Source organism: Rhodococcus sp. H-CA8f (genome assembly GCF_002501585.1).
In the GTDB taxonomy this organism is placed as follows: Bacteria; Actinomycetota; Actinomycetes; order Mycobacteriales; family Mycobacteriaceae; genus Rhodococcus_F; species Rhodococcus_F erythropolis.
In genome coordinates, this window is the sequence record NZ_CP023720.1 from 1367397 (window position 1) to 1596484 (window position 229088).

219 protein-coding genes, 1 pseudogene and 2 riboswitches (2 of these 222 cut by a window edge) are annotated in these 229088 nt (G+C 62.6%); of the genes and pseudogenes, 106 read left to right on the plus strand and 114 right to left on the minus strand.

Features of this window, described 5'->3' with window-relative positions; genetic code table 11:
- Positions 1-661, minus strand: partial view of a MerR family transcriptional regulator gene (locus CPI83_RS06600; RefSeq protein WP_019745027.1) — the 5' portion only. It extends 95 nt beyond the left edge of the window; the window shows 661 of its 756 coding nt (coding positions 1-661); its start codon is at positions 659-661; its stop codon lies off the left edge, out of view.
- Between the two features lie 321 nt (positions 662-982).
- On the opposite strand from CPI83_RS06600, the gene CPI83_RS06605 reads away from it, so the two are divergent.
- Positions 983-4438: an indolepyruvate ferredoxin oxidoreductase family protein gene (locus CPI83_RS06605; protein WP_042921773.1), complete on the plus strand. Its 3456-nt coding sequence runs from the start codon at positions 983-985 to the stop codon at positions 4436-4438.
- Between the two features lie 94 nt (positions 4439-4532).
- On the opposite strand, the gene CPI83_RS06610 is transcribed toward CPI83_RS06605, so the two are convergent.
- The 3 genes from CPI83_RS06610 to CPI83_RS06620 form a co-directional block, all read right to left on the minus strand.
- A complete protein-coding gene (locus tag CPI83_RS06610; RefSeq protein ID WP_097386979.1) occupies positions 4533-5192 on the minus strand; it encodes an LppP/LprE family lipoprotein in 660 nt (219 codons plus the stop codon).
- 97 nt (positions 5193-5289) lie between these two features.
- A complete protein-coding gene (locus tag CPI83_RS06615; protein WP_097386980.1) occupies positions 5290-6954 on the minus strand; it encodes an amidohydrolase in 1665 nt (554 codons plus the stop codon).
- 16 nt (positions 6955-6970) lie between these two features.
- On the minus strand, positions 6971-8221 hold the full coding sequence (locus CPI83_RS06620; RefSeq protein ID WP_020970556.1) for an MFS transporter: 1251 nt from the start codon (positions 8219-8221) through the stop codon (positions 6971-6973).
- Between the two features lie 216 nt (positions 8222-8437).
- Here CPI83_RS06620 and CPI83_RS06625 point away from each other — a divergent pair, with 216 nt between their 5' ends.
- Positions 8438-9067, plus strand: a complete 630-nt coding sequence (locus CPI83_RS06625; RefSeq protein WP_019745022.1) for a TMEM175 family protein — start codon at positions 8438-8440, stop codon at positions 9065-9067.
- Here CPI83_RS06625 and CPI83_RS06630 read toward each other — a convergent pair.
- Positions 9064-9648 carry an ABATE domain-containing protein gene (locus CPI83_RS06630; RefSeq protein WP_021332152.1) on the minus strand — a complete coding sequence of 195 codons (585 nt, stop codon included), beginning with the start codon at positions 9646-9648 and terminating at the stop codon, positions 9064-9066. The two genes, CPI83_RS06625 and CPI83_RS06630, sit on opposite strands and share 4 nt — an antisense overlap.
- Positions 9649-9750: 102 nt before the next feature.
- Here CPI83_RS06630 and CPI83_RS06635 point away from each other — a divergent pair, with 102 nt between their 5' ends.
- From CPI83_RS06635 to CPI83_RS06650, 4 genes are all read left to right on the plus strand, one after another.
- Positions 9751-10653 (plus strand): NAD(P)-dependent oxidoreductase, encoded by a 903-nt coding sequence (locus CPI83_RS06635; protein WP_020970554.1) that lies wholly within the window; start codon positions 9751-9753, stop codon positions 10651-10653.
- Entirely contained in the window at positions 10650-11849 is a 1200-nt protein-coding gene (locus CPI83_RS06640; protein ID WP_097386981.1) for an MFS transporter, read from the plus strand. The genes CPI83_RS06635 and CPI83_RS06640 overlap by 4 nt, the downstream gene beginning before the upstream one ends.
- Before the next feature lie 12 nt (positions 11850-11861).
- Positions 11862-12377 carry a hypothetical protein gene (locus tag CPI83_RS06645; protein WP_019745018.1) on the plus strand — a complete coding sequence of 172 codons (516 nt, stop codon included), beginning with the start codon at positions 11862-11864 and terminating at the stop codon, positions 12375-12377.
- A 114-nt stretch (positions 12378-12491) separates the two neighbouring features.
- Positions 12492-14915, plus strand: coding sequence for an ATP-dependent Clp protease ATP-binding subunit (locus tag CPI83_RS06650; RefSeq protein ID WP_029256076.1), 2424 nt, complete (start codon positions 12492-12494; stop codon positions 14913-14915).
- A gap of 52 nt (positions 14916-14967) precedes the next feature.
- Here CPI83_RS06650 and CPI83_RS06655 read toward each other — a convergent pair whose 3' ends face one another.
- From CPI83_RS06655 to CPI83_RS06675, 5 genes are all read right to left on the minus strand, one after another.
- Positions 14968-16860, minus strand: a complete 1893-nt coding sequence (locus CPI83_RS06655) for an FAD/NAD(P)-binding domain-containing protein (RefSeq protein ID WP_232816875.1) — start codon at positions 16858-16860, stop codon at positions 14968-14970.
- Between the two features lie 176 nt (positions 16861-17036).
- Positions 17037-18227 carry a fumarylacetoacetase gene (fahA, locus tag CPI83_RS06660; RefSeq protein WP_042952770.1) on the minus strand — a complete coding sequence of 397 codons (1191 nt, stop codon included), beginning with the start codon at positions 18225-18227 and terminating at the stop codon, positions 17037-17039.
- Positions 18224-19093, minus strand: coding sequence for a hypothetical protein (locus CPI83_RS06665; protein ID WP_097386983.1), 870 nt, complete (start codon positions 19091-19093; stop codon positions 18224-18226). The genes fahA and CPI83_RS06665 overlap by 4 nt, the downstream gene beginning before the upstream one ends.
- Positions 19090-20289: a homogentisate 1,2-dioxygenase gene (locus tag CPI83_RS06670; protein WP_019745013.1), complete on the minus strand. Its 1200-nt coding sequence runs from the start codon at positions 20287-20289 to the stop codon at positions 19090-19092. Before CPI83_RS06670 ends, CPI83_RS06665 begins: the two co-directional genes overlap by 4 nt.
- Positions 20290-20398: 109 nt before the next feature.
- A complete protein-coding gene (locus CPI83_RS06675; RefSeq protein WP_019745012.1) occupies positions 20399-20950 on the minus strand; it encodes a MarR family transcriptional regulator in 552 nt (183 codons plus the stop codon).
- 104 nt (positions 20951-21054) lie between these two features.
- Between CPI83_RS06675 and CPI83_RS06680 the strand changes: the two genes are divergently transcribed.
- Together CPI83_RS06680 and CPI83_RS06685 are read left to right on the plus strand one after the other, a co-directional pair.
- Entirely contained in the window at positions 21055-21669 is a 615-nt protein-coding gene (locus CPI83_RS06680) for a TetR/AcrR family transcriptional regulator (protein WP_024487276.1), read from the plus strand.
- Between the two features lie 174 nt (positions 21670-21843).
- Entirely contained in the window at positions 21844-23442 is a 1599-nt protein-coding gene (locus CPI83_RS06685) for an ABC transporter substrate-binding protein (RefSeq protein ID WP_097386984.1), read from the plus strand.
- 42 nt (positions 23443-23484) lie between these two features.
- On the opposite strand, the gene CPI83_RS06690 is transcribed toward CPI83_RS06685, so the two are convergent.
- The 9 genes from CPI83_RS06690 to CPI83_RS06730 form a co-directional block, all read right to left on the minus strand.
- Complete coding sequence (locus CPI83_RS06690; RefSeq protein WP_080909071.1) at positions 23485-24552, minus strand: quercetin 2,3-dioxygenase; 1068 nt, start codon at positions 24550-24552, stop codon at positions 23485-23487.
- A complete protein-coding gene (locus CPI83_RS06695; RefSeq protein WP_097386985.1) occupies positions 24549-25493 on the minus strand; it encodes an alpha/beta hydrolase in 945 nt (314 codons plus the stop codon). The genes CPI83_RS06690 and CPI83_RS06695 overlap by 4 nt, the downstream gene beginning before the upstream one ends.
- Before the next feature lie 219 nt (positions 25494-25712).
- On the minus strand, positions 25713-27977 hold the full coding sequence (metE, locus tag CPI83_RS06700; RefSeq protein ID WP_080909248.1) for a 5-methyltetrahydropteroyltriglutamate--homocysteine S-methyltransferase: 2265 nt from the start codon (positions 27975-27977) through the stop codon (positions 25713-25715).
- A gap of 158 nt (positions 27978-28135) precedes the next feature.
- A riboswitch (cobalamin riboswitch) is annotated at positions 28136-28337 on the minus strand.
- A gap of 105 nt (positions 28338-28442) precedes the next feature.
- Complete coding sequence (locus tag CPI83_RS06705; protein WP_019745008.1) at positions 28443-28880, minus strand: helix-turn-helix transcriptional regulator; 438 nt, start codon at positions 28878-28880, stop codon at positions 28443-28445.
- Positions 28881-29100: 220 nt separating this feature from the next.
- The gene (locus CPI83_RS06710; protein WP_019745007.1) at positions 29101-29730 is read right to left on the minus strand and encodes a response regulator transcription factor; all 630 of its coding nucleotides are present in this window, start codon (positions 29728-29730) and stop codon (positions 29101-29103) included.
- Positions 29727-30851 (minus strand): histidine kinase, encoded by a 1125-nt coding sequence (locus CPI83_RS06715; RefSeq protein WP_021332163.1) that lies wholly within the window; start codon positions 30849-30851, stop codon positions 29727-29729. The genes CPI83_RS06710 and CPI83_RS06715 overlap by 4 nt, the downstream gene beginning before the upstream one ends.
- Positions 30852-31646 (minus strand): ABC transporter permease, encoded by a 795-nt coding sequence (locus tag CPI83_RS06720; protein ID WP_019745005.1) that lies wholly within the window; start codon positions 31644-31646, stop codon positions 30852-30854.
- Complete coding sequence (locus tag CPI83_RS06725) at positions 31646-32584, minus strand: ABC transporter ATP-binding protein (protein ID WP_070385601.1); 939 nt, start codon at positions 32582-32584, stop codon at positions 31646-31648. Before CPI83_RS06725 ends, CPI83_RS06720 begins: the two co-directional genes overlap by 1 nt.
- Positions 32585-32629: 45 nt before the next feature.
- Positions 32630-33577 carry a DMT family transporter gene (locus CPI83_RS06730; RefSeq protein WP_097386986.1) on the minus strand — a complete coding sequence of 316 codons (948 nt, stop codon included), beginning with the start codon at positions 33575-33577 and terminating at the stop codon, positions 32630-32632.
- A 68-nt stretch (positions 33578-33645) separates the two neighbouring features.
- On the opposite strand from CPI83_RS06730, the gene CPI83_RS06735 reads away from it, so the two are divergent.
- Together CPI83_RS06735 and CPI83_RS06740 are read left to right on the plus strand one after the other, a co-directional pair.
- Complete coding sequence (locus tag CPI83_RS06735; protein ID WP_020908856.1) at positions 33646-34191, plus strand: CGNR zinc finger domain-containing protein; 546 nt, start codon at positions 33646-33648, stop codon at positions 34189-34191.
- Between the two features lie 113 nt (positions 34192-34304).
- Entirely contained in the window at positions 34305-35603 is a 1299-nt protein-coding gene (locus CPI83_RS06740) for an NtaA/DmoA family FMN-dependent monooxygenase (protein ID WP_097386987.1), read from the plus strand.
- Here CPI83_RS06740 and CPI83_RS06745 read toward each other — a convergent pair.
- Both CPI83_RS06745 and pruA read right to left on the minus strand, forming a co-directional pair.
- Entirely contained in the window at positions 35600-36565 is a 966-nt protein-coding gene (locus tag CPI83_RS06745) for a proline dehydrogenase family protein (RefSeq protein ID WP_097386988.1), read from the minus strand. The two genes, CPI83_RS06740 and CPI83_RS06745, sit on opposite strands and share 4 nt — an antisense overlap.
- A complete protein-coding gene (gene pruA, locus CPI83_RS06750; RefSeq protein ID WP_097386989.1) occupies positions 36565-38226 on the minus strand; it encodes an L-glutamate gamma-semialdehyde dehydrogenase in 1662 nt (553 codons plus the stop codon). The genes CPI83_RS06745 and pruA overlap by 1 nt, the downstream gene beginning before the upstream one ends.
- Before the next feature lie 195 nt (positions 38227-38421).
- Between pruA and CPI83_RS06755 the strand changes: the two genes are divergently transcribed.
- Genes CPI83_RS06755 through CPI83_RS06765 form a run of 3 tightly spaced genes read left to right on the plus strand, consistent with a single transcriptional unit; the run spans position 38422 to position 41506 of the window.
- Complete coding sequence (locus CPI83_RS06755; protein WP_070795802.1) at positions 38422-40092, plus strand: PucR family transcriptional regulator; 1671 nt, start codon at positions 38422-38424, stop codon at positions 40090-40092.
- A complete protein-coding gene (locus CPI83_RS06760; RefSeq protein ID WP_019744997.1) occupies positions 40089-40406 on the plus strand; it encodes a nuclear transport factor 2 family protein in 318 nt (105 codons plus the stop codon). Before CPI83_RS06755 ends, CPI83_RS06760 begins: the two co-directional genes overlap by 4 nt.
- Complete coding sequence (locus CPI83_RS06765; protein ID WP_070795803.1) at positions 40406-41506, plus strand: DNA alkylation repair protein; 1101 nt, start codon at positions 40406-40408, stop codon at positions 41504-41506. Before CPI83_RS06760 ends, CPI83_RS06765 begins: the two co-directional genes overlap by 1 nt.
- A gap of 47 nt (positions 41507-41553) precedes the next feature.
- Here the strand turns inward: CPI83_RS06765 and CPI83_RS06770 are convergent, their stop codons facing one another.
- On the minus strand, positions 41554-42603 hold the full coding sequence (locus CPI83_RS06770) for an ABC transporter substrate-binding protein (protein WP_232816876.1): 1050 nt from the start codon (positions 42601-42603) through the stop codon (positions 41554-41556).
- Between the two features lie 373 nt (positions 42604-42976).
- Between CPI83_RS06770 and CPI83_RS06775 the strand changes: the two genes are divergently transcribed.
- Entirely contained in the window at positions 42977-44065 is a 1089-nt protein-coding gene (locus CPI83_RS06775) for a 3-deoxy-7-phosphoheptulonate synthase (RefSeq protein ID WP_097386991.1), read from the plus strand.
- Positions 44066-44119: 54 nt separating this feature from the next.
- Here the strand turns inward: CPI83_RS06775 and CPI83_RS06780 are convergent, their stop codons facing one another.
- From CPI83_RS06780 to CPI83_RS06815, 8 genes are all read right to left on the minus strand, one after another.
- Entirely contained in the window at positions 44120-44923 is an 804-nt protein-coding gene (locus tag CPI83_RS06780) for a TIM barrel protein (protein WP_097386992.1), read from the minus strand.
- Entirely contained in the window at positions 44920-46647 is a 1728-nt protein-coding gene (locus CPI83_RS06785; protein ID WP_097386993.1) for an FAD-dependent oxidoreductase, read from the minus strand. Before CPI83_RS06785 ends, CPI83_RS06780 begins: the two co-directional genes overlap by 4 nt.
- Positions 46644-47738, minus strand: coding sequence for a Gfo/Idh/MocA family oxidoreductase (locus tag CPI83_RS06790; protein WP_084325179.1), 1095 nt, complete (start codon positions 47736-47738; stop codon positions 46644-46646). The genes CPI83_RS06785 and CPI83_RS06790 overlap by 4 nt, the downstream gene beginning before the upstream one ends.
- Positions 47738-48562, minus strand: coding sequence for an aldo/keto reductase (locus tag CPI83_RS06795; RefSeq protein WP_097386994.1), 825 nt, complete (start codon positions 48560-48562; stop codon positions 47738-47740). Before CPI83_RS06795 ends, CPI83_RS06790 begins: the two co-directional genes overlap by 1 nt.
- The gene (locus CPI83_RS06800) at positions 48559-50511 is read right to left on the minus strand and encodes an FAD-dependent oxidoreductase (RefSeq protein ID WP_198586364.1); all 1953 of its coding nucleotides are present in this window, start codon (positions 50509-50511) and stop codon (positions 48559-48561) included. Before CPI83_RS06800 ends, CPI83_RS06795 begins: the two co-directional genes overlap by 4 nt.
- Positions 50512-50555: 44 nt before the next feature.
- The gene (locus tag CPI83_RS06805) at positions 50556-51437 is read right to left on the minus strand and encodes a shikimate dehydrogenase (protein WP_097388135.1); all 882 of its coding nucleotides are present in this window, start codon (positions 51435-51437) and stop codon (positions 50556-50558) included.
- A 63-nt stretch (positions 51438-51500) separates the two neighbouring features.
- Positions 51501-52877 (minus strand): MFS transporter, encoded by a 1377-nt coding sequence (locus CPI83_RS06810; protein ID WP_029256055.1) that lies wholly within the window; start codon positions 52875-52877, stop codon positions 51501-51503.
- Between the two features lie 139 nt (positions 52878-53016).
- Positions 53017-53934: a LysR family transcriptional regulator gene (locus CPI83_RS06815; RefSeq protein WP_020970528.1), complete on the minus strand. Its 918-nt coding sequence runs from the start codon at positions 53932-53934 to the stop codon at positions 53017-53019.
- Between the two features lie 134 nt (positions 53935-54068).
- Between CPI83_RS06815 and CPI83_RS06820 the strand changes: the two genes are divergently transcribed.
- On the plus strand, positions 54069-54761 hold the full coding sequence (locus CPI83_RS06820; RefSeq protein ID WP_029256054.1) for an SDR family NAD(P)-dependent oxidoreductase: 693 nt from the start codon (positions 54069-54071) through the stop codon (positions 54759-54761).
- Positions 54762-54783: 22 nt separating this feature from the next.
- Here the strand turns inward: CPI83_RS06820 and CPI83_RS06825 are convergent, their stop codons facing one another.
- Positions 54784-55557, minus strand: a complete 774-nt coding sequence (locus CPI83_RS06825) for a hypothetical protein (RefSeq protein WP_019744985.1) — start codon at positions 55555-55557, stop codon at positions 54784-54786.
- Positions 55558-55662: 105 nt separating this feature from the next.
- Between CPI83_RS06825 and CPI83_RS06830 the strand changes: the two genes are divergently transcribed.
- Together CPI83_RS06830 and CPI83_RS06835 are read left to right on the plus strand one after the other, a co-directional pair.
- On the plus strand, positions 55663-56490 hold the full coding sequence (locus tag CPI83_RS06830; RefSeq protein WP_097386996.1) for a crotonase/enoyl-CoA hydratase family protein: 828 nt from the start codon (positions 55663-55665) through the stop codon (positions 56488-56490).
- A complete protein-coding gene (locus CPI83_RS06835; protein ID WP_097386997.1) occupies positions 56487-58025 on the plus strand; it encodes an AMP-binding protein in 1539 nt (512 codons plus the stop codon). Before CPI83_RS06830 ends, CPI83_RS06835 begins: the two co-directional genes overlap by 4 nt.
- On the opposite strand, the gene CPI83_RS06840 is transcribed toward CPI83_RS06835, so the two are convergent.
- Positions 58018-58650, minus strand: a complete 633-nt coding sequence (locus CPI83_RS06840; RefSeq protein ID WP_029256052.1) for an alpha-ketoglutarate-dependent dioxygenase AlkB — start codon at positions 58648-58650, stop codon at positions 58018-58020. The two genes, CPI83_RS06835 and CPI83_RS06840, sit on opposite strands and share 8 nt — an antisense overlap.
- 147 nt (positions 58651-58797) lie before the next feature.
- Here CPI83_RS06840 and CPI83_RS06845 point away from each other — a divergent pair, with 147 nt between their 5' ends.
- Positions 58798-59214 carry a hypothetical protein gene (locus CPI83_RS06845; RefSeq protein WP_003940106.1) on the plus strand — a complete coding sequence of 139 codons (417 nt, stop codon included), beginning with the start codon at positions 58798-58800 and terminating at the stop codon, positions 59212-59214.
- A gap of 94 nt (positions 59215-59308) precedes the next feature.
- On the opposite strand, the gene CPI83_RS06850 is transcribed toward CPI83_RS06845, so the two are convergent.
- Both CPI83_RS06850 and CPI83_RS06855 read right to left on the minus strand, forming a co-directional pair.
- Positions 59309-59536 carry a hypothetical protein gene (locus CPI83_RS06850; RefSeq protein ID WP_225989496.1) on the minus strand — a complete coding sequence of 76 codons (228 nt, stop codon included), beginning with the start codon at positions 59534-59536 and terminating at the stop codon, positions 59309-59311.
- Between the two features lie 191 nt (positions 59537-59727).
- On the minus strand, positions 59728-60312 hold the full coding sequence (locus CPI83_RS06855) for a hypothetical protein (protein WP_053062078.1): 585 nt from the start codon (positions 60310-60312) through the stop codon (positions 59728-59730).
- A gap of 129 nt (positions 60313-60441) precedes the next feature.
- On the opposite strand from CPI83_RS06855, the gene CPI83_RS06860 reads away from it, so the two are divergent.
- From CPI83_RS06860 to CPI83_RS06870, 3 genes are all read left to right on the plus strand, one after another.
- A complete protein-coding gene (locus CPI83_RS06860) occupies positions 60442-61020 on the plus strand; it encodes a TetR/AcrR family transcriptional regulator (RefSeq protein ID WP_081328939.1) in 579 nt (192 codons plus the stop codon).
- A 22-nt stretch (positions 61021-61042) separates the two neighbouring features.
- Positions 61043-62038 (plus strand): type I glyceraldehyde-3-phosphate dehydrogenase, encoded by a 996-nt coding sequence (gene gap / locus CPI83_RS06865; RefSeq protein ID WP_047889893.1) that lies wholly within the window; start codon positions 61043-61045, stop codon positions 62036-62038.
- A 299-nt stretch (positions 62039-62337) separates the two neighbouring features.
- Positions 62338-62706: a hypothetical protein gene (locus CPI83_RS06870; RefSeq protein ID WP_097386998.1), complete on the plus strand. Its 369-nt coding sequence runs from the start codon at positions 62338-62340 to the stop codon at positions 62704-62706.
- Between the two features lie 21 nt (positions 62707-62727).
- Here the strand turns inward: CPI83_RS06870 and CPI83_RS06875 are convergent, their stop codons facing one another.
- The 3 genes from CPI83_RS06875 to CPI83_RS06885 all read right to left on the minus strand — a co-directional run bounded on the left by CPI83_RS06875 (position 62728) and on the right by CPI83_RS06885 (position 65073).
- On the minus strand, positions 62728-63873 hold the full coding sequence (locus tag CPI83_RS06875) for a HoxN/HupN/NixA family nickel/cobalt transporter (RefSeq protein ID WP_097386999.1): 1146 nt from the start codon (positions 63871-63873) through the stop codon (positions 62728-62730).
- Between the two features lie 140 nt (positions 63874-64013).
- Positions 64014-64343 carry an AzlD domain-containing protein gene (locus CPI83_RS06880; protein ID WP_003940007.1) on the minus strand — a complete coding sequence of 110 codons (330 nt, stop codon included), beginning with the start codon at positions 64341-64343 and terminating at the stop codon, positions 64014-64016.
- Positions 64336-65073 (minus strand): AzlC family ABC transporter permease, encoded by a 738-nt coding sequence (locus CPI83_RS06885; RefSeq protein WP_020970518.1) that lies wholly within the window; start codon positions 65071-65073, stop codon positions 64336-64338. The genes CPI83_RS06880 and CPI83_RS06885 overlap by 8 nt, the downstream gene beginning before the upstream one ends.
- A 79-nt stretch (positions 65074-65152) precedes the next feature.
- Here CPI83_RS06885 and CPI83_RS06890 point away from each other — a divergent pair, with 79 nt between their 5' ends.
- Together CPI83_RS06890 and CPI83_RS06895 are read left to right on the plus strand one after the other, a co-directional pair.
- Entirely contained in the window at positions 65153-65593 is a 441-nt protein-coding gene (locus CPI83_RS06890) for an Lrp/AsnC family transcriptional regulator (RefSeq protein ID WP_020970517.1), read from the plus strand.
- Between the two features lie 57 nt (positions 65594-65650).
- Complete coding sequence (locus tag CPI83_RS06895) at positions 65651-66076, plus strand: VOC family protein (RefSeq protein WP_003940409.1); 426 nt, start codon at positions 65651-65653, stop codon at positions 66074-66076.
- Here the strand turns inward: CPI83_RS06895 and CPI83_RS06900 are convergent.
- The gene (locus CPI83_RS06900; protein WP_019744973.1) at positions 66073-67083 is read right to left on the minus strand and encodes an AraC family transcriptional regulator; all 1011 of its coding nucleotides are present in this window, start codon (positions 67081-67083) and stop codon (positions 66073-66075) included. The two genes, CPI83_RS06895 and CPI83_RS06900, sit on opposite strands and share 4 nt — an antisense overlap.
- Positions 67080-68270, minus strand: coding sequence for a pyridoxal phosphate-dependent aminotransferase (locus tag CPI83_RS06905; RefSeq protein ID WP_097387000.1), 1191 nt, complete (start codon positions 68268-68270; stop codon positions 67080-67082). The genes CPI83_RS06900 and CPI83_RS06905 overlap by 4 nt, the downstream gene beginning before the upstream one ends.
- Before the next feature lie 135 nt (positions 68271-68405).
- On the opposite strand from CPI83_RS06905, the gene CPI83_RS06910 reads away from it, so the two are divergent.
- From CPI83_RS06910 to CPI83_RS06930, 5 genes are all read left to right on the plus strand, one after another.
- Positions 68406-68984, plus strand: a complete 579-nt coding sequence (locus tag CPI83_RS06910; protein ID WP_020908828.1) for a carboxymuconolactone decarboxylase family protein — start codon at positions 68406-68408, stop codon at positions 68982-68984.
- Between the two features lie 125 nt (positions 68985-69109).
- Positions 69110-69505: a TOBE domain-containing protein gene (locus tag CPI83_RS06915; RefSeq protein ID WP_097387001.1), complete on the plus strand. Its 396-nt coding sequence runs from the start codon at positions 69110-69112 to the stop codon at positions 69503-69505.
- A 24-nt stretch (positions 69506-69529) separates the two neighbouring features.
- Positions 69530-70339, plus strand: coding sequence for a molybdate ABC transporter substrate-binding protein (modA, locus tag CPI83_RS06920; protein WP_058037805.1), 810 nt, complete (start codon positions 69530-69532; stop codon positions 70337-70339).
- Positions 70336-71145 (plus strand): ABC transporter permease, encoded by an 810-nt coding sequence (locus CPI83_RS06925; protein ID WP_020970514.1) that lies wholly within the window; start codon positions 70336-70338, stop codon positions 71143-71145. The genes modA and CPI83_RS06925 overlap by 4 nt, the downstream gene beginning before the upstream one ends.
- Positions 71142-72227, plus strand: coding sequence for an ATP-binding cassette domain-containing protein (locus CPI83_RS06930; protein ID WP_021345303.1), 1086 nt, complete (start codon positions 71142-71144; stop codon positions 72225-72227). Before CPI83_RS06925 ends, CPI83_RS06930 begins: the two co-directional genes overlap by 4 nt.
- On the opposite strand, the gene fadD11 is transcribed toward CPI83_RS06930, so the two are convergent.
- From fadD11 to CPI83_RS06965, 7 genes are read right to left on the minus strand one after another with little or no spacing between them, the layout of a single operon-like run.
- A complete protein-coding gene (gene fadD11, locus CPI83_RS06935; RefSeq protein WP_097387002.1) occupies positions 72203-74005 on the minus strand; it encodes a fatty acid--CoA ligase FadD11 in 1803 nt (600 codons plus the stop codon). The genes CPI83_RS06930 and fadD11 overlap by 25 nt on opposite strands.
- Positions 74002-74964, minus strand: a complete 963-nt coding sequence (locus CPI83_RS06940; protein WP_097387003.1) for an SDR family oxidoreductase — start codon at positions 74962-74964, stop codon at positions 74002-74004. The genes fadD11 and CPI83_RS06940 overlap by 4 nt, the downstream gene beginning before the upstream one ends.
- 4 nt (positions 74965-74968) lie before the next feature.
- On the minus strand, positions 74969-76402 hold the full coding sequence (locus tag CPI83_RS06945; protein ID WP_097387004.1) for an aldehyde dehydrogenase family protein: 1434 nt from the start codon (positions 76400-76402) through the stop codon (positions 74969-74971).
- A complete protein-coding gene (locus CPI83_RS06950; protein ID WP_021345298.1) occupies positions 76399-76899 on the minus strand; it encodes an SRPBCC family protein in 501 nt (166 codons plus the stop codon). Before CPI83_RS06950 ends, CPI83_RS06945 begins: the two co-directional genes overlap by 4 nt.
- Positions 76896-77987, minus strand: coding sequence for a PDR/VanB family oxidoreductase (locus CPI83_RS06955; protein WP_020908820.1), 1092 nt, complete (start codon positions 77985-77987; stop codon positions 76896-76898). Before CPI83_RS06955 ends, CPI83_RS06950 begins: the two co-directional genes overlap by 4 nt.
- Entirely contained in the window at positions 77984-78916 is a 933-nt protein-coding gene (locus tag CPI83_RS06960) for a metal-dependent hydrolase (protein ID WP_019744962.1), read from the minus strand. The genes CPI83_RS06955 and CPI83_RS06960 overlap by 4 nt, the downstream gene beginning before the upstream one ends.
- Positions 78916-80472 (minus strand): NAD(P)/FAD-dependent oxidoreductase, encoded by a 1557-nt coding sequence (locus tag CPI83_RS06965; protein ID WP_019744961.1) that lies wholly within the window; start codon positions 80470-80472, stop codon positions 78916-78918. The genes CPI83_RS06960 and CPI83_RS06965 overlap by 1 nt, the downstream gene beginning before the upstream one ends.
- A 183-nt stretch (positions 80473-80655) precedes the next feature.
- On the opposite strand from CPI83_RS06965, the gene CPI83_RS06970 reads away from it, so the two are divergent.
- Together CPI83_RS06970 and CPI83_RS06975 are read left to right on the plus strand one after the other, a co-directional pair.
- Positions 80656-81312 carry a TetR/AcrR family transcriptional regulator gene (locus tag CPI83_RS06970; RefSeq protein WP_019744960.1) on the plus strand — a complete coding sequence of 219 codons (657 nt, stop codon included), beginning with the start codon at positions 80656-80658 and terminating at the stop codon, positions 81310-81312.
- Positions 81309-81935: a TetR/AcrR family transcriptional regulator gene (locus CPI83_RS06975; protein WP_019744959.1), complete on the plus strand. Its 627-nt coding sequence runs from the start codon at positions 81309-81311 to the stop codon at positions 81933-81935. Before CPI83_RS06970 ends, CPI83_RS06975 begins: the two co-directional genes overlap by 4 nt.
- A 4-nt stretch (positions 81936-81939) precedes the next feature.
- Here the strand turns inward: CPI83_RS06975 and CPI83_RS06980 are convergent, their stop codons facing one another.
- Positions 81940-83118, minus strand: coding sequence for an acyl-CoA dehydrogenase family protein (locus CPI83_RS06980; RefSeq protein ID WP_097388136.1), 1179 nt, complete (start codon positions 83116-83118; stop codon positions 81940-81942).
- Between the two features lie 187 nt (positions 83119-83305).
- Between CPI83_RS06980 and CPI83_RS06985 the strand changes: the two genes are divergently transcribed.
- Positions 83306-85027 (plus strand): FUSC family protein, encoded by a 1722-nt coding sequence (locus CPI83_RS06985; RefSeq protein WP_031330878.1) that lies wholly within the window; start codon positions 83306-83308, stop codon positions 85025-85027.
- On the opposite strand, the gene CPI83_RS06990 is transcribed toward CPI83_RS06985, so the two are convergent.
- Positions 85003-85965 carry a sigma-70 family RNA polymerase sigma factor gene (locus CPI83_RS06990; protein ID WP_070795815.1) on the minus strand — a complete coding sequence of 321 codons (963 nt, stop codon included), beginning with the start codon at positions 85963-85965 and terminating at the stop codon, positions 85003-85005. The genes CPI83_RS06985 and CPI83_RS06990 overlap by 25 nt on opposite strands.
- A gap of 277 nt (positions 85966-86242) precedes the next feature.
- On the opposite strand from CPI83_RS06990, the gene CPI83_RS06995 reads away from it, so the two are divergent.
- The 6 genes from CPI83_RS06995 to CPI83_RS07020 are packed head-to-tail and all read left to right on the plus strand — an operon-like array spanning position 86243 to position 92612.
- Positions 86243-87322: an ABC transporter substrate-binding protein gene (locus CPI83_RS06995; RefSeq protein WP_019744955.1), complete on the plus strand. Its 1080-nt coding sequence runs from the start codon at positions 86243-86245 to the stop codon at positions 87320-87322.
- Complete coding sequence (locus CPI83_RS07000; protein ID WP_003940477.1) at positions 87319-88140, plus strand: ABC transporter ATP-binding protein; 822 nt, start codon at positions 87319-87321, stop codon at positions 88138-88140. Before CPI83_RS06995 ends, CPI83_RS07000 begins: the two co-directional genes overlap by 4 nt.
- Positions 88133-89005, plus strand: a complete 873-nt coding sequence (locus CPI83_RS07005) for an ABC transporter permease (protein WP_030535349.1) — start codon at positions 88133-88135, stop codon at positions 89003-89005. The genes CPI83_RS07000 and CPI83_RS07005 overlap by 8 nt, the downstream gene beginning before the upstream one ends.
- A gap of 31 nt (positions 89006-89036) precedes the next feature.
- A complete protein-coding gene (locus CPI83_RS07010; RefSeq protein WP_021332204.1) occupies positions 89037-90383 on the plus strand; it encodes an LLM class flavin-dependent oxidoreductase in 1347 nt (448 codons plus the stop codon).
- Positions 90380-91612, plus strand: a complete 1233-nt coding sequence (locus CPI83_RS07015) for an MFS transporter (RefSeq protein WP_021332205.1) — start codon at positions 90380-90382, stop codon at positions 91610-91612. Before CPI83_RS07010 ends, CPI83_RS07015 begins: the two co-directional genes overlap by 4 nt.
- Positions 91613-91625: 13 nt before the next feature.
- Positions 91626-92612 (plus strand): LLM class F420-dependent oxidoreductase, encoded by a 987-nt coding sequence (locus CPI83_RS07020; RefSeq protein WP_019744950.1) that lies wholly within the window; start codon positions 91626-91628, stop codon positions 92610-92612.
- A 9-nt stretch (positions 92613-92621) separates the two neighbouring features.
- Here CPI83_RS07020 and CPI83_RS07025 read toward each other — a convergent pair whose 3' ends face one another.
- From CPI83_RS07025 to CPI83_RS07045, 5 genes are all read right to left on the minus strand, one after another.
- Positions 92622-93284, minus strand: a complete 663-nt coding sequence (locus CPI83_RS07025; RefSeq protein WP_020970500.1) for a DUF3239 domain-containing protein — start codon at positions 93282-93284, stop codon at positions 92622-92624.
- A 74-nt stretch (positions 93285-93358) separates the two neighbouring features.
- Complete coding sequence (locus tag CPI83_RS07030) at positions 93359-95437, minus strand: peptidase (protein WP_097387005.1); 2079 nt, start codon at positions 95435-95437, stop codon at positions 93359-93361.
- A 102-nt stretch (positions 95438-95539) separates the two neighbouring features.
- Entirely contained in the window at positions 95540-97198 is a 1659-nt protein-coding gene (locus tag CPI83_RS07035) for a DNA repair helicase XPB (RefSeq protein WP_019744947.1), read from the minus strand.
- A 180-nt stretch (positions 97199-97378) separates the two neighbouring features.
- Entirely contained in the window at positions 97379-98458 is a 1080-nt protein-coding gene (locus tag CPI83_RS07040) for an alcohol dehydrogenase catalytic domain-containing protein (protein WP_097387006.1), read from the minus strand.
- Positions 98455-99648, minus strand: a complete 1194-nt coding sequence (locus CPI83_RS07045; protein ID WP_097388137.1) for an LLM class flavin-dependent oxidoreductase — start codon at positions 99646-99648, stop codon at positions 98455-98457. Before CPI83_RS07045 ends, CPI83_RS07040 begins: the two co-directional genes overlap by 4 nt.
- Positions 99649-99864: 216 nt before the next feature.
- Between CPI83_RS07045 and CPI83_RS07050 the strand changes: the two genes are divergently transcribed.
- Both CPI83_RS07050 and CPI83_RS07055 read left to right on the plus strand, forming a co-directional pair.
- Positions 99865-100176, plus strand: coding sequence for a hypothetical protein (locus CPI83_RS07050; protein WP_097387007.1), 312 nt, complete (start codon positions 99865-99867; stop codon positions 100174-100176).
- A gap of 54 nt (positions 100177-100230) precedes the next feature.
- The gene (locus CPI83_RS07055; protein WP_092763021.1) at positions 100231-100881 is read left to right on the plus strand and encodes a TetR/AcrR family transcriptional regulator; all 651 of its coding nucleotides are present in this window, start codon (positions 100231-100233) and stop codon (positions 100879-100881) included.
- Positions 100882-101306: 425 nt separating this feature from the next.
- Here CPI83_RS07055 and CPI83_RS31305 read toward each other — a convergent pair whose 3' ends face one another.
- Both CPI83_RS31305 and CPI83_RS07065 read right to left on the minus strand, forming a co-directional pair.
- Positions 101307-101432: a hypothetical protein gene (locus CPI83_RS31305; protein ID WP_256063234.1), complete on the minus strand. Its 126-nt coding sequence runs from the start codon at positions 101430-101432 to the stop codon at positions 101307-101309.
- An 87-nt stretch (positions 101433-101519) separates the two neighbouring features.
- Positions 101520-103844: a helicase-associated domain-containing protein gene (locus CPI83_RS07065; protein ID WP_020908802.1), complete on the minus strand. Its 2325-nt coding sequence runs from the start codon at positions 103842-103844 to the stop codon at positions 101520-101522.
- Positions 103845-103904: 60 nt separating this feature from the next.
- Between CPI83_RS07065 and CPI83_RS07070 the strand changes: the two genes are divergently transcribed.
- On the plus strand, positions 103905-104093 hold the full coding sequence (locus CPI83_RS07070) for a hypothetical protein (RefSeq protein WP_019744939.1): 189 nt from the start codon (positions 103905-103907) through the stop codon (positions 104091-104093).
- 83 nt (positions 104094-104176) lie between these two features.
- On the opposite strand, the gene CPI83_RS07075 is transcribed toward CPI83_RS07070, so the two are convergent.
- Positions 104177-104740: a transglycosylase family protein gene (locus CPI83_RS07075; protein WP_019744938.1), complete on the minus strand. Its 564-nt coding sequence runs from the start codon at positions 104738-104740 to the stop codon at positions 104177-104179.
- An 8-nt stretch (positions 104741-104748) separates the two neighbouring features.
- Positions 104749-104969: riboswitch (cyclic di-AMP (ydaO/yuaA leader) on the minus strand.
- Between the two features lie 383 nt (positions 104970-105352).
- Here CPI83_RS07075 and CPI83_RS07080 point away from each other — a divergent pair.
- Positions 105353-106750: a YncE family protein gene (locus CPI83_RS07080; RefSeq protein WP_080909105.1), complete on the plus strand. Its 1398-nt coding sequence runs from the start codon at positions 105353-105355 to the stop codon at positions 106748-106750.
- A gap of 121 nt (positions 106751-106871) precedes the next feature.
- On the opposite strand, the gene CPI83_RS07085 is transcribed toward CPI83_RS07080, so the two are convergent.
- Both CPI83_RS07085 and CPI83_RS07090 read right to left on the minus strand, forming a co-directional pair.
- Positions 106872-107261, minus strand: a complete 390-nt coding sequence (locus CPI83_RS07085) for a YccF domain-containing protein (RefSeq protein WP_003939919.1) — start codon at positions 107259-107261, stop codon at positions 106872-106874.
- 33 nt (positions 107262-107294) lie between these two features.
- Positions 107295-107522, minus strand: coding sequence for a hypothetical protein (locus tag CPI83_RS07090; protein ID WP_003940194.1), 228 nt, complete (start codon positions 107520-107522; stop codon positions 107295-107297).
- A 215-nt stretch (positions 107523-107737) separates the two neighbouring features.
- Between CPI83_RS07090 and CPI83_RS07095 the strand changes: the two genes are divergently transcribed.
- Positions 107738-108151 (plus strand): cold-shock protein, encoded by a 414-nt coding sequence (locus tag CPI83_RS07095; protein WP_007733502.1) that lies wholly within the window; start codon positions 107738-107740, stop codon positions 108149-108151.
- 88 nt (positions 108152-108239) lie between these two features.
- Here the strand turns inward: CPI83_RS07095 and CPI83_RS07100 are convergent, their stop codons facing one another.
- From CPI83_RS07100 to CPI83_RS07110, 3 genes are all read right to left on the minus strand, one after another.
- Positions 108240-108707 carry a DUF2771 domain-containing protein gene (locus CPI83_RS07100; protein WP_225989529.1) on the minus strand — a complete coding sequence of 156 codons (468 nt, stop codon included), beginning with the start codon at positions 108705-108707 and terminating at the stop codon, positions 108240-108242.
- Positions 108708-108733: 26 nt separating this feature from the next.
- Positions 108734-110428 carry an MFS transporter gene (locus CPI83_RS07105; RefSeq protein WP_097387008.1) on the minus strand — a complete coding sequence of 565 codons (1695 nt, stop codon included), beginning with the start codon at positions 110426-110428 and terminating at the stop codon, positions 108734-108736.
- Positions 110429-110494: 66 nt separating this feature from the next.
- Positions 110495-111325 carry a glutaminyl-peptide cyclotransferase gene (locus tag CPI83_RS07110; RefSeq protein ID WP_021332212.1) on the minus strand — a complete coding sequence of 277 codons (831 nt, stop codon included), beginning with the start codon at positions 111323-111325 and terminating at the stop codon, positions 110495-110497.
- A gap of 38 nt (positions 111326-111363) precedes the next feature.
- Between CPI83_RS07110 and CPI83_RS07115 the strand changes: the two genes are divergently transcribed.
- The 3 genes from CPI83_RS07115 to CPI83_RS07125 all read left to right on the plus strand — a co-directional run bounded on the left by CPI83_RS07115 (position 111364) and on the right by CPI83_RS07125 (position 115484).
- Positions 111364-112185: a DUF3027 domain-containing protein gene (locus CPI83_RS07115; protein WP_019744932.1), complete on the plus strand. Its 822-nt coding sequence runs from the start codon at positions 111364-111366 to the stop codon at positions 112183-112185.
- Positions 112186-112253: 68 nt separating this feature from the next.
- The gene (locus tag CPI83_RS07120) at positions 112254-114926 is read left to right on the plus strand and encodes an ATP-binding protein (RefSeq protein ID WP_097387009.1); all 2673 of its coding nucleotides are present in this window, start codon (positions 112254-112256) and stop codon (positions 114924-114926) included.
- Between the two features lie 6 nt (positions 114927-114932).
- Positions 114933-115484, plus strand: a complete 552-nt coding sequence (locus CPI83_RS07125; RefSeq protein ID WP_020908797.1) for a phosphatase PAP2 family protein — start codon at positions 114933-114935, stop codon at positions 115482-115484.
- Here CPI83_RS07125 and CPI83_RS07130 read toward each other — a convergent pair.
- Both CPI83_RS07130 and CPI83_RS07135 read right to left on the minus strand, forming a co-directional pair.
- Positions 115474-116514, minus strand: a complete 1041-nt coding sequence (locus CPI83_RS07130) for an iron-siderophore ABC transporter substrate-binding protein (protein ID WP_097387010.1) — start codon at positions 116512-116514, stop codon at positions 115474-115476. The two genes, CPI83_RS07125 and CPI83_RS07130, sit on opposite strands and share 11 nt — an antisense overlap.
- A gap of 90 nt (positions 116515-116604) precedes the next feature.
- Entirely contained in the window at positions 116605-116862 is a 258-nt protein-coding gene (locus CPI83_RS07135) for a DUF2530 domain-containing protein (protein ID WP_019744928.1), read from the minus strand.
- 102 nt (positions 116863-116964) lie between these two features.
- Between CPI83_RS07135 and CPI83_RS07140 the strand changes: the two genes are divergently transcribed.
- From CPI83_RS07140 to CPI83_RS07150, 3 genes are all read left to right on the plus strand, one after another.
- Entirely contained in the window at positions 116965-118419 is a 1455-nt protein-coding gene (locus tag CPI83_RS07140; RefSeq protein WP_020970489.1) for an NCS2 family permease, read from the plus strand.
- Positions 118420-118484: 65 nt separating this feature from the next.
- Positions 118485-118916: a MarR family transcriptional regulator gene (locus CPI83_RS07145; protein ID WP_019744926.1), complete on the plus strand. Its 432-nt coding sequence runs from the start codon at positions 118485-118487 to the stop codon at positions 118914-118916.
- A gap of 128 nt (positions 118917-119044) precedes the next feature.
- Positions 119045-120352 (plus strand): MFS transporter, encoded by a 1308-nt coding sequence (locus tag CPI83_RS07150; protein ID WP_007733487.1) that lies wholly within the window; start codon positions 119045-119047, stop codon positions 120350-120352.
- On the opposite strand, the gene CPI83_RS07155 is transcribed toward CPI83_RS07150, so the two are convergent.
- Positions 120336-120884, minus strand: coding sequence for a hypothetical protein (locus tag CPI83_RS07155; RefSeq protein WP_020908793.1), 549 nt, complete (start codon positions 120882-120884; stop codon positions 120336-120338). The two genes, CPI83_RS07150 and CPI83_RS07155, sit on opposite strands and share 17 nt — an antisense overlap.
- A gap of 70 nt (positions 120885-120954) precedes the next feature.
- On the opposite strand from CPI83_RS07155, the gene CPI83_RS07160 reads away from it, so the two are divergent.
- The 3 genes from CPI83_RS07160 to CPI83_RS07170 are packed head-to-tail and all read left to right on the plus strand — an operon-like array spanning position 120955 to position 122658.
- Positions 120955-121545 carry a TetR family transcriptional regulator C-terminal domain-containing protein gene (locus CPI83_RS07160; protein ID WP_020908792.1) on the plus strand — a complete coding sequence of 197 codons (591 nt, stop codon included), beginning with the start codon at positions 120955-120957 and terminating at the stop codon, positions 121543-121545.
- 49 nt (positions 121546-121594) lie between these two features.
- Positions 121595-122401 (plus strand): RNA methyltransferase, encoded by an 807-nt coding sequence (locus CPI83_RS07165; protein ID WP_003939731.1) that lies wholly within the window; start codon positions 121595-121597, stop codon positions 122399-122401.
- On the plus strand, positions 122398-122658 hold the full coding sequence (locus CPI83_RS07170) for a DUF2537 domain-containing protein (protein ID WP_092763031.1): 261 nt from the start codon (positions 122398-122400) through the stop codon (positions 122656-122658). Before CPI83_RS07165 ends, CPI83_RS07170 begins: the two co-directional genes overlap by 4 nt.
- A 20-nt stretch (positions 122659-122678) precedes the next feature.
- Here CPI83_RS07170 and CPI83_RS07175 read toward each other — a convergent pair whose 3' ends face one another.
- From CPI83_RS07175 to CPI83_RS07190, 4 genes are all read right to left on the minus strand, one after another.
- Positions 122679-123464 (minus strand): hypothetical protein, encoded by a 786-nt coding sequence (locus CPI83_RS07175; protein WP_020970486.1) that lies wholly within the window; start codon positions 123462-123464, stop codon positions 122679-122681.
- A gap of 52 nt (positions 123465-123516) precedes the next feature.
- Complete coding sequence (sepH, locus tag CPI83_RS07180) at positions 123517-124440, minus strand: septation protein SepH (protein ID WP_097387011.1); 924 nt, start codon at positions 124438-124440, stop codon at positions 123517-123519.
- A gap of 199 nt (positions 124441-124639) precedes the next feature.
- Complete coding sequence (serC, locus tag CPI83_RS07185) at positions 124640-125761, minus strand: phosphoserine transaminase (protein WP_007733484.1); 1122 nt, start codon at positions 125759-125761, stop codon at positions 124640-124642.
- A 63-nt stretch (positions 125762-125824) separates the two neighbouring features.
- Positions 125825-126952, minus strand: coding sequence for a citrate synthase 2 (locus CPI83_RS07190; protein WP_003940025.1), 1128 nt, complete (start codon positions 126950-126952; stop codon positions 125825-125827).
- A gap of 245 nt (positions 126953-127197) precedes the next feature.
- Between CPI83_RS07190 and pdxH the strand changes: the two genes are divergently transcribed.
- The 5 genes from pdxH (at position 127198) to CPI83_RS07215 (ending at position 132283) form a co-directional block, all read left to right on the plus strand.
- Positions 127198-127911 (plus strand): pyridoxamine 5'-phosphate oxidase, encoded by a 714-nt coding sequence (gene pdxH, locus CPI83_RS07195; RefSeq protein ID WP_007733483.1) that lies wholly within the window; start codon positions 127198-127200, stop codon positions 127909-127911.
- Positions 127908-129173: an MFS transporter gene (locus CPI83_RS07200; protein WP_070385574.1), complete on the plus strand. Its 1266-nt coding sequence runs from the start codon at positions 127908-127910 to the stop codon at positions 129171-129173. The genes pdxH and CPI83_RS07200 overlap by 4 nt, the downstream gene beginning before the upstream one ends.
- 41 nt (positions 129174-129214) lie before the next feature.
- A complete protein-coding gene (locus tag CPI83_RS07205; RefSeq protein ID WP_097387012.1) occupies positions 129215-130162 on the plus strand; it encodes an aldose 1-epimerase family protein in 948 nt (315 codons plus the stop codon).
- 358 nt (positions 130163-130520) lie between these two features.
- Positions 130521-131819, plus strand: coding sequence for a citrate synthase (locus tag CPI83_RS07210; RefSeq protein ID WP_003940509.1), 1299 nt, complete (start codon positions 130521-130523; stop codon positions 131817-131819).
- Positions 131820-131920: 101 nt separating this feature from the next.
- Positions 131921-132283, plus strand: coding sequence for an FKBP-type peptidyl-prolyl cis-trans isomerase (locus tag CPI83_RS07215; protein ID WP_019744913.1), 363 nt, complete (start codon positions 131921-131923; stop codon positions 132281-132283).
- A gap of 92 nt (positions 132284-132375) precedes the next feature.
- Here CPI83_RS07215 and CPI83_RS07220 read toward each other — a convergent pair whose 3' ends face one another.
- Positions 132376-133137 (minus strand): ABC transporter permease, encoded by a 762-nt coding sequence (locus tag CPI83_RS07220; protein WP_019744912.1) that lies wholly within the window; start codon positions 133135-133137, stop codon positions 132376-132378.
- Positions 133134-134087 carry an ATP-binding cassette domain-containing protein gene (locus CPI83_RS07225; RefSeq protein WP_019744911.1) on the minus strand — a complete coding sequence of 318 codons (954 nt, stop codon included), beginning with the start codon at positions 134085-134087 and terminating at the stop codon, positions 133134-133136. The genes CPI83_RS07220 and CPI83_RS07225 overlap by 4 nt, the downstream gene beginning before the upstream one ends.
- 93 nt (positions 134088-134180) lie before the next feature.
- On the opposite strand from CPI83_RS07225, the gene CPI83_RS07230 reads away from it, so the two are divergent.
- Positions 134181-134984 (plus strand): TetR/AcrR family transcriptional regulator, encoded by an 804-nt coding sequence (locus tag CPI83_RS07230; RefSeq protein ID WP_097387013.1) that lies wholly within the window; start codon positions 134181-134183, stop codon positions 134982-134984.
- On the opposite strand, the gene CPI83_RS07235 is transcribed toward CPI83_RS07230, so the two are convergent.
- The gene (locus tag CPI83_RS07235) at positions 134919-135902 is read right to left on the minus strand and encodes a sugar-binding domain-containing protein (RefSeq protein WP_007733475.1); all 984 of its coding nucleotides are present in this window, start codon (positions 135900-135902) and stop codon (positions 134919-134921) included. The genes CPI83_RS07230 and CPI83_RS07235 overlap by 66 nt on opposite strands.
- 239 nt (positions 135903-136141) lie before the next feature.
- Here CPI83_RS07235 and CPI83_RS07240 point away from each other — a divergent pair, with 239 nt between their 5' ends.
- The 3 genes from CPI83_RS07240 (at position 136142) to CPI83_RS07250 (ending at position 140310) form a co-directional block, all read left to right on the plus strand.
- Complete coding sequence (locus CPI83_RS07240) at positions 136142-136972, plus strand: MIP/aquaporin family protein (RefSeq protein WP_021345269.1); 831 nt, start codon at positions 136142-136144, stop codon at positions 136970-136972.
- Positions 136973-137037: 65 nt separating this feature from the next.
- Positions 137038-138546: a glycerol kinase GlpK gene (glpK, locus tag CPI83_RS07245; RefSeq protein WP_020908780.1), complete on the plus strand. Its 1509-nt coding sequence runs from the start codon at positions 137038-137040 to the stop codon at positions 138544-138546.
- Positions 138547-138594: 48 nt separating this feature from the next.
- On the plus strand, positions 138595-140310 hold the full coding sequence (locus CPI83_RS07250; RefSeq protein WP_097387014.1) for a glycerol-3-phosphate dehydrogenase/oxidase: 1716 nt from the start codon (positions 138595-138597) through the stop codon (positions 140308-140310).
- Positions 140311-140374: 64 nt separating this feature from the next.
- Here CPI83_RS07250 and CPI83_RS07255 read toward each other — a convergent pair whose 3' ends face one another.
- Genes CPI83_RS07255 through CPI83_RS07270 form a run of 4 tightly spaced genes read right to left on the minus strand, consistent with a single transcriptional unit; the run spans position 140375 to position 143551 of the window.
- Positions 140375-141652 (minus strand): HAMP domain-containing sensor histidine kinase, encoded by a 1278-nt coding sequence (locus CPI83_RS07255; protein WP_097387015.1) that lies wholly within the window; start codon positions 141650-141652, stop codon positions 140375-140377.
- Positions 141649-142326, minus strand: coding sequence for a response regulator transcription factor (locus CPI83_RS07260; protein ID WP_097387016.1), 678 nt, complete (start codon positions 142324-142326; stop codon positions 141649-141651). Before CPI83_RS07260 ends, CPI83_RS07255 begins: the two co-directional genes overlap by 4 nt.
- A 12-nt stretch (positions 142327-142338) precedes the next feature.
- Positions 142339-142902 (minus strand): hypothetical protein, encoded by a 564-nt coding sequence (locus CPI83_RS07265; protein WP_020970477.1) that lies wholly within the window; start codon positions 142900-142902, stop codon positions 142339-142341.
- On the minus strand, positions 142895-143551 hold the full coding sequence (locus tag CPI83_RS07270; protein ID WP_020970476.1) for a hypothetical protein: 657 nt from the start codon (positions 143549-143551) through the stop codon (positions 142895-142897). The genes CPI83_RS07265 and CPI83_RS07270 overlap by 8 nt, the downstream gene beginning before the upstream one ends.
- Before the next feature lie 256 nt (positions 143552-143807).
- Here CPI83_RS07270 and CPI83_RS07275 point away from each other — a divergent pair, with 256 nt between their 5' ends.
- The 7 genes from CPI83_RS07275 to CPI83_RS07305 all read left to right on the plus strand — a co-directional run bounded on the left by CPI83_RS07275 (position 143808) and on the right by CPI83_RS07305 (position 151387).
- Complete coding sequence (locus CPI83_RS07275) at positions 143808-144374, plus strand: hypothetical protein (RefSeq protein ID WP_020970475.1); 567 nt, start codon at positions 143808-143810, stop codon at positions 144372-144374.
- 63 nt (positions 144375-144437) lie between these two features.
- Positions 144438-144899, plus strand: a complete 462-nt coding sequence (locus tag CPI83_RS07280) for an RNA polymerase subunit sigma (RefSeq protein WP_097387017.1) — start codon at positions 144438-144440, stop codon at positions 144897-144899.
- A 236-nt stretch (positions 144900-145135) separates the two neighbouring features.
- Entirely contained in the window at positions 145136-146059 is a 924-nt protein-coding gene (locus CPI83_RS07285) for a thiamine pyrophosphate-dependent dehydrogenase E1 component subunit alpha (protein ID WP_044479496.1), read from the plus strand.
- A gap of 10 nt (positions 146060-146069) precedes the next feature.
- Positions 146070-147119 carry an alpha-ketoacid dehydrogenase subunit beta gene (locus CPI83_RS07290; RefSeq protein ID WP_198586338.1) on the plus strand — a complete coding sequence of 350 codons (1050 nt, stop codon included), beginning with the start codon at positions 146070-146072 and terminating at the stop codon, positions 147117-147119.
- 2 nt (positions 147120-147121) lie between these two features.
- A complete protein-coding gene (locus CPI83_RS07295; RefSeq protein ID WP_070385567.1) occupies positions 147122-148639 on the plus strand; it encodes a 2-oxo acid dehydrogenase subunit E2 in 1518 nt (505 codons plus the stop codon).
- Between the two features lie 6 nt (positions 148640-148645).
- Positions 148646-150043, plus strand: coding sequence for a dihydrolipoyl dehydrogenase (lpdA, locus tag CPI83_RS07300; protein WP_097387018.1), 1398 nt, complete (start codon positions 148646-148648; stop codon positions 150041-150043).
- 105 nt (positions 150044-150148) lie between these two features.
- Complete coding sequence (locus CPI83_RS07305) at positions 150149-151387, plus strand: helix-turn-helix domain-containing protein (RefSeq protein ID WP_097387019.1); 1239 nt, start codon at positions 150149-150151, stop codon at positions 151385-151387.
- Between the two features lie 10 nt (positions 151388-151397).
- Here the strand turns inward: CPI83_RS07305 and CPI83_RS07310 are convergent, their stop codons facing one another.
- On the minus strand, positions 151398-152609 hold the full coding sequence (locus CPI83_RS07310) for a low temperature requirement protein A (protein WP_097387020.1): 1212 nt from the start codon (positions 152607-152609) through the stop codon (positions 151398-151400).
- Positions 152610-152801: 192 nt separating this feature from the next.
- Between CPI83_RS07310 and CPI83_RS07315 the strand changes: the two genes are divergently transcribed.
- Together CPI83_RS07315 and CPI83_RS07320 are read left to right on the plus strand one after the other, a co-directional pair.
- A complete protein-coding gene (locus CPI83_RS07315) occupies positions 152802-153029 on the plus strand; it encodes a flavin reductase (RefSeq protein WP_223257974.1) in 228 nt (75 codons plus the stop codon).
- Positions 153030-153050: 21 nt separating this feature from the next.
- On the plus strand, positions 153051-153341 hold the full coding sequence (locus CPI83_RS07320; protein WP_031333759.1) for a hypothetical protein: 291 nt from the start codon (positions 153051-153053) through the stop codon (positions 153339-153341).
- 9 nt (positions 153342-153350) lie between these two features.
- On the opposite strand, the gene CPI83_RS07325 is transcribed toward CPI83_RS07320, so the two are convergent.
- Positions 153351-155768, minus strand: coding sequence for a lysylphosphatidylglycerol synthase transmembrane domain-containing protein (locus tag CPI83_RS07325; RefSeq protein WP_019744892.1), 2418 nt, complete (start codon positions 155766-155768; stop codon positions 153351-153353).
- Positions 155769-155979: 211 nt separating this feature from the next.
- On the opposite strand from CPI83_RS07325, the gene ppk2 reads away from it, so the two are divergent.
- On the plus strand, positions 155980-156945 hold the full coding sequence (ppk2, locus tag CPI83_RS07330) for a polyphosphate kinase 2 (RefSeq protein ID WP_020970466.1): 966 nt from the start codon (positions 155980-155982) through the stop codon (positions 156943-156945).
- A gap of 13 nt (positions 156946-156958) precedes the next feature.
- On the opposite strand, the gene mgrA is transcribed toward ppk2, so the two are convergent.
- Positions 156959-157990, minus strand: coding sequence for an L-glyceraldehyde 3-phosphate reductase (mgrA, locus tag CPI83_RS07335; protein WP_070796082.1), 1032 nt, complete (start codon positions 157988-157990; stop codon positions 156959-156961).
- A 318-nt stretch (positions 157991-158308) separates the two neighbouring features.
- Between mgrA and CPI83_RS07340 the strand changes: the two genes are divergently transcribed.
- Positions 158309-160585 carry a bifunctional SulP family inorganic anion transporter/carbonic anhydrase gene (locus CPI83_RS07340; protein WP_020908762.1) on the plus strand — a complete coding sequence of 759 codons (2277 nt, stop codon included), beginning with the start codon at positions 158309-158311 and terminating at the stop codon, positions 160583-160585.
- Between the two features lie 5 nt (positions 160586-160590).
- Here CPI83_RS07340 and CPI83_RS07345 read toward each other — a convergent pair whose 3' ends face one another.
- The 3 genes from CPI83_RS07345 to CPI83_RS07355 are packed head-to-tail and all read right to left on the minus strand — an operon-like array spanning position 160591 to position 163251.
- Positions 160591-161934, minus strand: a complete 1344-nt coding sequence (locus CPI83_RS07345) for a HAMP domain-containing sensor histidine kinase (protein WP_020908761.1) — start codon at positions 161932-161934, stop codon at positions 160591-160593.
- Positions 161931-162635 carry a response regulator gene (locus tag CPI83_RS07350; RefSeq protein WP_003939853.1) on the minus strand — a complete coding sequence of 235 codons (705 nt, stop codon included), beginning with the start codon at positions 162633-162635 and terminating at the stop codon, positions 161931-161933. The genes CPI83_RS07345 and CPI83_RS07350 overlap by 4 nt, the downstream gene beginning before the upstream one ends.
- Positions 162636-162675: 40 nt before the next feature.
- Positions 162676-163251, minus strand: a complete 576-nt coding sequence (locus CPI83_RS07355; RefSeq protein WP_020970464.1) for a TetR/AcrR family transcriptional regulator — start codon at positions 163249-163251, stop codon at positions 162676-162678.
- A gap of 89 nt (positions 163252-163340) precedes the next feature.
- On the opposite strand from CPI83_RS07355, the gene CPI83_RS07360 reads away from it, so the two are divergent.
- Positions 163341-164336 carry a hypothetical protein gene (locus tag CPI83_RS07360; protein ID WP_097387021.1) on the plus strand — a complete coding sequence of 332 codons (996 nt, stop codon included), beginning with the start codon at positions 163341-163343 and terminating at the stop codon, positions 164334-164336.
- On the opposite strand, the gene CPI83_RS07365 is transcribed toward CPI83_RS07360, so the two are convergent.
- Complete coding sequence (locus CPI83_RS07365; RefSeq protein WP_020908758.1) at positions 164333-164710, minus strand: DUF952 domain-containing protein; 378 nt, start codon at positions 164708-164710, stop codon at positions 164333-164335. The genes CPI83_RS07360 and CPI83_RS07365 overlap by 4 nt on opposite strands.
- 76 nt (positions 164711-164786) lie before the next feature.
- Here CPI83_RS07365 and CPI83_RS07370 point away from each other — a divergent pair, with 76 nt between their 5' ends.
- Positions 164787-165374 carry a TetR/AcrR family transcriptional regulator gene (locus CPI83_RS07370; RefSeq protein ID WP_097387022.1) on the plus strand — a complete coding sequence of 196 codons (588 nt, stop codon included), beginning with the start codon at positions 164787-164789 and terminating at the stop codon, positions 165372-165374.
- Between the two features lie 10 nt (positions 165375-165384).
- Positions 165385-166731 carry a deoxyribodipyrimidine photo-lyase gene (locus CPI83_RS07375; RefSeq protein ID WP_097387023.1) on the plus strand — a complete coding sequence of 449 codons (1347 nt, stop codon included), beginning with the start codon at positions 165385-165387 and terminating at the stop codon, positions 166729-166731.
- 4 nt (positions 166732-166735) lie between these two features.
- On the opposite strand, the gene CPI83_RS07380 is transcribed toward CPI83_RS07375, so the two are convergent.
- The 3 genes from CPI83_RS07380 to CPI83_RS07390 all read right to left on the minus strand — a co-directional run bounded on the left by CPI83_RS07380 (position 166736) and on the right by CPI83_RS07390 (position 169080).
- Positions 166736-167104: a VOC family protein gene (locus CPI83_RS07380; RefSeq protein ID WP_020970460.1), complete on the minus strand. Its 369-nt coding sequence runs from the start codon at positions 167102-167104 to the stop codon at positions 166736-166738.
- A 156-nt stretch (positions 167105-167260) separates the two neighbouring features.
- Complete coding sequence (locus tag CPI83_RS07385; protein ID WP_020970459.1) at positions 167261-167707, minus strand: hypothetical protein; 447 nt, start codon at positions 167705-167707, stop codon at positions 167261-167263.
- Between the two features lie 134 nt (positions 167708-167841).
- Positions 167842-169080 (minus strand): MFS transporter, encoded by a 1239-nt coding sequence (locus CPI83_RS07390; RefSeq protein ID WP_046379047.1) that lies wholly within the window; start codon positions 169078-169080, stop codon positions 167842-167844.
- A gap of 112 nt (positions 169081-169192) precedes the next feature.
- On the opposite strand from CPI83_RS07390, the gene CPI83_RS07395 reads away from it, so the two are divergent.
- Positions 169193-169783, plus strand: coding sequence for a TetR/AcrR family transcriptional regulator (locus CPI83_RS07395; RefSeq protein ID WP_097387024.1), 591 nt, complete (start codon positions 169193-169195; stop codon positions 169781-169783).
- Here the strand turns inward: CPI83_RS07395 and CPI83_RS31395 are convergent.
- Positions 169741-169968 (minus strand): GNAT family protein, encoded by a 228-nt coding sequence (locus CPI83_RS31395; RefSeq protein ID WP_343229956.1) that lies wholly within the window; start codon positions 169966-169968, stop codon positions 169741-169743. The two genes, CPI83_RS07395 and CPI83_RS31395, sit on opposite strands and share 43 nt — an antisense overlap.
- A gap of 12 nt (positions 169969-169980) precedes the next feature.
- Positions 169981-170574 (minus strand): TetR/AcrR family transcriptional regulator, encoded by a 594-nt coding sequence (locus tag CPI83_RS07405; protein ID WP_019744878.1) that lies wholly within the window; start codon positions 170572-170574, stop codon positions 169981-169983.
- 87 nt (positions 170575-170661) lie between these two features.
- On the opposite strand from CPI83_RS07405, the gene CPI83_RS07410 reads away from it, so the two are divergent.
- Positions 170662-171048 carry a DUF1304 domain-containing protein gene (locus CPI83_RS07410; RefSeq protein WP_029255997.1) on the plus strand — a complete coding sequence of 129 codons (387 nt, stop codon included), beginning with the start codon at positions 170662-170664 and terminating at the stop codon, positions 171046-171048.
- A gap of 7 nt (positions 171049-171055) precedes the next feature.
- On the opposite strand, the gene CPI83_RS07415 is transcribed toward CPI83_RS07410, so the two are convergent.
- From CPI83_RS07415 to CPI83_RS07425, 3 genes are all read right to left on the minus strand, one after another.
- The gene (locus tag CPI83_RS07415) at positions 171056-171565 is read right to left on the minus strand and encodes a hypothetical protein (RefSeq protein WP_223304422.1); all 510 of its coding nucleotides are present in this window, start codon (positions 171563-171565) and stop codon (positions 171056-171058) included.
- 301 nt (positions 171566-171866) lie between these two features.
- Complete coding sequence (locus CPI83_RS07420; RefSeq protein WP_029255996.1) at positions 171867-172712, minus strand: mycofactocin-coupled SDR family oxidoreductase; 846 nt, start codon at positions 172710-172712, stop codon at positions 171867-171869.
- Positions 172713-172805: 93 nt separating this feature from the next.
- A complete protein-coding gene (locus tag CPI83_RS07425; protein WP_097387025.1) occupies positions 172806-174722 on the minus strand; it encodes a propionyl-CoA synthetase in 1917 nt (638 codons plus the stop codon).
- A 177-nt stretch (positions 174723-174899) separates the two neighbouring features.
- On the opposite strand from CPI83_RS07425, the gene CPI83_RS07430 reads away from it, so the two are divergent.
- The gene (locus CPI83_RS07430) at positions 174900-176171 is read left to right on the plus strand and encodes an MFS transporter (RefSeq protein WP_021332237.1); all 1272 of its coding nucleotides are present in this window, start codon (positions 174900-174902) and stop codon (positions 176169-176171) included.
- Here CPI83_RS07430 and CPI83_RS07435 read toward each other — a convergent pair.
- The 6 genes from CPI83_RS07435 to CPI83_RS07460 form a co-directional block, all read right to left on the minus strand.
- On the minus strand, positions 176139-177200 hold the full coding sequence (locus CPI83_RS07435) for a hypothetical protein (protein ID WP_097387026.1): 1062 nt from the start codon (positions 177198-177200) through the stop codon (positions 176139-176141). The genes CPI83_RS07430 and CPI83_RS07435 overlap by 33 nt on opposite strands.
- Positions 177197-178684: a carboxyl transferase domain-containing protein gene (locus CPI83_RS07440; RefSeq protein WP_019744871.1), complete on the minus strand. Its 1488-nt coding sequence runs from the start codon at positions 178682-178684 to the stop codon at positions 177197-177199. Before CPI83_RS07440 ends, CPI83_RS07435 begins: the two co-directional genes overlap by 4 nt.
- 93 nt (positions 178685-178777) lie before the next feature.
- On the minus strand, positions 178778-179971 hold the full coding sequence (locus tag CPI83_RS07445) for an ABC transporter permease (protein WP_019744870.1): 1194 nt from the start codon (positions 179969-179971) through the stop codon (positions 178778-178780).
- Positions 179968-180864 (minus strand): ATP-binding cassette domain-containing protein, encoded by an 897-nt coding sequence (locus CPI83_RS07450; RefSeq protein ID WP_019744869.1) that lies wholly within the window; start codon positions 180862-180864, stop codon positions 179968-179970. Before CPI83_RS07450 ends, CPI83_RS07445 begins: the two co-directional genes overlap by 4 nt.
- Positions 180865-180907: 43 nt before the next feature.
- Positions 180908-181453, minus strand: coding sequence for a hypothetical protein (locus tag CPI83_RS07455; protein ID WP_020970450.1), 546 nt, complete (start codon positions 181451-181453; stop codon positions 180908-180910).
- Entirely contained in the window at positions 181446-181796 is a 351-nt protein-coding gene (locus CPI83_RS07460) for a helix-turn-helix transcriptional regulator (RefSeq protein WP_042952669.1), read from the minus strand. Before CPI83_RS07460 ends, CPI83_RS07455 begins: the two co-directional genes overlap by 8 nt.
- Before the next feature lie 106 nt (positions 181797-181902).
- Here CPI83_RS07460 and CPI83_RS07465 point away from each other — a divergent pair, with 106 nt between their 5' ends.
- The 3 genes from CPI83_RS07465 (at position 181903) to CPI83_RS07475 (ending at position 183386) form a co-directional block, all read left to right on the plus strand.
- The gene (locus tag CPI83_RS07465; protein ID WP_070795833.1) at positions 181903-182322 is read left to right on the plus strand and encodes a hypothetical protein; all 420 of its coding nucleotides are present in this window, start codon (positions 181903-181905) and stop codon (positions 182320-182322) included.
- A 74-nt stretch (positions 182323-182396) separates the two neighbouring features.
- Positions 182397-182810 carry a VOC family protein gene (locus CPI83_RS07470; RefSeq protein ID WP_029255991.1) on the plus strand — a complete coding sequence of 138 codons (414 nt, stop codon included), beginning with the start codon at positions 182397-182399 and terminating at the stop codon, positions 182808-182810.
- A complete protein-coding gene (locus CPI83_RS07475; RefSeq protein ID WP_070385555.1) occupies positions 182811-183386 on the plus strand; it encodes a TetR/AcrR family transcriptional regulator in 576 nt (191 codons plus the stop codon).
- A gap of 12 nt (positions 183387-183398) precedes the next feature.
- On the opposite strand, the gene CPI83_RS07480 is transcribed toward CPI83_RS07475, so the two are convergent.
- The 3 genes from CPI83_RS07480 to CPI83_RS07490 form a co-directional block, all read right to left on the minus strand.
- The gene (locus tag CPI83_RS07480; RefSeq protein ID WP_020908738.1) at positions 183399-184238 is read right to left on the minus strand and encodes an aldo/keto reductase; all 840 of its coding nucleotides are present in this window, start codon (positions 184236-184238) and stop codon (positions 183399-183401) included.
- 143 nt (positions 184239-184381) lie between these two features.
- Entirely contained in the window at positions 184382-186013 is a 1632-nt protein-coding gene (locus CPI83_RS07485) for an ABC-F family ATP-binding cassette domain-containing protein (protein WP_020970444.1), read from the minus strand.
- A gap of 89 nt (positions 186014-186102) precedes the next feature.
- On the minus strand, positions 186103-186699 hold the full coding sequence (locus CPI83_RS07490) for a class I SAM-dependent methyltransferase (RefSeq protein ID WP_020970443.1): 597 nt from the start codon (positions 186697-186699) through the stop codon (positions 186103-186105).
- A gap of 130 nt (positions 186700-186829) precedes the next feature.
- Here CPI83_RS07490 and CPI83_RS07495 point away from each other — a divergent pair, with 130 nt between their 5' ends.
- A complete protein-coding gene (locus CPI83_RS07495) occupies positions 186830-187678 on the plus strand; it encodes an aldo/keto reductase (protein WP_024487265.1) in 849 nt (282 codons plus the stop codon).
- A 64-nt stretch (positions 187679-187742) separates the two neighbouring features.
- Here CPI83_RS07495 and CPI83_RS07500 read toward each other — a convergent pair whose 3' ends face one another.
- Positions 187743-188894 carry an NADH:flavin oxidoreductase gene (locus CPI83_RS07500; RefSeq protein ID WP_020908734.1) on the minus strand — a complete coding sequence of 384 codons (1152 nt, stop codon included), beginning with the start codon at positions 188892-188894 and terminating at the stop codon, positions 187743-187745.
- A 203-nt stretch (positions 188895-189097) separates the two neighbouring features.
- On the opposite strand from CPI83_RS07500, the gene ctaD reads away from it, so the two are divergent.
- The 3 genes and pseudogenes from ctaD (at position 189098) to CPI83_RS07515 (ending at position 191844) form a co-directional block, all read left to right on the plus strand.
- Positions 189098-190852 (plus strand): cytochrome c oxidase subunit I, encoded by a 1755-nt coding sequence (ctaD, locus tag CPI83_RS07505; protein WP_020970441.1) that lies wholly within the window; start codon positions 189098-189100, stop codon positions 190850-190852.
- A 45-nt stretch (positions 190853-190897) separates the two neighbouring features.
- Positions 190898-191372: pseudogene (locus CPI83_RS07510) on the plus strand (MarR family transcriptional regulator).
- 52 nt (positions 191373-191424) lie between these two features.
- Positions 191425-191844 (plus strand): DUF5313 family protein, encoded by a 420-nt coding sequence (locus CPI83_RS07515; RefSeq protein WP_042451127.1) that lies wholly within the window; start codon positions 191425-191427, stop codon positions 191842-191844.
- A gap of 9 nt (positions 191845-191853) precedes the next feature.
- Here CPI83_RS07515 and CPI83_RS07520 read toward each other — a convergent pair whose 3' ends face one another.
- On the minus strand, positions 191854-192876 hold the full coding sequence (locus CPI83_RS07520) for an NAD(P)/FAD-dependent oxidoreductase (protein WP_153211793.1): 1023 nt from the start codon (positions 192874-192876) through the stop codon (positions 191854-191856).
- Between the two features lie 39 nt (positions 192877-192915).
- Here CPI83_RS07520 and CPI83_RS07525 point away from each other — a divergent pair, with 39 nt between their 5' ends.
- Together CPI83_RS07525 and CPI83_RS07530 are read left to right on the plus strand one after the other, a co-directional pair.
- The gene (locus tag CPI83_RS07525; protein ID WP_097387027.1) at positions 192916-193542 is read left to right on the plus strand and encodes an XRE family transcriptional regulator; all 627 of its coding nucleotides are present in this window, start codon (positions 192916-192918) and stop codon (positions 193540-193542) included.
- A 56-nt stretch (positions 193543-193598) separates the two neighbouring features.
- Positions 193599-194057: a GNAT family N-acetyltransferase gene (locus CPI83_RS07530; protein WP_019744853.1), complete on the plus strand. Its 459-nt coding sequence runs from the start codon at positions 193599-193601 to the stop codon at positions 194055-194057.
- Between the two features lie 7 nt (positions 194058-194064).
- Here the strand turns inward: CPI83_RS07530 and CPI83_RS07535 are convergent, their stop codons facing one another.
- From CPI83_RS07535 to CPI83_RS07560, 6 genes are read right to left on the minus strand one after another with little or no spacing between them, the layout of a single operon-like run.
- Positions 194065-194607 carry an AAA family ATPase gene (locus tag CPI83_RS07535; protein ID WP_029255988.1) on the minus strand — a complete coding sequence of 181 codons (543 nt, stop codon included), beginning with the start codon at positions 194605-194607 and terminating at the stop codon, positions 194065-194067.
- A gap of 53 nt (positions 194608-194660) precedes the next feature.
- Positions 194661-195455 (minus strand): MHYT domain-containing protein, encoded by a 795-nt coding sequence (locus CPI83_RS07540; protein WP_019744851.1) that lies wholly within the window; start codon positions 195453-195455, stop codon positions 194661-194663.
- A gap of 40 nt (positions 195456-195495) precedes the next feature.
- The gene (locus tag CPI83_RS07545) at positions 195496-196083 is read right to left on the minus strand and encodes an ATP/GTP-binding protein (RefSeq protein ID WP_003940118.1); all 588 of its coding nucleotides are present in this window, start codon (positions 196081-196083) and stop codon (positions 195496-195498) included.
- Positions 196064-196438: a DUF742 domain-containing protein gene (locus tag CPI83_RS07550; RefSeq protein ID WP_097387028.1), complete on the minus strand. Its 375-nt coding sequence runs from the start codon at positions 196436-196438 to the stop codon at positions 196064-196066. Before CPI83_RS07550 ends, CPI83_RS07545 begins: the two co-directional genes overlap by 20 nt.
- 5 nt (positions 196439-196443) lie before the next feature.
- Positions 196444-196860, minus strand: a complete 417-nt coding sequence (locus CPI83_RS07555; RefSeq protein ID WP_003940329.1) for a roadblock/LC7 domain-containing protein — start codon at positions 196858-196860, stop codon at positions 196444-196446.
- Positions 196857-199703, minus strand: coding sequence for an ATP-binding protein (locus CPI83_RS07560; protein WP_232816878.1), 2847 nt, complete (start codon positions 199701-199703; stop codon positions 196857-196859). Before CPI83_RS07560 ends, CPI83_RS07555 begins: the two co-directional genes overlap by 4 nt.
- 350 nt (positions 199704-200053) lie before the next feature.
- Between CPI83_RS07560 and CPI83_RS07565 the strand changes: the two genes are divergently transcribed.
- A complete protein-coding gene (locus tag CPI83_RS07565; protein WP_232816879.1) occupies positions 200054-200590 on the plus strand; it encodes a hypothetical protein in 537 nt (178 codons plus the stop codon).
- A gap of 4 nt (positions 200591-200594) precedes the next feature.
- Here the strand turns inward: CPI83_RS07565 and CPI83_RS07570 are convergent, their stop codons facing one another.
- Positions 200595-202037 (minus strand): phospholipase D-like domain-containing protein, encoded by a 1443-nt coding sequence (locus CPI83_RS07570; RefSeq protein WP_097387030.1) that lies wholly within the window; start codon positions 202035-202037, stop codon positions 200595-200597.
- Positions 202034-203137, minus strand: coding sequence for an NAD(P)-binding domain-containing protein (locus tag CPI83_RS07575; protein WP_097387031.1), 1104 nt, complete (start codon positions 203135-203137; stop codon positions 202034-202036). Before CPI83_RS07575 ends, CPI83_RS07570 begins: the two co-directional genes overlap by 4 nt.
- 112 nt (positions 203138-203249) lie before the next feature.
- Here CPI83_RS07575 and CPI83_RS07580 point away from each other — a divergent pair, with 112 nt between their 5' ends.
- The 3 genes from CPI83_RS07580 (at position 203250) to CPI83_RS07590 (ending at position 207740) form a co-directional block, all read left to right on the plus strand.
- The gene (locus CPI83_RS07580) at positions 203250-203981 is read left to right on the plus strand and encodes an enoyl-CoA hydratase (protein ID WP_019744845.1); all 732 of its coding nucleotides are present in this window, start codon (positions 203250-203252) and stop codon (positions 203979-203981) included.
- 62 nt (positions 203982-204043) lie between these two features.
- The gene (locus CPI83_RS07585) at positions 204044-205159 is read left to right on the plus strand and encodes an MBL fold metallo-hydrolase (RefSeq protein ID WP_019744844.1); all 1116 of its coding nucleotides are present in this window, start codon (positions 204044-204046) and stop codon (positions 205157-205159) included.
- A gap of 76 nt (positions 205160-205235) precedes the next feature.
- Positions 205236-207740, plus strand: a complete 2505-nt coding sequence (locus CPI83_RS07590; protein WP_019744843.1) for an HAD-IC family P-type ATPase — start codon at positions 205236-205238, stop codon at positions 207738-207740.
- A gap of 6 nt (positions 207741-207746) precedes the next feature.
- On the opposite strand, the gene CPI83_RS07595 is transcribed toward CPI83_RS07590, so the two are convergent.
- Positions 207747-208889: a GGDEF domain-containing protein gene (locus tag CPI83_RS07595; protein ID WP_020908721.1), complete on the minus strand. Its 1143-nt coding sequence runs from the start codon at positions 208887-208889 to the stop codon at positions 207747-207749.
- 180 nt (positions 208890-209069) lie between these two features.
- Between CPI83_RS07595 and CPI83_RS07600 the strand changes: the two genes are divergently transcribed.
- From CPI83_RS07600 to CPI83_RS07655, 12 genes are all read left to right on the plus strand, one after another.
- Positions 209070-209261 (plus strand): antitoxin, encoded by a 192-nt coding sequence (locus CPI83_RS07600; RefSeq protein WP_003940164.1) that lies wholly within the window; start codon positions 209070-209072, stop codon positions 209259-209261.
- Between the two features lie 106 nt (positions 209262-209367).
- Positions 209368-211011, plus strand: coding sequence for a Na+/H+ antiporter (locus CPI83_RS07605; RefSeq protein WP_019744841.1), 1644 nt, complete (start codon positions 209368-209370; stop codon positions 211009-211011).
- A 15-nt stretch (positions 211012-211026) separates the two neighbouring features.
- Positions 211027-212244, plus strand: coding sequence for a lipase family protein (locus CPI83_RS07610; RefSeq protein WP_019744840.1), 1218 nt, complete (start codon positions 211027-211029; stop codon positions 212242-212244).
- Positions 212245-212248: 4 nt separating this feature from the next.
- Complete coding sequence (locus CPI83_RS07615) at positions 212249-212635, plus strand: MmcQ/YjbR family DNA-binding protein (protein ID WP_019744839.1); 387 nt, start codon at positions 212249-212251, stop codon at positions 212633-212635.
- Positions 212632-213849 carry a histidine kinase gene (locus CPI83_RS07620; protein ID WP_019744838.1) on the plus strand — a complete coding sequence of 406 codons (1218 nt, stop codon included), beginning with the start codon at positions 212632-212634 and terminating at the stop codon, positions 213847-213849. The genes CPI83_RS07615 and CPI83_RS07620 overlap by 4 nt, the downstream gene beginning before the upstream one ends.
- A gap of 12 nt (positions 213850-213861) precedes the next feature.
- Positions 213862-214692, plus strand: coding sequence for a LytTR family DNA-binding domain-containing protein (locus CPI83_RS07625; protein ID WP_232816880.1), 831 nt, complete (start codon positions 213862-213864; stop codon positions 214690-214692).
- Positions 214689-215060: a membrane protein gene (locus CPI83_RS07630; protein ID WP_003939880.1), complete on the plus strand. Its 372-nt coding sequence runs from the start codon at positions 214689-214691 to the stop codon at positions 215058-215060. The genes CPI83_RS07625 and CPI83_RS07630 overlap by 4 nt, the downstream gene beginning before the upstream one ends.
- A 10-nt stretch (positions 215061-215070) precedes the next feature.
- Entirely contained in the window at positions 215071-216822 is a 1752-nt protein-coding gene (locus CPI83_RS07635) for a cation acetate symporter (RefSeq protein ID WP_019744836.1), read from the plus strand.
- 162 nt (positions 216823-216984) lie between these two features.
- Positions 216985-217347: a DUF485 domain-containing protein gene (locus tag CPI83_RS07640; protein ID WP_003939976.1), complete on the plus strand. Its 363-nt coding sequence runs from the start codon at positions 216985-216987 to the stop codon at positions 217345-217347.
- Positions 217344-218981 carry a cation acetate symporter gene (locus tag CPI83_RS07645; RefSeq protein ID WP_097387032.1) on the plus strand — a complete coding sequence of 546 codons (1638 nt, stop codon included), beginning with the start codon at positions 217344-217346 and terminating at the stop codon, positions 218979-218981. The genes CPI83_RS07640 and CPI83_RS07645 overlap by 4 nt, the downstream gene beginning before the upstream one ends.
- A gap of 73 nt (positions 218982-219054) precedes the next feature.
- A complete protein-coding gene (locus tag CPI83_RS07650) occupies positions 219055-219486 on the plus strand; it encodes an SRPBCC family protein (protein ID WP_003939735.1) in 432 nt (143 codons plus the stop codon).
- A 120-nt stretch (positions 219487-219606) separates the two neighbouring features.
- Positions 219607-221262 carry a substrate-binding domain-containing protein gene (locus CPI83_RS07655; RefSeq protein ID WP_097387033.1) on the plus strand — a complete coding sequence of 552 codons (1656 nt, stop codon included), beginning with the start codon at positions 219607-219609 and terminating at the stop codon, positions 221260-221262.
- Between the two features lies 1 nt (position 221263).
- Here CPI83_RS07655 and CPI83_RS07660 read toward each other — a convergent pair whose 3' ends face one another.
- Together CPI83_RS07660 and CPI83_RS07665 are read right to left on the minus strand one after the other, a co-directional pair.
- Complete coding sequence (locus CPI83_RS07660) at positions 221264-222169, minus strand: transporter substrate-binding domain-containing protein (RefSeq protein ID WP_020970424.1); 906 nt, start codon at positions 222167-222169, stop codon at positions 221264-221266.
- Between the two features lie 65 nt (positions 222170-222234).
- Positions 222235-222507 carry a WhiB family transcriptional regulator gene (locus CPI83_RS07665; RefSeq protein ID WP_019744832.1) on the minus strand — a complete coding sequence of 91 codons (273 nt, stop codon included), beginning with the start codon at positions 222505-222507 and terminating at the stop codon, positions 222235-222237.
- A gap of 115 nt (positions 222508-222622) precedes the next feature.
- On the opposite strand from CPI83_RS07665, the gene CPI83_RS07670 reads away from it, so the two are divergent.
- Positions 222623-224899 (plus strand): ATP-dependent DNA ligase, encoded by a 2277-nt coding sequence (locus tag CPI83_RS07670; protein WP_097387034.1) that lies wholly within the window; start codon positions 222623-222625, stop codon positions 224897-224899.
- A 21-nt stretch (positions 224900-224920) separates the two neighbouring features.
- On the opposite strand, the gene CPI83_RS07675 is transcribed toward CPI83_RS07670, so the two are convergent.
- On the minus strand, positions 224921-225616 hold the full coding sequence (locus CPI83_RS07675) for a TioE family transcriptional regulator (RefSeq protein WP_097387035.1): 696 nt from the start codon (positions 225614-225616) through the stop codon (positions 224921-224923).
- 107 nt (positions 225617-225723) lie between these two features.
- Between CPI83_RS07675 and CPI83_RS07680 the strand changes: the two genes are divergently transcribed.
- Positions 225724-226947, plus strand: coding sequence for an erythromycin esterase family protein (locus CPI83_RS07680; RefSeq protein ID WP_097387036.1), 1224 nt, complete (start codon positions 225724-225726; stop codon positions 226945-226947).
- A gap of 5 nt (positions 226948-226952) precedes the next feature.
- Here the strand turns inward: CPI83_RS07680 and CPI83_RS07685 are convergent, their stop codons facing one another.
- The gene (locus CPI83_RS07685; protein WP_019744827.1) at positions 226953-228077 is read right to left on the minus strand and encodes a serine hydrolase domain-containing protein; all 1125 of its coding nucleotides are present in this window, start codon (positions 228075-228077) and stop codon (positions 226953-226955) included.
- 250 nt (positions 228078-228327) lie between these two features.
- Between CPI83_RS07685 and CPI83_RS07690 the strand changes: the two genes are divergently transcribed.
- Together CPI83_RS07690 and CPI83_RS07695 are read left to right on the plus strand one after the other, a co-directional pair.
- Complete coding sequence (locus tag CPI83_RS07690; RefSeq protein ID WP_029255974.1) at positions 228328-228861, plus strand: NlpC/P60 family protein; 534 nt, start codon at positions 228328-228330, stop codon at positions 228859-228861.
- A gap of 65 nt (positions 228862-228926) precedes the next feature.
- A protein-coding gene (locus CPI83_RS07695) for a response regulator transcription factor (protein WP_020908708.1) crosses the window boundary here: on the plus strand, positions 228927-229088 show its 5' portion. It continues 525 nt past the right edge of the window; only the first 162 of its 687 coding nucleotides appear in the window; its start codon is at positions 228927-228929; its stop codon lies beyond the right edge, outside the window.

Consider the following 229088-nt stretch of genomic DNA (forward strand, 5'->3'; position numbering starts at 1 on the left):
GATCGTCGACGTACATCTGGCCGAGTCCGGTGAAGGCGTCGGCGCTGGGAGTCCTTCCCTGCCAACCGATTTTTATCCACTCGAACTGTCTCTGGGTAATCGTCTGGACGTCGTCGCTTTCCGCGGGTAGGCCCGCTGTCAGTGCTTTTCCGAATGCCGCTGCGATGTCGGCTTGAGCTTGCAGATGTGCTTTCCGGTCCTGCTCGGACATCGACCGCCACCAGTTGTCGCCGCTGGTATAGGCGTCCTTGCCCCAACGCTCGATGACCTCGTCCTTGTATCGGGTGTGGTCGAACCCGTCGAAAACATCTTCAGGCATGAGTGATTCACCTTTCTTCGTCTTGTTCAACGTCCTGTTGACCGATTCGATCTGTCTCGAGATCCGCGTGCGCTCTTGCTCGAGGAGTTCGAGGTGCGTACGCAGTGCGGCGGCCGTGTCGCGTTCACCGGTGAGGACTTCGGCGATGGCCGGCAATCCGAGTCCGAGTTCCCGAAGCAGCAGGATGCGTTGCAGTCGCACCAGGGCGTCTTCGTCGTAGAAGCGGTAGCCGTTGGCGCCGATGCGGCTTGGTTCCAGGAGTCCGAGATCGCCGTAATGGCGCAGCGTTCTGCTGGTGGTACCGGCGGATTTGGCGAGTTCTTGGATGGACCATTCGCTCACGTGGAGTTCCTACTCTCGGATCGGTTGTGCTCATTCAGCATGCAAGTTGACGTTGCGTCAATGTCAAGAAAGTTCTCGGTGTGCATTGTCGGGAACGTTTTATGTCCGTTTCGCCGTATCGCCACGAACGGGTCTCCAACTGATTGATTCGATGACCTAGGTCACGTGATTTGGCTCACAAATTGCCAATTTGAATAGTTGAGCAAGCCTCTGTTGACGCTTTCACATACCTCGACCACGATCATCTGAACAGATCGAGTTACGCGGTTGTTGAAAATGCACGGTAGTTGAAATGCACTGCAGACGGAACGGTGGTCCACGATGACTGAACTGGTGTCGGGCGTAGCCCAGGCCAAGCCCTATGACCTCGATGATCGGTACCGGTCGGGATCGGGACCGGTGTTGCTGACCGGTGTTCAGGCAATCGCACGCGGTTTCGTCGAGCAGCACGTTCGCGACATCCGGGCGGGTAAGCGTATTGCCACTTTTGTCTCCGGTTACCAGGGCAGCCCCCTCGGCGGCGTCGACAAGATGCTCCACGGCATGCCCAAGGTTCTCGCGGAACACGACATCACCTTCATCCCCGGCTTCAACGAGGAGCTCGCTGCCACCGCGGTATGGGGAAGCCAGACGGATCTCCCGGCCGGAACCGCGACCCACGACGGCGTGACCGGCGTCTGGTACGGCAAGGGCCCCGGCGTCGACCGCGCTACCGACACCATTCGCCACGCCAACATGTACGGCGTGAACCCCAAGGGCGGCGTCGTCCTGCTGGTGGGCGACGACCCGGCGTCGAAGTCCTCCACGGTTCCGGCCGTCAGCGAGCGCTCGCTTGCCGCGATGGGTGTGCCGGTTCTCTTTCCGCGCAATGCCGAAGAGATCATCACGATGGGTATGCACGCCGTTGCACTCTCGCGGGTGTCCGGTTGCGTCGTAGCGCTGAAGATCGTCGCCGACGTCGCCGACGGTGCCTGGACGATCGACGGCAGCATCGCGGACTTCGACATCGTGGTTCCGGAAGTGCAGTTCGAGGGCAAGCCCTTCGTCTACAAGCAGCGTCAGATGGCTGCGCCGCCGGACAGTGTCATCGCCGAGGCCGATCTGTACGGCCCGCGATGGGATCTTGTTCACGCGTACGGAACTGCCAACAACCTCGATGTGATCGAGGTCAACCCCTCCGGTGCGAAGATCGGTATCGCCGCCACCGGTACAACTTTCGACTCCGTCCGCCAAGCTCTGGCAGACCTCGGCGTCGATGATGCGGCGCTGCACCGCGCCGGGATCCGTCTCCTTCGCATCGGAATGTGCTACCCCGTCGTTGGCGAGAAGATCAAGGAGTTCGCCGAAGGTCTCGAGCAGATCGTCGTGGTCGAGGACAAGACCGCGTTCATCGAAGCTCAGATCCGGGAAGTCCTGTACGGCACCGACGATGCTCCTCGCATCATCGGCAAGCGTGACGGCCAGGGCCGTCTGCTCATGCCTGCCAGTGGTGAACTGACCGCAGGCCGGCTGCTCGCCCCGTTGCGGCGCGTACTGAAGCCCCACGTCGAGCTCAAGCGCACCCTCCCGGCACCGCTGTCGCTGAACGTGCTCTCCGCCAAGCGAACCGCGTACTTCTGCAGTGGGTGCCCCCACAACCGTTCCACCGCTATCCCCGAGGGTTCAATCGGCGGCGGCGGAATCGGTTGCCACACACTCGTCACCATGTCCGGCCGTGAGGACAGCGCTGTCACCGGCCTGACGCAGATGGGCGGCGAGGGCAGCCAGTGGATCGGGCAGGCACCGTTCACCGACGTGCCTCACCTGTTCCAGAACATCGGCGACGGCACCTTCTTCCACTCCGGTCAGTTGGCTGTCCAGGCATGCATCGCCGCAGGCGTGAACATCACCTACAAGTTGCTCTACAACGAAGTAGTGGCGATGACCGGTGCACAGGACGCAGAAGGTGCCCTCTCCGTTGCTCAACTCAGCCACAAGCTGACCACCGAGGGCGTCAAGCAGATCATCATCTGCGCCGACGAGCCTTCGCGCCACAACAAGCGCGCCCTGGCCAAGGGCACCAAGCTCTGGCACCGCGATCGCCTCGACGAGGCTCAGAAGGAGCTTCGCGAGATCAAGGGCGTCACCGTACTGATCTACGACCAGCACTGTGCGGCCGACGCTCGTCGCCAGCGCAAGCGTGGCACGCTGCCCACTCGCAACACTCGCGTCGTCATCAACGAGGCAGTGTGCGAGGGCTGCGGTGACTGCGGTGTGAAGTCGAACTGCCTCTCGGTCCAGCCTGTGGACACTGAGTACGGTCGCAAGACGAAGATCGACCAGACGTCCTGCAACACGGACTACACCTGCATGGACGGCGATTGCCCCTCATTCGTGACCGTCGAACTGGTGCCGGGCAAGAAGGCTCCCAAGGCCGCACGTCCCGTCCCGCCCGTCGTCGCAGATCCCGATTTCGGACCGCTCACCAGCACGCAGAACGTGTTCCTCGCGGGCATCGGCGGCACCGGTATCGTGACCGTCAACCAGGTGCTCGCAACTGCGGCACTGCGCGCCGGCCTCGAGGTGGAGAGCCTTGACCAGATCGGCCTGAGCCAGAAGGCCGGACCGGTTGTCTCGCACCTGCGTTTCAGCTCCAGCGCGCTCGAGCCGTCCAACCGCCTCACCCCGGGCAGCGCGGATTGCATCGTCGCCTTCGACCTGCTGACCGCGACGGACAACAAGAACCTCGACTACGGCAACGCCGAGAAGACGGTCTCCATCGCATCGACGTCGCAGACGCCGACCGGAGACATGGTCTACGACAAGGCTGTTCGCTACCCCGAGGAGACGTCACTCCTCGCCCGTCTCGACAAGGTGTCGCGCACCCTGCGCTCGTTCGACGCACTCGCCGCGGCACAGGAGTTGTTCGGTAACACCGCAGCCGCCAACTTCCTGCTGATCGGTGCTGCCTACCAGAGCGGTGGACTTCGTCTGCCGGCCGAGGCCATCGAAGAAGCGATCGGCATCAACGGCGTTGCCGTGGACGCGAACATCGCGGCATTCCGTTGGGGCCGTGCAGCAATTGCCGACACTGCAGCGTTCTCGGCCGTCACCACGCCGGCCAAGTCCGTCCGCGAACCCGTTGTCGCACCGGCTCACATGTTCGCCGGAACCACCTTCACCGGTGAAACCCTGCGACTGGTCGAACTGCGTGCGGCACAGCTCATCGAGTTCCAGTCCGTCAAGATCGCCCAGCGCTACATCGATCAGGTTCAGGCAGTCTGGACTGCTGAACGTGCCGCAACCGAGCGGACCGATTTCAGTGAAGCGGTCGCCCGCGGCCTGTTCAAGTTCACCGCGTACAAGGACGAGTACGAAGTTGCTCGCATGCTGGTCGATCCTGCCTTCATCGAAGACGTCAAGTCGCAGGTGCCGGCCGGGGAGAACCTGACCTACAAGCTCCACCCCCCGATCCTCCGAGTGATGGGCCGCAAGAAGAAGATCGGCCTCGGGCCCAAGTCGCATGTTGCACTGAAGGTTCTGGCCAAGGGCAAGAAGCTGCGCGGTACCAAGCTCGATCCCTTCGGCTACATGCACGTCCGCAAGGTCGAGCGTGAACTGCTCGCCGAGTACGAGGCCATGATCGCTGATCTCTCTCGTACGCTCGCAACCGACGGATACGATCGCGCCGTCGAGATCGCGGCACTGCCGGACGTGGTTCGCGGCTACGAGGACATCAAGCTCGGCAACATCGAGCTGTACAAGACTCGCCTGCGCGAACTCGGTGTAGGTGAGTAGGAGCGTCGGCGAGTAGATCGAAGAAGACTGTGCCCCAGCGACCGTTGTCGCTGGGGCACAGTTGTATTCAGAGCTGTATCGGACGGAAACGGGTTCAGGAGGGCGGGAACTGGCCGTCGGCGACCACAGCGCTGCCGTTCCACGTGAAATTCACGATATTCGGTCCGCCTTGAGGGCAGCAGAATGCGTCGTCGTCGAGCAACCATCGGTATTGGACGGACACCGAATTCTTGTTGCTGTCGATGACGTGTGTGTACGAGTACGGCTTGCTGGTAGCCGTGCCCAGGTAAGTCCCGTCGTGGAAGAACAGGACGTGTGACTGATACGTCGCATCGCCCACGCCGTCACCGTCGACCGAAACCCAGAGCAGGTCAGGACAATTACCGATCTGCTCCTCGCTCGCGGATCTCGGTATCCAGCTGCCGCCGTTGACGTCGGTTCCCAAGGTACCGATTGCGTCGGTGACGACCGGGGAGTCGACGTCGAGACAGGGACCTGAAGCCGGGACTGCAGGCGTCGTCGCCGGCACGGATTCGCTTGCTGGGGTGCCCGATTGCGGCGGGGGAGAACTCGTTACCGTCGTCCCGGATTCGTTTGCCGTCGAGGTCGCCGACGCCGTTGAGCTTGACGCTGCTGAACTAGCCGCCGCCTCGGGTGTTCCTTCGGTCGACCCGCAACCGGCGACCATCAGGGCAGTGGCCGTCACCAGTGCCGAGACAGCGACGGCGGCCGAAATCGGAGCTTTCCTGCGCATGCGTCCTCCAGAGAGTGTGGGTTCACGTGTTCAAGTCCCTCCCTCGTTCTGTCGCCGGGCCGCATGCGTGCGTTATCGAACAACTGATAACGATCAGCTATCGGGCTTCGGTGTTGACGGCTTCGGCGTTTGTGGCGCGAGCGGAGTCGTATCGCACGGATCCGGCAACCACGGTCATCGCGATTTCCGTGGTCAGGAGAGAATCGACCCCTTCGGTGAACGGATCTTGTTTCAGTACGACAAAATCGGCTGCTTTTCCCCGAACCAGTTGGCCGGTCACATCTTCCCACCGGCACGAGTAGGCAGCGTCGCGGGTTGCGTGAGCCAGCGCGTCCGCGAGGGGGAGTGCGTACCCCGGCAGGTTGGGTGCCAGTGACGGATCGATTGCGGATCGACGGGTGGTGGCGATGAACATGTTCGGCAGCGGCGGGTGGGGCGCCGTCGGAGCGTCCGAACCCAACGCCAGAACCGCTCCGGCCTCGGTGAATTCGGGCCAGGGGTACGCGCGATTCACCCGGTAGTCGCCGAGCATCGCCTGCCAGTTCTCTTGGATAGCAGGGTCAGCGTGAACCGGTTGCATCGAGGCGATGATTCCCAGGCGGGCAAGCCTTTCGACGTTGTCCCGGGTGATGGACTCCAAGTGTTCCATTCGGTGCCTGCGGGGAATGTCTCCGTTGGCGGCGATCGCGTACTCGAGTGCCGTCAATCCGATCTCCGACGCCTCGTCGCCGATCGCGTGCATCGCGATCTGCAGGCCCGCGGCGTCAGCGGCTGTCACGACGGGGATCAAGGACTCGAGATCCCAGATGGGCTCGGCGTTGGTGCCGTCAGAGTACGGCTCTTTCATTGCGGCAGTGCAGCTGTCGATCACACCGTCGATGATGATCTTGATTCCGGCGATACGGAGCCACGGACCTTGGACGCGCTCGTGGAGTTCGATCGCGTCGTGAACTTGTCGGACGTTGTCGGCCTCGTTGTCCTCGCGGGTCATCAGCCAGTGAGCCGCGACGCGCAGCGGCAGTGTTCCGTCTCCTGCGTCCAATGCTCTTTCCAGCGAGGCTAATTCGTCCGCGCCGAGAGCCATGTCGACCGCGCCGGTCACGCCGTCCTCGAGATAGTGGCGGAACGCGAGCGCGAGGGCGGCGTCCCGGTCCTCGTCGGATGCGAGCTCCGCCAGTTTCGGCCAGACGTAGAGCATCATGGCCGTCTCGTACAGCATTCCGGTGGCTTCTCCGGTGTCCGGATCCCGGCCGATACGACCGCCGATCGGATCGGGCGTGTCCGCGTCGATGCCGAGTTCTCGCAGTGCTGCAGTGTTCACCCAGACCGAATGTACGTCGTTGGCGTCGAGGTACACCGGGCGATCGGGCACGACGGCGTCGATCATCTCTCGCGTCGGGTGCCCTCCATCCAGCGCGGAGAACAACCAACTGCGACCCAGCAGACGTGGTGCGTCCGGGTTCGATTCCGCGAATTGCTTGATGCTGGACTGAATGTCGGCGAGATCGGTGGCATCACGCAGATCCAACTTCTGCAGCGCGAATCCCATCATGACCAAATGTGTATGGGCGTCGACGAAACCGGGTAGCACGACGGCGCCTTGGAGATCGATCACCTCGGCGTCGGGAGCCAGGATATCGGCATAGACGGTTTCGCCCACGAATCTGAGCTTGTGGTTCTCGACGACTATCGATTCGGCCCATCCGTCGTCGGCAGCCGTGAAGATCTTTCCGTTGCGGTAGTGAGTGATGCTGTCATTCATGACTTCTACGTGATCCTTACGCGATGACGGTAGTAGTGATGGCGGCGCTGTGGTGACGATACGCACCCTCGGTACGTGCGGAGAGTCGGGAAACCAAGGCGAACGGGACTAATAGAACGAAGCTGATCCCGGAGATGATGGCTCCGAAGGTCGGATACCCGAGGCTGGCCGTCACCGAAGTGCCGAACAGTGGCGCGAACGCGGAGCCGATGAGGTAGGTGCCCAGTAGTGGGGCCGACCATCGGCCGGCGGCGTCGAGCGCGGCCGAGATGGCAACCAAGACGATGAACGTGGCCGCGTAGACAGTGTTCCAGGCGATGACCAGTACCAGGTAGATCGTGGGATCGGTGGTGAGGCTGGCAGACAGCTTCAGGATTGCCCCGAGTATCAGTAGCACGGAGATCGATACTGTCCGACTGACCCGAGAACCCAACGCGGTCAAAGTAACAGCCGCGAGCACGCCACCCGCCGTTGATGCGCTCAGCGCGAGACTCATTTGTTGATCCGAGAGTCCGGCGTGCTCGGAACCCATGATGCCGAGTACTGCCCACAGTGAGTCTTCGCTGATCGCCCAGACTGCAAGCATCGCGAGAAATGCGGTTCCGGCAAAAGTGAGTCGTTTCGCGCTTACCCCGGCGGGGAGAGTGGTGGTCGTCTTGGCGGACTTCGCCGTCTCCGGCGACTCTTTCACCGGGGATGACGGCAACCAGGTGACCGTTGCTGCGGTAGCCAGTGCCAGGACTGCGACGATGCCGAATGCGTTGGTCATGTGTGTGCCGAGGATGGGTATGAGAGCGAGGACGGCTGTGACGACGACACGGTTCACGAGGCCGCTGATGCTTGACGCCCGGTCCGGGTTCGTGAGCGCGGCCAGTGCCGCTCCACCAACGGATGCAGATCCACCAGCGCCGATGCCGCCGACGATGATCGCGGTACACACGATCATCGTGGACGGTGCGATGGCCGCAACGCCGAATGCGGCTGCCATTGCCATCAGGCTGACGCGGCCGAGGAGATGACGATGCCGACCCGATGCGATACGAGTGGTGGCGAGGCAGGTGAACGCGCAGACCAGCAGCGATGCGGTCAGGACGGCACCGGCGGCGGATTCGGTGACACCGAGGTCCTCGACCATTGCCACGATCATCAGGGGGATGAGGTTCGCGGTGATGAATCCCATGACACCGATGCTGAAGACGGCAATACCGCGGTTGGCGGTGAGTGGAACCCGGTCGGACTGCGTAATCGCAGAAGCGTTGATTGGCACTAGGGCAACCCCATGTCCTGAAGGGGGTGGCGGAACCGACCCCTGATGGCGTGATGCGAGTCACTTAATGAATGTGATTCGTTAAGTATGGGGATGGGCCCTGCCTCGGTCAAGGGGTATAACGAATTTGATTCGTTAATTGTATGTTTCGGGATACCGCCTCCCGCAGAGTGGCGTCGCCGGTCTGTTTCTTGTTGTGAGGCTTATGCTTCCGCAATGGCTGAGATTGCGGAACGCACCCGCTACTTCGAGCGCTACGTCACTTTCGTCGACGCGATTGTCGCCATTGCGATCACGCTGCTCGTCCTGCCGCTGGTCGAACTCACCAGTGACCACCACGGCACCACGTCGGAACTCCTGCGCGATCACGCTGCGCAGTTCTATTCGTTCGCCCTGAGCTTTCTGGTGATCTTCCGTCTCTGGTGGTCGCAGCATCGGCTGCTTCGTTTCGTGGTCGACGGAGACAAGGTGGTTGTGCGCGGGCTGGGGTTGTGGGTGATGACCATCGTGTTCTTGCCGTTCCCGACTGCGCTCGTTGCAGCGCCGTCGCAGGATCTCGGAACCAGGGCTCTCTACATCGGGACAATGGCAGCCAGTGCTGCGTGCCTGGCGGTGGTCGCGTGGGGTCTGGTTCGCAACCCTTCGTTGAGCGAAGAGAATGCGAAGCCGCATTTCACCGCTGAAATCGTCACTTTCCTGATCATGGTGGTGGCGCTGCTCGTCAGTGTGCTCGTTCCGGTGACGTCGTACTTCCCGCTGTTTCTTCTCCTGCTGTCGACGCCGATCGAGAAGCTGTGGAACCGAGTGGCGGCGAAATGGAGTCGCGGTGAAGGTGAGATGAGCTAGTCGGCGCGAGCGGTCATCGCGGATTTCTTGGCTTTGTTTCCGCAGATGTTCATCGAGCACCAGCGTCGGTTGTTGCCGCGGCTGGTGTCGACGTAGAGGCCGGTGCACCCGTCGCCCTGGCAGGCTTTGACGCGGTCGTGGTCGGGTCCACCGAGCACCGCGATCGCGTCGGCAGCCACTATCGACAAAGCGTCGCGGATCGGATTGTCTCCGGCTGATTTCCAGAGGGCCCGGCCACTCTCGAGGACGAGGTGGGCATCACCGAGTTCGGATGCGGTGTTGACGATCCCGACATCGGCGCGTGAGGCGCGGCGGTCCTCGCATACGGCGGTTCCGATGCGATGAATGGCCTCACGTAAATCCTGCGCGCCGCGGAGGTCGTCTTCTGTCGCGGTTGCTGGGGTGTCCATCAGATCGTTGGCGCGTAACCATAATTCGAGTCGCTGCGGGCTCGTGAGTCGTTCGAACCTCGAGCCGTTCCGATTGGTGAGGGTGGCGGTGAAGCGGAAGGCGAGCGTGTCGTTGTCGAGTCGAAACACGTCCCGAGCGGATTGATCAGCTCCTGCTTCGTTCACTTTCATCCTCCTTTGTAGCGAACCATCTCAACCGGTTCGACAGCAACTGTACCTGTGTGAGAGTGTTGAACCGTCTTAGATGGTTCAGCATTTTCGAGAGGGGAATCCATGACTTCTGTTTCCGTGGTCGGTTTGGGTGCGATGGGTCGTCCCATCGCTCGAAATCTGATGGGTGCAGGCTTCGACGTGACGGTGTGGAATCGCAGCCCTGAAGTGGTAGCCGAATTGGTCGCGGAAGGGGCGACCGGCGCGAAAACCGTTGCCGAGGCATTCCAGTCCGGTGTTGTGCTGTCGATGTTGGCGGATGATTCGGCCGTGTCTGCGGCCATTCTGGATCCCGCCGTACTCGCATCCGTTCCGACTGGAACCGTGCACGTCAACATGGCCACCGTCAGCGTCGGCCTTGCCAAGCGCGCCGCCGCACTGCACGCCGAGTACGGCATCGGGTACATCGCGGCGCCGGTATTCGGACGCGTTTCTGTTGCTCAGGCTGGCCAGTTGAACATCATCGCCGGCGGCGACAGTTCCCTCCTCGAGCGAGTGCAACCCTTCCTCGACGTCATCGGGGCTCGCACGTGGCCACAAGGTGAGCGTCCGGAGCAGGCCAACATCGTCAAGATCATCGGCAACTACCTCATCCTTGCCGCGATTCAATCCTTGGGTGAGGCAATCACATTGGGGGAGAGGTCAGGTGTGGACGGAAGCCAACTCGTAGAACTGCTGACCTCGACGATCTTCCCGGGGCCGGTCTACTCCAGCTACGGAAACCTCGTCGCGACGCGTCAGTACGAGCCTGCAGGATTCACCACCACTCTGGGCCTCAAGGATTTGAGGCTTGCGCTCGACGCCGCCGACAGCGTCGATCTGGATTTGCCGTTCGGCGGCGTACTTCGAGGCGTGCTCGCTCAGGCTCTGGCGAACGGTCAGGGCGAGATGGACTGGGCGTCGATTGCAGAACTGGTCCGATCCGGCCAGTCGGGTGAAGGCAGTCCCGAAACACCGACGAGGTGAGCGCGAACTCGGACGGGACTGCGACTTCGGCACTGGCGGAGACCGATTCCGTCCGGACGCTACCGCTGGCCGGGTTGTCGGCACTCGCAATGGCAGGTTTCATAGCGATCACAACCGAAACCATGCCGGCCGGACTACTGGTGCAGATCGGGTCAGGGCTGTCCGTATCTGTCTCCGGCGCCGGGCAATTGGTCACTGCATACGCGTTGGGCTCGGTCGTCGGGGCGGTACCACTGATCGCATTGACCCGAGGACTGCGACGGCGTGCTGTCCTGGTGTCGGCGACTGTTGGATTCGGTGTCTTCAATCTGGTGACAGCGCTGTCGTCGAATCTTGTTCTCACCTTGGGTGTTCGGTTTCTGGCGGGCATGGCAGCAGGTGTGGTGTGGGGGTTGCTTGCGGGGTACGCACGCAGGATGGCGCCCCCTCATCTGCAGGGGCGGGCCGTTGCGGTTGCCTCCGTCGGACAGCCGATCGCGCTGGCAATCGGCGTTCCGATGGGTGCGTGGCTCGGGACCCTGGCCGATTGGCGCGTAGTCTTCGCCGTGATGTCGGTTGCTGCGCTACTTCTGGTCGTGTGGATACTCACGGTGATGCCGGACTTTCCCGGGCAACAAGCGGATCGGCAGCTGTCGGTGCGGAAAGTCCTGGTCCTGTCGGGCGTACGACCGATTCTGTTTGTCGCGTTCTTGTGGATCTTCGCGCACAACATCGTGTACACGTATCTGGCGGCGTTTCTGGATCGCATCGGTTTCGGCGATCGGTTGGGAATCGTTTTGTTCGTGTTCGGACTTTTCGCCTTCGTGGGCATCGGTGTGGTCGGGGTGTTTGTCGACCGGGCCCTTCGAAGTCTCACCGTGCTGAGCTTGGTGGTCTTTGCCGCAGCTTTGACGGCGTTGGGCGTCGGCGGTGACAGCTTCGCAGTGATCGCACTCAGCGTTGCGGTATGGGGCGTGGCATTCGGAGGCGCTCCCACTCTCCTTCAGACTGCGCTCGCCGACACGACGGGCGACGCTGTGGACACTGCGCAATCGGTTTTCGTGACGATCTTCAATGCGGCGATCGCAGCGGGCGGCGTCGTGGGCGGGCTGATCTTGGCGGACAGGGGTGCGGGAGCGTTGCCGTTGGTTTCGCTGGTGCTGATCGTCGTCGGTGTTCTTGTGGTCAGTATCCGACAATTCGGACATAGCTTGTGATTCACTTCACGCATGCGAAAGTCATTGCTGGTGGTTGCTCTCGTTGCTACGTGGTTTGTCGCCGGAGCGATGCCCGCGGGGGCTGCGGATGCGAACTGGTCCGGTGATTACTCGCTCAAGCGTTTCGCCGCGACCAAGACGGGCACAAGTCTGGCCGCCAGCCAGTGGGAGCCGGATTTCTCCGATACATACACGTTCGAGACGGATTGCTCGAGCGGAGTCTGTATCGCCACAGTGGTCGGCGGTCCGGCTCCCGCCAATCCGACGTTGCCGCAGCCTGCGCGATACACCTGGGACGGAACCAGTTGGGTGCACCCCTATGACTGGGAGTGGGATTGCTACCAGGGGGAAGGCGTGCCCAAGGTGTGGGCACCGGCGCACTCCGAGGCGTATTACACACCTCAGCCCGATGGCAGTCTGAAAGGTTCGTGGCGTACCGACATCGCGAGTGGTCCCTGCGAGGGATCGGTGATCATGCACGTCGAGGCGTACCCGGTCGGTCGATCTACCGGATCCTTCGGTAGTTGAGAACGATCTGTGGCCCGAAGGTGTTGAAACAAATCTGAGCCCGCGGGAATTGATCGAGCCCCATGCACGTTAATTGAGTCAGTAACGCTCAACTTTCTGCAAGGAGGCTTCGGAATGCCAGCATTCTTCGGGCCCGAGGGTCCCGGTCGCATCGATATTTCCCGGCTCATGAGCAGGGCCACCCAGCAACTCATGGCTGACGCTGCACGTGTAGCGGCTGCTCGCGGTGATTCGGATCTCGATGCACTGCACGTTCTCCGCGTCATGGCGGAGCAGGATCCGGTCCGCACGCTCATGCAGCGCGCCGGAGCCGACCCGAAATCCGTGGTCGACGCCGTCGACCTGCGGCTGCCACAAGGCCGTGAGCAGGGGGCCTACTCTGCTCCTGCGCTCAGCAGCGCCGTGAAAACCGCTCTACTCGAGGCTCATCAACTGGCCCGAGCCCTGGGATCGACGTACATCGATCCCGAACACCTCTTCATCGCATTGGCTGGTGACCCCGATCATGTTCCGGGTCGTCTGCTCGCTTCGGCCGGCATCACGCCGGAGAAGCTGCAGGCAGCGGTTCAGAATCCTGCAGCCGGTCCAGTCGAAGACGAGTCCACCACACCGACGCTCGACAAGTACGGCGTCGATCTCACCGATCGCGCACGCAACGGCGGCGTCGATCCGGTGATCGGCCGCGCCGACGAGATCGAGCAGACCATCGAGATCCTCTCCCGCCGCACCAAGAACAACCCCGTCCTGGTGGGTGAAGCAGGCGTCGGCAAGACTGCCATCGTCGAAGGTCTCGCCCAGCGCATCGTCGACGGGGATGTCCCGGAATCGTTGGTGGGCAAGAGGATAGTCCAGCTCGAACTCTCGAGCATGGTCTCGGGTACTCGCTACCGCGGAGACTTCGAGGAACGGCTGACCAAGGTGATCGACGAGATCACCGCACACAAGGACGAGCTGATCGTCTTCATCGACGAGATGCACACCATCGCCGGTGCCGGAGGCGGCGCCGAAGGTGCGATGGATGCCGGAAACATCCTCAAGCCCAAGCTCGCTCGCGGTGAACTGCACATCGTCGGCGCCACCACGCTCGACGAATACCGCAAGAACATCGAGAAGGATCCCGCGCTCGAGCGGCGCTTCCAGCCCGTACAGGTCGGAGAGCCGTCGATCGAGGACGCGATCGCCATCTTGAGCGGACTGCGCAGTCGGTACGAGGATCACCACAAGGTCCACTACACCGACGAGGCGATCACCGCTGCGGTGGAGCTGTCGGCACGTTACATCGGCGACAGGTTCTTGCCGGACAAGGCAATCGACTTGATCGACCAGGCCGGCGCCAGGCTTCGTTTGAAGACTGCCACGGTGGACACCGCTGCTCTGCAGCAACGTCTCGAGCAGCTCGAGAGCGACAAGGAGAAAGCCGTCGCCGACGAATTGTACGAGAAGGCGTCGACCCTGCGTGACGAGATCAACGGCGTCGCAAAGCGTCTCGAGAAGGCAGGGTCCTCGGTTCCTTCCGAGGAAACTCCGGATGTGACTGCTGAACAGATCGCCCAGGTTGTCGCCCGTGCCACGGGTATTCCGGCCAGCCAGATGACTCAAGCAGAGAAAGATCGCCTGCGCCGTCTGGAAGAGGAACTGCACGGTCGTGTCATCGGGCAAGATGACGCCGTTCGCGCAATCGCGCGTGCGGTGCGTCGTAGCCGGACCGGTATGAGCGATCCGGATCGTCCCGTCGGTAGCTTCCTGTTCCTCGGACCTACCGGTGTCGGCAAGACGGAGCTCGCAAAAGCTCTGGCTGCCACACTCTTCGGTGACGAGAACAAGATGCTGCGCTTCGACATGAGCGAGTTCGGTGAGAGGCACACGGTAAGCCGATTGGTCGGTGCTCCTCCCGGATATGTCGGCTACGGCGAGGCCGGACAGCTCACGGAACAGGTGCGTCGTAACCCGTACTCGGTGATCCTGCTCGACGAGATCGAAAAGGCACACCCGGACGTGTTCAACACCTTGCTCCAGGTGCTCGACGATGGGCGTCTGACCGACGGCCAGGGTCGAACGGTGGACTTCAAGAACACTGTCGTGATCATGACCAGCAATCTCGGCTCGGACATCATTTCGAGCAAGTCCGGTGGACTCGGCTTCACCACAGGCGATGCAGAGTCGGCGGAGAAGCCACTGCGCGACCGCGTGATGGCCAGGTTGCGCGAATCGATGCGGCCGGAGTTCCTCAACCGCATCGACGAGATCGTGATCTTCCGCAAGCTCGACACCGAGCAACTGCACCGGATCACTGATCTGTTGCTCGACGACAGCCGGAAGCGGTTGCAGTCCAAGGGCATCGACATCGAGTTCACCGCCGACGCAGTGGACTGGATTGCCGAGCACGGGCATCAACCCGAGTTCGGAGCTCGCCCGTTGCGACGTTCGATTCAGCGTGTGGTCGACGACAAGATCGCCGACATGCTGCTCGACGATCTCCTCGAAGAGGGCGGCAGTATCACCGTCGCGGTTGACGAGGGTGAGTTGGTGTTCAGCTAGGAGGGGCACAGCCCCCGTGAGCGGTTAGGGAGTCTCTGGACTCCCTAACCGCTCACAGGCGCGCAGCGCCCAAAATCTCCGCCGCCAGGGCGTCGTTGTGCCGGAAAAACCCCGCATTGGTACGGGGACGAGGGAAAGCCGCCGACCAGTTGTGGCCTGCAACCCACGGCCCGGCCGCGAAGCGGCGAGGATGAGCTGTGTTGTCCTGGTCGAGAATTCGTGAAGTACCGTCGACGGCGAGCTTCGCCGAACTGTCCACGGTCGCACGAAGTTCGACTGCCTCGCCCCGACCGTGAAGCGTCCGCAGGAGCGAGTCACCGCTCGCGCTGATGGACGCAACCGGCAAGCGTGCTTCGACGAGGGTGTTCGCGGCCACGATGTCGGTGTGCGACGCACTGCGAGCGACAAAGATCCCAGCCCCCGTTGCCGGGTCGATCTCGGTGGAGAACACCGAATCCGGCCCGAGGAACTGGACGATGCCGGCCTCGTTGAGCGCGATCAACTGTTCCAGTCGCTCGGGTGGCGGACCACTGGCGATGAAGCTGAAGAACGAATGAAGCCAACCCTCGACGTCCTTGGCGACGGATTCGGCCGGGATTCTGCCGCGCCGCAGCAATTCTCCGACAGTCATGTACGTCGACAGCAGCGCTGAGAAGACAGCCGCGTCGGCGCTGAAATACGGGTCCGACCTCCGCGCGACGTCTGCCGAGATGTATTCGTTGATCCGGGATTGGACCTCGGCAAGTCCGTCGTAGCGCTCACCGCCGAGTGGGCGGTTCAGTCGCTCGAGATCGATACGGTCTTCCGGCTTCGGAACTGCGTTCTCGACCAGTTCCTGCAATCGAGACGATCCCCAAGCCAGCGAGGCGAATTCGGCGTCGAACTCCTCCCAGGTGCCCACCGTCCGATCCGGGTGCGACGCGAACAGTTCGTGATAGTGGGCGCCTGCCAATTCTTTCGACGCCAGCGGCCAGATGTCGTTTCGGAAATCCAACGGCCCGTCGCCGGGCACAAGATCAGCGGTGAAGAACCGGGGTAGCGGTGGCCGCGCGTCGGCGATCGAGTACGAAATCTTGGAGTGGTACGGCACGCCTCGACGAGATCCGGCGTACAACAGAGGTTCCCGACCCGAGGGAGTGTAAGTGAGGGTGCCGTCCTCACCGCGTTCGAAGACGCCGCCGCGGCTCTCGGCGAGGAGAACCATCCAGTCGATGAAAGCCAGCCCGAGCCCGGCGATCAGAACCGGTTCGCGTTCGGGAATGACATCGGCGTCGAGGTCGGCGGTGTATCCCGGACCTACGTAGGTCAACCCGTGCTCGGACGCGAAGCTGGTCAGCGCGGTTTCACGCGGGGCAGCCAACGCATCGGGGTGCCCTTGCGCGAGAAGGACGGCCGTTGCTTCGATGACAACTCCGTCGTCCAGATGAACCGTCTGTATCTCGCCGACGTTCACGATGTCGACCACTGATCGTCGATGAACCCGAACGTCGACGTGCGCTGGTGCGGAGTCGACCGCGGTCTGGAACACCCAGTTCAGGTATCGGCTCTGCAGTGACCTCGATGCAAACGACGACGGGGTGATCATCGGGACTTCTGCCGCGATTTCGGGGAATTCGGCAAGTTCAGCCGAGTGCTCGGCGACCCATTCCGCGAGGGTCGGACCCGGCAGCACTGGGCCGGTCACGGCGGTGGTCTCGTCGGTGAACATCGTGACGTCCGCGGTTGTCGAATTCATCCACAGAAGCGGCGCCTGGCTGCCTCGCCAAATGCGGCCGGCGCCTGCCGGATACGGGTCCACGACGTGAATGTCGATCGGTACGGGATCGGCGTTCACCGATTCGTGAGCGAGGATTCGCTCGAGTACGCCGGTCCCGCGGGGGCCACCGCCCACGATCACGACGACAGCTGCTGTCCCCACTGAGGTACGGGGTCGATCGCCTGGCACGAGTCCTCCATCGGACCTGGCAGAAAGCACCCGCACCTCAGCAGAGGGGGTTGCTGCGACGTCACGGAGCCAGGACTCTCGATCGCTCTGGATGGTTAGTCCAGCTTATCTTCGGAGAATCGTGAGGCAAGGAATTCCGGACATCAGATCAGCGTGAATCAAACAGTTGTCAATCGTTATCTTTCGGTTTGCGTTGCCGGCAGGATCCGAGCGTGAACATCCCCGAAGCCGATTCGTGATCCCCCGACGCCGGGAGCGGTGGCCGAGATGGCGATGGTGTCGCCGTCTTCGAGAAAGGTTCGAGTCTCGGAGCCCACGGTCACGGGTTCCTTGCCACCCCAGGTCAGTTCGATGAAGGCGCCGCGCTGATCCTTGTCCGGTCCGGAAATGGTTCCGGATGCAAAGAGATCGCCGGTGCTCGCTGCTGCGCCGTTGATAGTGGTGTGCGCGAGCATCTGCGCCGGCGACCAGTACATCTGGGCGTAGGGCGGCCGGGAGACGACGTGACCGTTCCATTCGACGGCCAGGTCGATGTCCAACCCCCACTTCTCCTCGCCGCGCAGGTAAGAGAGAGGTTCGGGGTCCTGCACCGGCGTATCGATTCGGGCAGCTTCGAGCGCGAGTAACGGGACAACCCACGCAGAGATGGACGTCGCGAAGCTCTTCCCGAGATTCGGGCCGAGAGGGACGTATTCCCACGCCTGGATGTCCCGGGCGGACCAGTCGTTCACGACGACGGCGCCGAAGACGTGCTCGGCAAAGTCGTCCGGGGTGATGGAATCGCCCATCTTCGAGGGAGTTCCGACGATGAAGCCCATTTCGGCCTCGATGTCGAGGCGGCGGGACGGTCCGAAATCCGGGTTCTCCTGATCGGGTGACTTGCGCTGTCCGCAGGGGCGAACGATATCGGTGCCGGAGACGACGATGGTGCTCGAGCGCCCGTGGTATCCGACCGGAAGGTGCTTCCAGTTCGGCATCAAGGGAGCAGCGTCGGGTCGGAACAGGCGTCCGAGGTTGGTCGCATGATTTTCCGACGCGTAGAAATCCACGTAGTCGGCCACCGCGATCGGTAAGTGCATCGTGACTGAGTCGACGGGAAACACTGCGTCCGAGTCTATTTCGCCGGTCACTAGATCCGTGATCCGATTACGCACCGATACCCACTGATCTCGGCCCAGCGCCATGAACGCATTCAGACTCGGTTCGGCGAAGACGGAATCTCCCAGTGTCGCTGCGAGATCGACCACCGAGTCGGCGACCCGAACACCAACACGCGGTGATCCTCCGGCGGGGGAGAAGATGCCGTATGGCAGATTGTCGATCCCGAACAACGAGTCGGCGGGAATGTCGATGGTCGTGACGGTCATACGAGTGTTCCTTCGGTTTTGTCGGAGCGGACGATCAATCCGAGACCTTCGAGCTCGATGAGAGGGTCCGAAATGCTACAGGTCCCGAACGAGAGGAAGCGGCGACGCACCTCGCCGGCCTCGTCCGCGGTCAGTTCGGCCAGGGCTTGCGCGATCGATTCGCCATCGCGTTGCGCCAGAGCAGCAACAACTTCCGAGCGGTCGGCGCCCCGCCTCACAGCGTTGACGGCCACCATGATGTTGAGGAAGCCGTGCTGCTCGAAACCTGTCTCCGGATCGGTATTGCGCACGCCGTGATGCAGTCCCGCGGTCGCCTTGAACGGGATACCCGCTCGGACAACGGATATCACGGCATCGGCGAGCTCGTCCTCGTCCGGGTACGCTTCGGCGACAATTCCTCCGGTGCGAAACTTCGCGGAATACCCGGCGGTTTCGAGCGCCGTCAGAAAGTCCACGCGTCGATCACCGCGGGGTACCTCGACAAAAATGTCCAGGTCGGGATGAGCGGCATGGACGGGAGCGAGTTCCTCGAAGGCGGCTTCGGCGTCCAACCCGTCAGGAATTCCCACTTCGACGGCGGCGACGCTGACACCGGGGATAGCGAGCGCGTTCGACAGTGCCGCCGCCGTATCGGCTGGACCGGCCGGCACAGTCAGACTCAGCGTCACCGGGTTGTCAGCTGAAACGTACGCGGCCAGTTCGCTCAATCGCGGCGCGGGAAAGACGAAGGGCCCGACCAGTGCGTCATAGTCCGCCTGCTGGTAGGCCGCGTGGGCCGGAACTGCCTCGGCAAGAGGAGCATTGCCGGGTGGGAAGAGTGCTGCGTCGTCGCACAGGCCGCGCAGGAGTGGGGAGATGATCGTCATTGCTGAGGCCCCCGCCCTGCCCAACTCCAGGCGTACGCTTCGTCTTCACAGGCCAAGGCTCCCTCACCCAATTCGAGGGGCCGGAACGTATCGACCATCACGGCCAGCTCGTCGAAGAACTCGGCGCCGATGCTTCGCTCGTACGCGCCGGGTTGTGGGCCGTGGGCGTGGCCGCCGGGATGAATCGATATCGAACCCTGCCCGATGCCGGAACCCTTGCGTGCCTCGTAGTCACCGCCGCAGTAGAACATGATCTCGTCCGAGTCGACGTTCGAGTGGTAGTACGGCACGGGGATCGACAGGGGGTGGTAGTCGACCTTGCGGGGCACGAAGTTGCAGATCACGAAGTTGTTCCCCTCGAATGCCTGGTGCGCGGGCGGCGGCTGGTGAACACGGCCCGTGATCGGCTCGTAGTCGGAGATGTTGAAGGTGTACGGGTACAAGCATCCGTCCCAACCGACGACATCGAAAGGGTGCGTGGGATAAACCATTCGGGTGCCGACGATGCCCGCCGACGTGCGGTGCTTGACCAGTACCTCGATGTCGGTGCCTTCGGCGATCATGGGCGCGGTCGGTCCGTGCAGGTCTCGTTCACAGAACGGTGCGTTCTCGAGTAGCTGGCCGAAGCGGGAAAGATAGCGCTTGGGCGGGACGATGTGACTGTTCGCTTCGATGGCGTAGGCACGAAGTGGTTTGTCACCCTTGGGGATCCATCGATGCGTTGTGGACATCGGGATCAGGACGTAGTCACCTTCACAGGCCTCGAGTGTGCCGAAGACAGTCTCGACGGTCGCCTCGCCAGATTCGATGTAGACCATCTCGTCGCCGATTGCATTGCGGTACAGGGGAGATGGCGCCGCCGCAACGACGTAGGACAGTCGCACGTCGGCATTTCCGAGGATGAGACGACGGCCGGTTACCACGTCGGTCTCGTTCCAGGTGCTTTCGGGAAACAGCGTGTGGAGTTTCAGATGGCGCGGTTTGAGGGGATGGTTGGGGGTTGTGCTCTGATCGCGCAGTTCCCAGACCGTTGCGTCGACGATGGCCGACGGGATCTCGCGGTGGTAGAGCAACGAAGAATCCGAGGAGAAACCTTCCTCTCCCATCAGTTCTTCGTAGTAGAGGTTGCCGGACTCGTCACGGTGTTGGGTGTGACGCTTCGGTGGGATGTTGCCGAGTTGTCGATAGAACGCCATGACGGGGCTCCTTCTGTGCTGTTCTGCCTGGCTCACCTCCACCAGATAGTAAATACATTAACTAAAATGATGTGATGGGCGCAACCCTTCAAGGGGGTTCGGGTCTATGTCAGTTACGTCCGCGTACGTCGAACTGGCTGCGGTTGGTGATCAGTTTGTCCAGGAGCATGACAAGAATTCGCTGTTCGGCCTCGCTCAGGACGCTGACCCAGGCGTGTTCGCGTTCGTTCTGCTCGCGAAACGCTTCGACCATGGCTTCTCGGCCTTTGTCGGTCAGGTACAGCTGGACCGAACGGCCGTCGTTCTCGGTGGGCCGACGATCGATCAATCCGTCTGCCAGCAGCGACTTGGACAGATTGGAGACCGCTGCCCTACTCATTCCGGTGAGCTCGGCGGCTGCCTTCGGCTCGATCGGACCGGCCAGCCAGGTGACGAACAACAGTCGGAAGGAGGACCATGACCAGCCTCGAGGGCGGTGGATCGACGACTCGAGATCGTACGTGACGACGTTGGAGGCTCGGTTGAGCGTCAGGAGAACCTCGGTGGCGAGCTGATCGCGAAAGCCGTGTTCGGTGGCCAGCTTTTTGTTGGCCAGTTCGATGAACGACCAGAAATTGAGTTCGCCGACGGTTGACTGGTCATCGGTTGTCCGGTCATTCATGGACTAACCCTAGCGCGATCGGCAGGTGATTAATCCATGTACTAGATTTCGGGGTTCTGATGAAACTTCGCAACCTGGCACTGCGGTCGAGGTTCTGAACTATCGTGACGCGCGTGACTGTGCGCAGCGACGAGTTTCCCCTGGATACCGACCTCATGTCGGTGGGGCAACTCGAGCGGAGACGACGATTGACCACGGCGGTGGTCGAGATGCTTGCAGAGATGCCGTCGGATCGAATCCAGATGAAAGAAGTGTCGGAGCGTTCAGGTGTGGCGCTAGGCACTCTCTATCGCTACTTTCCGACCAAACAGCAACTTCTCGCTGCGGCGATGACGGCGTGGAGCGGGCTCGAATCCGCTCGTCGTCCTGAGGAGCCGCGAACAGGCGGCGAAGAGAGCAATGCGTACGAACGGGTTCTGGCACTTCATCGCCGCGAGATGAAGGCATTCGAGCGTAGGCCTCACTTCGCTCGACTCGAGATCGAACTCCATTCGTCCTCGGATCAGTTCGTGATCGAGTCGTTGGATCAGCGCGCGGCTGCACATCGGAGAATGCTGTTCGAATTGATGGACGGTATTCCGGCCGAGACGGCGCGGGTTGCGGCCGTGGCAATGGGCGGCACGATGTTGACGGCCCTTGCACTGTGGACCAGTGGCCGGATCGGATTCGCAGAGGCCCAGCGGAACGTCGAAGACGTCATCGGACTGGTGCTTCGCTGAACGGTGTCACTCTAGAATTCAGTTCTTGTTTCAGTCGCTGTGAATGCGAATCATCGCTTCAGCTTCGTGAAAACGAAGACGCAGGAAGCGTCCTTACCTAGAATTCACTTACAAAACTGCCGGGGTGTCCGATCCAAGGATCGACGTATCCGTGACCTGTGAAAGTGAGTCGCAATGAAGCGCTCGTACCGAGCTCGCTCTCGAATCTGGATGGTTGTCCTGGCGTCGGCGACACTGGTGGTGACGGGGTGCGCCGGTAGCAGCCAAGGTACGACCACGGATGCATCGGACGTGACGGTCGGAGTTGTCGGTGACCAGAACAACGGGGGAGAGCCGCGCTCGGGTGGCACCGTGTCGTTTGCCACCTACAACGGGATCAGCAGTCTCGATCCGGCTGACCGTCAGGACGGCGGCGCTACCGGTGGTAGCGAAATGGCGGCCATCTACGACCTTCTGATGCGCTTCGATACGGCGGCGGGCGAATACGTTCCCCACTTGGCGCAGTCTTTGTCGGCCAACGGCGACAACACGGTGTGGACACTGAAATTGCGCGACGGCGTCACCTTCAGCGACGGCACTCCGATGGACAGTGCGGCAGTCCTGTGGAGTATCGATCACTATCTGCAGAAGAAGGGAACTCACGCGCTGGTGTGGAAGACCACTGTGCGCGAGACGAATTCACCGGATCCGAGTACGGTCGTCTTCACATTGGCGCAGCCGTGGGACGAGTTCCCGATCATGTTCACCACCGGTCCCGGCATGATCGTCGCGCCCTCGGCGATGGCTACCGGCACGTTCACCCCGATCGGGGCAGGTCCGTTCACCGTCGAGAAGTTCGCCTCCCAGGACGAATTGGTGCTCGCTGCCCGTCCGACGTACTGGGACGGGGCACCGTACCTCGAGAAGTTGCGCTTTCCGGCAATCGTCAACGAGAAGAGCAAACTCGAGGGATTGCACACCGACGGAATTCAGGTCGCCTATCTGAAGTCTCCCGATTTCATACACGAGGCTTTCGAAGCCGGTGATCCAGGATTTGTGTACTCGGCCAGCATGGCCGGCGTTCTGGCAATCAATCAGCGCGACGATCGGGCAGCGAAGGACGAGCGCGTGCGTAAGGCGATTGTCGCTGCGGTGGACCCGACTACGTTCAACGAGCGAGTTCAGGGCGGCTTCGGCGAACCCGGCACCGACATGTTCGCGTCGTGGTCGCAGTGGCACGGATCGGTGGCCGGGAACGGCTTCGACCCCGAGGCGGCGAAGAAGTATCTCGCCGAGGCGAAGGCCGACGGTTACGACGGAAAACTGACGTACGTCGGTATGAACGATCCGGCGACGCAGCGCAGCGCGCTGACGTTTCAGTCGCTCTTGCAGGCAGTGGGTTTCACGGTCGACATCACCTACGCAACCAGCATCAACGATCTGATTTCCATGCTGTACGCGAAGCATGACTACGACGTGTCCTACTTCGCGTTCAACGTGCTGGAAGAGTCACCGTTCGTGCGTATGTACGGCAACCTGTTCAGCGAATCGCCGTCGAACATTCTCGGCTACAAGAACGCTCGGATGGACGAGTTGCTCGGCAAGCTGCAAACAGCGTCGGGCGAGGATGAGCGGCGAGCCGTCATCGACGATATTCAAACCGTGGTCAACGAGACGGCGCCGATGGCCGTGGTCAACTCCGGCAAGGTTTTCATCCCGTGGCGCGAGAACGTGCACGGAGTGATGCCGAGTGCGGACGGGATTCTGCTCTTCGGCAACACGTGGTTGAGTTGATCCCCGCATAGGGGCCCGTGCCCCTCGAGGCGCTCGTCGCTGTCACTGACCGGTGGTTGGGGGCGGCCCGACGACCTCCAGGTCCAGTTCGGCACGAGCGCGCCCGAATCCTTCACCCGGGAAGGTCATGTCGCCTCCTTCGACGTGGATGTGAGCCTCGGTCGGACGGTTCATGTATTCGAAGAACTTCTCGAACACACCGGTGGTCAGGAGTCCGAGCATCTGCGTGCTGTGGCTGGCGAACGAGAAGCTGTGCACGGTACCGGCAGGTGCGTGAAGGAAGTCACCCTTGGTCAGAAGGATTTCCTTACCGTTCGCGTGCAACAGAAGTCGGCCCTCGAGGCAGAAGAAGTTCTCAGTGTGCTGACGGTGGAAGTGCAACGGAATGTATGGACTCTTGCCGCCGCTGGTGTGCATCGCGAAGTACGTTGAATCCGTGTTTCGGGAGCGTGCGAGATAGGTGTTGAGTTGGTCCATGCTCGCCCATCGGTCACCTTCTCCAGCGTGCAGGACGTAGGCCGAATTGGACTGGGGCAAAATCGATCCCGGCGAGGACGGAAGATCCTTCTTCTCCAGGTCCAGTACCCGAACTCCGTACTGTGCTGCGAGTTCGGATTGACGCGCATCCGAAACCTTCTGGTCAGCGCTGATGTCGAAGACGTGCGACGGAGTGGCGGTGCCCGATGCTGCGCCCCAACTGTGTCCGTCACCGACGGTGAGCCAACTCAGGAATCGCGTGCGATGCGCGAGCATGCGGTACGCGTACGGCGTGCCGGGTGGGATCGACACTGCGTCTCCCGCTACGAGGACGTTGGTTTCGCCCGGAAGCCAGACTTGGAGTCGACCATCGGTGACGTACAGGAAGCGGAATTCGTCAGAGTGCTGGACGAACGGTGTCTCTACGCCGGCACCGCCGTAGACGTAGGCGGCACCGAACTGTCCACCCGTATCCTGCGGGCGGGCGATGACTGTGAGGAGTTGGCCGCCCAGTTGGTATCGCTCACCTTCGCCGGCAGAAAGGTGATAGGGCACGCAACGCCCTGGCAGAGAATCCGATTCGGGAACTGTGGACTGGACGTCGTCGAGGCTCGGAATGTCGAATGTGGTCATGTGACGGGTGCACCTGCTTTCAGCGTTCGAGAGAAAAAGGCTTCGATTGCCGCGAACGACGCGCACGGGTGAAGTTCGACGAACTGCTTCCAACGATTGGTGGAGGCTCGGATGGTTGCGGGCGCCGACGGATCGCGCTCGAGGTGCCCCTGATCGAGACTGAGGCCGGGTCCCAACTCCAACACATGGCCCGGATTGAAGAATCCGTGGCCGAAACCGTCGACGAGATACAGGATCACGTCGTTTCCGTAGGAGGCGAGCGACTCGTACAGAGTGACGCTCTGGTGGAAGGGAACCATCGTGTCCTCGCTCCCGTGCATGACGAGGAACGAGGGTGTGCTGCCCTTGGCTACGCGGGCCGGGCTCGCATCGTATGCGGCGGCAAGGTTGTCTCGAATCGGTCCACCCAACAGTGATGCCTCGGGCGATCGTTTTTCGGATTCGGAACTCGGAGACGAAAGATCTACCAGTGCAGGTAGATCCGATGGACCGTAACCGTCGACGACGGCGTGGACAGCGGAGCTGACGGACGAGGCCTCTTCGTGTTCGAGGCACAGCGTCGAGGAATGGATGCCGGCAAGCGCTGCGAGGTGCCCTCCTGCCGACGATCCCCAGAGTCCAATTCGATCAGGATCCACACAATGTTCGGCGGCGTTGCTGCGCAGCCAGCGCACTGCGCGCCGAACGTCGAGCAATTGGCCGGGGTGAATTGTGTCCGGCGCCAACCGGTAGTCGATGCTGACCATCACGTATCCCGCTGAAGCGAAATGCTTCGCGAGGTCTGGGCTGGCCGTGCGGTCTTGTAGCCGCCATCCGCCGCCGTGGATCCACACGATTGCAGGCAATGGCTGCGGTGGGTCCTTCGGTCGGACTATGTCGAGATGTAAGCCAGGGGCGTACTCGACGGTGGAATGGCGGACATCGGTCGAAACCGTGTCCACGTGGGTGAACTCCTTCGACGTGAACCCGGGCCTGGGTCGTCGCTTTCGCGGTTGTAAGGCCTCTCCTTAGGTCACTGTCTAGTAAGGCAAGGTAACAGGAAAGCGAGAGATCCGGAAGCGAACATCCGATTCTTCGAGAAGGATCGGTCACAGGGCACGACACCCCGTGCGCCTTTTGGGTAGTGCCCACTACCAAAAAGGCGCACCGGGGCTTTGCCCCTAAAGCTCCGCTCGTACCACCTTCGCGGCTTCGACGAGGTTACGCAGTGACGCTTCGACCTCGACGGAACCGCGAGTCTTCAATCCGCAGTCGGGGTTGACCCACAATCGTTCGACCGGAACAGCTTTGAGTGCTTCGCGTAGCGACTCCGCGATCTCGTCGACGCTCGGCACCCGCGGCGAGTGGATGTCGTAGACACCGGGGCCGACGCCGAGGTCGAACCCGACCGAACTGAGATCGTCGAGGACCTCCATGTGTGAGCGTGCTGCCTCGATGGACGTGACGTCCGCGTCGAGGCCGGCGATGGCGCCGATCACCGCTCCGAACTCGGAGTAGCACAGGTGCGTGTGGATCGCGGTGGAATCCGCGACGCCCGAGGTGGCCAACCGGAAGGCGCCGACCGACCAGTCCAGGTAGGCGCGCTGATCCTCGGCACGCAGTGGGAGTAGTTCTCGCAGAGCCGGTTCGTCGACCTGGATGATTCCGATTCCGGCGGCCTGCAGGTCGACGGTCTCGTCTCGAATGGCCAGTGCGACTTGATTTGCCGAGTCGGCGAGGGGTTGGTCGTCGCGGACGAACGACCAGGCCAGAATGGTGACTGGTCCGGTGAGCATGCCCTTGACCGGCTTGTCGGTCAGGGACTGTGCGTACGTGATCCAGTCGACGGTCATCTGCTTCGGGCGCGAGACGTCGCCGTACAGAATCGGCGGACGCACGCAGCGGGTGCCGTACGACTGGACCCAACCGTTGGCGGTGGCGAAGAATCCGTCCAACTGCTCCGCGAAGTACTGGACCATGTCGTTGCGTTCCGGCTCACCGTGAACAAGCACGTCCAGGTCCAGCTTTTCCTGGAGCGCAACAACTTCGGCGATCTCGGCGCGCATACGGTTGACGTACTCGGCTTCGTCGATCTCACCTTTGCGCAGTGCTGCGCGAGCGATGCGGATCTTCGAGGTTTGCGGGTATGAACCGATGGTCGTCGTGGGCAGCGGCGGCAGAGAAAGCAGCTCGTCCTGGGCAGCGCGACGTTCGGCGGCGGGCGCGCGACCGGTCGCCGAGTTCAGCACCGCGTCCAGACGGCCTCGAACACTCGCATCATTAAGTCTGCGATCGTCCTTGCGGGTCGACGCGGCCGCTCGTGCCAGAGCGAACTCGTCCTCCACCGACTCTCGGCCCTGTGTGAGAGCGGTTGCGAGAGTTACTACTTCCTTGACCTTCTCGGTGCCGAACGCGAGCCACGAGCGCAGGGCCTTGTCGACATCGGACTCAGCGTCGAGTGTGTACGGAACGTGCAGCAGGGAGCACGACGTGGAGACGGCAAGCGTGTCCACGCTGCCGAGCAAGGCACCCAAAGTGCTCAGTGCCGAGTCCAGATCGGACCGCCAGATGTTTCGTCCGTCGACCACTCCGGCGACGATTAGTTTGCGGGCGAGTTCAGGTACGGAGCCGATCGAATCCTGACCGGCCACCAGGTCGACGGCAAATCCTTCGACGCCGGTGGACGCAAGCGCGGGCAACGCGTCACGCAGCGAACCGAAGTACGACGCCAACAGGATCGACGGCCGCTCGGACAGCGCTGAAAGCTGTTCGTACGCAGCGCGTGCCGCTTCGATTTCCTCATCGGTGCGATCGCCCACGAGGGCGGGTTCGTCGAGCTGAACCCAGCTCGCACCGGCCTTCGCGAGCCGACCGAGTAGATCCGCGTAGAGGGGGAGTAGTTCGTCGAGCCGCGAGAGCAGCGGCTCGTCGGTGCCGACAGCCTTCGAGAGCAGCAGGAAGGTGACCGGTCCGATGACGACCGGGCGGGCTGCAATGCCGTCGGAAAGTGCTTCTGCCAGTTCGGACAAGACCTTGGACGGGTCGAGTGCGAACGTGGTGGACGGTGAAATCTCCGGCACCAGGTAGTGGTAGTTGGTGTCGAACCACTTCGTCATTTCGAGTGGCGCGATGGTGTCCGTCCCACGGGCAGCGGCAAAGTAGCGGTCCAACGGATCGGCGACCGACGCGACGCGGTCGGGCAGCGCGCCGAGAAGAACTGCGGTGTCGAGCATCTGGTCGTAGAAGGAGAAGGTATTGACCGGGATGGAGTCGAGGCCCAGGTCACGGAGGTCGGCCAAGCCCTGCCGACGGAGGTCACGGGCGACAGCCTGCAGGGCGTCGGCGTCGATGCGCCCTGCCCAGTAGCTTTCGGTTGCCCGCTTGAGTTCTCGATGAGGACCGATGCGCGGTGAGCCCAGCACGGTCGAAGTGAATGTTGTTGTCACGGAGTTTCTCCAGATTGCCAATGCATTGATGGCCACTGCCGGCAGACGGGTACACCTCACGAGACCTCGAGTTTCGGCGGACAGTACTGCCCGCACCGCACACGAGGTCCGATGGAGATCTACACGCCCATTCCACGAGGCGGTGGACCGTCGGGCACGGCGTGCCCGACACAGTCGGCAGGTCTTCGGACTCGCGGGCACTCGATCGAGTTGGATCGAACCTACTGGCCGTCGCTTCCCAGGCGGATGCCCAGTGCACATAAACGGCGGTCGTTCCTGCTTACCGCTGCGGGACAGTCCCGGATTTTCACCGGGTTCCCTCTCACTCCGACAGCTTGCGCTGACGGGGCTTCGACGCCGGGAACGGTCTTCGGGGCTCCTCATGACCGCGCCGGGCGAACCAGCTGCATCGACCAGCATAAGGCCAACCCTCCCTGAGCAGTCAAGGAGAGTCGGCGAAGGGCGCTACGCGCGTGACATGTAGGAATTCGAGTCCGGTGGTACGCGCGGAAGATTCTCGGAGGAACGTAGATTCTCCGCCATTTCGACAAGCAGATCCTGCGAAGACGGCGATAGATCGACGACGCGAGAGGTGAGGTTTCGCAGGCGCACGTTGTGCAGCTGTTCGAGGAGAGAGAGGTCCGCCTCGCCGCCCGAGATCGCGGGCGGAGTTTGATCGGACGGGGCGTAGAAGTAGTCCGGATGGACGTTGAAGAAGTGGGCGAGGGCGGCAACCACTTCGGGTGACGGGTTGGTTCGGACGCCGGTGCGCAGTTGGGACAGGTACGGCGTCGAGATGCGGCAGCCGAACTCGGTCATGCCGCGAACGACCATCGCGTTGGTGACGTGAAAGTCGGCAGTCTCGAACAGCGAGTTCAAGCGATCGTTGAACTGGTTCGACATGAGACGTCCCTTCCCCCGTTACGCACAGGCTCCGTCGATTCAATTAACTGCATCATAGCCAGTTATCGAACGATTAGCTGTTTTGGATTCTCGCGGAGGGGGTTGTTTGCAGGGAAAATCCCTAGGGTAGAAGGTCCCTACTTTGAGTGATCTGGACAAATCGCCGTCAAGAATCGAACGGCGAACTATTTGCCGGGGAAGCGGATTCCGGCCACGCGGATCAGAGCCAGCCGTTCGACTCGGCGATTCTGACGGCTTCCGCGCGCGTCGACGCACCTGTCTTGCCCATCGCGGATGACAGATGATTTCGAACTGTCCCTGCGGACAAGAAGAGCGCCCCTGCGATGGCTGCCACGGGTGCGCCGTCGTGAGCGGCGCGCAGTACTTGGGTCTCACGCTCCGTCAGGGGCGACTCGCCGCTGACGAGGCTGTCGGCCGCAAGGGTGGGATCGACGACGCGCAGTCCGGCGTGGACACGCCTGACTGCGTCGGCCAACTGCCTGGCGGGTGTGTCCTTGACGACGAACCCGCCGGCCCCGGCGTGCAGGGCTTTGCGAAGAAATCCGGGACGTCCGAACGTGGTGACGATCAGGACTCGGGTGTCGGGTGCTGCCTCGCGAAGGGCCGCCGTCGCGGCGATTCCGTCCATGCCGGGCATCTCGACGTCCAGAAGCGCGACATCTGGGCGGTGTTCGAGAACAGCGGCCACAACCTCGTCGCCGCGACCGACCTCGGCCACCACGGAGAGGTCGGATTCCAGATCGAGTAGTGCGGCCAACGCTCCTCGCACGAGCGCCTGGTCGTCCGCCAAGAGCAGCCGTATGGTTGCTCGATCGCCCTGGCTGTTCACTCTGTCTCCTGTTCGACTACCTGAAGTGCAAACCCCTGCGGCTGGGGATGAGTGATGATCACTCGTGCGCCCGACGCTCCGGCGCGCTCGCGTAATCCGATCAGACCGTTGCCGGAAGACGTCGACCCGGCCCCTTGCCCGTCGTCGACGACCGACGCACTATTTTCGTCGACCGTGATCCGGCAGTGGGTCGCACCGCTGTGTCGAACGACGTTGGTGACGCCCTCACGGATCGTCCATGCAAAGAGTTCGCGAAGACGCGTGGGAACCATGTCGGTACTGCTCGGCACCTCGTCCTCGATACCAGCCGCACGCAATGCCTCTCGTGCTCGGGCTATCTCGACGGGAAGAGAAATCCCACGAAATCCTTCGACGGCTGAACGCACGTCTGCCAACGCGTCACGCGAAAGTCTTTCGAGGTCGTCGAGTTCGTTGCGCGCACGTTCGATATCGACATCGAGTAGGCGATTGGCCAGTTCGGCTTTGATCGTGATGACGGTCAGCGAGTGCCCGAGGATGTCGTGCAGATCGCGCGCCATCCTCGTTCGCTCCTCCATGATTGCCCGCTGCTCCTGCTCTTCGCGTTCATGGAGCATGGCGAAGTTGCGGCTGATCAGGGACATGATGCCCCAGGTCGCGAATGCGGCCGCGCAGACTCCGAGCGAGAGTCCGGAGTAGTTCCCCCACCCGGACGAGAGGCTGACTATCTCCACGGAGGCCGCGAACACCAAGGCGAGAATGCCGCCCGCGACGGTCGGCAGCAGCGTCACCGCTGTCACCGCGAGATACGGTGCGGCTGCCAAACCAGTCGGCCCGACGCTGACGATCATCACGGCGGCCAACGCGGTCAAGGCGGCCAAAGCCAGTGCAGCTTCGCGAATCGTCGGCCGAGTCATTGTCATTCGACGCCGCTGCTGCGTTGTGGCGAACGTGTAGAGATAGAGCGCACCGAAGGCGACCGTCGCGAGAATCCCTGTCCAGCCGCGCAGTTCGTCGCGCAGATTCCATCCCTCGATCAGCGGCCCGCCGAGAAATACCATCCAGACCGCCGCGAAGAGAACGCCGAAACGATTCCGCCGCGGGAGCGCGACGGAATCTTCTCGGTCAGTCGTTTGCGACAACTACACACGCTCCGTATCTCGTTGGAACCGCCAGATCGCTCCGCCGGCGAAGATGGCGAACCACACCAGGATATTGACGATCCAGGTCCAGTGAATGCTATTGCCCGTCAACGGTGCGTGGGCGAGGGCGTTGATGCCGAACATCGGGGTGAACTGTGCGATGGTCGCCCAAACGGAACCGTCGGTGAGCGGTACGAAGAGTCCGCCGCCGAAGGCGAGCAGAGCCAGTCCCGGTCCGAGCAGCTGCATGACGTTCTCACTGGGGAGTAGATACCCCATGAACAGGCCGAAGGCCGCGAAGATCGACGATCCCAACCAGGCGATCAATGCCGTTGTGAACCAGAGTGATCCGTCCATCTGCGCCGAGGTGAACGCTCCGACGACGTAGACGACAAGGATCGAGACGAGACCGAGCAGCATCGCCATGATCAGTTTGACGGCGATGTAGGCGACCGGGGTCAGGGGAGTCAGCCGAAGTTGTCGGCTCCATCCGGACGCTCGTTCGATCGAGACCATCGCTCCGCCGCTGGTGGTGGCCAGCATCGCGCCGTAGAGAGCCATGCTGATCATGATGTACGCGGCGACATTGCCGTGCCCGATCCCGTGGTCGTCGTCGCCTTGACCGAGCCCGAAGACGAGGAAGAAGACAACCGGCATGACGAGCGTGAAGATCATCGTGCGCCGATTGCGAGTCAGGCGACGAAATTCCAATCGCAGTAGCGTCGTGTTGAATCCGCCGAGAGGTACGACGGTTCGCTCGGCTCCGTAGGTGTTCGCTTCGGTTGCAGTGGTCATCACTTCTGTCCTTCGGAGTTGTTCGACGTGAGTGCGATGAATGCGTCTTCGAGGCCACGCGAGACGATTTCGAGATCGCGAGCCTGGGTATTGGTCAACAGGAACCGTGCAACGGCATCGGTGTCACCCGAGTGCACGAGCAGTGACTCACCGCGCACCTCGACGGCGTCGGAGTTCGGTATGGCTCGCAGGAGTTCGTCGGTGATGCCTGGAACAGTCGCGCGCAGGGTGCGTCCGGACGCCATCGCCTTGACCTCGGCGGTGGTCCCGTCTGCGACCACGGTGCCTTGCCTGACGAGGATGATGCGGTCGGCGTAGACATCGGCCTCTTCGAGGTAGTGCGTCGCAAAAAGCACAGTGCGACCGTGATCTGCGTCGGCGCGGATGGCGGACCAAAAGTCCCGACGCCCTTCGACGTCCATGCCGGTGGTGGGCTCGTCGAGAATGAGCAATTGGGGGTTCGACAGCAACGCCATCGCAAATCGCAACCGCTGTTGTTGTCCGCCTGAGCATTTGCTGACCAGGCGATCGGAGATGTCGAGGATTCCGGCTCTCCCCAGCACTTCGTCGACCGGACGGGATTGGGCGTACAGGCTGGCGGTCAGCTGCACCGTCTCGGCAACCGTCAGCTCTTTCAGTAGTCCGCCGGTCTGCATGACTGCGGAGACGAGTCCGCGGGCGATCGCCGATCGCGGTGACATTCCGAAGACGCTCACGTCGCCCGACGTCGGCCGGGACAGGCCGAGGATCATGTCGATGGTTGTCGTCTTGCCTGCGCCGTTCGGGCCGAGGAACGCGACGATCTCGCCGGGGCGGATGCTCAGGTCGATACCCTTGACGGCGTCGACGGTTCCGAAACTCTTGCGAAGTCCGGTCAACCGGACGGCGTCGTGTGCCGATCCTTCACTGAGTGTGTGCAGTGCCTGTGCTGAGGTCATACATAGAATCTGCTCGCTTCGAGGTCGTGATCCCTCGTCCGTCCGTCATTCTTCTGCCATGACATTTGTCATCGGGTCGGCCGGTATCTGATTCGGTGCAACCTGGCCGAGGCGCGCGAGGACCAACCCCGCGATGATTGCTGCGCCACCCACAGCTTGGAGTGCAGTGACGGATTCCCCGACCAGGATCCACGCGGCGAGGACCGCGCACAGCACTTCGGTCAGCGCTACGAGAGATCCGATTGTCGGCCCCAGCAGCGTGATTGCGGCGATGCCGGTGAGATAGGCAATGACAGTGCTGACCAGGACCAGGACCACCACCGGCAGCCATACGTTCACCGAATGGTCTGCCACGACGGCGTTCGAGGCCGAGAACTGGAGGGGGAGGACGCCGACGAGTCCGAGCGCGCCGATGACCACTGCACTGACCGTGAGCCCCGATGCCGCGAGCACAACAGGATGGAGATCACCGTCCGCACGTTCGGAAATGACGAAATAGACTGCAAGGCATGCCGCGGCGGCCAGTCCCCAGGCGACTCCGACGGCACTGATCTCTGCCGATCCGAAGACGTCGATCACCACGGCGGCGCCGATCATGGCAACCGCCGCACCGAGAAGCGTCTGCACGCTCGGACGCGCGCCCTTGGTTATCCACACCCATCCGATGACGATGATCGGTGCAAGGTACTCGAGAAGCAATGCGACGCCGACCGAAAGATGTTGCACGGCATTGAAGAAGCACAGTTGAACGCCCGAGATCGCGAACACCCCATACAGCAGTACCGTTCGCGTGTGGGCGCTCACCTGTCGTAGGCGAGGCCATTGGGTGGCTACGGCGATCACCATCATCACCAGTGCGCCGCCGGCAACGCGCGCGAACACTGCGCCGCCGGGGGACCACCCCGATTCGATGAGAGACTTCGCGAACGGGCCCGAGACGCCGAACGTTGCCGCGGACAGCAGAGCGAAGATCAGGCCGTTGCGAGAGTTCACGTCGTCACCCGTCAGGAGTAAAAGCGATTACGATGCTGACATTAGGTTGATAGAGCTCAGGAGTCAAAGTGCATTTTGCTGGTGACACGGAATCGGCGCTCGTCTTCGCCGCGTCGTTGGTCAACACGGCCCGCGGCGGGGCTGAACTGCTTCCGGATCAAGAGGAGCTGACACGGTTTCTCGACGCGGATCATTGGACCGGCAGGCGGGACGGCACGCGGGAGGAATTGACGGCGGTTCGTGCGCTGCGTCCACGACTGCGAAAGTTCTGGGAAGCCGCGGGAGTGGACGACGCCGTCGAGGTGGTGAACACACTGCTACTCGAATCGGGCGCGAGGCCGCGGCTCACCAGGCACGACGACCTCGGCTGGCATCTGCACGTCACCGCTGACGATTCGCCACTGGTGGACCGGATGGCCGCAGAAGCGGCGATGGGTGTGCTCGATCTGATCCGAACCGACGAATTCTCGCGGTTGCGATGGTGCGAGGCCCCGGACTGCGAGGCGGTCTTCGTGGATTTGTCGCGCAATCGTTCGAAGCGATACTGCGACACCGGAAACTGTGGGAACAGGGCGCACGTCGCCGCCTATCGTGCCCGTAAATCCGGGGCGTGACCAAGCGGCGTTCGGAGGGATAGAACCAGGCTGAGTGAATACCTTGTCGGGAGCCAGGATCGGTCTAGCGTTGTGAATTCGGAACAGATTTCGCGAAGCCAGGAGGATGGTCGGTGGCCGATCGTAGGCGTCCACTCAAGACGGTGACCGGTGTCAGCGGGGCGGTGAGTATCTACGACGCCGCGATCGATCCGACGACGTCGACGGTCGCGTCCGCGATCGACGTCGCAAAGACGGCCGAGGCGAACAAGATCGACGGACTGTTTGCCGCCGACCTGCTGAGTTTCGGCGCGCAGGGCGCGATCGGTGCGCAGGAGCCGTTGATCTTCCTTGCCGCGCTGAGTGCGGTCACCACCCATGTGGGGCTGATCGCCACCGTCACGACCACATTTCATCACCCTTTCAACCTGGCGCGGTTGTTCGGCACCCTGGACCACGTCAGCAATGGTCGAGCCGCATGGAATGCCGTCACTTCCTCACTCGGAGAAGAGAACTACAGCGACCTGGACCTGCCGAGTCCGGAGGAGCGGTACGCCCGAGCGGCTGAATCGCTCGAGGTGGTCAACGCGCTCTTCGACAGTTGGAAGCCCGGCGCCCTGACCCGGGGAGAGGGCTCAGCGGTGCTCGATCCGTCGAGGGTGGTCCCCATCGAGCATCGAGGCAAGTACTTCACGGTGCAGGGGCCGCTGAACATCCCCTCCCTGCCGCAGCGTCGTCCGGTCCAATTCCAGGCCGGCCAATCTGCCGGAGGTATCGAACTGGGTGCTCGCTTCGCGGAGGTCGTATTCACTTCTCTCGCAACCTTCGAGGACGCGGTCACCTACACGAAGACGATCCGCGCCCGGGCGGCAGAGTTGGGGCGTGGGGACGAACTGCCACTGATTTTCAGCTCGTTCCACGCAACGTACGGCGCTACCGAAACCGAAGTCGAACGATTGGTCAGAGAAGCCGAGGAATCGATGGACTTCGACGCCGGTCGCACGAGGCTTGCCGACATGTTCGGCGGTGACGTGGATTTCTCGGAATTGCCGCTGGATCGGCCGATCCCGGAGTCGTTGTTGCCGGACCCGTCGTCGGTGAATCGACGACGGGGCCGGGTCGAGATCTTCGGCAAGCTCGCATCACAAGGAAAGACTCTGCGTGAGTTGATCATCGCGTCCAAGGACACCGGCCACTGGGCAGCGGCGGGCACCCCGGAACAGCTCGCGGACGCGATCGAGGAACGATACGACGCGGGCGTACTCGACGTCATCACGCTCGGTGACCTTGCCGATCCGCGTACACGCGATTTCGTCACGAACGGACTGCTGCCGGAACTACGCAAGCGCAGAATCGTGGGAACAGATTACGTCGGGGGTACCTTCCGTGAGAACCTCGAGTTGCCACCGCTGCCACCGGTTTCCAGCACCTAGTTGTTGGAGGCGAGTGAGCGCATGAAGAACATGAGGTTGGCCGGCCGTTCCGCCAGGCGACGCATGAAGTAGCCGTACCACTGGCTGCCGTAGGGAACGTAGACCCGCAGGTGATTGCCTTCGGCTACCAATCTGCGTTGTTCGCCGTCGCGGATGCCGTAGAGCATCTGAAACTCGAAATCCTCGGCTGTCCGTTCGGTCAATGTGGCGAGTTCGAGGGCGGCGTCGATCATGGTGGGATCGTGGGAGGCGACCATCGGGTACCCGTCACCTTCCATCAAGACCTTCAGGCAACGCAGGTACGACGCGTCGACTTCGCCGGGCTTTTGGAACGCAACGTCGGCCGGTTCCTTGTATGCACCCTTGCACAGTCGAATTCGTGAACCTGATCCGGAGAAGTGCTGGCAGTCGGCCTCGGTGCGGTGCAGATACGCCTGCAGGACCGTGCCGAGCGTCGGGAAGTCGCGGCGCAACTCTTCGACGATGGACAGTGTCGAGTCGGTGGTGGTGTGATCCTCCGCGTCGACGGTGACCCACGCGCCCACTTCGTCTGCCGCTGTGACGATTCGGTGAGCGTTCGCCAGGGCGATCTTCTCGCCGTCACCGGGAAGTGACTGCCCTAACGCGGAGAGCTTGAGCGAAACCTCGAGGGTGTGTTGCGTCCCAGCCGCTTCGGAAAGCGTTGCGTACGAGCGGAGAAGGGAGAGATAGGCGTCGACGGTAGCTGTTGCCTGAGCTGGATCGGTAGTGTCCTCGCCGAGGTAGTCGACCGTCACGAACCGGCCACTGGTGAGGATGTCGCGTACGGCAGAGACCGCTGCGGGTTCCGCGTCCCCGGCGACAAACCTGTCTACCAGCTTGCGAGTCACGGTCATCCCGGAGACTGTCTTCTCCAGCCGCGACGAGCGTGCCGCAGCGAGGAGTACCGGGCGCAGCGGGTTGCTCAGCGAGACGGCACTCATCAACGGTTCTCGCTCTCGGCTGGATCGACGTCCTGGTGGGGGTAGCGATGATCGGTGGGAGGAACGAAGGTTTCCTTGACGGTGCGTGTCGACGCCCAACGGAGCAGGTTCTGCGGTGAACCGGCCTTGTCGTTGGTACCGGAAGCTCGAGCGCCGCCGAAGGGCTGTTGTCCGACTACCGCGCCCGTCGGCTTGTCGTTGACGTAGAAGTTTCCGGCGGCGAACCGCAGACCGTGGTGAGCTTGATCGACGGCCGCACGGTCGGTGGCGATCACGGCACCGGTCAGGGCGTACGCGGATCCGCTGTCGATACGAGCGAGGATGTCGGCGTAGGCATTCGGTGCGGAGTCGTCGTAGACGTGCAGGGAGAGTATGGGGCCGAAGTACTCGGTGCTGAAGGCTTCGTCACTGGGGTCGTCACCGAGCAGGACCGTCGGCGAGATGAAGAATCCTTCGCGGTCGTCGTAGTCGCCGCCTGCTGCGATGGTGAGGCTGCCGGTCGACTTGGCTCGGACGATCGCGGCGGCGTTGCGGTCGAAGGAACGCTGGTCGATGACGGCGCCGCCGAAGTTCGTCAGGTCCGTGACGTCGCCGTACTTCAGTGACGACACTGTGTCGATGAACGTGTCGCCCATCTTGGCCCACACCGATTTCGGGACGAATGCCCGTGACGCGGCCGAGCATTTCTGTCCCTGATAGTCGAAGGCCCCGCGGATCAATGCCGTCGTGAGTACGTCGGGGTCTGCTGAACTGTGTGCGAGTACAAAATCTTTGCCGCCGGTTTCGCCGACGAGACGCGGATACGTCCGGTAGTTCGAGATGTTGGCTCCGACCTCACGCCACAAACGCTGGAACGTTGCGGTCGATCCGGTGAAGTGGATGCCTGCCAAGCGCGGGTCGGTCAGCGCGACCTCCGACACCGTGGGCCCGTCGCCGAGAACAAGATTGATCACCCCGGGTGGGAGGCCGGCGGCTTCGAGTAGTTGCATCGTCAGGTACGCCGCGACGGCCTGCGTCGGTGACGGCTTCCAGATCACGGTGTTGCCCATCAGGGCCGGTGCGGTGGGGAGATTTCCGGCGATGGCGGTGAAATTGAAGGGGGTGATCGCATAGACAAAACCTTCGAGTGGTCGATATTCGACGCGATTCCACACTCCCGGAGCGGAAACGGGTTGGTCGGCGAGTATCTGACGAGCGAACGCGACGTTGAAACGCCAGAAATCGATCAGTTCGCACGGGGCATCGATCTCGGCCTGATATGCGGTCTTCGACTGACCGAGCATTGTTGCGGCGGCGATGGTTTCGCGCCACGGGCCGGAGAGTAGATCGGCGGCGCGGAGGAAGACCGCAGCTCGGTCGTCGAACGAGAGGTCGCGCCAGGCCGGGGCGGCGAGTGTAGCGGCGTCGATGGCATCACGAACATCCGAGTGCGTTGCGCCCGCAAACGATCCGATGACCGAGCTGTGACGGTGTGGTTGAACTACGTTCTCCCGCTTGCCCTCCGCAGTTCGGTGGACGCCCCCGATGACCTGTCGGATGTCGGTGGGTGCCTCGGCCAGTTCGGTCAGTTTGGTGCGTAGGCGTGATCGTTCCGGGCTTCCCGGCCCGTAATTGTTGACCGGCTCGTTGGAGGGGTGGGGGACATTGGTGACGGCGTCCATGACGATCCTTCGGCAGACTGATGGGTGGGGCAGTTGTCGTGTCGTCATCAGTCAAGCCGAAAGGAGTCGGCGAGTAATCCGCTGATCGGCCAAACTTCTCGGACGCTGTTTGTTCGATCGGCTGAACCATCTCCGCAGGAAAATGAACTATTCTCGAAATTGAGGCGTTGGAACGGTCCGGAAAGTGGGTGGTACGTGGCTATCCGTGAGGTCAGGCTCGACGCGGTCCTTCGGGCGCTGGGCGGAGCCTTTGTCGAGCTCGTCTTCGCGCCGTCAGGTGATGACGTCTTCGTCGACTCCGTGGTGTTCGCGGAGGTCGGGGACCTCACACGCCCCGGAACCGCGGACGTCGAATCCTCTGAGCTCTGGCTCGCTGTCGGTATCGGCGCAGCCGAATTGGCAGCCTGGCTGAACCGCGTCGATCAGAAGGGATCAGCGCCTCGGGCCGTCATGTCGAAGGAGGCCTCGGACACGTCGGTGCGCGCGGCGGCACAGCGCGCCGGGATCGCCTTGATAGCAGTCCATCCGGACGCTCGTTGGGATCGATTGTTCACCACGATCCGGGGCGTGCTCGATCATTCGGTATCCCGTCAGGATTCTGAGGACGTTGTATTCGGCAGTGACACAGACTTGTTCGAGCTGGCGCAGAACGTCGCGTCACTCACCCGGGGGATGGTCAGCATCGAGGACGAGCGTTCCCACGTGATGGCTTATTCGGCATCAGGGGATGCTGCGGACGAGCTCCGCCGGCAATCGATCCTCGGCCGTGAAGGACCTCGGGAATACCTCCGGAAGCTACAGGAGTGGGGCGTCTTCGAAAGCTTGCGGCGAAGTGACGACGTGGTGGAGGTGCCTGCGCACGAAGACCTCGCGATCAGGCGACGGTTGGTGGTTCCCATTCGCAGAATTTCCGAGAACGTCAAGGGGGAGAGCGGTTTCAGTTCTGATCTGCTCGGCACGATCTGGGTGCAGGAAGGCCCGCTTCCCATCGCCGGCGATGCCGACAGAGTGCTCCGCGGTGCAGCGGCCATTGCAGCTCGGCTGATTTCGCGCATCCGAGACGCGCCGAGTAACGAGGCGATACAGGTTCAGCGCTTGCTCGGGGTTCGCGGCGGCGGCGTCGATGTTCCTTCTCTGGCGGCCTCGTTGTCCATCCCGATGTCCGGACCCGCGATGGTGATCGGCGTGGCGAGTGTCGGGGGCAGAGTGTTGTCGGCTTCGGGTGAGCTCGTGTCGTCGTTGCGCCTGCACGCCAGTGCCTTTCACCGTGAATCGCTGGTGAGTGCATTCGGCGCCCGGATCTATGTGCTGTTTCCGCGAACCCAATCCGTGAAATCCACAGTCTCGTGGACCCGTGAAGTTGTCGCGCGTTTGGACAAGGTGTCGCCCTCGGGTTTACGGGCCGCAGTCTCGTCGCCGGTTTCGACGCTTGCGGAGGTGGCTAGGGCTCGCGCCGAAGTGGATCGGGTCTTGGACGGAACGTCGGGGGATGTTCGTGTGACCACCCTCGCGGACTCGCGCACTCCGGTGCTGCTGGGCGAAATCATGGACGCGATTGCGGCCGACGAGCAACTGCACGATCCGAGAATCGACGCGCTCGACGTCTACGACAGGCGTAACGGGTCGAACATGCGTGAAAGCGTCTCCGTTTACCTCGCGCATTCGGGCGATGTCCGACGCGCGTCCGAGCAGCTTCGCATTCACCCGAACACACTCAGGTATCGGATCAAAAGGGTCGAGGAGATAACAGATACCGACCTGTCCGAGCCCTCGACGAGGCTGTTGATGGAGATTCAGTTGGAGGCGTCCGCTCGCGCAGTGAGTTCGCCGAACCTGTCGGACCCCAGCAGTACTCTTCGCGAATGATCGACTCAGCGAAGGTGCCAGGCGCAGCGCGCGCGTATTTCGACGGCGGAGACGTCCGTGACGTGTTCACCGAAGACGCCGTGGTGCGTGACGACGGCCGGACGTATGTCGGGATCGAAGAAATCGTGGCATGGAAGTCCGCCGTGTCGACGGCGTTCACCTTCACCCAGAAGATCGAGTCGGTCAACACCCCAGGCTCGGCCGTTGTCGTGTCGGTGAAGGTCGAGGGTGATTTTCCCGGAAGCCCCGTCCAGTTACATCACCATTTCACTCTCGACGGTGATCGGATTTCCGCTCTCACGGTGTGCCCCTGATGCCCACCGCTGACGAACTGCTCGGGAAATCCGTCGTCGCCGATCTGGCAGGCTGTCTCGAGCGAGCCTCCGGTCACACACGCCTCGCCCTCGTTCGGGGTAGTACATCCGAATTCGACGGTATGAGTCTCGGCGAACGTACCCGCGTTGTGCGGGACGCGATGACTGCCGAACTGCCTCAGGATCTTCCGGCCTTCGCCGAGATCATCCGCCGTGCGCTTTCAGAGGAGACCTTCACTGGTTGGATGATCTGGCCGGTGACCGAAGCTGTCGCCGTCACGGCGACACGAAGTGGCTCCGAGTCGGACTTCGACGAGGGAATGGCTCTCCTTGCCGAGCTGACGTCGCGTCTGACGGCCGAATTCGCAATTCGCACATTTCTCGAAACGAACCTTGACCGTTCGCTGGCGATCGCACTCACCTGGACCGGCCATGAAGACGAACACGTCCGGCGCTTGGCGACCGAAGGCACTCGTACTCGTTTGCCCTGGGGAAGACGAGTGAAAGAATTGACGGCGTGTCCCGAGTCGACAATCGCCATTCTCGACGAGCTGTATCGGGATGATTCGGAATATGTACGACGTTCGGTCGCAAACCATCTCAACGATCTCAGTCGTGCTGACGCAGCGCTCGCCGTGTCGACTGCGAAGCGTTGGTTACAGACACCGGATTCCAACACACTGAAAATCGTCAAACATGCATTGCGGACGTTGATCAAGGCCGGCGACCCAGATGCTCTGTCTCTTCTGGGGTTCTCGCCGCCCACCGACGTCGTGGTCGAAGGGTTCGTCATCGACCGTGAAATAGTCGATGCGGGTGGAGAACTCACCTTCGACTTCGCCGTCACGAACAACGGCAGCGAGTCCGTCACCGTCGTGATCGATTACATCGTCCACCACGTGAAGGCCAACGGGACGACGACGCCGAAGGTCTTCAAACTGACAACACGAACGCTCGAGCCTGGGGTGCCGGCCCGCATCGCGAAGAGGCATTCCTTCAAACCGATCAGTACCCGGAAGTACTACGCCGGCGAACATGCCGTCGAGGTGCAGATCAACGGTGTACGCCAGGTGCGAGGTGTATTCCGTTTGGACGCGTGAGTGACCCCACCGGTCACTCACGCGCCGATCCAATGCCCGCACAGACGTCAGCGCATGACCTGTACCTGCTCGGCGATGTCAGCGGCCAGGGCCATCGCAGTCAGAGCGAGGCCGTTGTTGAGGTCATATCGCAGATGCCCGACATGGCCGTCCTGGACAGCGCGGACTCGTTTCCACGTCGGCGACTCGGCTTCGACGGCGTCGGGGTTCTGTAGCAGTACGAAGTCGGCCTGGTCGAAGATCGCGAGCTCCTCGAGGCTGTAGAAAGTCGAATCCTTCCGATCGGGTGCGGCATGGGCGGCGTCAGTCAAGACGTTCAGGCCGAGGTCCTGTGCAACCGACACGGCGAACGTGTTGTTCTGCAGCCAGATCTGACCGCTGTCTGCACCGGCGATCGCAATCGACTTGCCTTCGAGGAGACCACCGATCTTGGCCCGCGCTTGAGCAAGTTCGGCGTTGTATCGGGCGATGACGCGTTCGGCGACTTCGCGGCGATCGAGCGCCGTGAGCTGCGCGGTCATGGCCTGTTTCCAGGACGAGCCCGTCGTGCCCTCGTCAACGACGAGCACCGGGGCGATGTCAGTGCCGAGCAGGCCCCTGTCCTGGTAGTAATCCCACCAGCCTTTCCCGACAACCAACAGATCGGGGTCGTAGCTCAGGATCGATTCGGCGTTCGGTTCGTTGTTCGTCCCACCGAGGCGAGCTGCGCCGGCGGGTACCTTCTGCATGAGTTGAGACTTCGGATCCCAATTGGTCGCGACGATCGGGTACTCGGCCAGTAGTGCAAAATCGAGGGCGCCTCGGGCTTCGAGCACCACGACACGCTTGGGGTCCCGCGGGAGGCGGTAGGTCTGGTCTGCGACGACGATTTCGACCCACTCGTCCGAGGCTTCGGTGCCGCTGGATTCGCTCGAACATGCAGACAGCGCGCCCAGTGCACCGAGCGCCGCCGCACTGGTCAGGAACCCGCGTCGTGTCAAGGAATCGATCAGACGGGTGAATTCGTCGTCCACATCTTTTGTCGACTGCAAGGGGGTTTCGGTCGCAGAAGGGGACACCGTCGGGTGGAAGGTTTTGGTCGATTCGATCACAGGCATGAGAAGGCGCAGCTCCATCTGATGTTCCGGGCATTGGCAGGTGCCTAACCAACGTATTCGAACTTCGCAGCCGGAGCCTTACTCGAAAGCGCCAACCGCTCAGCGGATTTGGCCATTCTTCACGGACTCGTGCCACGGGACTCGCCCCTCGGATTCGGCTTGTTGTGGACGGGCGCGCCCATCTGATCCGAACTCGAGGTATCGTGGCCGTCATGCAGCGCGTCTATTTCTGGTTTAGCAGGCCGGCCCCGGGTGGGCCTGCCGGCGTAACCACGCGCTGACAACCTCCACCCAAGAGCCGGACTACAGACCGGCTCGCTGGAGTTTCTCTTCATCTCTGGGGTCGGCCTGAGAACAGGAAACCGAAAACCCCATGACTGTCACCATCGACACCACCGCAGCTTCGGACAGCCTCGACGATCAGCGCACTGTGAGTATCAGTCCGCTCGTGTCACCGGCGACTGTTCGTGCTCAGCACGCTCCGGACGAGGTCGCGGCCGCAACCGTGCGCACCGGTCGGGCCGACACGATCAACATCCTCAACGGTGACGACGATCGTTTGATCGTCGTTGTCGGTCCGTGCTCCGTGCACGATCCGGAAGCGGCGATGGACTACGCCCGCCGGTTGGCCGCCAAGGCCGAAGAACTGCGGGACGATCTGCACATCGTCATGCGCGTCTACTTCGAAAAGCCGCGCACCACTCTCGGGTGGAAGGGCCTGCTCAACGACCCCCACCTCGACGGCACGTTCGACATCAACACCGGGCTCGGTATCGGCCGCAAGTTGCTTCTCGACGTGTCGAGTCTGGGCCTGCCTGTCGGCTGCGAGTTCCTTGATCCGATCATGCCGCAGTACATCGCCGACCTGGTCAGCTACGGTGCGATCGGCGCCCGGACCGCCGCCAGTCAGGTTCACCGTCAGCTGTGCAGCGCGCTGTCCATGCCCGTCGGCATCAAGAATTCCACCGAAGGTGATGTGCAGGTAGCCGTCGACGGTACCCGCGCCGCGGCGGCGAGCCATGTGTTCCCCGGAACGGATCTCGACGGCCAGGCTGCCTTGATTCGGACCGCGGGCAACCCGGACTGCCATGTCATTCTTCGTGGCGGCAGCGACGGACCGAACTACGATGCCGAGACCGTCGCGGATACCCTTGCTCGCCTGCGTAAGTCGAACCTGCCCGAGCGCGTGGTCATCGACGCGAGTCACGGTAACAGCAGCAAGGACCACGAGCGTCAGGTCATCGTGCTGGACGACATTGCCCGACGTCTGACCGAGGGTGAGCAGGGAATCGCCGGCATCATGTTGGAGAGTTTCATCGAGGCCGGCCGTCAGGACCTGACCTTGGGTAAGGCGGACGAGCTCACCTACGGTCAGTCGATCACCGACGCGTGCATCGACTGGTCCACCACCGCAGCGCAGTTGGACCGTCTGGCGCAGGCCGTTGCGGCTCGGAGGGGCTGACGCCCCCGTGCGCGTTTAGGGAGTGCCTGGACTCGCTAAACGCGCACAGGGCCGCTAGGCCAACACTGCTCGCGTGGCCTCGACCAGGCGCTTCAGCCAGGCGTCCGTGCCGACGGCGCGGCGCAGCGGCTCGTTGGGCAATTCGATGCTGACCGGCAGTCCGGCAGGCAATGTCGACCAGATGTCGGCCAGGGCGATGCCGCCGGTGCCGGGCACCAGACGCTCTTCGCGGGCGTGACGGATCAGTTCTGCGTCATCCGTAGGAGCGGGGGTCGAACCGTCGCACATCTGGGCGTAGTGAAGCCACTCGCGCGGGATGGACGCAAGATCCTCCAGCGTGGTCGCCGAGCGGTCGGTGTGGAGTGCGTCGACCAGGACACTACGAGCCGGACCGTCTGCCGCCGAGACGATCTCGATGGCCGCACGCGCATCGGGCACCGCAGTCCACGGCATGAATTCGAGCGAGGCGACGATGCCGTAGTTCGCGCACAGTTCAGCGAGGCGGGCATAGGAGTTCGTGAGCCGAGCGCGGTCGCGGTCGTCGCCGCCCACCAGAACGGCTTTGGCTCCGAGCTGTGCACCCGCTTCGAGAAGCGGAACGTAGTCGGTGGGGTCGAAGTCGGCTGCAAGGCGGATGATTTCGAGGTCGAATACCTCAACGGGTGAATCATCCAGTCGACGCACCAGTTCGTCCAACGACTGCTTGTCCTCGTGCAGCGGGTAGGCCGTCGTACCTGGTGCCGCAGGCATCAGGCGGATGCCGATGGTGTCGAAGCCGTGCTTTTCGGCCAAGTCGACGTGCTGCATCGGAGCAGTGTCCAGCACCGTGAGGGCTGCAAGCCCGAGTGAGAGTGTCATGCGTGCGCTCCAACTGTCTTGGCTCCGGCCAGTTCCCGACCTGCCAGGTAACCGAACGTCATAGCCGGGCCGAGGTTGATGCCGCCGGACGGGTAGTGCCCGCCCATCACGCTGGCCTGATCGACGCCGACGGCGAGCAATCCCTCGATGGGGCGGTCGTTGTCATCGAGAACCTGCGACGACGAGTCGGTAACAAGCCCGGCGAAGGTACCGAAACTGCCCGGCACCACCTTCAGCGCGTAGTACGGACCCTTCTGTAAGGGCGCGAGCGACGGGTTCGGCCAGGGGTTGGCGGTATCGCCGGATCCCCGGTTGAACGGTGTTGTGCCGCGACCGAACTCGGGGTCTTCACCGGCCACGGCCCCGACATTGAATGCCTCGATTGTCTTTTCCAACTGCGTCGGATCAACGCCGATCTTCTCTGCCAGTTCGCGAACGGTGCGACCACGTGTCAGGTATCCCGAGCGCAGGTACGGCTGGATCGGTATCGGCAGGGGCTTGGCCATGCCCAGCGGGAGATAGCGCACATACTGCTGATCGGCGATCAACCACGAGCACACTTCTTCGCCCTCAGGAACCTGCTCGACCATCGCGAGTGTGTAGTCGTGGTAGCCGAGTGCCTCGTTGACAAAACGCTTGCCGTTCGCGAGAACTCCGATGACACCGGGCTTTCCGCGGTCGAGGATGTGCGGGAACACCCCTTCCTTGCCGTTGCGGTAGCGAACGATGGAGACGGGGCAGTACGCGACGGGGGAGGCAAGAGTGCGGTCGAGGCGACCACCCACGGATTCGCCGAGGGTGATGCCGTCGCCGGTGGTTGTCTTCGGAGTGAGTGACCAGTGCTCGTTTCCGGTGGGGGTACGGGGGAACAGTTCACGTCGGCGGTCGATGTCCTGGGCGAAGCCGCCGGTGGCCAGTACGACGCCGCGCGTGGCAGTTACCGAGTACGCACCATCCGGACCTTCGAGGCGGACACCGACAACGCGACCGTCATCGTCAGTCTGCAGCGATGTTGCCGACGTTTTCACCCGAATCTCGACGCCGAGATCGAGCGCTGAGCGAAGCATCATGCCGACAAGCGCAGTGCCGTTGACGAGTTGCTGGCCACGACGCTTGGTGGCGAGATCGAACATGTGCTTTGTCACGCGAACACCACAGTGCACAAATGCTTTCGGCGATCGAGTCGAATGCAGGAATGCCTGCAGGTCGGGGCCGGCCATGATGCCCATGCCGAGGAATGACGTCTCGTACAACTGTCGACGTAGCAGCGCCGCGACGTCGGGGCCGAGCTTTCGCAAGCTCACCGGTTTCGGTCCGACGGAACGATGACCCGTGGCGGCTCCCGGTGTGTCGCCGTGAATGTCGGCGATCTTGGCTCCGGGAACAAACTTCAGCGCAGTCTTGCGTTCGAAGAACTCGACCATCTCCGGTGCGCCGTCGAGAAGAGCATCCACTTTGGCGGCGTCGAAGTTGTCTCCGAGTCGGTTCTCCAGATATGCCCGCGGCGCCGAACGATCTTCGACAACCCCGTCGGCGATGGCAAACATGTTGCGCGGGGTCCACATCCACCCGCCTGACCAGGCCGTTGCGCCGCCGCAGGTGTCGGCCTTCTCGACAACGAGTACCGACGCGCCGCCATGTGCTGCGGCAATTGCTGTGGAAAGCCCGCCTGCGCCGGAGCCCACGACAACCACGTCGTAGGTGAGGGGGGTACTGCTACTCATTTCTGCTCCTTGGCAGTTGCTGCGAGGGTCGGTGTCGATGTCAGCTCGACAACCTTCCCGGTTCGTGACGATTCGTAGATTGCGGCGATGATGGCAAGTGATGCGCGGGCGTCCCGGCCGGTGACGGCGGGTTCGCGCCCGGTCAGGACGGCGTCGGCGAAGTCCTGAACCTGCAAGGTGTGGAAGTCGGTGAGTGCCGCATTGACTGCTCCCACATCGAGATTGGCGTCTATGTCGGCGGAATACGGCGACTGGAACTCGACTTCGCCCGGCACGGTCCAGATTTCGTTGACACCCTCGTGCCCTTCAGGAAATTCGAGGACGCTGGCGATGGCGCCGGTGCGCCCGATCACTGTCACGCGGTTGCCCAGATTGTGATTGGCACCGGTAGTCGCGGTGACGGTGGCGGTGCCGCCCGAAGCAAAGGAAATTACAGCTGACGCACTGTCCTCGGTCTCGATGTGCTCACCGTGGGTGTGGGTGCGGATGAAGCCGCTGACCGAGACGGCCTCGCCCATGAACCAGGCCAGCATGTCGATCTGGTGCACCGCCTGCGTCATGAGCACGCCACCGCCGTCGGTGTCCCAGCGTCCGCGCCACGCGTCGGCCGAGTAGTAACTCGACGGGCGGTGCAGGATCACCGACGCCTCGCCTAGCGTGGGCAGTCCGATCCGGCCGTCGTCGATGGCGTCCCGGATACGACGCGCGGCCGGCCAGAAGCGGCGTTGGAAGAGGACGCCGAAGGTGATACCGGCGCGGTCGGCGGCCTCGATCATGCGGTCGGCGGCAGCAACATCGACCGCGATGGGCTTCTCGCACAACACATGTACACCCGCTTCGGCAGCGGCCACGACTACCTCTTCATGTACCGGGTGCGGCGTGCAAACGGTGCAGGCGTCGAGTCCGAGGGCGAGAAGTTGCTCCACTGAACTCACGGCTGCGGGAATGCCGTGCGCTGCCGCGAACTCCTGGGCGCGTCCGAGATCGGGATCGCAGCAGCCGATCACCTCGACGCCGGGGACTTGTTGTAGGGCTCGGGCATGGTTGCCGGCGATCTTGCCGCAGCCGACGATTCCGACTTTCAACGTCATCAGAAATGTTCCTCTGCTTCGACGTCCCGCGCCGCAGACTCGCCGCGGTCGAGACTGTTCAGTACTTCGATGTCTTCGCCGGAGAGGGTCACGTCGAGTGCTGCCAGGTTCTCGGCCTGACGCGTCGGGTTCGCTGATCGCGCGACCGGAACCACACCCTGCGCGACGTGCCAAGCGAGGACCACTTGAGCTGGGGTGCAACCGATTCGGCCGGCGATCTCCCCGACCACGGCGTTGTCGAGCACATCGCCGCGGCCGAGCGGGCTCCACGACTGCGTGAAGATTCCGAGTTCGTCGTTGGCGCGGCGCACCGGAATTCGCGCGAGCGACGGGTCCATCTGAATCTGGTTGACTGCCGGTGCCTCGCCGGTTTCGGCGACGACGCGGCGCAGGTGGTGCTCCAGGAAGTTCGACACACCCACGTACCGAACCAGTCCGGCGTCGCGGCAGGCCAGCATCGCCTCGAACGACGCAACGTAACGATCGATTCGCGGGAGCGGCCAGTGGATCAGGAACAGATCGAGTTGATCCAGTCCCAGTCGTTCCAGGCTCTGCTCGAGCGCTCCGCGGATGTCACCGGAAACCTGGTCGTTTCCACGAAGTTTGGTGGTGACAAACAGTTCTTCTCGCGGCAGAGCAGACTCCGCCAACGCTACGCCGACGGCGTCCTCGTTGCCGTAGATCGCGGCGGTGTCGATGAGGCGGTACCCGGCCTCGATTCCGGAGAGTACCGACTTCGTGGCGTCGGCACCGACCAGTGGCCAGGTTCCGAGTCCGATGGGTGGCAACGCAGTTGCCACCGGTGCGGCTGTGTGTGCGCTCATGCGTGAACCTCCTGACGGGCCGCAGCGGCGGCGGTGATGGCGACGGCAACGTCGGCTGCGGTCACGAGTGCGGCATGGATGGATCCGCCGTCACCGCTCGCGTCGCCGACGGCATGGACCCCGAGTCGTGGTGCCAGTGAACGTAGTTCGGTCAAAAGCTCCGAGCGCGGCTCGACGCCCTGTGAGATCAGCAGCTCGCCGGGGGCGTCGACTTCGCTCAGTACACCGCCTGTCGAGATCGTGACCCGATCGGCGTCGACTTTGGTGACGATCGAGCTCAGGTAGGTCGTGAGGTTCTCACTTGAGGCCAGGCGCGGCAGCAGTACGATCTTGCCGCGTCGGCCGACGTCGTGCGCGATGGTTTCCTGCGGCCCGATCATGACGACCTGGGTGCCCTTCTGGAGCAGATCGTCGGCAACAGCGGCAGCCTCGCGGTCGGCGCCGAAAATGGTGATTGCTTCGGGGGCCGGATCTCCGGAGGCGAGGAACTCGCGGACATCACGGACGGTACGGGTTGCTGCTCCGGGGAGGTCAGTCACGGGACCGTGCCCACCGGCAGCAAGGACGATCGCGTCGAAGTCACTGTTTGCGAGCAATGCTGCGTAAGCTCTGGTCGAAGTGTGGCACTGCACCCCGAGTTCGGCCAGTTCCGCGAGGTACCAGTCCACGATCCGCCCGTATTCGGGATATTCGTGCAGCTTCGATGCCAGAGCGAAGTCGCCACCGAGACTGGGGCGTTCGTCGTACAGGTCGACGCGGTGACCGGCAAGTGCCAGGTCGCGGGCAGTGGCCATTCCGGACGGACCGGCACCGATGACGGCGACCCGCACGGTGGCATCAGCCGGCTTTGTAGGCTGATCCAGTTCACGTCCGACCCACGGGTTGACGGAGCAGGGAATGGGACCGGCAGCCAGGCTGTCGATGCAGTAGTTGCAGGCGATGCACGGGCGGTACCGGCCACCGTCGACAGCGCGATTCGGGAAGTCCGGATCGGCGTGCAACGTACGGGCCATGCTGACGAAGTTCGCCTGCCCGGATTCGATGATCTGCGCGGCGATCTCCGGCGACGTGATGCGTCCGGCCACACCAACCGGGATGTCGAAGTCGCGCTGGTACTGCTCGGAGTACGGCGCGAGGAGTCCACGGGACCATTCACCGGGCTGGATGATCCACTGTCCCGCTTCGTAGTTGCCGGCCGAGACGTCGAGGAAATCGAGTCGGTCGGTATCGATGGCGTCGATGCGCACGCGGGTCGTCTCGGCGTCGAGTCCGCCGTCAATGCCTTCGAAGGCTGAGAATCGAAGTCCCAGAGTGATTCCCGGAGCATGCTCGTGGACGGAGGCGATGACCTTGTTGACGAACAAGGTGGGGTCGGCCCATTCGTCGTCGCGGTGATTGTAAGCAGGGGAGAGGAACTGGTGGATCAGATACCCGTGGCCACCGTGCAGGGAGATGACGTCGACGCCCGCCTGCTGGCAGCGCGCTGCGGCTTCACCGAAACAGTCGATGATGTGCTCGATGTCGTCGGCGTCGAGTTGTTCTGGCATCTCGCCGCCGACAACCAAACACGGAATCGGTGTCGGGGCAACGGGAACAAACCCGCTGACAGAACCTTGCGCCGTACGTCCACCGTGGTTGAGTTCGACTCCGACGAGGGCGCCGTGTGCGTGGATCGCGTCGGCCATCTTCTTGATGCCGGGAATCCGTTCGTCGACGTCGACGCCCATCTGCCGGATGCGTCCCTTGCCGTCGGCACGCACGTAGCTGGCTTCGGTGAAGATCAGTGCAGCACCACCTTCGGCGCGGCGGGCGAGGTACGCGATGTACTCGTCCGTCATGGTGCCGTCGACTTCGCAGTAGTTGCGTTCCATCGGGGCGGACACGAACCGGTTCCGGAGGCGGACGCTGCCCATGTCGAGAGGTTCGGCGAAAGGCGCAGTCACCTTCATCAGTGCTCCTGGTACTTCGCGAGAAAGTAGGTGTTCGGTTGTGCTCATGCGCATGCCGTCTCGGAGAGCAGCTCGCTCAGATGGCTGCGCATGCGATCCGTATCGGCTTCGACACCGGTCAGGAGTGTGAAGGTGTCAGAGGCTTGAGCCACCAGCATCTGCCCACCGTCGAGAACCGCGCATCCGAGAGCAGCTGCAGCGTCGAGCAATTCGGTGCGCATCGGTCGATAAACGATGTCAGCGAACCACAATCCGGAATGCAACGCCGCAGGGTCGAAGGGAGTTCCGGGGTGACCCACCATGCCGATCGGAGATGCGTTGACGACGCCGTCGCACGTCGTCAGGTTGACGGCGATCTCATCGATCGCCAAAGCCGTTGTGCGCGTGCCAGGGAAGGCCGAGGTGACGCGAGAACACACATCGACAGCGCGATCGGGATCAATATCTGCGATGCGAAGATCCGTGGTACCGGCGGCGGCGAGTGCGTATGCCACAGCGGAACCCGCCCCTCCTGCCCCGGCAAGCACCACTCGGTCCAAGGCGGCGTCGGGCAAACCGCGCTGCAGTGCTGTGAGGAATCCGCTGTGGTCTGTGTTGTGGCCGATCAAACGGCCGTTGTCGACCACCACCGTGTTGACGGCACCGAGCAACCGCGCGTTGCCGGACAGCTCGTCGAGCGCGTCCACGACAACCTGCTTGCACGGGTGGGTGATGTTCAGTCCGGTGAAATCGCCCGCGACGGCGCCACGCACCACCTCACCGGTTTTCTCGACCGAGATGTTCAGGTTCTCGAGATCGATCAGTTCGTAGCTGTAATCGTCGAGTCCGAGTGCTGCTGCTTCGTGTGCGTGCAACGCGGGCGAGAGTGAGGTGGCGATACCCGACCCGACAAGGCCGATACGGTGACGTGTGTATTCGGTAGTCATGACATTCTCCTGCATAAGTGGGGACGGCCCCTCGCGGCAATTCAGCGCGAGGGGCCGGTCCGGTCAAGCGTTGTTGCTGGTGAGCTCTGAGTCCTGCTTGATCGGCAGGCTCGGCTTCGGTTGGCCCAGTTCTGCTGTGGGCGTGCGGTACGTTTCCGGTCCGGTCATTGCCGCGATGGCGGAGATGACGGCGAAGCCCAGGCACATCCATGCAACCGGTGTCCAGTTGCTCTTGTCTCCGGCCGAGATCGCCTGGGCGATAGCCGGTGTGAAGCCGGCGACAAGGAGTCCGAGCATGAGGCTGACGGCCATTCCGGTGTATCGGACCTTCGCGGGGAACTGCTCCGGGAAGTATGCCGGGTACGTGCCGTTGGGCATCGCGTAGAAGATTCCGATCATGACGATTCCCGAAGCGAAGACCATGGGGACGCTTTGGGTTCCGATCGAATGGAAGAACACGAAGATCATCAAGCCGGCTCCGATGGCGCCGACGACGAAGATGGGCTTGCGTCCGTAGCGATCCGAGAGAATGCCGAACAGCGGCTGAGTCAGTACGGCAACAAAATTGGCGGTCGCGATGGCCCACAGCATCGTGGAGCGCTCGAAGCCGGATTCGACGGCGTACGCCAGGGCGAAGACGTTGACGATGGTGTTGATCATCGCGAAGGTCGAGCTCATGCTGATACGGATCACGGTGCGCCAGTGCGAGCGGAACATCTCGACGACGGGAATTCCGGCCGTCTCGTCCTGTTCCTTGAGTTCCTCGAATACCTCGGGCTCATCCAGGGCGCGACGTAGCCACAGCGCGACGACGGTCACGATGATGCTGAGCCAGAAGGGAACTCGCCAACCCCACGAGTAGAGGTCTTCGTCGGGCAGGCTCGCCACTGGGATGAATACCAGGCTGGAGACGACGATGCCGAACATGATCCCGCTCATGGTGAACGAGGTGAAGAACGAACGACGGTGATCCGGTGCGTGTTCGAGCGTCAGTGCCGAAGAGCCGGGTGATTCACCGCCGGCAGAGAGCCCTTGCAGAAGGCGAAGCAAGACGAGAATGATCGGCGCGGCGATGCCGATCTGGTCGTAGGTCGGCAGGCAACCGACGATGACCGTCGCAACACCCATGAGGAGCAGGCAGGCGAGAAGCGCGTTCTTGCGTCCGTACCGATCGCCGAGGTGTCCCCACAGCACTGCGCCGAGTGGGCGGGCGACGTAGGCCACGCCCAGGGTGCTGATCGAGAGCAGCGTTGCCGTCGAGCCGCCGCCAGGAAAGAAGATCTTGGGGAACACGAGCGCGGCTGCGGAGCCGTAGATGAAGAAGTCGTAGTACTCGAGGGTACTGCCGAGGAAGCCCGAAACGGCGGCGCGGCGCGCATTCGAATTCGGGTGCTCCGCAGTGGAGTGCGTGGAACCGGTGGAGGTGATCGGTGGTGCCATGTGAAGTCCTTTCGTCCCGATGGGCCGGCCGTGGCGGCACGTTTGGTGATGCACCACGCATCGGTGACGTCCCTCACCTTTCGGCGGCTGAGACGACAGTGCCACGAAGGACTATGGCGCGTCCAACACTAAATGAGTCTCAGATAATGACGTTTTTGGTCTCAATCTCCGGCGTCGGCAGAATCTCCTCGGACGTCTCCAGTGCGACGGCGAGTGCATCGGTCATATGCCGGGGTGACCAGGCAATTCCGTGATTCATGAACGTCGGCTCGCCGGTGAGTGGGACGAACACACTGCCAGGTGGGGTGATAGCAGCCATGCCGGACGTCATCAGCGCTACACCGACGCCGGCGGCAACGAGCATGAGGATCATGTACGGATCGGTGATTTCCTGAACCACGCGAGGCCTGAAGTCTGCGTTCATGCAGGCGCGCATCGCGGTTTCCTGGAGGGCGGAGCCGGCTGAGAGCGGGGTGGTCACGAATCCGTCGTCGGCCAATTCGCGGAGATCGATCGCGTCCCTCTCGGCAAGGGGATGGTCGATCGGAAGTACGGCGCCGAACGCCTCCCGTCGGATCAGCCGGGTAGACAGTGATGCGGATTCCACCGGTAGTCCGACGAAGGCGAGGTCGAGGGCGCCGCTCTCGAGTTGAATGACCGCGTCGCGCGTCATGATCCGGCCGAGGAGTGTCAGTTCGACTTCCGGATAGCGCTGACGCAACGCGCGGGTGAGCGGCGGAAGTGCTTGATAGTTGAGCACTCCGGTGAACCCGATCGTGACTCGTCCGTAGACGCCTCCCGACGACGCACGCGTAGCGTGTCGTGCCGTCTCCATGTTCTCGATGACGCGATAGGCGTGGGGGAGAAAGGCATGTCCGCCGGACGTGAGTGCGACGCTGCGAGTGCTTCGTTCGAACAACTTGACGCCGATGTCCTTTTCGAGCTTTCGGATCATCTGGCTGAGTGGCGACTGGGCCATCTGGAGCCGTGATGCGGCCCGCCCGAAGTGAAGTTCTTCCGCAACCGCGACAAACGCGTGCAACCAGCGGGTTTCCATCGCCAAGGCCTCCAGGTATTTGACGTTGACAACAAACGCCATATATTCAGAATTTCTACACAGTGTGATGGCAATTATGCCTGTTTGCAACATAAATTGAGTGCGTAGCGCACAGAAACTCAGGAGTGAATGCGATGCAGGGTTACCCAGAGGGTGTCACCGCGCTCGTTACCGGCGGTGCGAGCGGAATCGGCGCCGCCAGTGCAAAGCTGTTGACGGAGAGGGGAGTTCGGGTGGTAACGGCAGATCTTGCCGAGGGTGCGGACGAACAACTCGACGTGAGTGATCCGACAGCAGTCGATGCGCTTCGAACCAGACTCGGCAGAGTCGACATCTTGATCAACAGTGCGGGAATCGTAGGACCATCAGCGCCACTCGTCGACGTCGACCTCGCGGCTTGGCGGCGTACGTTCCGCATCAACGTCGAAGGGACATTCCTGATGTGCCGGGCGTTCGTGCCGGGGATGGTTGCGTCCGGGTGGGGGCGGGTCGTCAATCTCGCGAGTATTGCTGCCAAGGACGGAAACCCGAATCAGAGTGCATATTCCGCGTCCAAAGCGGCAGTCGTCGCGCTGACGAAGTCGCTCGGCAAAGAGGTCGCCACCGCCGGTGTGCTGGTCAACGCGATTGCTCCCGCGGCCGTGGAAAGTCCTATGAATGCCGGCACCGATCCGGCCATCCTCGCCCGCTCGCAGTCTTTGACGCCGATGGCGCGGATGGGGCGGGCCGACGAGATCGCCGAATTGATCTCCTGGCTGTCGTCGTCGGCGGTGAGTTACTCGACGGGTGCTGTGTACGACGCCAGCGGTGGCCGCGCAACGTACTGAATTACCTTCTGGAAGAAGTCGATCAGAACTGGAGCAGTGACTGCCACAGTTCGCGAGATGCGTCCTGGTACTCGAGCATGTGCGAGATCAGTTCACGTAGTGGCTGCGTCGGTTCGAGTTCTTCCGGAAGGAGCGGATTGCGCACGATGACCGCGATCACCGCGCTGCCCAAGGCAAGTGATTCACGGGCAGCCTCCTCGCGACTGATTGTCGCCAGGCGTGTTTGCGCCTGTGTGAGTGCTTCACGGGCCTCGGCGATGTCGACCAACAGTGCTTCCGAGTTCCAGAGTGTGCGGATTGTCGAATCATCCTCGGGGGCAAGGTGAGCGATTTCCATGACAGCCGATTCGGGGGCGGCGCCGAGTCGGCGGAGAGTGCGGCGGGCGCTGTCCGTGCCGCCGAGCAGATTGTTCGGGCGGACGGCGAGTGTGGGCTTCCACTCCTCGTAGCCCGCCAGGCGCAGCGCCTGATCGTGTCTTCGGGCGGCAGTGCGGTCGCTTCGTTTGAGCGCTGAGTGCTCGACGGCTATCCACGTGCCGTCCCAGGGGCGTATGCGATCGGTACGAGTTCGCCACCCCTCGACCTCGCTGTAGGTGGGGATGCCGTCCGGGTTGAGGACGTACGTTCCACGAGCGGTGCGACGCAGTTTGTTCTCGCGGCACAGGCGGCCCGTTGCCACGCGAACGCTCGATGCGCTGACACCGACGATCTCGCCGGCCCGGGTCAGCACTGCAGTGCTGAACTCGGTGTCCGGACTCGCCGTTGCGAGGTCCAGCACAACTCGGGTTGCGGACATTCCTCGATCAGTTTGTAACAACTTTTGAACAACTCCTGACAAATTCTGTTACAAGTGGCATGGTGGGTACCGGGAAACCTTATCCGCGAGCAGTGAGGAAATATCGTGACCGACTCCGATCGACCAGGTGGCGATGTCTATGTGGAGCGTGACGGTGGCGTCACCGTCATCGTGATGAATCGCCCTGATCGCAAGAATGCGGTGGACGGGCCGATGGCGGCGCAGTTGCGTGATGCCTTCCTGGAGTTCGAATCGGACGAGAGTCAGAAGGTGGCGATTCTGTGGGGCGCGGGCGGCACATTTTGTGCCGGTGCGGATTTGACCGCAGTCTCCGACCCCGCCCGCGTGCACGAGTTGCATCCGGAAGGCGGCGGCACCGGCCCGATGGGGCCGAGTCGGTTGGTGTTGTCCAAGCCATTGATCGCCGCCGTCAGCGGATACGCGGTTGCAGGAGGGCTCGAGCTTTCATTGCTCGCGGACCTGAGGATCTGCGAGGAGGATTCCGTGTTCGGAGTCTTCTGCCGGCGCTGGGGAGTTCCTCTCATCGATGGTGGGACCGTGCGACTGCCGCGAATCGTCGGGCAGGGGCGAGCGCTCGACATGATCTTGACCGGTCGCCCGGTCGACGCTCCGGAGGCGCTGGCCTTCGGACTGGCCAATCGTGTTGTTCCAGTGGGGCAGTCACTCCAGGCAGCCAAGGAGCTTGCGCACCAGTTGGCCGCTTTCCCTCAACTCTGCATGCTCGCGGATCGCGCGTCGGCCTACCGATCTTTTGATCTACCACTTGCCGAAGCACTGCGGGCCGAGGGCGTCGCGGGAAATCCCATTGTCATCGCTGAAGGTGTGCGCGGCGCTGCTGCGTTCGCCGCGGGCGCCGGCCGGCACGGCCGGTTCGAGAACAACCCGAATTCGAACGAGGAAACTGAACCATGATGCCCATAACCAGAGACCTGATCGCCCGTGGTGCGCGACAGCACGGATCGCGAACAGCCGTCGTTTTCGGCGATCGATCGATGACGTTCACGGAAGTGGACGAACTCAGCAGCCGATTGGCGCACACATTCATCGCCCTCGGTATCGGGCGTGGTGCACGGGTTGCATTGCTGGTCAACAACTCTCTTGCCAGCGTCCCCGTCGATTTTGCCTGTGTCAAAGCCGGCATCAACAGGGTTCCGCTCAACTCGCGTCTCTCGCTCGACGAGCACGCGAGAATGCTCGAGGACACCGACACCTCGCACGTCGTCTTCGGTAGTGACCTCGCCGACCGCGCCGCTGAACTGTCCGCCAGGTTCCCCGAACGTACGTTCATCGGGCTGGAAACAGGTTCGGCGCGGCAGCGTTCGCTGCTCGACCAAGCACAGAGCATGCCTTCGGACACACCGGACGTCGAGTTAGCTCCCGACGATGTGATCCTGATGCTGTTCACCTCCGGGACCACGGGAACATTGAAGGCCGCGCAGCACACTCAGCGCAGCTACGCCGGCATCTGCCGCAATGTTCTGCTCAATCTGCTTCCGGCGACTCAGGACGACACGATGCTGCACGCGGCATCACTGATTCATGCCAGCGGTGTCTTCGTGCTTCCGTTCTGGCTGCGTGGCGGCAAGACCGTCATCCTTCCCGGATTCGACCCGTCGACCTTCTTGGACTCGATAACCGAGCATCGGGCTACGGCAATCAATCTGGTGCCGACGATGATTCAGATGCTCCTCGAACGCCCTGATTTTGCGAGCGCAGACATCTCGAGTCTGAAATCCGTGATCTACGGTGCGTCGCCGATGCCGCTGGCCACCATCGAACGTGCAATGCAGGCGTGGGGGCAACACCGTTTTCTCCAGTACTACGGGCAGACCGAGGCGCCGCTGTGTATTGCAGTCCTACGGCCCGAAGATCACACGGAAGATCGCCTGCTGTCCTGTGGTCAGCCCGCCATCGACGTCGAGATCAGGCTGCTCGACGGCGAGGGAAACGAAGTGCCCCAGGGAGAACCGGGTGAAATCGTGATCCGCTCGCCATCGGCGATCGCCGGATACTTCAATGCACCGGAACTGAATGCGGACACCTTCACCGAAGACGGCTGGGTTCACACCCGTGACATCGGTCAGTTCGACGCCGAAGGATTCTTGTTCTTGAAGGACCGAGCTTCGGACATGATCATCAGCGGCGGATACAACGTCTACCCCCGTGAAGTCGAGGATGCACTCCTGACGCATCCGTCTGTCCGTGAGGTCGCCGTGGTGGGTACCGCCGACGCCAAGTGGGTGGAGGCGGTCACGGCTGTGGTGGTACTCGAGGACGGGACCGTCGAAAACGACGCACTGCAAGCATCATTGGTCGCGCACGTCGGCGAACGACTGGCGTCGTACAAGAAACCGCGTCGGGTTGTTTTCGCAGAATCCATACCGAAGACGGCCGTCGGCAAGCTCAATCGGAAGGCGCTGCGAGACGAACTCCGCGACGCTATCTAACTCCGCGAGTGCGGAATTGAACGCTGATTCTCGGCCCGAGGGCCCGCGCACTCTTCGGGACACAGTGTTCCCACGTGCGTTGGCAGGATCCGCCCATGACGAGTAGATCTCCGTGTCCGAGATTGAAGCGGATGGATTCGCCGCCCCCACGAGGGCGCAATAGGAGCGGGCGAGCCGCACCGAGAGACAGGATGGCCACCATCGTGTCCTCGGTGCGACTTCGTCCCGTGTCGTCCCCGTGCCAGGCAACGCTGTCGGAACCGTCGCGATAGAAACACAGACCCGACGTGGCGAATGGTTCACCGAGTTCGTCGAAGTAGTGACTGCTCAGCGCGTCTTTGGCTTCGGTGAGAAGCGCGTCCGGCAGTGGTTGATTCTCTGCGTAGAAACACACCAGACGAGGGACGTCGACAACGCGGTCGTACATCTGACGCCGTTCGGAACGCCACGGCACCGTAGCCTCCAGATTGTCGAACACGGCCTCCGATCCGGTCAGCCAGGCCGGGCGATGGTCGACCCATGCGCCGGCGGTGAGAATACGTCGCTGCACCGTGCCGTCGAGATCGGCCAAAGAAACGCCGAGGTCACCGTTGTCGAACAGAGACGGTTGCATCGTGGCGGTCATAGGCTCCACCGTACACCGAAATCGAACATATGTTCCCATGAATTTTGATTGCAGTGCTGGACGGCTGTTCATCCTTGCTGGGTGATGTCCGTCGGCGTGAACCTTTGAATACTGTTCTCACGCTATTTCGCCGAAGAAGGGGACGTCATGACTGCTCCGCACCAATCTCATGCGAACCATCCTGTCCGACAAGGCTTTGCCATCGGGACCACGGTGGCGGCAGCCTGCCTGCTCTTCGTCGCGGGAATCGTCGCGTTGCTCCAGGGCATCGCGGCTCTCGCAGACAACGACCTGCTGATCGTCGGAGTCAACTACACCTTCGAATTCGATGTCACGACATGGGGTTGGATCCACATCGTGCTCGGAATCATCGGCATCGCGGTGTCGCTGGGATTGTTCGTCGGCATGACGTGGGCCCGCGGCATGGCCTTCGTGATCGCGGCGCTCTCGATCGTGGCGAATTTCCTGTGGATGCCGTACTACCCGCTGTGGTCGATCGTGATCATCGCCCTCGACGTCGCCGTGATCTGGGCCGTCGCGACCTGGCGACCTGACGAGGTGTGATCCTCTGACCGAAGTGAGTGGTTCACCTGCGACAGGTGAACCACTCACTTCGCTGTGTCCGGGCCTCCACGGTTGGCCTCATCCCTACACGGCGTCAGCGCCGTTTCGGTGACTCGCGATCCTGGTTCTCGCGCGGACGCATGTCCTTCGTCGATCGGTGTGGGAAGCCGTGGATCATCGAGCAAGAGATCCAGCAGATCACCACCGTTGCGATTCCGAGTCCGATCGACACGAATGGTTCCTGCGTGGCCAGCCAGACGCTCAGTCCGATTGCCGTCCCGACGATCAGAATCAGGATGGTGTCGAGTCGTGTCGTTTGCATCGAAATCATCGCCTGGCACAGATTGTTTTCGGCGGCCCGCTGGTTTTGGCGGCCCGCCACCCGGCGAGTGACAGCCGGGGGCAGACCTTGCGCGGCTGACCCCTCGCTCTGGAAATCGCCGCCGCAAGTGATCAATACCCGCGAAATTCGTCTGCGAAACTATTGGCAGGCAGAACAGGACCTTTGGCCGGTCAGATCGATTCCGCGCGGTTGGCCGCCTCGATGAATCGGGACCAGAACGGTACGCGGACGCTAATGGGAGAGAGTGTCTTTCGGCCCTGTCCGAGGGGGAACTCATTGGCGAGATATTCGAGGAGGTTTGCCCCGTAGTAGACGATGTCGGTCTGCCACACGGAGATCACCGGCGATCCCGAGGGGGAGGGTGCGGCGGGCGTGAAGCGGTGTCCGAAGATCGGGACAAGGCGCGGCCACGCTCCGATCTGTTGACGCACGATTGTGGTGACGTCCTCGGGTGAGGCGGGCATTCTGCCCCACGATGCCGGCCAGAACGGTGGTTGTTGATGCAGTGCATCCCAAATGAAACCTTCGGTGACTGTATCTAGCCAAGTACCCAACTCGAGGTCGTCGGCGCTACGCCAGTTCGGCCAACGGTCGCCAAGTGGTAACGCAGTGGCAAGAAGGCTGCGGTGGTCTGGGTTGAAGTGAAATCCAAAGCGTTCGTGGACGGAATCGAACTCTGCGTCGGTCAGGCCCTCGCTGAGTTCGATCCCGGCCCCGTTGAGCAGTGCCGCTGCCTCGCGCCCGACGTGCTTCATTTCAGGAGTCTTGCAGATGCTACGTCCAGAACGGCAACGATGCTCTGGTCGATCACCGCACAATCGCCCGGCCGGCCTGTTGGTCGAACCTACGTTGAGGTTGTACATACTAGTTGTTACAGTCGATTGGTGAACTCAAAGGACCAGCTGACGGGTGCGATGGCAGAGCTGTTGTGGGAGCGCGGCTATGCAGCGACGAGCCCACGCGACGTGATGACACGTGCCGGGGTTGGCCAGGGCAGCATGTATCACCATTTCAGTGGAAAGCACGAACTCGCGGTAGAGGCGCTGTCTGCAGTTACCCGAGAAATGACGGGCGAGTCATCTCCGTTGGGTGGAGAAGGCTCGCCCCTCGAACAGATGAAGCGCTACCTCTCATTGCCGCGGCCGGGTACTCGGGGGTGCCGGGTGGGTCGGATGACCCAGGACCCGGAAGTGGTCACGGATGCAGAACTGATCGCAGTCGTTGCGAATGCCTTCGACACCATGCTGAACCATTGGGAGCGGGCGATCACTGCCGCGATTGCTGCAGGAGAACTTCCGACGAGCATCGTCCCGGCGGATCTCGCGCGAACGCTGGCAGCCGTCCTGCAGGGCGGCTATGTACTTGCCCGCGCGCAGGGTGAACAGGGCCCGATGGATGCGGCGGTTCGTGGAGCCATTTCCCTGCTCGACGCCGCCCAGTCCGCTCTCCGCACCGATCACTGACCAACTCGAGAAAGAGAAATCAATGTCCGTTCGTATCGGAATCAACGGCTTCGGCCGTATCGGTCGCAGCTACCTGCGGGCTGCGCTACGCAGCGATGCGGATGTCGAGATCGTCGCGATCAACGACATCGCCGACGCCGCAACCCTCGCTTCGCTCCTGGAGTGGGACTCGGTGTCCGGTCATCTGGACGGCGTCGAGGTCGACGGGGACGCGATTCTCGTTGCAGGAAAGCGCATTCGCGTCACCTCTGAGCGCGAGCCGTCCCTCATCCCCTGGAGAGCCGAACGCGTCGATGTCGTCATAGAGTCGACCGGCCGATTCACGGACTCGGTCAACGCTCGCCAACACCTGACAGCGGGAGCGCGAAAGGTGATCATTTCGGCTCCCGCCGACAGTGATGTCCCTGCAGTTGTACTCGGAGTAAACGACGACGTCCTCGACATGTCGGAGGACGTATTCTCGAACGGATCCTGCACGACCAACTGCCTCGCACCGATGGTTAAGGTGCTGCACGAGGCGTTCGGCATCGAGTCCGGACTGATGACGACGATCCACGCCTACACCAGCGACCAGCGCCTCCACGATGCTCCTCACAGCGATCTCCGGCGCGCCCGCGCCGCGGCATTGTCTACGATCCCGACTTCCTCCGGCGCCGCCGCCACCATCGGGCGGATCATCCCAGAGCTGGACGGAAAATTGACCGGACTCTCGCTGCGCGTCCCCGTGCCAGTCGGTTCTATCACCGACCTCACTGCCCATCTCTCACGACCGGCGACTGTCGTGGAGATCAACGAAGCGTTTCGCGTCGCATCGCAGACTCCCGAACTCTCGTCTTACCTTGCCTATTCGGAGGCGCCACTTGTCTCTGCCGACATAGTCGGCAATCCCCACTCGGCAATCTTCGATGCGCCCCTCACACAGGTCGTCGGCGAACAAGTGAAGGTTTTCGCCTGGTACGACAACGAATGGGGATTCTCGAACCGGCTCGTCGAGCTTTCGCAGCGGGTTGGCTCATAGCGACCAGACGCAGGGCGGAAGGCTTCGGTCGTGGAGGCTGTGCGACGGAAACTGATTTCCCATGGGGGACCCTCGTATGGACCGCACTGGTGCGTGGTGCCCGCAATGATTGGCCGCGATGTGCCCTCACCTGTGGCAGAGGGCGCTGGGTTGTCGAGCGAGTCCGCCATCGTTGCCGTAGATCGGTTGCCGGTGATCTCACCGTACTAGTCGGAAGGTGGTCTGGGCTCGAGGAAATCGGGAGGTGCGGCTGCCGCCGACCCGCATCAGATCGGGACGCAGTCGTTGTACTGTGAGTCATGCCGACCCTGCTTCGACGTGCATTCAAGATCGGCGCGGTAGCGCTGGCAACGATTGTGGTGGCGGCCTACCTGTATGCGGTCTTCACTTATCGCAGCGCTGATGTCTTTGCGCCGCCAGGACGCATCGAGTCTCTCGGCCGGACCTATCTGATCAGTAATTTCCCGCCGCGCACTCGTGAAGACCTCGAACAGCGATACGCGCAAGGCCACCGTGAGCAGTACACCTTGGAACAAGTGAGTTCCGTATTTCCGTGGCGCGCTGTCTACCAGTGGCAGAACGACCAGATCCGCGGCCAGGCGACGTCGAGCGCGTACCTGAAATGGGGCGAGACGTACATCAGCTATTCGCTTTCGGGTGGCCCATGATTCTGCGTGACCGAGTCGAACTCACATCGCTTCGTCTGCTGTCGCTCGTCGTGCTACTGCTGCACCGGACTGCGCTTGCCACCGTTCTTCGATGCGGCCGTACCGCCACACGAGGAGGGCGATCAGCCAGGTGACAACAAAGAGTCCGACGATGATGAAGCCTATCGCACCGAGATCCAAGTTCCCGATGGTGCCGAGAATCCCGTCGTGGATGTCGAGTTTGTCGGTGAAGATCGAGATGATTTCCTGGGTCCCGATCAGCAGTGCCACTGCCACCGAGAGTCCGGTGATCACCATGTTGTAGTAGATCTTTCGTACCGGCTGGGCAAATGCCCAACCGTAAGCGAAGTTCATGAACGATCCGTCGATCGAGTCGAACAGAGACATCCCGGCGCAGAAGAGTATCGGTAGAACGAGGATCGAATACCACGGGAGCCCTGTCGCTGCCGCGCCGCCGGCGATCACCAACAGTCCCACTTCGGTGACGGTGTCGAATCCCAGTCCGAACAGCAGACCGACCGGGTACATGTGCCAGGGCTTGCGAACCATCTTCATCACCGGGCCCAGGATCTTGTTGAGGGCGCCGCGGCTGTCGAGTTCTTTCTCGAGTTGTTCCTCGTCGAAGGTTCCGGCCTTGTACTTCGTGTACACCCGATGAATCCCGATGAGAGAGAAAAGATTCAGGAGGCCGATCAAGATCAGGAACGTTCCGGAAATGGTTGTGCCGAACAAGCCGGTCCACTTTTCCAGATCGGAGTTGTCGTCGGAAAGGCTGGTGGCAAGTTGCTGCACACCCAACGCCAGAAGTGCGACGAGAACAAAGACGATGGTGGAGTGTCCGAGTGAAAACCAGAAACCGACGGACATCGGTTTCTTGCCGTCCGCCAACAACTTCCGAGTGGTGTTGTCGATGGCGGCGATGTGATCGGCGTCGAAAGCATGGCGCATGCCGAGCGTGTACGCCGTGACACCGAGTCCGATGCCGAAGACACTGCCTTCGATCGTGTAGTGGCCGGGGACAACCAGACCGAGCAGAACTGCCCACCCGACGACGTTGAGTGCAACGACGGTGACGGTCATTCCGATGATGCTTCGACGCTGGCCTCGATCCAGACTGTGCCAAGCGCCGGCGATTCGGGTGCCCGTCGTGGTCATTGTCGTGGACATCGAACCTCACCGATCTTTCAGTCGCGGCCGGCGGCCACCCTACTGAAATCGTATAAGTGTTCAACTGTTCAGATAAGCGCCTGGAGGTTACAAATCACCCATCCGGGAGTAAAACTGCTTTGCTCCCGGATGGGAAACGCTCAGGCAAACACGGTATTGACCAGTGCGACGTAGATCGTTGTTCCGACAACGATGCTCAGGACGGCATTCTTTCGCCACAGGTGCGCGGCGATCGTGGCACACACTGCAATCAGTTCGGGGAGGCCGTGAGACGGGGCGGTGATCGACACCCCTTTGAGTGAATACATCACGAGGATCAGCATGACGCCGGCCGGCATGTAGATGCCGAGGTAGCCGACCAGGGCGGAGGAGCGCAGCGGCATGAGCGCGGCGAAGGGGATTGCGCGCAGCGCGAAGGTGACCACGGCCATGACTGCGACCGCCGCAAAGATGTACGAGGTGTCAGGCATCGATCTTCGCCTTTCGTGAGTCGTAGACAAAGCGGCCGATCAGGAAGAGCACGAAGGCGCCCATTGCAATTGGCAGCATGTGATCCGGGGCTGCGAGCCGGGCGACCAGAGCGCAGGTGACCGCAGCGACCGGCACCGCGAATCCGTTTTGTGCGCGAATTGCCTCGATCGAGAGGACGACGAACAGTGCGGTCAGAGCGAAGTCGAGACCGACTATCGAATCTGGAATCCACTGTCCTGCCGTCGCGCCCAGGATCGCGCCACCGATCCAGTAGCCGTGGAGGTACAGCTGGGAGTAGACGATGACGCGTCCGGTGAGTGCCTTGGGATCGGCAGTTACCGACATCGCATAGGCCTCGTCGGTCAGCGCGAACATGCTGTAGAAGCGGGCGAAGGGGTTGCGAATCTTTTCCAGCGGAAAACTCAAGGCGTAGAACACATGTCGAAAGTTGACCAGCAGTGCGGTCAGAGCGACGTACGGCAGTGGTGTCATGGCCGCGACCATTCCGACGGCGAGAAACTCCAGCGATCCGGCGTAGATCAGCGAGGTGAAAGCGACTGCCCACCAAGGGTTGAGGCCCTGTTGGACCACAAGAACGCCCAGGGCTATCCCGAGTGGGAGCAGGCCGAATCCGACCGGCAGCGACAGTTGGAAGGCGTGCCGCCACGCCGGGGTTCGCGGCGAGAGTTCGACGGCAGGCGCGGCCGTCGACGATGCTGGTTCGATCACGACGCAAATCTATAACAAAGATCGAGGTGATCGATTGCTCAGAATGCCCACATATTGAACAGTGCGCAATAATAGTGCGATGGATGCCATGGATGACGCAATTTTGTTTCACCTCCGTCAGGACTCGAGTCTGACGAACACGGAATTGGCGGATCTGGTGGGTCTGACACCGTCCCCTTGCCTGCGCCGCGTGAAAAAGCTCGAAGCCGACGGAATCATCACCGGGTACCGCGCGATCGTCAGTCAGGAAGCGCTTGGCCGAGGATTTCAAGTGATCGTCACCGCCGAGATCGGAGTCAACGACCAGGCGACCATCGAGGACTTCGAATCCCAGGTCGCCGCCTTCGACGAAGTGATCGAATGTCGGCGGTTGTTCGGAATTCCCGACTACTTCATTCGGGTCGCGGTGAAAGATCTCGCGACCTACGAGAACTTCATGGTCACCAAGCTCAGCGGGCTTCCGGCTGTCTCGCGGGTGACATCGCTGATCACCATGAAGACCATCAAGAGTGTCGACTGATGCCCGGGCTCGGCTGAACCTTCACTAGGTGTCGGTGGTCGGCGTTAACGTCGGAACATGGGATACGAATTTCAAGTCACAGTAGATTCGGCACACCCGCACGAACAGGCGAAGTGGTGGGCCGCAGCACTCGGGTGGGCAGCGGAGCCCAGCGACGAAGACTTCATCAGGGGCCTCGTCGCTGCTGGTCACGCCAAGGAATCTGACACCACGACCTTCGAGGGAGTTCTCGTCTGGCGCGAAGGTGCGGCGATCAGCGATCCGGAGCATCCCGAACGTCCCCGCGTTCTGTTCCAACTGGTTCCGGAATCGAAGACGGTGAAGAACCGGCTCCATTTCGACATACGAGTGGGCGACAAGCGCGAGGATGTCGCAGCGCACCTCGAGACGGTGGGGGCGACGATCCTGCACCGGGGAGCGCAGGGGCCGAGCGTGTGGATCACGATGACCGATCCCGAAGGAAACGAGTTCTGCGTCAGCTAGCGGTACGAACTCGGAGTGTCGCCGGTCCATCGTTTGAAGGCCCGACGGAACGCGCTGGGCTCGGAGAACCCCAATCGCGCCGAGAGTACTTCGACGGATTCTCCGCGCCGCAAACCAGCGATGGCTACGTCGCGGAGCACTTCCTCGCGCAGTTGATTCAGTGATGTTCCGTCACGCCGCAGCAGTCGACGCAGATGGGGAACGCTGATCGAGAGCATCTCGGCGATCTCCTCGGCCGTGGAGGTTCGCCCCTTCACCCCGAGTTCCAGGACCCGTCGCACCTGCGCCGACGCAGTGCTGTCGTAATCGCGTTCGGACATGAGCTGAATCGGAGATTCTCGGAGGTACTCCTCCAACGTCTCCTCGGTTTGGATGATCGGTGCGCGCATGGCCGAGTTGTCGAACTCCAGTGCCGCTCGCTGCGCGCCGAAGGTGACCGGCGCTCCGAAGATGTAGTCGTAGTCCTGCGCCAACCGCGCATCCGGTGCCGAGTACGGAAATTCGACTGCCCGAAGTCGGACGCGCTTTCCGATCAACCACGCGGAAAATCGGTGCAGCAAGATCAGGACAAAATCGGTTGTGACACGTTCTGCGACATCAGGTTCGGCGACGCCTTCGCGAGCTCGGACTGCGAAGCTCACCCGCGTGCTTTCCTCGCCCTTTTCGATCGCCAGTGGGGCCAGAGCCGGTAGCGCACGGATCACGTCGGACATTCGAGCGAACGCTGATCCGAGGTCAGGGCAATGGATCAACGTCAGGCAGATCAATCGGAAAGTGCCACGGGGGACCGGGGCGGATCCGAGGCCGAACAATTCGTCGTCGGTGATCTGCCAGGTGGTTTGAATGAAGGTGGTGACCTGAGTTGGGGTCAGCCGCGCGCGAGCGTCCGACAATGTCTCCAGGTCGATCCCAGCAGCTCGCAGTGCACCAGACAAATCGACGTCGTTGTCCGGCGAGAACGCGAGGTAGCGGTGGACGAATGCGGTCGGGATGGTCCGCGCTGTCATGGGTGCGCTGCTCCTTGGAGCAGGTGGAGACGGCGTGCAGCTTCGGAAAGAATGTGGTCCTGCTTGCAGAAGGCGAAGCGCACCAGGTGCTTCCAATCGTCGCGGTTGTCCGCGAACACGTCGACCGGTACGGCCGCGACGCCGATACGCTCGGGTAGGGCGCGACAGAAATCTCCCGCGTCGGTTTCACCCAACGGTCTGATGTCGGCAAGGAGAAAGTACGTGCCGCCGCCGGAATGCACCGTGAAACCGGCCTCGGTCAGAGCTTTTCCGAGTACGTCCCGTTTGCCCTGCAAGCTCTGTCGAAGTTCGACGACCCACGGCTGTTCGTTGGTCAGCGCGTAGGCAACGGCCGGTTGAAATGGTGCACCGGCAACAAATGACATGAACTGCTTGGCGGCACGGACTCCGTCGATGAGTTCTCGGGGGCCGATCGCCCAGCCGGTCTTCCAGCCGGTGACATTGAAAGTCTTTGCGGCACTGGACACAGTGACGGTGCGCTCACGCATGCCCGGGAGCGACGCCATCGGTGTGTGGGCGAGGCCGTCGAAGACCAAGTGCTCGTAGACCTCGTCACTCAACACGATCAGGTCGCGTTCGCACGCGAGTTCGGCGATCGCTCGAAGTTCGTGATCGGCGAATACGGTGCCGGTGGGGTTGTGAGGACTGTTGACGATCAGCATCTTCGTCTTGGCCGTGATCGCGCCGCGCAATGCATCGAGATCGACCGCGAATCCGTCTCCCGCGGCGACCAGCGGAACAGTCCGACGCACAGCGCCTGCCAATGCGACGGATGCAGCGTAGGAGTCGTAGTACGGCTCGATCAGCACTACTTCTTCGCCGGGTTCGACCAGTCCGAGAATCGCAGCACTGATCGCCTCGGTGGCGCCGACGGTGACTAGAACTTCGGAGTCGGGATCACTGTCGAGTCCGTAACGGACGCGCCGATCCTCCGCGATGGCCTGACGCAAGACGGGCATGCCCGGACCGGGCGGGTATTGATTGACGCCCTCGGCGATGGCTCGGCGCGCTACTTCGAGCATGGCCGCAGGACCGTCGGTATCCGGAAAGCCCTGACCGAGGTTGACCGCGTCGTGAAGTGTGGCCAACGCTGTCATCTCGGCGAAGATCGTGGATGCGAACGGCTGCAGACGCGAGACGGTGCGGTTGCGGGGCGTCGAAGGCATCTTTGCAGCTTAGTCGGCTGACACCGCATCCTCACATCCGCTCGGACGCGGTGCTTGTCACGTTTGAATCGCCGCCATCGTCCAACTCTGTAGAGAGCATCGAATCCGGTGCCCCAGAACATACGGAGGCTTGCCATGACTCGCATTCCCGCAGTGACACCGTCAGAAGCCAGTCCGTTGATCAAAGTGGCATACAAATTCGCTGCCAGGCAGTACGACGAAGTCCCCGAGCCCTTTGCCGTCCTGGCCAACCATCGGAAATTGTTCGTCGCGGCTGCCCGTCACGAGATGGCCGTGCAGAAGGCGTCGAAAGTGCTGCCGTCGAACATTCGTGAACTGGCCGTCTATCGCGTCGCCTGGACTGTCGGCTGCTCGTGGTGTGTCGACTTCGGGACGATGCTCTCGCGCCTGGACGGTTTGGACATCGACAAGCTGAAAGGGATCGCGAATTACCGGGATTCACCGAAGTACAGCGAGGACGAGCGGGCCGCGATCGCCTACGCCGATGCCATGACCGGTGACCCGCACGGGGAGAACGGGGTGACGGACGAGCAGGTCGCGGATCTCGAGCGCAGGTTCGGGCGAGCGGGCGTCGTGGAACTGACCTATCAGATCGGGCTCGAAAACATGCGCGCCCGGATGTATTCGGCGTTGGGGATCACCGAGCAAGGGTTCAGCACCGACTCCTGCCGCGTGCCCTGGGCCGAAGAATGATGCGCTGACTCGTCTACGGCAACTATCGACAATGCTCCGCAGATACGTGATCATGATTGACTAGTTCACGCATCTGCGGAGTATTTCGGCTTGTTAGGTCCGCACTTGCGACCTACGATCACCTGGTGCCCAACATTCGAATCCGCGAAGCTGCCGGTCTGCTCGGTGTCAGTGACGACACCGTTCGACGGTGGGTCGACGGTGGGCTTCTCACCGCGACGACGGACGACTCCGGCCGCAAGGTCATCGACGGTGCCGAGTTGGCGGGCTTCGCCCGGTCCAACGCCGGACCCGCACCGGCCGATCCGCTCGCGGGTGCGAGTTCGGCCCGCAACCGGTTCGCCGGCCTCGTCACCAAGGTCGTCACCGACAAGGTGATGGCCCAGGTCGAAATGCAGTGTGGGCCCTTCACTGTCGTCTCGTTGATGAGTACCGACGCGGTTCGGGAGCTCGGACTCGAGGTCGGGAGTATCGGAGTCGCAATCGTGAAGGCCACCACGGTCATCGTGGAAACGCCGTAGTTCTGAACATACTGGAGGAAATTCGTGAAGCGTGTAGTCGGACTTGTTGCAGCAGGTGCCTTTTCGCTTGCCCTGGTGACCGGTTGTAGTTCCTCCGACAATTCGTCGTCGGAGACGTCGTCGGCCGCTCCGACCACGACCACTTCCAGTGACAGTGCCACGGGAAGCATCACCGTCTTCGCGGCGGCGTCACTCAAGAACAGCTTCACCGAACTCGGCAAGGAGTTCGAGTCCGAGAACCCCGGTTCATCGGTCACATTCAGCTTTGCCGGGTCCTCGGATCTCGTCGCCCAGATCACCCAGGGCGCACCGGCTGACGTGTTCGCCTCGGCTGACGCCGCCAACATGACCAAGGCCACCGATGCCGGTGTCGTCGCGGGGTCGCCCTCGGATTTCGCGAGCAATACCTTGACGATCGTTGTACCGCCTGGCAATCCGAAGGGCATCGCGTCCTTCGCAGATCTGGCAAAGGAGGGGACACAACTGGTGATCTGCGCTCCGCAGGTCCCGTGCGGCGCGGCTACGAAGAAGGTCGAGACGGCCACAGGTGAGACCCTCTCGCCCGTCAGTGAGGAATCGTCGGTGACGGACGTTCTCAACAAGGTGACGTCCGGGCAGGCCGATGCCGGCATCGTTTACGTCACCGACGCGAAGTCCGCGGGTGACAAGGTGCAGACGGTCGCGTTCCCAGAAGCCACCACGGTGGTCAACCTGTACCAGATTGCGGTGCTGAAGGATTCGAAGAATTCGGGAACGGCAACCAAATTCGTCGATCTCGTGAAGGGGCCCAAGGGCCTGGCAGTTCTGAGTGACGCGGGATTCGCTGCCCCGTGACACACCTAAGACCGGCAGTCCGGGCTCCGCTCGGGTTGCCGGTATGGATTTACCTTCCGGCGCTGATCGGCGGAGCGTTTGTCATCGCGCCCTTGGCGGCGATGCTGGCCACCGTGCAGTGGTCGCAGTTCTGGGAACTCGTGACTTCCGAATCGTCGGTTGCCGCGTTGAAACTGAGTTTGAAGACAGCGGCAATGAGCACGCTGCTGTGCATCCTGTTCGGGGTACCGATGGCCGCGGTATTGGCGCGCAGTCATTTTCGGGGACTGTCCGTTCTTCGATCGTTGATTCTGCTCCCGCTGGTTCTGCCGCCCGTGGTGGGCGGTATCGCGTTGCTGTACACGTTCGGGCGCAAAGGGTTGATCGGTGAGCAGTTGGAAGTGCTCGGCATCCAGATAGCATTCTCGACAACCGCGGTGGTCCTGGCGCAGACGTTTGTTGCGCTACCGTTCCTCGTCGTCAGCCTCGAAGGTGCACTACGCACTGCGGGTACAAGATACGAGGCCGTTGCCTCGACGCTCGGAGCCCGCCCGACCACTGTGCTTCGCCGGGTGACTCTGCCGCTGGTGCTTCCCGGTCTGGTGTCAGGGGCAGTTCTGGCTTTCGCTCGAGCGCTGGGGGAATTCGGTGCGACGCTGACCTTCGCGGGAAGTCTGCAAGGGGTGACGCGTACCCTGCCGCTGGAAATCTATCTCCAGCGCGAGACCGATCCGGATGCAGCGGTGGCGCTTTCGCTGGTGTTGGTCGTAGTCGCGGTGGTCATCGTGGTTGCGGTGCGTGGACGCGGATCGGCGGGTTCGTTGTGAGTGGCCTCCACGTCGACATCGAGATTCCGGAGCGCGACGTCGTTGCGACGTTCGACGTAGCGGCGGGCGAGGTGACCGCCATCCTCGGGCCGAACGGCGCCGGCAAGTCGACGGTACTGGCGGCGGTAGCCGGACTGCATCATCCGCGGCGCGGATTGATCGAACTCAATTCCCGCGTTCTCACCGATACCCGTAGGGGAGTCGTGTTGGCACCCCATCGGCGCGGCACTGCCCTACTCGCGCAAGAGGCACTTCTCTTTCCCCATCTCAGTGCGGCTGCGAACGTGGCGTTCGCGCCGCGCAGTGCAGGGCGGTCGCGTCGCGATTCCGCCGAGTCCGCGCGCCATTGGCTGGACGCAGTCGACGCCGGCGATTTGGCTGACCGCAAGCCTTCACAGCTCTCCGGCGGCCAAGCGCAACGGGTTGCAGTGGCGAGGGCATTGGCTGCTGAACCCGAACTGCTTCTGCTCGACGAACCGATGTCCGCGCTCGATGTCGCCTCCGCCCCCGCGCTGCGGTCGTTACTGCGCCGAGTGCTCAGGACCGGCGATCGCACGGCCGTACTGGTCACGCACGACGCTCTGGACGCACTGGCGCTGGCCGACACGGTTGTCGTCATGGACGGTGGCCGGGTCGTCGAACGTGGTGACGTACGAACAGTTCTGACCCGCCCGCGTAGTGCATTCGCAGCACGCATCGCCGGAATCAACTTGCGCAGCGGCACGATGGCCGGAGACGGAGTGCTCAGAAGTCCGGTCGGGGTGGATATCGCGGGCCAGACGGAGACCGACCTACCGGCCGGCAGTGCCGCCGTGGCGGTCTTCGAGCCGCGAGCAGTGTCGGTCTTCCTGGATCCGCCGCACGGCAGCCCACGAAATGCGTTTGCGGTCACGATCGCGGAGATCGAAAATCGAGGCGATGTCGTCCGAGTGCGAGCGGAGGACGAAGCCGGCCAGCCGGGCTTGTCTGCCGACATCACGGCGAGCGCAGCGGCCGAACTCGATCTGGTTCCGGGATCGGCCGCTACGTTTGTGGTCAAGGCCACCGAGACGCTGATCTATGCGCAGGGTGCAGGCTCGTAGACGTCCTCAACGACCGAATCCGCATAGAGGGCTGCAATTTCGGACGCGTACTTCTCGGCTATCGGCTTGCGCCTGAGCTTCATCGTCGGTGTCAGCTCGTCGCCGCCTGGCTCCCAGAACATGGTGAGTACGTGAAACCGCTTGATCTGCTCGGCCCTCGACAGACGCGAGTTTCCCTCGGCGACAGCAGTTGCAACGACGTCGACGATCCGAGCGTCCTTGGCGAGTACCGCGGCCTCGGCCGCAAGTCCCAGTGAGCGTGCCGCTCCGACCGCGGCGTCGGCGCTGAGAGTGATCAACGCTGTGTTGAACTTTCGGCCGTCTCCGATCGTCACGACCTCACCGATCAACGACGACGACGTCTTCACTGCCGTCTCGATGGCAGCCGGTGACATGTTCTTTCCCGACGCGTTGATGATCAGCTCCTTCTTGCGATCGATCACCGTGAGGTAGCCGTCCGCGTCGGCGGTGACGACATCTCCGGTCGAGAGCCACCCGTCTGCACTGATCGCTTCGGCCGTTTTTGCCGGTTCGCCGCGGTACCCCTTCATGACCAACGGGCCTCGAACCAGTAGCTCGCCGTCCGCCTCGATGCGCATTTCCATGCCTGGGAGTAACTTTCCGACCGTTCCGAGCTTGGTCGGCTCGGCCGGCGCGGTGCTCGCGATGCATGTCAGCTCGGACATTCCCCAGATCTCCGAGATCGGAACTCCCAGGGCTGCAAAGAATGCCAACGTGTCCGGCGGAATCGGTGCGGCGCCAGAGATGGCCCACTTCAGTTCGGCAAAGCCGAGTTTCGCACGCAGAGCGGACAGGACCATCGTATCGGCTCGGGCGTAGTCCGCTTCCAGTTCGGCGGGGACTGTTTCACCGGCTCGTAAGTGTGCGAGACGAGTGCGACCGACGTCGAGTGCCCACTGCAACGCCGCTCGCCGCGCGTCGTCCGGTTCGTTGGCGACAGCCGATTCGACTGCAACTTTCAGCTTTTCCCACACACGGGGGACGCTGCCCCAGATCGTGGGGCGACAGTCCGGAAGCGCGGCCGCTACCTGGCGCGGATCCGGCACGACAGTGATCTGGGTGCCGAACACCATTTGCATGTACAGGCAGGTGAGCCGATCGGCGATGTGCGCCGACGGCATGTACGAGGTGATGCGGTCACCGAATTCGACGGGGAGTACAGCGCTTACGGCGTTGGTTTCGAACAACAGGCATGCATGAGTCGTCTCGACGCCCTTGGGGTTGCCGGTCGTGCCGGAGGTGTAGATCAACGTGGCGACGTCGTTCGGTTTCACCGCACGCCAGGTGCCCTCGAAATCGAAATCCGATGCGGCAGAATTCTTCATCTGCTGCAGGGTCACAGTGCCGGGCTGGTGGACATGCGATTGCGCGTCGACGACGACGATCGTCTCGAGTGTGGCGCCCGAGCGGCGGACCGTATCCATGTACCGGTCTTCGCAGACGAGAACCCGTGCACCGGAATTGGCGAGGATGTAACGGATGGCTTCGGGTGCCGACGTGTTGTAGATGGAGAAGGACGTCGCGCCGAGATGTTGGGCACCGACGTCGATCGGATAGAACTCGATGCGGTTACTCATCATCAGGGCAACCGTATCGCCGTGTCCCACGCCGATTCCGGCCAATCCCGCGGCAACCTCGCGGACCTGTTCGGCGTACTCGCGCCACGTCAGTGTTCGCGCATCGCCGATGTCTCGCAGGGCCACCGCGTCGGGCGCTACCGCCGACACTCGCTGGAAGGCTGCACACAACGTGGTCATGATGTTCTCCTGGATGCCTTTGTCAGGGCTGATGCATTCGTCGGGGCCGCAGCGGTGGTTCTGTCTTCGAGTTCGCGGATCAGGTCGTGTGCCTGTTTGTCCCTGGCCAGATAGCCGTCGGCCAGGACATTGATGAATCCGCGTCCCCACGCCCAGGGTTCCCAGGCAGCGGGGGCAAGGGTCCGCGCGGCGCGGCGCGCGATCGCGTCTGCGATCACCGTGGCGGCACGGTCCGGGGAGATTCGATGACGGAGGGGACCGGGTAGTCGAGCGTCGAGTTTGCGCCCGATCTCGTCGTCGTCGAGTGTGGCGCGTGCAAGTTGTGTATCCACCATCCCGAAGTACGCGATGCCGGCAGTGGCGCCGTAGCCGGCAACCTCGAGACGCAGCGCCCGGCCGAGCGCTTCGACCCCAGCCTTGCTGATCATGTACGAAGCGCCGCCCAAACCGGGGGCGAACGACGCTGCCGATGACACGACGACGATGTGCCCACTGTTGCGGATCACCTCGTCGATGGTCGGATGCACTGTGTTGAAGACGCCGGTGAGATTGACGTCGAGCACGCGATCGAAGGCGTCGGGATCGATCTGGCGCAATGTTGCCGGGGGAGGGGTGATTCCGGCGTTGGCCACCACGACGTCGATTCTGCCCAGCTGCTCGATGATCGTTTGCACGGCTGCGGTCATGCCGTCCCGATCTCGGACATCGGCCGTCACCGTCACGACTCGCTGTGACTCGAATGAGCGCTCGGCCGTTGCCAATGAACTTTCGTTGACGTCGACCAGCGCCACGGTGGCCCCACGCCGGTGGAGAGTGCGCGCCAGCGCGGAACCGATACCGTCGCCTCCGCCGGTGATCAGCACGACCTTTCCGGCGACGTCGTAGTCGATTCGGCGTCCGGACAGTGGAATGCCCAGATCGCGGACTGTTCCCGCAATTGCGGACATGCGTCCCGTCATTGCTTCAGTGCCTTCCGTGTAGAGCGCGGATGAGAACCTTGACCAGCCAGTCGATTCGGGCGGTCCGTCGAAACGTCGTCAGTGGTAGGGGCGAACGGAATCGTTGCCTGGTCATCGACCGGGCATAGGTGAACTCCTTCAGACCATCTGGGCCGTGAACGCGTCCGAAACCAGATGCTCCGACCCCACCCAGTGGCAGGTTGGGAACCGCGGCATACATCACGTAAGAGTTCACCGACGCTCCTCCGGATCGGAGCCGATCGGCAACAGCCGCTCCATCCTTGCCGAACACGCTTGCTCCCAATGCGTATGGCGACGCATTGACCAACTCCACCGCCTCGTCCATCGAGGCGACCTTGGTGATCGTCATCGTCGGGCCGAAAGTTTCCTCCGTGACGGCGAGGCTGTCTTCGGGGACGTCGACCATGATGGTCGGTTGCACGTACTGGCCGGAGATCGAGCCGAGCCCTCCGAGAACGACACGTCCACCCCGCGACATCGCGTCGTCGATGTGGCGCCGGATTACAGCCACTTGCGCGGGCATGGTGATCGGACCGATCTTGTCTTCGGCACCCGGACCGGCATGAACTCGGGCAGCCAAAGTGATTGTCTTGTCGATAAACTCGTCGTAGACCTGTTCGTGCACGTATACACGCTCGACGCCCAGACAGGTTTGACCGGAGTTGGACAATGCGCCCCACACCGCAGCATCCGCGGCGGCACCAACATTTCCGTCGGCATCAAGGATGAGCGCGTCCTTACCGCCACATTCCATCAACACCGGTGTGAGGGTCTCGGCGCACGCTGCCATGACTTTCTTGCCCGTCGCGGTCGATCCGGTGAACCCGATCTTGTCGACACCGGCCAGGCACAGTGCCGCGCCGACCGAACCGTCGCCTGTGACAACTTGCAGCACAGGATGTTCAGGGACGACCTCGGCAAACGCTCGGACCAACCATTGCCCGACTGCCGGCGCGAACTCACTCGGCTTGTAGACCACGGCGTTGCCTGCAGCCAGCGAGAACGAGAGCGAACCGAGTGGGGTGAAGACCGGATAGTTCCACGGACCGATCACACCGATCACCCCGAGAGGTCGATACTCCACCGAGGCGGCCTGATTGACCGTCAACAAACTGGAGCGGACGCTGCGCCTGCCCAATACATTTCGGGCATTCTTCGACGCCCACGCGAGATGTTCGAGTGCCATGGCGATTTCGAGCATCGCGTCAGGGTGCGGCTTGCCCATGTCCCGGTGCACGACGTCGGCGAGTTCGGATGCTCGACGAGCGATGATTCCACGCCACCGATCCAGTCGACGAGCGCGTTGCTCGAATGTCAGTTCTGCCCACCACTCGGAAGCAGTTCGGGCGTCGCGCACTGCCTGTGTCACCGTGTCGTCGGACGCCTGTGTAGTCGTGTCGATCTCGGTCGCCGTCATCGTGGAGTTCCTTGAAGTGTGTGGTGAACGGCGCCGTCGGCCCAGCTGCGAGTGACGCGTTCGAGGATCGGTCGGGACAGAGACAGAATCGGGGCGAACAACGGCTGCGCTTGGACAGCGAACGTCCAGGTGAGGCGGCTGCCAGTCGAAGTCGGTTCCAGCACCAGATCTTCGGCGAAGCGTTTGAACCCCGGCAGTGACGCCGACTCCACGTAGAACGTCATTCGGTGCCCCTCGTCCCAGCGGAAGAATCTCTCGTTCAGTGCAGCAAAAGCGCCGGCGCGCACGGTTCGGGTAGTCCCGATGCCGAATGGTCTGGCCGAGGTCCAGTCGGCTCCGGTGATCCCGCGCGCCCACGACGTGAGCGCTCCGTCCGCGGTCAACGTCTGCCACAAGCTTTCGCACGTCGCTTCGGATTCGATCCGGTGAGTGATCACCAGCGGCGCGGATCGGACGAAGTCTGCGTCGGCTGCCGCAAGAGAGAATTTTCCCCTCACAGGTCCACCACCAAAGATGCACCGGTGGAACGTGATCGACAGGTCAACATCGAATCGGCACGTTCGGATTCGGTGAGCAAGGTGTCTCGATGATCGACGCTCCCCGAGAGCACCCGAACCTTGCACGTACCGCAGAAGCCCTGTTGGCAGGAATACGCGACTCCGGGAAGTGCACGTCGTATCGCAGCCAAAGCACTTTCGGACTCGCCCACATCGACGGTGAGACCGGTGCGCGCCAGATGCACCGTGAACTCCTTGCCGTCGACTACCGGGAGTGGGGAGAACCTCTCGCTGTGCACCGATCCGGTCGGATTGCCGGCGAAGGTCGCCGCGCGCACCATGTTCATCAGCGGCGCCGGTCCGCACGTGTACACCGCGGCACCGGGATCCGCAGCAGCGACCAGTGTTTCGATATCCGTCGGGCCCAACTCGTCGTCCGGTCGGATGGTTACCCGGCCGCTGGAGTATTCCTCGATCTCGTCGAGAAATGGCATGGCCGTCCGAGTTCGTCCGAGATAATCCAAACGCCAGGGGATTCCGCGGCGGTGACAACGTTGCACCATGGGAAGGAGCGGAGTGATCCCGATTCCGCCCGCAACAAAGAGGTACGACGGAGCCGCGACAAACGGAAACGCGTTGCGTGGCCCTCGGACGTCCACAACCATGCCGGGTTTCAGCGACTCGTGTATCTCGCGCGAGCCGCCCCCACCCTCGTCGATCCTCCGGACGGCGATCCGATACGAGGACAAGTCGTCGGGGTCGCCGCACAGCGAATACTGTCGTTGCCTTCCCGAGGGGAGAAAGATGTCGAGGTGGGCGCCGGGAATCCACGACGGAAGGGTGATTCCTTCCCTCGGGGTCAAGGTGACACTCAGGACGTCGTCGCACTCTGACCGGACGGACTTCACGTCCAGAGTCATGTCGAACCCGCTGTAGCGGACCGGGCTGGGGCGCGAAAGTATGTGCGCTGCTGGACTTGCTGCAAAGATTCGGCGGTATGCGCCGGTGGCTTGCGCGGCAAACCTCAACGACCGGGTCGGTGTGAAGTCGGGTGCGTCGTGGGAACTGTCGGCAGTCGTCTTGTTCATCCTGCGCTCGCTTCGGAAGAACGATTGGCAGCAGGCGAGCGAGCGAGGTAACGCATGGCGACGTCCATGTCCCCGATCTGGGAAGGATGGAAGCTCGGCCGCAGATACGGAGGAATCTCGGTGATCAGGAATTTCATGTTGGGTACCAGGCCACGACGGGTGGCGCTTATCAGTTGGAGAGGCCACAGTCGGCCCTTCGTCGTGGACGGGTCCTGTCGGAACAGGTAGTTCATCGAGGCGATGAACAGCACGAACAACGTGAAGCTGGCCAGCAGCGCCGTGCGAACGCGTCTGGCGTAGCTGCCGTCCACGTACATGTAGGCGTCGAAGGCTACGTTGCGGTGTTCGACTTCCTCGGCGCCGTGCCACTTCACCATGTCGAGCATCATCGGGTGCATGCCGGCATCTTCGAGGGCGGGATCGGTGAGCAGCCATTCCCCGACCACTGCCGTGTAGTGCTCCATGGCGGCAAACAAGCCGAGACGTTCACAGAGCCAGGCGTGCTTGGCTTTTCCGGTCAATCCTTTGTCGCCCAATATCTTGTCCACGAGCCAGTCCATCCGGCGTGACATCGGTTTCATGTCCATGCCGAGGTCCGCAAGATGCTCGCGTGCACCTTTGTGCGACGACGCGTGTGTTGCTTCCTGGCCGACGAATCCCACCACCTCTTCGTGCAGGCGAGTGTCTTCGATGAGCGGGAGTGCTTCGGCGAGCGTTGCGGACATGGCCCGCTCTCCTTCGGGTAACACGAGATGCATGAAGTTGATGACGTGGGTGACCATCGGTTCGTTCGGCACATAATGCAGTGGTACGCCGTCCCAGTCGAATTCGACGTCACGGGCGGCGATCGCATGTGCTTCGTCGGTGTAGCGGCGAGCGCCGGACGGTGCGACGACGGGTGTGCCTCGGAAGGCGTTGATGCCGAGCATTATCGGCTCCTCACGGTTTCTCGAGCAGTGGTGAGTGCTGCGGACGAGACGGGTTGTACCTGCGCGTAGTGAGCGAGGTCGGCTCGTTTGGTCCTGGCCCGGAATGATCGGTTGAATCCGGGATAGAAGGTGTAGTTGCGACCGCCGTCGACGAGGTAGTAACTACTGCACCCGCCGGCGTTCCACACGCTGGTGGCGAGTCGGCGGTCTGTCGCGCGTACGAACTCGCGTTGCACGTCTGCGCGGACGTCGATGCTGCCGATGCCGCGCTCGTCCATTTGAAGAATGCAGCTCACGATGTACTCGACCTGGGCTTCGATCGTGACGACCTGTGAGGTGTAGACCACGGAATTGGGGCCGAGGATCATGAAGAAGTTCGGAAAACCGCTGATAGTGGTGCCGAGGAAGGCCTCGGCACTGCCGTTCCACGTCTGTGCGAGGCTGCGGCCGTCCTGGCCTCGGATGATGTCGAACGACGGGTTGTCTCCCATCCGAAAGCCGGTTCCCATGACTATGGTGTCGACTTCCCGGAAGGCGCCGTCCGCGGTGAGAACTCCGCGCTCCTGCACCTCGACGATTCCGTCCGTCACCACCTCCACATTGGGTGACGCCAGCGCGGGATAGTAGGTGTTCGAGAACGTCGGACGCTTGCATCCGAATGCGTAGTGGGGGAGCAGCTTTGCGCGAAGCTCCGGGTCCCGCACCTGCCGGCGAAGGTGTGCTCGGCCGAGTGCGGCCAGCCCTTTGAGCAGTGACGGCTTGTACACGAATCCGGGTACCAGGGCTTCTTGAAGCAGGTCGAGTCCCTTGCGTGCCAGTCGTTGGGTGAGCGGCACCCGCTCGAAGAGAGCGCTTGGCCAGCCGGTCATCGGCTGATCCGGATGCGGCAGGATCCACGTCGGTGTCCGCTGGAACACGGTCAACGTGTCCGCGAGCGGTTGCAGTCTGGGGATGATCTGCACCGCAGAGGCGCCGGTGCCGACCACGGCTATCCGCTCACCGCGAAGGTCGTGGTCGTGGTTCCAGTCCGCGGTGTGGAACATCTGACCACGAAACGATTCGAGCCCGGGAAGGTCGGGTGTGGCGGGGGCACTGAACGGGCCGGTGGCCGCGACCAGGAACTGTGCCTCCCAGACGGTTTCCGCAGTGTGTACCCGCCAGATCTGGGCTTGCTCGTCCCACGAAGCTTCTGTCACGTCCTGGTTGCAGTGGAAATGACCGGCCAGTCCGAAGCGATGGACGCAATCCCGGAGATAGTCGTAGATCTCGGGCTGCAGGGGATACAGCCGCGTCCAGTTCGGATTGGGCGCAAACGAGAACGAGTACAGAATCGACGGGATGTCGCACTGTGCACCGGGGTAGGTATTGACCTGCCAGGTCCCCCCGGGCTCCGCGGCACGTTCCAGAACGACGAAGTCGTCGATCCCGGACTGCTTCAAGCGGACAGCCGTTCCGATGCCGCCGAAACCGGCTCCGATGACGACGACTCGTGTTCGGCGAGTTCGAGTTTCCTCGTCACCGGCCGATGGCCCCGAGGTTGGGTCGATGTCGACCATGTGTGACGCCTCCTGATTGGTGCGTGAACAACTGAACGAAGAGTAAGTCTGACATCAAGTGATGTCAACAGCGATTGATGTCAGAATTGAATTGATTGACATCGTGCGATGTCAGTTCGCTTGCCGAGGTCGCCGCGATAACCTGAGGTCGAGAGCACTGCCGGTCAGTGAGAACATGGGGACATGACGGATACCGAGGCTCGGCGCACCGGCCCGCGCAGGTGGCGTGGGCAGGAACCAGAAGATCGCCGCGCCGCGCGCCGGGCACAGCTGATCGAAGCCGGGTTGCAGATCATGGGCACCGAGGGTGCGGCCGCCGCGACCATGCGTGCGACCTGCCGCGAGGCTGCGCTGACCGAACGGTACTTCTACGAGAGCTTCGCCAATCGTGACGAACTGCTGGTCGCCGTGCTCGACGAGGTCGTTCTCGGGGCACGCGACACTATTCTGGACGCTCTCGAGGCGGCGCCTTCCGAACCGTCGGCCCTGATCCGTCACGTGGTGAAGGCCTTCACCACCTACGTATTCAAGGATCCGCGCCGTGGACGCATCATGTTCGTCGAATCCCAGGCGGAACCTGCGCTGTGGGATCGAGGGCGAGAATTGATGGCGGAGTTCACCAATCCGATCTCCGCGTCGCTCGAGCTGATGTACGGCGGCGAGGCAACCGACTCCGCGAACTCCGAACTCAATTCGGTGGGGCTGTTCGGTGCCCTCGCGTTCATCTATCAGGCGCACACCCCGTCCTCCAAGATCTCTCGAAGGCGATTGGTGGAACACATTTCGCTCATGGTCGAAGCGCAGGCGACGGTCAACAGCACGCCCGCGAGAAAAGAATGACGTCCGCGTCGGCCACAGGCGGAAAGCGTCTCGGTCCTGAAGACCGGCGTGAGCAGATCATTGTCAGCGCGGCAAAGGTTTTCGAGGAGAAGTCTTTTGCCGACGTCTCGATGACCGAGTTGGCCAAGGCGGCCGGGGTCGGTCGTCCGCTGCTCAATCATTACTTCGGCTCCAAGCGGGAGTTGTACCTCGACGTCGTGCGGCGATTCGTCTTCATTCCCGAAGTGGCGGTGGACCGCATTCCGCGATCGGCGAGCCAGGAGAAGCGGATCGGCGCCGTGATCGATCGGTGGCTCGACGTCGCCTGGCGTCATCGCGACATGTGGATCTCGACAGTCATGTCCGACGACCTCCGCCGTGACCCCGAGATGGACCGGATCCTGCAGGACGCTGACGACGTTGCTGCGCGACGCATGATGGATGCGCTCGAGATTCGACCGAGTGAAGGCAGCGAGGCTGCTGTTCATTCGATGATCGTGGCGTACGGAGGATTGGCCAAGGCCGCCAGTAAGCAGTGGTTGGTGACGGGAGCGCTCGACCGCGAACAGGTGCACCTTCTGCTGGTACACAGTTTGCTCGCCATCGTGCGTGACGTTCTGCCGGCGTGCGAGGCGGATTCCTGATTGCTCAGAGTGATCTCGCCACGAGGTCTTTCATGACTTCGTTCGATCCGGCGTAGATTCGCTGAATACGAGCGTCGGCGTACATCTGAGCGATGGGATATTCGAGTATGTAGCCGTACCCGCCGTGTAGTTGCACGCAGCGGTCGATCACGGCGCACTGCTGATCGGTGAGCCAGTACTTGGCCATCGCGGCGGTAGTCGCATCGAGTTGCCCGGCAAGGTATTTGACGATGCAGTCGTCGATGAACGTTCGTGAGATACGAGCGATGGACGCACACTCGGCAAGTTCGAAGCGGGTGTTCTGCAGGTCGAAGAGCGTTTGCCCGAACATGTTTCGGGATTTGGTGTACTCGACGGTGAGGGTGACGGCACGCTCCATTGCCGCAGTGGCTGCAACTCCGCAGATCAATCGTTCGGGCAGTAGCTGCTGCATCAGCTGGGCAAACCCTGTGCCTTCGCGGTCCCCGAGCAGGTTTGTTGCAGGCACCCGCAAGCGGTCGAAGAACAGCTCGGTGGTGTCCTGGCCCTTCTGTCCGACCTTCTCGAGTATTCGCCCGCGCTCGAAACCCGGTGTGTTGTCATCGACCTCGGCCACGATGAGCGACACTCCACGCGCTCCGAGGCCGGGATCGGTCTTGGCGGCAATGATCACCAGATCACAATTGCGACCGTTGGAGATGAATGTCTTTGCGCCGCTGATCAGGTAGTCGTCACCGTCGCGGACGGCGCGGGTGGTGATGTTCTGCAAGTCGGATCCGGTGCCGGGCTCGGTCATGGCGATTGCGCCCACCCACTCGCCACTCACCAGCTTCGGTAGCCAGCGCAGTTTGTGCTCGTGATCGGTGTAGGCATTGAGGTAGTGCGGCACGATTCCCGAGTGCACGCCGAGTTGGAGTGAATGATCACCCGCCATGACCTGCTCGTGGAACAGCACGGCGTCGTGCGCAAACGTTCCTCCTCCGCCGCCGTACTCGGTGGGGATCGACATGCCGGCGAGCCCGAGCGTCCCGAGTTCCCGATATGCGGATTTGTCGGGAAAACCCTGGGACGCGAAGCGTTTCTGATGCGGTGTGACGTGTTTGGCGAAGAAGTTCCTTGCCAGGTCGGCCACGGCCTCCAATTCGTCGTCCATCCACGGGGACCGGCGTTCGGTGGTTCGGGTAACGGTAGATCCTTGCGTCATCGTGATTCTCCCGATCGATGAAGTGCGACCCGCGAGCGGATCCGACTCCACCTATCATCCACACTGTTGACAGAGTGTCAATAACGGGGTGGTCTAATCGACCTCCGGACCCGCCTCGAATTCCACGTCGGCCGCCCGCAAGAATGGGAGGACACAGACACGAACAGGCCGGCGCGAAGGATGGGCAGTGGACCCCGAAGAAACATCAGCGGGTCACGAGTCCAACCTCCCGGCTCCGCGGCCGGCGCGCAGCGTCCTGTTCGGATTGCCACCGGTGGGAAACCGGTACCCCGGAGCGGTTCGCGTCGCCCTCGCCCTGGCGATTCCGGCGGCCATCGCCACACTGCTCGGATTCGGGTCTGCGTCGCTCCTGGTCGGCCTCGGCGCATTTGCATCGATCTACGGTGAGGGTCGTCCGTACCGGAGCAGGTGGAAGGCGGTCGGTATCGCCGCGACGTCGCTGACGATCCTGTCCTTCATCGGGGCATCAGTGGGTGAGCCCGTCCACCGAGCCATCGCCGAGGGAGCGCCGACGGTGCTGCTCGTCTTTGTCGTGCTGATCATGGCCGTCGTGGTGTCGACCTGCGCCTTCACCGTCGACGCGCTTCGATTGGGTCCACCGGGCGCGTTCTTTCTGTTGCTCACCACCGAGATCAGCTCCGTGATCGCCACTCCCGGCCAGCCGCCGGTCGAGGTTGCGATGTGGACGGCAATCGGTGGGATCAGCGCGGTGGTCGTCTCGATGACGGGAATCCTGTGGGCACCGAGAGCTGTCGAACGCAGCGCTGTACAGGCAGCCGTATCGGCCGTTGCGGAGTACACGGACGCTCAGGCGGCGTACGCCCCACCCGAACTCACGCGAGACAAACGCCACGCTGCAGCACTTCGGCTGCACGACGCGTGGCAGTGCCTTTACCGCGGCGCAATCGTCGGGAAAGACCATCCGTTGACCCGTGAACTCGAACGAGCGCAGATCTCGATGGCCAGAGCGATCTCCGACGACCACGATCCGGAGCTCATGGCGGACCCCGCGTTCGACGTCGACGAGGTCGGGGCTCACCCGCCTCTGCCCGATCCGACGATCCGATATCGGTTCCTCCGCGCCTGCAATCCGTCCAGCCGAGCGTCGGTCACGGCACTTCGGCTGTCCATTGCCTGCATGGCCGCGGGAACCCTCACCGTCCTGCTCGGCATCGATCGCCCGGACTGGGCGGTGATCGCCGCGGCGATGGTCCTTCATCAAGGACCGGATCGAATACTGGGCACCTATCGCGGAATTCACCGCATCGGCGGAACCGTCCTCGGGTTGATTCTGTTGGGTGCCATCTACGCCTGGAGTCCGACCGGTCTGTGGTTGGTGGCGGTACTTGCAGTCCTGATGGCCGGGATCGAGCTGTTCCTGGTGCGGAATTACGGGATAGCCGTCATCTTCATCACCGCCCTCGCGATTCTCCTCGGCGCGGCCGGTGGTGCGCACGGGACCGTCCAACATCTGATCCTCAGCCGCATGCTCGAGACTGCAATCGGCGTCGTCGTGGCGTTGGTGGTCCTGTGGACGGTGGGGCGCGGTGCGCATCGACGCACTCTGATCTGGGTCGACGAACGGGCGAGTAGCGTCCTGTTCAAGCTGCTGACCGAAATTCGCGCGAGGCACTATGCACCACAGGCGAATTGGTCGGAGCTTTCGGAGCTTCGACGGGACCTGGACTTCGAACTGCGAGGTAGCGCGATGGCCGGGATCGACGCCGCCCACAACGAACCAGAGTGGGCGTCGCAGCAGTGGAGGACGCACACCGAATTGCATCATCTGGGATCGGATGTACTGCACCGACTGTGGTTCGGAACGCAGGTGTCCAGATCACACCTCGAGGAATGGGAGTCTCGTTACTTGCGTTCGGGTTCGGTGTGATCGAGCATCGGCACAGCGCTGAACTTGGCTGGATTCGCAATATCGTAGGCTGCGCACACAACTCCGTCGCGGACAGTGAAGCCGGCAACGCGAGCGGCGAACTGCGGGTACTGGTCATCCCCTGGTGAGCCGGCGAATACACCGCCGAGCCGTCCGTTGACGAGAACCGGTGACATCGAGAACACCGCTGCCGGTCCGTACTTGCGGGCCAATCCCAGGTAGAACCGCGCCACACGATCGCTGCCGCGCACAATGTTGACAGCCGTGCGGGTCGTTCCGCCTGCGTCACCGATCAGGACGGCATCGGGATCGAGTGCATCGATCACGGCGTTCAGATCTCCACTCGCGATAGCCGTCACCAATCGCTCGACGGCGGCAGCATGCTCCTCGCTACTGACCGGGACCGGCGCCGACGCTGCGGCTTTACGGGCCCGCGAGGCCAACTGACGGGCAGTGGCTACTTCGATGTCGAGGATGCGCGCAACCTCGGCGAAGGGCACGTCGAAGCCGTCATGCAGGACGAAAGCAACGCGTTGAGCGGGAGTAAGGGTGTCCAGGACGACGAGGGCAGCAAAACGATTCTGTTCCTGCCTCACGACGTACTCCAGCGGATCGGGTGTCGCTGAGGGTGTGCCCGCGGTGGCGTCGACGGGCGTGACGATCGGCTCCGGAAGCCACTGTCCGACATAGCTTTCTCTTCTGACTGCGGCCGATTTGAGATGATCGAGGCAGATCCGACCGACAACAGTGGTGAGCCATCCGCGCAGCTCCCGGATCTCGAGGTCGCTTCCTTGTCTCGATTGTGCGACTTGCAAGCGTATCCATGCCTCCTGCACCGCATCCTGAGCGTCGCTGAAACTTCCGGTGAGACGGTAGGCCACCGACGTCAGGTGGCCACGGTGTTGCTCGAAGTCCTGCGCAGTCGTCGGCGAAAGCATGCCCTCATGATACGGACCTCACACATTAAATCCGGCATGAATGTAACCGTTGACCCAGGTAGTGGGTGCCGACGTATGGTTTCGGCACTGCTAACGGCTCGATTTTGTCTTCACATTCATTGGAGTCTCACGTGTTTCGGTCTTTCCCGCTCATGTCGCTCAACTGTTGTCGTTGAACTGACATTCCCCACACCTGCCTGTGCCGAGCGCCGCACACGGCGCTCCGGACAGGTGTAGCCGAGAACTGAACCAATCATCTTCTACAGGAAGCAACTTCATGATTCGCCCTCGTTTCGCGCGCTCGGTAGCCGCGGCCGTCGCCTTTGTCACTCTGTCCAGCCTTGCCGTTGCCTGCTCGGGCTCCTCCGACGAAGTCGTCAAGACCGCCGACGGCAAGACCGTCCTGCGGTACGAGGGCAGCACCGGACAGGTCATCTACCCCGAACTGGCCGCTGACCTCGGTTACTTCAACGACGTGGAGCTCAACTGGATCGGCGATACGACCAGCGGCCCTCAGAGCATTCAGAACGCAGCGACTGGTCAAACCGAGTTCGGCGGAGCGTTCAACGGTGCGGTGGTGAAGTTGGCTTCTGCGGGTTCGCCGATCACCTCGGTCATCGGGTACTACGGCTCCGACAAGGAGAGCTTCAACGGGTACTACGTACTCGACGACAGTCCGATCAAGTCGGCGAAGGACTTGATCGGCAAGAAGGTCGGGATGAACACCCTTGGTGCGCACCACGAGTTCGTCGTCCGTGAATGGCTTGCGCGGCAGGGACTTACGCCTGACGAGATCAAGCAGGTTGAATTGATCGTCGTTCCGCCGGTCAACACGGAACAGGCGCTGCGGCAGGGACAGATCGATGTCGCCACCCTCGGCTCGGTCTTCCGTGACTCAGCGCTCGAACGCGGTGGTCTTCGCGAGCTGTTCACCGACGAATCGCTGTTCGGCTCGTTCACCTACGGCACGTTGGTGTTCCGTGACGACTACATCGCGCAGAACAAGGAGGCGGTCGCCGATTTCGTACAGGGAACAGCGAGGGCCATCCGCTGGACGCAGACGCACCCACGAGAAGAAGTGATCGCGAAGCTGACGTCGATCATCAACAGCCGCGGACGCAACGAGGACACCAAGCTCATCAGTTACTGGAAGAGCCCAGGAGTCGCCGGTCCCGGCGGAACGATCACCGATACCGAGATCAGCACGTGGATCGACTGGCTCACCCGTAACGGCGAACTCGAAGAAGGAAAGTTGAAGCCGTCGGACATCTACACCAACGAATTCAACCCGTACGCCAACGGAACGTATTCACCCGACAGCGGCGCTGACGGACAGGCACTGGAGGCAGCAAAATGAGCACAGAACCGAAACTACGGCTCGAGCACGTCACCAAACAGTTCGACATTCGTGGGACCGACGAAGTTTTCACCGCGGTCGAGGACATCAACATCGACGTGGCGCCGGGGGAGTTCCTGGTCCTCGTCGGGCCGAGTGGTTGCGGCAAGTCGACTCTGCTGGACCTCCTCGGAGGGCTCAGTTCACCCACGTCCGGTCGAATCCTTCTGGACGGCAAGCAGATCACGGGCCCAGGCTTGGATCGGGGAATCGTCTTCCAGCAATACGCGCTACTTCCATGGCGAACTGCACGTCACAATATCGAGTTCGGACTCGAAGCGAAGGGCGTGAAGAAGAGCGAGCGACGCGAACTCGCCGAGCATTACCTCGAACTGGTCGGTCTGCAAGGTTTCGCGGATCGCTATCCGCACGAGTTGTCCGGTGGAATGAAGCAGCGAGTCGCGATCGCCCGCAGCTTGGCATTCGATCCCGAAGTGTTGCTGATGGACGAACCATTTGCTGCGCTGGACGCACAGACGCGAGAGTCGCTGCAGGACGAGCTTCTGCGCATCTGGAAGGCCACCGGCAAGACCATCCTGTTCATCACCCACGGAATCGACGAGGCCATCTACCTCGGGCAACGTGTCGCAGTACTGACTTCGCGCCCGGGGCGCGTCAAGACGATCGTCGACATCGACATCGACCGGTCCGGCGACGACGTGCGATCAGGTGAGGAGTTCCGTGTGTTCCGGCACCGGATCTGGACGCTGCTGCACGGTGAAGTCGAGCGCGCTCGGGCCGGCGAACTCGATCCTGCCAAGGAGGTTGCACATGTCTAGCGCATTGGCGACGCCGGAGGTGGTCGCCACCCCGAAACCGTTGGCCGACAAAACACCTGACATTGCGCAGCGGAGCCAGGCCGGCGGCAAGGCGGCGCGCTACATTGGTTCCACCGCCTGGCGGATTGCCAAGCCGTCGATTGCGATCGCGATCTTCCTCGGGATCTGGGAAGCGGCACCTCGGCTCGGGCTGGTGGACAAGGTCTTCCTGCCGCCCTTCACCGAAGTTGTGTCCGCATTCTTCACTCTCGCCGAGAACGGACAATTGCAAGAGCATGTTTCGGCCAGTCTGACGCGTGCGCTGACCGGATTCTTCGTGGCCATCGCGATCGCGATTCCGTTGGGAATCGCGATCGCCTGGTACCGCCCGGTCTCCGACTTCCTCAACCCGATTCTCGAATTGTTCCGCAACACAGCAGCCTTGGCTCTGCTTCCCGTCTTCGTGCTGATTCTCGGAATCGGTGAGGAATCGAAGATCGCCCTGGTGATCTACGCCTGCACCTTCCCGATTCTGCTCAACACGATCTCCGGTGTGCGAACAGTGGACCCCCTGCTGATCAAGTCCGCTGCCTCGCTGGGGTTCTCCTCGATTCGGCTGTTCCAGAAGGTGGTTCTGCCCGCCGCAGTTCCCACGATCTTCACGGGTATCCGCATGGCCGCCGCGTCGTCGATTCTCGTGCTGATCGCCGCCGAAATGGTCGGGGCCAAAGCCGGTCTCGGGTATCTGATCACCGCTTCCCAACTCAACTTCCAGATCCCGAACATGTATGCGGGCATCGTCGCGATCTCGTTGTTGGGTCTGACAATCAACGCGATTCTGGTCCTGATCGAACGTCGGCTCTCGCGCTGGCGCGTCACCACCTGACCACACTTTCACGGAAAGATTCTGCGAACTCATGTCCGAACGACAATTTCATCTGAACGCCTTCCTGATGGGCGTCGGCCATCATGAGGCGGCGTGGCGCCACCCACGCACAAATGCGGCCAACCTCCTGGACGTCAAGCACTTCCAGGAACTGGGGAGAATCGCCGAGCGTGGAAAGCTGGACTCGGTGTTCTTCGCCGACGGTCTAGCAGTCGGTCCGCGGGTCAAATACAACACTCAGGCGATCTTCGAACCCGTCACCTTGCTGTCGGCGATCGCTGCGGCCACCGAGAAGGTGGGGTTGATTGCAACCGCGTCGACCAGTTACAGCGATCCGTACACTCTTGCAAGGAAGTTCGCTTCCCTCGATCACATCAGTGGCGGACGAGGCGGGTGGAACATCGTGACGTCGGCCGGCGCCGACGAGGCCGCGAACTTCGGCCTCGATGCGGTACCGACGCACAGCGGTCGTTACGAGCGCGCCGAGGAGTTTCTCGACGTGACGCTCGGACTCTGGGACAGCTGGGAAGAGGGGGCAGTTGTCCTGGACGAAGAGACCGGAATCTTCGCCGATCCTGATCGTGTCCATCGCATCGACCACGACGGTCAACGATTCACGGTGGCTGGCCCGCTCAATTCGCCGAGGTCTCCACAGGGACGTCCGCTGCTTGTACAGGCCGGTTCCTCCGAGAGCGGTAAGGATTTCGCGGCGAGGTATGCCGAAGCCGTGTTCACCGCTCAACGAACACTCGAGCAGGGGCAGGATTTCTACAACGATCTCAAAGCGCGGCTGATCAAGTACGGGCGTAGTCCCGACGAGATCAAGGTACTGCCGGGCATCGTGCCCTTCATCGCGGATACGGAAGAAGAAGCGAAGGCTCTGGAGCAGTCGTTCACGGACCTGATCTCTCCGGAGTATTCGCTGCGCCAACTCTCGAACATGGTGGGTGTCGATCTCACCGAGCATTCTCTGGATGCCCCGCTGCCACCGTTGCCGGACATCGATCGCATCCAAGGGAACAAGAGTCGATACCAACTCGTCAAAGATCTTGCAGAGAGCGAAAACCTCACCGTCCGTGAATTGATCGGCAAACTCGGCGGTGGCCGTGGGCATCGGACATTTGCAGGGACACCGGAGCAGGTCGCGGACGAGTTGACCGCATGGTTCGACAAGGGCGCAGCGGACGGCTTCAACATCATGCCGCCCTATCTGCCCGGAGGGCTCGAGGTGTTCGTCGACCGGGTCGTGCCGATTCTGCAGGCGCGTGGGCTCTTCCGAACCGAGTACACCGAATCGACCCTGCGGGGCCACTACGGCCTCGATCGTCCGGCGAACCGGTTCTCGCGGGCCGCTGACGCGGCAGAAGTGAGCGCGTGACGGAAACACTGCCCAAGGAACAGCCGGCGATTGCCGGACTCAAGCCACTGGTCACAACGGTTTTCGTGCCGGCGGCTATCTTCGGGATCGGTCAGGGTGCGGCTGCCCCCATCATGGCCGTCACCGCGCGCGACCTGGGCGCATCGGTCGCCGTCGCCGGCCTGATCGTTGCGCTCGGTGGCTTGGGTGCCGTACTCGGTGACCTCCCTGCCGGCCGGATAGTGTCGCGTTTCGGTGAGCGTAGATCGATCATCGGCGGAAGTTCCTTGGGTGCAACAGGAGTGGTGATCTGTCTGCTTGCGCAGACTCCGTGGATGCTCGGTATCGGCGCACTGTTGACCGGACTGGCGAATGCGGTGTGGGGCCTTGCGCGGCAGAGCTACCTCGCCGAGACCGTGCCACTCGGTCTTCGGGCCCGAGCAATGTCGTCGTTCGCCGCGATGTGGCGGTTGGGTTTCTTCCTGGGACCGCTCATCGGTGCCGGCGTGATTCTCCTGGTGGGAGCGCGCGGAGGATTCCTCGTCCAGTTGGTGGGCGTCGTGCTCGCCGGGGCGCTGATGGCCCGCGTTCCCGACCCGCCACGAAAGGTGCAGGCGGGCAACAGCGATCACGGGCACGTCACCCTCCCGGAGATCCTTCGCCGTCATCGTGCCGCTCTGTCGACGCTCGGGACAGGCTCCCTTCTGATGGGCGCCGCCCGCGCTTCGCGTGAGGCCGTTCTTCCATTGTGGGCATTGCACCTCGGGTTGGATGCAGCCCAGGTGAGTGTGATCTTCGGTATCGGTGCGGCCGTGGACCTGCTGTGCTCGTATCCGGCCGGACACATCATGGACCGATACGGCCGTAGGTTGGTCGCGGTGCCTTCGCTGACGGTGATCGGTGTGTCGTACCTGATGTTGCCGTTTTCGACGGGTGCAGTGGGATTGACCGTGGTCGCTGTCGTGATGGGGATCGGCAACGGACTGGGCAACGGCGTGATCATGACTCTCGGCGCTGATATCGCCCCGCCCGAAGAGCGCGCCGAGTTCCTCGCTGCATGGCGATTGACGCACGACACGGGCATGTTCGGTGGGCCGCTCGCGATCGGTCTTCTCGCCGCGGTGTTCCCGCTCGGGTGGGCATTTGCCGCACTGGGCGCGACTTCGTTCGCCGGCGCGGCGATGATGTTCCGCTTCATTCCGGTCTATTCTCCGCGGGTGTCACCCCGGTCGCGCGTCGGGAAACTGTAGGTAGGCTCGCTACATGCGATTCGGACTGTTCGTACCTCAAGGCTGGCGTCTGGACCTGGTCGGCATCGACCCCGCGAAGCAGTGGGAGGTGATGCGAGACTTCACGCTGCGCGCGGAGGCAGGGCCGTGGGAGTCGGTGTGGGTCTACGACCACTTTCACACCGTTCCCCAACCGACGGAAGAAGCGACTCACGAGGCGTGGACGTTGATGGCCGCACTCGGTGCGTCGACCTCGCGTATCCGACTGGGCCAGATGTGTACCGCCATGAGTTACCGAAACCCGGCGTACCTCGCCAAGGTCGCCGCGACCACCGACCTGATCACGGGTGGACGCGTCGAGATGGGCATCGGCGGCGGTTGGTACGAGCAGGAGTGGCGCGCGTACGGCTACGGTTTCCCCTCTGCCGGTGAGCGTCTGGGCCGCCTCGACGAAGGAATCCAGATCATGCAGCAGGCGTGGTCGACCGGCAGCTCGACGCTCGACGGCAAGTACTACCAGGTCGACGGAGCGCTGTGCCGTCCACTTCCGTTGCAAGAGGGCGGAATTCCCATCTGGGTTGCCGGTGGCGGCGAGAAGGTCACACTCAAGATCGCGGCCAAGTACGCGCAGTACACAAACTTCGACGGCACCCCGGCCGGCTTCGCGCACAAGTCCGAGATCCTGAAGAAGCACTGCGACACCGTCGGTACCGATTTCGATGCCATCGTCCGTTCGGCCAACTACAACGTGGCCATCGGCGCGACGGAAGCCGAGGTGGCTCAGCGGTTGGAGACACTGAAGGACAGACTGACGCCGTTGGTCGGCGAAGCTGCCGCCGATGCGTCGCTCGATGCGTTCCGCGGAATGCCCGCCGTTGGTACACCCGAGCAGATCATCGAGAACCTGTCGGCGCTCAAGGCACAGGGACTCGAGTACGCAATCTTCTACTTCCCCGAGGCCGCGTACGACACGTCGGGAATCGAGATGTTCGAGAAGGAAGTGCTGCCCGCGCTTGCGTAACCGTTAGGGCTAGCGCAGGGAGTCAGGAAGATCGGCCGGGTTGATCAGAACCCGGCGATCGGGGTGGGTGCGAACTTCTTCGGAGTCGGGGATCCGGCTCTGCAGGAAGTTCCACTCGCTCGCACTGACAGCTGCGATCGCGCGTGCCAGCACTGCCGAGTCCTTGGTTCCCCACTCGATCGGCATGGGGCTGACCATCTGCCACGTGTCAGCCTTGCTGCGGGTGGAACGATCCGAACGCAGTGCCACCGACGGAATGCGGTCGCCGACTCGCCACTTCGGATTGAGTCGAACATTGCGGCTGACGAGCGCGTACTTCGGTGCTCCGGCCGCCGGCTTCGCGATGTCGATCAGTGCCGTCAGGGTCGCCGCTCGAGGGTGAACCTCGGTGACGATCGCGGGAACCAGTGGGTTGTCCGCATACAGAGATTCGACGCTTCCCACCTTGCGAGGTGCCCACAAGGCGACCCACAGTGAACTGGCCGCACCGATGGCGAGGACCGCGCCGATGATGATGGACCACACCTCACCCATGCTGATCAGCCAGGCTCCGACCGCGGCGAGGACGATCGCGAAGATCACCGCAGAAATCTGCAGGCGGCGTACGTCGGCCAGTGTGTCGTTGACCGACTTGGCGTGGGCCTTGTCGACGGTGAACTGGAAGTCAGCCACGAAAAAATCCTTCGGGTGGTGCCGGACGATCTAGGACCGGCCCCCGATCTCCCGGGAGCCGTCCACCAGCGTAGCTAGTTTCGCGCGCGCTCCCACATTTGCAGGTAAGCCTCGGCGCCACGGCTCATGTCCTCGATGATCGTGTCACCGTCGGCGCCCGCAGCAATACGCATGTCCGCGATCCAGTCGGGAATCATCCCGTACTGGGCAACACCGTCGGTGTTCACGTCGAAAACCCTGGTGCCGGCGCGCTGCTGGTCCATGACGGTGCCGTCGAAGGCGGTGTACGGATATTGGAGCGGATTTTCGGCGGCGTCACCGCGCGGTGCGGCTTGCGGCCCGAAGCCGTTGGTGTCTGCGCCGTAGCCGAAACCGAAGTAGTAGTTCTCGCTTCGCATTGCCCGTGCGTCGCGCCACTGGTCGATGAACCCACGCTCCTCGGGCTTGTCGTCCGATGCGTCCAGTTGCCCGGCGTACAGGGCGACAAATCCGCCGAGCGCGTAGATCCGCTTGTAGAGGCTCGGGTCGCTCCAGCTGTGACTGGAAACAACACCGGAATAGTTCGCTGCTTCGAGAATGTCGAGGGCTGCTTCGGCGGTCTTGACGCTCATGTGATCGATGTCCACGATCATCCCTCGGTCCATCAAACCTCGGATCGTGTATGCGCCGAGGTCGGTCAGGCCGTGCGAATTGCATTGCGGACCAGAGGGGTACACCGGAAGCGTCACTCCGGGTGGGAGTACCGCGAGAAGATTCTGTGCGCCGTCGACCTTGGTGGGCAGCACATTGTCCTCGGCAACGCCGGTGCATGGTTCCGACTGCCAGAACTCCCCGGTGCCCAGGTAGTTGCCGATATTGACGGCCACTCCGGTGACGCCGCCGTCGAAACGGGCACCGCCGAGGGCGTTGTCGAACTTGTGCGTGACGATCATCTGCCGAACACCGAGGTCGTACAACTCGTCCAGGCCGCGGTCGATGTCGTCCTCGGTGCACTGCGGAATACCGTTGCGCACAGAGCAACCGAAGGGTTCGGACACCTCCACCCCGAGGGTGACGGCCAGCTTTCCGTCGGCGGCCACCTGCCTGGCCTGTTCAGGGGAGCTCACGATGCGGAACCAACCCCGGCCGGGACCGCCGTACTGGGCGTCGATGTAGTCCTGGAGTTCGCGTGTCTGCTGCGCCTGGATCCGGACGGTCTCCATCTCGTCACAGGGATTTCGCTTGCTCGGATACAGCTCACACAGCACACGGTTGGCGACAAAGAGATTGGTGAAGATTCGCAGACCACCACGCCAGGCGCGCTCGACCCACTTGTAGTACGTCTGCTCGTGCGTCAGTGAATCGTGCGCCGGCCAGTCGGCGAAACTCGGCCAGCCGGTGGTGTCGTGAGTTTCGAAGGGATTGCCGTACGACAGAACGTTTTCGAGGAGCGCCGGTATCCCGTCGGGTCGATGGTCCGGGCAGTCGACGAGCGCTGCGGTGACGCCCTGAGGGTCGAAAGGTCGGCCGCAGTGCAGGTTTCCGCCCATGAACTCGGAAGCGTTCATGTGCACGTGTGTGTCGATGAATCCGGTGACTTCACCGTTCGGTCCGATTTCTCCTGGAACGCCGTTTGCGCCCACCTCCGCTTCGGGGAAGTCGGCGCAGCCGTCGCGCGGGATCAGCGTGAACGCAGATTCGGGAACGTCACCGGGATCGGACATCGTGAGCATCAAATCGCGCGAGATCAGTTGACGGCCGTTCGAGGTCGCGGTCAGAACGAACGATTCACCGGTGGACATCACGGTCCAGTCGGTGGAGGGAGTTGCTTCGGAAGTGGCGAGTACCGAGTCCGCGCCGTCGTGCGAGAGCATCGACCCGTCCGGGCCGTACAGCATGAAACGACCCAACTGGGCCGCATGTAGCCGGAACGGTTCGGCGTCTGCGGCTTTCGTTACGTCGGTGAGGTACGCCGACCCGTCACGACGGACGAAATCACCAGACTCGGTGCGCAGCGCGAAGCAACCGTTCGCAAGTGCGTACACCGAGTTCTGCGCGGTAGGAGCAGGACTCGGTGCCGCGGCGCTGACGCCTGTCGTGGCGACGACGACGGCGGCAGTCAGCAGCGAGATGGTTCCGGCGAGCCGACCCCGTAGACGTGGAACTGAGCGCATGGTGCTGGTGACCCCCGGCCGATGGACACGACTGTGACAGGGGACACTCTACAGGTAACTGGACGTATGTCCATTTGATTCTGCAACGTGTTGCAGAAATGCTCAGCCGATTGCAGGTCCGAGCAGGTCATCGGCGTCGGTGATCCGGTAGGCGTAGCCCTGTTCGGCGAGGAATCGCTGACGATGTGCCGCGTATTCCGCATCGAGAGTGTCGCGGGAAACCACCGAATAGAAGTGGGCCTGACCGCCGTCGTGCTTGGGTCGCAACAGTCGTCCGAGCCGCTGAGCTTCTTCCTGTCTCGATCCGAAGGTTCCCGAAACCTGCACGGCGACAGACGCCTCCGGAAGGTCGATCGAGAAGTTCGCGACCTTACTCACCACCAGCGTCTGGATCTCACCGTTACGGAACTGATCGAACAGGATCTCACGTTCCTTGTTCTTGGTGGATCCCTTGATCACCGGCGCGTTCAGGGCTTCGCCGAGTTCGTCGAGCTGATCGAGATACGCACCGATCACCAAGGTCGGGGAATCGGGGTGCTTCGCCAGAATGGACTTCACGACAGCAATTTTGGTGTGCGCCGTGGAGCACAGTTTGTAGCGCTCCTCCGGTTCGGCGACGGCATAGGACATGCGCTCGGCGTCCGTCATCGTCACTCGCACCTCGACGCAGTCTGCCGGCGCGATCCAGCCCTGCGCTTCGATGTCCTTCCACGGAGCGTCGTAGCGCTTGGGCCCGATGAGCGAGAAGACGTCGCCTTCGCGGCCGTCCTCACGAACCAGCGTTGCGGTCAGGCCGAGACGGCGGCGCGACTGCAGGTCTGCCGTCATCCGGAAGACGGGCGCGGGCAGCAAGTGGACCTCGTCGTAGATCACCAGTCCCCAGTCGCGGGAGTCGAAGAGTTCGAGATGCTTGTACTCGCCCTTCGTACGACGCGTGATCACCTGGTAGGTCGCGATCGTGACCGGCCGAATCTCCTTGCGCTCGCCGGAGTATTCGCCGATTTCTTCCTCGGTCAACGACGTGCGGGCGATGAGCTCACGCTTCCACTGACGACCGGCGACGGTATTGGTGACGAGGATGAGTGTGGTGGCTTTGGCCTTTGCCATGGCTGCTGCGCCCACCATCGTCTTGCCGGCGCCACACGGCAGCACGACGACGCCCGAGCCGCCGGCCCAGAACGAATCCGCTGCCATCTGCTGGTAGTCGCGCAGTTCCCAGTGGCCCTCTTCGAAAGCGAGATCGATCGGGTGCGCTTCGCCGTCCACATAGCCGGCGAGGTCCTCGGCCGGCCAGCCCACCTTGAGCAACATCTGCTTGAGGCGGCCGCGTTCGCTCGGGTGGACGATCACCGTGTCGTCGTCGACCTTCTCACCGAGCATCGGTGAGATCTTCTTGTGTCGCATCACCTCGGTGAGGACTGCCCGGTCGAGGCTGACCAGGATGAGGCCGTGCACCGGGCTCTTGACCAGCTGCAAGCGTCCGTACCTGGCCATCGTGTCGACGATGTCGACCAGCAGCGGTTGCGGAACAGCGAATCGTGAGAACGAAACCAGAGCGTCGACAACCTGCTCGGCGTCGTGACCGGCGGCGCGGGCATTCCACAAGGCCAGGGGAGTGATGCGATACGTGTGGACGTGCTCGGGGGCGCGTTCGAGTTCCGCGAAGGGGGCGATTGCCTGCCTGGCATCGCCGGCGCGCTCGTGGTCGACCTCCAACAGCAGCGTCTTGTCGGATTGGACGATCAACGGTCCGTCGGTCACGGAAGCCTCCTAGTGAAACAAACGCAGCAGCCACAGAGCGTTGCACCGCGTTGTCGGCTGACGCCAACCCTGCCATTGTCCTGGTATCGGAGCGCATACGCCAACAGGCGACGCTCGCACAGCCAGAAGTAGAGGTGCCCGAGTTCGGGCACCCCTACGTCAACAGAGCAGGACCAACCGCTATTCCGGACGACCTGCAGCGGGCAGGACGAGGATCTTCACGTGCTCGTCGGGTGCGCGAAGAGCCGCAAAAGCGTCCGAAACTCCGTCGAGCCCGACACGGCCGGTAATGATCGCTTCGGCGTCGATCTCGCCGGCGGCCAACCGAGCAAGGGTGATGTCGTACGCGTTCTCGTAGGGGCCATGACCGAAGTTGATCGAGATCCTTCGGAACTGCCCGATGACGGGAACGATGGTCTCGTCGCCGAACGGCGCAGCCAGGACCTGAATCCGCGAGTTGAACGGCAGGGTGCGCATCAGTTCGCCGATGACCCCCGCCCGGCCGCTGCATTCGTAGGCGATCAGGATGCCGTTCGCGGCCTGGCCCACGAGCGGGTTGCCTTCGGCGACCATCTGATTCCACAGTTCGATCGGATCCTGTGTGAAGGGGTCGACGACGATGTCCGCGCCCATCTTCTTGGCGAGCTCGCGGCGTTTGGGGGAGGGTTCGGACGCGATGACGATCTGTGCCCCTCTCGCTTTCGCCGCGACGATGGCACCCAGTCCGATCGTCCCGCAACCGACGACGAGCGCTGAATCGGCCGAGGTGAGGCCGGACTGCTGGAGATGCATCTCGCCGACGTGTAGAGGTTCGGCCAGTGTGGCGTGCTCGAGTGACAGATGGTCGGGAACCTTGCGAACCCAGAATGCGTCGACAACGATGTGATCGCCGAACGCGCCGTGGTATTCGTTCGAGTAACCGATGATCGTCGGGATTCCGGTAGCCGTGTCGGTGGCCAAGCCGATGCCGGCCACCCGATCACCGATCATGAAATCGTCTACTGCAGAACCGGTCTCGGCGACGATGCCCGCGTATTCGTGACCCAGCACCACGGGTGCGTCTGGATCGAAGGTGGCGAGCGGGTAGCCACCGTTCTGTGCGACCTCGACGAATCGGCACGGGTCCTTCGACATGCTCAGGTCGCTGCCGCAGATTCCGCAGGCGACGACGTCGATGCGGATCTGATGGGGTGCCAACGGCGGCGCGTCGGCCATCTCGGCGACGGCGAATTCTCCCTGTTGGAATCGGACAGCCCTCATGCCCGCAAGGCTCCCGTCTCGGCCGGTTGGCCGTAGTAGTCGGTATGGGCTTTGGTGATCGCTCCGACCAGCCCGCCGATCAGGTATTCGCGGTTGTCCTCGGCGAACTGCATGCTCGCCTGACGTCCGACATTCCGCTTCCGGAAGTGCGGGACCACCTCGGAGGCGAACAATTCGTAGCTGCGTTTGGTGTCCTCCCAGCTCGCCATGTCCACGTGAAGGATCAGGAACGTGCCGAACCCTCCTGTCTTCTCGATCAGACGCTCGATCTGAGCGATCGCATCTTCGGGCGTACCGATGATCGCCTGACCGAACTCGCCGAGCGTGTCGTTGCGCCACTGGTCGATGATTCCGGCAGGTGTATCTGCCCAGGCAGGGTTCTGGCCGGTCTGTCGATTCACGTAGGAGGCCATCGATCCGATCCGTCGGCTCACGGCGCGCTCGGCTTCGGCTCGGGTCTCGGCGATGAACATCGGATTGACCACACGCCACGTCGCCCGGTCGGCGTGGTGGCCGTGCTCGGCCGAGACCTTCTCGTACACATCCCAGTTGCGATCCAGTGCGTCGAATCCGCTGGGTGAACTCGCCGCGAGTGAGAGCAGGGAGAGCCCGTTCTTGCCGGCGAGCACCGAACCGTTGGGGGAAATCGTCGACGCTGTCACGGTCTCGATGCCGTCCGCACGGTATGTGGGCAGCTGTGCGCGTGCGTCACGCAACGTGAACCAGTCGGTTTCCATGTTGACGACCTCGCCGCGGAGCAACGCGAGAATGGCCTCGAGCGCTTCGCCCTGGCGACGACGCTGGTCCGACGGGTTGATGCCCATCATGTGTGCATCGAGGGGGATCTTGCCCGGGCCGGTGCCGAAGATGAGCCGTCCGCGGGTCTGCAGATCGAGCTGAGTGATGCGGTCGGCCGTGATCAGCGGGTGGTGATAGGGCAGGGACGTCACGCCTGTGCCGAACTGGATGCGCTCGGTTCGCTCTGTGGCGGCCGCGATGAACATGTCCGGGGCAGGCACGATCTCGGCGCCGGTCGAATGATGCTCACCCATCCACGCTTCTTCGAATCCGAGGTGGTCCAGGTGTGTCATGAGGTCGATATCGCGTCTGAGTTGCAGGGCGGGATCGGCGTCGAGCGGATGGTACGGGGCGAGGAAGGCTCCGAAGCGGATGGACGATGCGGACCACACGATGACATCTCCTGTCGACAGGGGAGTGATTTGGATCACTCGCTCTGATGGAGATGTCTAACATGGATCAACTGATCCAATAAGTTGAGCCTCCCGCACAGTGGGAGGTTTGTAATCACTTGTAGCTCAACGCTATCTGGCGCAGTCATGTCGTCTAAGGTTGTTTCAAGTCGATCAACTGAACCAGGCATTTTGAGAAGGAGCGTTGAAGAGGTCATGCGACTGGACGTCACAATCACCCCCACCTCCTCGACCGTCGAACTGAACGGGGTCGACGATTTCACCAGTCTCTCGGTCGTCGTAGGCGGCGACGATCAATCCGAGACTCTGAGTCGGGCATTGGAACCGTGGGGGGAACTCGAGGACGATCATGTCTGGCTCGACATTGCTCACCTGGAACAAGCCGTCGCGGCCCAGGTCGGAAACGCGCAGTGGAGGCAGAAGTTCTCCGCGATGGTGGACTACGCACGCGCCCACGGCTGGGTCGATCGCGACAACAGGGTGCGAGCACACCGTGAATCACTCTGACTCCGCGGTCAGCGCTTCGGAGAAGTTCGGCGAGCCCGTGCGAAGCTCGTTCGTATGACCGACTCCCGGCAGAACCGTCAAGGCGACGTGACACGTCTGCGTTTGCTCAAAACTGCTGAACGGCTTTTCGCGACAGAGGGATTGGATGCAGTTTCGCTGCGCGCGGTCAATGCGGCGGCCGGTCTCGGACCGTCGTCCGTCCACTACCATTTCGGCACCAAGGAGGATCTGGTCGCCGCGGTGCTGTTGGACATGGGAACGTCGGTGCGAGATCAGATCAGCGCGAACGTGGACGCCCTAGCCGCCGACAAGGAGCCGCCGACGGTCGAAGCGTTGGTGCGGGCCGTCACGGCGCCATACAAGACACTGCTTCTTCGCCATCGCACGCGGGGAATGCGATGGATCAGAATCGTCACGCAGATTTCGCAGCCGCAGATGTCACGACCGGGCCATCCAGCCCTCGAGGCGACCGAGCTGCACCTTCGTGATCATCTTCTCGACCAGGTCCGTCGTACCTTTCCTGCTACCGATCCCGAAAGGCTCGAGACTCGCTGGGCGGTTGCCTTGATGGGCTTCCTCCAGGCGTTGAGCCGGGCGGACGATTGGAGCGGAAGCAGCAAGCCGCTCGCGCCGGAGCGACTTGCCGACTTCTACGAGGACCAGGTCGTCTTTCTGGTGGGTGGAGTGCGACAGTTATTGGGATGAGCGCCTAATTGATGCGCCTCCTATTTCTGCGCGACCACTGACTTCCGCATTTCCATTACATGAGTAATAGCTTCGGAAATTCCGGATCTATAACCGATATTCTTTTCGGAATCACCCGGAGTGGAATCAAGCTCCGATTCGAGTCTCGTTTGAATACGGTCCAGGGTGTGGATTGTTCTTTTCACGATGGTTGATTCTCTTTCTGCGGTAAATCCGAAAGAAGTATTCCGGATTGCCGAGCGTGTTCGTCGAGGACACACAGTGATGCAAGGGTCATGCCCGCTGCGTAGCCGCGCGAGCGTGCATCAGTTCCTCGACTACGTGACTTGAACAGGTTGAATGTTTCGTGCAGGTGCACGAGGGTGTCGGTGGAGGCAGGCATTGGTCAGCTTCGCAGTCAGCTCGTCTTCCTCTGGACTGTGCTGTCAGCTCCGCTTCCGCTTACGAATGAACTCGGAAGACTCCGTATTTTTCGCCCGCTTTTCCGCGCGGCGTTCCTTGATCGACTGAGCGGGTTTCTTCATGTTCTTTCCCGGCGCCTTGTCAGCCATTGTCGCTCCTCATTTTTCGAAGTGGCAATCACAAACTGACCTCGACCATACTTCATTTACAGAAAAAAGCCAGTTGCTTCTTTTCTGCTACTTTTTTCCGGAGTCGACGGGGCTGACGGAAGTAATGCGGTGCAACGTGAAACGGCGTACGGCACCACTTGCCGGGTCGAAGGCGTCCAGCTGTCCGCCGCCCACGCTGACGGGGTCGACGATGCGATGAGTCGCTACCCCCTGAGCGTCGACATAGCCGATGTTGACGCTCGAATTGTCCCGGGCCGCTGTGGCCAGTAACGCGATGGTGGCGGCATTGTTCTCCCTCGAACCGTCCGTCCGGACACCACCACGGCCCGGGGCGGAAGCGCGGTCACCTGCTCGCATCGTCCGTACCAACGACGCCAATTGATCCGCCGACGGGCTTGCGGGCATTCGCGAGGCCGGTCGGCTGCGACGGTTCGGTACCCGCGCCCCGCGTGGGCGGAGATCGACCAACGTGCCCGAGGAGTCCTCACCTGCCGGCGCGAATCCGGCTGCGCGCAGCTCGGCCAGGACCTCGCGCAGTGGGGCCTGCGAAATCGCGACTGTGGGAGCCAAGGCGCGCAATGCCAGGGGCTCCGCCACCGCCGAAGCGAGGACCTCCGCCAGCAGTGATGCGTCCTCACATCGAATGAACGACGCCGCCACTCCGGCACGCAGTCGCCCGTGTCGACGGGCGACATCGTCGATCAGATACGAAAGTGATTGGGGAACAGGCGTCTTCGATTTCGAGGCGAACATCGCATGCAGTTCGGTGGCCGTCAGACCGGCGTCGAGCGCACGACGCACGCTGTCCTCGCTGATGCGGTACATGGACGCCGATCCTGCCGACTCGATGTCCGCGACCAGGCTCACCTGCTCGAGCAGGTCCGGTACGAGCGGGCCGGGCGCAACCAGAGTCAGATCTGCCTGGACCAGGATGTAGTCGATGGGCTCGGGTAGGGCGGACTGCATTTCGGCTTCGGCGTCCCCGCCGTGCAGCAAAGCTCGTCCAGGTGACGACAACGCGCCGCGGGCCACCAGCCCGAGCGCGGCGGCCTCGTCCAGAGTCCGCTCGATTGCGAACGTCCGTAGGCGCCCGCTCCATCGCGGGCGTCGCCACGCCAGTAGTCGACTTACCTCGACGGCCGATGCAGTCTGGCCACTGTCGAGTTCGGAGAGCAGCCCCAGAATGGCCTGGCGATCGCGCGGAGCCGCCGGGGCCCGGCCTTCCTCGGACAGCGCCGCGATGGGCTTGTCGGTGGAATCCCTCAGCCCGATCATCCACGGAACTCGCGGTACGTCGACCCAGGCGGACGCCAGCACCTCCCACCGACGCGCTGTGGACGCGTTGAGCCAGCCGTCGACGGCGAGTGTGGGCGTCCAGTATTCGTCCGCGTTGTCCGAGACCGGCGCCGGATCGGGCGTTCCACTGGCGATGAGTCCGGCTGCCGAGAGCAATTCGACGAGCAGGCTCACTCGCGCTTCGTCGAGATCGGCCGTCTTGGCCACGCGTCGTAATTCTCGAACACCGAGTCCACCGGCTCGCAGTGCTGGGGCCGGTGCTGCGCCCAGAACAGCGATCACGCTCTCGCATTGGCGTACCAACTCGAGTGCCTCGCCGGCCGCTGCGGCGTTCACGTCCGCGGGTTTGAGTTTGTCGCCCCCGATGACGGGTGCGGTCAGCGTCGTCGGATCGAAAACCGGCTCGCCGCGGATGACCTGACGAACCGTCGCCGGAAGCTCGACGGTCTGCTCGTCGAGCCACCGCAGCAGGCCGGCCGCCAGCAGTCGCTGAACCGGGCGCTCAGGCGGTGTTCCGGGGGCGGCGTCGCGGGTGCGACCGATCGGGCTGGAGTTGGCGAGAGTCTCGAGGAGATCCCGCTCACGGGTGTCCAGAGCGTCGAGGGCTGCCGAGATCTCGGTCTCGGTCATCGCCTCGGCAGGTTCGAGGGCTCGCCCCACACGCCACGGAATCATCCCGATGACTGCCGGGACGACGCTGATGGGATCGACACCCCAGACGAGGGCGGACTCACGCATCTTCGACAGTGACTTGTCGACGGCCTTCTTGGTGACCTTGCCCTTGCCGGTCAGGGCGCGTTCGGCGATTGCACTGTTGAGCTCCGCCCGCGTCATCGGAGTTTCCTCGGCGCCGGCCAGTGCCAACAATTCGAGAAGACCGAAATCCAGGGTGTCGAGTTCGTCCGCCGCTCGGCTGACCGACGCGCGTTGCTGCGCCCGACCACTGAGAACCACCATCGTGCTCGGCGGCGGTACGGCCAGATCGGGGCGCAGACGCAGCAACTCCGTCAACTCGGCGTCACTGCGCGCCGAGAGCCAATCGGTCAGACTTTCGGCTGCGGAACTGCCCGCCGGGGTGCCACGTGTTTCGGTCATCAGGTATCAGATTAGAGACCTGGTCTGTACGGCGTAACGGCGTCCTGTCAAAATGACTTCGTGGCCAACAATTCGAAGCAACACTATGTAGATCCAGGATGGCCGGAAACTGCAGACGGAGATCACGCAGTGACCGAATTGTCATCGACCCGCGCAGGTGGACTTTCACCCTTCGGCGAGGACACCACCTTTCCGGTTCCGGTGGAGTCACTTCCTTACGTACACCCGCACACCGTCATCAACCGATAACAACTCGACACGAAGAAGGCCCGCACCGATTCGGTGCGGGCCTTCTTGATGTTCGAGCGTCCGAGCGGACAGTCTTACCGGTGTTACTTGAGGAACGTCTTCGCGGTGTCGGCGACTGCGAGGATCTGCGGGTCGACCGGGATGCCGTTGGCCTTGGCGAACGCGATTGCCTGATCGATGGCGTCAGCGACCGGGTGTGCAACGGTCTGAGCGACCTGCTGTGCCGGAGCCGGAGCTGCCTGAGGAGCCGTGGTGGCCGGAGCGGAACGCTCGGTGGCGCCGCTGCTCAGTCCGAGGCTGGAGGAGCAGGACGGCCATGCGCCCCAACCCTGGTTTGCGAGAACACGCTCGGCAACAACGATCTGCTGCTCGCGAGTGGCCTGGTTTGCGGTGGCTGCGTACTGTCCGCCGCCGTGTGCGTTCCACGTGCTGGGGGAGAACTGCAGTCCGCCCTGGTAACCGTTGCCGGTGTTGATCGCCCAGTTTCCGCCGGCCTCACACTGGGCGAGACGATCCCAGTCGGAGTCGGGGGCAGCGCTTGCGGTTCCGGTGGCTGCAATTCCTGCTACGCCCATGATGGCGCCGGTGACGGCGACCTTGGCGACAGTGCGACCGGTGGTGGTGGGCTTGCGATGGCGTCCGCTCATGATGGTCGAAATCCTCTCCACACGCGCCTGCGAGGTCAGCTGTCGGGTTCGGGCTGAGAGGTCGCCCGGCCTCGCCTTTCCTGGCTGGAAAGGGTCTGGCTTCACCCCAAGATTCGGTCTTGCGATCGAACCGGTGTCCACTGGAGAACTTTTCTGTTCTCACAGAGGACTTTGGGTCCCCCGTCCTCGTCCCTGGAATGCTCTGTCGGAAGTCCGGTACCCGCGGGACAAGGCTTGGCGCGGCGGGCCGGAGGTGGCCGAGTTTCCCGGCCGAAAACGACGGTAACGGCTCGAGTCTCTCGTGTCACCATTTGATAACGCGGCGTGGCGAAGGACGTACAACGCGTCACACAAAGCGCAGGAGACTCTTCCCAGGTAGGTGGGGGTGCCTGAGTGAATGTCCGGTTGTGTCCGTTCCGTTATCCATCCGTAATGTGAGCAAGGTCACACGTTATGCGGAAATGGAATTCCGGCCGAGTGAGAGGTGCGCCGATCCAGGCCGAAGATGTGTCCTGCGTCTCAACATCGAGATTGAAACTTAGGTTAGGTTTGCCTGACTTGCCCCGAATGGGCAGGGTTCGCAGAGTCTTCCAAAGAAGTAGGGCACCCCTCATGAAACTGCAATACCGTCGGCGTGCGGTCACCGCGTCACTCGCCGTCGCCGCTGCTGCTGTCGGCCTGGCCGTCACTGCTCCCGCTGCACACGCCTCACCCGAGGATCCGACACACGGTGTTGTCGGAAGCTATTCCGCAACCCAGCCGGGCGACATCGTCGTCGACTCGGCAACCCACCGCGGATACATCACGCAGTACGGCGGACCGACCAGCTCGTTGTCCGTCGTCGACACGAACACCGGCAAGTCCGTCGGCACCATCGACGGTGTCGTCGGTTACCCGTCGGCACTTGCCGTGGACTCGGACCTCGGACGCGCATACGTGTCCTCCTCCTACGGCGGCGCGATCTCGATTGTCGACACGAAGACCGGCAAGGTCGAAAAGACGGTCACGCTGAGCGAGAAGAACCCCGACGGGTCGCGGCCGCAGATCAACGATGTCGTCGTCGACCCCACAACACACCGCGCGTACTTCTCGGACTACAAGTCCGGCAACATCCGAGTCGTCGACCCCAATGCCGCCGACGCCGTGTCGAGCATTCTGGTCGACAAGTCGGCAACGCCGACCAAGCTCGCCTTCGACAGTGTCCGCGGCTTCCTCTACATCGCGGACACCAACTTCTTCGACGAGAATTACGGCCGCACGCTGTGGCAGGCGGACGTACGCAAGGGCGGAGCACTCAAGTCGATCGTGCGTGCCGACAACCTCTACCCGGTCGACGTCGATGTCGACACGAACACCGGCAACATCTACATGACCGACACCCGGGCAACCAACCTGTGGGCGATCACCCCGGCCGGCGCGGTTCTGTCGAAGACCACGCTGTCTCCGACCGCGATTCCCAACGGCGTGGTCGTCGACGCTGCTGCAGGCATTGCATATGTCGCGGACGTCATGAACGGACACCTGTGGTCGGTCGATCTGACGACCCGCGCCACCACCGCTCTGACCGATACCAAGGTTCCGGCACTGGAGAAGGTCAAAAACCTCGCGCTCGACACCTCGACCGGCGCCATCGCGTCGACGACCAACGGGGGCAAGGTGACCGTCGTTGCTGCGTACCCGCTACCCGCGACCGTCGAACTGCCTGCCGCTCAGGTCGGTAAGGCGTATTCGCAGAAGCTCACTGCCGCTGATACCCGGGCAGCCTTTGCGCTCACCAACGGCACTCTGCCCGGCGGACTGTCCCTCGCACAGGACGGCACCATCTCGGGAACCCCCACGGCCGTCGGCAGCGTCACCGTCGAGATCACTGCGAAGAGCGTGCTTTCGCGCGCTTCGAGTGTGACCATCGTGGTCTCCGAGGGTCCGGTCGGCCCCGTTGATCCGGGCAACCCGGGAACGGGTACCGGTTCGCTCGGTAACCTCCCCGGACTCGGTAGCCTCGGCCGCTGATCCGACCTGATACGAGAGAACCCGACCACAGCACCTGCTGTGGTCGGGTTCTTCTGTCTCCGGGCCCGCTTACGCGTAATTGACGCGGTCCACGGCTATGCGTAATTGACGCGGTCCACGGCTATGCGTAATTGACGCGGTCCACGTCGACGATCTCCTTGCCGAGCGGCATCAGCGAGATCGGAATCATCTTCAGGTTCGCGACCGCGAGCGGAATTCCGATGATCGTGATCGCCATCGCGACGGCGGTGACGATGTGTCCGATCGCCAACCAGATACCGGCGATGATCACCCAGATGACATTGCCGATCATCGAACCGACACCAGCGGTCGGCTTGTCGACGACGGTCTTACCGAACGGCCACAGTGCGTAGATGCCGATGCGGAATGCCGCGATTCCGAAGGGAATCGTGATGATGAGGATGCAGCAGATGATGCCTGCGGCGAAGTAACCCAACGCCAGCCAGAAGCCGCCGAACACCAGCCAGATCACGTTCAGGAGGATTCTCATGGTCAGTGACCTTTCGGTTGAAGGCGGGGGTGATCAGCGCACGCGTCGACCGGATCTGAGCGTGTAGACGATGGCCAGAAGGAAGCCGATCGGGCACGCGAGTGCCACCAGGTACAACGCCAGGCCGGGCGGGGTGTCGCTGAAGATGTGGACTGCGAAGATGGCCACGATCGCCAGGAATCCGACGATGAACAGTGCCATCGCCGTACGGAACAGACCGTTTCCGGTGCCGGAAGTGCGCGGGTTCGGTTGAGGGTCCACACCTACGAGGATAGTGCCTGTAAACCTGGGTGCCGACCCGGGTTCGTCACAGGTAGACTGTTAACAGACTGCGCGCCCCGCTGAAGCAAGTGTGGGGCGCGTTCTTTTGCATTCTTCCACCGGAAGCGATGCGAGCAAGGCCATGAGGCTCTTCCGAGAGCCTCCCGAGCACATTGGGGCAGATGCCCCAGTCGAGTGATGAGCAGGTGAACGCGGTGCCGACCGGCAAGGTGAAGTGGTACGACGTCGAAAAGGGTTTCGGCTTTCTGTCGCAGGAAGAGGGCGAGGACGTCTACGTCCGTGCTTCCGCTCTCCCCGAGGGCGTCGAAGGCTTGAAGGCTGGCCAGCGCGTCGAGTTCGGCATGGCTGCGGGCCGCCGCGGTCCGCAGGCGCTGAGCCTGAAGGTGCTGGAGCCGGCGCCGTCGTTGCGGGGCGCTACGGCGACGCGTCGTGAGCCGGTCGAGCGTAAGCACACCCCTGACCAGCTGCACGGCATGGTCGAGGACATGATCACGTTGCTCGAGGCGAAGGTCCAGCCGGATCTGCGCAACGGCAAGTACCCGGACCGCAAGACCGCTCAGCGGATCTCCGAGGTCGTCCGAGCCGTCGCTCGCGAGCTCGATACCTGATCGCTCGATTCGAGCTGCCGTACACGGCTTCGAAACAAAATGCCCTGCACACCAATCGGTGTGCAGGGCATTTTCGTTCTTCCGGGGATCAGGCGGTCTTGATCGACCAGATCAGTAGTCCCTGTTCGCTTCCCTCACCGACGGCGAGGTGGATTTCGACGCCGACGAGTTGCTTGACGGGATCGCTCGAAGATTCGACCGTCACTGCCAGGGCCTCGCCGGGCTCGAAGACTCGGGGTTCGCCGGTCTGGTTGCCGTCGGCATCCTCGTAGACCGCCAGCAGGGCCCACTGCGCATCGGAGACGTCCGTCGACAACGACAGCTGCAGCGGGTAGCCCGCGGGAACGTCGAGGGCATAGATGTCGCCCACCTGGGCGCACTGGGACAGATCGATGGTGCAGAACCCGGCAGGGTTCGTCTCGATCGTCTTGCCGTGTGCGTATGCAGTGATGACCGGCAGCTTTTCGGGGTCGTCGTTGATGTTCTTGATGATCACGAAAAGAACGGAGACGTAAGCAACTAGTGCCACCACCATCAGGACACTGATCGCTGCCACGATCTTCTTTGTTCTCGAGCGCATCATCACTGCGGAGTACTTCCTTGTCCTCGGTTGGATTTACCGGTGTAAATCACTTCGGTCACTTCTTGTTCGGCCAGATCGGGTCGCTTCCCGCCGAGGCCGGGCAGGAGGCTGCTTCCTCGGTAGCTCAGGAAGGTCTGTAGAAGCCCGATCGTCAGGAACACCGATACAACAGTGAACCCGATCCAGTATTCGGTCGGAAGCAGAACCCCCAATGCGCCGCCGAGTACCCAGCTCAACTGCAGAACCGTCTCGGATCTGCCGAATCCGGACGCGATCGATTCCTCGGGCAGGTCGTGCTGGAGTGACGCGTCGAGTGAGACCTTTGCGAGTGCGCTGGCGGCGGAGGCTACGAGTGTGGCCAGCGCAGCGGTCATCAGGTTGTCCGTCAGCGCTGCGATCACCGCGATGATCCAGACCGACGCAGTGCACCGGAGCACGATCAGTGCGGGCCGGCCGAGCTTGAGGCGCGCACCCGTGGCATTTCCGGCGAAGTTTCCCAGACCGGCCGCTGCGCCGACCAGGCCGAGCATCATGGCTTGCTGGAGCGGCTCGTGATCGGTGCGTGATTTGGCGACGAACGCGATGTAGAGCGTCAGGAAGCCGGTGAGCACGCGAATGGTGCCGTTGCCCCAGAGTCCGATGATCACGGCGCGTCCGAGAGGCTGTCGGACCTTGGCCGGTTTCGCGTTCGGCTGTGGTGGGGCGCTGCCGGCGTGGTGCGCCTCGTCCGGGTGGTAGGTGATGGTCGCGGGAACCTCACCCTCGGTGACTTCGACCCACGACGGGATTCGCATGCTCAGATATGCGCCGAAGACGGTGACGGCGACGGCGAACCACAAGGCTCCGGTGGAACCGAAAGCGAGCGCGAGCGCACCCGCGACGGCGCCGGCGCCGATCGTTCCGCCGATCAACCCGAAGACCGTCAGACGCGAATTGACGCGCACCAGGTCTATTTCCGGTGGTAGGACGCGTGGTGTCACCGCACTCTTGAGTACCGAGAACGATTTACTGAGCACCATCATGCCGAGCGCGGCCGGATAGAGGATCCAACTGTCGAAGTTGAAGACCAGGATCACTGCGAGGAGCGTCCGGATTCCGAACGACGACGCGAGTGCGATGCGGCGGCCGCGCTGCAACCGGTCGAGCATCGGACCGATGAGCGGTGCGATGACCGCGAACGGTGCGATCGTGATCAGGAGATAGAGCGCGACCTTGGTCTTGTCCTCACCCGTCGCAGCCGAGAAGAACAGCGTGTTCGCAAGGGCGACGGAGATCGCGGCGTCGGTGGCGTTGTTCGTCATCACTGCGTAGGTGAGAGCGGTCAGACCGGACTTGTCCGCGCCGTCGGCCTTCGCTGCGCGCTGGAAGGTCGCGATGCCCTTGTTCGTCAGTTCGCGGCTGCGCATCGCTGCGACGCGGGTGACGGTGAGCTTGCGGGGCATCGGGGGAGCCTTGGGGGCGTCCGCACCCGGTGCCTTGGAACCGGACGCAGAATCCGAGTCTCCCCGTGATTCGGGGATCGGGTGCAGCGGCGGCAAAGGCGTGCGACGCGCAGCGGGGCGAGTCGAAGGCGGGTTGTCCGGGCGGGCCGCGGGTGGGTAATTGTCGTAACCGGGGTGCACCTGTTGCCCCTCCGGCTCGTCGTGGATTCGCCGAGTTTCGGGGTCGTAGGGTTCGCGCGGTCCGGTCACCACTCAATTCTGTCCTAGTGTCGGCGCGGCTACCACGCACACCCCTGCGAGTCCTGTGTCATGTCGGACTCAGTTAACAAAACGGACTTCGAACATCTGCGGCCAATACTTGCCGGTGAGCAGGAATCGATCGGTACCGGGAATCTGCGCGATGCCGTTGAGAACGTCGACGGTGCTGGTCGATCCATCCGTGACGAGTTCTTCGCGTAGAGCCGATGCGTCGTACACGTTCGTGACGGCGCCGTCCGACGGGTCGATTCGGACGACGGTGTCGGTGGTCCAGACATTGGCGTAGACGGAGCCGTCTTCGGCGCATTCCAATTCGTTCAGCTTGCCGACGGACTCCGAAGATCTGGTGACGTCGACTGTCGAGATCGGCGCAAAGGTTTCGGGATCGCGAAAGGTCAACGTGGCCGAACCGTCGCTGGAGACCAGCCGATCCCCGAGCGAACAGATTCCCCATCCCTCGGTGTCGAGTGGGAACCGCCCACGTTCGGTCAGGGTGTCCTTGTCACGGGCGATGGCGACGCCGTCTTTCCAGGTGAGTTGCCACAGTGTGTCTCCGGCGACCGTGATGCCCTCACCGAACAACGGCGGGTCGAGATCGGCACGCGCAACTTCCGGTCCCGAAGCGGGGGACTGCTCGTCGGAGATCTCGCTCGAGCGCACCCAGGACTGCCCGACGCGTCCGGTGCTTTCGTACAACCGGTTTCCGTCGATCTCGAGGCCCTGCGTGAACGCGTCGGGATCGTGCGCGGACACTCGAACGATCTCGACGGAGCCGGTTTCGGACGTGAGGCTGTCGGGAGCACCGGGGGAATCGGAGCACCCCGCCAGGGCTGACGCGATCACGGCGACCACTGCAAAAGTGCGCACGGAATTGGCGTGTGACCTACTCATCTGCCCAGCATGGCAGCCCAGTGCGTTGCGGACTTGCGGTGGTGCGGCAAACTGGAGGAGTGAGTGTTGCTACTTCTCCAGAGCGTGCAGTGCCGCGCCCAGTACTGGCCGATGCGGTCGAGCTTGCCCGAACGGCAGTCGTCGACCTGCATGAAGGCGGTGTGGGGGCATACCTCGGCGTGACGTCGGAGGACGAATTTGCCGCCACCCATCGATTTGCAGCAGACATTCCCGGATACCGCGGTTGGCAGTGGGCGGTTGTCGTCGCTGCCGGACCGGAGGACACCCGCGCAACTGTCAGTGAGTTGGCGCTGCTGCCGGGTCCCGACGCGTTGGTTGCGCCGGAATGGCTGCCATGGGATCAGCGGATTCGTCCCGGCGATCTCTCCGTCGGTGACCTACTCGCCCCGCCGGCCGAGGATCCTCGGCTCGTTCCCGGCTACGTCGCCACCGGTGACCCGGAAGTCGACGAGGTAGCTCTCGAAATCGGGCTAGGCCGCAAACAGGTCATGAGCCTCGAGGGCCGACTCGATGCCGCGCAGCGTTGGTTCGACGGTGACTTCGGCCCGGAGTCGGAGATGGCCAAGGCTGCCCCGTCGACGTGTGGGCTGTGTGGATTCTTCCTTCCACTGGCAGGTTCGCTGCACGCAGCGTTCGGCGTGTGCGGCAACGAACTCTCCGCAGACGGCCGGGTGGTCAGCGTGTCCTACGGCTGTGGCGCGCATTCGGACACCAGCTTGCCGCTCGGTGCGGGCTCGCCGCAGTTCGACGCATTCGACGACGGAGCAGTCGAGCTGATTGCGGTGCCCGCTCGCCCGTCGAGCGTTGTTGCAGTTGAGGATTCGGTATCCACCGAGTAGAAGATCCGTTCGGCACGGACGCACTCCGCGAGGCGACGCTGCGCGCGTGGTCGGAATCTCCGACGCGATTGCGTGAAGACGCGGCTGCGGAATCCGACCTCGCGAAGGCCGGGTACCGCGACCGTCTGCTCACCGAACTGGCGCAGAACGCTGCCGATGCAGCTGCACGCGAGGGCGTCGAGGGCTCTTTGTGGGTGGACGTGGACGGTCGGACGCTGACCGTCGCGAACACCGGCCGTCCGCTGGACGAATCCGGCGTTCACGCACTCACGGCGCTGCGTGCGTCGAACAAGGTCGACGCCGACGAAGGCGTGACGGGACGGTTCGGAGTCGGATTCTCGGCAGTTCTCTCGGTCGGTGACGAGGTGGAACTGCGCTCGTCGACGGGATCGATTCGATTCTCTGCCTCGCAAACTCTGCGCGAGATCGAGTCTCGCGAACTCCCCGTGCCGGAAACCGGTGTCCCCGTACTTCGTTTGGTGTGGCCGTCTGGCGAATTGCCGAGCGACGGTGCCGATTCGGAGGTGGTGCTGACGCTTCGGCCGGACGTCGATGCCGCGGCGCTGCTTTCGCAGATGACACGTGAGGCAGTCGATCTGCTGCTCGAACTCCCGGCTCTCGGATCAATTCGTTTGGGTGAGAAGACTTTTCGGCGATCGGAACGAGTGCTGGATTCCGGTCTCGTCGAGGTGGTCATCGGAGATCGCACATGGTGGCAGTACTCGGCGCCGAACGCACGGTGGTTGGTGCCGGTCCGCGACGGGGTCGTCGAGCCGGTCGCAGACGACGTGCTGCGGGCGCCGACCCGATCCGACGAGGAACTGTCGATCCCCGCGATCATCATTGCCGACATTGCAATGCAACCCGATCGGCGACGCCTCATGCCCGCTGCACCGATCGCTCCGCTTGCCGAGGGGTACGCGAAGTTCCTTGCTGCACTACCTCCTCGGCAGCGAACGGCACTCGTCCCGATCCCTGCCTTTGCCCGCAGCGAAACCGATTCGCTTCTGCGCGAAGCGCTTCTGAAGGAGCTGCAGGAAAACGAGTGGCTTCCGGTGGTCGGTGAACCCGACCGCGCGCCGCAGCGAGCATCCGTGGTGCCCGGGCTCAGTGATGACCTTGCCGAGTTGGTCACCGACATCATCGGCGGCCTGGTTGTCCCCGAGCTCTCCGGCCCCAAGCACGAGCGAGCACTCTCGGCAGTGTCGACGCACCGCATCGGGCTCGCGCGCATCGCCGAACTGCTCAGCGGCTTGGAACGTGAACCGAAGTGGTGGAATCGACTCTATTCGGCTCTCGAGCCCTTGGTGGTCGACACTCTTGCGGTGGAAGAGCTTGGAACACTGCCGGTTCCGCTCTCCGATGGACGAACGGTGACCGGACCGCGGACCGTCGTCGTCGGCGTCGAACTGGGCGAAGACGCACCGTCTGTGCAGTGGACGAGGTTGGTTCATCCTGTCGCGGCGCACCCGTTGCTGTCTCGATTGGGAGCACAGACCGCGAGTGCCACCGACCTGCTGTCCGATCCGGCACTGCGAGCCTTGATCGAAGATGCTGCGGATCAGGATGATTCGGTAGCGACGGAGTTGGCGCAAGTGGTGCTCGGATTGGCGGCCCACGTGGCGCCAGGGGCGCTGCCGTCGTGGATCGGTGAAGTGCTGCTTCCTGATTCGGAGGGCGAATTGCGGTCCGCCGACCAACTTCTGCTTCCGGGAGCTCCCCTTGCAAGCGTCCTGGTCGAGGATTCTCCCTTCGGCATCGTCGACGCTGATTTTGTTCAGCGGGTGGGGGAGCAGGCGCTACGGGTAGTCGGTGTCGGGTGGGGTTTCACGGTGGTCCGTGAGGAATTGCCGTCCGGCCCCGATCACGATCTCGACGCCGAAGACGCATGGTGGGACACCCTCGACGAGGACCCCGAATACATCGAAGCCGTGCGCGATCTCGATCTCGTGGACGAAGACCGCTGGCCGCAGGCGCTGTCGCTGCTGGTCGAGTCGCCGGCGACGCGGGCGCTGCTCACCGACCGTCGTGGATACACGGCGTGGTGGTTGCGTTCGAATGCCGAACTCGGCGGTGAGGTGCTTGGCTTGCTGCGCGCTCCGGGCGATCGCACCTTCGAGGGATTGCTCGATGCTGCCGAACACCCCGACGCCGGATTCTTCTCCGGATTGCTGGCATCGGATACCGTCGACGATCCGGAACTGGCTCAGCTGCTACTCGATCGGCTTGCCGACCCACTACGGATGCCGGCCTCCGCCGTCGTCGCGCGGACGCACCGACTGCTGGGTGAGGCAGCGCAGCGACGGGTTCTCGACCTGGAGGAACTGCACCTGCCGCCGTTCGTGCGAGGCCTTTCCGGCGATCTGGTCGATCCCGGCGACGCCCTTGTTCTCGACCGACCGTGGCTGGGAGCGGCACTGCCTGCACAACGAGTGGTGCTCGGCAGTTTCGAGACAGCTGACGCACTGGCAGATCTGCTCGACGTCGCTACGGCGTCCACATCCGTTCACGGACGAGTGAGCAGCACCGGCGTTGTGACGACGTGGGCGAACGAACCACAGGCAGTTCTCGGCTTCGCAGCCCTCGGCCGTGAGGTTCCCGGCGGCGAGGTAGTGATCCATCACGAACTGTCGGTGGAACTGACAGGAGCGGTGGAGGCGACAGTGACCGTGCCGTGGTGGGTGGACTCGGACGGCGTTCATCACGTGATGCGCACGTGGACTCTGCCGCAAGGGATGTGAGGGCAGATGTCTTTTGATCAGTGGGTACTCGACAGTGCAGTGAGCCAGCGGACGGCGTGGCTCGTGGACGTGGTCGACGTCATCACCGACAGCGGCGGAACCCTCGCGTCGTGGCTGATCGCGACGCTGCTCACGATCGTGCTTCTGGTTCGGGGGCTCCGAACGGAAGCTCTGCTGATCGCCGGATCGATGTTGACCGGTCTGCTCGTGATGAGCGGATTGAAGCGCATCTTCACGCGAACCCGTCCACCCCTGCCGGAGCGTTTGATCGAAATCGATTCGTATTCGTTCCCGTCGGGCCACGCGATGATGAGCGCGATACTCGCGACTTCGGTTGCCGCAGTGATTCTTCGGCTTGCTCTGCCGAGGCTCGCGAAGATGGCAATGCTCGCGAGCCTCGGCCTGTACACGATCGCTGTCGGATTCTCCCGCGTCTACCTGGCTGCCCATTGGATGACCGATGTGCTGGCAGGTTGGGCGTTCGGGATGGTGTGGGCCGGAGTGTGGATCTGGGGAACTGCGCAGATCAGGAAGCGCCGGGCGCTGGTTACTTCGTGAGTTCGGCGAGTAGTTGGCTTGTCGCCCACGGCAAGCTCAGTGCTGAACTCGCGGTCAGGGCCGCACCGACCTGCGGGGCCTGATCGTCGTTGACGTAGACGACGCGATTGTTCTTGACCACGTCGAGTTGCTGGAAGCCCGGATTGTTTCGGACCGCCTGGGCGGCATCGGGATTGCCGATGACCACGAGACGGTCCACGTCGAGGAGATCTAGTCGCTCGGTGGAGATGGGCGCGTAGAACTCACCGTTCATCAACGCCTCGACCGCGGGAGCAGGTTTGAATCCGAGACTGCCGAGGACCCGTCCGCGGGCGTCCTCGGAGGAGAAGGCGTAGAACTCCGGGGTCGTGTCGACGCTGATGATCACCGCGGTCTGGTCTGCAAATTCCGGGTGAGCGCTTCTGGCGTCGGCGAACTGCTTGTCGATATCGGCGACCAACTTCGCGCCGTCGGCCTCGCGACCCACTGCCTTCGCTGCGGTCTTCGTCGTGATCTGCCACGGAGTTGCGTAGTCGCCGTAGGCCGGATCCTTCGCGACGGTCGGGGCGATCGCGGAAAGTGTGCTGTACAGGTCTTTGTCGATGCTCGAGTAGAGCGCGAGGATCAAGTCGGGCTCGAGCGCAGCGATCTTTTCGACGCTGATCGTGGTTTCGGGATTGCTGCCGACGACGGTCGGTTCGGTTCCGCCCCAAGGGCCGGTGACCCACGGCCACGTGCGGTTGACGTCCGGCTCGCCCGGGTACTGATTGACCATTCCGACGGGCTTGATGCCCAAGGCCAGCAGAGCCTGCTCGTCGTTGTAACCGACAGTGACGATCCGTTGTGGTTCGGAATCGATCGTGGTGCTGCCGAAAGCGTGATCGATCGTGACGGGGAAGGCGCCGCCACCGGAACTCGACGAACTACTTGCTGCGTCGTCGTCCGAACTGCAGGAGACGAGTGCTGTGCCGACCAGGGCGACCAGAGCAACGGGTGTCAGTCTCGTCCAACGTCCTCGGCTTTTCCAACGATTTCGGTGGGAGATCTTCACGGTTACGTGGTTCCTTTCAGCATTGACAAGCTAAGACCGACACTAGAGTGCAGGGTAGGCTTACCATACCGACAGGGTGAATCGACCTGCTCAGTCGACCAGACCGGCGCCCTGTTGTGCGCCCTTGTCACCGCGCACAGCTGCGCGTCGTTGAATGGAGAACAGAGCGAGGCCGAGGAAGCCGACTCCGATACCCGCGTAACAGATCGGGAGTGCATCCGACCAACGATCGCCGCTCACCGCGACCACGATCGTGGCGACCACCCACAACGCGGTGCCGATGATCAGTGCCGGCGCGGGTGCGGACAATTTGCCGATCAGGCTGGTTGTGTTGCGAGTCTCCGTCACAAAATTAACGCTACCCGTACCCCGGTGGCCTACTCTCCCTAGTGCGACCGGCTTCATGTGCGCCGGCACACGGCGACCTACAGCGATGGGGAAAGAACAAACATGGCGGCACCCGGCAAGATCCTCGACACCTATTTCAAGATCAGCGAACGAGGGTCGACGATCTCGACCGAGGTTCGCGGCGGTGTCGTCACCTTCGTGGCGATGGCCTACATCGTGGTCCTCAACCCCCTGATCCTCGGCAGTTTCTCGGCTGACGACGCTGCAGCGAAGACCGACGTTCTCGGCAACATCCTTCCGGTCAACCAGGTGGCTGCGGTCACCGCTCTGGTTGCCGGCCTGATGAGCATCGTCTTCGGTCTCGTTGCCAACTATCCGTTTGCCATCGCCGCGGGTCTCGGCATCAACAGCCTGCTCGCCGTCACCATCGCACCTCAGGTCACCTGGCCCGAGGCGATGGGACTGGTGGTCATCGACGGTGTGATCATCGTTCTGTTGGCACTCACCGGTTTCCGAACTGCGGTGTTCAATGCGATTCCCTCGGCATTGAAGTCCGCGATCGCGGCCGGTATCGGCATGTTCATCGCCTTCATCGGGCTGGTCGACGCCGGATTCGTCCGCCGCATCCCCGACGCCGCCGGTACGACGGTTCCCGTCGGACTCGGAATCAACGGCTCGATCGCTTCGTGGCCGACCGTGGTGTTCATCTTCGGTGTCCTGCTCATGGGTGTTCTGGTCGTGCGCAAGGTTCGTGGTGGACTGCTGATCGGCATCGTCGTCACGACGATCCTCGCCGCGATCATCGAGGCAGTTGCCGACGTCGGACCCTCGCTCGGAACCAACCCCAAGGGCTGGAACCTCAGCATCCCCGCGATCCCGGAGATGCTCGGTGGTATGCCTGATCTGAGCCTGGTCGGCGACGTCAGCATCTTCGGCGCGTTCACCCGCATCGGTGTTCTGGCCGCCAGCCTGCTTGTCTTCACCCTCGTGCTCGCGAATTTCTTCGACGCCATGGGCACGATGACGGGTCTCGGTAAGGAAGCCGGCCTGACCGACAAGGACGGAAACCTCCCCAACGTCGGTCGCGCGCTTGTCGTCGAAGGCGCGGGCGCGATCGTGGGCGGTGGCGCTTCGGCGTCGTCGAACACCGTGTTCGTGGAATCCGCATCGGGTATCGCCGAAGGTGCCCGCACGGGCCTGGCAAATGTCGTGACCGGACTGCTCTTCCTCGTCGCGATGTTCCTGACGCCGCTCTACTCCGTCGTGCCGATCGAGGCAGCTGCGCCTGCCCTCGTCGTCGTCGGTGCGCTGATGATCGGACAGGTCCGAGACATCGATTTCACCAAGTTCTCGGTGGCACTCCCGGCGTTCCTGACCATGATCGTCATGCCGTTCACCTACTCGATCGCCAACGGCATCGGTGTCGGCTTCATTTCATGGGTGGTCCTGCACGCTGCCAGCGGTGGTATCAAGAAGATCCACCCGTTGCTCTGGATCGTGGCGGCACTTTTTGTGGCCTACTTCACTGTCGGACCCATTACCGACGCCCTTACGTGAAATCAGGGTTGACCGGTATTCGATTACGTGAGCTACCGGCCAGCTCTTGACGTATTGTCTGACGCGTGACCACCGAAACTCGTGCGCTGGCCAGCGATCTTTCCCTGGCTGTAGTGCGTCTCACCAGGCATCTGCGCGGCCGCAGAGTCGACGCTCAGGTATCGCTGACGCAACTGTCCGCTTTGGCGAGCCTGGATCAGTACGGCCCGATGACCCCTGGCGTACTCGCAGCACGTGAGAAAGTTCAGCCGCCGTCGATGACGCGCGTTGTTGCTTCTCTCGCCGAGCTCGGTCTGGTCGAGCGCTCGCCGCATCCCACGGACGGTCGTCAGATCATCGTGAATCTCTCCGACGCCGGGCAGGCGTTGCTCGCGGACGAGACCCATGCGCGTGAGGCGTGGATGAACGAGCAGCTGGCCGGGCTGGGTGGCGAAGAACTCGCGACGCTGCGCGGTGCCGTCGGGATCATCACGGAGATGGTCAACAAGACGGAGTAGTTCCGCGAGTTAGAAGTCGTGTAGCTCAGCTACTGAGACGTCGCGTAGCTCCGCTACATAGAGGTCGTTGCCCAAACGAATTACTCGAGGGGCAAGATGGTGGAGTGCCCCGAGACCCCGATTCCGGCATGTTTGCCGCGCTCCACAACCGCAACTACCGCCTTTGGGCTTCCGGACAGATTGTTTCTCTGGTCGGCACGTGGATGCAACGTATTGCCCAGGACTGGCTGGTACTGACGCTCTCGGACGGCAACGCGTTGGCGGTGGGCATCGTCATGGCCTTGCAGTTCGGTCCGACGCTGTTTCTGTCGGTGTGGGGTGGGGTGCTGGCCGATCGGTACGACAAGCGTCGGATCCTGATCTTCACGCAGTGGGCGAGTGCGGTATGCGCACTGGTGTTGGGTCTGTTGGACGTCGGTGGGCTCGTCGCGTTGTGGCACGTCTTCCTGATCGCCTTTGCCCTCGGCTGTGTCTCGGCGCTCGACGCACCGGTGCGTCAGTCGTTCACTATCGAGATGGTGGGCAAGGAACACCTGTCCAATGCCATCGCGCTCAACTCGATGACGTTCAACACGGCCCGCATCGTCGGTCCGGCCATCTCGGGTGTTTTGATCAACCTGATCGGAACTGGATGGGTGTTCCTGCTCAACGTCGCGACGTTCGGTGGGGTCCTCATCGCGCTGTACCTGATGAACAAGAAGGAGCTGATCCCGTCCGAACCGGCGCCGCGTACCAAGGGGCAGGTGCGCGACGGGTTCCGATATGTGTGGGGTCGCAAGGACCTTCGGGTGATCATGGTGTCCGTCTTCATGGTCTCGACGTTCGGCCTGAACTTCGCGATCAGCCTGGCGGTGATGGCGCGCAACACGTTCGGTCTCGAGGCCGACGGTTACGGACTGCTGTCCACGACGCTTGCTGTGGGAACCCTTGCAGGCGCTGCGTATGCCGCAAGGCGCAAGGAAGCGCCGCGGTTGCGGACGTTCCTCGGTGCCGCAGTGGCTTTCGGCGTGTTCGAGGTCGCGGTGGGATTGATGCCTACCTACGCGTTGGTGGCGCTGATGTTGATTCCCACGGGCGCACTGACGTTGACGTTCACGACGTCCGCGATGAACATCCTGCAGATGTCGGTCCCCTCCGAGATGCGTGGGCGGGTGATGGGCATCTACATGCTCAGTTTCCTCGGTGGCACACCGCTGGGAAGCCCGCTGCTTGGTTGGCTCGCCGACTCCGTGGATCCCCGTGCGCCCCTGATCGTGGGCGGAGTGATCTCGCTCGTCTCGGGCACAGTGGCCGGGGTGTACCTGCTACGTAGCGAAGGGCTGAAACTTCGTCTTGCGAGGCCGGAAGACGGTGGAAGGTTGCCGGTGTTCGTCCTGCGTCCGGTGATCGTGTGCGACGCGACCGAACAGGCAGTCGAGGCTAGCCGCGCGCCGTGACCTTCTCGCGCTTGGGAAACACCGTGTAGCTCAGGGCGATTGCTCCCCAGATTCCCAGCACCACTGTCAGCTTGCTGATCCATCCGTCGAGGGCACCCGTACGTGCAGGGTCGTCGACGAGGAATATGGCCGCGCCGAGAAGTCCGCACGCGATGGCCCAGGCGATCGCGGCTTTGCCGAACTCGCGCCATTCGCGCAGTGCTCGCGCACTCCCGTACTTGGGTGGCGCGACGGGAGCCGGGCCGCCGGCGAATCGGTAGGCGAACCTGGCGTCGGCCCAGGAGATGAGACTGTGCCCGAACGCAACGGAGAAGCCGATGTAGGCCGCAGCGAGCCCGTGGGTGAAGTTCGCCTCGCCGCCGTCCCGAAGATCGAGGGCTGTGGCGACGAGCAGGACGACGTCGACCAGGGGTGCGCAGATGAGCAGTGCGGCACCCAGCGTCTTGCGGCGCAGCAGATAGCGGGCGGCGAGACCGGCGGCGATGAACACCCAGAACATGATTTCGCACGCGATGATCAGATGGACGATCATGACATCAGCTCATTTCTAGTACGACTGTGTTAGTGGTCGAAAACTAGCACAGCTGTGTTAGTTTTGTGAAGTGGTGAAACGAAGCAGCCCCGATGAGCGACGGGAAGAGATCGCCGAGGCTGTCTGGCGTGTGATCCGTCGCGATGGTGTGGCGAGCGCGAGCGTCCGGGCCGTCGCGGACGAGGCGAAGATGTCGACGGGGTCGCTAAGGCACTTCTTCGCGACGCAGTCCGAACTCTTGCTGTTCGCGATGACGCTCGTGACCGTCCGAGTGGAGAAGAGAATCGCCGGCATCGACTTCGATCCCGACATCCGCCGCGCGATCCGCCAGTTCACCGATCAGTTCGTTCCCCTCGACGAAGATCGGCGTGAAGAAATGCAGGTCTGGGAGGCGTTTGCTGCTGCCGCCCAGACCGATTCGACGTTGACCGCAGTGCGTGACGAGACGGACCGGACGCTGTTCGAGCACTATCGAACATTTGTCGAGGCCGTACATGATGCAGGATTCCTGCAGCCGGACGCTTCGGTCGACATCGAGGCGATGAGGTTGCATGCGCTCGCCGACGGGCTCGCGTCGCACGGCGTCGACAATCCCGAGCGAACCAATCCGCAGGTGATCGGCCGGGTGCTCGACGCGCATTTCGCTACGCTGCTGCGCTAGGTCGGGAGTAGTGGTGGGGGGCTCGCGGTGCGTACGGCACGATAGACCCGTGGTTCACGTCATCGACATCTCAGATCCCGCCGACCCCCGGTTGGATGACTTTCGCGATCTCAACTCCTCGGATCGGCGCCCCGACCTGCCGGAGGGCAAGGGACTGGTCATCGCCGAAGGAGTATTCGTCACTCAGCGGCTGCTGACGTCGCGGTTCGAGCCGATCAGTCTTCTCGGCGTTGAACGACGGCTCCTGGAGCTCGCTGACGATCTCGACGGTGTGGACGTGCCGTTCTACCGTACGAGCGCCGAAGTGATGGCCGAGGTCGTCGGATTCCACCTGAACCGTGGCGTCCTCGCTGCAGCAGCGCGCCCGGCACCACTCGCGGTCTCGGACGTGCTGAAGGACGCAAAGACCGTCGTGGTCCTCGAAGGCGTCAACGATCACGAGAACCTCGGCTCGATGTTCCGCAACGCTGCAGGGCTCGGCGTGGACGCCGTTCTGTTCGGGAAGGGTTGTGCTGACCCGCTGTACCGGCGGTCGGTCCGTGTGTCGATGGGGCACGTGCTGCGAGTGCCCTTCGCGCATGTGGCAAAGTGGCCACACGACTTGGATGAGCTGCGTGGCAACGGTTTTCAGCTCATATCCTTGACTCCGAATCCGGAAGCGGTCACTTTGGCCGAAGCGATGACCGGGGAGAAGGTGGCGCTACTGCTGGGCGCCGAGGGGCCAGGTCTGACCGAGCATGCGATGCGGGCCACCGACATTCGTGCCAAGATACCGATGGCTCCCGGCACCGATTCGCTCAACGTCGCAACCGCAGCGGCTATGGCCTTCTACGAACGCGTCAGGACCGGCCGGTGACTCTGGACCGCACGCCCTGGTTCACCGGAATCGCGGTGTCGGTATTCGCCGCGATGCTCTCGACCAGCGCTGTCGCGGCGTTCTGCGTCGCGCTGGGCAACGTGAACGTGCTCCTGGCAGTTGTCGTCAATATCATTGCGGTAGGCGGACTTGCGCCGACCGTCTGGCGCTGGCGAGCCGTCTCCGTGTGGCGATGGGTGGTTTACGGCGCGGTAGTCGGCGTTCCGCTCGGGTGGATCGCAGCGATAGCCGCGTGACCGTGTGAGGCTGCTCGGCGCTACTTGAACCCGAAGTACCGGGCGAGGCGGCCGCGCGGCTTGGCCACGGGTGCGTCGTGGATCGGCGGCATGTTTTCGGGCATGGGTATCTCTGTCGGCGCCTGCTCGGGTACCGGTACGGGAGCCGGGGGCGCAGGTTTGGGTGCCTCGCCGGGGCGGTGAATCTTGAAGCCCCACAGGAGAATCTGCGTTGTATCGAGTTCGTGTTCTCGCGGCGCGCCGGTGTATCGGAATCCCAGCCACTCGAGGTTGGCGGACTCCGCGAACTGCTGCGGGTGGAACGGAAGTGACTGCGGATCGGGCAGGATCCCGGGCGGGTAACGCAGGGGATGGTTGCCGGCCCAGAATTCCAGTTCCCAGGTCTGCGGGATCCCCAGATTTTCGACGATGTCGATCGGGATGGCACTGAACGAGCGTCGTAGCTCGCCGTTCTCCCACAGTGCAAACGAACCCTGCGCGGTTTCGGGGACGGAGCTGATCAACAGCGTCGAGCCACCCTCGGCCGAAAGGTGCCAGGAATCAGGCAGTTTCGAGGGGACAAATGTGCTGAGTTCGGAGCTGCAGACGACGCTCACTCGGCCGTACGCGCCGACGAAGACGTAGCCGGGGCTCACCGTCGCGGCCATCGACAGCGGCTGAGGACCGAGAGACTCGAACTCCTTGTCCGGGTACAGCGACATGGCGATTTTCAGCGCCTCGGTCTGATCCGGCTGTGGGTACTTGCTCAATTCGGTGCGAGCGTCTGCGCCGCCCAGAAACCAGATCGTCGATACCCGTGCAGCCACCGGCAGCCCTCTCTCCTCAGCCTCGCTCGAAAGAAGAATACTTCCCTTCGGGTCAGCGACCGCTGCTGCGGACCCCGAGGAGTACGTCGTCCCACGAGGGAAGAGCAGGCCGTCCGCGCTTGTCCTTGGTCTGCGTCTGCTGCGGAGCGGTTTTCGGGGTCACGTCCGGTGCAGGCTCGGGAACCTCTTCGTCGACGACGGTTTCCGGCTCGACAGCAATCGGCTCGGGCGCCACGATTCGTTCAGCCACCACCGTCCGCTCGGAAACTGCTGTCCGCTCGGAAACTGCTGCGGGCTCCGGCTCGATCTCCGCCACCGGTTCGGCGTCGAATCGGGACAGTTCAAGCTGCTGCGGCTCGTTCGAGACCACCGGTACCAGGCCGCGGAGCGGGCGACCGAAGTCGGGATCGATCAAGTCGAATGCCGCGTCGTCGAGTGCGACGATCGTTCCGCCGTGCGCGTCGGGCTGGTAGCGCCAGTGTGCGGCGTTGGTGGTGCGGCCGGCCTGCCACTGCAACTGCGCGACCCACTGATTGTCCTCGTCGCGCCAGGCATCCCAGGTGGCCTCGTCGATGCTGTGGCCGCGGGCGCGGAATGCGTGGGTCACGATTTCGGAGAGGGTGGGAACTGTCGGACCGTTGTCGCGCACCGGGTGTCCGCCCTGCGCCATTTCCGCGGCGCGGGAACGCTCGAGCAGAACGGGGTACGCAAAGCGCTCGACCTTGCTGATGGGGATCTTCGCTTCTTCGGCGACCTGCTCTACGGAAGCACCGGAACGAATGCGCGCCTGAATTTCGCGGGGACGGAGTTGGCTTTCCATTTCGATCTCAATCTGGCCGAGTCGAGCCACGTCTCCGCGGGAAGCTGCACGAAGTTTGTCATCGGCGGGAAGCCGGAATTTCTGGCCGGTTTCAGCATCTGCGCACACCACATGCGATCCATCGGGTTCAAGTCCGATCACTCGAAGCTCTCGCACATTGACCTCCTTATCGCGCCGGCTCGCGACTTTGCGCCGCGCTCAACTGTAATTCATTCGTGACCATGGACTCGGCAGGACACGCAGGGCGAGATGACCTCGGATCCGACCACCGGTGTGATAGCTCACAAGGCCTGGCGCAAACGACGCTCGGCCCCCGACATCATGTCGGGGGCCGAGCGGTGAAGCAGTATGAAAATCAGCCGAGCTGAGAAACGACCCAGTCGATGCTCTTGGTGAGAGCGGTGACGTCATCGGGGTCGATGGCCGGGAACATGCCGACGCGCAGCTGGTTGCGGCCGAGCTTGCGGTACGGCTCGGTATCGACGATTCCGTTGGCGCGCAGGATCTTTGCCACCTCGGCAGCGTCGACGTCGTCGTTGAAGTCGATGGTGCCGACAACCTGCGAGCGGTGTGCCGGATCAGCGACGAACGGCGTTGCGAACTCGCTGGCCTCGGCCCAGTTGTACAGGCGCGAGGACGAATCCGCGGTGCGAGCGGTGGTCCAGTCGAGGCCGCCGTTGCTGTTCATCCACTCGATCTGGTTGGCGAAGAGCAACAGGGTGGCCAGGGCCGGGGTGTTGTACGTCTGATCCTTGGAGCTGTTGTCCACGGCGATGGGCAGCGAGAGGAAGTCAGGAGTCCAGCGTCCCGAATCCTTGATCTCCGCGACGCGCTCGAGGGCGGCCGGGCTCATGAGCGCGATCCACAGTCCACCGTCTGCAGCGAAGCACTTCTGCGGAGCGAAGTAGTAGACGTCCGAATCGGCGACGTTGACCGGAAGTCCACCGGCGCCCGAGGTGGCGTCGATGGCGATCAGAGCGTTCTCCGAACCCGCGGGGCGCGAGACGGGGATCGACACACCGGTGGAGGTCTCGTTGTGCGCCCAGCCGATGAGATCGACGGACGGGTCGGAGACCGGCACCGGTGCGCTGCCCGGATCGGCGGAAACGACGATCGGGTCACCGATGAACGGGTTGGCCTTGGCGACCGAAGCGAACTTGGAGCTGAATTCGCCGTTGGTCAGGTGCAGCGACTTCTCGCGGATGAGGCCGAATGCGGCCGCATCCCAGAACGCAGTGGTTCCGCCGTTGCCGAGGACGACCTCGTAGCCCTCGGGCAGTGAGAACAGATCGGCGAGGCCGGAACGAATGCTGGCCACAACGTTCTTGACCGGCTTCTGGCGATGGCTGGTGCCGAACACCGAAGCGCCCACCTCGACCAGGGACTGCAGCTGCTCGGGGCGAACCTTGGAAGGACCGCAGCCGAAGCGTCCGTCGGCGGGCTTGAGGTCGGCGGGGATGATCGGTGTGGAGGTCATCGCTTCTTTCTGTTCCTTCACTTGTGTTCTGTACTACCGTGATTGGCGAATTCGAGCGGGGTACTACGCGTGGCTGATCTGGTCCCAGCCCTCGACCGACTCCGGAGTACGGGGCGCCGGGCCGGTGTAGATGGCGGCCGGGCGTACCAGTTTACCGAGACGCTTCTGCTCGAGGATGTGTGCACACCAGCCGGCGGTGCGGCCACAGGTGAACATGGCAGGCATCATGTGCGCGGGAACCTCGGCGAAGTCGAGGATGACGGCGGCCCAGAACTCGACGTTGGTCTCGATCGCGCGATCGGGACGACGCTCACGCAGTTCTGCCAGTGCAGCCTGCTCGAGAGCTGCGGCAGCTTCGTAGCGGGGAGCGTTGAGGCGCTTGGCGGTAGCGCGGAGCACGCGAGCACGGGGATCTTCGGCGCGGTAGACGCGGTGTCCGAAGCCCATGAGCTTTTCCTTGCGGTCGAGGATTCCCTTGACCAGTGCGCGGGCGTCGCCGGTCTTCTCGGTCTCTTCGATCATCGGAAGAACGCGGGCCGGTGCGCCGCCGTGCAGCGGGCCGGACATCGCGCCGATGGCGCCGGAAAGCGAGGCAGCGACGTCGGCGCCGGTGGAGGCGATGACGCGGGCCGTGAAGGTGGAGGCGTTCATGCCGTGCTCGGCTGCCGAGACCCAGTACGCGTCGATTGCCTCGACGTGTGCCGGATCGGGCTCACCCTTCCAGCGAACCATGAAGCGCTCGGTGACCGTCTTGGCCTCGTCGATGCGGCTCTGGGGGACTGCAGGCTGGTAGATGCCGCGAGCGGACTGCGCGACGTACGACAGTGCCATGACGGATGCGCGGGCGAGCTGGTCGCGGGCGGTCTCGTCATCGATGTCGAGGAGCGGCTGGTATCCCCAGATTGGAGCCAGCATCGCCAGTCCGGCCTGGACGTCGACACGGACGTCGCCGGTGTGAATGGGGAGGGGGAACGGCTCGGCCGGCGGGAGGCCGGGGCCGAAGCGGCCGTCGACGAGAAGGGCCCATACGTTGCCGAAGGTGACCCTCTGGCCGACCAGGTCTTCGATGTCGACACCGCGGTAGCGCAGTGCGCCGCCGTCCTTGTCGGGTTCTGCGATATCGCTGGTGAAGGCGACGACGCCTTCGAGTCCGCTCACAAAATCGTCCGGTATTGCTGCGCTCGCTGCCATTCTCGTGGACTCTCCTCGTTCGAGTGCGCCAGGTCTACAGTCGCACTGCCTCAGCTTCAGTGACTGCGCCTCGGTGCTCGCAGGGATGAGCACGCACCGTGTTTTGTACTGCGCAATCGTCTCGTCCCGATTCGGTTGCTGTCGCTGGTGCGGCTCGCGGTCCGGGTCGGGTCTAGCCACGGCAAACTTTAGCGCGTGCCGCGTAGCCGTTGGCCAGTGAGTACCCGGGAGTAGCGTTCTCGGCTGTGTCGAATGAACGTCAGGACCCGCAGGCGGTGGACAACGAACTCGCGGCCATGCGTGTGGGCTATCCGCAAGCAGGCAGCGAATCGGAGTCCGTCGAGGACCGCATGAGTGCGGAATTGGATACCTCGGTCGTCGAGACCGGTTGGCTGCCCCTCATGCGTCAATGGCTCGTGGACGCCGTCGAAGCTGACGCGCCGGAGCCCAACGCCATGACTCTGTCGACGGTGGACGACGGTGGCCGTCCGGCGTCGCGCACCGTGCTCTGCAAAGGGCTCAGCGAAGACGGTGTCCTCTTCTTCACCAACTACGGATCCGACAAGGCTCGTCACCTCGACGCCCACCCGTACGCGTCGGCCAACTTCACGTGGCTGACCCTTGCCAGGCAGGTGATCGTCCGCGGCACCACCGAGCGCGTGAGTGCTCAACTGACGCAGGAGTATTGGCGAACCAGGCCTCGTGGATCGCAGCTCGGCGCGTGGGCGTCGTCGCAGTCTCGTCCGATCGACTCGCGTGCCGATCTCGACGAGCAACTGCGTGAGGTCGCCGCCCGATTCGGCGTGGACGGTGAGATTCCGGTGCCACCGAACTGGGGCGGGATTCTGATTCGGCCCGAGTCCGTCGAGTTCTGGCAAGGACGCGCCAACCGCATGCACAATCGAGTTCGCACGAGCCTGGTCGACGGACAGTGGTCCGCCGTCCGTCTCCAGCCGTGAGCCGGTTACTCGCGGACACGACTCCGCTCGAGAATCGCGACTATCGACGGCTGTGGACGGCCGGCATCGTCACCGTCATCGGCGCTCAGCTCAGTGTGGTCGCCGTACCGCAACAGGTGTACGAGATCACCCGAAGCTCGGCCTACGTCGGTCTGACGGGAATCTTCGGTCTGGTCCCGCTGGTCGTTTTCGGTCTGTGGGGCGGCGCACTGGCCGACGTCATGGATCGACGACGGCTGTTGATGATCACCTCGATCGGACTCGGTGTCACGTCGGTGCTGTTCTGGATCCAGGCTGCTCTGAACGTGAACAACGTGTGGTTGGTGCTCGGATTGTTCTCGGTTCAACAGGCGTTCTTCGCGGTGAACCAACCGACGCGAGCGGCGATCATCCCTCGGTTGATTCCGGGCAGGCAGTTACCTGCCGCGAACTCGCTGAACATGACTGTCGTGCAGTTCGGTGCGATAGCCGGCCCGCTACTGGCGGGTGTCCTCATACCGTCGGCCGGTCTGCAACTGCTGTACCTGCTCGACTCGATCTTTCTGATCGCCACGTTGTGGGCAGTGTGGAAGCTCCCGGCGATTCCGCCGACCGGCACGTCTCGGCGGGCCGGGCTCAGCGAGGTTCTGGGCGGTTTCACGTATCTCGCGACGCAGAAGGTTCTGCTCGCGTCGTTCGTGGTGGACATCATCGCGATGGTGTTCGGGATGTCGCGAGCGCTGTTCCCGGAAATCGCACACGAATCCTTCGGTGACCCCGCCAGCGGCGGTTTTGCGCTCGGACTGCTGTTCGCGGCGATGTCGGTGGGAGCAGTTCTGGGCGGTATCTTCTCGGGTTGGTTGCCACGAGTTCAGTACCAGGGGCGGGCCGTGCTGGTCTGCATCGCGCTGTGGGGGCTGTCCATGGTCGGCTTCGGCGTAGCGGTGTACTTCGCGAGTCCCGGTTCCAGTGTGATTCTGCTCTGGGTGGCGGTGGCATTCCTGGCATTCGGCGGCGCCGTCGACATGGTCTCGGCCGCATTCCGCAGCACGATGCTTCAGCAAGTGGCAACCGATGACATGCGCGGACGACTGCAGGGCGTGTTCATCGTGGTCGTGGCTGGTGGTCCGCGTATCGGTGACGTCCTGCACGGCGGTGCGGCCTTCCTGTTCGGGACCGGTGTCGCGGCAGCGGGCGGCGGCTTCCTGGTGATTGTCGGTGTTGTCCTTTCTGCCCTCGCATTTCCGGCGTTCGTTCGCTACAAGGTGGGACGCGCCGTCTGACGTCCTGGTTAACCGGTCGCTCGTGGTGGAAACTGGTACGTATGACTGCGCCGCACAGCACGGGTAGGGGAGGGTTCGAGATCCGTGGTGGCGGCTATCGAGCCGAGATCGCCGCGGCCGGTGCCGGGTTGCGGCTTCTCGACCACGAAGGACCGAACGGTCAGCGCGCGCTGACCGAGACCTGGGCGCTCGGATCGAAGCCACCGCTGTCGGCCGGATTGGTTCTCGCGCCGTGGCCCAACCGAATTCGCGACGGGCACTTCATGTTCGACGGCATCGAGCATCAACTCGAGATCACCGAACCTGCGCTGGGGAACGCGAGCCACGGGTTCGTCCGTCGTCGCAATTGGAGCCTCGTGGACCACACCTACGAGCGCGTCGAACTGTCGGTGGACGTCGGACTGCACAAGGGTTGGCCGTATCCGTTGCAGCTGACGATTGCCTATGAGGTCGGTGCCGACGGGTTGACCGTCACGCATACGGCCACGAACAAGGGTGCGACCTCGTCTCCGTTCGGGCTCGGAATGCACACTTTCATTCGCGCCGGCGACTTTCCGCTCGACGAATGTGCGCTGCATCTGGCCGCGGGCACGCGGTTGCCGATCGATCCGGCGAGGATGCTGCCGAATGCGTATTCGCAGGCAGTCGCCGGTACGGATTACGACTTCCGGACACCGAGACTGCTCGACGGGGTTCAGTTGGACACGCCGTACAGCGCATTGGACGTCGTCGACGGCAGTGGTCGGACGCAACATGAGCTGCTGGCTCCGGATGGAACGGGCACTGCCCTGTGGACCAACCGCGAGTTCCCGTGGATTCAGGCCTTCATCGCAGATCCCGCCAACGACAAGGGGTATCCCGATCGCGGCCGCGCATTGGCTTTGGAACCGATGACCTGCCCGCCTGACGCCTTCAATTCGGGCATCGACCTCCTGGTGCTTCACCCGGGGCAGACGTGGGCGGGTAGCTGGGGCATCAAGGCTCTGTGATCCGGCTCTCATACCGTGGGATCGTGTAACGCCGAGTAGGCATCGGCCGATAACAATCGGTTTTCGGTACCTCGTGTCAGTGCTCCGGACGGTCCGGCATTGGTCCCATTCTCGGATTGCTGCCGAGATTTGCAGATCAGTGTGGGTAAATGCGCGATTCCGTAGACTGGAGTCCCGGTCATGCGAGTGGGAAAACCCAGCCTGGAACGTGTTTCAGTTTCGGTGGGTATGTCGGGTTCGTGAGTACCCGAAAAATAGCCGTGGAGCGACCCTCCTTCGGCACGATCTCTCCCGTGCGACTAGTTTCTAGTTGATCGCATGTAGTTACTCGTTGGTTCGAGCTTGAGAGGGATCCTTCGTGCCCGCTGACAATGACACAAAGCCCACGCTTACTTACCCCGGTGGTGAGTACACGATGTCCATTGCCAGGGCAACAGAGGGCAATGACGGCATCGAGCTGGGAAAGCTGCTGGCCACAACGGGGTACACCACCCTTGACCCCGGTTTTGTGAACACTGCATCCACCAGTTCTGCAATCACCTACATCGACGGTGAGAAGGGAATCCTGCGTTACCGCGGATATCCCATCGAGCAGTTGGCAGGTAAGTCGACGTTCATCGAGGTCAGCTACCTGCTGATCTACGGCGAACTGCCGACCGACGCGCAGCTCGAGTCCTTCACGGACCGCATTCGTCGACACACCCTGCTTCACGAGGACCTCAAGCGGTTCTTCGACGGATTCCCGCGCAACGCTCACCCGATGCCGGTTCTCTCGTCCGCAGTGAACGCACTGTCGGCGTACTACCAGGATTCGCTCGATCCCGAGGATCCGGAGCAGGTGGAACTGTCCACCATCCGTCTTCTTGCGAAGCTGCCGACCATCGCTGCGTACGCGTACAAGAAGTCCGTCGGACAGCCGTTCCTGTACCCGGACAACTCGTTGAACCTGGTCGAGAACTTCATGCGTATGACCTTCGGCTTCCCGGCCGAGCCGTACCAGGGTGATCCCGAGGTCGCCAAGGCACTCGACATGCTGCTGATCCTGCACGCGGACCACGAGCAGAACTGCTCCACGTCGACCGTGCGCATGGTCGGCTCGTCGGACGCCAACCTGTTCACCTCCGTCTCTGCCGGCATCAACGCACTGTGGGGCCCGCTGCACGGCGGCGCGAACCAGGCAGTGCTCGAGATGCTCGACGAGATCAAGGCCAGCGGCAGCACCGCAGCCGAGTTCGTCCGCAAGGTCAAGAACAAGGAAGACGGCGTGAAGCTCATGGGCTTCGGGCACCGCGTCTACCGCAACTACGATCCGCGCGCTGCGCTGGTCCGCGAAACCGCGCACACCATCCTCGCCAAGCTCGGCGGCGACGACGAACTGCTCAACATCGCAATGCAACTCGAAGAGGCCGCCCTCACGGACGACTACTTCATCGAGCGCAAGCTCTACCCGAACGTCGACTTCTACACCGGCCTCATCTACCGCGCGATGGGCTTCCCGCCGCGCATGTTCACGGTGCTGTTCGCCATGGGCCGTCTGCCCGGCTGGATTGCGCACTGGCGTGAAATGCACGAGGATCCGGCTACGAAGATCGGCCGCCCGCGCCAGATCTACACCGGCTACACCGAGCGTGACTACAGAGACATCACGTCCCGCTGACGCGTGACCTAGCGACATCACGTCCCGCTGACGCGTGACCTAGCGATATCACCACCCGCTAGTCTTCTGTACCCAACATTTCGCCTCAACGAGGAGGACCCATGAGTAGCAAGCCCGTAATCGAGTTCCAGGAAGGCCCCGCGCCGACCGATCTGGTCATCAAGGATCTGGTTGTCGGAGAAGGCGCCGAAGCCGTTCCCGGTGGCACCGTCGACGTTCACTACGTCGGTGTCGAGTTCGAGTCCGGTGAAGAGTTCGACTCTTCCTGGAGCCGTGGCGAGTCCATTCAGTTCCCGCTTCGTGGCCTGATCAAGGGTTGGCAGGACGGCATCCCGGGCATGAAGGTCGGCGGACGTCGCCAGCTCACCATTCCGCCGGAGCTGGCATACGGCCCCGCCGGTGCAGGGCACCAGCTTTCCGGCAAGACCTTGGTCTTCGTGATCGATCTGCTGGAAGCCAAGTAATTCACTGTGCGCCTTTATTAACCCCCCGCGGTTAATAAAGGCGCACAGCGCAAGCAGCCCCGCACCGTCAGGTGTGGGGCTTTCTTGTGTGGTCAGCTCGCGGTCTTTCGTCGGTAGAGCCAGTTCGACCACACGAATCCCGCGGCGGCGATGCCCAGGCACCACGCGAGGGCGATGGCCGCGCTGTTCCCGATCGGCGTGCCCATCAGGAGTCCGCGCACCGTCTCGATGATCGGGGTTACCGGTTGGTGCCGGGCAAATCCCTGCAGCCAGGACGGCATTGTCTCAGCCGGTACGAAAGCAGTGCTGACGTAGGGCAGGAACATGATGGCGAAGGTGAATCCGCTTGCAGCCTCCGGGTTCTTGGCCAAGAGCCCCAAAGCTGTCGAGAGGTACGACATGGCAAAGACGAAGGCGACGATCACAGCGGCGACGCCGAGCCAGCGCAACGGATCGCTGGTCGGGCGAAATCCCATGATCAGAGCAACGACGACCACGATCGCCGTAGTCAGGACGTTGCGGACGACGCTGGCCAGTACATGACCGGTCAGGACCGACGACGGAGAGATCGCCAAGGTCCGGAAACGGTCGATGATCCCGTCCTTCATGTCGCTCGAGACGCTGACCGCGGTGGTCGAGGCGCCGAAACCGGCGCACAGAAGGATGATTCCTGGCACGACGTAGTCGATGTACTCGCTACCGGTGTTGATGGCGCCGCCGAAGACGTAGACGAACAGCAGCATGAGCATGACCGGAAGGGCTATCGCGGTGATCATCGAATCCGGACTGCGCAGAACGTGTTTGAGATTCCGGCGGAGCATCACCGCGGAATCGATTGCAATGGTGGAGGTCATCGAACGCTCGCAATCTCGGGTTGGCCTGATCCGGTGAGCGCGAAGAACACGTCGTCCAGATCCGGAGTGTGAACGGAGAACTTCTCGACGGTGATCGACGGATCGTCGATCGAGTCGAGGATGGCTTTGATCGACGGAACCGCCCCGTCGGAAGGGATGTGCAGGGTCAAGGTCTCGGCATTCGAATGCGCCTGCGGCAGTGATGCCGCGGCGAGTTCGAGTTGAGCCAGGTTCTCGAATTGCAGAGCGACATGGCCGCCGGGAACAAGGCGTTTGAGTTCGTCCGGTGTTCCCTCGGCGACGAGGCGACCGCCGCTCAGCACGCCGACTGTATCGGCCAATTCGTCTGCCTCGTCGAGGTATTGGGTGGTGAGGAAGATGGTGACGCCTGACGCTGTAAGTCCTCGAACGATCGACCACATTTCGTGGCGGCTCCGCGGGTCCAGGCCGGTGGTGGGTTCGTCGAGAAAGACGACGTCCGGTCGGGCGACGAGGCTCATTGCGATGTCGAGTCGTCTGAGCATGCCGCCCGAGTAGTCGCCGGCGCGTTTGTCGCCGAAGTCCGTCAAATCGAACTGGTCGAGCAATTCCTCGGCACGGCGACGGGAGTTCTTCCGGCCCAGGTGATTCAGTTCGCCCAGTAGGGTCAGATTCTCGAATCCGGTCAGCAAGGTGTCGACGGCTGCGTACTGCCCGGTCACGCTGATGCGCCGCCGAACATTCTGTGGATCTCCGGGCAGTGAATGCCCCGCGACCGTGACCTCGCCTCCGTCGAAGGGGATGAGGGTGGTGAGAATTCTTACGGCCGTGGTCTTTCCGGCGCCGTTCGCGCCGAGGAGTGCGTACACCGATCCGGCCGGGACCGACAGGTCGAGTCCACCCAGTACTTGTTGATCGCCGTAGCGCTTACGGAGTCCGCGGACCGAGATTGCTGGGATCGTTCCTGACATCGAGACCTCCAAGTAAGAACTGTGTATGTCATAAACTCGTGTTTATAGCGTACACAGTTCTAGGATGATGGCAAGAGCGAAGAGTGGGAGCTTATGGATCGCGGAGCGCTACCGAGAGCAGTTGAACTGGCCTGGGGACTGGACCAGCCGGGAACGCGGGGTCCCAAGAAGGGGCTCAGTCTCGAGCAAATTCTCGACACCGCGATCGAGTTGGCCGACGCGGAAGGTGTCACGGCTCTGTCGATGGGCCGCGTGGCCAAAGCGCTCGGGTTCACGACCATGTCGCTCTACCGCTACGTGGCAAGCAAAGACGAACTGATCGAACTGATTTCGGATCGGGTGATCGGGCCACCGCCGGTGATTCCCGACGGCGTGACCTGGCGCGTCAAGCTCGAGGCGTGGGCGAATCAGGAGTATGTCACGATGCTGAGTCGACCGTGGTGGCTCAAGCTGCCCATCACGGCTCCACCGACCGGGCCCAACAACATGGCGTGGCTCGACGCGGGTCTGAGCGCCCTCGACGGTGTCGACCTGAGTGCCGCGTCGAAGTTTCAGGTGGTGACCAACGTGTCGTTGTTCGTCATCGGCCGCGCCCGATTCTCGGCTGACCTGGCTACTCGTTCAGCGCAGTCGGCAGATGACGACGTCGCATACGGTGCTCTCATTGCTCGTGTCATCAATCGGGAGGAATTCCCCCACCTGAGTGCCGCAATCGAGGAGGGTGGCTTCGAGGACGGCAGCCCGGAGGGTGAGGCCGCCGGCGACGATGCCTTCGATTTCAGTTTCTCGCTTGGCTTACTGCTCGACGGAATCGAGAAGCTGGTGCAGCGGTCAGGACACCAGCGCGGTGGCACTGACGTCGTCGATGATCAGGTCGGTGATCAGCCCGCCCCGTAGTGCGCCCTCCAGCGCGGGCAGTTTTGCTGTTCCGGCGACGATGCACACGCGCCTGGCGACCTTCTCGAAAAGGTCCAGTCGTGGGCCGCTCGCGCGCTCGTTGAGTTCGATTCCGCGGTAGCTCCCGTCTGACCGGAAGAACACGGTTGCGATGTCGCCGACTACTCCGTCGCGTCGAAGTGCTTCTGCTTCATCGGGTTCGAGGTATCCGGCGGTGTAGACGTGACTCGGGACGTTACCGCCCGGTACGCCGATGCTGAAGACTGCCAGGTCCATTCGCTTTTGCATGTCCAGTACGCGTTTGATACTTCGTTCGCGCCACAACTGCTCCCGGGTCTCCGGGTAGTCGAAGAATGCGGGGACCGGAAATCCTTGGGGGAGAGCGCCGTAGGCGTCGGCGATGGTTCTGATGATGTCGCTGGCGTACGAGATTCCGGTGGTGCGAGTGTTCGCTGCGCCGTTGAGTTGCACGACGTACGAGTTGTACGTGCGTTTGGGGGCAAGGTGCTTGCTGACTTCACTGAGAGTGGTTCCCCAGGCGATCCCCATCACCATGTCGCTGTCGAAGAACGACGCGAGCAGGCGTCCGGCAAAGGTTGCGACCTTCTCGAGTCGCTCGAGATCGCCCACCAGTTCCGGCACCGTCACCACGTGGGCACGCACTCCGTATCGTTCCGAGAACTCGCGTTCGATGCGAGGAGCCTGGCCGTGCGGGGTGCTGATCTTGATCTCGACGAGGCCTGAGGTGCGCGCGTAGGTGATCAATCGGGAGACGGTGGATCGGGACACCCCCATGTCGCGGCCGATGGCAGCCATGGTCTGGTCCTGGAAGTAATAGAGGCGTGCGGCCTGAACGGCGTCGGCGATGCGAGGGTCCGCCGGATCGGAGGTAGCGGAGTCGGAAGTGGGAGTTTCCATGGGTTCGTCCTGTCTGCACGTACGTGCAAGAGCACTGAACCGAATCTTATCCGAGTAGAACCAGGTTGAGCCGCTCGATCACGCAAAGTCCCAGAAGTGTGTCTGTTACCCGCGTTACGGTGCGCAAATGACGCATTTGCACATATGTGCACGAGCTATGCGTGAATGTGCAATGGGCTTTACGCTACGGGTGCAGCAATCCAAACTATGACATGCATCACAACGAAGTGAGGGTGGGGATGGAGAAAGCCAAGCGATTGGGGCTTCCAGGCGAGTTGGCAGCCGAGTTCGCCGGAACGATGATCTTGATCTTGTTCGGCGTCGGAGTTGTGGCGCAGGTTGTGTCCGGCGGGAGCGGTGGGGGTCTCGGCGGACACGACAGTATTGCGTGGGCCTGGGGACTCGGCGTCATGTTCGGCATCTATGTCGCAGGCCGGGTGACGGGTGCTCATCTGAACCCCGCAGTGACCTTCGCCTTCGCGATCTTCCGGGGATTCTCCTGGCGCAAGGTGCTGCCGTACACCCTGGCGCAGACCGCTGGAGCCTTTGTCGCCGCGTTGATAGTCCGGTGGAATTACAACGACATGCTCAATGCGATCGATCCCGGACACACAACCGCCACCCAGACGATCTTCTCGACGATGCCCGGAAACGGAACGCTTCCGGTCAGTCTCGGCTCGGCTCTGATCGATCAGATCATCGGCACCGCCATCCTGTTGTTCCTCATCGTTGCAGTCACCGATTCTCGTGGAACTCCGCCGCTTGCGAATCTCGCGCCGTTTGTCGTCGGATTGATCGTGGTGGGAATCGGATTCGCCTGGGCGACCAACGCGGGGTACGCCATCAACCCGGCGCGCGACTTCGGGCCACGACTGGCGTCCTTCATCACCGGCTACGGCAGCGCCTGGCGAGATCAGTACGGGAGCTTGTATTTCTGGGTGCCCATCGTGGGACCCCTGATCGGCGCTCCGATCGGAGTGTTCCTCTACGACAAGCTGGTTGGAAGATTCCTGCCTGACGACGAGTCGGCGGAGGAAGCGACCGAGGAGCCGGCGTCGATACCGGCGTGACCGCGAAACATTATCTCTGACAGTCAATCTCTCGTACTTTCTTTCGATACCAAAGGGGTAGCACGATGACGCAGTTCGTAGCCGCGATAGACCAGGGAACCACCTCCACACGTTGCATGATCTTCGATCACAGTGGGCACGTAGTCGCTGTCGAACAGCACGAGCACACACAGATCTTTCCGCAGGCAGGCTGGGTCGAACACGATCCGATCGAAATTTGGGACAACGTCCGCAACGTCACCGCGGGCGCTTTGGCAAACGCGGACCTGACCGCGGCCGATATCGCGTCCGTCGGCATCACCAATCAGCGTGAGACAGCGGTGGTGTGGGAACGCGCCACCGGAAAACCCGTCTACAACGCAATCGTCTGGCAGGACACACGCACCGATCGAATCTGTACTGCACTCGCCGGCGAGGACGGGCCGAAGAAGTACACCGAAGTCACCGGATTGCCTTTGGCCACGTACTTCTCGGGTCCCAAGGTCAAGTGGATTCTCGACAACGTCGAGGGGGCGCGTGAGAAGGCCGAAGCAGGAGAGTTGTGCTTCGGCACGATGGACACCTGGGTGCTGTGGAACATGACCGGCGGCGTCGACGGCGGAGTGCACGCAACCGACCCCACCAATGCGTCGCGCACCCTGTTGATGGATCTCGACACTCTCGCTTGGGATTCGGCGATCTGCGCCGACATGGGCATCCCCGAATCGATGCTCCCCGAGATTCGCAGCTCGTCCGAAACTTTCGGATTCGTGCGCGAACGCGGAACGTTGTCCGGCGTGCCGATCGCCGGAATCCTCGGCGATCAGCAAGCAGCGACTTTCGGTCAGGCCTGCCTCTCACCCGGAGAAGCGAAGAACACCTACGGAACCGGCAACTTCGTGCTCCTCAACACCGGCACCGAAAAGGTGATGAGCAAGAACGGTTTGTTGACTACGGTCTGCTACAAGATCGGTGAGCAGCCAACGGTTTACGCGCTGGAAGGATCGATCGCCGTGACCGGTTCGCTGGTCCAGTGGCTTCGGGACAACCTCGGCATGATCGACAACGCGGCCGACATCGAGGTCAATGCGCGCTCTGTGGACGACAACGGTGGCGCGTACTTCGTGCCTGCGTTCTCGGGTCTGTTCGCACCGCACTGGCGCGCGGATGCCCGCGGTGCCATCGTCGGTCTGACCCGGTTCGTGAACAAGGGGCACCTTGCCCGGGCGGTACTCGAAGCGACTGCGTACCAGAGCCGTGAGGTGATCGAGGCGATGAACCTCGACTCGGGCGTCGACTTGAAGGTACTCAAGGTCGACGGCGGAATGGTCGCGAACGAACTCCTCATGCAATTCCAGGCCGATCTGCTCGACGTCGAGGTGATCCGCCCTGTCGTTGCGGAGACCACGGCATTGGGCGCTGCGTACGCCGCTGGTCTCGCGGTCGGGTACTGGGAGAGCGAGGACGACATTCGCAGCAACTGGGCGAAGGACAAGAGCTGGACGCCGTCGATGGATTCGGCCGAGCGTGAGCGGCTGTACGCAGGCTGGCAGAAAGCCGTCACTCGGACACTCGACTGGGTCGACGCAGACTGATAGCGGCGCCCGAATTTCTACCTATTTTCAAGTGAAGGAACCCTTTTCATGAGCACAGCACAAGCATTGAGTCCGTCCTCGCGGGCGGAGTCGCTGAAGAAGTTGGAAGAAACCGAACTCGACGTCCTGGTCATCGGCGGTGGCGTGGTCGGCGCGGGTAGCGCGCTCGATGCCGCAACTCGTGGTCTGAAGGTGGGCTTGGTGGAGGCTCGTGACTTCGCGTCCGGAACCTCGAGCAGGTCCAGCAAGTTGTTCCACGGCGGACTGCGTTACCTGGAGCAGTTCAATTTTGCGCTCGTGTTCGAGGCACTGCGTGAGCGGTCGCTCGTTCTGAACTCGCTGTGCCCGCATCTCGCGAAACCGGTGCCGTTCATCTACCCGCTCGAGAAGTTGATCGACCGGCCGTACGTCGGTCTGGGCATCGGCGTCTACGACGTGATGGGCGCAGGCCGCGGGGTTCCCTCACACCACAAGCATGTGGGAAAGAAGAAGACTCTCGAGTCGTTCCCTTCCGGAAAGCGCTCTGCTATCAGGGGTTCGGTCAAGTTCTACGAGGGCCAGGTAGATGACGCGCGCCACACGATGATGCTGGCGCGCACAGCAGCCGAATACGGCGCACTGTGCGTCAACAGCACCCGCGTAATCGGTTTTCTCCGTGAGGAGGACCGCGTTGTCGGAGTGAAGGCAGTGGATCTGGAAACGGGTCGCGCGTTCGAGATCCGTGCTCGTCAGGTCATCAACGCCGCCGGGGTCTGGACCGACGAGATCCAGGAAATGGTCGGTGGGCGAGGGCAATTCCAGGTTCGCGCTTCGAAAGGTGTGCACCTGGTCGTCCCGCGAAACCGCATCAACTCCTCTACCGGAATCATCACGCGGACCGAGAAGAGTCTGCTGTTCGTGATCCCGTGGGGAAGCCACTGGATCATCGGTACGACGGACACCGACTGGAACCTCGACCTCGCGCATCCGGCAGCGAGCCGAAGCGATATCGACTACATCCTCGGACATGTCAACAAGCTGCTCCAGGACGAGTTGACGCACGAGGACGTTGTCGGTGTGTACGCGGGACTGCGTCCGTTGTTGTTCGGCGAATCGGACTCGACCAGCACTCTCTCGCGTGAGCACGCGGTGTCGAGTCCGGTTCGAGGGTTGACGGTGGTCGCCGGTGGCAAGTACACGACCTACCGCGTGATGGCCAAGGACGCAGTCGATTCCGCGGTACACGGACTCGAACAGAAGGTGCCGAAGTCCTGCACCGAGCGTATCCAGCTGGTGGGTGCCGATGGCTATTTTGCCGCACACAACAATCGGCATCTCACCGCTGAGCGCACCGGGCTCCACGTTTCGACCATCGAGCACCTACTCGGGCGGTACGGCACTTTGGCTGACGAGTTGTTCGAACTCATCGAGGCGAGGCCTGAACTGGGGCAGCCGTTGGACTCCGCCCCTGAGTACCTCAGGGCGGAGATTCACTACGCCGCGAGTCACGAGGGTGCGCAGCATCTCGACGACTTCCTCACCCGTCGTACCCGCATCTCCATCGAGGTGACCGACCGCGGCGACGCGGCAGCCGCGGAAGTAGCCGAACTGGTTGCGCCGGTGCTGGGTTGGACTCCCGAGCACATTGCCGAGGAGATCGAACACTACCGGTTGCGTGTTGCAGCCGAGCGGGAATCGCAGGAGCAGCCCGATGACCTGACCGCTGATGCGGCGCGCCTTGGTGCACCGGACGTTCGCACCGGAGTCACTGTCGGACAGGTTTGAACCTGAGACACCACTGATCGGCCGGGGCATTGCGTCCCGGCCGATCGGCCGAACTGGCTCGGTGTCAAGCGAACTCGTCTGGCGGGCATTCGGGGAGGTCGATCGTCACCACAGCGCCGCCGTTCGGATGGTTCGAGAAGTTGATACGAGCGCCGATGACCGCCGCTTGCCCGACTACGATCGTCAAGCCGAGGCCCAGGCCCGAGTTCGGGCCGCGTTCGACGCAATCGGTCTGAAATCTCTTCGGCCCCTGACGAAGCCACTCTTCAGTGAACCCGCTGCCCCGATCCCGCACCGTGATGCGGGAGTGGTCGACGTCGACATTGATCGGCGGCTTTCCGTGATTTCGAGCATTCAAGATCAGGTTGGCGATGATCCGCTCGAGCCGACGTGCGTCGGTGTGCGACACAGGCGTCCAGTGAACTCTCACTTCGCACTCCACCCCGGTGGTGGAAATCGCGTGGTGAACCACCGGTGCCAGTTCCACCGATTGGATGTCAGCGTGCTCGGACGTGGTGTCGAGGCGGGCCACTTCGATGACGTCCTCGGCAAGCCTTCTGAGTTTATGGACGCCGTCGCGCACTAATTCGGTAGGCCTACCTGGCGGCAGAAGCTCTGCGGCGCCGACCAGTCCGGAGATGGGTGTTCTGAGGTCATGCGCGATGTTGGCTGTCACGCGCTTCTCGGCGTCCAATTGTCCCCGCAGCGCATCCGACATTGCGTCGACCGCATCCGCCAGCTCGGTGATCTCGTCGTCGAAAAGCGACCAGGTGACCGAGCGGACGCGGATGTTCGCTCCGGTGGACACTTTGCGAGCCGCACGGGCGGCCGAGCGCAATCGATACGACATCGCGAGTCCAAGCAGCACACCCAGGACGGCACCCGCTGCGATCACTGCGATGGTGGCATTGCGAAGTGTCCGATCGACGCTGGCGATCGATTCCCGCTGCGCGGTGTACGGGACGCGAATCGCCACCACCTGAGTGTTGACGTCGGCAGCAGCCCAGACAAATGGCTGGTCCCCGCTGTTGACAAGGTAGGTGGCACGTTTGCCGCCCGCCACGGCCTGACGCAACTCTTCCGGAACGTCGAGACCATCTGTGGTGGCGCGGAACAGCGCACGCATGCTGCCCGTTTCGTCCTGCAGCACCAGTTGGAGATTGCGATCCGCTGCCGCCCGCGCTGCATTCTCTTGGTTGTGTGAAAAGGTTTGATGCATCACGGTACTGAGCGTGATCGAGGCGACGGCAATCACGAACGTGATCGCTGCAGCGATCTTCCACTGAAACGACAACCGCCTCCCGGTGGACGGGAGCTTGGCGGCGAGATCCCGCGATCTCACCGATGGTTGTCCATCGTGTAGCCGAACCCCCGGACGGTTCGGATCTGTTCGGAGCCGATCTTCGTGCGCAATCGCTGAATGTGAACGTCGACGATGCGCGTATCGCCGCCCCAGTCGTAATCCCAGACGTCCGAGAGCAGTTCGGAGCGAGACCAGACTTTGCGCGGCACACTCACCATGATCAGGAGCAGCTTCATTTCAGTGGGGGTGAGTGCCACTTCGGCGCCCGAACGCGTGACGGTCACCAACTCGCGATCGATCTCCAGATCGCCGAGAGTCACGATGTCTTTCTCCGTACCGGAATGGGATTCGACCCGCCGGAGCACACTTCGGATACGGGCCACCAGGACACTGCTGTCGAAGGGCTTGGTGACGTAGTCGTCGGCACCGGCTTCCAATCCGAGAACGATGTCGACCGGGTCGTCGCGCGCGGACAGCATGATGACCGGCACCGACAGTTCCTCACGAATGCGTCGGCACAGGCTGATTCCGTTCAGGTCGGGAAGCATCACGTCGAGGACGGCGATATCCGGCTTGGCGTCGACCGCCAAATCCATTCCGGTCAACCCACCCGATGCGGTGATCACCCGAAACCCGTTGCGTTCGAGATTCAATTGCGTTGCTTCGCGGATGACAGCGTCGTCTTCGACCAGCAAAATCAACGGATCGGTCATCGGCCTTCGCTTTCATGGGAACGGAACACTCTCAAACCCTTCACCGGTCCACTTGTATGCAGTCGACGATTGACAGAACTCCGGAATGCCGGGGTCTTTGCACAGGTCGACCATGACCGACAATCCTCCGGTTGAGCCGACGACGTAGCGTCCTGGGTCTTGCACTCCGAAGACTTTGTGAGCGCCCGATTCGTCGATCTGGTAGACGAATCCGGCGACCATGAAGCTGACCGGTGGGGCCGGTCGTCCCCAGATGCCGACAGACTCGCAGGTGAAGACATTGACGACGGCATCTTGCCAAACGGCGTCCGTCACGTGGGAGTACCGGATTTCGAAGGGGAAGTTCGCATCCCCGCACAGTCGGAGACTGTCCTTGACCGCATCGGACACTTCCGGGTCTGCTCTGAGGAGGGCAACAGGATCGATGCTCAAGCCCTGTGAGAGATCCGAGGGGTCGAGTGATGCTGCGATATTCGGAGTGGGTTCTGATTCAGGCTCGGTGGAACAGGAGGCGAGAGCAAACGCGACCGGCAGGCAAAGACCGGCGAGCATCGCGCGGCGACGGCGATCAATCACGGATGAACTCCGTTCCATCCCAGTGGAACTCGGTTCGCAGCGGCGGACGCGGGCAACATTCGAACTCCGGTGGCCGCGGATCCGTTTCCAGGACAGACAAACTCGCGGCGCGCTGACCGCTGACGATGAATTTTCCGCGCTCTTCGACGGAGAACAGGCGCTCACCCAGTTCGGGATTGTCTTCACTCGAACCGGCCTTGCCGCTGCGGTAGACGTAGCCGGCGAGGTTGACCGAAATCGATACTCCGGTCCCGGGTTGGTGGGCAGGTTGGCACGGATACACATTCATGACGACCAGTTCGGTCTCCGGCACGATACGAGGTGCGCCTGGATCGAGAAGGATGGATCCGACAGAGATCGGATACCAGTCCGGGCACGATCGGAGTTCTGTCTTCACGCCCTCCGACACCCCTGGGTCGTCGAGAAGCGCACGGCCCAACCTCGAATTCTCGGCAACCCGTCTGGCCAGGTCGGCGGGCTGTGTGACGGACAATCCGGTGGAAGCGACATCGCCTTCGATCACAACACCCTGAGTGGACCCGCATCCGGTGATCACGGACGCTCCGACGGCCGCTGTCGCGAGTGCCGTACCGAACAGCCTGCGAGTGCGGCCTGTTCGGCCCTCGCAGATCTCATTCCGATACAACACTTTCCCCTCCCCGGCCGGTGCGAACTGTCTCATCGGCATGCGCACTTTTCATAGGATCACACGTGATCTCGATATCGGCGTTTCGCCACCCACCGTTACGTAATCGTATGAATGTCGGGACCGTTGAGAGTTGGTACGCGACCGCCGGAATTCTGTTACGAAACCGATGGAATCAGGCTTTTAGAGTGAGTCACGTCGATGTTCGCCATTTGAGGTGAACGGACCCGAATTTCTGTATCGAGGAGCGTGAGAGCACATGCCTGATGTTTTGCTGACCAACAAGTCTCGGCGCCTGCGAGTGTTCCTTGCCGTACTGACGATCGGAAGCGCGTGCGCCATGACCGCGTGTTCGAGTGAAGACACCACTGCACCTGAAAACGGTTCGACGGCTACGTCAGTGGTCGCGGCGTCCGCGACCACACCCCCGCTGACCACGGTGGCACCTACGTCGGAGACAGTCGAAAATTCGAATTCGGCCGGCAGCGCGGACGAATCCACCCCGGGAGTCCCGGCGGGTGGAGCAGCACCGGCCTGGACGCCGGTCTCGGCCAGCACAGTTGCCCCTGCGGCCCCTGGTCCGGCTACCGGGTCGACCAAGTGCACCGATCAGATCAACTATGCGGGCGATCCTCGTTCGAATGCAGAGATCAACAGCATCGGAGAGCAGATGGGTTCATGCCCGGCCCCGCTCCCATCCGGTGCCGTCGAACCCCCCGAGAAGTGCACTGACCAGATCAACTACGGCGCTGACCCTCGTTCCAACGCCGAGATCAACATCATCGGGGAACAAACCGGGATCTGCCCCGAGCCGATACGCCCCTAGCGAGCTCGAAACCTGAGCAGTAGTCGGGAATTCGACCAAGGGTGGAACCAGGGGGAGATCGGAATGACAAGCAGGGCAGGTGGACGTTCGATCGACGGTGTTGCCGACGATGCGTCCCGAGGGGATCGTGACGCGATTGCGGAACTCCTTCAACGCATCGTGCCTCTGGTGACGCGGCGCTGTCGTGCCGAATTGCGACCGGTCGACGCTGACCGTATTGCCGTCGGCATTTGCGGTTCCGTCCTGGCCGATATCCAGCGACGACGACGCGCCGGAGAAGCGTTCCTCGCGCATCTGTACGACGCGATCAGTCGCGAAATCGATTCGCTACCCGCATCCAGTCGACGCACTCTGCCGTTCGGCGATCTGTCGGCCGTCGAACGCAATGTCTTGGTAGCTCGCATCGTTGTCGGTTTCGACGTGCGCGAGACGGCGCTGTCACTGAGAACAACAACGAGCGCCGTCGAACTCGTACAACACCGCGCGCTGTCCAAGATCAGACGCGGCAGCCTCAGCGGCGCCTGAGTCAACGCTCGAAAGTCAACAGCTGCAACCCTTCGCAACTCCCGGCAACCTCACGCAACTCTTTCTCTTCGCCCGTGACCTACACGACACTGCATGGCGACGAGTGATCGAGAACGAGGAGTGTGACGGTGGTTCAACGGACGGCGCAGAAGCCGGCAACGTCAGGATCGAAAAAGACCGGGGCCAAGCCTCATTCAGGGCTGGACCGGGATGCATTGCTGAAGGCGTACGAGAAGATGTCGCGCATCCGCGCGTTCGAGGATCGATTGCACGAAGAGAATGCAACCGGTGACATCCCCGGCTTCATTCACCTCTACTCGGGCCAGGAAGCCATCGCGGTGGGAGTGTGCGAGAACCTGAGCGACGCCGACTACATCGGATCCACTCACCGCGGTCACGGGCACTGCATCGCCAAGGGCTGCGATCTGAACGGCATGATGGCCGAGATCTTCGGCAAGGACGACGGCTTGTGCCGCGGTAAGGGTGGGTCGATGCACATCGCCGACCTGTCCGTGGGAATGCTGGGTGCCAATGCGATTGTCGGCGGAGCACCGTCGTTGGCGATCGGCGCTGCACTGAGTGGCAAGACACTTCGAAACGGCGTCATCGCAGCGTCGTTCACGGGAGACGGTGGATCCAACCAGGGAACCGTCTTCGAGGCGATGAACATGGCTGTGGTGCTGGATCTTCCGATCGTCTTCGTGATCGAGAACAACGGATTCGGTGAAGCAACAGGAACCGACTACGCGGTGGGCGCACCCGACATCGCCGCCCGCGCTGCATCCTTCGGAATGCCTGCCGTCAAGGTGGACGGCACCGACTTCTTCGCGGTCTACGACGCGATGGCGGAAGCATCCGAGCGAGCCAGGACCGGCGGTGGCCCCACCACGATCGAGGCGGCCGCATTCCGTTGGCATGGCCACTTCGAGGGTGACGCGCAGCTGTACCGCACGGCGGAACAGGTTGCGCAACTACGGGAAACCAAGGATCCGCTCAAGAATTTCCGTAGCAGTGTGGATGCGAAGAAGGTCAGCACCGCTGATCTGGACGCGGTGGACGAGCAGTCGCGAGTGCTGGTGGACGAGGCGGTAGCGAAGGCGCGCGCCGCGGCGTACCCACCAGTCGAAAATCTGCTGACCGATGTCTACGTGTCGTACTGAGGAGCCCGAGATGACAAGCGTGGAAGCCACGAACGTGTCGAAGAAGACCTACCGCGAGGCCGTCAAAGAGGCCATCGCTCAAGAAATGCAACGAGATCCGAGCGTCGTCCTGATCGGTGAGGACGTACGCGGTGGGCATGCCGGTACCAATCCCGATCTGGAGACGAAGAAGATCGAGGCATTCGGCGGTGTCCTGGGTGTCACCAAGGGATTGTGGACGGAGTTCGGATCGGAGCGTGTAATCGATACCCCGATCACCGAATCCGCGATCATCGGAATGGCTGCCGGAGCCGCACTGACCGGGCTGAGGCCGGTCGCCGAGCTGATGTTCATGGACTTCTTCGGAGTCTCCTACGACGCGCTCTACAACCAGGCTGCCAAGTTCCGCTACATGTTCGGTGGCAAAGCCAGAACTCCGCTGGTGGTGCGAGGCATGATCGGCGCCGGCTTCTCCGCCGCTGCGCAGCACTCTCAGTCTCCGTACAACGTATTTGCCGCGGTGCCTGGGCTGAAAGTGGTCGCGCCGTCCAACGCCTACGACGCCAAAGGCCTACTCATCCAGGCCATCCGGGACGACGATCCTGTTGTGTTCTGTGAGCACAAGGTGCTCTACGACCTCAAGGTCGAGGTGCCGGACGAGCCGTACGCGATTCCGTTCGGCGTCGCCAACTACACCAGGCAGGGCGACGACGTCACGATCATCGCTTTGTCCGCAATGGTGAACCGCGCCAATGACGTAGCGGACAAGCTGGCCGCCGAGGGTATTTCGGTCGAGGTTGTCGATCCTCGTACCGTCTCACCATTGGACGAGGACGGCATCCTCGAATCCGTCGCATCGACCGGGCGCGTCGTGATCGTCGACGAATCCGCCGCCCGCTGCGGTTTCGGGCACGACGTGGCCGCGCTGATCGCCACCAAGGGATTCAACTACCTGAAAGCGCCGATCGAACTGATCACGCCGCCACATACTCCGGTTCCGTTCTCACCGACCCTCGAAACTGCCTGGCTGCCTGACGCTGCGCGCATCGAAGAGTCGGTTCGCAAGCTGGTGAGAGCCTGATCATGGCTGACATCAAAGCTATCGACATCCCCAAATGGGGGCTCTCCATGGAGGAGGGGTTGGTCAACGCGTGGCTCATCGAGGAAGGTGACTCGTTCACCAAGGGCCAGTTGATCTGTGAGATCGAGACCAGCAAGATCACCAACGAGTTGGAGGCGCCGTTCGACGGTGTTCTCCGCAAGATCGTCGGCATACCGGGGCAGACTCTGCCCGTCGGTGCCGTGATCGGTGTGTCCGCCGATGCGTCCACGACGGATGCGGAGATCGAGCAGTTCCTCGCCGCTCGCGGCGCAACCGCGCCGGCGGAAGAGCCGGCACCGTCACCAGCTGCCGAACCGGAGGCTCCCGCGACACCTACGGCTACACCCGCTGCGAAGGTGGTTGTTGCAGCGAAACCTGCACCAACCGGTTCCACCGTCGTACCGAGTGTTCTGCAGGGCACGACGCAGAGCGACGTGTTTGCGAGTCCTCGAGCACTCCGACGTGCCGAAGCGCTCGGAATCGATCTCGCCGCCGTAGTGGGTACCGGCCCACTCGGACGGATCAGTGTCCGAGACATCGACGACGCGATTCGTGACGCCGGTGGCACTGTTGCGACAGCAGCGCCGGCCACGAGATCCGGCCTCCCGCTGCGATCAACCGCCGACGACAGTGCCGTGCCTGCCACCCCGGTCGCACGCAGAACTGCCCGATCGCTGGGCGTCAACCTGCACGACTGTCGTCCGACAGGCTCGCGGGGACGCGTCTGCGTCGCCGACGTGCACGACGCCGCTCGTTCCGCGCAGCTCCTGCCAGAAGCGGCGGCTCAGACGGGAACCATTGCCGTCGAACCCGAGTACGACACAATTCCGTTCACGCCCATGCGATCGGCAATCGCGGGCAGGTTGCAGGCGTCCAAGCAGCAGGCTCCCCATTTCCGGCTCACGGCGGATCTCGAGCTCGATGCGCTCCTCGCTCTGCGCAAGGAGATCAATTCGACTGTCCCGGCTGTCAAGCTGTCGGTCAACGACTTCATCGTGAAGGCCTGCGCGGCTGCGCTGATGAAGGTGCCGGACGTGAACGTCCAATTCGATGCCGCGAACGAATCGGTTCTTCGATTCGCGTCGGCGGATGTCTCGGTGGCAGTTGCACTTCCGACCGGGCTGATCACGCCCATCGTGCGTGGCGCGAACACAAAGTCGTTGGCGGACATCTCCGGTGAGGTGCTCTCGTTGGCCACCAAGGCGAAGACCGGCAAACTCCGTCCCGAAGAATTCCAAGGCGGAACGTTCACGGTGTCCAACCTCGGCATGTTCGGGATCAAGGCATTCGACGCGATCATCAACCCGCCCCAGGGAGCGATCCTCGCCGTAGGTGCGGGGGAGAAGCGTGCCGTGGTGGTCGGCGACAGTGTTTCCGTCCGGACCGTGATGACCGTGACCCTCTCGTGCGATCACCGGGTGATCGACGGAGCCTTGGGCGCGACCTTCCTTCGGGAGCTCCAGCGCTTTGTCGCTTCTCCCGCGCTGATGTTGGTGTAAGGGGCTGTGGTGGAAAGCAATACGTCGAAGAAGTACGACGTTCTTGTCATCGGTGGTGGCCCCGGTGGTTACGTGGCGGCGATCCGGGCCGCCCAGTTGGGGTTGAACGTTGCGCTGGTAGAACGTGATCGCCTCGGCGGGATCTGCCTCAACTGGGGTTGTATCCCCACCAAAGCGATGCTTCACGGCGCGGACGTCGCGCATACCTTGAGTGAACTCGACAAATACGGATTCAGTTCGGCGTCTGTCCAGTTCGACATCTCGAAGTTGGTGTCGTTCAGCCGAGGGGTTTCGGAGAAATTGTCCGGCGGTGTTGCCTACCTGATGAAGAAGAACGGCGTAGACGTCATCTCAGGCACCGCGAAGTTGGTGGACAAGGGCGTCGTGTCCGTGGAAGGTCAGACGTATCGAGCCGACCACGTGATCATTGCAACCGGCGCCCGGCCGCGTTCGATTCCCGGGGTTGCCCCCGACGGTGATCGGGTGTGGACCTACTTCGACGCACTCGTCCCGAAGGAACTACCGAAGTCGCTGCTCGTGATCGGGTCCGGCGCGATCGGAGTCGAATTCGCCAGCCTGTACCGCGATCTCGGCACCGAGGTGACCATCGTCGAGATGGCACCACACATCATGCCGGTCGAGGACGAAGAGATTTCGGCGTTCGTTCGCAAGCAGTTCGAGAAGCGTGGCATCACGATTCACACCGGAGCCTCGGTGTCGGCGGTGACCGTCGGCGCCGACGCCGTCGAAGTGAACGTGCAGACGAGCGACGGTGTCCAGGCGGTGACCGTGGACCGGGTGTTGGTGGCTGCCGGGATCACCGGCAACGTCGAGGATCTGGGGTTGGAGGCTCTGGGCGTCGAGATCGAGCGTGGTGCGATCGTCACCGACCAGTGGTGCCGTACCAGTGCCTTCGGGATCTACGCGATCGGTGACGTCGCGGGCGCTCCATGTCTGGCGCACAAGGCAAGTCACGAAGCTGTCCTGTGCGTCGAAAAGCTGGCAGGCGTGCCCGATGTTCATCCGCTCGATCGCGACTACGTTCCGGGATGCACGTATGCCCGCCCGCAGGTGGCGAGTCTGGGTCTGACGGAGAAGCAGTGCGCCGGTACTGGTCGCAAGTTGCGGGTCGGACACTTCGACCTGCAGGCGAACGGCAAGGCATTGGCGATCGGCGAGGCCGAAGGCTTCGTCAAGACGATCTTCGACGCAGATACCGGGGAACTGCTCGGCGCGCACATGGTCGGTCCGGATGTGACCGAGCAGATCCAGGGTTTCGGTATCGCCCGATCCCTCGAAGCCACCGGCGATGATCTCGCCGAGGTCGTGTTTGCTCATCCGACGCTCTCGGAGGCAATGCACGAGTCTGTGCTCTCGGCGCTGGGGAGACCCCTCAACGCATGAGCACAGTCCGCGTGCGTGAACGCCGTCCTACGTTCACGCACGCGGACAACTCTGCAACCGGGTGCAACGCTCGCTTTCGATGACCCCATCACATAGGACTGGAGTGTGATCGGCGCAACGAATCGACTCGAACCGGCCCTGGGTAGTGGTGAAGACCCGGCGCAGTACGCACGTGTTCTCGAATCCGTGTACGAAGCAACGATGTCCGGGCGCAAACCGCCCGCGCGCCCGCGCTCCGTGATCGCCGATTCGTGGTCGCGTCTGCGCGCCCTCGGTCTCGATCCGGAGCGGTGTTCGATCACGAAGACCACTCGTGCCTCGGAGATCGAAGAGAGTCGGGGTGCGGCCGGAATGACGGAGATCTTCGACGAGGCGGTACGCGGTCTGGCACCGCTCGTCGGCCCGGACGACGCGAATTTGATAGTGGTGGCGGACCGACAGGGTCGCATCCTCTGGCGCCACGGGCCCGGTCGAATGCTGGATCGGGCCGAACGCCTCGGGATGATCGAGGGTGCGTCGTGGACCGAGGAAGCTGTCGGTACCAACGGGATCGGTACTTCGTTGGCATCAGGTTCGGCAGTGCAGGTGTTCTCGGCCGAGCACTACTCGCGCTCGCAGCATCCGTGGACTTGCTCCGGGGCGACGGTTCGGGATCCGCGTAGTCGCCGGGCGCTCGCCGTCGTCAACGTCGCCGGCGCCGCAGGCACTGTCCACCCGTCCACTCTCGCTTTGGTGGACAGTGTGGCCAGGCTGGCGGAATCCGCACTGCGGGAGAAGCATCGAATCGGATTGGATCGGCTTCGGATGATCTCGGCGTCGACGCTGGCTCGCGCGAGTCAGCCGACAATGGTTGTGGACCGTAGTGGCTGGGTTGCTGCGGTGGACTCGATGGCGCCGATCTACCGCATCGCACTGCCGAAAGTGATGACCAGCGGCGAGCATTGGCTCCCGTCACTCGGATTGTGTATGTGCGAGCCACTTCCGGGCGGCTGGCTCATCCGCCCTCAGGTGAACCCGGCGTCTGGAAATGTTTGTGCCGAAGTCGAATTGGACCTGCGAGATTCGAATGCGATGGAACTGCGGTACTCCTCGGACTTGGGAGGTTGGAGTATCGACCTCAGCCCGCGTCATTCGCAGATCCTCCTGGCTCTGACACAGGCGCCCGAGGGCCTCACGGCCTCGCAGCTCGCCTCAGAGTTGTTCGGCGATCCGCGCAAGACGGTGACCGTCCGGGCCGAGATGTCGAGGTTGCGTAAGCGATTGGCTGGAATCGTGCTGGCTCAGCCCTATCGCTTCGACCCGGCGGTGCGGGTAAAGACCGTCCCTGCTGTGCGCCTTTATTAACCGCGGGGGGTTAATAAAGGCGCACAGCAGAGCGGCGCGAACGCCGCACCTGCGCGTACTCGTAGCCGTTCTGCCAGGTCACGGTGGCCACCAGCACCCAGATGATCCACGTGGCGCTCATGTGCGTGCCGACAATGCCCATGACGATAGGGATGGCGGTGCAGGGGAGCGCCCAGCCGAGCAGCCACCGTCGGTCCGATCGCGCAAACAGCCCCGCCACGGTGCTGATTCCGAAATAGACTGCGATGCTTCCGCACAACAACCACCGCAGGTTCGCGGGTGTGTGTTCCGCGCCGTGTTCGGTGGCAGCTCCGAGGCCCGCGACCAGAACCGCGATAGCGCCGGTGGTGAAACAGTGCAGTGCCATGTCGATGCGAGCGGGAAACTTCTCGGGCTGCAGGTGCGGAACACCGGCGTGGCCGTAGAGAAGCGAGAGTGCCCACATGCCCGAGAGCAGGACATACGATCCGACGGCGAGGCTGACCACCGTGGAGTCCCAGGTGAGCTTCGAGGCTGCAGAGATCACGAGGATCACACCCTCACCCAGCACGATGATGACGTACAGGCCCAGTCGCTCGGCAAGATGAGCCCGATCGGAGTGCAGGGCTTCGAGTTCGGGCATCCGGTCGTCCTTGAACCCGCGAACCTTGATGATTCGGTCGAGCTTTTCCTGCGCGTCTTCCATGATCGCGCTGCCGGAGACGACGAACATGATCAGCAGATCGATGGTCACACCGGCGGTCCAGAGCCAGAACCGAGTTTCGCCCTCGAACCAGAACGAGACGATCCACGGGATCACACCGAGAGACATCTGGGCGATCGGCCAGTCCACTACTATCTGGCCGTTGTGCCACACCCGACTCGCCAGCAGGCGTACGGCCACGTAGGCGACAGCGAAGGCCAGCGCATGGTTGTCGTGGATGCCGGCCACGGCCGCCATCATGACGGCCAGTCCGAACATGGCGATCAGCATGCTTGGGATTCGGACACGGTCACCGGCAATGTTGCCGTACATCGTGAACGTCGCCCACGCGGTCCAGAACGCGAGATAGAGCAAGGCGTAGAGCGCGACATCCGACCACGACGGCGAACCGTGGAGCAGGTGAGCCAGCTGACCGATACCGGCAACTACGACCAGGTCGAAGAACAATTCGATCCATGACGCGTGTCGCTCGAGCACCGCCTTCTGCTTCGAGTCTGGTTCATTTCCGAGTTCCGACATAAAGCTCAGTATCGGTTATCGGCATCAACAGTGCTGGTAGGCAGCGAAGTTGTCCGTTTTTTTGAAGTTGTGCTTATGCTGTCCGCGCTCACGCGCGCGGCGTCAGGGAGGGGCATGCGAAGGCGCAACTCGACGCCGTCGACCACATGACGAAGAAGTACGCACAAGAGTTGGCAGACAAGGGCTAACGTCGTGAACGATCCACAGGGCAACAGGGCGTTGTGTTTTCGAGAAGCCATGGCGCACGTGTGCTCACCGAGACTGCCGGACGCTCCCATCTGGATCGTGTGCACCGTGGACGCCGTCGTGGACGGTGGTGATCACAAGATCGTGACAGGATCGGTGGACGACGCCTGGCACTGCGAGGCGAATCCACTGACCTATCACCGGCGTGTATTCGGTACGCACTCACCGTCGTGAGTGATCCAGGAAAGGATTGCCATGTATGTACTGGTGGACAACGGCCGCGTCAGCGTCCGCGAAGTGGACAACCTGAAGGCCTTTCACGTCGAGGTGACCGGCGACATCGCCGATTCCGAACTGGACGAGCTCTTGCGCCTTCGGAATTACGGATACGTCAGCGGTGGTAGTGCATTCATCTCGGTAGCCCGTGTTCGCGAGAGCGCCACTGACGTCGACGGAGTGGCGGCGATGGTCGACTACGCCCAAAGCAAGGGCTGGGTCGACGACGACGGTGAAGCGTTGCAGGCCCACATCGTTCGCCGGCAGTAGCGGGAACGCTCAGACCATGTCGTTCTTCTGCAGCCATCGCAGCGTCGGCCAGCCGCAGAACACCGGGAGCCAGCAGGTCAGGACTCGGTAGAGCAGAACCGACGGCACTGCGATGCTTGCCGGCAATCCGAACGCGGACAGGCCACCGATGAGGGCGGCCTCGACGGCTCCGACGCCACCCGGTGTCGGAGCTGCCGAGGCGAGGGTTCCACCGATCATCGTCACGATGGTGACGGTGATGAACGTGGTTCCGCCGCCGAATGCCTCGACGCTTGCCCACAGAGCCAGGGCGGCACCGAGAGTTGTTGCAGCGCTGCCGCCCACGATGATGAGGAATCGGGTCGGGTTTCGTGCAAGTTGGCTCAGTTCACCCAACACCTCGGTGATCTGAGGACGCAGATCGTCGCGCAGCCACCCACGAAGTTTCGGAATGAACATGAATGCACCGAGAACTCCGAGCGCGACGCCACCCGCCAGATACAGAACAGTGGATCCCGGGATGAAGTGCGAGAGGTTCGTATCGCGTCCGGCGACGATCGAGAAGAAGATCAGCAAGCCGACGTGGGTGACCACCTGAACCGTCTGTTGAAGCGCGACTGCGGCCGTTGCACGGACGGTACCGAGCCCGCCCTTCTGCAGGAACCGCACACTCAGGGCGAGCCCGCCGACTCCGGCCGGAGTAGTCGTCGCGGCAAAGGTGTTGGCCACCTGCATGATCAGGAGGTTGCGGTAACTGACCATCGACGACGCACAGGCCCACAGGGCCGCTGCCGCGCCGACGTACGTCAGTGCGGAGACGCCGAGGCCGAGCAGTGCCCACCACCAGTTGGCTGTCTTCAACTCCGTGATGAATGCGGGTACCTGGCTGATGAAGGGATAGGCGACGTAGACCAGTCCGATGAGCAGAACGAGCTGGATCAGTTGATTGCGACTGAATCGGGTGACCTGTGCGGGAGCGACCTTTTCGATCCCGTTCTTCGCGCCGACCTCGTCTCGGATCTCGGTCATCAATTTTGCGGAATCCTCGGCGGTCCGCCGAATTCGGTTGGGCAACGCCGAGGTGGTCAATCGGCCGGAGGCAGCGAGAATCGTGTCTGCGCCTTGCGCACGAATCGCGGCGTCCACCGCTGCGTCGACGCCGAACAGTGATGCGGTGGCAAAAAGAAGTTGGGCGTTGTCGGACTGCATCTGAACTTCGGTGGCGCCGAATTCGGAGTACGCGTAGCCGCCGAAGAGGATCGTTCCGCCCTCGACGCGAATCTCGGAAGCGCGCAGGTCACCGTGCGCCATCTGATGTACGTGAATGGTGTGCAGTGTTTGCCACAACGCGTCGATCAGTTTGGAGGATTCTTCCTCGTCCGCCTGGTTTTCGACGGCGACGGCAAGTGGGATACCGCGGGGGCTCGGGCGGGCGTACATCTCCCATCCGCGATCGAGCACCGAGATGGCGACGGCTTTGGAACTGGCCAGACCGATGTCGGCGAACGCGATACCCATCAGCGCGCGATGTTCGACGGCGCGCCGAAGCGATCCGTAAGGGGGAGGAGTTTCACGGTTCCGGAACGAGATCCAGCGGAACGTCTGTCGAATTGCTCCGCTGCTTCGCTGGTTCTGTCCGTACAACTCGACAATCAGTTCGTCGAACGGTTCGTCGTCCGGAGCCTTGTCGATGTCGGCGGACATGACCAGCGGGCCGATTCCCGAGGGACTCACGACGCGGAAAGCGGTGACGCGGTAACCACGCCGCGCGAGCACGCGTACTGCAGAGTCCAACGGCACTTCGAGGGCAGGTGTGCCGACGGCAAGAACGATCACCGCGCCGATCAGATAGCCGACGGCGAGACCCAGCATCGATCGGGCGGGAACGATCGAGCTGACGATCAGGTGAATGGGCGCAAACAGCAGAAGCAGCGTCCACCAGGCTCGTCGCCACTTTTTCGGTAGCCACGGACCCGAGACGGTGAGCACCGCCGCGAGCATCGCAATCCACCGCGGATCGTCGAGAAATTGGGACAGGAACGTGGCGTCGAGTCGGTCGGGGACGTCGAGGTGCCACTTGGGTGCGGCGAGTCCTGTGCCGGTGAACGACAGCGCGAGTCCGGCGCACAGGCCGGCAGCGGCGTATCCGGCCAGCAACTTCCATCGGCGCCCCACGATGAGCCCGATCAGAATGGCAAACGGTAGCGCCAGGATTGCGATGCCGTAGAGGAGGTACACAGTGTCGGACAGGCTCGGCGACAGCACTCCGACGATGTTGGACACCGACGTTTCGAGGGCGTCCCACTGACTTCGGGTGATCAGAGAGCCCGCGATGACGCCGCCGAGCAGCACGGCAGCGATCGCGACCCGCATGATGTCGCTCGTACGGCGGTGCAGTGGTGGCAGGAGGCTTCCCGTTACCGGGATCTCCCGTCCGTCTACTCGCATCTCGCCAGAACTCTCTTCTCTCGGGGGTTACCGACCGTCTCAGTTACCTCGATCAAGGTACCGCGTGGGGGTTCTGCGCCTGGGAAGCCGGACCTGTCGTTACCTCCTCGATGCCAAGCAACATTCGCTTCGGCCCCGCGGCGGAGGGCTTCGGCGCGTAAAATTCACTTTCCGGACGTTCGTTCATTTCGACGACAGGGAGTGCGTATTCATGAGCCCCGACTCCAGCGGTGTGGACGGTCGGGTTCCTGACCTGCCGACCCCGTCGACCAGAATTTCCGTCACCGAGGACTATGCGGCCGAGATCGACGAGCTCTCGAGTCTCAAGCACAAGCTCGGCGGACTCGAGCCCTCAGAGTTCGCGGATGCCTGGAAGCAGGGCTATCCGTACGAGAAGAAGATGTCGCGCCGCGAGTACGAGCGGAAGAAGCGGCGTCTGCAGATCGAGTTGCTCAAGCTGCAGCTGTGGGTCAAGGAAACCGGGCAGAAAGTGCTCATCATCTTCGAAGGTCGCGATGCTGCCGGTAAGGGCGGGTCGATCAAGAGGTTCACCGAGCATCTCAATCCTCGTGGTGCCCGGGTCGTCGCGCTCGAGAAGCCCACAGACATCGAGCGAACGCAGTGGTACTTCCAGAGGTATGTCGCACACCTACCCAGCGGCGGCGAGATCGTGATGATGGACCGGTCCTGGTACAACCGCGCCGGTGTCGAACGAGTGATGGGTTACTGCACGCCGACTCAGTACCTCGAGTTCATGAGAGAGACCCCGGACTTCGAGCGGATGCTCGTCAACTCCGGGATCCATCTGCACAAGCTGTGGTTCTCGGTCAGCCGGGAAGAGCAGTTGGCGCGATTCGCAGCCCGTCGAACAGACCCGGTGCGTCAGTGGAAGCTCTCACCGACTGATCTGGCTTCGCTCGACAAGTGGGACGACTACACGCAGGCCAAGGAAGCGATGTTCTTCTACACCGATACCGGGGATGCGCCCTGGACGGTGATCAAGAGCAACGACAAGAAGCGCGCCCGCCTCGAAGCGATGCGTCACGTGCTCGCCAGCTTCGACTATCCCAACAAGGATCACCGGGCAGTCGGTACTCCGGATCCCTTGATCGTCGGGCCTGCTTCGGCCGTATTCGAAGAGGGCGAGCACGTGAACGTGGAGTTGCCTCAGCTCTAGCGCAGATGATCGCTCAGATCGAACTGGCCTCTGCCCACAGATTGATGCCGCTGTCCTTTGCGTGCTGATCTATGGAGGCCAGTTCGGCTGCGCTGAATTCGAGATTGTCGAGCGCGCCGACGTTGGCTTCGAGTTGGGCGACGCTGGATGCACCGATCAATACCGAGGTGACCCGCGAATCGCGGAGTGCCCAACTCAGTGCCAGCTGAGCCAGCGACTGGCCGCGGTCTGCCGCGATGTCGTTGAGCGCGCGGATGTGGGTGAGAGCGTCGTCGGTCAACCACGACGGATCGAGTGACTTACCTTGGGCGGCCCGAGAATTCTCGGGGACGCCGTTCAGATACCGGTCGGTGAGCATGCCTTGCGCGAGCGGTGAGAACGCGATGACGCCCACGCCGAGATCGTCGACAGCCGAAAGCAGGTCCTGCTCGATCCACCGATTCAGCATCGAATAGCTCGGCTGGTGGATCAACAAGGGGACCCCCGCAGCGGCGAGCAGTGCGGCGATTTCACGGGTGCGCTCCGGCGAATACGAACTGATACCCGCGTACAGCGCCTTGCCCTGCTGGACGGCACTGATCAGCGCGCCTGCGGTCTCGTCGATCGGAGTTTCGGCGTCGGGGCGATGGCTGTAGAAGATGTCGACGTAATCGACTCCGAGTCGGCCGAGTGACTGGTCGAGGGATGACAGCAAGTACTTGCGGGAACCGCCGAACCCGTAAGGGCCGGGCCACATGTCCCACCCGGCCTTCGACGAGATGACCAATTCCTCGCGGTACGAAGAGAAATCCTCACGCAGGATCCTGCCGAAGTTCGTCTCGGCGCTTCCGTACGGCGGCCCGTAGTTGTTGGCCAGATCGAAGTGCGTGATTCCGAGATCGAATGCTCGCCGCAGGACTGCGCGCTGGTTCTCGATCGGTACGTCGTCGCCGAAGTTGTGCCAGAGCCCGAGCGAGATCGCCGGGAGTTTGAGACCGCTCCGACCGGTTCGGCGGTAGGGCATGGCTTCGTAGCGGTCCTGCGCGGCGACGTACTGATCGGACATGGTGCCTGCCTTCACATCGTTGTGGTTGAGCATTTACTCCCGACCATTATCGCCGACGGCATTCAGGTGTGCTGAACACTCGGGCGGCCCGTACGAAAATGCTTGCGGGTTAAAGCAATTCGATCGCTCTTCTGGACCGACGTTCAGGTTCGAGTCACAGTGCCGGGCGGCGGTGACGTCGACCACGTCTGGGTTCGCATCTAAGGGAACAGTAAGGAATCGCGGTTACCATGGTCACAGTCGATCGGCGATACCGATCGCCGATTCGCTTCGAACATGTTGCCCAGCAGCCGGATCCGGGGTCCGGCGAGGAGATCTATGTCGACGCAGTCCGTAGTGCACGCACAATCATCCGCAGACGAAGCCGTCGTGGGGGATTCGTCTCCGCCGGGTGGTGGAAGCCGGCGTTATCTCGAGCAACTGATCAGATACGACGTGCCGGCGTCGCTGGTCGTCTTCCTGGTGGCGCTTCCCCTGTCCTTGGGAATTGCTATCGCCTCCGGGGCACCGATCATGGCCGGTCTGATCGCCGCCATCGTCGGCGGAGTAGTGGCCGGAGCGGTGGGAGGTTCACCGCTGCAAGTCAGTGGTCCCGCAGCCGGCCTGACCGTGGTGGTCGCCGAACTGATCGGCAAGTTCGGGTGGAAAGTCACCTGCCTGATCACCGTCGGCGCCGGAATTCTGCAGATCGTGTTCGGGCTCAGCCGAATTGCCCGTGCGGCACTGGCTATTGCGCCGGTGGTGGTGCATGCGATGCTCGCCGGTATCGGCATCACCATTGCGCTACAACAGGTTCACGTGTTGTTGGGCGGAAGCTCGGCCAGTTCGGCGCTGGACAATCTACGGCAGTTGCCCGCACAGATCGGTGCCCTGCACGTCGAGGACTTGATGATCGGACTCGTTGTCATCGCCACTCTTCTCGGGTGGCGCTATCTCCCCGCGGGCGTCCGGAAGGTGCCTGCGGCATTGGTCGGCATCGTATTGGCAACTCTCGCTTCGCTCCTGCTGCCGATCGACGTCGAACGTATTGCTCTCGACGGATCTTTGTTGGACTCGATCGGACTTCCCGCTCTGCCGGACGGCCAGTGGCTCGGCGTCGCAACCGGCATCCTGACCATCGCCCTGATCGCCAGCGTCGAGAGTCTGCTCTCGGCCGTGGCTGTGGACAAGATGCACTCGGGCCCGCGCTCGAACTTCGATCGCGAGATGCTCGGCCAAGGTACTGCGAACATGGTGTCCGGGGCGATTGGCGGCCTGCCCGTCACGGGTGTGATCGTACGCAGCGCCACCAATGTCGAAGCCGGGGCGAAGTCCCGTGCGTCGTCGATCATGCACGGCCTGTGGATTCTGCTGTTCTCGGCTGCGCTCGCCGGGTTGGTGCAGCAGATTCCGAAGTCTGCGCTTGCCGGACTGTTGATCGTCATCGGCATTCAACTGGTCAAGCTGGCGCACATTCGGTTGGCGCGACGGACCGGTGATCTGTGGGTGTACGGCATCACGGTGGTCGGCGTCGTGTTCTTGAACCTGCTCGAGGGCGTGCTGATCGGATTGGCGTTGGCGATCGCCCTCCTGGTGTGGCGTGTCATCCGCGCATCGGTCACGGCAGAAGAGTTGGGTGACAAGGATTCCGGGAAGTGGCGGGTGCTGGTCGAAGGGTCGTGCACCTTCCTGGTGCTGCCCAAGCTCACCTCGGTACTCGCCGGCATCCCGCCGCGGTCCGACGTCACCGTCGAGTTGTCCGTCGACTTCCTCGACCATGCCGTCTTCGACGTCATCGAAGAGTGGGCGAGGCAGTACGAGTTGGCAGGTGGTTCGGTGATCATCGACGAAGTTGGCTCGGTGAGTATGGAGAGCGCGACCACCGGTCCGCCGAAGCGCGGCGCCGCAGTCACCGACCTGCGCGGATTGCTCGCTCCGTGGGGTAGTTGGCAACCACAGGCTTCGGGAAGGAATCTGAGCAGCCCGCCAGCCTTGCGACCCATTCTCGACGGGGTGTCCAACTATCATCGCCATCGCGCCGAAGCGATACGGCCGCACATGGATCAGTTGCGCGACGGCCAGAATCCCGACTCTCTTTTCCTTACCTGCGCAGATTCGCGAGTGGTGCCGAACATCATCACGAGCAGTGGCCCAGGTGACCTGTTCACTGTGCGCAACGTCGGAAACTTGGTTCCTGCCGGCGGCCGCGATACGTCGGTGGAAGCGGCACTGGCCTTCGGGATCGACGAGTTGGGTGTCAGTTCGGTGATCGTGTGCGGACACTCGGGCTGCGGCGCGATGCAGGCACTCCTGACGAACAGTTCGTCGGAAGCGGGAGTTGTCGGTGAGTGGTTGAGGCATGCGGAGACGAGCTTGCAGGCATATACGAGTGGCCATCCGGTGGCGCGTGCTGCGGCCGAGGCGGGTTTCTCGGAGGTCGATCAGCTCGGAATGGTCAATGTTGCAGTCCAATTGCAGACTCTGGAACGCCATCCTCTGGTCGGTCAGGCCCGTGTGGACGGTCGCCTGCGTATCGCCGGACTGTTCTTCGACATCGGCTCGGCTCGGGTCATCGAAGTGACAGCGTCAGGGATCGGCGAGTTGATCGAGACCTGAAGGGGCTATTCGGGTCCGGGCTGATCCCTGAGTTCGACCAGCAGGCGAGCCCCGCCGAGCGGACTGTCGTGAAATGTCGTACGTCCGCCGTGCAGGGCCGCCTGCTGCGCCACCAGTGCCAGGCCCAAACCGGAACCCGTCTTGCCTGCCGTCGATCCGCGAGTGAAGCGTTCGAAGACGCTCGAGCGTTCCTCGGCCGGTATTCCGCAACCGTTGTCGTCGATCGTGATCGTGACGGTGTCCGGTGAATCGACCGGGCGCGCGAGGGTGATGCGCACCGTGCTCGCGCCGCCGTGGCGGACTGCATTGGTGATCGCGTTGTCGAGGATCAACCGGATTCCACCGGGAAGGGCCCGGATGCAATAGGGGAGTGGGGAATCCACCGTGACGACACTGACATCGACGCTCGGGTGGTGGCGTCGTGCATCGTCGGCAGCGATGTCGCATACCTCGGTCAAATCGGTGTCCTTGAAGTCCTCAGCCGTCGACAACTCGCCCTTCGCCAGTCGCTCCAGGTCCCGGAGAGTCGATTCGACGCGGCCCTGTGCGCGGGCCAGATCTGTGAGGATCTCACGTCGCTGCTCGTGGTCGAGATCGTGAATGGACAACACTTCGATGTCGGTTCGCATCGCCGTCAACGGAGTTCGGAGTTCGTGAGCCGACGCGGAAGCAAAGTCCCGAGCGGCAGCAAGGGCCGAGTTGGTCGCGGCCTGTGCCCGGGCGACGTCGCTGAGCATCGATTCGGCTGCTGCGGCAAGCTCGTCCGCTTCACGGATGCCGGAAACCTCGGTGGCGAGATCGGGATCTCGCCTGGCGATCCGGCGGGTCAATTCCACGAGTGGGCGCACCGCCGGGCCACCGAACAACCATCCCAACGCGGCTGCGGCCGCTACGGCTCCGACGCCGAAGAACGCAACCTGACGCTGTTGGTCGACCGTGATGTCCCGCGCCTCGGCATAGGGAACCGCCAGCGAGACCAGGGCATTGATCCCGTCGGCCTCGGCGGTGTAAGCCCGGTACTTCGTACCGTCCACGTCGACGGTCGCTGAGCCGACCGGTAATTCGGGCAGTCGCGTCGGGGTACTGGATTTGACGGTTCCGTCGGTGTCGGAGCGGATGGTCACGGAGAACGCTCCGCCGTCTCCGAATGCGCCGAGAAAAGGTCCCGCTGTTGCCGCATTGGCCACGATGACCGTCGATGCCGTCTCCAAGCGACGGTCCAACTGCGCCAGATTGTTTCGTGCGATAGCCAATGCAACGACCACGCCGAGTGCGATGACGATGAACGTCGCCCCCAGTGCCGCGGCCGCGGCAACGCGAGTTCGTAGTGAGAAGCGGCGACGCTTCACGGGTTCTCCCGAAGCACGAACCCGACGCCGCGAACGGTATGCAGCAGACGAGGTGAACCGCCGGATTCGAACTTTCGACGCAGATAGCCGATGAAGACGTCCACGACGTTCGTGTCGGCCACGAAGTCGTAGCCCCACACGAGTTCGAGGAGACGTTCGCGAGTAAGCACGATGCCGGAATTGTGAGCGAGGACTTCGAGTAGCTCGAATTCGCGTTTGGTGAGCGGTACTTCCTTGCCGTCGACACGAACCCGGCGACCGGAGAGGTCGATGTCGAGGTTTCCGACGCGCAGGGTGTTCGTTCCCTCGGAGTGATCGCCGGCCGGAGTGTTGCTGCGACGGAGCATTGCGCGGATCCGGGCAACCAGTTCGGCGAGGACAAACGGTTTGACCATGTAGTCGTCTGCGCCGGATTCGAGCCCGGCGATGCGATCGTCGACCGAGTTGCGTGCGCTGAGCACGCAGATCGGGATTTCGTTGCCGGCGGCACGAAGCGCCGTCACCACGCCGGTGCCGTCGAGCACCGGCATGTTGATGTCGAGGACTACCGCGTCCGGTCGCTTGTCGGAGATCACTCGGAGCGCGTCGGCGCCGTCCACTGCCGTCAGTACGGTGAATCCCGAGAGCCGCAATCCGCGTTCGAGTGAGGTCAGGACGTCTGCGTCGTCGTCGACTACGAGGATTTTCGGTATCTCGGTCACAGCCCCATTGTGCCTTGCCTGGTACGTCGGGTTTCGCCGATCAGACCGGCAAGTCGGTACCGTCCGGACGCAAACCGGCCATGAACACCGCGACCAACCGCGGGACCAGGTTCGGCATGGCCTCGTCGGACAATTCGATTTGCGGGCGCGTCAGTTTGGCCAGAGCCATGACGAATTCGAGCGGTTGCAGATCGGCGCGAACCAGTCCGGCGCTCTGAGCGGCGCCGATCGTCGCGGTCATCTTCGATTTCGTCACCTCACGCACCGCCAGAACTTCGGGCGCCAGCTCGGTGAAACTGCGTTCCACCAGTGCAGGAATGAGCGCACCCAGGCGCAGTTCCACGAGGCGGTCCACCAGCGTGTGCCACGCGTTTGTGGGATCGGTGGACATTGCCGTGAGTGCGATGTCGGCAGCCTCGCGAACATCGGTCAGTGTTGCGACGGCGACGGCGGTCACGAGGTCCTCGCGCGTCGGAAAGTTCCGATACAGCGTGGCGATGCCCACTTTCGCGAGTTCTGCGACTGCGTCGAGGGGCGCGTCGTGCCCGCGCTCGGTGAACACCGCTCGTGCGGCGTCGACTATTGCGTTTCTGCGTTCACGTGCATCGGCTCGCACATTCACCTCCGGTATTGACAGTTCATCATAACCGGAGGAATATCTTCCACAAATAGTGGAGGAAAAACTTCCACTTAGGGAGGGTAGTTATGAACGCCGAAGTTGAAGCACGGGACCGCAAGAAGTTGGTGGCTGTGGTGTTGGGCTTGTCCGCCGTGATCGGGCTGATGCTGCTTGCCTTCGTACTGCCCTCGGTCAACAGTGGCCCGCACGAACTGAAGTTGGGCATCACCGGTCCAGCTCCGGCAACCGAACAGATCAGCACCTCGCTCGAGGCGAGTAAGCAAGGCGCCTTCGATACTCGAGAATTCGCTGACGCCGACGCCCTGCGTGACGCGATTCGGAATCGCGACGTGGTCGGCGGAATCGCCGTTGATGCCAACGGTCCTCACGTGTTGATCGCGACTGCAGGCGGAACCCCGATCGCCCAGACCCTGACCGGGGTGGCCAACGGCCTCTCGGAGGACTCGGGGGCAAAGGTGCCCGTCGAAGACGTTGTGCCGCTGACTGCGGACGACCCGACCGGTGCTGGGCTCACGGCATTGGCCTTGCCCTTGGTGTTCGGCGGAATCATGCCTGCTGTTGTTCTCGTGCAACTGTTTCCGCGGAGCATTGTCAAGCGAGTGTTGGGCGCTGCCGGCGTCGCGGTTGTCGCGGGTTTTGCACTGACTGCCATTCTGCAGTTCGGCACCAACAGTCTTGACGGAAACTACCTGCTCACCGCGCTCGCACTCACCATGGGCATGTCGGCCATCTCGCTGCCCATTCTGGGACTCGAATCCCTGCTCGGGATGAAGGGATTCGCGTTGGGTGCCGTCACGATGATGTTCATCGGAAACCCACTCTCGGGGATGGCGACAACTGCCGCGTGGTTGCCCGCAGGCTGGGGTGCATTGGGGCAGCTGCTCCCACCTGGCGCCGCAGGAGCATCCGTCCGTTCGATGGCGTTCTTCGACGGCCATGGCGCCGCCACGCCACTTCTGGTGCTGGTGTGCTGGATTGCCGTCGGGATCGCGCTGTGCGTCGCCGCCGGCCGGAAGAAGGCGTCGACCCCCGTGGTCGAACCCGAGGCTGCGCTGGTCTAGCCGGCGGGGCTTGCGTACGGGGTCAGGTCGGGAATCGGCCAGGCCCCGTCAACGCGTTCCACGACCAGTTCGACGACCACGGTGTCCTCGTCCATCGGTAGAGGCCGGAGGATTCGGGGCTTTCCCGCCTCCCATTCGACGTCGATGCCTGCGGAGGTCAGAGCGTCCTGGTCGATGACGGCGACGATCAGTGGCAACGTGAGGTCGCCGAACACCAGATCGAGCACCGAAGCGAGCGCGTTCGGGGTGGTTGCGCGAATGAATCCCGCCTCGTCGTAACTGATTCCGCGCGTCGAGACCTCGTACTCACCGAAACGCTTGCACGCTTCCCAGTCGTCGGCGATGGCGACGTGGACGAGTCGTTGTCCGGTCATGCAGTGCTCCTGTAGTGTTCGAAATAATGAAACGTCAACGTAGCATTAATTGAGTGGCACGGTAGTAGGGGACTTGATGGAGCAACCGCGCAGACGTGGGAGAACCAGCGACGCGGAGCGAGCTGATCGACGCAACGAGATTCTCGACGTTGCGGTCGACTCGTTTCGAGAAGTCGGGTTCGCTCGAACGACCATCGACGCCATTGCCACGGCGGCCGGCGTCGCCAAGCGCACCGTGTACAGCTATTTCGGCGACAAATCCGCAGTCTTCGCTGCTGCTGTTTCGCGTCAGCACGCGTATGTCGAGAACGCCGGTGGCGACCAGTCGGACCTGCTCGCCGCTGCAGTGGACATCGTCATCGCACTGCACAGCGAAAACTCGATTGCGCTGCACCGCATGATGATCGGCGAGGCCGTGCAGTTCCCGGAACTGGCCGCCGCGTTCTACGAATCCGGCCCGGCCAAGTCGATTGCCTTTCTGGAGAAGATATTGATCGATCAGCACGGCCAGAAGGCTGCGCTGTGCGCGGATCAGTTGTACACGTTGCTGCTCGGGGAGGAGCACCGGCAGCGACTGCTCGGGCTCGCTTCCGAACCGACAGCAGAACGAGCTGCGCAACTTGCAGCTCGTGCGGTGGGATGCGTTCTGGGATCTGATCGGTAGGCTCGACTGGGTGAGTAACTCTGTGGTCTGGTTTCGACGTGATCTGAGGGTAGGTGACCTTCCCACCCTGAGTGCAGCGTCGGATGCCGGCGGGCGGACGTTGGGTTTGTTCGTTCTCGACGAGAACCTGCTCGGACCGGCAGGCTCACCCCGTCAGGATCAACTGTTCGCCAACTTGACGGCGCTCGATCATCAACTCGACGGAAATCTGATGGTGGTTCGAGGTGATCCGGCGGACGTGGTGCCCCGTGTAGCGGAATCCGTTGGCGCCGAAGAAGTTCACATCAGTGCCGACTACGGACCCTACGGCCGACGGCGCGACGCGGCCGTGGCGGAGCAGGTGGAGTTGATCGCCACCGGATCTCCGTATGCCGTGGCGCCCGGACGCGTCACCAAGGCGGACGGTGATCCGTACAAGGTGTTCACACCGTACTTCCGTCAGTGGATGGAACACGGTTGGCGGGGCCCCGCGTCGACCGATGCGCAGACGGTCCGTTGGTTCGATCCGAGCGACAAGGAGGGTGGCCCGCGCCGGGTGAGTATCCCCGCGCCATCCGCCTCCGTCAGCGATTTCGTCGGTGAGGTCGGCGCCCTCGAACAGTGGAAAGAATACTGTGAGAACGATCTTGACCGGTACGACGACGAACGAAATCGGCCTGACCTCGACACCACGAGCCGGATGTCGATTCCGCTCAAGTACGGCACGATCCATCCGCGAACGATGTTGGCAGATCTCTCCAAGCGACTGGGCGACGGCGCTCAGGCTTACCGTCGCCAGTTGGCGTGGCGAGACTTCTACGCAGACATCCTGTTTCAACGCCCCGACAGCGCGCGGAAAAACTACGACGACAAGTTCGACCGTTTACGTCACGACGGTGGAGTGGACGCAGACGCCGCCTTCACGGCCTGGTGTGAGGGCAAGACCGGCTTCCCGATCGTGGATGCCGGCATGCGGCAACTCGCGGCTGAGAACTGGATGCATAATCGGGTGCGAATGATCGTCGCGTCTTTTCTGGTGAAGGACCTACATATTCCGTGGTGGCGTGGCGCACGGTTCTTCATGTCGCATCTGGTGGACGGTGACTTGGCCTCCAATCAGCACGGGTGGCAGTGGACTGCAGGGTCGGGCACAGATGCTTCGCCCTTCTTCCGCGTCTTCAACCCCATCACGCAGGGAGAGAAGTTCGATCCCGACGGCACATACGTCCGTCGGTGGGTTCCCGAACTCCGCGATGTTCCCGGGAAGGCCGTCCACTCGTTGAAGACGATGCGCCCGGTCGACTACCCGGACCCGATCGTCGATCACGCGCATGAGCGTGAGGAAGCCTTGCGCCGGTACGGCGAGATCAAGGGCTGAGTGCTCAGTGATCTGCGGGCGCTACGCGGAGGCGGTTTCCGTCCAGATCTGAAATGACGAATGTCAGACCGAAGACATCTTCGTTTGGCTCTTCGACTACCTCGACACCCTTGGCCACCCACTCGTCGTAGATCGCCCGAATTTCATTGCTCCCGCCGTCGACCAATATGCCGACTTCGAAATTGCGCGGAGTCGCGGGATCGAGGTCGCGGGACTTGCCGCTCCACAGTGCAAGGACCACGCCGCCGCCGAGGTCGAAGGTCATGTACCGAGGGCTGAGGACCTCAGGCTTCGCGTCGAACAATTCGCCGTAGAACGCTGCTGCGGAGGCGGCATCGCTGACGTAGATCAGAAACTGGTTGGGTAGTCGCACTGTGGTTTTCCCTCTCCCGTTGATGTTCGGGCCACCGGCAGCGGGGCGTGTGCCTGGTCGTGCGGGGCCGTGTTCAACACTTCCCGCGCGCCGGACGAATGTCCAAGAACGAGTGCGTCTGAGAGGCAGATGGATTACTTATGACGACTGCTGCAGTCACACCGCACTGAGGTGGTACCCGACGCTCAGGTTCGGGTAGTAGCCGTCGATGTAGCTCGAGATGAAGTAGTGATCAGGGTCGGTGGTGCGAGTTCCGTCGGTGTCGAACTGCGGATAGTCGTTGGCCATGAAGACGGCTTGTCCGCCGCCGGGAGTGGAATAGACGACGTCGACCGTCAGGCCGCGCGGGTCCTGGTTGTATGCCGTGACGATCTCGGTCTCGTGGGGCGCGAGCGACTGGCGTGGGCTCTGCATCCACTGTCCGTAGGGGTTGTCGGCGCCTTCGAGATGAATTGTCTGTTCGGTGTCGTTGCTGATCGTCATCGTGATGGTGTTGCCGGTCGTGGGAAGAGTTCCGGCACTGGCGATTCCGCTCAATCCCAAAGTGAGGGCGCCGGCGGCCAGAGCTGTGATTGCGGCAACTACGTAGCGTGGGTTCGTCATCGTCGGTGTCCTTTGTCCGGGTGAGCGTTCGGTTGGCTCTCTCGAAGACAACTATGTCGGAGTGGATCGATGTCGTATATCCACTTCCGGGACCCTGTGCAGGAGGAACGGTGTGTCCACCGATCGGGGGACACCTACTCCGACACGGAGACAGCTTCGACCTTTCGCTCGCCGGTGACCAGCAGTCCGATCAGTGCGGCGGCCGCGAGAACCATGACGAGTGCGCCGTAGCCACGCGTCGTATCCACCAACCCCACCTTGCCGACCAGGTAGCCGGCCAGCAATGCCGGAAGGCTGTTGGCCAGATACGCGATGACGTAGACGGTGGACAACAACCCCGCGCGTTCGTGGTTCTCGGCCAGCGGCATGACAGTGAGGATGGTTCCCTGGAATCCTGCTCCGAAGCCGATCCCGGCAACAGCCGTACCAACCAGAATCAATACTGCAGAGGATGTTTCAGCACCGATGAGTGTGACGGCCACCCCGAGCACCAAGGCGGTTGTTCCGATCAGCATCACGGTTCGGCCGCCGAGTTTGCGGAAGGTGAGCACCGCTGCGGCTCCGAATCCCGTCAGTGTTGCGACCATGATGGCACCGATGAGCGAGCTGTGAACGTCAAGTGCGTTGCGCGCCAGCGCCGGTCCGAGTGAGAGGTAGAAACCGCCCAGCGCCCAGACCGCGATCAGGCACGGTGCGGTGAGCGCAATCATGGTTCGGGCCTCGCGAGGAACAGCAAGGGTGGGGCGTAGCGACTGCCAGGCTCCGGGGCGTCCGCCCGAAGTCTCGGGAGCGGCCCAAACCCCGAGGATCTCGAGGACGACGAGTACGAGAAGGACCAGGTAGACAGTGCTGGTTGGCCTGGGCAGGTGCTCGCTGATGAGACTCGAACCCACGGCTCCGACGGCAAGCCCCACTGTCGGAGCAACGCTGTTGATAATCGATCCGCGTCCCGGAGTGCGTTCGAGGTCGATCAACGCCGAACCCAAAGCGCTGATTGCAGCGCCGGTGGCAACACCCTGCACGACCCGGGCAATCAGCAGAATGGTCAAACCATCGGCGGAGGCGAACAGGGCGAGCGAGACCGCCTCCAAGGCGAGCGCTCCGAGCAGGACCGGTCGCCTGCCGATGTGATCGGACAGGGATCCGGCGGTCAAGAGCGTGGCGAGCAATGCGAGAGCGTAGATGCCGAACACGAGCGTCGACGCGAGCGAGGAGAATCCCCACAACTGTTGATAGTGCTCGTACAACGGTGTCGGGGTCGCGGAGGCGCCCAGGAACGTAGCGATGATGACGGCGATGAGTGTGAAAGCGACGCCTCGCCCCAAGCGTGGGCGTGAAGTGCTCTCGGTCGGTGGTGAAATGGTCGTTGTCATTGTCGTAGCGCTTCCCGTGCGGGTGGTGAAGACTTCAAACGCAAATACTTTGCGTTTGGGACGCTACGCCTGGCCGTAGCCTAATGCAACATCTTTGCGTTAGTATTGATTTATGAGTCCGTCCGCAGGTCCGCGCCCCGGTGGCCGCAGTGCGCGCATCCAACAGGCAGTGCATGCGTCGGCGCGCAAGTTGTTGGAACAGCGTGATCGGGCAGAGATCACGGTGCCGATGATCGCAACCGATGCGGGTGTGACCCCGTCGACCATCTATCGGCGGTGGGGCGACATCAACGAAGTCTTTGCCGATGTCTCGATCGAGAGATTGCGACCGGACGCCGACCCGCGTGAAACGGGTTCGCTCCGAGGGGATCTGACGATCTGGGCGCAGGACTATCTGGAGGAGATGTCTGCACCCGTCGGTCGCGCATCGCTGCGAGATGTGCTGATGAGCGACGACCAGACGCACGCACCGGACGGCACGAAGAAGTTCAAGTGCGCCTTTTTCTGTCGGACACAGATCGACGTGATACTAGCTCGTTGGCCGGAAGCTGCTGACGTGGATGGTGATTCGGTAGTGGACCACGTGGTGGCACCGATCATCTACCGAATTCTGTTCGACCTCGAACCGGTCGCGCCGCAGCGAGTTGCGGAATTGGTGGATCAGACACTTGCGCTCGCGGCGTGGGTCGGTGCCGAAGGCTGATCGCTACGTAGTCGGGCGTGGACATGCATGTCGTGCCAGCCGTCGGCGTGCCTGGCGGAGCCTCGTCGAACACCTTCTTCGCTGAAGCCTGCTTTGGTGGCGACTCGGCACGATCGTGGGTTGTGGATCGAGTGCTCGAGTTCCAAGCGATGAAACCCTACTTCGCGGAATGCCCACTCGGACAGTGCGGTTACGGCCTACGCGTTCCGGCTCTGCCACTCTGCGTTCAGGCGGCGCGCAGATTCCAGAGTTGCGATCGCCTCTTCGGTGTCAACTCGCGCGAGGACCAGTGCACTTACTGTGCAGGAGAGAAGGATTCGAGTGCGGTCTGAGAGCGTGGCGTCTGTCTCGGTCGGAAATGTGGCTTGTAGCCCGCTGCGAATTGCAACGGCAAGTTCTTGCCGATAGGCGCGGATCACGGCTGCCACCGCATCGTCGTGCGCGCCGAGTCCGGCAGCCGTATTGAGAAGTAGGCAACCGCGCCGAGGCGAGTCGGCGGTCATGGTGCCGATCGCGTGCTCAAGCGAGTAAAGGTAGTCGTCGACGGCGTCTGTCCCGGGATTTGTCGTGAGGCCGCGCAGACGTGGCCGGATGACATGTTCGAGGTACATCTGCACGGCGGCGTCGAACAATCCGCGCTTGTTGGTGAACGAGTTGTAGAGACTTGACCGACTCAGCCCCGTCGCGGATTCGAGGTCGCCGAGTGAGGCGCCTTCGTATCCGCGTGCCCAGAAAACGTCCAACGCGGCAGCGACCACGGCTGTTGTGTCGAATTCTTGTGATCTGCCCATCAAAGCCTCGCTCTTTCTGTATCGTTCGGTCCAGTATATATTGGACCGAACGATACAGAATTCACTCGAAGCAACAGGAGCTCACCGATGAACGTCGCCGGCTACATCTTCGCGGGACTGGCCGCAGCAGTGCACGTGTACATTTTTGTCCTCGAATCGATTCTCTGGACGGCCCCGAAGACCCGCGCCACGTTCGGCGTGAAGTCCGAGGAAGAGGCGATCACCACGCAGCCGCTCGCCTTCAACCAGGGCTTTTACAACCTTTTCCTGGCGATCGTGTCGGCGGTCGGCATCGTGATTGCGGCGACCGGCTCCGCGTCGGTCGGAATTGCCCTCGTCCTGGCAGGCACAGGATCGATGGTTGCCGCGGGACTGGTGCTGATTCTCTCGTCTCCCGACAAAGCCCGCGCAGCCGTCGTGCAGGTGCTTTTCCCAGCTATTGCCGTTGTTCTGCTGGTAATCCACCTGCTCTGAGTGGTCTCTATCCGCCGCCGAGCACCAGTGATTCGATCAACGCAAAAGCCCCGTTGAGTGCTCCACAATCGAAGGCTTCGGCCAGGGCGTATCCGATGACAAGTTCGTCGGTGCTCGGCGTGCTCGACCAGACTGCGTCGGTCTGTCTGGGATCGGATTCCTCGTTCTTGGAGAAGTGCCCGATCCGCAATCCGTCGCGGGTGAATGCACTGTTCGCGTCGTCGACTGGGGCGAAGTTCAAACTCACGCCGTCGACGAGTGCCGAGACAGAGTACGAGCGACGGGACAGAAACCCTTTGCCGACAGTGAGTTCGACTTCGTCGCCACCGACAGTGAAGAACAAGTCGGCGGCGGCGCGCGTTCCGATGGGTGTGCCTTCGCGGCGCGGGGCATCGACTCGACGCGTCAACAGAGCGTGTGAGTTGCCGTTTCGGACGTCGACGACCCCCGTGTCGACATCGAACGAGATCTCGACTTTTCCGTGAATCGGGTCCATTACGGCGTATTTGACCGTCACTGTGCCTACCCCCTGTAAGTGTGAACTCGGGTCCATAATACGTGGTGGGAGCGTTGTCCAGTATGCCCGAATCCAAAAAAATAGTGCCGAATGACGCGCGTTTGCGGCCAAATGCTTCTACGCTGGGTCTTGGGTTTGTTGCGCATCCCACAACGGTTTTTCCCACGCCAGACGAGGAGCGCCTATGAGGTTGTCGACTACTTGTTCTGTTGCTACGAAGGCTTGATCAAGCCGGAATTGCCTCTGCCGGATGGTGCTCGAGACCCATCCGGCAGAGGCAATTCTGCATCAGTTGGGGCCTTCAGCCGCCGGCGAATTTTTCCGAGGTGCCGAGATCGATCGGCAACGCAATGCCGGTGATCCCGCGCCCGGCCGGCCCCACCAGATAGAACACCGCATCCGCAATCACTTCGGGGTCGACCCATGGGTGGGGAAGCAGATTCAGCTTCGACATGATCGGAGCGGTATCGGCGAGGACAGGATTCTCCAAGTCTGGACGGAACGCACGAACCATCGGTTCGTTGTCGATCATCGTCGTTCGCACATTGCCCGGGTGTACAGAGTTGACCCGAATGTCCGCCCAGCCGAGTTCGTTGGCCAGAGACTTCGCCAACCCCCGAACGGCGTGCTTCGACGCGGAATAGTGTGCGATACCCGGCACGCCTCGAAGCCCGGCCATCGAGCTGATCAACACGACGGATCCACCTCGATTGCCGTTCATGATGTGCGGAATCGACACCTTGGTCGTCAACCAAACGCCGGTGACGTTGATGTCCATCAGCTCGCGGAACTCTTCGGCGCTCAGGTCCCAGGACAATTTCGCCGACGCCGCGATTCCCGCGTTGGCGATCACGATGTCCAGTCGGCCGAGCTTCTCGACTCCGGCGTCGACCGCTGATTTCAGGGCATCGAGGTCGCGAGTGTCCGCGACGGACGCGACGATGCGCCGGCCCTGAGCTTCGACCAGGGCGACGGTCTGGGCGAGGTCGGCTTCGGTGGCCATGTCGTACCCCGCTGTTGCGACCGGCGCGCACAGATCCACCGCGATGATGTCCGCGCCCTCGGACGCGAGCTTGACGGCATGTGCGCGCCCTTGACCGCGCGCCGCTCCGGTGATGAATGCGACCTGACCGTCCAAATTGCCCATCGAACTTCCCCTGCCCGTCTGAATCGTTGAAAACTGGAACGTGTTCATACTGCTACGTTCGATGCGAGCCAGGCAGGGGAATTCTCTGAATCCTTATCCGCGAAGGAGTTTGGACAACTCGTCCAGTACGCTCGCGTCCTCGATGGTCGACGGGACCGTGTACTCCTCGTTGTCGGCAATCTGCCGCATGGTCTTGCGGAGGATCTTGCCGGAACGAGTCTTGGGTAGTGCAGCGACGACGGTGACGTCCCGGAACGTGGCGACGGCACCGATCTGGTCTCGCACCCGGGCGACCAGTTCCTGTCGGAGTGTTTCGGGATCGATGTCGACGCCGGACTTGAGCACGACGTAGCCGCTGGGGCGTTGCCCCTTGAGTTCGTCGTGAATGCCGATGACCGCGCATTCGGCGACAGTCGGGTGGCCGGCGACGACGGCCTCCATGCTTCCGGTCGAAAGGCGATGTCCGGCAACGTTGATCACGTCGTCACTTCGTCCGAGCACGAAGACGTAGTTGTCCTCGTCGATGTATCCGGAGTCGCCGGTGAGGTAATAGCCGTCGAAAGTCGACAGGTAGGACTTCACGTACCGGTCCTCGTCACGCCACAGTCCGGCGAGTGTTCCGGGAGGAAGCGGCAGGCCGATCACGATGTTGCCCTCGGTGCCCGGACCCACGAGTTCGCCCTTGCCGTCGACGATTTCGACGCGGTATCCGGGGCAGGCGACGGTGGGTGAGCCTGCTTTGATCTCCATCGGTTCGAGGCCGCGCAGGTTCGCGCAGATGGCCCAACCGGTTTCGGTCTGCCACCAGTGATCGACCACCGGGCGATCGAGAATCCGAGTAGCCCACTCGTAGGTGTCGGGATCCAAGCGCTCGCCGGCCGCGAACAGTGTGTCGAGCGACGAGATGTCGTACTTGGCAAGCTCTTTTGCATCCGGGTCGGCCTTGCGGACCGCGCGGATCGCTGTCGGAGCGGTGAAGAGTGCCGACACTTTGTATTCGGAAATGATGCGCCAGAATGCACCTGCATCGGGGGTCCCGACGGGCTTGCCTTCGTACATGACCGTCGTAGCTCCGGCGAGCAGTGGCCCGTAGACGATGTAGGAGTGGCCGACCACCCAACCGACGTCTGAGGCGGTCCACCAGACCTGGCCGGGGCTGATGTCGTAGAGATTCTTCATCGTCCACGTCAGGGCAACGGCATGGCCACCGTTGTCCCGGACGACGCCCTTGGGCTTACCGGTCGTTCCCGAGGTGTAGAGAATGTAGAGCGGATCCGTCGCGGCGACCGACACCGGGTCGGCAGGAGTTGCATCAGCGATCAGCTCGTCCCAGTCGAACCAGGCTGCGGCACTTGACTTGTAGTCGGCAGCTGCGCCGGGAATCTGCTCGCGATTCTTCACGATCACGGTGTGCGCGGGCGTGGCGGACAGTTGCAGAGCCTTTTCGACCATCGGCAGGTACTCGATTGTTCGTCCGGGTTCGAGGCCGCCGGACGCCGTCACGAGCACCACTGGACCGGCGTCGTCGATACGGGTTGCGAGTTCCTTGGCCGCAAAGCCGCCGAACACCACCGAATGCACCGCGCCGATTCGCGCACACGCGAGCATCGCGATCGCGGCCTCGGGGATCATCGGCATGTAGATGATCACGCGGTCGCCCGCCACCACACCCTGATCTTTCAAGACGCCGGCGAAGAGTGAGACCTGCTCGAGCAATTCGGCGTAGGTGTACGTGGCCTTGGCTGGGACCATCGCGGAGTCGAAGATCAGCGCGGTCTGATCGCCGCGGCCGTCGCGGACGTGCCGATCGAGGGCATTGAAGCTGGTGTTGAGCGAAGCATCCGGGAACCAGCGATAGATCGGCGCGGCAGAATCGTCGAGAGCCTTCGTGGGGGCGACATCCCAGTCGACGGCCCGCGCAGCGTCGAGCCAGAACTTCTCCGGCTGATCCATGCTCTCGCGATATGCGTCGGCATACGTGGTGTGGGACGCCTGCTCGGAAGAGCTCATCGACGTGTGTCCTCTCGTGAACTTCGCTTACCGGTGACCTGAAACACCTTAGGTCACCGTCAGTGCGGTGCGCCTCAGTAGCGGTGCGGGTACCGTCCCTTTGCGCCGGGCGGGCCTGTCCCGTCGGCCAGTGGCGCGTAGGGGTGGGATAAGCCAGGGACGGAAAGGGGGATCGATGTGACAGGTGCAGCGCAACGCGCAGGCTTCTGGGGAGTCCTCGCTCTGCGTGACTTCCGACTGCTGTGGACCGGCGACGCAGTCAGCGGTATCGGAAACGGTGTCACGACCGTCGTACTGCCGCTGGTCGCGCTTCGCGAACTGGACGCGAGTAGCTTCCAGATCGGTGTGCTGGCATCGGCAGTGTGGTTGCCGTGGTTGATCGTCGGACTACCTGCCGGTGCCTGGATCGACCGGCTGCCACGGCGTCCGATCATGATGATCGCGAACGCTGCGTGCGCGCTGCTCTTCGCGAGCCTCGCGATCGCCGGCTTCCTGGAGGCGATGACATACGGCCACCTGCTCCTGGTCGCGCTGCTCACCGGTACAGCCACGGTCTTCTTCCAGGCGGCCTATCACTCGTATCTCCCCACGGTGCTCGCCGAAGCGGATCTTGTCGAAGGGAACTCGAAGATTCAGGGCGCCGAGGCCGCAACTCGGGTGATCGGCCCAAGCGTCGGTGGGCTGGTGGTTGCAACTGTCGGGCTCGCGGCCGGTCTGGTTGTCGACGCGTTCACGTTCGCCTTCTGCTTCGTATGCATCTGGCTGATTCGTGTGCAGGAGACCGTCCATCGCGGACAGAATCAGCGAGAACCGTTGCGACGGCAGATTGCGCTCGGACTGCGATTCGTTGCCGGTGATCCGTATCTGCGGTCAATCGTCGTCTACGGCACTCTGCTCAATTTCGGTCTCACCGGGTACACCACGATTCAGATCGTGTTCTTGGAAAAGACGGTTGGTGTGGGGGAGTTCGGACTCGGGCTTCTCTTGGCGATTGCCGGGGTGGGCGGAATTGTCGGATCGATGATCGCGCGCCCGCTCGGCCGCAGATTCGGCACTGCCCGAAGCGTTCTCATCTGTCAGTTGGTGACGGGACCGTTCATCCTGTTGGCGCCTCTGACGACGTACGGTGCCGGCCTGTTCTGGTTCTGCATCGGCGGCATGGTGATGGTTGCGGGTGTCGTGTCGTGCAACGTGGTGCTCGGCAGTTTCCGTCAAAGTTACTGTCCGCCGGACCGCCTCGGACGAGTAGTGGCAACGAGTATGTTCCTGCTGCACAGCAGCATTCCGCTCGGTGCGCTGACGGCAGGCTACCTCGGCGACGCGGTGGGACCGCGCGGGACGATGTGGATCATGGCCTGCCTGATCGCGCCGTGTGGATTGGTCCTGCTCTTCAGCCCGCTCCGCGGGATCCGCGATCTACCGAGTCGGCCGGCGATCTCGCTGCGGTAGAGCCGCGGCGGCCTCTTCGCTTCGAATCGCGATGCGAAGAGTCGCGAGCATGAACAGTGACACTGCGAAACCGAAAAGCGCGCCGAACTGGTCCTGCGTGAACAGATAAACCTGCGTCACCAGAAGGCTCACGATGAGGGATGCACGCAGGAGTCTCAGGGCTCGCAGGTACGGACCGCGGAAGAGGAACCACACTCCCAGGACCACAAGAACTCCGGTTGCGACGGTGGAGATCTGGACCACCAGGTCGGAGACGTCGTCGGCCTCGACGACGTTCTCGGAAACCAACGCGTAGATCACCTGGACAATCGCCAGAAGAGCCTGCAGTACGAACAGGGTCAGTACCAGTCGGCGGACGACACGGTGCCGGAGCAGTTCCTCAGCACGGTGGAAGAACGCGTTGCGGCCACGAGTGATCTTCGATTCGATACCGCCGGTCGGCGGAGTCTGTGAATGCAGGCCGGCTTTGATCGAATCGACGAGGTCGGTGAGGCTGCGGTCTTCGACGCCGTCGAGTACGCGGAGGGCGTGGTTGTACTGGATCTCGTCGAGCTGACCGAGAGCGAGGTCCGAGAGCGCTCGCGCCCCGATGGCGAGCCGATGACGATCATTCATTCCGCGCCGAATCACCACCTCGCGCGCGGCAAGATAGAAGAGAACGAAGACGACGTACATGATCGCGATGGCAGGCTGGTAGAAGTAATCGACGTCGGAGGTGACGAATTTTCCGACCTCGTCGATGAAGAGACCGAATCCGATTCCGCCGACGAGCGTGGCCAGGTCACGCGTGCGAGAGCCTTCGGTGATGGCGGTCGCGACGATGGCGACGGCCATCAGCAATCCGCCCCAGAGAACGTGTGCGATGTGGAGGGCGCCGCCCCCGATCTGGGGATAGCCCGTTGCCGCCAGATAAGCGCGGGTGATCAACACGGTGGCGATGCCCGCGAACAGGAACAATTCGAAACGAGCGAGTGCCGCGCGGTCGTAACTGTGCGGCAGCGTCAGCGCATTCCGGTCCTTCGTCGTCATTGCGGAACTCCCAGGTTTCGATAGCGCGCGATACGGGAGGACTGGCGATCGGTGTCCGACTCTTCGGCAAGCATGAAGAGTTCGTGCGCTATCGCAGCCCCTACCCTCTTGGAGAATTCCACGGGTTCGTCGGCCGCGTCAGGCGTTTCGGGAATGATCGCGTCGATTACGCCGTCTCGAAGCAGATCCAACGAACGAATGCCCTGCGCTGCCGCCATCTCCGGTGCGTGACTGATGTCGCGATGGACGATCGCGCTTGCGCCTTCCGGCGGCAGGGGAGCGAGCCACCCGTTCTGTGCCGCGAGTACCCGATCGGCGGGCAGCAGCGCGAGCGCCCCGCCGCCTGTTCCCTGACCGAGCAACACCGACACTGTCGGGGTCTTCAGCGTCACGAGGTCGGCGATGCAACGGGCGATCTCAGGGGCCAGTCCACGTTCTTCAGCTTCTTTGGACAGCGACGCGCCCAAAGTGTCGATCACGAGGACAAGCGGGAGTTGTAGTTCTTCGGCAAGTTTCATGCCCCGTCGCGCTTCCCTGAGCGCGGCCGGTCCCATCGTGGTGAGCGCGGATTGGCCACTGCGGTCCTGGCCGAGCAGGATGCACGGAAAGCCTCGGAAGCGGGCGAGCGAGAGCAAGATCGTCTTGTCGGTTTCACCCTGCCCGGTGCCGCTGAGCGGTACCTGTTCAGTTGCGGCATGGCGGAGCAACTGCCGGATGCCGGGTCGATCGGCCCGGCGCGAGAGCATCACCGACTGCCAGGCGGGAACATCGGGAATCTCGGGTGAGGGAATCGGGTCCGTGGCTGCCGGGGCCGGGGGATCGGTGAGCACGCACAACGCTCGATTGACCAGCAGACGGAGGCGGTCGACGGGTACGACGCCGTCGATAACGCCGTTGCGATACAAGTTTTCGGACGTCTGGATACCGTCGGGAAACTTTTCGCCGTACAGCGATTCGTAGACACGGGGTCCGAGGAATCCCACCAGAGCACCGGGTTCCGCGACGGTGATGTGGCCGAGGGATCCCCACGAGGCAAAGACCCCGCCGGTGGTGGGATTGCGCAGGTATACCAGGTAGGGCAGGTGTGCCGCTTTGTGAACAGCCACTGCCGCAGCGATCTTCACCATCTGAACGAAGGCGACGGTGCCCTCCTGCATCCGCGTTCCGCCGGAGGTGGGCGAGGCGAGCAGCGGGAGTTGTTCTGCCGTAGCACGTTCGACGGCGGTCACGATCCGCTCGGCCGCGGCGACTCCGATGGAACCGGCGAGAAAGCTGAATTCACAGGCAATTACCGCGACTCGACGGCCCCGAACCGTACCGACACCGGTGACGACGGACTCGTCAACTCCGCTCTTCTCGCGGGCCTTCGCCAGGTCTTCTGCGTATTTCGGGCCAGGTCCGACGTCGACGGGCGGGGAGTCCCAAGAGACGAAGCTCTCGGGATCGAGTACCGCAGTGAGTAGTTCTTCGGCCGAGATTCGCACAACGTCCTCCAAGTAAGCAGCACCCCGTCCAGGATGAACCTACCTGGACGGGGTGCCGCCGGGATCGCGTGGCGCCAGTTGTGCGCTGGAGAATCAGCGTCCGAACGCCTCTTTCCATGACACGACCTTGCCGATACGAAGGATGGAGCGCTGGTAGATCTTTGCCGCGATCATCGACAACGCAGCAGTCACGACCAGCATCAGCAGAATTGTTCCCACGATCTGGAACGGAGAAGCAACGCCGGCGGAAATGCGCAGGGGCATGAGGATTGCCGAGAACGGCGGAATCCAACTCAACACGTTGCTCAGGGTTCCTTCTGGATTGCTCACCGAAACGAAAGCCACGCTGACCATCGCCATGACGAGCAGCGCGAGAGGCATCGCGGTGGCGTTGACGTCCTCCTGCCGCGAGACCATGGACCCGGCGGCGGCGTACAGCACGGCGAAGAAGAGGAAGCCGAGAATGAACCACCCGAGAGTGCCGAACAGAACGCCGATCGCGGTGCCCGTCACGGTCAGGACGCCCGTCGCCAGTCCGGTGGCGACGCCCGCGACGGCATAGGCAGCCATCTGCATCAGGCCGACAGCACCGATTCCGAGAACCTTGCCCCACAACAACTGCAGCGGACGAAGAGTGGAGAGCAGCAGCTCGACCACGCGACTGGACTTCTCCTCGACGACGCCCATCGCCACGTACGTTCCGAACAGCAGGATCTGCATGTACAGGAGCACCACAGCAGCGATCGACATCGCTATGCGTTGGCCCTGTTCGGGATCCGGGGGATCGATGGCATCGATGGTGACCACTGCGGTGGACGTGGCTTCGGCGAGCTGAGCCGGGTCGATCCCCGCAGCGGAAAGCGCATTCGATTGTGCTTGTTGTGCAACGGAACTCTCGATGACGGCGCGCAGATTCGTGGGCACTTCCTTCTTGGTCACGACAGTGACGCCGCCGCCCGATCCAGCGATCACGGCCACGTCGAGGTCGCCGTCCTTGACCTGGTTACGCGCGGTTCCGTCGTCGGAAACCTCCGTCACCGTCACCGGATTTCCGAGGGTGTCGCCGATGGACACCATCGTGGCACTGAGTGATTGGTTGCCGACCAAGCCGATCTTCGACTTGTCCTCGTCGCCGCCGGAGAAGAGTGAGAAGGCGATGATGCCGCCGACGATCGCGACCAGGATGATGACGTTGCTGATCACAAAACTCTTCTTCGAGATCTGCGTCATGAATTCGCGTCGGGCGACCAACCCGATGGCTCGACCTCCGCTCAACTGGTTGCTCATGCGGCTACTACCTCTCGGAACAGATCGGTCAGTGACGGACGTCGTAGCGTGAACTCGTGCACCGGTCCGGTTTTCAACGCTGCATGCAGGATCTGCTGATCGTCGGCGGTTCCGTCGACGCTCAGGAGCGTTCGACCGTCGAGGTGGCTCAGTGTGGTGACACCGATCAGATGGTGTGCCCAGCCGACCGGCGCGTCAGGGGCGAAGACTTCGATTCGGCCGTCGCCCTTGCCTCGTAGTTCGTCGACGGTTCCGATCTCTCGCATGCTGCCGCGGCTGATGATGCCCACGCGATCGCACAAGCGCTCCACCAGATCCAGCTGATGGCTGGAGAAGATTACGGGAACACCGGTGCGAGCCTTCTCGACCAACACGTCACTCATGACATCGACCGCTACGGGGTCAAGGCCCGAAAACGGTTCGTCCAGAACGAGTACCGCTGGATCGTGAACCAGCGCGGCCGCGAGCTGCACACGTTGCTGATTACCGAGGGACAGGGAGTCGACGGTGTCCTTGACGCGCTCGGCGATACCCAGACGTTCGGTCCAGCGCTCTGTCGCCGCATGCGCATCGGCTTTCGAGAGTCCATGTAGCTCGGCCAGATAGGAAAGTTGCGCGCCCACCTTCATCTTGGGGTAGAGGCCGCGTTCCTCCGGCATGTATCCGATCGTGCGACGCACGTCGAGGTCGACGGGTTTGCCGCCGAGGCGAACTTCCCCCGAATCTGCTCCGAGCACACCCAGCGCAATGCGCATCGTGGTCGTCTTGCCGGCGCCGTTGCTGCCGACGAATCCGAAGATCTCGCCTGGTCGCACTTCGAAACTGAGGTTGTCGAGTGCAACGACGTCGCCGTAGCGTTTCGAGATGCCGTCGATCGTGAGGGTGGCTGACATGGGTCCTTCCCATCGGTCGAGTGGTGCGCTTCGGTAATACGGGTCAGAGGTCGAACTCTTCGGAATCAATCGGATCCGGGTCTGGATTGGTCCACGAGAGAATCATCGCGGGCGTGCACGCGCCGATCAGCATTGCAGTCAGTGCCAATAAACCTCCCGAGTAAGGCAGTCTCTCTACATTCCACTGCACCGACGAGGTGAAAATGAGGAAAATGGCGACAATGAAGACCAACGATTGAGTCACGCTCAACCCGACGGAACGGGCGTCGTTGCGTTGCTGGATCTCCCATTCGTCCAGAGCATGCCGCGGCGCATCCCCTTGCCTGCCCGACACGATTTGAAGTGAAGACCACGTCGGTAGGAACAACAGGGTGAGGACCGGCCATGCCACCGCGAACAGTGGGTTGAACAGGCACGCTATGCCGATGGCAACCATCGTGGCGAACAGGACTCCGAGGGCGATGACGAGCATCCGCCGACGTCGACGGGTTCGCCAATTCGGGAGCCAATGTCGGAACGTCTCCTCGTTCTGCAGGAACCGCCGAGTGCGGTGGGCCTGGTAGCGGTCGATCAGATTTGATTCAGGCACTGGGCTTTTCACTCCCCTCGGTAGTGCGGTCAGATCGGTAGACCTCCGTCGACGGTGCATTCCGGTAGACCTCCGTCGACGGTGCATTTCGGTAGACCTCCGTCGACAGCGGCCCGAACTCCGTCCGGGAGAACACCGCTTCGACCGGAAGGTCGAACACCCAGCAGATCCTGAACGCGAGATCCAGGCTGGGGTAGTGATCGCCGCGTTCGAGCGCCCCCACCGTCTGCGGGTTGACGTCGACGAGTTGTGCAAGCTGGGCCCGACTCATCTTCCGCTCGGCGCGAAGCACTCCGATGCGATTGAAGATGGGGAGCGCGTCTCCCCGTCGGACTGGGCTCATGCATCAAAGTGTTGTAAAAACCCAACAGTTTGTCAACATGAACCGCGAAGATGCCGTTTCTGGGTGGTGTCGGCGGATAGGGTTCGGGCAACAGAAGGGGCGTCGCATGGTGGTCGAAAAGTTGGTGCTCGAGAAGTCCTGTCTCGTCGTGCAGGTGCGCGAGGACGGTAGCTACAGCGTGGTACCGCAAGGGCGTGAAGTGGTCTGGCGCGATGCGATGGAAAAAGGTGCCGTCATCGGTATCGGTCAGCACACTCCAGGGGACGTTGAGGGTGAATCGTGGTGGGTCGTGTACGGCCAGTCGGACATCGGGGCGGACGTCACCGTTCGACTCGAGGACGGGTCGCACGTGCCGGTGGGCCGTATCGGTGAGATCTTCGCCAGTGAATGGGTGAGCACCCCGCAGCAGGCCTTGCTGTATCGGTCCGATCGCCCGGTGGAGTCGCAGCCCACTAAACTGTCTGTGCTGTTCGCCAGGCCGAAGTTCATGCCCAAAGCGGCGTTTCCGGAGAATGATCGCTTGTAGTCGCAGCGAGCTGCCGTCGGGAGGCTGGCGGCCATCTTCTCGAAACATTACGGTACGTACTGTACTGTTTGGGAATGACAACTTGGCCGAACGACCTCGCAGTAGTGCAAGTGCGCATAGCGCGACCCACCGACAGGCTCGACGACGTGATTGCGTTCTATCGCGACTGTCTGGGATTGCCAGAGCTCTACCGGTTCTCCGGTCATGCCGGGTACGACGGAATCATGCTGGGGCTGCCGGATTCGAACTATCACCTCGAATTCACGACCCACGAAGACGGAAGCCCGTGCCCGGCGCCGACGCAGGACAACCTGTTGGTGCTCTACTTCGCCGGCGAGTCGGCGATGTACGAGGTAGTTCAGCGGTTGGGTGAAGCAGGGCACGAACCCGTTGGCGCCGAGAATCCGTACTGGGAGGAGAATGCGGGGATGACTTTCGAAGATCCCGACGGCTGGCGTCTGGTGCTCATGCCGCGACCGGTGCTGTAGATGGTGCGCGCCCGCGACGAGCGGATCGACGACGCCGTACTGGCGGCAACCCTGGAGTTGTTGGGGGAGAACGGTTATGCGGAGCTGTCAATCGGTTCGGTGGCGACGAAAGCCGGCGTGCATCGACCCGCCATCTACCGGAGATGGCCGTCGAAGCGGCATCTGGTGGTCGACGTCGTCGTGGCGCACATCGGTACTGATCCAACGCCGGACACCGGCGATCTCAGGGCAGACCTGGTCGCCGGCATCACGACATTGGTTGTGGGGCTGAGCGAAACGGTAGTTGGGCGGATCCTGCCCGCGTTGGTTGCGGATCTGGCGGCGGACCCGGAATTGGCGCGGGATTTCCAGTCGGCATTCTTTCAGCCACGACGCGATTCCACTGCGGCAGTGCTGGAATCGGCGCGGCTACGCGGCGAAATTCGGAGCGACTTCGACCTGGACTTCGTCCTGGATGCCCTGGCGTCGCCGATCTATTACCGAGCGTTGTTCCGTCACTTACCGCTGGACGCGCTCCTGGCCGAGCAGTCCGTCGATTCTGTGCTGCTGACGTTGACTCCTCACGAAAATTCCTGAAGCCGTTTCGATTCAGTTCAATTCGACTGGATCGGGTCCGACACGGCTGTCGGTGTTCAGCGCTGCGATGGCAGCTGACTCGTCGGTATCGAGTGCGAAGTCGAAGATTGCGGCGTTGTCGCGCATGCGGGCAGGTGTCACCGACTTCGACAAAACGGTGTGTCCCTGTTCGAGATGCCAGCGCAGAATGATCTGCGCTGGGCTCTTTCCGTGTGCTGCAGCGATTTTCCCGATGGTCGGGTCGTCGAGGATAGTTCCCTGTCCCAGTGGGCTCCATGCCTCGATTTCGATGCCGCGACTTCGCGCGTATTCCCGTGACGCGTGCTGTTGCAGTCTGGGGTGCAATTCGATCTGGTTGACGGCCGGGGTGATCGAGCTGTGCTCGGCCAGCAGTTCGAGGTGCTCGGGCAGGAAGTTGGACACGCCGATCGCACGGGCACGGCCGGAGGCGAGGATCTCCTCGAAAGCGGCCCACGTCTCCACGAACAGGCCCTTTGCCGGTGCCGGCCAGTGGATCAGATACAGGTCGACGAAGTCGAGGCCGAGCTTGTCGAGGCTCGTGTCGAACGCGGCGAGCGCTCGGTCGTGGCCCTGATCGTCATTCCACAACTTGGTGGTGACGAAAAGCTCTGACCTCGGAACACCCGAACTAGCGATGGCGCGGCCGACACCGGCTTCGTTTCCGTAGATTGCGGCCGTGTCGATGTGGCGGTAGCCGATCTCGAGAGCGGTGGCAGTGACCTCTTCGGTCTGTGCGTCCGGTACCTGGAAAACGCCGTACCCGAGTTGCGGGATGGTGATCGGTTCGCCGGTGGTTCCGTGAGTCAGTGTGCGGTCGGGGATCGACAACATTGAAGAGCGCCTTTCAAGACTGGGTGTGGCGGTTCGACGGGCGATCGTGTCGCCCGTGCCCACCTATGCCGCGCATGCAACTATTGCGTGCGCCTGATAAATAGTTGCACACGCGGGTTGTCTGCGCAAGCAGAGTCGGTTGGCTACTCCTCGAAGAGCTGTCCGTTCTCCATTCGCCACCGGCGCGTGCTTCGGGTGGACTGCAGCATGCGTCGATCGTGAGTGACCAGGAGGAGGGTTCCCTCGAAGGATTCCATCGCCTGCTCGAGCTGTTCGATCGCCGGAAGGTCGAGATGGTTCGTCGGCTCGTCCAGTACCAGTAGGTTCACGCCGCGAGCTTGGAGCAAAGCAAGTGCAGCCCTTGTTCTTTCGCCGGGGGACAGGGAAGCGGCAGATCTGAGTACGTGGTGTCCGCGCAGGCCGAACTTGGCGAGCAGAGTACGGACATCGGCATCGGGCCAGTCCGGAACCTGAGCGCCGAAGGCCTCGACGACTGGTTGATCACCTTCGAACAATCCACGCGCCTGATCGATCTCACCGATCGCGACACCGGAACCCAAGGACGCGATGCCCTCGTCTGGGACGAGTTTGCCGAGCAAAACGTTCAGGAGGGTGGTCTTGCCTGCCCCGTTCGCGCCCGTGACGAGGATTCGATCGCCCCAGTCGATCTGTGTCGTGACCGGACCGAACGTGAACTGACCGCGCGTTACCTTGGCACCATTCGTGGTTGCGACAACGGATCCGGACCGCGGAGCCGCCGCGATCTCCATGCGAAGTTCCCACTCCTTGCGCGGTTCCTCGACCACTTCGAGTCGCTCGATGCGACGTTGGGTCTGGCGTGCCTTCGCGGCTTGCTTCTCCGTCGACTCGGTCCGCAATCCGCGTCCGATCTTGTCGTTGTCCTTGGCCTTACGACGCGCATTGCGGACGCCGTGTTCCATCCAGTTGCGCTGCATCTGTGCGCGATCTTCGAGATCGGAGCGGGTGCCTGCGTATTCCTCGAACGCCTCGCGTGCGTGCTGGCGGGCGATCTCGCGTTCGGCGAGGTACGACTCGTAGCCGCCGTCGTAGACGGCGATGTCCTGTTGTGCCAGATCGAGTTCCACGATCCCCGTGACGGTGCGCGAGAGGAACTCGCGATCGTGGCTCACGACAACCAGCGCCGCTCGGGTCTCGGCGACAAATCGCTCCAACTGCTCGAGACCCCGCAGGTCGAGATCGTTGGTGGGTTCGTCCAACAGGAGAATGTCGTAGCGCGAGAGCAACAGCGACGCGAGCCCGGCGCGTGCGGCCTGACCGCCGGACAGTGCCGTCATGTGAGCTTCGAGCGGAACTCCGAGCCCGAGTTCTTCGACCACCTTCTCGGCGCGCTCGAACAGATCGGCGCCGCCGAGAGCGAGCCAGCGTTCGAGAGCCGGAGAGTACAGATCCTCCTCCGCTTCAGCCAGGGTTTCGGCCGCGGCGTTCATGACCGCCTCGGCGTGCGCGACGCCGGTGCGTCGGCCGAGGAACTCGAGGACGGTCTCGCCCTCGATGCGGTCGGGTTCCTGTGCGAGATAACCCACCGCAGCGTCTGGCGGGCTGAGGATGATCGAACCTTCGACGTCGGCAGTTCCGATTCCCGCCAGTGCAGTGAGAAGCGTCGACTTGCCGGCGCCGTTCGCGCCGACGAGGCCGATGACGTCGCCGGGCGCGACGGTGAGATCGAGGTCGGAGAACAGAGTGCGTTCTCCCCGGGAGGCAGAGAGGCCGCTGATGCGCAGTGTTGCAGTCACCTGAGAAGTATCCCCGGAGCTGTGCGCCTGCGTTAATCGGTGCTGTGCGCCTTTATTAACCGCGGGCGGTTAATAAAGGCGCACAGCAGTCAGTCACGGACCAGGTGGTACCAGCACGGATGTGCCGCACGGACCGGAAGTGGCGATTCACTCACGTCGGCGGCCGTACTCGAGGCAATCGACCAACCGTCGAATACTCGCATGACGTCCTCCTCGGAGACGCCATGTGGCATCGGCCAACGGTGACCTGGCCCGAATGCGAACATCACCATGGACGCCCCGGGTGCGGTGATCGCGTTGACCGACCTCCCGTAGTCGCGTCGTTGATGATCGGTGAGCCCGTGAAAGCAGCCGATGTCGAGCACCAGCATGTGCCCGCCGTCGACAGCAATGTGCAGGTCTGCCGCGTCCTCGTGGAGGAACCGGACGTCGACGTGTGCTTCACGCGCGTGAATGCGCGCTTTGTCCAGCGGTTCCTGTTCGGCGTCGACGCCGGTGACGTGCCACCCGCGTTGCGCCAGCTCGATGGAATGGCGTCCGGTGCCGCAACCGATATCGAGTGCACGGCCACCTTCCGGGAGGGGAATCGCATCCAGAAGGCCGGACAGTTGAGCGTCGAAGCCGTGACCGGTGTGCTCCCATGGAGTGACGCCGACCTTGTAGGCGAGACGATATCCGAGATTCATCGCTCTCTCTTTTCTCGAGGCGATTCGATTACTTGTATTCCAAGGTAGACCGGCATTTCGGGTGCGACAAGGGGCCGAAGAGGAGGTTCGGTGGGGAATGCCTCCTGGCGCCCGTGCGTTGGATCCACATATGACCGAGACCAACGATGTGACCTCTGTACCGACCATTGTTCTGAACGACGGTAAGACGATCCCCGCACTGGGATTCGGTGTGTTCCAGGTTCCGGACGACGAGACGCAGGAAGCCGTCTCCACCGCTCTGAAGGCCGGTTACCGCAGTATCGACACCGCCAAGATCTACGGCAACGAGGTGGGCGTCGGCCGCGCGATCGCCGAATCCGGCATCGCCCGCGAAGACCTGTACATCACGACAAAACTGTGGAACGACGATCAGGGCTACGACTCGACGCTTGCCGCCTTCGACGCCAGCCTCGACAAGTTGGGTCTCGACTACCTCGATCTGTACCTGATCCACTGGCCGGTTCCGTCCAAGGACCTGTACGTCGAGACCTTCAAGGCATTCCAGAAGCTCAAGGCGGACGGACGGGTTCGATCCATCGGCGTCTCCAACTTCACCATCGAGAACCTCGAGCGTGTCATCGGTGAAACCGGTGAGGTGCCGGTCCTCAACCAGATCGAGCTTCACCCCAAGTTCAACCAAGCCGAACTGCGCGCTTTCCACACCGGCAAGGGAATCGCGACGGAAGCGTGGAGCCCGCTCGGCCAGGGAACTGTTCTCGGTGACCCCGTCATCACCGCTATCGCCGACGCTCATGGCGTCACCGCGGCTCAGGTGATCATTCGCTGGCACCTGCAGATCGGAAACGTGGTGATTCCGAAGTCGGTGACCCCCGAACGTATCGCCGCAAACTTCGATGTCTTCGGATTCGAACTGACGCCGGAACAAATCAACGCGATCGGTGCTCTCGACGACCCGGCCGGCCGCATCGGCCCCGACCCGGTCACGCTCGGCAGCTAGAACTTCCGGTAGACCCACGAACGGCACTCCCGCAATCGCGGGAGTGCCGTTCTGTCGTGCGAGGTCAGTTCAGGTGCGTGCGATGTTCTGCAGTGAATGCGATGTGCTCGTCCGCGCGTCCGGTGCGGAGCTTCTCGACCCACTCGGGATCGGCGAGCAGCGCGCGTCCGATGGCAACCATGTCGAATTCACCCCTATCGTACTGAGCTTCGAGACGCTCCAGCCCCGTGACAGCCGATGCGGCGTCGCCGGTGAATGCCGTCGTGAACACGGAGTCGAGTCCGACCGAGCCGACGGTGATGGTCGGCAACCCGGTCAGCTTCTTCGTCCAGCCGGCGAGGCCGAGCTTGCCGTCTTCGCCGTCGAGTTCAGCGAACGCCGGTTCCCAGTGGCGCCTCGTCGACGGATGCAGAACGTCGACGCCGGCGTCGACCAGGGGAGTGAGGATGCGGCCGAGTTCAGCCGGGCTCTGGGCGATACGAGCGTCGTAGTGGCCGGACTTCCACTGCGAGAATCGGTAGACGATCGCGAACTCGTTTCCGACAGCCTCTCGGATTGCGGCGACGACCTCGGCCGGGAAACGGGTGCGGGCTTCCAGTGATCCGCCGTATTCATCGGTGCGGACATTGGTTCCGGCCCAAAGGAATTCGTCGAGCAGGTAGCCGTGCGCTCCGTGCAACTCGAGCCCGTCGAAACCGGTGTTCTTCGCGTTGAGTGCGGCGTCGACCCACGACTGCTTCAAGGTGTCGAGATCCGAGGTGGTGAATTCTCGTCCCAGACGGGTGCCGTCCAGCGCCAGGCCGGAGGGGCTGACGGTTTCGACCTCGGGGTTCAGACGCGAGTTTTCGCCGCGCTCGACTCCGAGGTGCCACAGCTGAGGAATGATCGATCCACCCTCGGCGTGCACGGCGTCGACTACCGACTTCCAGCCGCCCAGGCTCGAATCACCGTAGATGCGCGGTACGCGGGTGTGCGGGCCGGCTGCCGGGTCCGGGATATAGGTGCCTTCCGTGATGATCAGGCCGACCCCGCCCGCTGCGCGACGACGGTAGTACTCGGCCACGTCGGCGCCGGGGATTCCGTCAGGAGAGAAGGCGCGAGTCATCGGGGCCATCGCAAAACGGTTGCGCAACGAGAGTGATTTGACCTCGAAAGGCTCGAAGAGGCCGCGCAACGCGGGGGCCTCGGGTGCTGTCGATGTGTCGGGAAGAGTCACGGGTTTGTTCAACGCGGCGGACCCTTGACCTATTCCGCCGCCTGACTTTATCTCACCGAAATCTGCAAAACGTTGCGTACGTTCGGTTTTCGATTGATGTCCACGTCGACCAAACTTAGTTTGTGCATTAACTATTAACATGCGATATGGTCGTGCGGAAAGTTCTTGAGGGCGGTATCGAGCACGAAAGAGGACGCGCGAGCATGACAACAACGGTGCCGGACGAGCGGACCGGAGAGCTGGAGCCGATTCCGGAGCGGCCGTACCCGAAGCGTCGTGATCCCAAGGGGTCGTGGATGTTCGACATGATCAAGACCACCGATCACAAGAAGATCGGGATCATGTACATGATCACGGCTTTCGTGTTCTTCTTGATCGGCGGCCTGATGGCCCTGTTCATGCGTGCGGAACTGGCTGTCCCCGGGATGCAGTTCCTCTCGAACGAGCAGTTCAACCAGTTGTTCACCATGCACGGCACGATCATGTTGCTGCTGTACGCGACGCCCGTCGTTTTCGGCTTCGCGAACTACATACTTCCGCTGCAAATCGGTGCCCCGGACGTGGCCTTCCCGCGCTTGAACGCATTCGGCTTCTGGCTCTTCACTTTTGGTGGTTTGATCGTACTCGGCGGATTCCTCACGCCGGGCGGCGCTGCCGACTTCGGTTGGACTGCGTACACCCCGCTGTCGGGTGCGGTGCACAGCCCCGGCGTCGGAGCCGACCTGTGGGTCTTCGGACTGACAGTGGGCGGTCTCGGCACTATTCTCGGTGCGGTCAACATGATCACCACGGTGATCTGTTTGCGCGCACCAGGCATGACGATGTTCCGGATGTCGATCTTCACCTGGAATATCTTCATCACCAGCATTCTGATCTTGATGGCGTTCCCGCTGCTGACCGCTGCATTCATGGGTCTGTTCGTCGACCGTCACCTCGGTGGACACATCTTCGACCCGGCGTCAGGTGGAGTTCTGTTGTGGCAGCACCTGTTCTGGTTCTTCGGGCATCCCGAGGTGTACATCATCGCGCTGCCGTTCTTCGGCATCGTCTCGGAGATCTTCCCGGTCTTCAGCCGTAAGCCGATCTTCGGATACACCGGTTTGGTTTACGCGACACTGGCGATCTCAGCTCTGTCCATCGCGGTGTGGGCTCACCACATGTATGCGACGGGTGCTGTTCTCCTGCCCTACTTCTCGTTCATGACGTTCCTGATCGCCGTGCCGACAGGTGTGAAGATCTTCAACTGGATCGGCACGATGTGGAAGGGGCAGTTGACCTTCGAATCGCCGATGCTGTTCTCGGTCGGCTTCCTGATCACCTTCCTCTTCGGTGGTCTGTCGGGCGTCATTCTCGCGAGTCCGCCGATCGACTTCCACGTCACCGACACGTATTTTGTTGTCGCCCACTTCCACTACGTGGTCTTCGGTACGGTCGTGTTCGCCACGTACGCCGGTATCTACTTCTGGTTCCCGAAGATGACCGGTCGCATGATGGACGAGCGCCTCGGCAAGTGGCACTTCTGGACCACGTTCGTCGGCTTCCACGGCACGTTCCTCGTCCAGCACTGGCTCGGTGGCGAAGGTATGCCCCGTCGTTATGCCGACTATCTGCCCTCGGACGGATTCACGGTGCTGAACTCGGTGTCCACGATCTTCGCGTTCGTGCTCGGCGCGTCGACACTGCCGTTCATCTGGAACGTTTTCAAGAGTTACCGCTACGGCGAGGTGGTCACCGTCGACGATCCGTGGGGTTACGGAAACTCGCTCGAGTGGGCGACCACCTGCCCACCGCCGCGTCACAACTTCACCGAGTTGCCGCGCATCCGTAGCGAGCGTCCGGCGTTCGAGCTGCACTACCCGCACATGGTGGAGCGTATGAGGGCGGAAGCCCACGTGGGCCTCACCGGGCAACCCACGTCGACGTTGGAGAAGAGTGACGATCATCGCCAGATTGATTAGTGCGATAATAGTTACTGCACTAATCAATCTGGTAACATCGGATTCATGACGACGAAGGCTCCGCAGACGCAGATGGACGATCCGCTGGCTCTCGACCGGCAGGTGTGTTTTGCACTTGCCGGTCGCGAACCGGGCAGTCCTGTCCGTCTACCGGCCACTGCTCGAGCCGATGGGCCTCACGCATCCCCAGTATCTGGTGATGCTTGCCCTGTGGGGGAAGTCGCCGATGGCGGTCAAGGAAATCGGGCAGGCATTGCAGCTTGATTCGCCGACACTCTCGCCGCTCCTCAAGCGACTCGAGGCGTCCGGGTTGATCACGCGAACCCGTAGCCGCGCCGACGAACGTCAACTCGACGTCGACCTCACCGAAGCCGGTGTGGCACTGCGTGACGAGGCGGAGAAGATCCCGCCGGCGGTTGTCGCGAAGCTCGGCGTCAGCCTCGCCGAACTCGAAGAACTCCACAACGTTCTGACGCGGGTCAACGAGGCCGCGCTCCGCGCCGGCGCTTTAGACCAATGAGAGAAATGTGATGACCACATCTGAAAGAAACGTGACGACTGCGTCAAGACCGATGCGTACCGAACAGGTGACTTCCGTGACTTCCAAAAAGCAACGCACGAGCCCGAATCCCCTTCAGTGGTTGGGTTATTCAGTGGGGCGCAAGTTGCCCGATTCGATGCAGGACTGGGTGCGAAACGACCTGATCGGTGACTGGGCTGTGCCACGTCACCTGATCCGCAGCATGGTGCCGTTCATTCCCGTCTTCGCGGCCTTCATGCTCTTCCCCGGGCCGTGGGCCCTGCGGGCGTCGATGGTGCTGCTCGGAGTGCTTCTGGCGCTGTTCTATTCGGTCTCCTACATGGCTCAGAACAGGTCGCGTCGCCTCGAGCGTCACGGTTTGCCTTCCGACCTCGAGAACCCGAAGAAGATCTCGCGCCACGACGCCGAGAAGGCCGCCTACGAGAAGTTGCACGGCGGCCCCGCGACCTAGACGCTTCGGTCAGATGCCGTGAAGGGCGCTGCCGCCGTTCATCTCGCAGACGCCCTGCTCCATGGCCGCCGAGAAACCACCTTCAGGGTCGGTCGAGCGAAGAGCCGATTCGACGTCCTGCTCTACCAGGTATCCGTTGATTGCGATCGCCGCGGTTGAACCTGCAGCCGCAGCATTGATTACCTGTGCGCGAGGGTCGACGACGTTGCCGGCGCCCCAGATACCGGGAACACTGGTGGCGCCGGAATGATCGACAGCCACGAATCCCGTGGGGCTGGCTTTGCAGCCGAGTCGCGTCAGATGTGCGTCGTTCGGAACGAAACGCGGCGCAACGAACAGTGCTGAGCGCGCAACCAGTTGGCCGTTGTCGAGTTCGACGGCTTTCAGTTTGCTTTTCTCGCAGACCAATCCAGATACCGATCCGTCGGCAACCGTCACTCCTCGGGCAGCCAGTCGCGCGCGTTCGTCGGGGGTGAGCGAGATCTTGTCGGGGAAGAACGTCACATCCGACGACCACTGTCGGAGTAGAAACGCCTGGTGAAGTGACATCTCGCGAGCGTCGCCGCCGAGAACGCCGATCGGTTGGTCGCTGATCTCGTACGCATGGCAGTACGGGCAATGGAGCACGCTTTGCCCCCAAAGCTCCTGGATTCCTGGTATTTCCGGGAGTGAATCCCGTAGGCCGGTGGCAACCAGCACAGTGCGAGTTTCGAGCGTCGTGCCTCCCGACAGTTCGACGACAAAGCCGGGTTCGATACCGCGCCAGGAGATGTCGACTACGTCGTCGCGTTTGAATTCGACTCCGTACGTCTGTAATTCGCTGCGTCCGACGGCGAGCAACTCACCTGGCGCCATGCCGTCTCGCGAGAGGAAGCCGTGCATGTGTGCTGCCGGTGTGTTGCGCGGTTTGCCGGAATCGATGACGGCGACCGAGCGCCGAGCACGACCCAACACCAGGGCTGCACTGAGTCCGGCGGCGCCACCGCCGACGATCACGGCGTCGAGGATCTCTGTTTCAGTGTGTGTTCGCATGAGCACAGATTGCTCGCGGAGGAGGTTCGTCAGCAACTAATGTTGCCATTTCTGGGAATCGTCGTCAGACTCGGCACCATGAATGTCAACGGTCCGCACATCGATGCCGCCATCTCGCAGATCGGCGCGCGCCTCAAACGCATTCGTACACAGAGGAACGTCACGCTCACAGCGCTGTCCGAGTCCACCGGTATTTCGAAGAGCACCCTGTCGAGGCTCGAAGCGGGGGAGCGTCGACCCAGTCTGGAGTTGCTGCTTCCGATCGCGCTTGCCCACCAAGTGCCGTTGGACCAACTGGTTGCGGCACCACAGGTCGCCGATCCACGTATCCAGAGTGCGCCTCGAAGCGTCAGTGGGCGAACGGTATTGCCGCTGACTCGGCAACCCGGTGGGCTGCAGGCATTCAAGATGACCATCCCGGCAAGCCAGACGGACCCCAACCCGCAAGTGCACGACGGCTACGAATGGCTGTACGTCTTGTCGGGGAGGTTGCGGTTGGTGTTGGCCGATCACGACATCGTGATGGGTACGGGTGAAGCTGCTGAATTCGACACCCGAAACCCGCATTGGTTCGGTAGTGACGGCGGCGGCCCGGTCGAGGTACTGAGTCTGTTCGGCCCCCAAGGAGAACGCATCCACGTACGGGCCAAGCCTTCGCCGAAGTGATGGCCAGTCATACTTTCATTCGATGCTGCCGGAAGCGAAGAGGACAGTGAGGATCCGTGCGAATCGAAATTGACGACCTGAGTCGGGATGTGGTCCGTGCTCTACTGACCGAACATCTCGCCGACATGCATGCGACCTCGCCCGCGGACAGCGTTCACGCGCTGGACATCACCGGGCTGACGGATAGCTCCGTGACCATGTGGACGCTGTGGAGCGAAGGTGACGATCTACTCGGTTGTGTTGCACTCAAGGAACGGTCGTCGACCGGTGGCGAGATCAAGTCGATGCGAACCTCATCGGTAGCTCGAGGGCGTGGCGTGGGTACGCGACTTCTTCAACACGTCGTGGACGAGTCGAGACAACGAGGTTACCGGCAACTCGAATTGGAGACCGGCACACAGGACTTCTTCGATCCGGCACGCCGACTGTATGCGAGATTCGGGTTCGTCCCGTCTCCACCGTTCGGAAACTACCGCGAAGATCCGAACAGTGCATTCTTCGTTCTCACCCTGTGAGCAGCTCTCATTCGGTGAACATTCTGGCAGTTATTCGTCGTACTGCGCTCTCGGAGTTCATGATTGCGGTGTCGAGCACGAGCCGTTCCGTGGTCCACGGCTCGTAGTCTCGATCCAGGATTTCCTGCCACGTAGGTAGTACAAGATCCGGGATGTCGACGACTCGCCGTTCTGCGCGTCTGCGATGCTCGTCGGGATCCGAACAGATGACTTCGACACTGAGCAAGCGCGCCGAATTATGTTGTGCGGTAGCGGACCAGGCGTTTCGTGTCGCCTCGACTGGGTTGACGCATTCGACCACGACCGAGAGTCCCAGTCGCAATTGTTCGGCGGCGAGCGCGTACCCGGTGATGTATCCGGCGGTCCCGGATACATCAGCGATACCGCTGCGGATCAGCGACTGTTCGATGGTATCGATCCGCACGTAGGGGATCTTGTGATGCTGAGCAAGCACCCGCGCGATCGTCGATTTGCCGGTGGCCGGCAAACCACCGATCACGACCAGTGCCGCGTCGGCCGACGGCTGGGGGTTGTGTACGGCATCCACCATCCCCGCAATGTACGGGGCGTCGTCGATTCACATCGACTCGCCCCGTACTCCTCTCAGTTCGAGGTCGCGAACTCTCGTGCTTCGAACGCCAGGTCGTCGGCGGCGGATTCCATCCGTGCCGTCGCACGGTTGGGTGCTGTCAGCACGGCGACAATCGGAACTGCCAACGCCAGCAGGCCGAGAACGAAGACGGGGAAGAGGAATGAGAACACTTCGAGTCCCTGCGGCGCCGGGGCTGCCGCGTCGTGAACAACCTCGACTGCGGCCATTCCGGTGTAGTGCATACCGACGACGGCGATGCCCATGATGATTCCGGCGACAAAACGCAGAATCGTGGACTCGAGCACCATGGTGAACCACAGTGCAGCGGTTCCGGCGACGACTGCGATGAGAACCGACAATGCAACGAAGAGCAGGTCGTAGTGGATCTCACCCTGAAAGCGCAAGGCGCGCATGCCGGTGTAATGCATGATGTTCACGGCGAGACCGGTCACCACGCCGCCGATCAGAAGCCGCGTCCAGCGGAATTCGGTCCCGATGATCAGCAGACCGACAAAAACAGCACCTACTGAGATGATCGCGGAGATCACGGTCCATCCGAGGTTGTATCGAATGGGACTGCCGGGGACTGCGAAGCCGAGCATGGCGATGAAGTGCATCAGCCAGATGGCGACACCACCGATCGACAGGGCAGCCATGGCTAGCCATCGCATGCGTGTGGCGGTTGTCGTCGCCGACGCTGAATGCCTGGTGCACGCCAGGCCGACTACCGACCCGACCACGGACACGACGTAGGCGAGCCCGAGCAGCCAGATTCCCATCGAGAAATGGTGCATTTCATCCGACATGCCAGTTCCTTTCGGCGACGATTCGCATCTGGTGATTCATCTAGACGACTGCTTCAGCTGCAAGTCGTTCGAGGGAGTACTCGGTGACGGCGATCAGCGCGCGTTTGGCCGATTCGCGGTTTCGGGCGTCGATCTCGATCATGGGAACGCGGTTGGGTAGCGCCAATGCCTGCCGGAGATCGCTCGCCGAATGGATTGGTGCGCCGTCGAAACGGTTGACCGCCACAATGAACGGGAGCCCTCGCGCCTCGAAGAAGTCGACTGCAGCGAAGCTGTCTTCCAGACGGCGCGTGTCGACCAGAATGACCGCACCGATCGCACCGGTGATCAAGTCGTCCCACATGAACCAGAAGCGGCGCTGTCCCGGGGTTCCGAACAGATAGAGGACCAGGTCGTCGGCGAGAGTGATGCGCCCGAAGTCCATCGCGACCGTCGTGGTGCTCTTGTCGGGAGTGGAACCGAGATTGTCGATACCGTCGCTGGCGTCGGTGACCATTGCCTCCGTGCGAAGGGGGACGATTTCAGAGACGGTCCCCACAAGCGTTGTCTTGCCAACACCGAAACCCCCGGCGATCACGATTTTTGTCGATTTCACGCGAGACGATGAGTCAGAGTGCCCGAAGTCCACTGAGGGTCCTTTCGATCAGTTCGCGTCGCTCGACTCGAGATGCGTCGCTTCGCAGAGTGGCATGTATTTCCAGTGATCCGGCTACTACGAGGTCGGCAACCAGTACCCGCACGACTCCGATCGGAACACCGAGGTGGGCAGCGATCTCGGCAATCGAGATCCGCTTCTCGCAGAGTGCGACGATCGATGCACGAATATCCTGCGGTGCAAGATTGTTCGAGACCACGTCCTCGATCGTCGCGATGATCGCTTCGAGCGGGAGGTCGATGGACGGCAGGGTCCGACCTTCGGTGAGCGCGTACGGCCGGACCAAGCTGGGTTCGGCGTCGTCGTAGTCGGATTGATGGTGAGGCATCGAACTCAAATACCCTGCGACGTTCGCGGGGCAATGTCCATCGTGGTCCCGACGCGATCGACGAGAGTCGCCATTTCGTAACCGATCTGGCCGATGTCGCATCCGGCGACAGCGAGGGCGGCAAGGTAAGCGCCGCTACCGACGCCCATGAGAAGCAGGTAGCCGTTCTCCATCTCGACGACGGACTGCATGACGGCCCCACCGTCGAAGAGGCGTGACGCCCCCGCGGACAGGCTGGCGAGTCCGGAAGTGACAGCGGCCAATTGATCCGCCCGATCGAGCGGAAGGTGTGTGCTCGAGGCGGTCAACAACCCGTCGGCTGAGACGATGATCGCGTGACTCACACCCGGCACGTCTCGGGCAAAAGCCGAAACCAGCCAGTCGAGTGCGCGGGGAGTCTCCTGGGCTCCGACAGTGTTCACTGTTCTCCTTCATCGTTGTGCAACATCGTGGACGATTCGAAAGACTGTCCGCCATCGGGCTGATGGTCGGCGGCGCGCCGACGCCCTCGTTGTACTCCGGATTGGTAACTGCTCCAACCACGTTGGACGTCCGCCGGATTGGATGCATGGCGCTGTGTCGTACCGCCTCCGCCGACGGCACCAGGAACCAGGCGGGCTCCGCGGTCTCGAATGGGCAGACCGGAATCGGCGATCTTGGTGACCGGCATCTCGAACGAGGTTCGAGCGGCCAGCCAGCCTTGATCCGCGTCGGTGGTCCACGAACTGCCGGTGGAAGCCGCCGAAGTCTCCGCCGTCGGATCCACGAGCCACTCCGACACCATCCGGGCGAAAATCGGCATCGTGGTCGGAGCAGAGGGTACGCCGTTCGAGTTGCCGTCGCCCGCGCCGTCAGCCCTCGCCGATGCGCGAGCAGAGAGCCCGTCACGGGTGCGTGAGGAGAAGAATGCCGCAGTATTTGTCGGCATCGGGGCTGAGAGTCGGTGCCGCGGCGGCGGGGTTGTCGACGGTTGTGGACCCACCGGGATCTCGGGACCCTGTGCCGGCGAGGCGAATTCCGGCGACGGAGTACGAACGGGAAGGGACGTCGATGTGCTTGTGCCCTCGGGATCGGGCAGAGGAGCGAAGGACGACACCGAGGTGGCGGGTGAAGCAGTGGTCGGAGTTGAAGTGCTGACTGCCGGTACTCCACTTGTGCCCGGAGTGCGACGTGGCAATCCCGAAGGCGCTGTTGCCGTAGGAGTGGATTGCGGTGTGATCGGGGCGAACGTCTCGGTCCGATCGGTACTGTTACCGGGCGTTCGACGCGGGAGATCAGCGAGACTTCTGGTCGCAGGCCGCGGGGGTGCGGATTCGGTCGGGACGGGCTGTGACCATGACGGTGCAGGCGGTGTGGGAGGGGGAGTTCGATCGAGCGTGGGAACGGGTCCGGTTCGCGGCGTGCGGATCTCGGGTCCCCGAGACGAATCGAGTATCGACGTCGGTAGGAGCACCGTTGCGGTGATGCCGCTGTGCGTCGATGACGTTGCCGTCGGGCGCAGGCGCACAGAGATGTTGTAGCGACGGCTGATTCGGCTCACGACGAACAAACCCATGCGACGCGCTGTATCCGCGCTCATCTCGCCGCCGGCGGCGAGGCGCTCGTTGGCATCGAGGATATCGGCAGGCGACATGCCGATACCGAGATCTGCGATCTCGACGATCATGGAGCCGTCGATAGTGCGGGCAGCGTTGATGGAGACGGTGGTCTCCGGTGGGGAGTACCGCAGAGAATTGTCGAGCAGCTCAGCGATGAGGTGAACGACGTCCGGGGCAGCATGACCGGTGACGACTCCGGGCGGGATCTGCCCGAGTTCGACGCGTCGATACTCCTCGACTCCTGATACCGCGGCGCGAAGGGTATCGCCGAGAGCGACGGGGGCGGTCCTGGCGCGGCGTACATCGGTTCCGGCGAGAACCAGCAAGTTGTCGCCGTTTCGACGCATTCTCGCGGCGATGTGGTCGAGCCGGAACAGATTCTCGAGGCGACGCGGGTCGTCTTCGTCCTGCTCCAACTGTTCGATCAAACCGAGTTGCTGGTCGACGAGGGACTTGTTACGCCGCGACAGCGTTTCGAACATGTCGTTGACCTGGCGCCGCAGGGTGGCCTGCTCGCCGGCAAGCGTGATGGCCTGACCGTGCATGTCGTCCACCGCGCGTGCAAGCTCGCCGATTTCCTCGTGGGTGCGGATCGGGACACGGGCGAAGTCGAGTTCGTCGGTACTGGCACCTGCGCGAATTCGTTCGATCGCGTCGGGGAGTCCGCGTCGTGCGGCCTGCAATGCGGCAAATCGCAACCGGCGGATCGGATCGATGAGCGATCGGCTGATGACGAGGGCGATGGCCAGTGCCAGCAGGACCGCGCCGAGCACGATTGCAGTGTCACGGAGTGCTGCGGTTCGTGCTGCATTGGATTCGGCGGTGACGGTGTCGCCGAACTCGGTGACGGTGGTGTCGGTCAGGCTGTTGTACTGGTCGTTTCCGGATTTCAGATCGGCGCCGACGCGGCTCCCCAGAGGAGAGGTCGACGGAGTTGATCCGAGGGCGTTGATCCGGTTCTGAGCAGAGTTGCTGAGGGTCTGGACGGTGTCGTTACTCCCGTCGATGGCCAGAATGTTGTTCAGAGCGACCAGTTCGGCACCGGCAGCACTGACCATCGACGTACGAGCTTGCTGGTCCGGATCACCGGAGCCGAAGAGGATTCGTTGTTCGGCCAGCGCTCGTCGCGCTTCCCAGAGTGCGGAGAGTCGACCACCTTGTTCGCGCAGGACAGGGCGTTGAGAATGCTCGACGACGCTGGTGAAGGTGCTCGAGAGTGCGCGCGAGACTTCGCCGACCCGCGAAACCAAGCGTGCGGGAGCCACCGCGCCGGCGGCGATCTCCTCGGTGATGGAACGGCTCTCGGCGAGCGCCGAAGTCACTTGGTCGTTGAGGTCGCCGTCGGACTGGAACGCGCGCGCGGCGTCTACCAGTTGGTCCATTGCGTCCGAAACTGCTTGTGTTGCCGGGCCGGTGTCAGTGCGTGCCGATGCGGCTTCGGCGAGTTCGTACAGTGCGGATTCGAGGTTGATCGCCGCGGGCACTGCGAGGGCACGCTCGGACGAGGAACTCAGCTGTGCGGCTTCTTCGAGTTCTGTCTGAACTCGAAGTGCGCCGAGGACGACGGCGACGATCATCGGCAATGCGAGAACGGCGATGACCTTCCATCCCAGGCGCCATTCGCCGATCGACCACCAAGAGGTTGTCGTGTGTGAATCGTGTTTCATGCGGAACATGGCCCCTTCACGTCAACCCCCCGTGGGTCATTGCCCGAACCCCTTCAATCCGGTTTGACCAGAAGGGGTAGTTAGCTGAACGGTAACAGACTGTTCGCTGGCTCGCTACATCCCAGTTGGCTTCATGGATCGCCGATGACTATATCCGGATTGTAAGGCCAGGTGAAAGGGTAAACGGACAAGTGCGGCGAATGGGATAGCCGGGTTGTTCGATTCGGTAACTCGTCGACTCGTTGATATGCGGCGCGCGGGAATCTCCGGAGGGATCTGACTCAGGACCTGACATCGAAGACACGTCCGAACGAGTCGCACTCGCATGTCAGACTGTGGAAACCGCACCGATGACCGAATCGAACCTTGGAGCCATAGTGGGTGGACCTGCTCGCGACGCGTTGCGCGCGATCGCCGAACTGCTCGCCCCTGACAGCACTGTCGTCATCGACCGTGTCACTCTCGCGATCGACTATCCGGAACGGTATGTCGAAGTACAGAACGAGCTGTACTCACAGACGCTCGAGAAGCCGCACCCGGAATTGGGGTGGTTTGCTCTCGTCGACGCGTTGCACGACCGAAAACTCCTGGTCTGGGTGGACTGGAACGAGGACGCTGCCGAGGTTCTCGGTCAGCTGAGAGCGCTCGCGTCGGCGCCGACAGGATCGTGGGAGTGGGCGCAGAGTCTTGCCATGACCTTCGATCGAGCTGCCGGACTCGAATCGCTTCTCGCTCGAGTCGGCGACAACATCACCGAGACGGGCGTTTCACTTGCCTGGCTCGACAGCGACAGCGATACGTTTCTCATCGCGCTCGTCCCGAGTGTTCACGGTGCAACACTCGTCGAACTCGCGCTGGCAGCCGGGCACTGCGTGCGCGTGTTCTAGAGTCTCAGCGTTTGCCGAGCAGGCGGCGCAATCCTTCGATTCGATCGCTCAGTCTGGGCGGCGTGCGCTCGGGATCCATCAGTGCATTTTCAGCGAGCACGTGGTCTTCGCCGTCGACTGTATTCCGGTCGAATTCGCGCAGACTGCGAGCGTCGGAGGTCGAGAGAGCGCGAACCGTCGACAACAGTGACTGCTCACCCAACGCGTCGTCGACTTCTTCCTCGGTGACGTCGAGGTGCTCGCTGAGTAGCCGGCGCCTCAATCCGATGATCGAGGCGCGCAACTCGACATCTGCGTCGTCGTCGGATTCGACGGCGATGTCGCACTCGGTGTCGAAGCCCATCGAACGGTTGTTGAGGTTCGACGACCCGATTCGCAGGAGGCGATCGTCCATCACGAGGACCTTGGCATGCACGTAAATTGGTGCGCCGGAAGAGGTCACGGGATAGAACGCACCGAACCGGTCGTGGATATCGGCCGACCACAGCAAATGCAGCAGGTCGTGGCGTGCCCCGTCCATCGCCTTTTGTTCGAGCCATCCATCGGCATTGCGCGGAATGACCAGAACGATCTCCGGCCCGTCGGCCTCACGTAGACGCGCGGCAATCGCCTCGGCCAGCGTGCGTGAGGCGAGGTACTGGCTTTCGATGTACAGCGTGTGTTCTGCCCCGGCGATGGCCGCGAGATAGAGCGCCTCGATCTCGCGTACCTCTGTGCGTTCGCCGAGTTCCGGCAGCGTTCTGGCGATGGCCACGTCGACGACGCGCAAGGTAGGAGCCAAATTGACCGGCCACGGCGTCGCAGTGCTCTGGACCGGTGGGAGGTCCTCTCCGGTTGCGGATTTCCAGCGTGCCCGCGCTAATTCGCCGATGGCCGCGGCAGCATTGCCGTCGACCGCCGTGGTTGCGTCATGCCAAGGGCCGTAACGTCTTCCGCTCGGTGTGATCCGGTAGTCGTTGCGGTCGACGTGATCCGAGGTGTCCCAGCGGTCCACCGTCATGTCGATGCCGCCGCAGAATGCCAGAGTGTCGTCGATGACGATGATTTTCTGATGGTGCGCCGCACCAACCGGGTGGGCACCGTCGATCTCGAACCGAAGGCGCTCGTCGGTCAGCCAGTTGGACACGAAGACGGGAGTCATGCCGCGCCCAATTGCGGTGAACGCGCCGATGTTCCATTTGAGTACGAGGATTTCGAGGTCGGGTTTCTCGCGGACCAGCCAGCGGAGGAACATTCCCAATCGGTTGGGGCCGTCGAGCGTCTGCTTGCCTGGTTCGAGTTTGATGCGCGTGTCGAAGTCCCAGCCGATCAACATGATTCGCTTCTCGGCTTGCAGCATTGCGGACTTCGCATGATGAAAGTAGTCAGCGGCGTCGACGATGCAGGCAAGATTGTCGGCCGGTTCGATGCGCCAGCAGGTTTCGCCCGGAATCAGTATTCTGTTCATTCGCCGATTCCCAGGTACGCGGTCAGTTCGCGCGCCGCCGCTTGGCCGGCGCGGTTGGCTCCGATCGTCGACGACGACGGTCCGTATCCCACCAGGTGTACGCGAGGGTCGGCTTCGACCTGCGTGGCGAGGCGCCCGGTCATCGGGATTCCGCCACCCGGTCCGCGCAGGTGCAACGGCGCCAGGTGATCGAGTGAGCTACGAAAACCGGTGCACCACAAGATGACATCGGCGTCGACGACGGTACCGTCGGCCCACTTCACGCCGTTCGGAAGGATTTCGGAGAACATCGGCAGACGATTCATCACACCGCGCTCTCGCGCTGCCTGGATGGCAGGCGTCGCGGGGAGGCCGGTCACCGAGACAACGGATCCCGGTGGCAGGCCGCGTCGTACACGATCTTCGACCATGGCAACCGCAGCGCGGCCGATGTCCGGCGTGAACGGCTCGTCGCGGAACTCGGGTTCGCGCCGCGTCACCCAGGTAGTGGTCGTGACGCGTGAGATCTCGTCGAGCAGTTGGACGGCCGAGATACCGCCGCCGACCACCACAACATGTTTGCCTTCGAACTCCGCAGCGGTTCGATAGTCCTTCGTATGGAGTTGTCGGCCACGGAAGGACTCGGCCCCGCGATAGTGGGGGATGAAGGGGCGCTCCCAGGTTCCCGTCGCGTTGATCAAGCCTCGCGCCGCGAACACTCCCTGGTCGGTTTCGATTCGCAGTCGCTCTTCCCTCGGACACACCACCCGTGTGTGTACCGGGCGGTGGACGGGAAGTTCGAATTGCTTTTCGTACAGTTCGAAGTAATGGGGGACCGCCACCGATGCAGGCACTTGTTCGGCGTCTGTACCGGTGGTTTCCGCGAAGGACATTCCCGGGAGGTCGTGCACACCGTTGACGGTGCTCAGTGTCAGGCTCGGCCATCGGAACTGCCACGCTCCGCCCGGACCGGACGCATGATCGAGCACCACGAACCCCGATTCGGGTTCGATTCCGAACTTGCGCAGGTAGTACGCGGCGGAGAGTCCGGCCTGTCCCGCACCGATCACCACCACGTCAACCGGGTGTGGTTGCTGTGCGGCAAGGTCGTCTGTACTCATCGGTAATCTAACCTCCTGATGTACAGAACTTAGCTGCAGAGAAGTATGCGGACGGTAGCGGCGCCTCGGAACTCCCGTGTGTCGAGCCTTCCAGAAACGAAAGTGAGCGGACATGATCGGGTTCTCCCGTGACGGCAACGTCGTGACCATCGAGTTGCAGCGTCACGAGCGTCGTAATGCGCTCAGCGCCGAACTCTGCATCGCAATACGGGACGCGATGAACGCGGCAGTCGCCGAGCATGCGCACGTTGTCGTCATCACCGGTGAGGGATCGGCGTTCTGTGCAGGCGCGGACCTGTCCGGCGACGTCTACATGGAGGGCTTCACCGACCGCTTGTTCGAAATGCTCCGGTCGATCGACACGGCGCCCATCCCCGTCATTGCCGCTGTCAACGGTCCGGCCATCGGCGCCGGTACCCAGTTGGCCATCGCGTCGGATCTGCGCGTCGTGGCACCGACCGCTCGCTTCGGAATCCCCGCGGCCACTCTCGGAGTCTCGGTGGACAAGTGGACCATGCGTCGGCTCGCGTCGCTGGTCGGCGGCGGTCCGGCGCGTACCATTCTGCTCGGCATCGAACAGATCGGCGCCGAGGAAGCCTTCACTCGCGGTCTCGCCAACAAGCTCGGAACCCTCGACGACGCTCAGGAATGGGCGCACCGCATCGCCAATCTCGCACCGCTGTCGTTGCGGCACATGAAGATGGTTCTCAACGACGACGGCACCATGGAGGAACAGTCTCCCGAGCAACTCGACGCCCTCCACGCCGCCTGGCTCAGCGAGGACGTCCAGGAAGCCCGCGCCGCCCGCATCGAGAACCGCCCTCCCGTATTCAAGGGAAAGTAAAGCTCGTTGCAGGGAAAACAGGCACCAGGCACGCGGGACAGATAGTGGCTACGCTCGTCTGAATGAAGAAGACGACGGTTCTCGGAGTTGCGGCTGTTGCCGCGGCGACAGGGTGGGTGGCGCGAGCCGCATGGGGAATCCCGACGCAGATCGGGGCGTCGCGAAACACAGTGCAACCGTATGCGGCGATGTCCCCGCGATACCGGGATCGCCAGTTCCACAACTCGGAGCCCAGCAGCACTCTGGTTCCGGGCACCGATGCCGGGATGTTCAAGTCGATGGCTACACGGGGGTCGACGGGTCGGCCGCGTCAGCCGATTCCGTTGGCCACTCCGCTGGCGCCGTCGGTAGCGGGTGACGCGGCCGTGACGTGGTACGGCCATTCGAGTGTTCTCGTCGAGGTCGACGGTTACCGCGTTCTCGCCGATCCGGTGTGGAGCGAACGCGTATCACCCTCGGCCACAGTAGGTCCCGCACGTATGCATCCCACTCCCGTGGCCTTGGCTGATCTACCGACGGTAGATGCGATAGTCATCTCGCATGATCATTACGACCACCTCGACATGGCGACGGTCAAGATTCTGACTCGCACCCAGACCGCTCCGTTTGTCGTTCCGATCGGTATCGGGGCTCACCTGCGGCACTGGAAGGTGCCCGAGAACCGGATCGTGGAATTGGACTGGGACGAGTCGACAAAAATCGACGACCTGGTCCTCACGTGCACCGAGGCTCGTCACTTCTCCGGTCGTGGCCTCGTCCGGAACACGACGCAGTGGGCGTCGTGGGTATTCGCCGGTCCGAAACACCGGGTGTTCTTCGGCGGAGACAGCGGATACACATCACGTTTCGAACAGTTGGGTGAAACCTATGGGCCTTTCGATCTGACGCTTCTCCCCGTGGGCGCGTACGACGTGCGCTGGCCGGACATTCACATGAATCCGGAAGAGGCAGTGCAGACACACATCGACCTCAACAAGGGCGACGGATCGCGCGGTGTCTTCGTACCGATCCACTGGGCGACCTTCAACCTCGCGTTTCACTCGTGGTCGGAGCCGATCATTCGCCTCAACGAGTCGGCCGCAGAGGCGGGCACAACAGTGTCGGTCCCGATGCCTGGCGGCAGGATCGACGCGTTGTCACCGACACCGCCGTCGAAGTGGTGGATACCGCTGGGCTGAGCGGAGAAGTGCCGCGGACGTGGTTGCCTGTCGAGTCGAACCCTGATTAGTTGCTCCGGGTGCGTAATCTTTGACCATGGCTCACGAGCACACCAGTTCAGAAGAGACAGCAGTGGCGGTAGCGCCTGAGCGATTGCCGGACGACGTCGACGTCGCCCGCGGTCTGACCGCCGATCAGGTTGCAGCAAGGATCGCGTCGGGACAAACCAATGATGTACCGGACCGGGCGTCCCGCTCGGTCAAGGACATCATCCGCGGCAACGTCTTCACTCGCATCAACGCGATCCTGACCGTGTTGTTGGTGATCGTGCTCGCGACGGGTTCGATCATCGACGGCATGTTCGGGTTGTTGATCATCGCGAACAGCGGTATCGGCATCATCCAGGAGATCCGCGCCAAGCGCACGCTCGACGCTCTGGCCATCGTGAGTCAGGCCAAGCCCATGGTCAGGCGTGACGGCGTCGCCGTGGCAATGGCGCCCAAAGATGTTGTGCTCGATGACATTATCGAACTCGGATCCGGTGACCAGATAGTCGTCGACGGTGAGGTGGTCAGTTCTGCCGCACTCGAGGTCGACGAATCGCTGCTCACCGGTGAGGCTGATCCGGTTCACAAGGCGAGCGGCCAGCAAGTGCTGTCGGGCAGTTTCGTTGCCGCAGGTAGCGGCGCGTACCGCGCCACCAAGGTCGGTGGAGATGCATACGCGGCCAAGCTGGCCGAAGAGGCGAGCAAGTTCACCCTCGTGCATTCGGAACTGCGCAGCGGTATCGACAAGATCCTGAAATTCATCACCTATCTGATGATTCCGGCGGGAGCGCTGATCATCTTCAATCAGCTCTTCACGATCGGCTTGCCGATCCGACCCGCGCTCAACGGCATGGTGGCAGCGCTGGTTCCGATGGTTCCCGAAGGCCTTGTGCTCATGACGTCCATTGCTTTTGCGGTCGGTGTCATCCGATTGGGCAAGCGCCAGTGCCTCGTTCAGGAGTTGCCGGCGATCGAAGGCTTGGCCCGTGTCGACGTGGTGTGCGCGGACAAGACCGGAACGCTGACCGAGAACGGCATGCGCCTGTCCGAGGTCGATGTCGCACCGGGTGGATCAGGGGAGTCTGCAGTCAAGTCCGCGTTGAGCGCGATGGCTGCGTCCGACCCTCGCCCCAACGCGAGCGTTCTGGCGATTCGCGAGTCTCTCTCCGACGATTCCGGTTGGGGCGAAGCCACCGCGCTCGCGCCGTTCTCCTCGGCGAAGAAGTGGAGTGGCCAGTCGTACGGCAGTCACGGCAACTGGGTGCTCGGTGCCCCGGACGTGCTGCTCGATCCAGACTCGGAGATGGCCCGCAAGGCAGAAGAAGTGGGTTCGAGCGGGCTTCGTGTCCTCATGCTCGGCAGCAGCAACCTTCCCGTCGACGACGCCGACGCGCCGGGCACCGTCACCCCTGAGGCTCTGGTCGTACTCGAGCAGAAGGTGCGTCCGGACGCGCAGGAGACGTTGGAGTACTTCGCCAGCCAGAAGGTCGCGGTCAAGGTCATTTCCGGCGACAACGCGGTTTCCGTCGGTGCCGTTGCCGGTTCCCTCGGGCTCGAGGGTGGTGACCGTCCCATCGACGCGCGGGATCTTCCCAGCGATCAGGAAAAGCTGGCGGACACTCTCGACGGAGCAACGACGTTCGGTCGAGTACGACCGGATCAGAAGCGGGAAATGGTCGCTGCCTTGCAGTCTCGCGGACATACCGTCGCGATGACCGGTGACGGCGTCAACGACGTGCTCGCCCTTAAGGACGCCGACATCGGAGTCTCGATGGGTTCGGGCAGCCCGGCTACCCGAGCCGTGGCCCAGATCGTGCTGCTGGACAACAAGTTCGCGACGCTCCCGTACGTCGTCGCGGAAGGCCGCCGAGTGATCGGCAACATCGAGCGTGTGTCGAATCTGTTCCTGACCAAGACCGTCTACTCGGTGGTGCTCGCGTTCCTGATCGGCATCACCGGCGTCCTGTCCCAGGTCTTCGACTTCGAACCGCTGCCGTACCCGTTCCTGCCCCGCCACGTCACGATCGCGGCGTGGTTCACGATCGGTATCCCAGCCTTCATCTTGTCTCTGGCACCCAACAACGAGCGCGCGCGAACCGGTTTCGTCTCCCGCGTGATGCGTCTGGCGTTGCCGTCGGGCCTGATCATCGGCATCACTACGTTCATCTCCTACGTGTTGGCTTACCAAGGCCCGGACCAGACGGAAACCCAGAAGATCCAGGCCGGAACCAGTGCACTCATCACGTTGATCATGATCGCCGTGTGGGTCCTGGCCGTCGTTGCTCGGCCGTACGTGTGGTGGAAGCTCGTTCTGATCGGCGGATCGGTTGCCGGGTACCTCATCCTGTTCGCGCTGCCGTTCACTCGTGAGTTCTTCAAGCTTGATCCGAGCAACGTCGCTGCGACGACGCTCGCGATCACCCTCGGCGCTATCGGCGTTGTGCTCGTGGAACTCTCGTGGTGGATCAGCGCACGCCTGCACGGGGAGAAGCGGAAGATTTTCGCGACGCCCGACGACCTGCCCGGCGAGCATCACCACGCCCACAGTGAGTAAGTAGTTTCAGCGCCTGAACATCTGCACCCAGGCAATGCGATCGCCGCCGCGCTTCTTGGCCCGGTACATCGCATTGTCTGCGTGCTCGATCAGTTCGTTGACAGCCCGATCCGGTAAGTCCGTCTCGGGACAGAGGTAGACGCTGACGCCGGTACTGGCGGATACGGGATAGGGATCGGAGTCGGACGAGACCGCCGAATGTATCTCGGTGGCGACCTGTTCGATATCTCCTCGATCGACTCCGCGCAGGACGACGAACTCGTCGCCGCCGATTCGCGCCACCACTGCCTCGGGCCCGGCGGCAGCGATGAGGCGGTCAGCGACAGCGGTCAACGCGTCGTCACCTGCTACGTGACCGTGCGTGTCGTTGAGGATTTTGAACGAGTCGACGTCGATGAGCAGTGCGATCAGAGCCTGCGTTCGATCACTGCGCAGCAGATGCTGTGCCTCGTCCTGGAGTCCGCGGCGATTGAGTGTCGCGGTGAGGTAGTCCCGGTGAGCGTTTCGTGCGTCGTCGGTCAGGCGCAGCCAGACGATCTGCAGAATCCACGCGGTGGAGAAAACCACACCGGCAACCATCAGATAGAGATTCACGACCACCCAGTCGTCGTTGACCGGCTCGGACATCGCCATGGCAGCGAGCGTCGTGCAGACAGCAAGAGCCCAGCCGATGTGGGTCACGGCAACACGCGGACTGTGAACTATCGCCGCGTAGAAGCCGATCATGATGAACAGGACGCAACCCAGCGTTCCGACGAACGCTGTGCGAACCGCGAAGAAGAGCGTGACGGCGAGCCAGAGGTCGGCCCAGACGACAAAGGCCACGGATTGGCGCCAGGTGGGCCACGATTCGTTTCGCACCCAACGGCAACCGGCATAGACCCCGCTGATGGTCCCGACTGCGAGGATGGACCGTGCAAGGGCGGAATCGGAACCGAAGCGGCTCAACTGCATGGTCGCCGCGATCAGCGCGAAGAGAAAACACCACACCGCGACTAATTTGCGTCCGGGAACGGTCAGTCCGCGAGTGTCGAGGAATCGGGGGAGCCAGGTGTAATCGGTGCGATCCGACCACCACCGGGACAGCAGTTCACGCGTGGGGTGGGGGTCGCTCCCCGTCCCGCGCAGTCCTGCATTCAATCCGGGCACCTGTCGATGTCGATGGGTGATCAATCAGCTATTGGCGGGTTAACGCTACCTCGAGTTGCGCGCGGCTCGAACGCACGGACCTGCTTTCTGGCGTAGAGGCCGTCGACCTGTGAGAATCGAAGGGCGCGGAGGAACGATTCCGCCGAAGGATGTGCGTCAGCACCGGGAGAGGACACGGACATGGGTTTCTTGGACAACGTCAAGGGATTGGTCGAAAAGGGCCAGGAGCTCGCAGCGGAGAACTCCGACAAGGTTCACGACGCGATCGACAAGGTGGCCGACATTGCCGACGACAAGACCGGCAACAAGTACGGCGATCAGATCGACAAGGCAGCCGAGGCCGCCAAGAAGGCTGTTCCCGAAAAGCAGTAAAACCGGATTCGGCCATACCGTTGCTCAGGGGCCCGTAACCGAAAAGGTTGCGGGCTTCTGTGCGTCCGCTGGGTGAACTCCCAGGGTCGGCGGGCAGAATGAACGCGTGAACTTCACCTGGATTCTGCTGGTTGTCATTGCCGCCATTGCAGTCACCGGGCTGTCCAATCGACGAAACCTGCAGGCCCCGCTGGTCCTGGTGACCGTGGGCTCGGTCGCCTCCTTCATCCCCGGTATGCCGCGGCCCGAACTGGACCCCCACGTCATTCTCGGTGTGGTCCTGCCGCCGCTTCTCTACTCGGCCGCTCTCAAGTTCTCGGTCGCGACCTTCAAACGCAACCTTGCGCCCATTCTGCGTCTCGGCGTCGGAATGGTGCTGGTGACGGCGTTCGTGGTTGCCTTCTTCGCCGAATGGATGGTTCCCGAGTTCACTATCGGCGCCGCCCTCGTGCTCGGAGCTGTGATCGCGCCGACCGATGCCGTCAGCGCGGTGGCGGTCGGTCAGAAACTCGGGCTCCCGAAACGAGTCATCGCCATCCTCACGGGCGAAGGGCTCGTCAACGACGCGACCGCGCTGACCCTCTTCACCGTCGCGGTCGCTGCCGTGACCGGAACGCGAATTGCGACGGATTCGCCCCTGTTGTTCTTCGCGTACGAAGTAATCGGCGGCGTTGTCGTCGGCTTGGTGCTCGCGTTTGTCGTCAAGTTCGTTCGCGCCCGCATGTACGACTCTCCACTCGAAACCGGCTTGGGGCTGGTCCTTCCGTTCGCTGCCTACCTGGCCGCTGAAGAACTACATGCGTCCGGTGTTCTGGCCGTCGTGGTTGCTGGTCTGGTGATCGGACACTATTCGACGGACGCGTCGATCATGACCAGGCTGCAGGAGCGCTCGGTGTGGTCGAGCCTGGACACGCTCCTCGAGATGTTCGTCTTCGCGTACATGGGGCTGCAACTGAGCTTCGTGATCGACGATGTTGTCGCCGACGGGCTTCCGGTGCTTCACGTGTTCGCGTACGGTCTGGCAGTCCTGGCCGTGGTCATCGTGATTCGGCCGGTGTGGCTGTTCCTGAGCTACTCCCGTGTGCGATTCGGTGTAACCCTGCGCCGTGATCGCGAGAATCAACTGACGTGGAAACAGAATCTGGTGGTCTCGTGGGCGGGAATGCGCGGTGTCGTCACTCTTGCTGCGGCCGGCGGTATCCCGTTCGCGCTCTCGTCCGGCGAGCCGTTCCCCGGACGCGGCGTCATTCAGGCGATCGCGTTCATCGTCGCGGTCGGGACACTGCTCATCCAGGGATCGACCTTGCCGTTCCTCATTCGTCGTCTCGACGTCGCGGATCCCTATGAACAATTGCGTACCCAGGAACAGATGGAGTTGGCACGCAACATTTCTCGCAAGGCCGGTGAGAAGGCGTTGGCCGACGCGGCCGCGCACCCTCCATCCGGGATCGACGGAAAGGAATTGCAGGCAATCGTCGAGCGCGTACGCCGCTCGATGCAGGCGAGGCTTCAACTCCAAGAGGTCGACGAGGACGCCGATCGCGAGGCCGCCTTGTGGAATGCGGGAGCGCTCTTCGACAAATTCCGGCATCAATCCCTTCGCTCGCAACGAGTCGCACTGATCGCCGCGCGCGACGACGGAGATCTCGACGACGAGGTATTGCGTACCGTATTGGAAGGACTCGACATCGAAGAGGCCGCAGCCGAGGAACGTGTCAGGCGTCGCCGAGCAGGCAGCGCGGGCAAATAGAGGGGAACACTGCGTATGACGGTTCGGAGTTCGAGGGTTCGCGCAGGCTGGGGAGTCGTGGTGGCGAGCGCGCTCCTCGTGAGCGTCGGCTGCGGATCGGATGCCTCGCCAGATGTCTCTGTCACCGACAACGCAACCACGACGACCCCGCCGGTCGAGAGCAGCGCGCAACGCGGCGTCGTGTTCGACAGTGAACCCTTCACCAGCACAGCCGAAGTGGCGGCGTCCGGAGCGAGCGCGGTGAAAATCCTGTACGGCTCCACCTCCGGTATCGACGGCCGGGAGACCCAGGTATCGGGAACCGTGTTCACACCGCCTGGAACGCCGCCGGAGGGCGGTTGGCCGATCGTCTCCATCGGCCATGGCACGACGGGTATTTCGGACGACTGTGCGCCGTCGACCTCGCCGACCCTCTTCGGCACGATCGGCCTGGTCGCGCCGTTCCTCGACTCGGGATACGTGGTCGCTGTATCCGACTTCGAGGGCCTCGGCACTCCGGACCCGCATCCTTACCTGCAACCGGACACCGCGGCGTTCAACGTCATCGACGCGGTTCGAGCGGCGCGCAACGTCGTTCCGGACACCTCGACTCGGTGGGCAACTCTGGGGCTTTCCCAAGGCGGGCAGGCTTCCTGGGCAGCGGCCGAGGAAGCCGACACCTACGGCGACGGACTGGAATTCGTCGGTGCAGCAAACCTGTCCCCGGCAGCGGACATCTCGCCGATCATCTCGAGTGATTCCGAGGTGAATCTGTCACTGCCTCAGCAACTGCTGCTGCCCTATGTACTCGAAGGGCTGTCCCTCACCCATCCGGAGCTCGAACGAACCGACTACGTGCGCGGCGCATTCGAGCAGAACTACGACCTGCTCACCTCGTGCCTGACCTCTCGCGCGACGGAGAAGTTGGGTCTTGTCGGAAAGGTGACGCCCGCCGACACCCGGCCAGCTACCGCCGAGGACGCGGACCGAATTCACGCGTGGCTCAGCGACGTTGCTCTCCCACGCCAACGCGCGAGCGGTCCGATGTACGTAGTCGTCGGTACCAATGACAACCTCATCCGTCCGGAATGGACCGAGGCGGCCGTCGAACGTGCCTGCGCCGAGGGTGACGTCATCGAATTCCAGGCGCGACCGGGCGAAGGTCACGCGGACGGCGCCGCTGTGCCGGGAGCTGTTGCGTGGGTGAAGGATCGATTTGCAGGTGTTCCGGCACCGAATACCTGCGGGTCGTGAATCGATGACGGCGTCGGCACGAATCCGCGCTCTGGCACTGGCATTGCCAGAGGCAACCGAGCGGGTCAGCCACGGTGAATCGTCGTTTTTCGTGCGCAAAGCGCCGCAGTTCGTCACCATGGCAGATCACCACCACGACGATCGCCTCGCGATCTGGGCCGCGGCCCCACCTGGGGCGCAGGCAGATTGGGTCAGTCGCGATCCGACGAGGTTCTTCGTCCCCCCGTACGTGGGTGGCCGGGGATGGATCGGTGTGTACCTCGACGTTCCGAGTGCCGACGAGACCGAGGACGAGAAATTCTGGAACGACGTAGCCGACGTCGTCGAAGATGCGTACCGCACGGTGGCCCCGAAAACACTGATCCGGAAACTGGACGAGGATTCGCGTTGAGTCCGGCCGTGGTCGCGCTTCTCAGCGTGCTGATTCTCGCAGTGGCCGGGGCACTGACAGCGGTGTGGATGCGCACCAGACGTGAGGTGACCACCCCGACCGAGCGTGCCGTCCATGCCGCGCTCCATACGGCTTCACTTGCCGCGCGGCCACTTCGGCGTGGACTCGACAAGAATTCGGCCGCCGAGGCGGCGCCTCACCTACGCGAGCTGACCGGCGGTTCCGGTCTGGGCCTCGCAGACGCGTCGGGAAATCTGCTGGCGTGGGACGGCCGTCACGAAGCGTTGTCCGATCAATTCCACGACGCCGCCATTCGCGCGATCGAAGGCGAACGCCGGGTGCTCGTCACCCACTCGGACCTGGTGCGCGGACCGAGCGATCACCATGTGCGAGCGCTGATCGCTCAGCCCCTGCTGATCGAGGACATCGGCGTGGTCGGCGTGCTGGGAATCGTCACCAGCGAAGACCCGTGGCCGGGAATGCTCGGAGCGGTCACCGAGGTGGCTCGATACGCCTGCAGCCAGATCGAACTCGCCGACCTCGACGCGTCCAGAGCCCTGTTGGATCGCGCCGAAGTGCGTGCCCTCCGCGCGCAGATCAGTCCCCACTTCATCTACAACGCGCTCAACACGGTCGCGTCGTTCGTTCGAACCGACCCGGCGCGGGCCAGAGAACTGATCCTCGAGTTCGCGGACTTCACCCGGTATTCGTTCCGATCTGCGGGTGAGTTCACCCTGCTTGCCGACGAGCTACGCAACATCGATCGTTACCTGACCCTCGAACGCGCGCGATTCGGGGAGGCGCTGAACGTCCGCCTTCAGATAGCACCCGAAGTGCTCAACGTGGTTCTTCCCTTCCTGGCTCTCCAGCCGCTGGTCGAGAACGCGGTTCGTCACGGCATTTCGAGTAAGCCGGAGGGCGGGACCGTGAGCATCGTGGCCGCGGACGAGGGACCTGACTGCATCATCAGCGTCGAGGACGACGGTGTGGGGATGGACCCTGAACTACTGCGTTCCGGCTCACTTGACGCCATCGAGTCGGGATCGGGACGACCCAGCGCACGCGAAGCTGCTCACGTCGGTTTGGCCAACGTCGACGACAGACTTCGTGCCGCGTTCGGCAACGACTACGGACTCGTGGTGGAGACAGCGCCGGGTGCCGGTACGAAGGTCAGCATGCGTGTTCCCAAGTTCAAGCAGGGTATTCACGTCTGATTCTCGCCTTCGATGATCAGGCTGAAACCGTCGTGGGAACATGGACCTGTTGTGAACGAGACTGACACTGATGCCCAGCTGACCGTCCTTGCCGTCGACGACGAGAAACCAGCCCTCGACGAGCTGGCCTTCTTGCTGCGCGCCGAGGACTCGGTGGCGCACGTTCACACGGCATCGGATGCGACGACTGCGTTGCGGATACTGCGCGGTGGAAGCATCGACGCGGTATTTCTCGACATCAACATGCCCGGACTCGACGGTCTCGAACTGGCCGGCATCCTCTCCAATTTCGCGACGCCACCACCCGTGGTGTTCGTGACAGCGCACGACGATCGAGCTGTTGATGCCTTCGACCTCGGTGCCGTCGACTATCTACTCAAACCGCTCCGCGAGGAGCGTCTCGCTCAGGCCGTTCAACGGATCGTGGGGTTGGCCGGGCGCACCAAGAGCGAGAACAAGCCCGAATCTGCGTCCACCGACGAGGTGATCCCGGTGGAACTGGGCGGCGTTACGACGCTCGTTCAACGCTCCTCGGTGGAGTGGGTGGAAGCCGACGGGGACTACGCGCGGTTGCACACCGCCGGGAAGTCGCACCTGGTACGCATCCCGATCTCGACACTCGAATCACGCTGGGCCGACGCGGGCTTCTTGCGCGTGCACCGCTCCTACCTGGTGTCTTTGGCGCTGGTCACCGGCATCCGCACAGTAGGTAGCGGATTGGTGGTCTGTCTGCGCCCGCACGGAGACAAGCCTCCCGTCGAACTTCCGGTCAGCCGCAGACACACCCGTGAACTCAAGGATCGACTGGTTCGTGCGCCCAAGCAGAGCTGGTTGTCACGGTGACGTCGCAGTCCGATCCTCCGCAGCGTGAGCGCGTTGTGTTGGCGCAACGTAGTGGCGCACGGATCGTCCGTACGCGGGTGGAGGTGCAGGAACAGACCGAAGTCGGTGACGCCATGATCCGCGGTCTCGTTCGCGCGCAGTTGGGGCTGGCGATTCGCCTTGCCGTCGTCGCAGCCGGGCTCCTGTGTGCGGTACCGCTTCTGACGCATCTCTTCCCGACACTGTCGGAGGTCGCAGTCCTGGGCATCCGGTTGCCGTGGCTCGTGATGGGCGGCGCCGTGTATCCCTTGCTGTTGACCACAGGCTGGGTGTTCGTGCGTCGTGCGGAGCGAAACGAGCAGGACTTCAACGACATCGTGGACGACTGAGCGCGGCGCTGTGGGAGGACAACCTATCCCGGTGCTGACGGTGCTCGGCATCGTTGCGGCGGCCGTGGCAACCGTGGCTATCGGAATCTACGGCGTTCGGCTCGCTCGTACCACCTCGGACTTTCTCGTCGCGTCCAGAACCGTCAGCGCGCGGTGGAATGCGACGGCCATCTCCGGTGAGTACCTCTCCGCTGCTTCGTTTCTCGGCGTGGCCGGGCTGGTCGCGAAATACGGCGCCGACGCCCTCTGGTATCCCATCGGTTTCACCGCCGGATACCTCGCCCTGCTGCTGTTCGTCGCAGCACCGCTTCGGCGTTCCGGTGCATACACCGTCCCCGATTTCGCCGAATTCCGTCTCGGCTCACCGCGATTGCGCAAGCTCGCAATGCTCGTCGTCGCGATGGTGTGCATCCTGTATCTGATTCCACAGTTCCAAGGCGCGGGACTGACGCTCAACATTCTGCTCGGGGTTCCCAGCTGGATCGGCGGCGTTGCTGTCGGGGTCATCGTCATCGCCAACGTCGTCGGCGGCGGGATGCGCTCGATCACCTTCGTTCAGGCCTTCCAGTACTGGCTGAAACTGACTGCCGTCGCGATTCCCGCTGTGGCACTGACCTTCTACTTCTTCGGCGATCATCACGACGTCGGCGCGTCGATGCCGCCGACGGTCACCACTGCGACGACCGTCGACATCACCACCGACGTCGTCGTCCAGGTATCGGAGCCGGTGACGGTCAGCGGCGGCACAGTCGACGGGCGAGTGGTCGAAGGAACCGTGACACTGGGCCCGGGGGAGCACACCCTCGGTGAAGGCATGTCCATGGTTCTCGACGCGGGAGCCGCGGTTCCCGTCGTCGCCGGAGCGCCCGCGCAGAACTCGGATTGGATCACCCCGGGTTGGGGTTTCGGCGGGCCGCACCCGATGTATCAGGTGTACTCGCTGATGCTCGCGACCTTCCTCGGAACGCTCGGCCTGCCTCACGTTCTCGTCCGGTTCTACACCAACCCCGACGGCCGGGCCGCTCGTCTGACCTCGCTTGCAGTTGTCGGTCTGGTCAGCGTGTTCTACCTGTTTCCGACCCTCCTCGGCGTCTTCGCTCGCCTGTACGTTCCGCAACTTCTGATCACGGGCACCTCCGACGCCGCGGTGTTGCTGCTGCCGGGTTCGGTGTTCTCGGGGTGGGGCGGACAACTGCTGGCAGCCCTCGTGGCGTCCGGTGCCATTGCCGCCTTCTTGTCGACGTCGTCCGGATTGCTCGTCAGCATCGCGGGCGTCGTCAGTACCGATGTTCTCCGCGGACGAGTTCGAGACTTCCGTATTGCAGCGCTCCTGGCCGGGCTCGTTCCGCTCGTGCTGTCGCTGGCGGTGGTGTCGGTCGACCTCTCGAGAACCGTCGGGTTGGTGTTCGCGGTCGCCGCGTCGACGCTCTGCCCACTGCTCGTGTTGGGTATCTGGTGGCGCGGTCTGACTGCCGTCGGCGCGGGGGCGGGGATGGTTGTCGGTGGATGTGTTGCGGGCACTGCCGCCACTGTCGCTGTCCTGGGTGGTTTGTCGGAGGACGTCCTCGGTGGCTGGCCGGCAGCCATTTTCGCGTTCCCGGCCGCGGTGAGCGTGCCGCTGGCGTTCCTCACGATGATCGTCGTGAGCAAGGTGTCGTCGAAGCAGATACCGGCAGATATTGCGCGAATCTTCACGCGGATGCACGCCCCGGAAAGGCTCGGAATGGGCTCCGATCGCGAAGACGATCTCCGCCAACCCTGACTTTCACCGCCCGAACCCTCTGCCGTTGGTCGCGCCTGCCTGACCGTTCGGCGCAGCACGCGACTGCTCACCGTGTGACTGGCGCCACAGCATCTTCATGTGACTCCGATCTCACTAACGTCTGTGCGTAGTTCACTTCACACGCGAGGCGAGGAGCCGGCAGTGTCCACAGCAGAAATCAGTGAGGGGTCGCCGCAAGAGCGACGCACCCCGGATGCCCAGGCATTCATAGACATGCAAGCGAGTCCCGAATTCCAGGAACTCCGAACGCGTCTGCGCAAGTTCGTTTTCCCCATCACTGCATTCTTCCTGCTCTGGTATGCGGTGTACGTCGTCCTGGCTACCTATGCCCACGACTTCATGGCCACCAAGGTCCTCGGCAACATCAATCTCGGCATCATCCTCGGCCTCGGGCAGTTCGTCACGACCTTCGCCATCACCGCGTGGTACGTGAAGTTCGCCGGTCGTGAGCTCGATCCCCGCTCTGCCGCCATCCGTGAAGAACTGGAAGGTCCCGCACAGTGATCACCACACTCGCCGCGTCCGGAACGGACGTAGGAAACCCCGCCTTCAACATCGCGATCTTCCTCGCGTTTGTCGTCGTGACCATGACGCTGGTCATCCGCGCCAGCCGGACCACCAAGAAGGCGTCCGACTTCTACACCGGCGGTGGACAGTTCACCGGCCCGCAGAACGGGTTCGCCATCGCCGGCGACTACCTCTCGGCGGCATCGTTCCTCGGTATCGCAGGTGCGATCGCCGTGTACGGCTACGACGGCTTCCTGTACTCCATCGGATTCCTTGTCGCCTGGTTGGTTGCGTTGCTTCTGGTCGCCGAATTGCTCAGGAACACCGGCAGATTCACGATGGCCGACGTCCTGAGCTTCAGGCTCAAGCAGCGTCCGGTGCGCATGGCGGCAGCCCTGTCCACCCTGGCCGTTTCCCTCTTCTACCTTCTTGCCCAGATGGCCGGCGCCGGTGGACTTGTCGCCCTGCTGCTCAACATCGACGGCAAGGTGGGACAGTCGATCGTCGTCGCGATCGTGGGTGTGCTGATGATCGTTTACGTCTTGGTCGGCGGCATGAAGGGCACCACCTACGTGCAGATGGTTAAGGCAGTTCTGCTGGTTGCCGGAGCCGGAATCATGTTCGTACTCGTTCTGTGGGCAGTGCGCGGCAACTTCTCTCAGTTGCTCGCCGATGCGCAGGACATGGTCAACAGTTCCACCACCAAGGGCGTGCAGGGACGAGACATCCTCGGGCCCGGTGCCAAGTACGGTCTTTCCGGAATGACGAAGCTCGACTTCATCTCTCTCGGAATCGCTTTGGTACTCGGCACTGCGGGCCTGCCGCACGTGCTGATGCGCTTCTACACGGTGCCCACTGCCAAGGAAGCTCGCCGCTCGGTGACCTGGGCGATCGCGCTCATCGGTGCCTTCTACCTGTTCACACTGGTTCTCGGTTACGGCGCGGCCAGCATGGTCGGACCGGACAAGATCTTGGCAGCACCCGGTAAAGAGAACGCGGCCGCTCCGTTGCTCGCCTTCGAGCTCGGTGGCACCATCTTCCTCGGCATCATCTCCGCGGTGGCGTTCGCGACCATCCTCGCCGTCGTTGCCGGTCTCGCGATCACTGCTTCGGCGTCGTTCGCTCACGACATCTACGCCAGTGTCATCAAGCGCGGCAACGCAACCGAGGAGCAGCAGGTTCGAGTTTCTCGAATCACCGTCGTGGTCATCGGACTCGTCTCCATCGTTCTCGGCATCATGGCGATGGGGCAGAACATCGCCTTCCTGGTGGCCCTCGCCTTCGCAGTGGCGGCCTCGGCGAACCTACCCACCCTGCTGTACTCGCTGTTCTGGAAGAAGTTCAACACCACCGGTGCGCTCTTCAGCATCTACGGCGGTTTGGTCAGCTGCTTGACGCTGATCGTGTTCTCCCCGGCAGTGTCGGGCAAGCCGTCGTCGATGTTCCCGAACTCCGACTTCGCCTGGTTCCCGCTCTCGAACCCCGGCATCGTCTCGATCCCGCTGGCATTCGTCCTCGGCATCGTCGGTACGTACATCGGACGCAACAAGATCGAAGATCCGGCAAAGCAGGCGGAGATGGAAGTTCGCTCCCTCACCGGCGTCGGCGTCGAAAAGGCCGTCAGCCACTAAGAGGGGCAAAGCTCCGTGCGTCTTTCTGGTACCTCTGGTTACGGAAAAGGCGCACGGGGCTTATTGTTCTGCCATGGCAAAGCTCACAGTGAAAATCGACGTTCCGCTTCCTCCTCAAGAAGTGTGGGACAAGGCCTCCGATCTCAGCGGCTACGAAAACTGGCTCGTGGTTCACGACGGATGGCGCAGTGAACTTCCCGAGCAATTGGGTGTCGGCACCGAGATCAGCTCGGTCGTGACGGTGAAAGGCCTGCGCAACCGTGTTCGGTGGACCATCAAGAAGTACGACGTCCCGAAGGCGATCTCACTCAAGGGAGACGGCAAGGGCGGGGTCAAGCTCGGTCTCGAACTCGACGTGAAGGCAAAGGGCGACGGGTCGGAACTCGCGCTGACAGTCGAGTTGGGCGGCGCGCCGTTGTTCGGCCCGATCGGTTCGAGTGTGGCGCGGGCGCTCAAAGGCGATGTGGAGAAGTCACTGGCCCAGTTTGTCCAGATCTACACCTAGTTTGTAGAGATTTCCACATAGAGCTACTTCACCGCTAACATGAGTTAGGATTCTTTTCGGCGGGATAAACCGGGCATCAGTTGGTTATTGATGCGGGTCCCGCCGGAAAGGATTCGATCAATGTCGTCTCGTCATGGGTACGGCGCACCACCTGCGTCCATGCCTCGATCCGTGCAGGTTCTGATCGGACTCTTGGCGGTAGTTGCAGTCGGTGGAACGGCAGCATTCGCCGTGACGTTCAAAAGCGTCAGCGACAAGGGAGAACTCGGTGCGGGCGCCGCTGCAGCTGCGACGGCAACCAACTGTGACAACTCGGAAACCGTGACCGTGGCGGCCGATCCGTCGATCGCCTCGGGACTCGAAGCTGTCGCCGCTGCCATCCCCGCCGCGGATCTCGGATGCAGCTCGCTCAGCGTGACGCCGCAAGATCCCGTGCTCACCGTCGCGGCGATCGCCGACGGTGCGGCGCCCGCACTGTGGATCCCTGATTCGAGCGAATGGCTGGACAAGGTTTCGGCAAGCGGGCAGGAGATTCGCCGGATCAGCAACTCGGTCGCGTCCACCCCGGTTGTCGCCGTCTCGGCGCCGGGTACCGAGGCACCCGGCGCATGGACGGATGTCCTCGGCGCTCCATCGCTGCACATCGGCGATCCCCTGACCAGTGCCGTCTCCAGCGCGCCGATCGTGGCGGCCTTTGCCGAGACCCAGTCGCGGGGCGGGGACCTCACATCCATTTCGGCAGCCCTGGTGCCGGTGGCACAAGCGCAGTACGGAAATCTGAAGGAAACCGGTTCGACCGGGCGCATCCAAACCGTGGACGCGTCCGGCGGAACCGCGGTGACTACCGAGCAGACCTTCGAGGCTTATCTCGCCGCACATGCGGACAGTCGACTCACCGCGTCGGTACCGTCGTCCGGTTCGGTCTTCATGGACTACCCGATGGCAAGTGTGGGTGCAGACTCGTCGGCGGCGGACGACGCCGGCAAACTGCTGGCGGCAGCGCTGGCATCGGACACCGGGCGTTCCGTACTTGCCGGCCTCGGGTTCCGTGGCGCGGATCAGGCCCCACCGGTCGCCGGTGGAGTGGGAAAGGTTGGCTCGCTGGTGCCGTCCGATCCGTCTGTGGTCACCAAAGCGCTTGCGCGGTACGAGATTCTGTCCAGGCCTTCCCGCGCGCTGGCAGTTGTCGACGTCTCGGGGTCCATGGACTACATGCAGGACGGGATCACTCGAATGGCCGCGACGGCGCAGGCCGGTGACATCGCGATCCGAATGTTTCCTGCCAACGCACAATTGGGTCTCTGGGCGTTCTCCGTAGACCTCGGTGACGGGACGGACTACCGCGAACTCGAACCTGTCGCCCGTATGGATGCAACTGAAGGTGGCACGGATCATCGGAGCAAACTGCTGTCTCGGATCGACAACCTCTCTTCGATCGTCGGCGGCGGAACAGGTTTGTACGACAGCGTTCTCGCCGCGTATCGGTCCATGCAACAGTCCTACGATCCGGCCTCGATCAATTCGGTGATTCTGCTTACCGACGGTGCCAACGACGATCCGTCGGGTATCGCCCTGCAGGAACTTCTCGACACCCTGACTCGCGAGCAGGACCCGACGCGGCCGGTACCGATCATCACCATCGGTGTCACCGATGATGCCGATACCGATGTGCTCGAGCAGATTTCGGCTCTCACCGGCGGTAACAGTCACTTCGCTCCGACACCGGCAGACATCCCGAAGGTGTTCGTCGGCGCGATCAGTGGGCGCGCCGGCTGAACTACTCGAGAACGGGTGCGTCGGCGCTGTCGGTGATCCATTCGGTTGCGAGCTTCTCGAGGGTTCCGTCGGCGTAGAGCGCATCGACGGCCGCGGAGACGCACTCGGTCAGCGGACTGTTCTTCTCGAGCACCAAACCGAAGAATTCGGTGACTGCGTTGGGCCGCGGAAACTGACCCACGATGACCGACCCGGGCAGTTCGTTCTCGGTGATGTGAAATCCGGTCGGGATGTCGACGACCAATGCGTCGATCTCGCCCGCGGCCAGCGCAGCTTTCGCGTCGTCCGTGGTCGCGAACTCGCGTGGCGCAGTGGTCGGAACAATCGTGTCGGTGATCGCCGCGAGGCTGGTGGAACCGGTCTGAGCGCCCAAACGGTAGCCGGCCAGATCCGCAAGATTCTTTGCGCCGGCGGCCTTGCTTCCGCGTGAGGCGATCACCGACTGCGCCACTGCGTAATACGGCGAGCTGAAGTCGACGTTCGCGCGGCGATCCCCGGAAATCGTGAACTGATTGACGTCGAAGTCGAAATCCTTGGGGCCTGGTTTCAATGCGTCGTTGAAGGCGACAGTGGTGAAGCGAACCTGGTCGGTGTTGTACCCGAGCTTGTCGACGACCGCCCGGGCCACCGCACCCTCGAGGCCTTTGCCGTTAGACGGATCGTTGTCGACGAACCACGGCGCGTACGCCGGTGAGTCAGTGGCGATGGTCAGGACACCGTCTTCGAGGGTGGTCCCGCTCTGGGGTCCGCACTTGTCCACTGCGGTGGTCGAGGGAAGCTTGGTGAACGCCTCGGGAACCGTGGTGGTGGTGTCTGCTGCCGCAGGTGCCTCCGGCTGCGACGAACACGAGCCCAACAAGATCGAGGAAGCGAAGATCGCGGTCACGGCAACTGCGCGTCGTGTCATAGGCACTAGGCCATCTTGCCTGTTTGTCCGGTCTGGACGTGACGGGGGTCTCGTGTGAGCGGAGTTCACGCAGCTGAGCGTCGCAGTGCAAGGCGCTCCGACGGTGTCGTCCCACCCCAGACTCCGTGCGGTTCAGCGGTCTCGAGTGCAAAGGTCAGGCAGTCCCGAATGACCGGGCAGCGGAAGCACACCTGCTTCGCGGAACTCTCCCGTGCAGCCCGATTGCGTCCGCGCTCTTCACCCGGCGAATAGAACACCGCCGGGTCCACTGTTTTGCAGGTGGCGAACATCCGCCAGTTGTTGTCCACCAACGGCTCCACGGAACTGCGAACTGTCATCGTGGTCTCCTCTCCCATCGAGAATCCAGTCTTGCCCGCGGCCTGGCACAGCGGCAGGTTTCCGATCCATCAGATTTCTACTGCCAGACGCAGCGCTATCCAGCACAATGAGGAAATGGCAACGACGGATCGGGGTCAGATCACTCTCGACGGCACAACCGTGTCCGTGACCAATCTGGGCAAGATCCTCTACCCCGAGAGCGGCACCACGAAGGCCGAAGTCATCGACTACTACACCCGTATCGCCGCAGTCATGCTTCCGCATGTCGTCGGTAGACCTGGTACTCGTAAGCGTTGGCCCAACGGTGTGGACGGTCAGTCCTTCTTCGAGAAGAACCTGGCGTCGTCTGCCCCGCAGTGGCTCACGCGTGCGTCGCTGCAACATTCTGATCGCGTCGTCACTTACCCGATCTTCGATTCCGTTGCATCCCTGGCGTGGCTGGGGCAACAGGCGGCACTCGAATTACACGTTCCCCAATGGCGATTCGACGGTTCCGAGCGTGGTCCGGCGACACGACTGGTATTCGATCTCGACCCGGGCGAAGGCGTCGGATTGGCCGAGTGCGCCGAGGTGGCGAGGTCGATTCGAGATCTGGTCGCAACTCTGGGGTGGACTGCCTATCCGGTAACCAGTGGTAGCAAGGGAATCCACCTCTACGTACCACTGGATCGAGCCTTGGACGGCAGTGGTGCGTCGACTGTCGCCAAGCAGATCGCCACCGGGCTCGAGAAGCTTCACCCGGATCTCGTCACCGCGACGATGGCGCGAAATGTCCGGGCAGGCAAGATCTTCGTGGACTGGAGTCAGAACAACGCAGCCAAGACCACCATTGCGCCGTATTCGATGCGCGGTCGCGATCAACCCTATGTTGCCGCGCCACGCAGTTGGGACGAACTCGACGATCCGAAACTGCGCCACCTGCTGTTCGACGAGGTTCTGGAGCGCGTCGAATCCGACGGTGATCTGCTGGGCGATCTGGATCCGCCGGTCTCAGCGGCTGTAGCCGATACGTTGACGCACTATCGCAACAAGAGGTCGGCCGACCGGACTCCGGAGCCGATCCCTGCTGCGGTGGCCAAGGAGACAGCGGGCAATACTTTTGTGATTCAAGAACATCACGCCAGACGCTTGCATTACGACGTTCGTCTCGAGCGGGATGGTGTGCTCGTGTCCTGGGCAGTCCCGAAGGGCGTGCCGACCAGTGCCGGAGAGAATCGGCTGGCCGTGCACACCGAGGATCATCCGCTCGAATACGCCACATTCTCGGGCACGATTCCGAAGGGGGAGTACGGCGGCGGTTCGATGACGATCTGGGATTCCGGGACGTACGAGACCGAGAAGTGGCGTGAAGACGAGGTGATCGTGCGCTTGAGTGGGGAGCGGGTGCAGGGACGCTTCGCGCTGATCCGGACAAAGGGTGATCAGTGGTTGATGCATCTGATGAAGGATCAGAACGCGAGTTTCGGAACGGAGTTTCCCAAGAATCTCGAGCCGATGCTTGCCACCGCTGGAACGCTCGAAGGTCTCGACCCGCAGGAGTGGGCCTTCGAAGGAAAGTGGGACGGGATTCGAGTGATTCTCGAATATCATTCGGGCACAATGTCGCTTCGCAGTCGCGCGGGTAACGACAAGACCCGGGACTATCCAGCCCTTGCCGGGTTGGCCGCGGTGCTGGACGGTCATGACGTGGTTCTCGACGGTGAGGTGGTGGCGTACAACGACGCGGGAGTTACAGATTTCGGCCTCCTTCAGCGAGGTGGGGAACCGGTGTTCCTGGCCTTCGATCTTCTGTACCTCGACGGAGTGTCTTTGCTGCGGAAGTCCTATTCGGATCGCCGCACCGTGTTGAATGCGTTGGCGGGCAAGGTCGGTGAGCTCGAGGTACCACCGCAGATCGAGGGCACGGCGGAGAACGCCTTGGAGGTGAGTACCGATGCCGGGTGGGAAGGGATTGTCGCCAAACGTCGTGCATCGGTCTACCTTCCAGGGCGGCGGGGGTCGAGTTGGATCAAGGTGAAGAACTGGCGCACCCAAGAGGTGGTGATCGGTGGGTGGCGCACCGGGCAGGGCAATCGAGCGCAGGGGATCGGGGCGCTGCTCATGGGAATTCCGGGTGAGGATGGATTGACCTACGTGGGACGCGTCGGTACCGGCTTCAGTGATCGTGATTTGGAGTCACTGCTTGCGTTGCTGGAACCGTTGCGTCAGAAGGAAAGTCCGTTCGAGGAGGAACTTCCAGCAGATGACCGCAAGGGTGCGGTGTGGGTGAGGCCTGAACTCGTCGGTGAGGCGCGGTTCATGGATTGGACGGCGACCGGACGCCTTCGCCATCCGAGTTGGCGGGGTCTGCGGGAGGACAAGAAGCCGGGCGATGTCACAGGACGAGAATAGGTTGCGTCGACGATTGCCCGGCTAGGTCTGATCCAGCATCGTGAGATAGGCATCGAGCTGAGCCGCGCCGGCGAGAAGGTTGCGACTGCGTGTGGCCAGCCGGTCTTGCCAGGATTCGAGGAACGCTGCCAATGAGTCCGCTCCGCCGGCCTCGCGCAGCGAATCGAGAAACTGGGCGACTTGCGACAGTCGGTAGCCGCCGCGCCGCAGCTGCCGCGCGATCTCGGCGTCGCGCACACACTCCGGACCGTATTCGCGATAACCCGTAGCTCGTTCGCGCTCGGGGTGCAGGATGCCGTGCTCTTCCCACGTGCGCAGTGTCGCCGGGTGAACGCCGAGACGGCGCGCGAGCTCACCCACCGTCAGCGCTGGACCGTGGACCAGTGCCGGTGCCATGGTGGACAGAGTCCCCAGCGTTGCGGCTACCTCGGTGCGAGTTCCTCGCTCGGCGAGCAGTGTCACGTGTGCACTGTCGATCAGGCGGTAGGCGGACTCGGTGTCGCCCTGGTTGGTCGCACGCATGATTTCCGTGGCCCGCTGGTGCCCGTGACCGCCGCGCAATGCGAGGAAAGTGCGCAGGGCCTGCGCGTGCACTGGGGTGTATCGCCGGTAGCCGGAGTTGCTGCGCTCGGTCGGAGGAAGGACGCCGGCGTCGTCGTAATTGCGGATCGCCTGTGCGGACAACCCGTGTTCACGGGCAAGGTCGATGGGCCGCACTGATCACCTCCGATTGAGGCTTTTCGCGGTATGCCCCAGGTAATTGTTGTAAAAGTTTCACTCGAATCTTCAACGATACTGTCGAAGGCAGTCCACCTTCGAAAGGGATGATCATGTCCACTGCCCCAGCGCTGAGTGAGTTCGGCCGCCAACTCGAAGACGCGGCAAGTCTTGGTCGTGCCGTCGACGAACTGCTCGCAGCGCGAAGCGAGGTGCCGGCTCTGCTGGCTCTCGGCGAGCCGACTCATGGGATCAAGGCTTTTCCGTTGCTGCGCAACGAACTTCTCGGCCAACTGGTCGAACGAGGATATCGGTCGATCGTGCTCGAAACAGATGTCTTTGCGGCATTGCTTGTCGACGGCTACGTGAACGGGGGAGAGGCGGACATCGAGAAGGTGCTCGCCACAGGCTTCAGCCACGGATTCGGTGCGGTACCGGGAAACCGCGAACTCGTCGAATGGCTACGCGAGTACAACGACGGCCGCGCTCCGGCTGACCGAGTTCGCTTCTACGGCTTCGACGCTCCGGTGGAGTACTCCGGTGCACCGAGCCCGCGCCGCGCACTGTCTGCGGCAGGTGACTTCCTGCCCGCCGCGTTGCGGCCGCAATCTCTCGACGACGCCGACCTTTTACTGGGTCAGGACGCCGACTGGACCAACCCGGCGGCGATGTTCGATCCGGCTGCGTCCGTCGGCAACTCCGATCATGCTCGCGCTCTGCGCATCATTGCGGACGACCTCGGCAGCGTCCTGCGGCGCGCCGCACCAGTGCTGCGACCCGCCGACCCGGCCGGGTACGACCTGGCCCTTGCACATTCACGCACCGCTCTGGGGCTCTTGCGCTATCACTCCGCGATGGCGAGTTCCGCTCCTGATCGCATCGGAACACTGCTCAGTCTGCGTGCCGAGATGATGGCCGAGAACCTGCTGGCGGTCGTCGCCCAGGAGCAGCGACGCGGGCCGAGCCTGCTGTTCGCACACAATGCCCATCTCTTGCGAGTGCCGTCCGACATGCCGGTCAACGGCGACGTGGTCAGTTGGGGGAGCGCCGGCTCACTTGTCGGACTTGTCCTCGGGGAGCGTTACGTATTTTTGGCAACCGACGCCAACCCCGACAGTGATCCGGGCACTCTGCAGGGAGCGTTGGCCGATGCGACCGGTCGGCGTGCCCTGTTCTCGACTCCGGCCCTGCTAGCCGCGCTCGGCCCGTCGATCACCGCGGGAGAAGCGATCCTGCCAGGGCATCTGCCGCTGAAACCTTCGGAGTTGGACGGCGCCGACGCGGTCATCTTCGTCGCGGATACCGACGGGCAGCGTCATCAGTACTGGTAACAGCGTCAGGGGCAGAGCGCGTGCGAGAGTATCGCGACGGTGTCCGGTTGGTCCTTCGGCGTCGACGTCAGCGTCACGGTGAACGCACGATCCGGCGTCGCACCGGACAGCGTGTAGTACCCGTAGATCCCGCCACTGTGGCCGGTATAGGTGACGCCGCAGGGAAGTTCGGTGGCGCCGACGCCCATCCCGTACCCGAGCCCCTCGGCTTCGGTGGCGCCGACCTGAGGGGTGGTCATCTCGGCAAGCTGCTCGGCCGGCACCACCTGCCCGTCGAGTAGCGCACGCCAGAAGGCGTTCAGGTCTGTGCCCGTCGAGACCATCGCTCCGGCAGACCAGGGGATCGACGGTTCCGTGCGGGAAACATCGGTCAGGCCACCATCGAGATCCTGATAGCCCGTCAGGTGATCGCCCCTGATGTCGCGCTCACCGGCCGCCGGGAGGTACGTGTCTTCCAGGTCCAGCGGGTCGAGTATCCGAGACTGAAGTTCGTCGGCGTAGCTGCGGCCGGTCACCGATTCGACGAGCATTCCGAGAACGATGTAGTTGGTGTTGGTGTAGACGAACGACGTTCCGGGGACGAATTGCGCCGGTTTGCCGAGGGCGATGGCGACCGCGGCAGACGGCGTCAGCGTTCGGTCCTCGTTTGCGGCAATCCATTCGTCGGCGCCGGGTTCTCCGGCGAACTCGGGTAGGCCGCTGCGATGTTGCAACAGTTGCCGCACGGTGATTGCGCTACCGTCTGTGCCACTGCCGTCCATGTCACTGCCGTCCATGTCACTGCCGTGCAGTAGGCCCGGGAGGTACTGCTCGATCGGTGCGTCGAGGTCGACCTTGCCTTCGGCCACCAACTGCAGGACGAGTGAAGCGGTGAATGTCTTTGTCACACTTCCGATCCGGACCCGATCATTCTTGCCGATCGAATCGCCGTTGGTCCGATTGGGTACGCCGCTGGTCATGACAGCCGTCGTGGTGCCGTCGTCGAGTGTTGCGATCGACCCGACGACACCCGACCTGGTGAGTCCGTCGAGATCCGATTGAATCTCCACTGCGCGCTGGAGCGTCGAGCAACCGATCAGCGCCGTGGTGGCTCCGATGATGACCGCGGCGACAAGGAGGTATGAGCGCATGATTTCGAATCTAGGGATCCGCCGGCTCCGACGGATCCAGGAAATCCCCGATCATTCCCTGATCTTTGCCAGGCCGGGACGTAAGGCCTGTTTGTCGAAAACCGACAAATGGGATCAATGATTCCTGTCCGAACACCACGTCTACGCCGTTAACATCCGAACGAAGTGTTTGTTTTCACGTGTCTTACCAGTTCACGGCTATCGAGGTGCGCTGCCGCGCGCCGAAACGACTCCCACGAAGGACGGATGCATGAAGAAGTCGACACTCCGCACGGGAACGGTCGCTGCTCTGCTGACCGGAAGCGTCCTGTTGCTCTCCGCTGCCCCCGCCTCGGCCGACCCGGGGAGCCTCGGTAGCGGCGGCAGTAGCGGGAGCTCCGGCAGCCTGGGAAGCGCAGGAAGCATCAGCAGCGGATCAGCCGCCCTCCCCATTCCGAGTCCGGCAGGCCTGATCGCGCTGGCAGCAGCGAGCACTCAGACCGGAAAGCCCTACCAATGGGGCGGAGTCGGGCCGAACTCGTGGGACTGCTCCGGGCTGGTGCAATGGGCGTTTCGGCAGGCAGGAGTGAATCTGCCAAGGACCAGCCAACAGCAGGCCAACGTCGGACAGCCGGTTCCTCGGTGGGCCCTCGCGCCCGGCGATGTCATCACCTTCTACCCCGGTGCGACGCACGTCGGCATCTACGCCGGATTCGGAATGGTGTTCAACGCCTACGGAGTTGGTGTTCCGACCGGACTGACGCCGCTGGCGGATCTGCCGATCAACAACATCCGCAGGTTCTAGAACCTGCACAGAACCTTCACAAGTCCTCCCAGGTTCATCCACGAGGGCCGAATACAGTCAGTTCCATGAGTCAGCGAAGAGTGCTCGTGGTCGACGACGAGGTCAGTATCTGCGAGTCCATCGCAGCGAGGCTGCGTGCCGAGGGCTACGACGTCGAGTTGGCATTCGACGGTCCCAGTGCTGTGACCCGCTGCGAGCAGATGGACGCCGACCTAGTGGTGCTCGAC

What these genes read in the sequence shown, in the direction of transcription:
- CPI83_RS07575 (WP_097387031.1), bottom strand. Translation starts at nt 203,137, where the DNA reads ATGAGTACAGACGACCTTGCCGCACAGCAACCACACCCGGTTGACGTG.
- CPI83_RS06900 (WP_019744973.1), bottom strand. Translation starts at nt 67,083, where the DNA reads ATGACAGCGCGGACCATCCCGACCGCATTCGTCCACCGCTACCTCGCG.
- CPI83_RS06745 (WP_097386988.1), bottom strand. Translation starts at nt 36,565, where the DNA reads ATGAGTGCCGTCTCGCTGAGCAACCCGCTGCGCCCGGTACTCCTCGCT.
- CPI83_RS07295 (WP_070385567.1), top strand. Translation starts at nt 147,122, where the DNA reads ATGGCTGACATCAAAGCTATCGACATCCCCAAATGGGGGCTCTCCATG.
- CPI83_RS06615 (WP_097386980.1), bottom strand. Translation starts at nt 6,954, where the DNA reads ATGAATGACAGCATCACTCACTACCGCAACGGAAAGATCTTCACGGCT.
- CPI83_RS07140 (WP_020970489.1), top strand. Translation starts at nt 116,965, where the DNA reads ATGGCGGCACCCGGCAAGATCCTCGACACCTATTTCAAGATCAGCGAA.
- CPI83_RS07290 (WP_198586338.1), top strand. Translation starts at nt 146,070, where the DNA reads ATGACAAGCGTGGAAGCCACGAACGTGTCGAAGAAGACCTACCGCGAG.
- CPI83_RS07515 (WP_042451127.1), top strand. Translation starts at nt 191,425, where the DNA reads ATGCGTACCGAACAGGTGACTTCCGTGACTTCCAAAAAGCAACGCACG.
- CPI83_RS07615 (WP_019744839.1), top strand. Translation starts at nt 212,249, where the DNA reads ATGACGGCGTCGGCACGAATCCGCGCTCTGGCACTGGCATTGCCAGAG.
- CPI83_RS07325 (WP_019744892.1), bottom strand. Translation starts at nt 155,768, where the DNA reads ATGCGAGTAGACGGACGGGAGATCCCGGTAACGGGAAGCCTCCTGCCA.
- CPI83_RS07020 (WP_019744950.1), top strand. Translation starts at nt 91,626, where the DNA reads ATGCGATTCGGACTGTTCGTACCTCAAGGCTGGCGTCTGGACCTGGTC.
- CPI83_RS07600 (WP_003940164.1), top strand. Translation starts at nt 209,070, where the DNA reads ATGGGTTTCTTGGACAACGTCAAGGGATTGGTCGAAAAGGGCCAGGAG.
- CPI83_RS06880 (WP_003940007.1), bottom strand. Translation starts at nt 64,343, where the DNA reads ATGCCTGACACCTCGTACATCTTTGCGGCGGTCGCAGTCATGGCCGTG.
- CPI83_RS07050 (WP_097387007.1), top strand. Translation starts at nt 99,865, where the DNA reads ATGCGACTGGACGTCACAATCACCCCCACCTCCTCGACCGTCGAACTG.
- CPI83_RS07190 (WP_003940025.1), bottom strand. Translation starts at nt 126,952, where the DNA reads ATGGCAGCGAGCGCAGCAATACCGGACGATTTTGTGAGCGGACTCGAA.
- CPI83_RS06975 (WP_019744959.1), top strand. Translation starts at nt 81,309, where the DNA reads ATGACGTCCGCGTCGGCCACAGGCGGAAAGCGTCTCGGTCCTGAAGAC.
- CPI83_RS06725 (WP_070385601.1), bottom strand. Translation starts at nt 32,584, where the DNA reads ATGACCTCAGCACAGGCACTGCACACACTCAGTGAAGGATCGGCACAC.
- CPI83_RS07155 (WP_020908793.1), bottom strand. Translation starts at nt 120,884, where the DNA reads ATGATCGTCCATCTGATCATCGCGTGCGAAATCATGTTCTGGGTGTTC.
- CPI83_RS06890 (WP_020970517.1), top strand. Translation starts at nt 65,153, where the DNA reads ATGGATGCCATGGATGACGCAATTTTGTTTCACCTCCGTCAGGACTCG.
- serC (WP_007733484.1), bottom strand. Translation starts at nt 125,761, where the DNA reads ATGACCTCCACACCGATCATCCCCGCCGACCTCAAGCCCGCCGACGGA.
- fadD11 (WP_097387002.1), bottom strand. Translation starts at nt 74,005, where the DNA reads ATGACCACGTTGTGTGCAGCCTTCCAGCGAGTGTCGGCGGTAGCGCCC.
- CPI83_RS07435 (WP_097387026.1), bottom strand. Translation starts at nt 177,200, where the DNA reads ATGACGACGAAGGACCGGAATGCGCTGACGCTGCCGCACAGTTACGAC.
- CPI83_RS06960 (WP_019744962.1), bottom strand. Translation starts at nt 78,916, where the DNA reads ATGCTCGGCATCAACGCCTTCCGAGGCACACCCGTCGTCGCACCGTCC.
- CPI83_RS07205 (WP_097387012.1), top strand. Translation starts at nt 129,215, where the DNA reads ATGACTGCGCCGCACAGCACGGGTAGGGGAGGGTTCGAGATCCGTGGT.
- CPI83_RS07560 (WP_232816878.1), bottom strand. Translation starts at nt 199,703, where the DNA reads ATGAAACACGATTCACACACGACAACCTCTTGGTGGTCGATCGGCGAA.
- CPI83_RS07460 (WP_042952669.1), bottom strand. Translation starts at nt 181,796, where the DNA reads ATGAGCCCAGTCCGACGGGGAGACGCGCTCCCCATCTTCAATCGCATC.
- CPI83_RS06795 (WP_097386994.1), bottom strand. Translation starts at nt 48,562, where the DNA reads ATGAGCGCACACACAGCCGCACCGGTGGCAACTGCGTTGCCACCCATC.
- CPI83_RS07660 (WP_020970424.1), bottom strand. Translation starts at nt 222,169, where the DNA reads ATGACACGACGCGCAGTTGCCGTGACCGCGATCTTCGCTTCCTCGATC.
- CPI83_RS06625 (WP_019745022.1), top strand. Translation starts at nt 8,438, where the DNA reads ATGGCTGAGATTGCGGAACGCACCCGCTACTTCGAGCGCTACGTCACT.
- CPI83_RS07535 (WP_029255988.1), bottom strand. Translation starts at nt 194,607, where the DNA reads ATGGTGGATGCCGTACACAACCCCCAGCCGTCGGCCGACGCGGCACTG.
- CPI83_RS07550 (WP_097387028.1), bottom strand. Translation starts at nt 196,438, where the DNA reads ATGCCTCACCATCAATCCGACTACGACGACGCCGAACCCAGCTTGGTC.
- CPI83_RS06635 (WP_020970554.1), top strand. Translation starts at nt 9,751, where the DNA reads ATGACTTCTGTTTCCGTGGTCGGTTTGGGTGCGATGGGTCGTCCCATC.
- CPI83_RS07450 (WP_019744869.1), bottom strand. Translation starts at nt 180,864, where the DNA reads ATGTCAGCCACCCTCACGATCGACGGCATCTCGAAACGCTACGGCGAC.
- CPI83_RS07310 (WP_097387020.1), bottom strand. Translation starts at nt 152,609, where the DNA reads ATGTCGGAACTCGGAAATGAACCAGACTCGAAGCAGAAGGCGGTGCTC.
- CPI83_RS06870 (WP_097386998.1), top strand. Translation starts at nt 62,338, where the DNA reads ATGCCGACCCTGCTTCGACGTGCATTCAAGATCGGCGCGGTAGCGCTG.
- CPI83_RS06760 (WP_019744997.1), top strand. Translation starts at nt 40,089, where the DNA reads ATGATCGACTCAGCGAAGGTGCCAGGCGCAGCGCGCGCGTATTTCGAC.
- CPI83_RS07685 (WP_019744827.1), bottom strand. Translation starts at nt 228,077, where the DNA reads ATGCGCTCATACCTCCTTGTCGCCGCGGTCATCATCGGAGCCACCACG.
- CPI83_RS07370 (WP_097387022.1), top strand. Translation starts at nt 164,787, where the DNA reads ATGGAGCAACCGCGCAGACGTGGGAGAACCAGCGACGCGGAGCGAGCT.
- CPI83_RS07280 (WP_097387017.1), top strand. Translation starts at nt 144,438, where the DNA reads ATGACAAGCAGGGCAGGTGGACGTTCGATCGACGGTGTTGCCGACGAT.
- CPI83_RS06675 (WP_019745012.1), bottom strand. Translation starts at nt 20,950, where the DNA reads ATGAATGACCGGACAACCGATGACCAGTCAACCGTCGGCGAACTCAAT.
- CPI83_RS07410 (WP_029255997.1), top strand. Translation starts at nt 170,662, where the DNA reads ATGAACGTCGCCGGCTACATCTTCGCGGGACTGGCCGCAGCAGTGCAC.
- CPI83_RS06770 (WP_232816876.1), bottom strand. Translation starts at nt 42,603, where the DNA reads ATGCCTGTGATCGAATCGACCAAAACCTTCCACCCGACGGTGTCCCCT.
- CPI83_RS06775 (WP_097386991.1), top strand. Translation starts at nt 42,977, where the DNA reads ATGACTGTCACCATCGACACCACCGCAGCTTCGGACAGCCTCGACGAT.
- CPI83_RS07405 (WP_019744878.1), bottom strand. Translation starts at nt 170,574, where the DNA reads ATGGGCAGATCACAAGAATTCGACACAACAGCCGTGGTCGCTGCCGCG.
- CPI83_RS06815 (WP_020970528.1), bottom strand. Translation starts at nt 53,934, where the DNA reads ATGGAAACCCGCTGGTTGCACGCGTTTGTCGCGGTTGCGGAAGAACTT.
- CPI83_RS07110 (WP_021332212.1), bottom strand. Translation starts at nt 111,325, where the DNA reads ATGAGTAGGTCACACGCCAATTCCGTGCGCACTTTTGCAGTGGTCGCC.
- CPI83_RS07610 (WP_019744840.1), top strand. Translation starts at nt 211,027, where the DNA reads ATGACGGTTCGGAGTTCGAGGGTTCGCGCAGGCTGGGGAGTCGTGGTG.
- CPI83_RS06940 (WP_097387003.1), bottom strand. Translation starts at nt 74,964, where the DNA reads ATGACGGGACGCATGTCCGCAATTGCGGGAACAGTCCGCGATCTGGGC.
- CPI83_RS06955 (WP_020908820.1), bottom strand. Translation starts at nt 77,987, where the DNA reads ATGAACAAGACGACTGCCGACAGTTCCCACGACGCACCCGACTTCACA.
- CPI83_RS07275 (WP_020970475.1), top strand. Translation starts at nt 143,808, where the DNA reads ATGCCTGATGTTTTGCTGACCAACAAGTCTCGGCGCCTGCGAGTGTTC.
- CPI83_RS06825 (WP_019744985.1), bottom strand. Translation starts at nt 55,557, where the DNA reads ATGTCCGCAACCCGAGTTGTGCTGGACCTCGCAACGGCGAGTCCGGAC.
- CPI83_RS06910 (WP_020908828.1), top strand. Translation starts at nt 68,406, where the DNA reads ATGACTCGCATTCCCGCAGTGACACCGTCAGAAGCCAGTCCGTTGATC.
- CPI83_RS07010 (WP_021332204.1), top strand. Translation starts at nt 89,037, where the DNA reads ATGTCCGAACGACAATTTCATCTGAACGCCTTCCTGATGGGCGTCGGC.
- CPI83_RS07220 (WP_019744912.1), bottom strand. Translation starts at nt 133,137, where the DNA reads ATGACCTCCACCATTGCAATCGATTCCGCGGTGATGCTCCGCCGGAAT.
- CPI83_RS07470 (WP_029255991.1), top strand. Translation starts at nt 182,397, where the DNA reads ATGACAACTTGGCCGAACGACCTCGCAGTAGTGCAAGTGCGCATAGCG.
- CPI83_RS06855 (WP_053062078.1), bottom strand. Translation starts at nt 60,312, where the DNA reads ATGAAGCACGTCGGGCGCGAGGCAGCGGCACTGCTCAACGGGGCCGGG.
- CPI83_RS06780 (WP_097386992.1), bottom strand. Translation starts at nt 44,923, where the DNA reads ATGACACTCTCACTCGGGCTTGCAGCCCTCACGGTGCTGGACACTGCT.
- CPI83_RS06945 (WP_097387004.1), bottom strand. Translation starts at nt 76,402, where the DNA reads ATGACGGCGACCGAGATCGACACGACTACACAGGCGTCCGACGACACG.
- CPI83_RS07490 (WP_020970443.1), bottom strand. Translation starts at nt 186,699, where the DNA reads ATGAATCTCGGATATCGTCTCGCCTACAAGGTCGGCGTCACTCCATGG.
- CPI83_RS06905 (WP_097387000.1), bottom strand. Translation starts at nt 68,270, where the DNA reads ATGCCTTCGACGCCCCGCAACCGCACCGTCTCGCGTCTGCAGCCGTTC.
- CPI83_RS07395 (WP_097387024.1), top strand. Translation starts at nt 169,193, where the DNA reads ATGAGTCCGTCCGCAGGTCCGCGCCCCGGTGGCCGCAGTGCGCGCATC.
- CPI83_RS07390 (WP_046379047.1), bottom strand. Translation starts at nt 169,080, where the DNA reads ATGACAACGACCATTTCACCACCGACCGAGAGCACTTCACGCCCACGC.
- CPI83_RS07085 (WP_003939919.1), bottom strand. Translation starts at nt 107,261, where the DNA reads ATGAGAATCCTCCTGAACGTGATCTGGCTGGTGTTCGGCGGCTTCTGG.
- CPI83_RS06875 (WP_097386999.1), bottom strand. Translation starts at nt 63,873, where the DNA reads ATGTCCACGACAATGACCACGACGGGCACCCGAATCGCCGGCGCTTGG.
- CPI83_RS07480 (WP_020908738.1), bottom strand. Translation starts at nt 184,238, where the DNA reads ATGTTGTCGATCCCCGACCGCACACTGACTCACGGAACCACCGGCGAA.
- CPI83_RS07665 (WP_019744832.1), bottom strand. Translation starts at nt 222,507, where the DNA reads ATGACAGTTCGCAGTTCCGTGGAGCCGTTGGTGGACAACAACTGGCGG.
- fahA (WP_042952770.1), bottom strand. Translation starts at nt 18,227, where the DNA reads ATGACCGTCACGACCATCGACATTCCCGCCGACTCGTTGTTCGGGATC.
- CPI83_RS06805 (WP_097388135.1), bottom strand. Translation starts at nt 51,437, where the DNA reads ATGACTACCGAATACACACGTCACCGTATCGGCCTTGTCGGGTCGGGT.
- CPI83_RS06670 (WP_019745013.1), bottom strand. Translation starts at nt 20,289, where the DNA reads ATGGCGTTCTATCGACAACTCGGCAACATCCCACCGAAGCGTCACACC.
- CPI83_RS06685 (WP_097386984.1), top strand. Translation starts at nt 21,844, where the DNA reads ATGAAGCGCTCGTACCGAGCTCGCTCTCGAATCTGGATGGTTGTCCTG.
- CPI83_RS07625 (WP_232816880.1), top strand. Translation starts at nt 213,862, where the DNA reads ATGATCAGGCTGAAACCGTCGTGGGAACATGGACCTGTTGTGAACGAG.
- CPI83_RS07150 (WP_007733487.1), top strand. Translation starts at nt 119,045, where the DNA reads ATGTTTGCCGCGCTCCACAACCGCAACTACCGCCTTTGGGCTTCCGGA.
- CPI83_RS07525 (WP_097387027.1), top strand. Translation starts at nt 192,916, where the DNA reads ATGTTGCCATTTCTGGGAATCGTCGTCAGACTCGGCACCATGAATGTC.
- gap (WP_047889893.1), top strand. Translation starts at nt 61,043, where the DNA reads ATGTCCGTTCGTATCGGAATCAACGGCTTCGGCCGTATCGGTCGCAGC.
- ppk2 (WP_020970466.1), top strand. Translation starts at nt 155,980, where the DNA reads ATGAGCCCCGACTCCAGCGGTGTGGACGGTCGGGTTCCTGACCTGCCG.
- CPI83_RS07260 (WP_097387016.1), bottom strand. Translation starts at nt 142,326, where the DNA reads ATGACCGATCCGTTGATTTTGCTGGTCGAAGACGACGCTGTCATCCGC.
- CPI83_RS07540 (WP_019744851.1), bottom strand. Translation starts at nt 195,455, where the DNA reads ATGTCGGATGAAATGCACCATTTCTCGATGGGAATCTGGCTGCTCGGG.
- CPI83_RS07000 (WP_003940477.1), top strand. Translation starts at nt 87,319, where the DNA reads ATGAGCACAGAACCGAAACTACGGCTCGAGCACGTCACCAAACAGTTC.
- ctaD (WP_020970441.1), top strand. Translation starts at nt 189,098, where the DNA reads ATGACAACAACGGTGCCGGACGAGCGGACCGGAGAGCTGGAGCCGATT.
- pruA (WP_097386989.1), bottom strand. Translation starts at nt 38,226, where the DNA reads ATGGACGCCGTCACCAATGTCCCCCACCCCTCCAACGAGCCGGTCAAC.
- CPI83_RS07080 (WP_080909105.1), top strand. Translation starts at nt 105,353, where the DNA reads ATGAAACTGCAATACCGTCGGCGTGCGGTCACCGCGTCACTCGCCGTC.
- CPI83_RS07285 (WP_044479496.1), top strand. Translation starts at nt 145,136, where the DNA reads ATGTCGCGCATCCGCGCGTTCGAGGATCGATTGCACGAAGAGAATGCA.
- CPI83_RS06810 (WP_029256055.1), bottom strand. Translation starts at nt 52,877, where the DNA reads ATGGCACCACCGATCACCTCCACCGGTTCCACGCACTCCACTGCGGAG.
- CPI83_RS07215 (WP_019744913.1), top strand. Translation starts at nt 131,921, where the DNA reads ATGAGTAGCAAGCCCGTAATCGAGTTCCAGGAAGGCCCCGCGCCGACC.
- CPI83_RS06665 (WP_097386983.1), bottom strand. Translation starts at nt 19,093, where the DNA reads ATGACGATCATCTCCCCACTCCTGCGCGGCCTGTGCGACGACGCAGCA.
- CPI83_RS06965 (WP_019744961.1), bottom strand. Translation starts at nt 80,472, where the DNA reads ATGGTCGACATCGACCCAACCTCGGGGCCATCGGCCGGTGACGAGGAA.
- CPI83_RS07475 (WP_070385555.1), top strand. Translation starts at nt 182,811, where the DNA reads ATGGTGCGCGCCCGCGACGAGCGGATCGACGACGCCGTACTGGCGGCA.
- CPI83_RS07230 (WP_097387013.1), top strand. Translation starts at nt 134,181, where the DNA reads ATGGATCGCGGAGCGCTACCGAGAGCAGTTGAACTGGCCTGGGGACTG.
- CPI83_RS07360 (WP_097387021.1), top strand. Translation starts at nt 163,341, where the DNA reads ATGAACGCCGAAGTTGAAGCACGGGACCGCAAGAAGTTGGTGGCTGTG.
- CPI83_RS07125 (WP_020908797.1), top strand. Translation starts at nt 114,933, where the DNA reads ATGTCTTTTGATCAGTGGGTACTCGACAGTGCAGTGAGCCAGCGGACG.
- CPI83_RS07250 (WP_097387014.1), top strand. Translation starts at nt 138,595, where the DNA reads ATGAGCACAGCACAAGCATTGAGTCCGTCCTCGCGGGCGGAGTCGCTG.
- CPI83_RS07650 (WP_003939735.1), top strand. Translation starts at nt 219,055, where the DNA reads ATGGCAAAGCTCACAGTGAAAATCGACGTTCCGCTTCCTCCTCAAGAA.
- CPI83_RS06850 (WP_225989496.1), bottom strand. Translation starts at nt 59,536, where the DNA reads ATGCAAACGACACGACTCGACACCATCCTGATTCTGATCGTCGGGACG.
- CPI83_RS07365 (WP_020908758.1), bottom strand. Translation starts at nt 164,710, where the DNA reads ATGACCGGACAACGACTCGTCCACGTCGCCATCGCCGACGACTGGGAA.
- CPI83_RS07445 (WP_019744870.1), bottom strand. Translation starts at nt 179,971, where the DNA reads ATGAGCAACCAGTTGAGCGGAGGTCGAGCCATCGGGTTGGTCGCCCGA.
- CPI83_RS07075 (WP_019744938.1), bottom strand. Translation starts at nt 104,740, where the DNA reads ATGAGCGGACGCCATCGCAAGCCCACCACCACCGGTCGCACTGTCGCC.
- CPI83_RS07065 (WP_020908802.1), bottom strand. Translation starts at nt 103,844, where the DNA reads ATGACCGAAACACGTGGCACCCCGGCGGGCAGTTCCGCAGCCGAAAGT.
- CPI83_RS06820 (WP_029256054.1), top strand. Translation starts at nt 54,069, where the DNA reads ATGCAGGGTTACCCAGAGGGTGTCACCGCGCTCGTTACCGGCGGTGCG.
- CPI83_RS06630 (WP_021332152.1), bottom strand. Translation starts at nt 9,648, where the DNA reads ATGAAAGTGAACGAAGCAGGAGCTGATCAATCCGCTCGGGACGTGTTT.
- CPI83_RS07055 (WP_092763021.1), top strand. Translation starts at nt 100,231, where the DNA reads ATGACCGACTCCCGGCAGAACCGTCAAGGCGACGTGACACGTCTGCGT.
- CPI83_RS07465 (WP_070795833.1), top strand. Translation starts at nt 181,903, where the DNA reads ATGGTGGTCGAAAAGTTGGTGCTCGAGAAGTCCTGTCTCGTCGTGCAG.
- CPI83_RS06790 (WP_084325179.1), bottom strand. Translation starts at nt 47,738, where the DNA reads ATGACGTTGAAAGTCGGAATCGTCGGCTGCGGCAAGATCGCCGGCAAC.
- CPI83_RS06765 (WP_070795803.1), top strand. Translation starts at nt 40,406, where the DNA reads ATGCCCACCGCTGACGAACTGCTCGGGAAATCCGTCGTCGCCGATCTG.
- CPI83_RS07590 (WP_019744843.1), top strand. Translation starts at nt 205,236, where the DNA reads ATGGCTCACGAGCACACCAGTTCAGAAGAGACAGCAGTGGCGGTAGCG.
- CPI83_RS06970 (WP_019744960.1), top strand. Translation starts at nt 80,656, where the DNA reads ATGACGGATACCGAGGCTCGGCGCACCGGCCCGCGCAGGTGGCGTGGG.
- CPI83_RS07320 (WP_031333759.1), top strand. Translation starts at nt 153,051, where the DNA reads ATGTATGTACTGGTGGACAACGGCCGCGTCAGCGTCCGCGAAGTGGAC.
- CPI83_RS07520 (WP_153211793.1), bottom strand. Translation starts at nt 192,876, where the DNA reads ATGCGAACACACACTGAAACAGAGATCCTCGACGCCGTGATCGTCGGC.
- CPI83_RS07240 (WP_021345269.1), top strand. Translation starts at nt 136,142, where the DNA reads ATGGAGAAAGCCAAGCGATTGGGGCTTCCAGGCGAGTTGGCAGCCGAG.
- CPI83_RS31305 (WP_256063234.1), bottom strand. Translation starts at nt 101,432, where the DNA reads ATGGCTGACAAGGCGCCGGGAAAGAACATGAAGAAACCCGCTCAGTCG.
- mgrA (WP_070796082.1), bottom strand. Translation starts at nt 157,990, where the DNA reads ATGTCCGATCAGTACGTCGCCGCGCAGGACCGCTACGAAGCCATGCCC.
- CPI83_RS06990 (WP_070795815.1), bottom strand. Translation starts at nt 85,965, where the DNA reads ATGCTTTCGCCGACGACTGCGCAGGACTTCGAGCAACACCGTGGCCAC.
- CPI83_RS06720 (WP_019745005.1), bottom strand. Translation starts at nt 31,646, where the DNA reads ATGACCACTGCAACCGAAGCGAACACCTACGGAGCCGAGCGAACCGTC.
- CPI83_RS07385 (WP_020970459.1), bottom strand. Translation starts at nt 167,707, where the DNA reads ATGACGAACCCACGCTACGTAGTTGCCGCAATCACAGCTCTGGCCGCC.
- CPI83_RS07495 (WP_024487265.1), top strand. Translation starts at nt 186,830, where the DNA reads ATGACCGAGACCAACGATGTGACCTCTGTACCGACCATTGTTCTGAAC.
- CPI83_RS06645 (WP_019745018.1), top strand. Translation starts at nt 11,862, where the DNA reads ATGCGAAAGTCATTGCTGGTGGTTGCTCTCGTTGCTACGTGGTTTGTC.
- CPI83_RS07690 (WP_029255974.1), top strand. Translation starts at nt 228,328, where the DNA reads ATGAAGAAGTCGACACTCCGCACGGGAACGGTCGCTGCTCTGCTGACC.
- CPI83_RS07570 (WP_097387030.1), bottom strand. Translation starts at nt 202,037, where the DNA reads ATGAACAGAATACTGATTCCGGGCGAAACCTGCTGGCGCATCGAACCG.
- CPI83_RS06605 (WP_042921773.1), top strand. Translation starts at nt 983, where the DNA reads ATGACTGAACTGGTGTCGGGCGTAGCCCAGGCCAAGCCCTATGACCTC.
- CPI83_RS06690 (WP_080909071.1), bottom strand. Translation starts at nt 24,552, where the DNA reads ATGACCACATTCGACATTCCGAGCCTCGACGACGTCCAGTCCACAGTT.
- CPI83_RS06650 (WP_029256076.1), top strand. Translation starts at nt 12,492, where the DNA reads ATGCCAGCATTCTTCGGGCCCGAGGGTCCCGGTCGCATCGATATTTCC.
- CPI83_RS07565 (WP_232816879.1), top strand. Translation starts at nt 200,054, where the DNA reads ATGACCGAATCGAACCTTGGAGCCATAGTGGGTGGACCTGCTCGCGAC.
- CPI83_RS06845 (WP_003940106.1), top strand. Translation starts at nt 58,798, where the DNA reads ATGACTGCTCCGCACCAATCTCATGCGAACCATCCTGTCCGACAAGGC.
- CPI83_RS07030 (WP_097387005.1), bottom strand. Translation starts at nt 95,437, where the DNA reads ATGCGCTCAGTTCCACGTCTACGGGGTCGGCTCGCCGGAACCATCTCG.
- CPI83_RS07420 (WP_029255996.1), bottom strand. Translation starts at nt 172,712, where the DNA reads ATGGGCAATTTGGACGGTCAGGTCGCATTCATCACCGGAGCGGCGCGC.
- CPI83_RS07225 (WP_019744911.1), bottom strand. Translation starts at nt 134,087, where the DNA reads ATGTCAGGAACGATCCCAGCAATCTCGGTCCGCGGACTCCGTAAGCGC.
- CPI83_RS07585 (WP_019744844.1), top strand. Translation starts at nt 204,044, where the DNA reads ATGAAGAAGACGACGGTTCTCGGAGTTGCGGCTGTTGCCGCGGCGACA.
- CPI83_RS06800 (WP_198586364.1), bottom strand. Translation starts at nt 50,511, where the DNA reads ATGAAGGTGACTGCGCCTTTCGCCGAACCTCTCGACATGGGCAGCGTC.
- CPI83_RS07340 (WP_020908762.1), top strand. Translation starts at nt 158,309, where the DNA reads ATGTCGACGCAGTCCGTAGTGCACGCACAATCATCCGCAGACGAAGCC.
- CPI83_RS06785 (WP_097386993.1), bottom strand. Translation starts at nt 46,647, where the DNA reads ATGAGTAGCAGTACCCCCCTCACCTACGACGTGGTTGTCGTGGGCTCC.
- CPI83_RS07005 (WP_030535349.1), top strand. Translation starts at nt 88,133, where the DNA reads ATGTCTAGCGCATTGGCGACGCCGGAGGTGGTCGCCACCCCGAAACCG.
- CPI83_RS07235 (WP_007733475.1), bottom strand. Translation starts at nt 135,902, where the DNA reads ATGGAAACTCCCACTTCCGACTCCGCTACCTCCGATCCGGCGGACCCT.
- CPI83_RS06705 (WP_019745008.1), bottom strand. Translation starts at nt 28,880, where the DNA reads ATGTCGAACCAGTTCAACGATCGCTTGAACTCGCTGTTCGAGACTGCC.
- CPI83_RS06840 (WP_029256052.1), bottom strand. Translation starts at nt 58,650, where the DNA reads ATGACCGCCACGATGCAACCGTCTCTGTTCGACAACGGTGACCTCGGC.
- CPI83_RS07680 (WP_097387036.1), top strand. Translation starts at nt 225,724, where the DNA reads ATGATCATGTCCACTGCCCCAGCGCTGAGTGAGTTCGGCCGCCAACTC.
- CPI83_RS07655 (WP_097387033.1), top strand. Translation starts at nt 219,607, where the DNA reads ATGTCGTCTCGTCATGGGTACGGCGCACCACCTGCGTCCATGCCTCGA.
- CPI83_RS07425 (WP_097387025.1), bottom strand. Translation starts at nt 174,722, where the DNA reads ATGAGCTCTTCCGAGCAGGCGTCCCACACCACGTATGCCGACGCATAT.
- CPI83_RS06610 (WP_097386979.1), bottom strand. Translation starts at nt 5,192, where the DNA reads ATGCGCAGGAAAGCTCCGATTTCGGCCGCCGTCGCTGTCTCGGCACTG.
- CPI83_RS07580 (WP_019744845.1), top strand. Translation starts at nt 203,250, where the DNA reads ATGATCGGGTTCTCCCGTGACGGCAACGTCGTGACCATCGAGTTGCAG.
- CPI83_RS07040 (WP_097387006.1), bottom strand. Translation starts at nt 98,458, where the DNA reads ATGAGGGCTGTCCGATTCCAACAGGGAGAATTCGCCGTCGCCGAGATG.
- CPI83_RS06995 (WP_019744955.1), top strand. Translation starts at nt 86,243, where the DNA reads ATGATTCGCCCTCGTTTCGCGCGCTCGGTAGCCGCGGCCGTCGCCTTT.
- CPI83_RS07670 (WP_097387034.1), top strand. Translation starts at nt 222,623, where the DNA reads ATGGCAACGACGGATCGGGGTCAGATCACTCTCGACGGCACAACCGTG.
- CPI83_RS06895 (WP_003940409.1), top strand. Translation starts at nt 65,651, where the DNA reads ATGGGATACGAATTTCAAGTCACAGTAGATTCGGCACACCCGCACGAA.
- glpK (WP_020908780.1), top strand. Translation starts at nt 137,038, where the DNA reads ATGACGCAGTTCGTAGCCGCGATAGACCAGGGAACCACCTCCACACGT.
- CPI83_RS06835 (WP_097386997.1), top strand. Translation starts at nt 56,487, where the DNA reads ATGATGCCCATAACCAGAGACCTGATCGCCCGTGGTGCGCGACAGCAC.
- CPI83_RS06980 (WP_097388136.1), bottom strand. Translation starts at nt 83,118, where the DNA reads ATGACGCAAGGATCTACCGTTACCCGAACCACCGAACGCCGGTCCCCG.